Below are 227,031 nucleotides of genomic sequence, written 5' to 3'. Positions count from 1 at the left end.
TCCATCGTCGTCAGCGCGAGCACCATCAGCAGGTGGCTCTGCAGCATGTCGCGCAGGGCGCCGGTGCCGTCGTAGAAGGCGGCGCGCCCCTCGATCCCGAGCGTCTCGTCGTAGACGATCTCGACCTTCCCGATCTGCTCGGCGCTCCAGCTCGCCTCGAGCAGCCGGTTGCCGAAGCGCAGTCCGAGCATGCCCATCACAGTGGCGTTGCCGAGGAAGTGGTCGATGCGCCAGAGCCGGTCCTCGGAGATCACGGGCGCGAAGGCGGCGTTCAGCGCGATCGCGTCGTCGAGGTCCTCGCCGAACGGCTTCTCGATCGCGAGGACGAGGTCCTCCGGGAGGTCCAGCTTCGAGAGGGAGTCCGCGACCTTGTGGCCCATCGCCGGCGGCAGCGCGACGTAGAGCACGGGCGTCGTCGGGCAGGCGTCGAGCAGGGCCTTCAGCTGCTCCGGGTCGGAGGCGTCGGTGGCGACGAAGCGGGCGCGCGCGGCGAGGTCGTCGACGGTGTGCGCCGCGATCCCGGCCGCCTCGAGGCTGCGGCGGACGAGCCCCTGCCACTCGTCGTCGGTCTGCGGAGTGCGGGCGGCGCCGATCAGGGTCAGCTCGGAGCCGCGGGCGAGCTCGGCGACGCGGCCGAGACCCGGCAGGAGCAGCCGCTCGGTGAGGTCGCCGCCCGCGCCGAGGATCGCGATGGTGCGGCGGGTGCTCTCGAGAGCGGTGGCCTCGGGGATGCCGATCGGGTCGGTCATGGTGTCTCCTCCTGTGCGGGGTGCGGGGCGTGGGGCGGGTCGGGGTGCTGGGCGTCGGGAGACGTCGTCACGGCTCATGCCTCGGGGATCGTGCGCTCGAAGAGCGCCGGCCGCTCCACGTCGGGGTCGGGGCCGCTGCGGACGCCGGTGTCGAGGGCGTCGATCCGGGCGAGCTCGTCGTCGGAGAGCTCGAAGTCGAAGACGTCGATGTTCGCCGCGATCCGCTCGGGGTTCGTCGACTTGGGGATCGCGGAGCGGCCCTGCTGCAGGTGCCAGCGGAGCATCACCTGCGCCGGGCTCTTGCCGTGCTCGGCTGCGATCGCGCCGATCGTCGAGTCGTCCATCACGCTGCGGCGCTCGTCGCCCCAGCCGGGGTAGAAGGTGATGCCGCCGATCGGCGACCAGGCCTGGGTGAGGATCCCGCGCTCGGCGTGCTCGCGGCGGAGGTCGGGCTGCGCGAAGTACGGGTGCAGCTCGACCTGGTTGACGGCGGGGATGACGTCGACCTCGGCGAGGAGGCGTGCCAGGTGCGCGGGCGTGAAGTTGCTGACGCCGATCGCGCGCACGCCGCCGTCGGCGAGGAGCTTCTCCAGCGCCCGGTAGGCGGCGACGGTGGTGTCGAAGCGCGACGGGACGGGCTGGTGCAGGATCAGCAGGTCGAGCTGCTCGACGCCGAGCTTGCCGGTCGCCTTCTCGAACGCGTGCAGGGTCTCGTCGTAGCCGTAGTCGGTGACCCAGATCTTCGTCTCGACGAAGACCTCCGAACGGTCCAGGCCCGAGCGGCGGATCCCCTCGCCGACCTCGCGCTCGTTGCCGTACGCGGCGGCCGTGTCGATGTGGCGGTAGCCGGCCTCGAGGGCGGACTGCACGGCGGCGGTCGTCTCCTCGGGCGCGCTCTGGAAGACGCCGAGCCCGAGAGCGGGAAGGGTGACGCCGTTGTTGAGGGTGAGCTGCAGGGTCATGCCTCCACGCTAGGACGCGATCGCCGCCCGAGGGAGGGTCCCGCCACCCCCTCGACGGGAGCGCCGATGTGTGCGCTGATGGAGGCGGTGCTCGACGACGTCCCTCCGCTTCCGGAACGGAGCGCGCAGCCCTCATCCGGAAAGGTCGGGTCCGCCGTGTCCCTCAGCGTGCTGTTCCTCGGAGGAACGGGCATCATCAGCTCCGAGGGCGTCCGCCGCGCTCTCGCCGTCGGGCACGAGGTGACCGTGCTGAACCGCGGCCGCACCTCGAGCCGCCCGCTGCCCGAGGGCGTCCGGACGCTGACCGCCGACGTCCGCGATCCGGCCTCCGTGCGCGAGGCTCTCGGCGACGAGCGCTTCGACGCGGTGATCGAGTTCGCCGCGTTCACCCCCGAGCACGTGCAGCAGGACATCGACTTGTTCGCCGGCCGCACCGGCCAGTACGTCTTCATCAGCTCCGCGTCGGCGTACCAGAAGCCGCCGGCGCGCGTGCCGGTGACGGAGTCGACGCCGCTGCGGAACCCGTACTGGAGCTACTCGCAGGACAAGATCGCCTGCGAGGACCTGCTGGTCGGCGAGTACCGGCGCACCGGCTTCCCGGTGACGATCGTCCGCCCCTCGCACACCTACGACCGCACCGCGCTCCCGGTGGACGGCGGCTGGACCGTCATCGACCGGATGCGGCGCGGCCTCGAGGTGGTCGTGCCCGGCGACGGCACCTCGCTCTGGACGATCACCCACAGCCGCGACGTCGCGGTCGGCCTGGTCGGGCTGCTCGGCGCGCCGGCGGCGATCGGCGAGGCGTTCCACATCACCGGAGACGAGACGCCCACCTGGGACCGCATCCACCACGACCTCGCGGCCGCCGCCGGCACCGCGGCGCGGATCGTGCACGTCACCTCCGACGCGATCGCCGCCGCCGACCCGGAGCTGGGCGCGGGCATCGTCGGCGACAAGGCCCACTCGATGGTCTTCGACAACGCCAAGATCCGGAGCCTGGTGCCGGCGTTCGCGCCCGCGACCCGCTTCAGCGACGGCGCGCGCGAGATCGTCGAGTGGTACGACGCGGACCCGGCGCGTCGAACGGTGGACGAGCGGATCAACCGGCTCTTCGACGCGCTGATCGAGACCTACCGGCCGCGGGCGCTCTGAGGGCCGGCGGTCACGCTCTGAGGGCCGCCGGTCAGACGACCGCGATGATCAGGTAGTCGCTGGCCGGAGCGGCCGAGGTGCTCGACAGCTCCACGAGGCAGCTGACGATGTAGCCCGACGCGTGGACGCTGAACTGCGGCGGGACCGGAGACTCGCCGTCGCGGAGGCCGGTCGCGTCCGACCAGGCGAGGACGACGACGCCCGGCGTGCGGGAGCCGAGCGGCTCCACGACGACCCAGGGGCCCTCCTCCAGGACGAAGTCGGACAGCACGACGTCGCTGTCGCCCGTGTCGAACGTCACCCGGGCGACGATGTCGCGCACGGGCTCGCTGCCCTGCGAGGCCGAGACCACCGGGGTGAACTGGCCGGCGTAGAGGTCGCCGCCGCCGTTCGAGAGGCCGCCGGAGACGCCGAGCGCGGCGCCGACCTCTCCGGAGGCGGCGGCGAGCGGGGCGGCGGAGGCGGCGAGGAGGACCGGGGCGCTCCACAGGGCGGCGGTCGTCGCGGTGCGGAGCGAGACGGGGTGGGGCGTGGTCATGGGGTCCTCTCGGCGGGATCGGCGGTGCGGGGGACACCGGGCGTCACGCTAGCGCCCGCCGGTCAGGCCGGTGCCGGATCCGCCCGAGTTGCCCCCCGCACGGGGTCACCGCACGCGGTCGCCACGGGGACCGGCGCGCGGAAAGTTCACCCGGCTATGCATCTCCGTTCACCCACGGGAGCGGGAATCAGGAGTGTGCTGGGTGAGCCCCTTCTCAGGGGCTCTCACCCCAAGGAGTCTCCGACGTGACACGACTGCCCCGCTCCGCGCACCGCGGACGCACCGCACTGGCCCTCACGGCCGTCGCCCTGGTCGGCGCCGCCGCCCTGGCCGCCCCCGGCGCGGCCACCGCCATCGGCGCCGCCGACCTCGCCGCCACCGGTAGCGCCGCCCGCATCTCCCCCGTCGACGCCGACCTCTCCGACTCGCTGCGCGCGGCGGTGAAGGAGCAGGACGCGAAGAACGTCATCCTCCTCATCGGCGACGGCATGGGCGACTCCGAGATCACGGTCGCCCGCAACTACGCGTACGGCGCCGCCGGCCGCTTTCCCGGCATCGACGCCCTGCCGATCACCGGCCAGTACACGACGTACTCGCTCTACCGCGCCGACGACCCCGCCACCGGCGCCGTCAAGGGCGCCCCGGACTACGTGCCCGACTCCGCCGCCACCGGCAGCGCCTGGGCGACCGGCACCAAGACCTACGACAACGCGATCTCGGTCGACATCGACCAGGAGCGCAAGGACACCCTCCTCGAGATCGCGAAGGCGAACGGCCTGAAGACCGGCAACGTCACCACCGCCGAGATCCAGGACGCGACCCCGGCCGTGCAGGCCGCGCACGTCGACGCGCGCAGCTGCTACGGACCCGACAGCGCCAGCTGCGGCAACGACGCGCTCGAGAACGGCGGACTCGGCTCGATCAGCGAGCAGATCCTCGACACCCGCGCCGATCTCACCCTCGGCGGCGGCTCCGCCACGTTCGCGCAGACCGCGAAGGCGGGCGACTGGGCCGGGCAGACCCTGTTCCAGCAGGCCGACGAGCGCGGCTACCAGGTGCTCGGCGACGCGACGACGGCCGCCACCGCGGACCAGCTCGACGCGCTGACCGTCGCCGACCAGGACGCGCCGGTGCTCGGCCTGTTCAACTCCGGCAACCTGCCCGTGCGCTACGCGCCGACCCCCGCGACCGTCGGGGGCGCCGACGCCGCGCCGCAGACCTGCGTCGCGAACCCCTCGCGTCCCGCCGAGCAGCCCACCCTGCGCGCGATGACCGAGAAGGCGATCGACCTGCTCGACACCGGCGATGAGGGCTTCTTCCTCCAGGTCGAGGGCGCGAGCATCGACAAGCAGGACCACGCCGCGAACGCCTGCGGCCAGATCGGCGAGACCGTCGACCTCGACGAGGCCGTCCAGGCCGCGCTCGCGTTCGCCGAGGCAGACGGGAACACCCTCGTCATCGTCACCGCCGACCACGCCCACTCCAGCCAGATCGTCGACTCCACCCCGCCGACCTCGCTCAGCACCGCGCTGAAGACCGTCGACGGCAGCACGATGAAGGTGTCCTACGGCACGGCCGCCGAGGGCGGCTCGCAGCAGCACACCGGCACGCAGCTGCGCATCGCGGCTTACGGACCCGGCGCGGCCAACGTCGCCGGCCTCACCGACCAGACCGACACGTTCTTCACCATCTCGAACGCGCTCGGCCTCGACCGCGACATCCGGAACCTGAGCTTCGGCGCCACCGCCGAGCTCTCGGGCAGCACCTTCGCCCCCGGAGCCCGGATCACCCTGACGGCGGAGGGCTTCCAGGGCGACACGCAGCTCATCGGCTCCGCGCCGCTCTTCACCGAGCGCACGGCGACGCGCGACCTCAACGACGGCGCGCTGACCGCCACCGCGAAGGCCCCCACCACCCCCGGGGACTACAGCGTGACGGTCACCGGCGCGCAGTCGGGGAAGGCGATCACCCTCGCCTTCACCGTGAAGCGCTGATCCTCGGGCACTGATCCTCGGGCGCTGATCGCAGAAGGGCCGTCCCCGCCGGGGCGGCCCTTCCGCCGTCCCCAACCCGCCCTCCCCCGTCTCGGAGGCGCGGAGTGCTGGCCCCTCGACCCGCCACCGGCCTAGGTTGGACGCACCTGCTCCGCCCGCACTGAGTTCCGATGGAGGAACCCCATGGCCACGATCCGCAGTCTCCGACGGGCAGCGCTCGCGCTGGTCGCCGTCGCCTCCCTCGGAGTGGCGGGCGCCGCTCCCGCCGCCGCGCTCGACTGGCCGTTCCCCGACGTCCCGAGCCGCGGTCTCCCCACGGCGCAGGAGCTCCGCGACGCGCTCGGCGGTCCGGTCGTCTCGCCGTCGACCTCGGTCGGCTACGGCGGCGCGGTCTCCTCCGTCGACGCTCTCGCCAGCCGGGTCGGCCTCGAGGTGCTCAAGCGCGGCGGCAACGCGGCGGACGCCGCCGTCGCGACGGCGTCGGCCCTCGGCGTGACCGAGCCGTACAGCGCCGGGATCGGCGGCGGCGGCTACTTCGTCTACTTCGATGCGAAGACGGGCGAGGTGAGCACCATCGACGGCCGCGAGACGGCGCCGGCCGGCATCACTCCGGACGCCTTCCTCGACCCGGCGACGGGTGCCCCGTACCCCTTCACCCCGCAGCTCGTCTCGTCCGGAGTCGCGGTCGGCGTCCCCGGCACCGTCGCGACCTGGGACGCGGCGGTCGACCGCTTCGGCACCCTCCCGCTCCCGGTCGTGCTGGCCCCGTCGATCGTGCTCGCGGCCAAGGGCTTCCCGGTCGACGAGACCTTCCGCAGCCAGACGCTCGACAACCTCGAGCGCTTCCAGCAGTTCCCCGACACCGCGGAGCTGTTCCTCCCCGGCGGCGACGCCCCGGCGGTCGGCAGCACCTTCCGCAACCCGGACCTCGCGAAGACCCTCGCCCGGATCGCCGCCCGCGGGCCGAGCGCGTTCTACGACGGACCGCTCGCGGCCGAGATCGCCGACACGGTGCAGAATCCGCGCCTCGCGGAGGGCTCGACCCTCCCCGCCCCGGCCGGCTCGATGACCGAGGACGACCTCGCCGGCTACTCGGTCGGCGAGCAGGCGCCCACGCACACCTCCTACCGCGGGCTCGACGTCTACGGCATGGCGCCGTCCTCCTCGGGCGGGATCGCGATCGGCGAGGCGCTGAACATCCTCGAGAACCACGACCTCGCCGCCGAGGACACCGGCAGCGCCCTGCACCTCTATCTCGAGGCGTCGGCCCGCGCCTTCGCCGACCGCGGCGCGTACGTCGGCGACCCGGCCTTCGTCGACGTGCCGACCGAGACGCTGCTCAGCCAGGAGTTCGCGGACTCCCGCGACTGCACCATCGACCCGGCGGCCGCCTCCACGCGGCCGGTCGCCCCGGGCGCGCTCGACGGAGTCGGCTGCGCGACCGCCCTCACCGCGGAGCAGCCGGACACCGAGAACGTCTCGACCACGCACCTCTCCGTCGTCGACAAGTGGGGCAACGCGGCGTCCTACACGCTGACGATCGAGCAGACCGGCGGCTCGGCGATGACCGTCCCCGGCCGCGGCTTCCTGCTCAACAACGAGCTGACCGACTTCTCCGCGACCCCCGTCGAGGGCGACCCGAACCGGATCGAGCCCGGCAAGCGCCCGCGCTCCTCGATGTCGCCGACGATCGTGCTCGAGGACGGGGCGGTGAAGTTCGTCGTCGGCTCGCCGGGCGGAGCGACGATCATCACGACCGTCCTGCAGACGCTGGTCAACCGCATCGACCTCGGCATGACCCTGCCGGAGGCGGTGGCCGCGCCCCGGGCGTCGCAGCGCAACACGGCGTCCACCTCCGCCGAACCCGGCTTCATCGAGGCGTACGCCGACGACCTCGCGCCCTTCGGCCAGCAGCTGACGCCCTCCGGCGACACCTTCACCTCAGCCGCGCAGATCGGTGCAGTGGCCGCCATCGAGGTCGACCCCTCCGGCCTGATGACCGCCGCCGCCGAGCCCGTCCGCCGCGGCGGCGGCGTCGGCCTCGTCGTCACCCCGGAGGAGTGACCCGGGCTCCCCGCTGATCGAGCAAGCCCCGCAGAGGGCGCATCGAGACCCACCGTCCCGCAGCGTGGGTCAGGCCGCCGACCCCGCGACTCCCCCTCCGCCTCATCATCGCGGCGATCGCCGTCCTCGGGATGATCGCCGCACCCCTGGTGCTGGCGTACCTCGGCTTCGCCTCGAAGCTCACCTTCTTCGGAGAGTCGCCGACAGAGGAGGAGGACGCCGCAGGAGACGCGCTCCTCCTCTCCGCGGGGGTCGTCGCGCTGTCGAGCGCCCTCGCCGTCTGGGTCCTCACCCTCGTCCGCCTGGCGATCGCTCCGCAGCGCCGTCACGGGTGGGAGATCCTCTGGAGCCTCCTCGCCCTGCCCGTCACCCTCGTCGGCCTCGCTCTCGTCGTCTCGATCCGGTGAGCGCCCGGCCGGAGCGCCGGGCGTCCGGGTACGGTGCCGTGATGGTCGTGTCGCGAGAGCTGGTGGACCGCTGGGTGGCGGGGTGGTGCGAGTCGCGCGGGATGCTCGCGCGGTGCGACGGGGACGGCCGGCTCGTCGAGGTCGCGGCGGAGACCCGCTCCCGCGAGTACGTGATCGCCGAGCCGTCGCTGCCCGAGCTGCACCGCCTCGTCGCCGCCGTCACCGCGCCCGATGTCTGGCTGACGATCGTCGGCGAGCTCGACGAGCGCGGTCGCGACGCGGTGGCCGGCCTCGACGCCGTGACCTGCGACGAGCGGATGATGACCACCCGGCTCCGAAGGTCGGCGAGGCCGGGGCAGGTGCGGATCGCAGTGAGCGGTCGCGTCGCGCACGCCCGCATCGAGGCGGAGGGCGAGGTCGCTGCGCGCGGGCAGGCGGCCCTGAACGGCGGCGACGCCGTCTTCGACCGGATCGAGACGACTCCGCGGTTCCGCCGCCGCGGCCTCGGCGGCCTGGTGATGACCGACCTCAGCGCCTGGGCGGCGGAGAACGGCGCGACCACGGGACTCCTGATGGCGAGCGTCGGCGGGCGCGCGCTCTACACGAGCCTCGGCTGGACGGAGGTGGCACCGATCGTCACCCTGCGCGGGCGGGCCGCCGGTGCGACGGCCGACGTGGGGGCATAGCTCCTCCACAGATCGGACATTCGCGGGTTCTCCCAGGGTTCCGTCCGAGGGGGGCTCGGGTGTCGGTGGTCCCTGCTTCAATACGCGTATGGATGAGCACAGCGACCCGGGAGCGGCAGGGCAGTCGAGCGCGCTCGCCGCTGTCGACGCGCTGACCGACGTCGCCGCGGAGATCGGACGCACCTCCGCGCAGCTGCTCCTCACCCGCGCGCAGACCCTGCACCTCGCCTACCGCGCGGCGGTCACCGTCCCGGACGCGTTCGCCCGCGGGAAGTCGCTCGCGAAGAGCGAGGCGCGCGCCCTGGTCGAGCGGTCGATCCGGGCCGAGTTCGCGGCGAAGCTCCGCCTGTCCGAGCGGGCGACCGAGACGGTCCTCGAGCACGCCCGGCTGCTCGTCGAGGACCTCCCCCGCACCCGCGCCCTGCTGGCCGAGGGCCGGCTGCTCTGGGACTCGAGCGAGATCGTCTGCGCGACCGCCGCCACCCTGCCCGCCACCTCCCGCGCCCGGTTCGACGAGCGCGCGGCCGAGATCGCACCGGACGTGACCCCGACGCAGCTGAGGCGGATCGTCGCTCGCCTGCGCGACGAGCTGCACGAGGAGCCCCTCGCCCAGCGGCACGTCCGCGCCCGGCAGGACCGCGCCGTCTGGATCACGCCCGACATCGACGGGATGGCGACGCTCTGTGCGCTGCTGCCCGCGCCGGACGCGATGGGCATCGCCGAGCGCGTCGACCGCATCGCCCGCAGCCTCCGCGAGGGCGGCGACGAGCGCGCGCTCGCGCAGCTGAAGGCCGACGTGCTGACGGATCTGCTGCGCGACGGCGACATCGCCGGGACCACACCCGCGGGCGACGGACCGCAGCTGTCCGCGTCGTACGTGCCCGGGATCCGCGCCGAGGTGCGCCTCACGCTCGCCGCATCGACCGCCGTCGGGCTCGACGACGCCCCCGCGGACCTCGACGGCTACGGCCTCATCCCCGCCGACCTCGCCCGCGCCCTGGTCGCGACCGGCGCGTCGTTCACCCGAGTGCTCACCGATCCGGACACCCGCGCCGTCGTCTCGGTCGGCCGCACCTACCGTGTCCCACCGCCGCAGATGCGCCTGCACCTCCAGCTCCGCGACCAGACCTGCCGCTTCCCCGGCTGCACCCGCACCGCCTCCCGAGCAGAGGCGGACCACACCATCGAGTGGCGCAACGGCGGCGAGACGTCCCTGGAGAACCTCGTCTGCCTCTGCACGTCCCACCACCACGTCCGCCACGGCGACCGCTGGACCTACGTCCCCCGCCCGGACGGCAGCATCGTCTGGACCACCCCCACCGGCCGCCGCATCACGATCCGCCCACCCGCACTCGCCGGCGCCCCGCCAGGCCCGCGCTTCAGGGACGCACCGCCCCCGTTCTGACGAACGCGGGTCTGCACCCGCGCCGCCCCTGCTGATCGAGTAGCCCTCGCAGAGGGCGTATCGAGACCCACCGTCACCCGGTGGCCGGGTCTCGATACGCGCTGCGCGCTACTCGACCAACAGGGGTCCGTCACGCCTGCTCAGCACGTTGCTGCCGATCCATGCTGATCGAGTAGCCCTCGCAGAGGGCGTATCGAGATCCACCGTCACCCGGCGGGTGGGTCTCGATACGCGCTGCGCGCTACTCGACCAACATGAGTCCGTCATGCCTGCTCAGCACGCCGATGCCGATCCATGCTGATCGAGTAGCCCTCGCAGAGGGCGTATCGAGATCCACCCACTCACGAACGGTGGGTCTCGATGCGCGCTGCACGCGACTCGACCAGCAGGCGGCTAGAGGCCCGCGGGCTTCGACGGGGTGCTGAGCCAGGTGTCGAAGAAGGCGGTCAGGTCCTGGCCCGAGACCGACTCGGCGAGGTCCTGGAGGTCGGCCGTCGTGACGTTGCCGTAGCGGTTCTCGGCGGCCCAGCGCTGGAGCAGTGTGCCGAAGGCCTCGTCGCCGATGGTGGAGCGCAGCTCGACCAGCGTGAGTCCGCCGCGCGCGTAGATCGGGCTGTCGAAGAGACCGAGCGCTCCGGGGTCCGCGACCTTCGTCGCCCAGAACGGGTCGTCGGCGGGGATCGCCGCGACCTCGGCGGCCGACTCCTCGACGGTCGGGCCGCCGTCGTGCTCCGCCCACAGCCACTCGGCGTAGGTCGCGAAGCCCTCGTTCAGCCAGATGTCCGACCAGAGCCGCGGGGTGACGCTGTCGCCGAACCACTGGTGCGAGATCTCGTGCGCGACGGTCGAGGTGTCGGCGCTGCCCGAGTAGAACGACCGTCCCTGCGTCTCGAGCGCGTAGCCGATCTCCTCGTCGTCGACGACGGCTCCCCCGGAGCGGAACGGGTAGGCGCCGAAGACGCCCGTGAAGTAGTCGATGATCTCGCCCTGGCGCGCGAGCGCGGCCTCGGTGCTCGACCGCGCCTCACCGGTGATGTCGCGATCGACCGCGTCGATGCTGACGACGCCGCCCGCCCGGGAGCGGACGAGGTCGTAGTCGCCGATGTTCACCATCGCGAGGTAGCTCGCCATCGGGCTCGTCTCGACCCAGCTGGAGGTGGTCCAGCCGTTGCGGGTCACGGGCGAGCCCACCGGCACCCCGTTCGCGACGGCGGTGCGCCCCTCCGGCACCGTGAGGGTGAAGGAGTAGCGGGCCTTGTCGGCCGGCGAGTCGTTCACCGGGTACCAGGTCGAGGCGCCGTCGGGCTCGCTGGCGACCAGGGCGCCGTCGTCGGTCGACCACCAGCCGTACGGAGCGCCGGTGCCGTCGACCGGGTTGCCGGTCGTGCCGGCGTAGCGGATGTCGACCAGGGCCGGTGCGCCCTTCTTCAGCGAGCGGGACGGCGTGATCGTCAGCTCGTCGCCGACCTGCGTGAAGGCCGCGCCCTTCGTGTTCACCGAGACCTTCGAGACCGTCAGCCCGCGCAGGTCGAAGGAGAACGAGCTCAGCTCCTGCGTCGGCAAGAGGGTCACGACAGCGCGACCGGTGAGCGCCCGCGGCGCCGGGTCGTAGGTGAGGAACAGGCTGTAGCTGAGCGCGTCGAAGCCGGAGCTGCCGAGGCCCGGGAAGTACGGGTCGCCGGAGCTGGTGCCGCCACTCGTCCCCGCTTTCACAGCGGTGTCGGCGAGGGCGGGCGCCGGGAGGGCGAGAGCCCCGGCGACGAGGGCGGAGGCGAGGAGCGCCGGGACGACACGGCGAGCGGAGGCGGGCATGCGGCACACGCTAGACCCTCGTCGGCCCGCCGGGTACTCCCCCTCCGCGCGACGCCGATGCCCTACGAGCGCCGCTCCAGCGCCGCCAGCAGGTACGGCGCCGTCCGGCTGCCGTCCGCCCGCGCGACCTGCTCCGGCGTGCCGGTCGCGACGATCGAGCCGCCCGCGTCGCCCGCTCCCGGGCCGAGGTCGATCACCCAGTCCGCGTCGGCGACGATCCGCATGTCGTGCTCGACGACGATCACCGTGTTGCCCGCGTCGACGAGGTGCTGCAGGTGGCCGAGCAGCCGGTCCGCGTCGGCCGGGTGCAGGCCCGAGGTCGGCTCGTCGAGCAGGTAGAGCGTGTCGCCGCGCTGCGCCCGCCGCAGCTCCGACGCCAGCTTCACCCGCTGCGCCTCGCCGCCGGACAGCTCCGGAGCGGGCTGCCCGAGCGCCACGTAGCCGAGGCCCACGTCGAGCAGCGCGTCGAGGTGCCGGGCGATCTCCGTCTCCTCGGCGAAGACCTCGCGCGCCTCCGTCACGCTCAGCGCGAGGACCTCGGCGATCGAGCGCCCGCCCCAGGTGACCTCGAGCGTCTCGGCGTTGTAGCGCGTCCCGCCGCACTCCGTGCACGGCGCCTGCACGGTCGGCAGGAAGAGCAGCTCGACCTCCATGGTCCCCTCGCCCTTGCAGACCGGGCAGCGGCCGCTGGGCATGTTGAAGGAGAAGCGGCCGGCCCCGTAGCGGCGGCGCTTCGCCTCCGGAGTCGCCGCGAAGAGCGCGCGGACCCGGTCGAACAGGCCGGTGTAGGTCGCGACGTTGGAGCGGGAGGTGCGCCCGATCGGCGTCTGGCCGACCTGCACGACCCGGCGCAGCCGCTCCGCCGGACCGGTCGCGCTGCCGGTGGTGACGGCGGTGTCGGCGTCGAGCAGCGGGTCGTCAGAGGACGACTCGTCCCGCTCCGGGCTCTCCCCCGCGAGATCCGCCTGCAGACTCGCGCGGAGCAGATCCGGCAGCGCCTGATTGACCAGCGTCGACTTGCCCGATCCGGAGACCCCCGTCACCGCGGTCAGCGCGCCGAGCGGGAACGCGACGTCGAGCCCGCGGAGGTTGTTGCGCGCCACGTCGACCAGCCGGACCTGCGCGTCGGGCGTCCGCCGCTCGGGCAGCGGCGGCGTCGGCTCCGCCGTCTCGGGGAAGAGGTAGCGGCGGGTGATCGAGTCGGCGGCCCCCCGCAGCCCGTCGAGCCCGCCCGAGTAGACGACGGTGCCGCCGCCCGAGCCGGCCGCCGGGCCGATGTCGACGATCCAGTCGGCCTCGCGGATCACGTCGAGCGAGTGCTCGACGAAGAAGACCGTGTTGCCGCTGTTCTTCAGCGCGCGCAGGATGCCGAGCAGCGCCTCCGTGTCGGCCGGGTGCAGCCCCGTCGACGGCTCGTCCAGGACGAACACCACGCCGAACAGCCGCGACAGCACCTGGGTGGCGAGGCGCATCCGCTGCAGCTCACCTGAGGACAGGGTCGGGGTCGAGCGGTCCAGCGACAGGTAGCCGAGGCCGAGGTCGACGATCGGCGCCATCCGGCCGAGCAGATCCGAGACCAGGCGCTGGGCGGCGAGCCGGGTCTCCGGGGCGAGCGGGCCACCGCCCACGGGCACCCAGTCCCGCTCGAGCACGCGGGCCAGCAGCGCCGCGAGCTCCTCCAGCGGCAGCGCCGAGAGCTCCGTGATGTCGAAGCCCTCGAAGCTCACCGCCAGCGCCTCGGGCTTCACCCGCTTGCCGTGGCAGTCCGGGCAGGGGACGCTGACGAGGAACGTGGCCGCGCGCTCGCGCATCCGGGCGCTCTTGGACCCCGCGAAGGTGTCCATCACGTAGCGGCGCACCCCGAGGAACGTGCTCATGTACCGCGGCTCGGCCCCCGCCGCCACGGCCGCCCGCACCTCGGCCGGTCCGCGATCCGTCCAGACCGGCACCTGCGGCGACTCCTGCGTGTACAGGATCCACTCGCGCTCCTCGGCCGGCAGCGTCGCCCACGGCACGTCGATGTCGTAGCCCAGCGAGATCAGGCTGTCGCGCAGCTGCTTGCCGTGCCAGGCGGTCGGCCAGGCCGCGAGCGCGCCGTCGCGGATCGAGAGCGAGTCGTCCGGCACCATCAGCTCCTCGGGCACGTCGTAGACGCGGCCGATCCCGTGGCAGGCGGGGCAGGCGCCCTGGACGGTGTTCGCGGAGAAGTCCTCCGCGAGGAGCATCGGCGCGCCCTCGGGGTAGGTCCCGACCCGGGAGAAGACCATCCGCACCACGGAGGAGAGCGTGGTCGCGCTGCCGAGCGTCGAGCGCGCCGAGCCACCGGAGCGCCGCTGCGGCAGCGCGACCGCGGGCGGCAGTCCGTCGATCGCGTCGACGTCCGGCACCCCGACCTGGTCGATCAGCCGCCGCGCGTACGGCGCGACCGACTCGAAGTAGCGGCGCTGCGCCTCCGCGTAGAGCGTGCCGAACGCGAGCGAGCTCTTGCCCGAGCCGGAGACGCCGGTGAAGGCGACCAGCGCGTCGCGCGGGATGTCCACGTCCACGTCGCGGAGGTTGTTCTCGCGGGCGCCGCGGACGCGGACCCGGTCGAGGCGGTCGTCGTCGGGAGTGCGCGCAGTCATCGGACCAGCCTGCCCTGTCCCGATGTGCGCTCAGTCCAGGAGGGGGCGGTAGAAGCGGACGACCGGCGGCGACTCGAGCGCCTCCCGCTTCACGACGTCCAGGCGCTGCAGCAGCGCCGGGATCGTCGGCGTCATCTCCAGCCGGACCTCGAGTTCGCCGTCCCGGCCCGGCAGGGAGAAGGCGACCTGGGCCGCGGAGGCGCTCCAGAGCAGCCGCTCGCGCAGGGGCCGCGCGGTCGGCTCCTCCGCGAGGCCGCCGACCTCCACGAGCACCGCGGCGAGGCGGCGGGCACGCACCTCGGCCGGCACGTCGCTCAGGAGGTTCGGGCTGAACAGCACGCCGCCGGAGAGCTGCTCGGCCCGCGCGGGGTCGCCGGGACCGACGATCGCCGCCTCGACGGCCGCCGCGGCCGACAGCGTCGACGGGTGCACCGCGACGGTGCGGGCCGGCGGCTCCGCGTCCTCGAGCGCCGCGCGCAGCAGGCCCGTGGCCGCGGCCGCGAGCTTGGCGCCGTTCGTCGTCGCGAAGACCACGACGCCCAGGCCCGACTCGAGGTGCCAGCGCATGTTCGAGGACCAGCCGGGCAGCCCGCCGGAGTGGTGCGCGATCGCGCCGAAGCGGACGTCCTGCTCGATCACGAGGCCGAGCCCGTAGGCGGAGCCGTCGAGCGTGCTCTCCCCGGCCCGCGGGCTCAGCGCGGGCACCGGGGTCCAGCCGCGCTGCATCTCGCGGCGTGAGGCGCGGCTGAGGACGGCGTCGTCGGCGTCCCCGTCGTCGATGACGCCGTCGGCGCCCTCGAACGCCGACGACAGCCAGGCGCTCCAGCGCGCGATGTCGCCGACCGTACTGAACATGCTGGCGGCGCAGGCGCCCACGCCGGTGCCGGTGTACGGGCGGGCGGTCCAGGTGGCGCCCTCGTCGAAGCTGCTGAAGCCCTGCGCGAGGTCGGTGCCCTCGGGGTAGGCGTTCACGTCGTAGCGCGTGTGCGCGAGGCCGAGCGGCTCGAGGACCGTCCGGGTCGCGAAGGCGACGAAGTCCTCGCCGGAGACGTTCTCGACGATCACCCCGAGCAGCCAGAAGCCGATGTTCGAGTACTGGTAGACCTCGCCCGGCCGCTCGGTGAAGGTCAGCCCGCGCGCGATCAGCGCGAGGAACTCGGCCCGCGGCATCGCCATCACGTGGTCGGCCCAGCCGTTGTCCTCGGGCAGCCCCGAGCAGTTGCTGAGCAGCATCCGGAGCGTCACCGGCAGCACCCTGCCTGCGGCGTCGACCGGGTCAGCGAACTCCGGCACGTGCGCGCTGACGCGGTCGTCGAGGTCGAGCAGCCCGCGGTCGCGGAGGATCAGCACCGCGGCCGCCTCGAAGCTCTTCGACATCGAGGCGATGCGGTGCACGGTGCCGGCGTCCGGCGCGGCGCCGTCGAGCCGGTGCTCCCCGCGACCGTGCCGGGCGATCAGCCCGTCGCGGTCGAACAGCGCCCAGCTCAGCGACGGCGCGACCGGCGCCCCCTCGTCGAACCAGTGCGCGAACCTGTCGAGGAGCTCCGGAGTCATCCCCTCATCCTTCCGCACGCGATCCCTGCGCACTCGCCTCTGGAGCACGCAGCGGGTCGTCCCTGCGCAGCTCCACGAGGATGCGGCGCAGGTGGATCGCGACCAGCACGCCCGGGCCCATACTCGTCCCGGTCGCTGCGGCGCGCGCGTCGACGGCGCGCGCGAGCTCCTCGACCGCCCTCTCCGCCGGCTCCAGCGAGCGGTCCTCGGGCGAGCCGCCCGTCACCACCGCGTCGCCGACCGCGTGGCAGGCCGCGCTCAGCGGCGCCGCGAGCTCCGCGTCGAACGGCAGGGCACCCGGGCGGTTCCAGATCGTGTCGGCGAGCGCCGCCGTCATGTCGCGGACGTGGAAGAGCGTCCCGTCCAGGGTCGCCAGGCGGAGGTGGTCGGTCCGCGAGCTGTGCCGGTGCAGCAGCGCGCGCGGATTGCCCTTCCGGCTCTCGTCGCCGTCGACCAGCGCGCGCCGCACCGCGGCCGCGGTCGCCGCGAGCTGCTCGCCGTTGGTCGACCAGGCCTCGTGCTCGGGCGGCCAGGTCTCCTCGAGGGCCGCGCCCATGTCGTGCAGGTGGCGCCCGAGCTGGCGCTCGAACTCGTCCACGCGGGCCGTCGCCGCCTCGGAGGTCAGCCCCGGCGCGACGAGGAGGTTGACCAGCAGCCCGACCACGACGCCGACGGCCATCTGCACGAGGTAGCCGAGCGAGTAGTCCTCCGCCTTCGCGCCGCCGATGATCAGCACGAAGAGCGCCGCCATCGGCACGTACTCGCGGCCCGCGCCGAACCAGCCGGTGCCCGAGAGCACCACGCCGATTCCGACGATCAGCGGGATCGTCCACCAGGTCGGGCCGACCGTCACCACGACCAGCACCGCGAGCCCGATGCCGGCCGCGAGCCCCAGCAGCGTCTGCAGCCCGGTCTTCGCCGAGCCCATCAGCGTCGGGTACATGCTGACCAGCGCGCCGAGCGGCGCGTAGTACGGGTACTGCTCGGCGACGCCGGGCACGTGCGGCGCGACGGCCCAGGCGATGCCCACCGCCACCGCCGTCTTCAGCGCGAGCAGCAGCCGCGGACCGGCGACCGCGTCGCGCCAGGCCCGGCCGGCCCGGGTGAGGCGGGGGCGGATCACGCCCGGTCGTCGGGGTTCAGGACGTCGGGGCGCGGGGCGTCGAGCCGCGCCGCGACGTCGGCCGGGAAGCCGCCGGTCGCGATCGGGCTCCAGCGCGTCGGCGTGATGCGCAGCAGCGACTTGTCCTGCAGCCGCATCGCCGCGCGGTACTCGTCCCAGTCCGGGTGCTCCCCCGAGATGCTGCGGTAGTAGTCGACGAGCGCGTCCTCCGCCTCGGGCATGTGCAGCACTTCGGCCTCGCCGTCGACCTGGATCCATGCGTCGTTCCAGTCGTCGGACAGCACGAGGACCGAGGCGGCGGAGCGGCGCTCGGCGTTGCGCGTCTTCGCCCGGCCGGGATAGGTCGAGATCACCAGGCGGCCCTCGGCGTCGACACCGCCGGACACCGGCGACATCTGCGGCCGGCCGTCCGCGCGGGTCGTCGCGACGAGCATCCGGTGCCGCGGTCGCACGAAGTCGAGCATCCCGTCGCGGTCGACGGCGGTGGTGGTGGAGACGGTTCTGGCCATGCGGACCAGGCTAACGAGGACGTCTTCCGGACTAGGTGGTTCTACGTGGTCGTGTCAGCCGGAGCCCAGGAACGGCGTGCCTCCTCCCCCTGAGAGGGGCCGTGGCGGGGCGGGCGCTGGCGCGGAAGGACGGGGCGGCTGTCGCTAATTTCTGCACGGAAAACTCCCCCTCGAAAGGACCCCGTGTCTCCCACCTCCCCCCTCTCCCCCTCCCGTCGCTCCGTCGCCGTCGCCGCGGCCTGGTCGCTGCCCGTGATCGCCGTCGCCGCCGCGGCGCCGCTCGCGAGCGCCTCCACCGTGGAGGTCGTCCCCGGTCAGCCGGACACCTACCCGAACCCGACCTTCTCCGCGACCCGCCAGTCGGTCGGCGACCCGAGTCTCAAGGCGACCAACAACACCGGCTACGCGCGCACCGACTTCACCGCCGTCCCCGACGACGGCGAGTACGCCTCGTACAAGACCGGCTGGACGTACGTCATCACCTCCGCGAAGCCGGTGTCCACGATCACCTACGACACCACCAGCCTCGCCCCGGGCGTGCAGGGCGTCCTGACCGACGGCCTCTACACCTACTCCTGGACCCTGACCCGCGCGGCGGAGACGACCTGGGTGCGCGTCAAGCCCACCGCCGTCCCGCAGGAGATCCGCTTCGTGCTGACCGACACCACGTCCACCCCCCAGGGCGTCGTCGGCAACGCGACGGCCACCTCGAAGGCATGAGTCGCGGCGGGCTCGCCTACTCCGGCGAGCCCGCCTGCTCCGCGGCGCTCACCAGTCTCCGGAGCCGCAGGCACTGCTCGTGGAGCACCACGACCAGCGTGCTGTCTCGCTCCCCGAGCCACTGCTCCAGCGACGCGTCGAAGAGCGCAGCCGCCGTACGGGCGGCGAGCGCCGCGTCCTCCGCCGGGACACTCCGCTCGACCAGCGCGTCTCGCATCGCGTCGGTGAGCACGGCCGACTTCAGCAGCTCGCGCTCGCGCAGCGCCGGCTCGGACAGCACGACCGCCCGCCGCGCCGCGATCTCGCTGCGCCAGCCCTCCAGGTCGCCGGCCGCGACCGTCTCGAGCCCGTGCATCAGCAGGCCCAGCGGAGCGAGGCCCTCGGGAGCGCCCGCGATCAGCCGCGCCACCACCTGCGGGAACTCCCGCTCGCGGAGGAACAGCACGTCGCGCTTGTCGGCGAAATGCCGGAAGAAGGTGCGGGTCGTGAGCCCGGCGCGCTCGGCGATCGACGGCACCGTCGTCGCGGAGTAGCCGTGCTCACTGAACAGCTCCATCGCGGCGCGCTCGAGGCGCAGTGCGGCATCGGGGGCCCAGCGTGACATGACTCCAGGCTAGCTGATGACACGACATGTCATCAGGTGTACGGTGACGACACGTCCTGTCATCGAGCACTGGAGACCCGTTGCCCTCGAACGCCCCCGCCCCCTCGAACCCTTCAGCCCCCACCAACACCGCCGCACGCCTGCCCTCCGCCCGCGCCGACCTCGTCGTCGGTCCCGCCGCGCTGCACGAGCCCGGGCCCGGCGAGCTGCTGGTGCGCAACCGCGCCGTCGCCGTGAATCCGCTCGACGAGCTCAAGCAGTGGACCGGCGACCTGATGTACCGCTGGCTCCCCTACCCCTCGATCCTCGGCGAGGACGTCGCCGGCGAGGTCGCGGCGGTCGGGCCCGGCGTCGACCGTTTCGCCGTCGGCGACCGCGTCGTCGCCTACGCGGTCGGCATGGAGCGCGGCCGCCGGCACGACGCCGAGGGCGGCTTCCAGGAGTACACGGTCGTCCGCGCGGACCTCGCCGCGCCGATCCCGCCGCAGCTGACGGACGAGCAGGCCGTGGTGCTGCCGCTCGCGGTCTCCACCGCCGCGACCGCGCTCTTCCAGAAGGACCACCTGGCGCTGCCCCACCCCTCGGCCGAGCCCTTCGCCACCGGCCGGACCGTCCTCGTCTGGGGCGGCGCCACCAGCGTCGGCAGCAATGCGATCCAGCTCGCCGTCGCCTCCGGCCACCGCGTGGTCGCCACCGCCTCGCCCGGCAACCACGCCCGCCTCCGCGAGCTCGGCGCCGACGTGGTCGTCGACTACCGCGGCCCGAGCGCGGTCGCCGACGTCGTCGCCGCGATCGGCGGCGCGGAGGTGGCGGGGATCCTCGCGGTCGGCACCGGCTCCGCCGAGCCCTGCGTCGCCGTCGCGGCCGCCACCGGAACCCGCCGGGTCGCCCTCGCCAGCCCCTCGGTCTCCTTCGGCTCGCTGCCGCGCAGGGCGGGGCTCTCGATCCCGTTCGTGCGGACGATGTCGCGCCTGGTCGGCGCGAACCTCCGCCTCCAGCTCGCCGCCCGCCGTCGCGGCATCCGCGCCCGCTACGTCTGGGGCGCCACGCTGATGAGCAACGAGGTCGGCCCGATGCTCTGGCGCGATCACCTGCCGAGCGCGCTCGCGGACGGCCGCCACCGCTGCGCGCCCGAGCCCGAGGTCGTCGGTACCGGCCTCGGCGCCGTGCAGGGCGCGCTCGACCGGCTGCACGCGGGCGTGTCCGCGCGGAAGCTCGTCGTGCGGCTCTGACCGCGAGCCGCTCGGGTGCGCCACTATGGACCGTGCCGCTCCCCTCCCCCGCCGGACCGTCCGCTCCCTCCGCGCGCTCCTGGCTCCTCGTCGCGCCGTCGCTCGTCGTCCTCGGCTGGGGCGGGAACCAGTTCCTGCCGCTGATGCAGCTCTACCGCCAGCTCGAGGGCTACACGCAGACGCAGGTCACGATCCTGCTCGCCGCCTACGTCCTCGGCATCGTCCCCGGCTTCGCCCTGGCCGGCGGCTGGTCCGACCGCTTCGGCCGCCGGCCGGTGCTGCTCGCCGGCCTCGTCCTGGGGATCCTCGGCAGCGTCGTGCTCGCCTGCTCCCCCGCCTCGGTGCTCGGCCTCGGCGTCGGCCGCTTCATCAGCGGGCTGAGCGTCGCGGCGGGGATGGTCGTCGGCACGGCCTGGATCAAGGAGCTCTCGATCGCGACCGGAGCGTCCTCGGCCGGCGCCCGCCGCGCCTCCGCGATGCTCACCATCGGCTTCGGCGGCGGCGCGGGAGTCGGCGGCGCGCTCGCGCAGTTCGGCCCCTGGCCGACCGTGCTCCCCTACATCGTCCAGTCCGCCGCCTGCGTCACGGCCGTCCTCGTGCTCCTCCGCGCACCCGAGACCCGGGCCTACGACCCGTCCGCCGGCCGCCTGACCGGCGAGCTGAGCATCCCACGCCCCGCCCGCGCCCGCTTCGCCGCCGTCGTCCTGCCGCTCGCCCCCTGGGTCTTCGCCGCACCCGCCCTGTCCTTCGCGGTCGGACCGAGCCTGGTCGCCGACCGCCTGCCCGGCGTCACCGTCGGCTTCGCGACCCTCGTCACCGTGATCACGCTCGGCTGCGGCTGGGTCACCCAGCTCTTCTCCGGCCCGCTGCTGATCCTGCTGCGCGGCCGCGGCGCCCTCGTCGGCGGCGCGCTCACCGCCCTCGGCGCTCTGCTGCTGATCCCCGCCGCCGTCGGACAGCAGCTCTGGCCGGTCCTCGTCGCCGCACCGGTCTTCGGCTGCGGCTACGGCCTCGCGATGGTCTCCGGACTGACCGCCTCGCAGGCCCTCGTCGAGACGCGCGACCTGGCGAGCGTCACCGCCGTCTACTACTCCGTCACCTACGCCGGCTTCCTCGTGCCGGCGATCCTCGCGGCGCTGGCCGTCGCCCTGCCGATGCCGCTGCTGCTCGCGGCGACCGCGCTCGCGATCCTCGCCTGCGTCGCGCTCGCGGCCCGTGGACTGCGCCGCCGGTCCGCGGCTACGCTCGGCTGAACCGCCGCCCGCCCGAAGGAGACCCCGTGTCGAAGGTCCGCGTCCACAACTTCTCCGTCTCGCTCGACGGCTACGCCGCCGGGGAGGGCCAGTCGCTCGAGACCCCGTTCGGCCACGCCGGCTCGCGGCTGGTCGACTGGGCGATGGGCACCCGCACCTTCCGCAGGATGGGCCTGCCCGGTCCGGGCGAGGGCTCGCAGGGCGTCGACGAGGCGTTCGCGAGCGCCTGGGCGGACGGCATCGGCGCCGAGATCATGGGCCGCAACAAGTTCGGGCCGCAGCGCGGTCCCTGGGAGGACGAGGAGTGGACCGGCTGGTGGGGCGATAACCCGGTCTTCCACACGCCGGTCGTGGTCCTCACGCACCACCCGCGCCCGACCGTCACGATGGCCGGCGGCACCAGCTTCCACTTCGTCGACGCCGACCCGGCGACCGCTCTCGAGCGGGCCCGGGAGCTGGCCGGCGGCGGCGACGTGCGCATCGGCGGCGGTGCCGCGACAGTGCGGCAGTTCCTCGCCGCCGATCTCGTCGACCGCATGCACGTCGTGCTCGTCCCGATCGTCCTCGGCCGCGGCGAGCGGCTGTGGGACGGGCTCGAGGGCCTGGAGCAGCGCTTCCGCATCGAGGCGACACCCTCGCCGTCCGGGGTCGTGCACCTCGTCTTCGAGCGCCGGGAGCGCTAGAACCGCGCCGCGACCTCGTAGAGCACGTCCTCGTCGCCGGCGTACAGGCCCTCCGTCCGCGGCCAGTGCGCGATCACGTCGGTGAAGCCCAGCTCCTCGGCGCGGCCCGCCGAGTCGGCGAAGCGGTCGACGTTCTCGAGCGAGTAGTCCGGCCCGGAATCGAGCGAGAGGTGCCGCTCGATCGAGCGCGGGTCGCGCCCGGCGGCCTCGAGCGCGTCGTCGAGGCGCTTCGAGAGATCGGCGACCGCGGCCCACCACTCCTCGGTGCTGCGCCCCTCCGGACCCGTCGTCACCCAGCCCTGCGCCCGCTCGGCCACGAGCGCGAGGCCCTTCGGCCCGTTCGCCGCGAGCACGAACGGCACGCGCGGCGACTGCACCGGCTCTCCCACCATCCGGGCGCCCCGCGCCGTGAACCAGGCGCCGTCGAGGTCGATCCCGCCCGAGCCCGGCTCCTCGTGCCGCAGCAGCACGTCGAGCGCTGTGACGAACTCGACGTAGCGCTCGTGCCGCTCCCGCGGCGAGTGCAGCTCCTGGCCCAGCACCGTCGCGTCGAAGCCCGTCCCGCCCGAGCCGACCCCGAGGACGAAGCGGCCGCCCGAGATCTCGTCGACCGTCGCGATCTCCTTCGCGAACGGCACCGGGTGCCGGAAGTTCGGCGAGGCGACGAAGGTGCCCAGCCGCAGCGTCTCGGTCACCACCGCCGCGGCCGTCAGCGTCGGGATCGTCGCGTGCCAGACCTGGTCGGCGAGCGAGCGCCAGGAGAGGTGGTCGTAGGTCCAGGCGTGGTCGAAGCCGAGCCCCTCCGCGGACTGCCACTTGCGCCGGGCGGTGGACCAGGGCTCCTGCGGGAGGATGACGATGCCGTGTCGCATCGTCCGAGTGTAGGGAGGAAGGACCCTGCACGGACGGCCTGTCAGGACGGCCCGGTACGATGGTCGGCGGTGTGCCGGGAAGTCTGGTCGGCGGACGCGGCCCTCTGCCGCGTTCTCACGCGATCCGACGACCTCCCGAAGGAAGCCCCTCCGTGCCCCACACTCCTGCCTCCGAGCCCGTCCACCAGGCGCCCCACGCGATCTGGCGGGGCCTGCGCCAGACGCTGCGCTCCGACGCCGTCGGCGGCGCCCTGCTGCTCGGCGCGACCGTCCTCGCGCTCGTGCTCGCCAACTCGCCCGCGGCCGGCTTCTACGAGACCGTCCGCGACTACGAGTTCGGCCCCGAGGCGCTCCACCTGAACCTCAGCGTCGGCGCCTGGGCGGCCGACGGACTCCTGGCGATCTTCTTCTTCGTCGTGGGGCTCGAGCTCAAGGAGGAGTTCGTCGTCGGCAAGCTCCGCGACCCGCGCACCGCCGCCCTCCCGGTCGCCGCCGCGTTCGGCGGCGTCGCCGTCCCCGCCCTGATCTACGTCGCGATCAACGCGACCGCCGGCCCCGACGCCCTGCAGGGCTGGGCGATCCCGGTCGCCACCGACATCGCCTTCGCCGTCGCCGTGATCGCGGTCGTCGGCAAGAGCCTCCCGGTCGCCCTGCGCACCTTCCTGCTCACCCTCGCCGTCGTCGACGATCTGCTCGCCATCACGATCATCGCCGTCTTCTACACCTCGGCCATCGCCTTCCTGCCGCTGCTGCTCGCACTCGTCCCGCTCGGGATCTTCGCCGTCCTCGTCCAGCGGGGCGTCCGCACCTGGTGGATCCTCATCCCGCTCGGAGTCGCCACCTGGGCGCTCGTGCACGCCTCCGGCATCCACGCGACCGTCGCCGGCGTGCTGCTCGGCTTCGCGGTCCCGGTCGTCGCGACCGCCCGCGCCCGCGTCCGCACCGGAACCGGGAGCGACGGCGAGCCCGAGTACGACGGACTCGCCGCGCACTTCGCCGACCGCTGGAGCGGCGTCTCGGCCGGCGTCGCCGTCCCGGTCTTCGCCTTCTTCTCGGCCGGAGTGACGATCGGCGGACTCACCGGCCTCGTCGAGTCGTTCCAGGACTCCATCGCGCTCGGCATCGTCGTCGGTCTGGTGGTCGGCAAGCCGCTCGGCATCCTCGCGACCACCTTCCTGATCACCCGTCTGCCCGGCCTCCGCCTCGATCCCGCGCTGCGCTGGCCGGACCTGGTCGGCATGTCGATGCTCGCCGGCATCGGCTTCACCGTCTCGCTGCTCGTCGGCGAGCTGTCCTTCGGCGTCGGAAGCGAGGCCGACGAGCACGTGAAGGTCGGCGTGCTGGCGGGCTCGGTGATCGCGGCGGTGATGGGCGCGGTGGTGCTGTCGATCCGCAGCCGCGCCTACGCGCGGACCGGAGTCGTCTCGGACTGACCCTGGGCCAGCCGCATCGTGCCGCCCGCCCGGGCGGCGAACGCGCGCGCCGTCGCCGCGATCGTGCGCTGCATGACCCGGACCGCCGCCGTCGGCGCAAGGTCCGCCGGGCGCGCGAGGCTGATCGTGCGGCTGAGCGTCGGCTCCTCGAGCCGGATCGATCGCAGGCCCGGGCGACCCTGCAGCACCATCGCCGGCACGATCGCGACGCCGAGACCGCGCTCGGCGAAGCGCAGCACCGCGTCCATCTCGGCGCCCTCGAGCACCACGTCGGGCACCAGGCCCGCGGCCGCGAAGGCGGCATCGGTCGTCCGGCGCAGGTCGTAGCTGGAGTTGAAGACGATCTGCGGGAGCCCCGCCACGGCCGCCAGTCCGAGGGCGTCGCCGTCGGCGAGCGCGGGCTCGGCCGCCGAGGAGACCACCACCAGCTCCTCGACGAGCAGCGGCGTCACCGTGAAGGCGCCGACGGCCGCCGCCGTCGACGTCGTCACCAGCGCGAGGTCGAGCTCGCCGCGTGCGAGCCGGTCGAGCAGGCTGCGCGAGCCGTCCTCCGCCAGGTGCAGCTCGATCGCCGGGTGCGCCGCGTGGAAGGCGTGCAGCACCTCCGCCACGAGGCTGATGCAGAGCGTCGGCGTCGCGCCGAAGCGGACCCGCCCGCGCTCGAGTCCGGCGAGCTCGGCCAGCTCCCGGCGCACCGATTCGGCGTCGGCGAGCATGCGCCGCGCGAGCGGCAGCAGCAGCTCACCGGCCGGGGTGAGCGTGCTGCCGGAGCGCGCCCGCTGGAACAGCTCGGAGCCGAGGTCCTGCTCGATCGAGGAGATCTGCCGGCTCAGCGAGGGCTGCGCGAGGTGCAGCTCCTCGGCAGCGCGGGTGAAGCTGCCCAGGCGCGCGACCTCGACGAATCCGGCCAGCTGCTCGAAGTTCATGTCCATAGCGTAGGTGCATGACCGGCCCCAGCATTATGCATTGGAGTAATCGAAGAGCCCTGCCTAGCGTGGAGCCATGACCACTTCAGCGACCACCACGACCCCGGAGCGCCGGATCTCCACCTCCGTCCTCGTCATCGGCACCGGCGGCTCGGGCCTTCGCGCCGCGATCGAGCTGGCCGAGGCCGGCGTCGACGTCCTCGCGCTGGGCAAGCGCTCGAAGTCGGACGCGCACACCTCGCTCGCCGCCGGCGGCATCAACGCCGCCCTCGCCACGATGGACCCCGACGACAGCTGGCAGCAGCACGCGGCCGACACCATCACCGAGTCCTACCAGCTCGCCAACCCGCACACGGTCGAGATCGTCACCTCCAACGCCGCCCGCGGCATCCAGGACCTCGAGCGCTACGGCATGCCGTTCGCCCGCGAGGACGACGGCCGCATCTCGCAGCGCTTCTTCGGCGCGCACACCTACCGCCGCACCGCCTTCGCCGGCGACTACACCGGCCTCGAGATCCAGCGCACGCTGATCAACCGGGCAGCGCAGCTCGACATCCCGATCCTGGACACCGTCTACGTCACGCGCATCCTCGTCAACGAGGACGGCGCCGTCTTCGGCGCCTACGGCTTCGACCTCGTCGACGGCACCCGCTACCTCATCCACGCCGACGCGGTCATCCTCGCCGCCGGCGGCCACAACCGCATCTGGCGCCGCACCTCCTCGCGCCGCGACGAGAACACCGGCGACTCGTTCCGCCTGGCCGTCGAGGCCGGCGGGCGCCTCCGCGACCCGGAGCTCGTGCAGTTCCACCCGTCGGGCATCATCGAGCCCGAGAACGCGGCCGGCACGCTGATCTCCGAGGCGGCCCGCGGCGAGGGCGGCATCCTCCGCAACGGCCTCGGCGAGCGCTTCATGGGGAAGTACGACCCGGCGCGGATGGAGCTCTCGACTCGCGACCGCGTCGCGCTCGCCTGCTACACCGAGATCAAGGAGGGCCGCGGCACGCCGAACGGCGGCGTCTGGCTCGACGTCTCGCACCTGCCGCGCGAGACGATCATGACCCGCCTCCCCCGCGTCTACCAGACGATGCTCGAGCTGCAGATGCTCGACATCACGAAGGACCCGATCGAGATCGCGCCCACCGCGCACTACTCGATGGGCGGCGTCTGGGTCCGCTCGGACGACCACAGCACGGACGTCCCCGGCCTCTACGCCATCGGCGAGGCGTCCAGCGGACTGCACGGCGCGAACCGGCTCGGCGGCAACTCGCTGATCGAGCTGCTCGTCTTCGGCCGCATCGTCGGGCAGGCGGCGGCAGAGTACTCCGCGTCGCTGACCGCGCAGACCCGCTCCGCCGCGTCGGTGCAGGTCGCCCGCGACGAGATCGCCGACCTGCTCGCCGCCGACGGCGAGGAGAACGTGCGGGCCCTGCAGCGCGCGATCCGCAACACCATGACCGAGCACGCCGGCGTCGTCCGCGACGAGGCGGGCCTGCTCGCCGGTCTCGCCGAGCTGGACGCGATCGAGGCGCGCATCGCCGACATCGGCATCCACCCGGACATCGCGGGGTTCCAGGACCTGGCGCACGCCTTCGACCTGAAGTCCGCCGCGATGGCCGCGCGGGCCACCCTCGAGGCCGCGCTGGAGCGCCGCGAGAGCCGCGGCTGCCACAACCGCAGCGACTACCCGGAGATCGACCCGGCGCTCCAGGTGAACCTGGTCTGGTCGCCGTCCACCGGAATCACCCGCGAGGAGATCCCCGCGGTCCCGGAGGAGATCCAGGCGCTGATCCGCGAGGTCGCCACCGCGGGCAAGCTGCTCGAGTAGCGGCACCGCTCGCGCTCAGCGCGCACGACGACGCCGGCCCGGGAGCGTTCCCGGGCCGGCGTCGTGTCGTTCCGCATCCGATCAGGCGCGGCTGCGGGCGCGTCCGCCGAAGCGGGTGTAGAGGAACAGCACGATGACGGCGCCGATGATGGAGCCGATGATCCCGGCCGGCTGGAGGAAGCCCTCCATCGGGTCGTGCTGGAAGATCAGGAAGCCGAGGAAGCCGCCGACGAAGGATCCGACGATCCCCAGCACGATGGTCATCAGGATGCTGATGTTCTGCCGCCCGGGCACGATGAGGCGGGCGAGAGCGCCGGCGATGAGGCCGACGACGATGAGGCTGATGATGAGTCCGAGCACGGGCGTCACCTTCCTGTCGAGCACGGCGGACCGTGCGGTGGGGCTCTGCGGTCGCTGAGCCGATGGCCCACCCAAGCAGGGGCGGAGGGGTGGCCGGTACACCCCTGGGGGTGTAGTCACGGTGCCCGCTCCCGCGGTACGGTCCGTGCATGCCCACGCCCCTGACCGTCGCCCTCGTCGACGACTACGACGTGGTGCTCAAGGGCCTCGCGCACATGTTCGACCACTACCGCGACCGCGTCGTCGTCGCCGAGATCGACGCGAACGCCGCGCTCTCCGACCGCATCGACATCGTCCTCTACGACTCGTTCGCCCAGCCGGAGTCGGACCTGCAGGAGCTCGCCGACCTCGTCCGCAACCCGCGCGCCGAGCACGTCGTCGTCTACACCTGGAACTTCCACCCCGACCTCGTCGCCGACGCCCTCGACCAGGGCGTGCGCGGCTACCTCTCCAAGACCCTGCCCGCCCGCGAGCTCGTCGCCGCCCTCGAGGCCGTCCGCTCCGGCGAGCTCGTCGTCAGCGAGCCGCCCCGCCGCGCCGGCACCGCCCCCGGCCTCGACTGGCCCGGCCGCCACGAGGGCATCACCGACCGCGAGTCCGAGATCCTCGCCCTGATCACCCAGGGCAAGAGCAACGCCGACGTCGCCGCCCTCACCTACCTCAGCCCCAACACGGTGAAGTCCTACATCCGCAGCGTCTACGGCAAGATCGGCGCCTCCAGCCGCACCCAGGCCGTCCTCTGGGGCGTCGAGCACGGCTTCACCCCCGACCACCACCGCATCGACCACTGGCTCGGCGGCCCGTGACCCAGCGGCCCGACCAGGGCGAGGCGCTGCTGCGGGCGCTCTGCACGACGTCCGAGCTGGACGAGGACGGCGAGGTCGTCGCCGTCGGCGACCGGATCCGGCGGCTCGCCGTCCCGCACCGCGGCGGCTACTTCGGCGGCGACCTCGACGAGACGCCGTGGATGCTCGACCGCTACGGCGACGCGATCGGAGCCGCCGACACGGTGTGGATCGAGGGCGTCGTCGAGTCCGTCGCGGCGATCCGGACCCGCATGACCCGGCGCGACGACGGCGTCTGGACGGTCCGGCCCGGCTCCGCGGTGCTCGAGCCGCTGCGCTCCACCGCGGACACGCGCAGGCCGGTCCCCGAGATCGACTGGGGGCCGCACTCGGAGCCCGACGCCGAGGGGCACGCCTACGCGATGGGCTTCGCGCGGCGGAGCGAGGGCGACGAGGAGCTGTCCGGCTGGCTGATCACGGTGCGGCGCGCCTAGGGTGAGCACACCGCAGCACGAGGGGGACGCGATGCCACGGAACCACCCGCACAGAAGAGCCACCGCCGCCGCGATCGCGCTGCTCGCCCTGCCGCTGCTCGCGGGCTGCGCGGGACCGACGCCCTACTCCGACTTCGACCGGACACGGGACGAGCGCGACGTGCTGCCGGATCTCGGCGACGTGAGCGAGCAGATCGAACCGGATTCCGTGCGCTTCGTCGGCAGTGCCGAGGGCGTGGACGTCTATCTCGGCTCGTCGATCCGCGGCGACGACCACTGCGTGATCATCGACGGCGACGACGGGCCCGTGAGCGGCTGCGGCGGAGGCGGCGACCCGGAGGTGTCGCAGCGCACCTCGGTCGTCGTGCAGGTGCATCCCGACGGCGTCGTGCCGGAGGACTCCCCCGGTCTCGACTGGACGGCCCTCGGCCAGAACGTGTCGGTGCGGTCCTACAACTGACCGCTGTCCCGCCGGCGGTAGGTCGCCAGCGCCACTCCGCCGGGCAGCGCGCGCAGGTCGACGGCCTCGAGCGCCACCGGCTGCGGGAGCCCGCCGAAGAGCGGGACCCCCGCGCCCAGCAGCAGCGGCGAGATCTTCACCTGGATCTCGTCGATCTCCCCGATCAGCTGCGCGGCGAGGTCGCCGCCGCCGCAGAGCCAGATGTCGCGCCCGGGCTCCCGCTTGAGCGCCGCGACCTGCGCCCGCACGTCGCCGGCCATCGTCTCCACCCGGTCGGAGGTGGGCAGGCGTCCGTGGGTCACCACGATCTGGCGCAGGTGCGGGTACGCACCGTCGACGAGCCCGGCGTCCACCGCGGGGGCGTGGGTCCGGCGGCCGAGCAGCACGGTGTCGAACCGGCGCGGCGACGCCGTGACGCCGAGCGCCGCGCGCAGGTGCGCCGGGCAGGTCTCCGGGTAGCGCTCGAAGAGGTCGGCCAGGGTCTCCGGCGCGGTCGGGAACGCGGAGACGTCCCCCTCAGGATCCGCGATGCAGCCGTCGAGCGAGGCGGCGATGTAGTAGACGAGGTCGCGCATGCCACCGCACGGTACCCCTCCTCGGCGGGGGTCTTCTAGCCTGGAGGGAGAGGAGGTCCCCATGTCCGAAGCCAGGGATCGCGCCGCTCGCTACGCCGCGGAGCGCGCGACCGGCGGCCGCCCGGAGACCGGCGACGAGCGCACCGGCTCGCTGCCCGAGAACGCCGAGGACCGCGCCGCGTTCATCGAGACGTCGATCCAGCAGGCGATCCGCCGGGGCGAGTTCGACGGCCTGCCGGGCGCGGGCAAGCCGCTCGAGGGCCTCGGCGAGCACCACGACCCGGACTGGTGGATCCGCCGCAAGATCGAGCGCGAGAACCTCACCGGCATCGGTCCCGCCGCCTTCCTGCTCCGCGCCGAGGACCGGCGGCTGGACGAGCAGCTCGACCGCCTGATCCGCGAGTCCGAGGTGCGCGCGGTGCTCGCCGACTTCAACAAGCGCGTCGTCGAGGCGCGCCGCCAGCTGCTCGGCGGCCCGCCGGTGGTCACGCCGCTCCGCGACATCGACGCGGAGGTCTCCGCCTGGACCGAGCGCCGGAACGCGCGGTTCGCAGCGCCCGAGCCGCAGGAGCCCGCGCGGCCCCGCCGCCGGTGGTGGTGGCGCCGGCGCTGACCGCTCCGCGCACGAGCGCGCCGATCCGCATCACTATGCTGGGAAACTCCGCGAGGGAGGGTCGGATGAAGGTTCCGCGCACCGCGACGACCCGCGTCGTCACCGAGATCAACCGGACGGCGATCGTCGACGCCCTCCGCCTGCACGGCCCCTCCTCCCGCAGCGCCATCGCCCGGCACACCGGCCTCAGCCCCGCCACGGTCGAGCGGCTCTGCTCGGCCCTGCTCGGCGAGGGCGTCATCGTGCTCGACGGCCGCGAGCGCTCCTCCGGCGGCCGGCCGTCCTCGCTCTACCGCTACGCCGGCGACGCCCGCGTGGTCGCCGCGATCGAGGTCTCCGAGACGCAGGCGCACGGCCGCCTCGTCGACTTCGACGGCAAGACCGTGCGCGACGAGGTCCTCGCCTTCGACCTCTCCGGCGACGGCTCCGACGCCGACCGCCGCCTCGCCGGCACCATCGAGATGGTCGACCTGCTGATGGCCGCGTCGAAGCGGATCCGCAAGCCCTGCGCCGGCGTCGGCGTCACCATCCCGGGCATCGTGCACGGTCCGGAGGGCCGGGTCACCAACACGATCGAGCTCGGCTGGAGCGACGTCATGCTCGGCAGCATCCTCCAGGCCCGCGTCGGCGTGCCGGTGCTGGTCGAGAACGATGCGAACGCCATCGGCTTCGGCGAGTGGTCCCGCGGCGCCGGCCGCGGCGCGCAGAGCCTGGCCACCTACGTCCTCGGCGTCGGAGTCGGCGCCGGCATCGTGCACGACGGAGTGCTGCTGCGCGGGTCGCGCTCGGCCGCGGGCGAGATCGGCTACCTGGTCACCGAGCGCTCGCACCTGGAGCGGCCGTACACGACCCAGGGCGACCTGGAGTCGCGGATCGCCGGGATCTCCCGGAGCTACGCGCGGGAGCACGCGGCCGATGCGGCGAACCCGCTCGGCGCCCTGCTCGACGCGGCCGCGGCCGGCGAGGAGTCCGCTCGGGCGCCCGCCGCCGAGGTCTTCGACTACATCGGCCTGTCCTGCATCGCGCTCTGCACCGTGCTGGACCCCGAGCTGATCGTCCTGGCCGGCCACCTCTCACGCCAGCCCGAGTACGCGATCCAGGAGGTGACCCGTCGCCTCGTCGGCCGGATCACCATCCCGCCGCGCATCGCCACCGCCGAGCTGGGCACCGACGCGGCGCTCGTCGGCGTCGCGCAGCTGATCATCGCCCGCTCGCGGACGGCGACCTACCTCAGCTGAGGGGCCGCTCGAACGCCGAGGCCGCCTCGCGGTCGAGCAGCACCGTGACGTCCGGATGGCCCTGCAGCGCCGAGGCCGGGCAGTCGACGTCGACCGGGCCGAGCAGCGCGCGGGCGACGGCGTCCGCCTTGGCCGCGCCCGAGGCGAGCAGCACCAGCGAGCGCGCGGCGAGGATGGTCGCGATCCCCTGCGTGATCGCCGACTCCGGTACCAGCTCGAGACGACCGTCGAAGAAGCGCGCGTTCGCCTCGCGGGTGCTCCGCTCGAGCCGGACGACGTGCGTGCCGACGTCGTGCGGGGTGCCGGGCTCGTTGAAGCCGATGTGGCCGTTGCCGCCGATGCCGAGGATCTGCAGCTCGACGCCGCCGGCCGCGCGGATCGCGGCGTCGTAGTCCCGGCCCGCCTGCTCGCCGTCCGCGCGGGTGCCGTCGGGCACGTGCACGGCGCCCATCCGCAAGGGGACGCGCACCTCTCGGTCGAGGACCGCGCGGTAGCTCTCGGGGTGCCCGGGATCGATGCCGACGTACTCGTCGAGCGCGAAGGCGCTGACCCCGGACACGTCGATCCGGCCCGCCGCGACCCGGCCGGCGAGCTCGCGATACAGCAGCGAGGGCGTCGAGCCGGTCGCGACGCCGAGCACCGCGCGCGGGTCGGCGAGGACGCGCTCGGCGACGAGGTCGGCCGCGGCGCGCGAGGCCGCGACGAAGGAGTCGAAGACGCGGACGGTGGTGCCGGGCGCGAACGCGGTGCTCCCGCGCGTTCCGGTGAGGCTCACGAGGCCACCTCCGAGAGGGTGCGCTCGGCGGCGGCGAGGGCCCTGGCGTGCGCCATCGCGCCCACCACCGGTGGCCGCCGCACCACGACGAAGGCCAGCTGCGGCGCTTCCTCGGCCAGCCGCTCGCGGATCCGCCGCTCGTAGGCGGGCTGGTTCACGATCACGCCGCCGCCCGCGACGACGAGCGAGCCGATCGCGCCGCGGCGGACCAGCGAGGCGACGCCCGCGGCGAGCGCCCGCGCGGCGTCCTCGACGATCCGACCGGCGAGAGCCGAGCCGGCGGCCGCCTGCTCGAAGACCAGCGGGGCGAACGCGCCCCAGGCCGCGCCGCCGGCGATGCGCGTCGCCTCGGCAGCGAGCGTCGCGGCGTCGCTCGCGCCGAACGCGGTGAGGACGGCGCCGATCAGCGGGTCCGACGCCCCACCGCCGGGGGCGATGCCGCGGTCGCAGGCCACGAGGGTCTCGCGCAGCGCCGTCGACACGAGGTCGTGCGCGCTGCCGCGGTCGCCGAGCGGCCAGCCGTGGCCGTCGACGGTGATCCGGACGCCGTCCGCGGTCGTCCCGCAGATCACGGCGCCGGTGCCGACGATCATCTGGATGCTCGGCTCCTCCTGCTCCGCGAAGCCGAGCAGCTCGGCGTCGTTGACGACCGTCACGGGCCGGCCGAGGCGGAGCGACAGCGTCGCCGTCGCCTCGCGCATCTGCCCCGGGGTGTCGCAGCCGTGCACGCCGAGGACCACCACGGCGTCCTCGGCGAGCGGGCGCAGGCGCAGCAGCACGTCGGCGAGCCGGGGCAGGTTCTTGGGGTCGGCGAAGAGCTCGCCCGTGCGCCAGGCGCTCGAGGGGAGGACCAGGTCCTCCTCCGCCCCGACCGTGTCGAGGAGGCGGACGTGGGTCTTGGTGCCGCCCACGTCGACACCGACGAGATGGGCTGCGGCCTGCGGAGGATTTTGCGTCACAGTGGCATGAAAGCATCTCCGGCCCCGCGGGACAAGGCGGCTGGCGCGGGATGCAGCCCCTCGCACACCTCCGCGTTACGGCGCTGTTTCCGCGAGTTACGGCCCGATCACGACTTCCGGCCCCCGGAAGATTCTTGTTGACCTATATGGGTCGTATTGATAAGAAAGCACTACCGCCTCGACGACGAAGCGCCCGCGCCTCGTCGACTGACAGACACATGAAAGGTGTTCCGTTGAAGAAGACAGCACGCGCCACCCTGGCGCTCCTCGGCACGGGAGTGCTGATCGCTTCTCTCGCCGGGTGCGCGAACGGCTCCTCCGGAGCCGGCGCCTCCGACCCGCTCCAGTTCGTCCTCTCCGGCGACGGGACCCAGGGCGGCGGCTACCAGAAGATGGCCGATCTCTACCAGGAGCAGACCGGTGTCGAGGTCGAGATCGTCGACGTCCCGGGCGACGACCTGACGACCCGCCTGCGCAACAGCGCCCAGGCGAACGACCTGCCGGCCCTCGCCGCCGCCGCGAACGTCGACCCGCTGTGGAAGGACCAGATCCTCGACCTCTCGCAGATCGCGACCGACCAGGACATCCTGCCGCTGCTCGCCGTGCCGGACCCCGAGGACGGCAAGGTCAAGGCGCTGCCCACCAGCCTCACCTCGGTCGGCATGTTCATCAACAAGTCGCTCTTCGACGAGGCGGGCGTCTCGTACCCCACCGACGCGACGCAGAGCTGGACCTGGGACGAGTTCGTCGCCAAGTCCGAGGAGGTCCAGGCGGCCACCGGCGCGCAGTACGGCATGGTGATGGACAACTCCGCGCACCGCCTCCGCTCCTTCCTCTACGAGTTCGGCAGCGAGGGCATCGTCGACGACGGCGGCACCTTCACCGCCAACGCCGAGACGAAGACGGCGCTGGAGTACTTCAAGAAGCTCAACGACGACGGCTTCATGCCCAAGTCGGTCTGGACCGCGGGCGAGGACGCCAGCGCGACCTTCAAGAGCGGCCAGGTCGTCTCCTACTACTCCGGCGTCTGGCAGATCGCGGACTTCCAGTCCAACATCACCGAGTTCGAGTGGGCCTCGGTGCCGACCCCGCAGCAGCCCGTCAAGGCGACCAACTACGGCGCCGCCTCGTGGATCGTCGCCTTCGACGGCACCGGCCAGGAGGAGGAGGCCCAGAAGTTCATCGACTGGCTCTACCAGCCCGAGCAGTACTCCGCGTACTGCGAGATCGCCGGCTGCCTGCCCGCCGTCACCGGCCTCGAGATGAACTACCCGGCCAACCAGGACGCGTTCGCGCTCTACAACGCCGAGATCGCGGCCTCGCCCGCCGTCTCCTCGCTGCAGACCGTCGACCAGCTGATCGGCGGCTACGAGGGCAAGTTCCTCCAGTCGGAGCCGCTCAAGGACGAGACGATCAAGTACCTCAACGACCAGCAGAGCGTCGACGAGACCATCGACAACATCCTGTCGACGACCCAGGCCGCTCTCGGCGAGTAGGTCCCCCCGGGCGGTGCGGGGTCCTCTCCCCGCACCGCCCTCCCCCTCGCAGGATCACCCGATCAGGAGAGCATCATGACCGTCCAGCCGCTCGTCACTCCGTCCTCACCACCGGAGGCGGTCCTCACGGTCCCCGGCGCAGGTCGCGGATCGAAGGGCTCGCGCAAGCGCCCCGTGCGCCGCCCCCGCTACGTCGTCAGCACCGTGCTGCTGACGGTCGGCGTCGCGATCCTCTTCGCCCTCTTCTTCGTCTGGCCCGGCGCCCTCGGCGTGATGTACTCCTTCACCTCGTACCGGGGCTTCGGCGACATCGAGTTCGTCGGCCTCGACAACTACACGGCGCTCGCGCAGGACCCGGTGTTCTACGCCGCGGTCGGTCGCACGCTCGTCTACGCGCTGTTCTCGGTGCCGTTCGCCTGCGGTCTCTCGCTGCTGATGGCCGTCGCGCTGAACAACGCGCGGGCCAAGGGCAAGATCGGCGCCCGCATCATCTTCTTCCTGCCCTGGCTGGTCTCCCCCATCGTCGCGGGCGTCATCTGGCGCTGGATGTTCGGCGAGAGCTTCGGCTTCGTCAACTTCGCGATCACCTCGCTCGGCGGCGGCGCCGTGCCGTGGTCCTCGAACGCCGACCTCTCGCTCTTCGTCGTGATCCTCGCCTCCGCCTGGGGCGGAGCGGCCTTCAACATGCTGCTGTTCATCGCGGCGCTGAACAACGTGCCGGTCTCGCAGTACGAGGCGGCCGAGCTCGACGGCGCGAATCCCTGGCAGCGCTTCGTCTCGATCACCCTCCCCGGCATCGCGCCGACCACGCTGCTCGTGGTCCTGCTCTCGACGCTCGGGCACATGAAGGAGTTCGCGATGATCCAGGCCCTCAACAACGGCGGCCCGGGCACCGAGAACCAGCTCATCGTCCAGTACATCTTCCAGACCGGATTCGCGCAGTCGAACGTCGGCTACGCCAGCGCCGCCTCGATGGTGCTGCTGGTGATCCTGCTGATCATTGCCGCCATCCAGCTCGCCATCAGCAAGAGGAGCCAGGCATGGTGACCACGACCCCCGCCCCCGCCCGCACCACCCGCCCGAAGCGCACGCCGGCCGCGCCCGCGCCGATGACCCGGAAGAAGACCGGCGAGTTCCGCCGCTCGATCGGCCCGACCGCGATGCTCTGGGCGATCGCGATCCTCACGCTCTTCCCGCTGCTCTGGTTCCTGCTCAGCTCGTTCAAGGGCGGCGGCGACCTCTTCACCTACCCGCTCTCGCTGCTGCCGCGCGAGTGGACCCTCGACGGCTACCAGCGCGCGCTGGAGCGGGTCGACTTCGTCCGCTACTTCTCGAACACGTTCGTGGTCGCGACGCTGACCACGCTGCTCACCGTCTTCTTCAGCGCGACGACCGGATACGCCCTGGCGAAGTACAAGTCGCCGTGGCTGAGCGTGCTGGCGCTCTGCATCCTCGCCACGACGATGCTGCCCGGCGAGGTCATCCTCAACCCGGTCTTCACCGTGGTCCGCGACCTCGGCATGTACAACACGCTGATGGGCATCATCATGCCGTCGATCCTCACGCCCACCGGCGTCTTCATGTTCCGGCAGTTCTTCATCACGGTGCCGGACGAGCTGCTCGACGCCGCCCGGATCGACGGGGCGCGCGAGCTCTCGATCTTCTTCCGGATCATGCTGCCGCTGTCGAAGCCGATCATCCTGACGCTGTCGATCATCTCGTTCCAGTGGCGCTGGAACGACTACATCTTCCCGCTGATCATCCTCAGCGACCCGAAGAACTTCACCCTGCAGATCGCGCTGCGCCAGCTGATCGGCGCGCAGAACATCGACTGGGCGATCCTGCTCTCGGCCTCGGTGCTCTCGATGCTGCCGCTGGTGGCGATCTACCTGGTGTTCCAGAAGTACATCACCGGGTCCGACATCAATGCGGGGCTGCGCGACTAGAGATGCACCACGACGAGATGCGCCCCGAAGACCTGAAGGCCGCCGCCCGCGTCGACCGCTTCCTCGCCGAGCGCCTCCCCCTGGCGGTGCAGGCCGAGCGGATCCCGCTCGCCGTCGCCGCGTGGACGGCGGTCGGCGAGCCGGTCGGCGTCGAGACCGCGACCGACCCGCGGAACACGTACGAGACGATCGAGCCGGGAGCGCCGTGGGGCGCCGCCTGGGACACCACCTGGTTCCGGGTGACCGGGACGGTGCCGGCGAGGTGGGGCCACCCGGGCCGGGGCGACGCGGGCGATCGCTTCCGGATCGAGCTCTCACTCGACCTCGGCTTCGACCGGGCCAAGCCCGGCTTCCAGTGCGAAGGCCTCGCCCGCGCCGCCGACGGCCGGGTGCTCAAGGGCCTCGAGCCGCGCAACCATCACGTGCCGCTCGACGCGGCGCCCGGCGAGGAGTTCCTCGTCTGGGTGGAGGGCGCCTCGAACCCGGACCTCACCGGCGGGAACGACTTCGCCGGCCCGGGCGGCTTCTCGCCCACCCTGTTCGGCGACCGCGCCACTGCGCCCGTCGAGCCGCTCTACCGGCTCGGCCGCTTCTGCGTCGTGCTGGTCGACACCGTCGCCGAGCGCCTCGGCCTCGAGCTCGGCGTCCTCCGCGGGCTGCACGACGAGCTGCCGGTCACCGAACCGCGGAGGCACGAGATCCTCGCCGGGCTGACCCGGGCCCTGAACGCCCTGAACCCCGACGACCTCGCCGGCACCGTCGCCGACGCGCGCGCGGTGATCGCGCCGCTGCTCGCCGCACCGGCCGCGCACTCCGCGCACCGGATCTCGGCGACCGGCCACGCGCACATCGACTCCGCCTGGCTCTGGCCCACCCGCGAGACCGTCCGCAAGTGCGCGCGCACCTTCTCCAACGTGCTCGATCTGATGGACCGCGACCCGGACGCCGTCTTCACCTGCTCCTCCGCCCAGCAGTTCGCCTGGATGAAGGAGCACCACCCCGGGATCTTCGCCCGCATCGTCGAGCGGGTCCGCGAGGGCCGCTTCGTCCCGGTCGGCAACATGTGGGTCGAGTCCGACGTCACCATGCCCTCCGGCGAGTCGCTGGTGCGCCAGCTGCAGCAGGGCGCGCGGTTCTTCCAGGACGAGTTCGGCGCGATCAGCGAGGTCGGCTGGCTGCCGGACTCCTTCGGCTACCCGGCCGCGCTGCCGCAGCTGCTGCGGAAGGCGGGGCTGCGCTGGTTCTTCACGCAGAAGATGTGCTGGAACGAGACCAACGCGATGCCGCACCACTCCTTCGTCTGGGAGGGGCTCGACGGCTCGCGGATCTTCACCCACTTCCCGCCCTCGAACACCTACAGCGGCGACCTGCGGCCGACCGAGCTGGCGCGCATCGTCCGCAACTTCCAGGAGCACGGGCGGGCGACGCGCTCGCTGATGCCGTTCGGCTACGGCGACGGCGGCGGCGGACCCACACGCGAGATGATGGCGCTCGCCCGGCTGCAGTCCGACCTCGAGGGCTCGCCGCGGATCGAGTTCTCCTCCGCGCACGACTTCTTCGAGGCCGCGGAGGCCGAGTACGCCGACCCGCCGGTCTGGTCCGGCGAGATGTACCTCGAGTTCCACCGCGGCATCCTCACCTCGCAGGCCCGCACCAAGCAGGGCAACCGCCGCAACGAGCGGCTGCTGGCCGAGGCCGAGCACTGGGCGAGCGTGGCGTTCCTGCGGCACGGCGTGCCGTTCCCGTTCGACGAGCTCGACGCGCTCTGGCGGCGGGTGCTGCTGCTGCAGTTCCACGACATCCTCCCCGGCACCGCGATCGCCTGGGTGCACCGTGAGGCCGAGCGCACGCACGCCGAGGTGAGCACGGCGCTGGAGCGGATGATCGCCGAGCGGCTCGCGGTGCTCGTCGGGCCGGGCGAGCGGCGGATCGCGCTGAACGCGGCGCCGGTCGTCGTCGGCGGTGTGCCGGCGCGGGGCGGGGCCGCGGTGGAGGCTGTGGTGGCGGCCGCCGAGGGGCTCTCCGTGCGCGCCGACGGCGAGGGCTTCGTCCTCGAGTCGCCGCGCCTCGTCGTCGCCGTCACCGCGCAGGGGCTCCTCTCGAGCGTCCTCGACCGCGACTCCGGGCGCGAGCTGCTGCCCAGGGGTCGCGTCGGGAACCTGCTGCAGCTGCACCGCGACGAGCCCAACCAGTGGGACGCCTGGGACCTCGACGCCGCCTACCGCGACACCGTCATCGACCTCGTCGACGGCACGGTCGAGCTCGGCGAGGACGGCGCCGGCATCGTCGTCCGCCGGAGCTTCGGGCGCGGCGGCAGCACGGCGACCCAGACCATCGCCCTCGATCCGCGCGAGCCCGCGGTCCGGATCCGCACGGTCGTCGACTGGCACGAGCGGCGGAAGCTGCTCAAGCTCGCCTTCCCGCTCGACGTGCACGCCGAGCACTCCTCGGCCGAGACGCAGTTCGGCCACGTCCGCCGCCCGGTGCACACCAACACCAGCTGGGAGGCGGCGAAGTACGAGATCTGCGCGCACCGCTGGCTGCACGTCGGCGAGCCGGGCTTCGGCGTCGCCGTGGCCTCCGACGCGGTCTACGGCTACGACGTGCAGCGCACGATCGACGACGGCCGCGTGAGCACCGTGGTCCGCCAGTCGCTGCTGCGCGCGCCGACCTTCCCCGATCCGGAGGCGGACCAGGGCGAGCACGAGTTCCTCAGCACGCTCACGGTCGCCCCCGGCATCGCCGACGCCGTCCGGGCCGGCTTCGCCGCGAGCACCGCGCCGCGCGTCGTCCTCGGCGGCTCGATCCCGGAGGCACTCGTCGCCGTCGAGGACCCGGCCGTGGTCGTCGACACGGTCACGCTCGCCGCCGACCGCAGCGGCGACGTGATCGTCCGGCTGCACGAGGCGCTCGGCGGACGCGTCTGCACGGCGCTGGTCGTCACGCATCCGCTCAGCGGCGTCCGCGAGGTCGACCTGCTCGACCGCGACGCCGAGGGGACGGCGCTGCTGGGCGTCGACTCCGGCCAGATCGCGCTCGAGCTGCGGCCGTTCGAGGTCGTGAGTCTGCGCCTCTCCCCCGCTTCCGTTCCTGCCCCCGAGGAGACCCCGTGATCACCGTCGACGACGCCCCCTACGCCGCCCGGCTGATCGCGGACGCCCGCGTGCGCGGCGACGAGTTCGTCGCGCGCGCCCGGCGGCCGCTGACCGGGCTCGGCCCGCGACCGACCATGCGCGCCATCACCTCCCTGGTCGCCCTGGCGATCGCCGAGGGCGACGAGGGTCCGGAGTCGCGGGACGCCGCCGAGACGTACCTGCGGCACCTCGCCGCCCAGCAGCTCGACAGCGGCCTGTTCTCGAGCAGCGGCAATCTCGCCTCCCCGCCCGACACGGCGTTCACGATCAACGACCTCTGCGGCTGCGTCGAGCTGCTCGACCGCCACCGGCCCGCCGGTTTCGACGCGGTCCGGGAGGGTCTCGCCGCGATCGCCGTCGCCGCCTCGCCCGCGATGCTGGCCGGCGGCGTGCACACGCCGAACCACCGCTGGGAGCTGGCGAGCGCCCTCGCCGCCCTCGCGGTGCACGTGCACGGCGGGCGCTCGGCGGACGGCGCGTCCGGGGCCCTCGCCGCCGCGCTGCTCGACCGCGCCGACGCCTGGCTGGCCGAGGGCATCGACATCGACGCCGACGGGCAGTACAGCGAGCGCAGCGCCGTCTACGCCACCGAGGTCACGAACCCGAGCCTGCTGACGCTGGCGCACGACCTCGACCGGCCGTCCCTGCTCGAGCCGGTGCGGCGGAACCTCCGCGCGATCGCCGGCCTGGTCGAGGACGACGGCGAGATCGAGTGCGTGCACTCCCGCCGGCAGGACCAGACCATCCCCTATGACGTCGAGAACCTGCTCTCGCCCTACCGCCTGCTCGCGCTGGAGGACGGCGACGGCGACGCCGCCCGGATCGTCGGGCAGATCCTCGGTCGCACGCTGCGCGAGCCGGAGCGGCACCTCGCCGAGCTGCTGCGCCGCCCGGAGATCGGCGGCCTCCTGCCCGAGCCGGCCGCGACGCCCGGCTCGGTCACGCGCAGCTATCCGGTCAGCCGGCTGCTCCGCCGCCGCGAGGGCGCGCTCTCCGTGTCCGTCTCGGCCGGCAGCGACTTCGCGAGCACCGGCCGGATCGGCTCGGGCCTCGCCAACTCCGCGACCCTGCTCCGGGCGCGCGCGCACGGGCTCGTCCTCCGCTCGCTGCGCGTCTCCCCCGCGTTCTTCTCGCTCGGCTGCGCCCGACCGCAGACCCTCGAGCCGACCGAGCGCGGCGCGGTGCTCGTCGAGCGGCGGGTCTCGGGCTACTACGACACGCTCGGCGCCGACGTGCCCGCGGCCACCGCCGTCCCGGACAGCGAGGGCCGCTTCTTCTCGGTGATGGACTTCGCCCGGCGCGAGCGCTTCGACGTCGAGCTGCGGACGGAGGTGGCGGTCGAGGTCGACGAGACGGGCATCGACGTCACGGTCTCCTTCACCGGCCTCGAGACGCGCTACGCGCTGGAGCTCGTCGTCGACGGCGACGCACTCGTGTCGGGCGCCGCGGCGCTCGAGGACGGCTGGTGGCTCGACGGAGCCGTCGCGACCGTCGCCACCGACGCCGCCGTGCTCTCGATCGACACCGATCCCGGCGACGGCGTTCCGCCGGTCTTCGACGACGGCGAGATGTTCACGTACGTCGGCGGCGCCGATCGCGTCGCCGGCACCCGGATCCTGCTCGGCGGCTCCACGGCCGAGCCGCGCCGCCTGCGGCTCGCGATCGCGCCCCGATGAGCACCCCGGTGGACACCGACGACGGGCCCGGAGGCTTCCACGGCAGCACCGAGGCCAGGACCTGGGAGACCGGGGTGATGGTCGGCACCGGGACGACCGGCGCGGCGCTGTACGAGGGCCCCGACGGCGGGGGAGACGACAGCGAGGGAGACAGCGGCGAGGGAGACGTCGGCGGCGGCGCGGTCGTCTCGCTCTCACACGAGCGGCTCCGCCTGCCGGTCGATCCGCTGGTCGGGCCGCCGCTGCTCGCTCCCCTGCTGCCGGCGATCCGCGCGCTGCTCGACCGGGCGCCCGTGAGCGACGCGGACGCGGAGCGGATCGAGGAGTGGCAGACCCGCGCCTGGGCCGAGGAGGGGCACGACGGCTCGCTCCTCGACGCCGACCCGCTGGTGCCCGCGGGAGTCCTCCGGCTCGAGCTGGCCACCGGGTCGTCCGGCGGCATCCGCGAGCGCTCGATCGACTACCCGACGGGCACCGCTGCCCTGACCCTTCCGACGGGACTCACGGTCAGCGTCCGCGCCGACCGCGGCGCCGACCGGCTCCTCGTCGCGGTGCGCGCGGACTCGCCCTTCTCCGGCCTGCTCCGGCTCGCCCCGGCCGACGAGCCGACCGAGCCCGATCTCGGCCCCGACGCCCCGCGCGACCACCGCGAGCACGCCCTCGTCCGCGCCGTCGACGGCGGCGAGACCCTCGCCCTCGAGACCGTGCCCCGCCACCCGCGCCCCACCGGTTTCCGCTCCGCCCTCGTCGTCGCGCGCCTGCTGCGGGGCCAGGAGTCCGCCGTGAGGGAGCGCGACGCGACCTGGCCCGCCTGGCGCGTCTCCGGCGCCCGCGAGCTGGAGCTGGAGCTGCGCGTCTCGGTGACCTCGACCGCGCCCGCACCCGTCACTCCGCCGGTCCTCGCCCGCTACCCCGCCGCGACCACCCCGCACGAGCGGCTCGTCGGCGCCTGCTCCGTCTCCCTCGGCGCCGCGACCCCGCGCAGCATCGAGGAGGTGCGCGCCGACCCCGCGGCGAGCGACGAGCTCGTCGAGCGCGCCTTCGCCGCCGGCCGGCACGCGATCATCGCGGCGACGGGCGAGCTGCCCGCCAGCCTGCAGGGCGTCTGGGCCGGCTCCTGGGCGCCGGCCTGGTCCTCGGATTACACGCTCAACGGGAACGTGCAGAACGGCGGCGTCGCCTCGCTCGGCACGACCGGCACGCCCGAGCTGCTGCGGTCGTTCTTCACCGCCGTCGCGGAGTTCGAGGACGACTACCGGCTGAACGCCGAGCGGATCCTCGGCGCGCCCGGCTTCCTGCTGCCCACCCGCATCTCCGGGCACGGCCGCGCCAACCACTTCACCGCCGAGTACCCGCTGCAGTACTGGCTCGGCGGCGGCGGCTGGATCCTCCGCCTCGCCTGGGACCACTGGTCGAGCACCGGCGACGAGGAGTTCCTGCGCGGCTGGGCCCGGCCCTTCGCCCGGGAGGTCGTCACCTGCTACCGGCACGCCCTGGTGATCGACGCGGACGGGACCGCGCACGTCTCCCCCGGCTACTCCCCCGAGAATCACCCCGGTGACCAGGAGACGCCGATCACCCGCGACGCCACCTCGGAGGTCGCGATGATCCGGGACGCGCTGCTGATCGCCGCGCGCATCGAGCGGCTGCTCGGCACGGACGAGGACGCCGCCGAGTGGGAGGCACTCGCCTCCCGGCTCCCCGGCTACCGCATCAGCCCCGACGGGCAGCTCGCCGAGTGGCAGGACCCGGCGCTCACCGACCGGCCGGAGCACCGGCACGCCTCGCACCTGCACCCCTGGTGGTACGAGGGCGACCCGGCGGCCGCCGACCCCGCCCTCGGCGCCGCGGCCCTGGAGGCGGTCCGCGCCCGGCTGCGCTGGCGCGCCGAGGAGCCGACCGCCCCGCCCGGCCGGATGGAGATGGCGTTCGGGCTCGTGCAGGCCGGCGTCGCCGCCGCCACGCTCGGCGACGCCGAGGCGGCGCTGCAGTGCGTCGACTGGCTCGCCCGCCTGCACTGGCGCCCGAACATGATGCCCACCCACGACGCCGACGCGATCTTCAACGTCGACGCCGCGGGCGGCCTGCCCGCCCTGGTCGCGCAGATGCTCACCCGCTCGGACGGCACGACACTGCACCTGCTGCCCGCCCTGCCCGACCGCTGGGCGGAGGGACGGATCACCGGCCTGCACCTGCGCGGCGCCCTGCGGGTCGAGTCGCTCTCCTGGAGCCCGGAGTCCGTCGAGTGCCTGCTCCGCAGTCCCCTCGACGCGGCGGCGGCGCGACTGGGCGAGCGCGTGCTCGTGCGGCTGCCGATCGCCGTCGAGCTCGAGGAGGGCACGCCCGGAGCGCTCCAGATCGACCCGCGCACGCTGTCGGTGGACCTGCGGGACGGTGCGCCCCTGCACCTCGCCCTGCGGAGGCTCTAGGCCGTCACCACCGGCTCACCCGCGGCCCACACCGCCCGCACCTGCAGGGCGTCGTCCAGCAGGACCACGTCGGCCGCCCGGCCGACCGCGAGCGCGCCGAGCGCGCCCTCGGCGCCCAGCACGCGCGCCGGCGTCGCGGTGACCGCGCCGACCGCGGCCTCGACCTCCAGGCCGACCGCCTCGACCGCGCGCCGGAGTGCCGCGTCGAGCGTCAGCGTGGAGCCGGCGAGTGTCTCCGTGCCCTCCAGCCGGGCGACGCCGTCCCGCACGTCGACGCGCAGCCGGCCGATCCGGTGCGCGCCGTCGCCCGCTCCCGCCGCCGCCATCGCGTCGGTGACCAGCGCGATCCGTCCGGGCGCCGACGCGAACGCGATCCGCGCCACGTCCGCGTCCACGTGCTCGCCGTCCAGGATCAGCTCGAGCACCACCCGCTCGTCGGCCAGCGCCACCGGGATCGGCCCCGGCGCGCGGTGTCCGATGCCCGGCATCGCGTTGAAGGCGTGGGTGACCAGCCGGGCGCCGCGCTCGATCGCCGCCCGCGTCGTCGCCGCGTCCGCCTCGGTGTGGCCGACCGCGACGACGACCCCCGCCGCGGTCAGGCGCTCGATCGCCGCGAGGGCTCCCGGCAGCTCGGGAGCGATCGTGATCTGCCGGAGGCTCCCGCACGCTGCGTCGAGCAGCCGCTCGACCGCCTCGGGCGTCGGCGCGATCAGGGCGGCCGGATCGTGCGCCCCGCAGCGCGACGGCGCGAGGAACGGCCCCTCCAGGTGCGCCCCGAGGACGAGCGGATCCTCCGCCGCCAGCGAGGCGACCGTGTCGAGCGACGCCTCCAGCTGCGCGAGCGGCGCCGAGACCAGGCTCACCAGCGAGCGCGTCGTCCCGTGGGCGCGGTGCAGCGCGAGTCCCGCCCGCATCCCGTCCGCGCCCTCGTCGAAGCTGCGGCCCGCCCCGCCGTGCACGTGCAGATCGACGAACCCGGGCGTCGCCGTCAGCCCGGCCGCGTCGTAGACCCGCGCACCCTCCGCCGCACGCTCCCAGCCGCCCCCGGCCCCGACCTCGACGATCACCCCGTCGTCCGCGACCAGCCAGAAGTCCTCGACCGTCCCGCCCGCGTCGACCTTCCGCGCGCCGTGCAGCACCCGCCTCCCGGTCCGCTCCATGTCCGCTCCTCCTCGTCCCGGGGCCACCGCCCCCTCGGCTCATGCTGGCCGACCACCCGCGCAACTCATGCTGGCCGACCACCGGCGCAGCGGCCCTTCATGCTGGTCGAGTAGCCGCGCAGCGGCGTATCGAGACCCGCCCCGCCAGCACTCAGCCGCCCCGCCCCCAGCTCGCCTCGATCTCCTCCGCACCCAGCACCCGGTCCGCCAGCAGCACCTGCCAGCTCCAGCTCGCCTCCGCCCCCGCGTCCAGCGTCCACGTCGCGCCGAAGAACGGCGCCGCGCACAGCATCGGCGTCCCGCTCGTCCGCACGAACCACGTCGACGGATCGACGGGACTCCCCTCGTCCGCCCGCAGCGCCACCGTCGCGCTCCCGTCCGCCACCGCGAGCCAGCGCGACACCAGCCCCATCGGCTCCGCGACAGCCCCGTCGGGCCCGCTCACGTCACTCCCCTCGAACGACGGATCCAGCCGCAGGAACAGCCCGCCGTACCCCGCGTCCGGCCGCCCGGCCGTGGTCGGCGAGCCGAAGACGAGCCGCTCCCCGAGCGCGCGCCAGCGGCTCTCGATCCGCAGCACCGTCACTTCCCCGAGCCGCCGCACGCTCAGCCGCCGCCGCTCGTCGAGGAACCGCCGCCCGCGCTCATCGAACCACCCCAGCGCGAGATCGCTCGGATCCGCGCCCTCCGGCCGCTGCGAGCCGTTGTTGTCCACCTGCCGGTAGCCCGTCCCGGTCAGCCAGGTCGGCCCGCCCCACAGGTTCGTGTCGAGCTCGTCCTCGCCGATCGTGATGTTCGACACGGCGAGCGACAGCCCGAGATGCCAGTCGTGGTCCGCGGGCCGCAGATCGGTGACGACGCGCCCGGCGGGCGTCCGCAGCGGATGCAGATACGGCCGCGGCGAGTCCTTCGGCGGCGTGTCCGGATCGACGAGGACGAGGCGTCCGACCCCGTCCGGCAGTTCGACGGAGGTCGGCGAGTCCTGATCCATGCGGCCGACGGTACACGCTTTCCCGGGCTACAGTGCGACGATGCCCCGCACCGGAACCCCGCCCCGATCGCCGCGCCGATGACCGCCGTCCGCTTCGTCTCGATCGGCGACTCCTTCTCGGAGGGCGTCGGCGACGAGCTCCCCGACGGCACCGCCCGCGGCTGGGCCGACCTCACCGCGCAGGGCTGGGCGGATGCGCTCGGCGAGCCGATCGAGTACGCCAATCTCGCCATCCGCGGCCGCCTCATCGACCCGATCGTCGACGAGCAGCTCGAGCCCGCGCTCGCCCTGCGGCCGACCCACCTCTCCTTCAACGGGGGCGGCAACGACATGCTCAGACCGCGCGCCGACATCGAGCGCATCGCGGACCGCTACCTCGAGGTGCTCGCCCGCTGCGACGCCGAGGGCGTCGTTCTGATCGCCCTCTCCGCCCCGGACCCGTCCGCGCGGCTGCCGCTAGGCCGCCTGATCAAGCGTCGCGGCGACGCCCTCACCTCGGCCGTCCTGCGCCGCACGCGGCAGCGCCCGGACATCGTCGTCGCCGACAACTGGACCGACCCGGCCTTCGCCGACCCGTCGCTCTGGTCCGAGGATCGCCTGCACCTCGGCCCGCGCGGTCACCACCGCGTCAGCGCCCGCGTGCTCGGCTCCCTCGGCCTGCCCGTTCCGCCGGCCACCGAGGAGGCGCCCGAGCGGACCGCCGCAGCGAGCGGAGGCTCCGCGCAGTACTACCGCACCCACGTCGCGCCGTGGCTGCGCCGCCGGCTCACCGGCACGTCCTCCGGCGACGGCCGCACGGCCAAGCACCCGGAGCTCGTGCGCATCGCCCCGAGCGCCTAGGCGGGACCGCCGGAGGTCGGCGCCGGCTCAGCGCCAGCCGTACCGCGCCGAGACGACCCGCGCGACCGCGTCGAACCGCGCCCGCTCCAGCGCCGCGCCCTCGCGCCGCATCCCCGCGGGGTGCACGCGGAAGACCCGCTCCGGGTCCGCGAAGCTCGGCCGCCCCTCCGGATCCCAGGGCCCCGCACCGACCGCGAGGTAGCCGTCGTGCTCCTTCGAGCTCAACCGGATCGCCAGCGCCGTGCCGGCCTTCTCGACCGCGAGGACGAGGACGGGGCGGTCCTTGCCGCGGCCGTCGTCCTCCTCGTAGGGCACCCAGGTCCAGACGACCTCGCCCGGATCGGGATCGCCGTCCGGCGTCGGCGCGTAGCCGAGGTGCACGCCGCGCAGCCGGGTCGGGTCGACCTCGGAGGTCCTGCCGATCCCGTTCGCGCCCGGGGTGGGCGCCGTGGTGCTCAGGTACGGCCGCTGCGCGGGGGCGCCGGCGTCGGCGCGCGGAGCGCTCGCGCGGCCGAGCAGTCGGAGGAGCAGGGACACGACCGAGCGTGAGGAGGGCACCTGAAAACCCTAGCCCGGAAATGAGAAGAGCCGGCTCCGAAGAGCCGGCTCCCCCGGGGTGGCGCGTCGAGCGCGGAACCCGTCAGCGAGGACTAGTCCGCGAGGACGTAGCCCGCCTCGCCGTGGATGGCGGTGTCGATGCCGGCGATCTCGTCCTCGTTCTTCACGCGGAAGCCGATCGTCTTCTGGATGACCCAGCCGATCGCGTAGGTGAGGACGAAGGAGTAGATCAGGACGGTGAAGGCCGCGAGGGCCTGCTTGCCGAGCTGGCTGGCGTCGCCGGTGAGGAAGAGGCCGACATCGGTGCCGAAGAAGCCGATGTAGAGCGTTCCGATCAGACCGCCGACGAGGTGCACGCCGACCACGTCGAGCGAGTCGTCGTAGCCGAGCTTGTACTTGAGGTCGATCGCCAGGGCGCAGACGGCACCGGTGATCAGGCCGAGCACGATCGCCCAGAAGGGCGAGAGCACGGCGCAGGCCGGGGTGATCGCGACGAGACCCGCGACGGCACCGGAGGCGGCGCCGATCGAGGTGGGCTTGCCGTCCTTGATCTTCTCGATGATCAGCCAGCCGATGATGGCGGCGGCCGGTGCGGCGATGGTGTTGAGGAAGGCGATCGCGGCGATGCCGTCGGCGGCGAGCTCGGAGCCGGCGTTGAAGCCGAACCAGCCGAACCAGAGGAGGCCGGCGCCGAGGAGCACGAACGGCGGGTTGTGCGGCTGGTGCGCTCCCTTGGTGAAGTTCACGCGCTTGCCGAGGACCAGGGCGAGGGCGAGGGCCGCCGCACCGGCGTTGATGTGCACCGCGGTGCCGCCGGCGAAGTCGATCGCACCGACGTTGTAGGCGATCCAGCCGCCGTCCGAGGTGGCGCCGGTCTCGGGGTCGAGGGCGAAGTTGAAGACCCAGGAGGCGACCGGGAAGTAGACGATGGTCGCCCAGACGCCCGCGAAGACCATCCACGCGCCGAACTTGGCGCGGTCGGCGATCGCGCCGGAGATGAGCGCGACGGTGATGATCGCGAAGGTGGCCTGGAAGGCCGCGAAGGCGAGCGTCGGGTACGCGGACTCGATGTCACCGCGGGCCTCGGCGTAGGCACCGGCGAGGCCGAGCTGACTGAGGTCGATGCCGAGGACGCCGTCGATGCCGACGAAGTCGCCCACACCGGCGTTGGAGAAGGTGATCGCGTAGCCGTAGAGCACCCACAGCACGCCGATCAGGCCCATCGCGCCGAAGCTCAGCATCATCATGCTGATGACGCTCTTCGCTCGGACCAGACCGCCGTAGAAGAAGGCGAGCCCGGGGGTCATGAGCAGGACCAGCGCCGCCGCCAGGAGCAGGAACGCGGTATTGCCTTGATCCATTGTTGAACCTCTCGTGAGTAAGCAGAGTCGTGCAGGAGTCGTGAGTGAGGGCAGTGCAGAGCCCGATGCGGGCCGGCAGTCGCTGCACGACCCCGAAGACACGGCGTCTCGGAGGACGCGGGGTGTCGGGTCACCTCGGGTAGCCGACAGTCTGGCCGCGCGACGTTACGACCCGTGCGGCACGAGGTTTCGCGGATGTTACGAGCACGGCTCCCGTGTGAACAGTGCGTTACAGCGCGCCGCGGATCCCCCGCGCACGAGCCGGGGAGATGCCGCGGAGGACCGACGCCGCGCGTCGTCGCGTCGTCAGGCGCCGGTCCGTCAGGCGAACGGCCGCATCGAGGTCAGCGCGATCAGGCGCGACATCGAGCGGAGGTACTTCTTGCGGTAGCCGCCGCTGAGCATGTCGCCGCCGAAGACCTCGTCCAGCGCGACGCCGGAGGCGAGCACCGGGATCTGCGCGTCGTAGACGCGGTCGATGAAGGCGACGAGGCGCAGGGCGTCCGTCTGGTCGGTGAGGGTGGCGACGTCGCGCAGCACGATGGCGTCGACCCCGTCGATCACCTTGATGTAGCGCGAGGGGTGCACGGAGCCGAGGTGGTCGACGGCGGCCCGGAAGGAGTCGTCGGTGACGACGGCGCCGGAGGGGGCCGTGGTGACGAGCTCGTCGATCTCGCTGTCCGAGCGGGTGACCGCGTGGCCCTCGATGTCGCGGCGGCGGTAGTCGGTGCCGTCGATCCGCATCGTCTGGAAGTGCTCCGCCATCGCGTGGATCTCGCGGAGGAAGTCCGCTGCGGCGAAGCGCCCCTCGCCCAGTGCGTTCGGCGGGGTGTTCGAGGTCGCCGCGATGCGCGTGCCGGAGGCGACCAGCTCGCCCAGCAGCCGGGTCATCAGCATCGTGTCGCCCGGGTCGTCCAGCTCGAACTCGTCGATGCAGAGCAGCGCCGAGCCCTTGAGCAGGGACACGGTCGCCGCGTAGCCGAGGGCGCCGACCAGGGCGGTGTACTCGATGAAGGTGCCGAAGTAGGTGCGGCCCGGCACCGCGTGCCAGATCGCCGCGAGCAGGTGGGTCTTGCCGACGCCGAAGCCGCCGTCGAGGTAGACGCCGGGCTTCACCGCGGGCGCCTTCCTCCGGCCGAAGCCGAGGAACCCGCCGCCGCCGCCCTTCGAGCCGCCGCCGGCCGCGAACGCCCGCAGCGCCTCGACGGCCTCCGCCTGCGAGGGGTACTCCGGGTCCGGCCGGTAGCTCTCGAAGGTCGCGCCCTCGAACTGCCGCGGCGGCACCAGGGTCGAGGCGATCTCGTGGCCGCTGATCTGCGGCGAGCGCGCGGTCAGGCTGCTCGTCGAACGGACGTCGTCGGGGGTCACGCGGTCTCGCATCCAGGGTCGCAGTACTGTGTCGAGCCGCACGGCGGCGGACGCCGGCGGCACTGTGTCGAACTCTTACGGGGCCGTCCGTGCACCCGCGCACGAGGGCGCGTACTGTCGCTGAGGGCGGTCTCCAGCGTAGCCCGCCCGCACCGCCGCCCATCCGAGAACCACGTCTGCGCCCCGCGCACCATCCTGGAGGTCCCCCTTGCCCGTTGAACTCGATCCGTCGCCGAAGTTCGCCGCCTACGCGCACCCCGAACGGCTCGTCAGCGGCGAGTGGCTCGAGCAGCGCCTCGGCACCCCCGGCCTCGTGGTCGTGGAGTCCGACGAGGACGTCCTGCTCTACGAGACCGGCCACATCCCCGGCTCGGTCAAGATCGACTGGCACACCGACCTCAACGACCCGGTGCAGCGCGACTACATCGACGGCGCGGCCTTCGCCGCGCTCGTCGGCGCCAAGGGCATCGCCCGCGACAGCACCGTCGTCATCTACGGCGACAAGAACAACTGGTGGGCCGCCTACGCCCTCTGGGTCTTCACCCTCTTCGGCCACGAGGACGTCCGCCTGCTCGACGGCGGCCGCGACAAGTGGATCGCCGACGGCCGGCCGACCACCACCGACGCCTCGAGCCCGGCCACGGCCGAGTACCCGGCGGTCGAGCGCCACGACGGCGACATCCGCGCCTTCAAGGAGGACGTGCTCGCCCACTTCGGCAACCCGCTGATCGACGTCCGCTCCCCCGAGGAGTTCTCCGGCGCCCGCACCACCGCGCCGGCCTACCCGGAGGAGGGCGCCCTGCGCGCCGGCCACATCCCCAGCGCGCAGAACGTGCCGTGGGGCAAGGCCGCGGCGGAGGACGGCACCTTCCGCTCCCTCGACGAGCTGAACGGCATCTACCGCGACGGCGCAGGCCTGGCCGACGGCGACACCGTCATCGCCTACTGCCGGATCGGCGAGCGCTCCTCGCACACCTGGTTCGTGCTCACCCACCTCCTCGGCTTCGAGGGCGTCAAGAACTACGACGGCTCCTGGACCGAGTGGGGCAGCGCCGTCCGCGTGCCGATCGTCCAGGGCGCCGAGCCCGGCGAGGCCCCCGCGCCCCGCTGATCGACCGGCTCCGACCGTGACCCGAGGGCCCCGTGCACACCTGTGCCGGGGCCCTCGGCGTCCTGCCCCGTCGTCCCCGCGTAGGGAAGAATGGAAGCGATGACCACCGACACCCCCGCCACCGACCTGCTCGGCCCCGCGCTCCGCGAGATCCGCGAGGAGTTCCTCGCCCTCGAGAAGCCGGAGCGCCTCCAGCTCCTCCTCGAGTTCTCGAACGACCTCCCCGAGCTGCCCGAGCGCTACCGCGATCACCCCGACCTGTTCGAGCGGGTCGAGGAGTGCCAGTCGCCGGTCTTCATCGTCGTCGAGTTCGACGGCGACGTGATCCACCTGCACGCGACCGCGCCGCGCGAGGCGCCGACCACCCGCGGCTTCGCCTCGATCCTCGCCCAGGGCCTGGACGGTCTGACGCCCGAGCAGGTGCTCGCCGTTCCCGACGACTTCCCGCAGACCATCGGCCTGTCCGAGGCCGTCTCGCCGCTGCGGCTGCGCGGGATGAGCGCGCTGCTCGGCCGCACCAAGCGCCAGATCCGCGCCCACCTCGCGGCCTGAGCCCCGCGCGAGAGCCCGGCACCGTGATCCTGCAGCCGCTCGTCCCCGCCGGCGAGCCGATCCGCCTCGGTGACGACGGCGCCCGAGCGGCGATCGAGGCGGCCTACCTCCCCGGCGCCGGTGTCCGCGTGCGGCTCAACATGATCGCGAGCGTCAACGGCTCGAGCATCGGCTCCGACGGCACGAGCGAGACGCTGACCAACCGCGTCGACCGCACGATCCTCGGCGTCATCCGCGCGCAGGCCGATGTCGTGCTCGTCGGCGCCGCGAGTGTGCGCGCGGAGGGCTACCGCGTGCCCCAGCGCGCGCCGCTCGCCATCGTCTCCTCCTCCGGCGACCTGGCCGGCCACCGCCTCGAGGTGCAGGAGGGCGCCCGCGTGCTCCTGCTGCTGCCGGAGGGGCGAGCGACGCCGGCCGATCTCCCCCGCGGCGTCGAGGTCGTCCCGGTGGCGGCGACCGGCGGGCGGATGAGCGTCGACGCGATCCTCGCGGCCCTGCGCACTCTGGGCCTCGAGCGGGTCGTCTGCGAGGGCGGCGCCTCGCTCTCGGGCCAGTTCCTCGCCTCCGGCCGCGTCGACGAGCTCTGCCTGACGACCGCACCCCGCGTCGTGCTGCCGGGCCTCCCCGTCGCGTCGACCGGCCGGCGGATCGACGACTCCTACGCCCTGACCTCGCTCGCCGCGGACGACGCCGGCTTCACCTACGCGCGCTGGACGCGGACCGGCTGAGCGCCCGCTCCGCCAGCCAGCGCTCGACCGACGCCTCCCAGAGCGCCGGGTCGTCGTTCCACAGCCGGGTGTGCCCCGCCCCGTGGAAGAGGACCAGCTCGACCAGATCGGGCCGCGCCGCCGCCAGGGCTTCGGACGGTCCGCTCGGCACGAAGTCGTCGTCGACGCTGTGCAGCAGCAGGACCGGCACGGTCAGCTCGGCGGCCCGCTCGACCAGGTCCATCGCCGCCAGCGGGACGTGACTGCTCTGCCCGGTCAGCGCGGCCGACCACGGCCGCTGCATCGCCGTGAGCGCGAGCGCCGCGATCGGCGCCGGGATCCGGTTCAGCCGCGCCTGCTTCCGCAGGGTCACCCGCCAGTCGATCACCGGCGAGTCGAGCACCAGCCCCGCGATCAGCCCGCGGCGGCTCGAGCGCAGCGCGGTCTGCAGGACGATCGCGCCGCCCATCGACCAGCCGACGAGCATGACCCGGCGCGCGCCGCGCCGCTCGGCGAACCGGATCGCGGCGTCCACGTCGCGCCACTCCGTCTCCCCCAGCGCGTAGCGCCGGTCCGGGCTCTCCGGAGCGTCGCCGTCGTTGCGGTACGAGACGACCAGCGAGGTGACCCCCGCCCGGTGGAACGCGGCGATCCCGCGCAGAGTCTCCTCGCGGGTCGTCGCGCGGCCGTGCACGTGGATCGCCCAGACGCCGCCGTCCTCCTCGGCCGGGAAGAGCCAGGCCGGAGCGGCGCCGAACTGCGTCGGCACCTCCTCCGCGGTGAAGGGCAGCCCGGTCTCGCGCGGCGAGAGCAGCAGCCAGCCGTTCAGCCGGCCGCGGGCGCCGGGTCGCAGCGTCCCGCGATCGACGGCGCCGAGCTCCCGCACGACCCGGCCGCGCCCGGTCGCGAGCAGCCGCCCGATCCGCGCGTGCCCGCGCCCGTGGTCGAACCAGAGGCTGAAGCCGCCGCGGACCGCGGTGTCGACCGACGCCGACAGCTCGATCTCGTGCACGTCCGGCCGCACGGCGAGGACCCGGACGTCCTGCGCACGCCGGGAGGGCGGAGTGACCACCCCGCGGAGGAAGGCCGTCCCGAGCGCGGCGCCGCCGAGGGCCGTCAGCGCGGCGAGGGTGGGGGCCGCGAGGACCGCGGCGAGGACGACACCGGTGTGCGCGCTCTCCGCGGCGTGCCTGCGGGCTTCGAGCATGCGGGAACTCTAGTCTGCGACCGTGCCCGAATTCCCAGCGCCGTCCCAGCTCCCGGAGGAGTTCCGCGCCGCGGTCGACTCCCTGCGCCGGGCGACGACCCGCTCCGAGCTCACCGTCTCCGAGATCGCCTCGCCGGCCGGACTCGCTCCCTACGCCGTCGCCCTCTCCGGCGACGTCTCGCCGCGCGCCCACGGCCGCGACTCCGAGCTGGGCACCGGGCGGTTCATCCTGCTCTACGACCCCGAGGAGCCGGAGCAGTGGGGCGGCCCGTTCCGGGTCGTCTGCTTCGCCCAGGCCCCGCTCGAGATCGAGATCGGCACCGATCCCTTCCTTGCCGAGGTCGCCTGGTCCTGGCTGATGGACGCCCTCGAGGTCCGCGGCGCCTTCTACACCGCCGCCTCCGGCACCGCGACCAAGGTCCTCTCCACCGGATTCGGCGAGCTCGCCGCCCAGGGAGACGGCGCGCAGATCGAGATCCGGGCCTCCTGGAGCCCCGAGGATGCGCAGCTCGCTCCCCACGTGGAAGGCTGGGGGGAGCTGTTGTGCATGCTCGCGGGCCTCCCGCCCGTATCGGGCGACGGTGTGACCTCGCTCGCCTTCCGACGGAACAACCGTGACTGATTACCGTGTCCTCTCCACCCCCGACGAGTTCCTCGCCGCGGTCGACGCCCTCGCCGCCGGCGAGGGTCCCGTCGCCGTCGACGCCGAGCGCGCCTCCGGCTTCACCTACTCGCAGCGCGCGTACCTGATCCAGGTCTACCGCCGCGGCGCCGGAGCGTTCCTCTTCGACCCGCCCGCGATCGGCCGGATGGACGCCCTCCAGGCCGTGATCGGCGAGGAGGAGTGGATCCTGCACGCCGCCAGTCAGGACCTCGCCTGTCTGCGCGAGGTCGGCCTCGACCCGGTGCGCATCTTCGACACCGAGCTCGCCGCCCGCCTGCTCGGCCTGCCCAAGGTCGGTCTCGGCGCCGTCGTCGAGGACCTGCTCGGCATCCACCTCGCCAAGGAGCACTCGGCCGCCGACTGGTCGACCCGCCCGCTCCCGCAGAGCTGGCTCGTCTACGCCGCGAAGGACGTCGAGCTGCTGCCCGACCTGCGCGACCGGATGGCCGAGATGCTGGTCGAGGCCCGGAAGACCCGGATCGCCCGCGAGGAGTTCGAGGCGACCCTGGCGCGGCAGCCCAAGCCGGTCCCGGCCGAGCCCTGGCGCCGCCTCTCGGGGATGCACGCCCTGCGCGGTCCGCGCGCCCTCGCCATCGCCCGCGAGCTCTGGCTGGCCCGCGACGCCTTCGCCCGCGAGCGGGACATCGCGCCCGGCCGGCTGATCCCCGACTCCTCGATCATCGCCGTCTCGCGCAACGTCCCCACGAGCCTCGGCCAGCTCTCCGGCCGCCGCGACTTCACCGGCCGCGCCAGCCGCGGCGAGGTCGAGCGCTGGTGGGCCGCGATCGAGCGCGGTCAGAGCACCGAGGACCTGCCCGGCCCCGTCCGTCCCGCCGCCGACACCCTGCCGCCGCCGCGCGCCTGGGGCGACCGCAACCCGGCGGCCGACGCGCGGCTGAAGGCGGCGCGCGCCGTCGTCGGCGAGATCGCCGAGCTGCTCTCGCTCCCGGTCGAGAACCTGCTCACCCCCGAGCTGGTCCGCCGCCTCGCCTGGAACCCGCCGGAGCCGCTCGACCGGGACTCCGTCGCCGCCGAGCTGGAGCGCGCCGGCGCCCGCTCCTGGCAGATCGACGCGACCGCCGGCTCGCTCGCCACCGCGTTTGTGGAAGCCGGGCAAGCACCCGTCGAGGGCACGGAACCCGCTTCGTAGGAAGAAGCAAAGGATTCCGGCGCCCGTCGCCGCCTTCCTACGATCGGAAGGACGTCCGGTTTCCGAGAGGGCGTCCCGTTTTCAGGAGGCACTGTGGCCGAGAGATCCGAAGTCGTGTTCGTCGACGGAGTCCGTACTCCGTTCGGGCGAGCCGGTGAGAAGGGCATGTACTGGCAGACCCGGGCCGACGACCTCGTCGTCAAGGCCATGATCGGGCTGCTGGAGCGCAACACCGCCCTGCCGAAGGAGCGCGTGGACGAGGTCGCCATCGCCGCGACCACCCAGCAGGGCGACCAGGGCCTGACCCTCGGCCGCACCGCCGCGCTCCTGGCGGGCCTGCCGCGCTCGGTCCCCGGCTACGCGATCGACCGGATGTGCGCGGGAGCGATGACCTCGGTCACCACGACCGCCGGCGGCATCGCCTTCGGCGCCTACGACGTCGTGATCGCCGGCGGCGTCGAGCACATGGGCCGCCACCCGATGGGCTTCAACGCCGACCCCAACCCGCGCTTCCTCTCCGAGCGCCTGGTCGGCGAGGAGGCCCTCAACATGGGCAAGACCGCGGAGAAGATCCACGACCGCTTCCCGCAGCTCACCAAGAGCCGCTCCGACCACTACGCCCTGCGCAGCCAGCAGAAGCTGGCCGAGGCCTACCGCAACGGCGACATCCAGCCCGATCTCGTCCCGGTCGCCACCCGCAGCGCCGCCGGCTGGGGCCTCGCCACCGCCGATGAGGCGCCCCGCCCCGAGACCACGCTCGAGGGCCTGGCGACCCTGCGGACCCCGTTCCGCCCGCACGGCCGCGTGACCGCCGGCAACTCCTCCGGTCTGAACGACGGCGCCGCCGTCTCGCTGCTCGCCAGCGCCGACGCCGCGAAGGAGCTGGGCCTCCCCGAGAAGATGCGGCTCGTCAGCTTCGCCTTCGCCGGCGTCGAGCCCGAGATCATGGGCATCGGCCCGGTCCCCTCGACCGAGAAGGCGCTGAAGAAGGCCGGGCTCGGCATCGAGGACATCGGCCTCTTCGAGCTCAACGAGGCGTTCGCCGTGCAGGTGCTCTCCTTCCTCGACCACTTCGGCATCGACGACGACGACCCGCGGGTCAACGAGTACGGCGGCGCGATCGCGATCGGCCACCCGCTCGCCTCCTCCGGCGTCCGCCTGATGATCCAGCTCGCCCGCCAGTTCGAGGCGCACCCCGAGGTCCGCTACGGCCTGACCGCGATGTGCGTCGGTCTCGGCCAGGGCGGCTCGGTCATCTGGGAGAACCCGCACTTCGACGGCAAGCGCGCACGACGGAAGGGACGCTGACCCATGCTCGAAGGATTCGAGGACCTGGTCGAACTCGCCGAGGGCGAGGTCGTCACCCACTCCTACGTCCGCGACGTTCCGCTCCCCAGCGGCCGCGTCCTGGCGCTGATCACGCTCGACAACGACCGCGACCACACCCGGCCGAGCACCTTCGGCCCCGCCGGGCTGTTCGAGCTGGCCGACGTGCTGCTCGCCCAGCAGGCGCGCGCGAAGGCCGGCGAGATCCAGGCGGTCGGCGTGACGGGCAAGCCGTTCATCCTCGCCGCCGGCGCCGACCTCAGCAAGGTCGGCAGCATCCCGAGCCACGAGATCGGCCGCCAGCTCGCTCGCCTGGGGCACAAGACCCTGGGCCTGCTGTCCGAGCTCGGCGTCCCCTCGTTCGTCTTCATCAACGGGCTCGCGCTCGGCGGCGGCACCGAGATCGCGCTGAACGCCGACTACCGCACCGTCGACGCCTCGATCCCCGCGCTCGGGCTGCCCGAGGTCTTCCTCGGCATCATCCCCGGCTGGGGCGGCGCCTGGCTGCTGCCGAACCTGATCGGCATCGAGAACGCCCTCAAGGTGATCGTCGAGAACCCGCTGAAGAACAACCGGACCCTCAAGGGCCAGGACGTCTTCGACCTCGGCATCGCCGACGCGATCTTCCCCTCCGCGAGCTTCCTCGAGAACTCGCTGGTCTGGGCAGACGGCGTCCTCGGCGGGACCGTCGAGGTGAAGCGGCCGAACGTCCCCGGGAAGATCGAGCGCCTGGTCAAGTGGGACGCCGCGATCGCGATCGCCCGCAAGCAGCTCGAGTCCAAGATCGGCACCGTCGCCGCGTCGCCCTACCGCGCGCTCGACCTGCTGAAGGCCGCCAAGAGCAGCACCCGCGAGGAGGGCTTCGCCGCCGAGGACGAGGCGCTGGCCGACCTCGTCTCCGGGGATCAGTTCCGTGCGAGCATCTACGCCTTCGACCTGGTGCAGAAGCGGGCGAAGCGCCCCGCCGGCGCCCCGGACAAGAGCCTCGCCAAGCCGGTCACCAAGGTCGGCGTCATCGGCGCGGGCCTCATGGCCACGCAGTTCGCGCTGCTCTTCGTCCGCCGCCTCCAGGTCCCGGTCGTCATCACCGACCTCGACCAGGAGCGGGTGGACCGCGGCGTCGCGAGCATCGTCGGCGAGATCGACACCCTGCTCGCCAAGGGCCGCCTCTCGCCGGACGACGCGAACCGCCTCCGCGGTCTCGTCACCGGCACCACCGACCGCGCCGACTTCGCCGACGCCGACTGGGTCATCGAGGCCGTCTTCGAGGAGCTCTCCGTCAAGCAGGAGGTCTTCGCCAATATCGAGGGCTACGTCTCCTCCACCGCTGTCCTCGCGACCAACACCTCCTCGCTCTCGGTCGAGCGGATCGGCGAGCGGCTGCAGCACCCGGAGCGCCTGGTCGGCTTCCACTTCTTCAACCCGGTCGCGGTGATGCCGCTGATCGAGGTCGTGAACACGCCGCAGACCGACGACGAGACGCTGTCGACGGCGATGGTCACGGCCGCGAAGCTGAAGAAGAACGCGGTCATCACCCGCGACACCCCCGGCTTCGTGGTGAACCGCGTGCTGGCCAAGGTCCTCGGCGAGGCGATGCACGCCGTCGACACCGGCACCCCGTTCGAGGTCGTCGAGGCCTCGCTCGAGCCGTTCGGCCTGCCGATGACGCCGTTCGAGCTGCTCGAGCTCGTCGGCCTCAAGGTCGGCGCGCACGTGCTCGACACCCACCACGCCGCCTTCCCCGACCGCTTCTACGACAGCGCCAACCTGCACCGCCTGGCGGAGCTCGGCCACGTCTTCGAGCGCGACGCCAAGGGCCGGGTGAAGGGCGTGGACAAGCGCGCCGTCGCCATCGTCAAGGGCGGCTCCGACCCGATGACCGCCGAGGAGCTGCGGCTGCGCGTCGAGACCGGCCTCGCCGACGAGGTGAAGCGGATGCTGGACGACGACGTGGTGCACGCCGCGGAGGACATCGACCTCTGCCTCATCCTCGGCGCCGGCTATCCGTTCCAGATGGGCGGCCTGACGCCCTACCTCGACCGCGTCGGCGCGAGCGAGCGGGCCTTCGGCGGCACGTTCCACCAGCCGGCCATCCGCGGGGTCCAGTAGCCGCAGGGACGGCGAGAACGCAGGAGGGCGCCCACCGGTTCGGTGGGCGCCCTCTCCCGTGCGTGGTGCGCGGTCAGTCCTTGCGCGCGTCGTCGTGCGCCGCGACCTCGTCGGGCAGCGGGCGCGCGACCGGGATCTTGCTGCCGAGCACCTGGGCGACGACGTCCCGGGCGATGTGCTGCGGAGTCAGTCCGACGTCCTCGAGGATCTCCTCGCGCTTGGCGTGGTCGAGGAACTGGTCCGGCAGCCCCAGCTCGGTGACGGCCGTGTCGACGCCGGCCTCGCGGAGGTCCTGGCGGATCCGGGTGCCGATGCCGCCGACGCGGACACCGTCCTCGATCGAGATCACGAGGCGGTGCTCGGCCGCCAGGTCGATGACGCTGCGCGGGACCGGCACGACCCAGCGCGGGTCGACGACGGTGGCACCGATGCCCTGCGCGGCGAGCCGCTGCGCGACGTCGAGGCCCATCGCGGCCATCGGGCCGACGGTGACGATCAGCACGTCCTGGCGCTCCGAGCGCAGCAGCACGTCCACGCCGTCGTCGAGGCGCTCGAGCGCGTCGATCTCGTCGCCGACGTTGCCCTTGGAGAAGCGCACGACCGTGGGGGCGTCCTTCACACCGACGGCCTCGCGCAGCTCCTCGCGCAGCCGGACGGAGTCGCGGGGCGCGGCGAGGCGGATGTTCGGGACGACCTGGAGGATCGCGAGGTCCCACATGCCGTGGTGGCTCGGGCCGTCGGGGCCGGTGACCCCGGCGCGGTCGAGCACGAAGGTGACGCCGGCGCGGTGCAGCGCCACGTCCATCAGCACCTGGTCGAAGGCGCGGTTCACGAAAGTCGCGTAGAGCGCGACGACCGGGTGCAGACCGCCGAAGGCGAGGCCGGCGGCCGAGGTCACGGCGTGCTGCTCGGCGATGCCGACGTCGAACACGCGGTCCGGGTACTTCTCGGCCAGGCGGTCGAGGCCGACCGGGCGGAGCATCGCGGCGGTGATGCCGACGATCGTCGGGTCCTCGTCCGCGAGGGTGACGATCTCCTCCGCGAAGACCGAGGTCCAGGAGCGGGCGCCGCTCGCGCTGAGCGGCTCGCCGGTCTCGGGATCGATCTGGCCGACCGCGTGGAACTGGTCGGCGAGGTCCTGGACGGCGGGCTCGAAGCCCTTGCCCTTCTGCGTGATCGCGTGCACGATCACCGGCGTGCCGTAGTCCTTGGCCTGCTGGAGCGCCTCCTCCATCGCGGTGAGGTCGTGTCCGTCGATCGGGCCGAGGTACTTGATGTCGAGGTTGGAGTACAGCGCCTCGTTGTTGATGAAGCGGCTGAGGAAGCCGTGCAGGCCGCCGCGCACACCGCGGTAGACCGCCGCCGCGGGGCCGCCCAGGCGCTCGGAGACGGCGCGGGAGCCGCGGTGCAGCGTCCGGTAGGTGCGCCGGGTGCGGACGCCGTTGAGGAAGCGTGCCATGCCGCCGATGGTCGGGGCGTAGGAGCGGCCGTTGTCGTTGACGACGATGACGAGCCCGCGGGAGTTGTCGTCGCTGATGTTGTTCAGCGCCTCCCAGGTCATCCCGCCGGTGAGCGCGCCGTCGCCGACGACGGCGACCACGTGGCGGTCCGTCTGGCCGGTCATCGTGAAGGCGCGGGAGATGCCGTCCGCCCAGGAGAGCGAGCTGGATGCGTGCGAGCTCTCGACGATGTCGTGCGGCGACTCGGAGCGCTGCGGGTAGCCGGCGAGACCGCCGCGCTGGCGGAGGCCGGAGAAGTCCTGGCGGCCGGTCAGCAGCTTGTGCACGTAGGACTGGTGCCCCGTGTCGAAGATGATCGCGTCGTGCGGCGAGTCGAAGACCCGGTGGATCGCGATGGTCGTCTCGACGACGCCGAGGTTCGGGCCGAGGTGGCCGCCGGTCTTGGACACCTCGCGCACGAGGAAGTCGCGGATCTCCAGCGCCAGCGTCTCGAGCTCGGTCCGGGTCAGGCGGTCGAGGTCGCGCGGTCCGGAGATGGTCTCGAGAACAGCCATTCGCGCCGCCTTTCCGGGGGATGTCTGAGGGGTGTGGACGTCTCCCGAGTCTACGCACGGGGTCCGGTGGAACAGGTGCGCGCCTCCCCGGCTTGCAGGGAGGCGCGCAGATCTGCTCGGAATCAGACCAGGGAGCGCAGCACGTACTGCAGGATCCCGCCGTTGCGGTAGTAGTCCGCCTCACCGGGCGTGTCGATGCGGACGACCGCGTCGAACTCGATCGGCTGCTTGCCCTCGGGCGAGTCGGACGTCGGCGAGGCGACGACGTGGACCGTCTTCGGGGTCACGCCCTCGTTCAGCGCCTCGATGCCCGAGATGCTGATCGACTCCGTGCCGTCGAGCCCGAGCGAGGCCCAGGTCTCGCCCTGCGGGAACTGCAGCGGGACGACGCCCATGCCGATCAGGTTCGAGCGGTGGATCCGCTCGAAGCTCTCGACGATGACCGCCTTGACGCCCAGGAGGCTGGTGCCCTTCGCCGCCCAGTCGCGCGACGAGCCGGAGCCGTACTCCTTGCCGCCGAGGATCACCAGCGGGGTGCCCTGCGCCTGGTAGTTCTGCGACGCGTCGTAGATGAACGACTGCGGGCCGCCCTCCTGCGTGAAGTCGCGGGTGTAGCCGCCCTCCACGTTGTCCAGGAGCTGGTTGCGCAGGCGGATGTTCGCGAACGTGCCGCGGATCATCACCTCGTGGTTGCCGCGGCGCGAGCCGTAGGAGTTGTAGTCCTTGCGGTCCACGCTGTGCTCGGCGAGGTACTGACCGGCCGGGCTGTCGGCCTTGATCGAGCCGGCGGGGCTGATGTGGTCGGTGGTGACCGAGTCGCCCAGCTTGGCGAGCACGCGGGCGTCGGCGATGTCGGTGACCGGGGTCGTCTCCATCGTCATGCCGTCGAAGTACGGGGGCTTCCGCACGTAGGTGGAGTCCTCGTCCCACTCGAAGATCGAGCCCTCGGGGGTCTGCAGCGAGCGCCAGCGCTCGTCGCCGTCGAACACGCCGGCGTACTGCGTGTCGAACATCGACTTGTCGATCGAGGAGTCGATCGTCGCCTGGACCTCGGCCGCGTCGGGCCAGATGTCCTTGAGGAAGACGTCGTTGCCGTCGGTGTCGGTGCCGAGGGCGTCGACCTCGAAGTCGAAGTTCATCGAGCCGGCGAGCGCGTAGGCGATGACCAGCGGCGGGCTCGCCAGATAGTTCATCTTGACGTCCGGGTTGATCCGGCCCTCGAAGTTGCGGTTGCCCGAGAGGACGGCCGTGACGGCGAGGTCGTTCTCCTGCACCGCGGTCGAGATCTCCTCGAGCAGCGGGCCGGAGTTGCCGATGCAGGTGGTGCAGCCGTAGCCGACGGTGAAGAAGCCGAGGGCCTCGAGCGACTCGGTGAGCCCGGCCTTCTCGTAGTAGTCGGTGACGACCTTCGAGCCCGGCGCCAGCGTGGTCTTGACCCACGGCTTGGCCTTGAGGCCCTTCTGCGCGGCGTTGCGGGCCAGCAGGCCGGCCGCGAGCATCACCGAGGGGTTCGACGTGTTGGTGCACGAGGTGATCGCCGCGATCGCGACGGCGCCGTGGTCGATGGTGAAGCTCTCGTGGCCCTCGCCCAGCTCGACGGTGGTCGGCTTGGACGCGGTGGTCGGCGCGTGCGAGCGGTGGGTGTGCGAGTGCGAGCTGTACTCGTCCTGCGGCTGGAGCTCGCCCGGGTCCGACGCGGGGAACGACTCGGCGAGGGTGAGGTCGACGATGTCGTGGGTGACGTCGGTGTAGTTGTTGAGGTCCGACTCGAACTGCGTCTTCGCCGAGGTGAGCTCGATGCGGTCCTGCGGGCGCTTCGGCCCGGCGATCGAGGGGACGACCGTGCTGAGGTCCAGCTCGAGGTACTCGCTGAAGACCGGCTCGACCGCGGGGTCGTGCCAGAGCTTCTGCAGCTTGGAGTACTGCTCGACCAGGGCGATCTGCTCGTCGCTGCGGCCGGTGAGGCGCAGGTAGTCGAGGGTCACGTCGTCGATGGGGAACATCGCGGCGGTGGAGCCGAACTCGGGGCTCATGTTGCCGATGGTCGCGCGGTTGGCGAGCGGCACCTGGGCGACGCCGGCGCCGTAGAACTCGACGAACTTGCCGACGACGCCGTGCTTGCGCAGCATCTCGGTGATCGTCAGGACGACGTCGGTGGCGGTCACGCCGGCCGGGATGGCACCGGCGAGCTTGAAGCCGACGACCTTGGGGATGAGCATCGACACGGGCTGGCCGAGCATGGCCGCCTCGGCCTCGATGCCGCCGACGCCCCAGCCGAGCACGCCGAGGCCGTTCACCATCGTGGTGTGCGAGTCGGTGCCGACGCAGGTGTCGGGGTAGGCGCGGAGGACGCCGCCGACCTCGCGGGTCATCGTGACGCGGGCCAGGTACTCGATGTTGACCTGGTGGACGATGCCGGTTCCGGGCGGGACGACCTTGAAGTCGTCGAACGCGGTCTGGCCCCAGCGGAGGAACTGGTAGCGCTCGCCGTTCCGCTCGTACTCGAGCTCGACGTTGCGCTCGAGGGCGTCGGGGGTGCCGAAGAGGTCCGCGATGACCGAGTGGTCGATGACCATCTCGGCGGGCGCGAGCGGGTTGATCCGGTTCGCATCTCCACCGAGGGCCGCGACGGCCTCGCGCATGGTGGCGAGGTCGACGATGCAGGGCACACCGGTGAAGTCCTGCATCACGACGCGCGCGGGCGTGAACTGGATCTCGGTGTCGGGCTCCGACTCCGGGACCCACTCGCCCAGGGCGCGGATGTGGTCGGCCGTGATGTTGGCGCCGTCCTCCGTGCGGAGCAGGTTCTCGAGTAGCACCTTGAGGCTGAACGGGAGCTTCTCGTGACCGGGGACCCGGTCGATGCGGAACACCTCGTAGTCGGTCGAGCCGACCTTCAGGTTGTCTTTCGATCCAAAGCTGTCTACCGCGGACACGTCGCCCTCTCCTTCGCTGACGTGGGCTCCGCCGACGGGCGCACCCACATATCCGTCTCCATCTTGGCGACCGCGCACAGCGCCCCGCCACCAAGGAGGACCTAACTATTTATCTTGACGTCGAGACAACTCTACGCGCGTTCGGCGGGCGGAGCCGCCTCGTCCCGCTCCGCCGCGCCGCGGTACTCCGCGCGCACGGCCAGGACGGTGAGCACCAGCAGCGGTGCGTAGAGGGGCAGGCCGAGCACGAGCTTCCAGGTGCCCAGGGCCGTGGCGTCGCCGGCGAGGAAGAGCGGGTACTGCACCGCGAGCCGGACGAAGAACAGCGCCGCCCACGCGAGCGTGAGCAGCGAGAAGAGCCGCCGCTTCCGGCGGTCGTCCCGCCAGGCCGTGCCGTCGCCCATCAGGTAGCCGGCCGCGACGCCGATCAGCGGCCAGCGCGCGAGCACCGACACCAGGAAGACGAGCCCGTAGACGAGGTTGGTGATCAGGCCGGGCACGAAGTTGTCGACGGCGCGGCCGGTGATCAGCGCGAGCGCGGCCGAGATCACGACGCCGAGCAGACCGCCGACCGCCTGGATGACCGGGGTGCGCCCGAGGATCCGGGCGACGGTGAACAGCACGGCCATCCCGACCGAGGCGACCAGCGAGAGCACGAGCTCGCCCGTGATCGTGAAGAGGAGGACGAAGGCGACTCCGGGCACGACGGCCTCGAGGATGCCGCGGACGCCGCCCATCGAGCCGAGCAGCGCACGGCCGTCGAACGGCTCGCCGTCGGCGACGACGCCGAGTCCGGAACGGCGGGCGGCCTTCGCGATCGCCTCGCCGACCTCAGGACGCTCCGGCTGCCCCTCGCGCTCGGACGGGCCGGTGTGCTCCGACCGCCCGTCGCGCTCGGGCTGCGGGTCGCCCTCGGCGCCCATCCCGCTCAGCTCGCGCTCTGCTGGGTCTGGCCGCTGTCCGGCATCTTGAGCGGGATCAGGTCGCGCGGGGGCATCGGGCCGGAGCCGCGCACCACGACGACGCTGCGGAAGAGGTCCTCGACGGCGGCCGCGGCCTGCTCGTCGGTGGCCCCCGCGCCGGCGATCACGCCGCGGAGGAACCAGCGCGGACCGTCGACGCCCACGAAGCGGGCGACGCGCACGCCGCCGCCGGCCAGCGGGAGCTGCGCGACGATCTCCGGGCCGAAGACGCCCTCGCGCTCCTCGGTGCTGCCGCCCTGGCGGCCGATCTGCTCCGCGATCTGCCCGCGGATCTCGTGCCAGAGGCCCGAGGAGCGCGGCGCCGCGAACGGCTGCACCTGGAGGGTGGACCCGGCGTAGTCGAGGCCGACGGCGATGACGCGCTTGGTCGCCTCCTCGACCTCGAGGCGGATGTGCATGCCCTCGCGGGGCAGCACCTTCACCCCGCCGAGGTCGATGTAGGGCCGGACCGGGTTGGCCTCGCGCTCGTCGAGCGGGCCGGCCTCGGCGCGGTCGGCGGGCGCGGACTTCTCGAAGTCCTGCGCGGCGGTCTCGACGGCCGCGTCCTCGGTGCCGGCGGGCTGGATGTCGCTCATGCGTTCTCCTCGTTGGTGCGGGCGTCTGCTGGTGCTGCGGTGGCGTAGCCGGTCGAGCCGAAGCCGCCGGTGCCGCGGACGGAGTCCGGCAGCTCCTCGACGGCGGTGAAGCGGGCCCGGACGACGGGCAGGATGACGAGCTGCGCGATCCGGTCGCCCGCGGCGATCCGGTACGGCTCGCGCGCGTCGGTGTTCAGGAGCGCCACGCGGATCTCGCCGCGGTAGCCGGCGTCGATGGTGCCGGGCGCGTTCACGATCGTGAGGCCGTGCTTGAAGGCCAGCCCGCTGCGCGGCACGACGAAGCCGACGTGACCGTCGGGCAGGGCGATCGAGACTCCGGTGCCGACGCTCGCCCGCTCGCCGGGAGCGAGCACGAGCTCCTCCGTGGAGCGCAGATCGGCTCCGGCGTCACCGGGGTGGGCGTAGAACGGGACCTCGTCCGCGCGGATCGGGACGTCGACGGTTTCGTTCACGTGACGAGGGTAGACCAATCGTCTGATGCAATAGGGACATGCCGTCCTACCGAGAGAGGCTGTGGCCCGCGCCCTGGCTCTTCGTCTCCACCGCCCTCGTGATCCCCGCCAGCATCCTGGTCTTCGCGCCGATCAACCTGTCCGTCGGCTTCCTCGTCGCGCTGGTGCTCTACGGCGGCACCGTCGGCACGCTGCTGGCCACGTCGCCGACCATCGAGGTCGTCGACGGCGAGCTGCGGGCCGGCCGCGCGCACATCCCGCTCGAGCTGGTGGGCGACGCGGTCGCCTTCACCGGCGAGCGGGCGTTCGCTCAGCGCGGACCGCGATTGGACGCCAGGGCGTTCCTCGTCATCCGCGGCTGGGTGCGCGACGTCGTCCGGGTCCCGATCGAGGACCCCGCCGACCCGACGCCGTACTGGCTGCTGTCGAGCAGGCGCCCCAACGACGTCGTCGCCGCGATCCGGGAGGGATCACGGCGACGGGGCGCTGGTCTTTCGGAGCCGGGAGAGGCCTAGGCGGCGCACTCCAGGCAGATCGGGCCGAGCTTCTCCTCGTGGTCGATCTGCGAGCGGTGCTTCACCAGGAAGCAGCTGACGCACGTGAACTCGTCCGCCTGCGGCGGAAGGACCACGACGTCCAGATCGAGGTCGGACAGATCGGCACCGGGCAGTTCGAATCCGCCCGGGTTGTCGGCGTCATCGACGTCGACGACACCGGACATCTTGTCGGGGACTCGCTCCTTCAGGGCCTCGATCGACTCGGAGTCGTCATCGGTCTTGCGGGGGGCGTCGTAGTCCGTAGCCATTCCCATCCACTTCTTAAATTCAGTCGTTCAACAAATCGGCGGGGACAGTGTGCATCAAGAAGTATCGATGCGCAAACCGCTTCGAACGCGTCTTGACAGCCGCTGCCGCGCCCTCCTCCGCACCAACTTTCGACCCGCCCGCGGTATTCCCGGGGAACGGCCCGTCGGCGTGCGATCCTGAGCCGGTTCGCGGCAGGCACGGGCTCGTCCGCGGCCAGAAGGAGGTCCAGCACGATGATGGAACTGAAGGTGATCGGCGTCGAGAGCGGATCGCTCGTCCTCGTCTCGGACGGCGGTGAGCGGTTCTCCGTCCGCATCGACGAGACGCTGCAGAGCCAGCTGCGCCCGCGCGTGCACTCGCTGCCCCCGCGGGAGAAGCGCGTGTCGCCCCGCGAGATCCAGTCGCACATCCGCTCGGGCCTCTCCGCCGAGGAGGTCGCCGAGCTCACCGGTGCCGACCTCGACTACGTCGCGCGCTTCGAGGGCCCGGTCACGGCCGAGCGCGAGCACATCGTCGCCTCCGCCCTGGCCGTCCGCGTCTACACCAGCGCCGACCCCGACCCGCTCGAGGAGGGCACGCCCTTCGGCGACGTCATCCGCGAGCGCCTGGGCGCCCTCGGCGCCGACGGCGAGCAGTGGTCGAGCTGGAAGGAGGAGGAGGGCTGGGTCGTCAAGCTGCTCTTCCGCTCCGACGAGATCGACCACGACGCCCGCTGGCGCTTCGACCCCAAGAAGGCGCTCCTCTCCCCCCTCACCGCCGAGGCGACCACGCTTTCGCAGCAGGGCGAGATCCGGCCGACGCTCATCCCGCGCCTGCGCGCCGTCATCCCCGCCGCGGTCGACGAGCTGGCGACCCGCTTCGACACCGACGCCTTCGCGAAGCCCGCGGAGCCGTCACGCCCCGAGCGCCCGGGCTCCGAGCGAGCGGGCTCCGAGCGCCAGGGGCCCTCGCGCCTCCCGCACTCCCGTCCCGCCGCCTCCCGGTCCTCGGACACCGAGCCGCAGCCGGCCCTCTCGGACACGCCGCGTCCGGTCTCGACGCTCCCCCGCCCGGTGACCAGCACGACCGAGCAGCGCGAGCGCAACCTCAACGACACGGCTGATCTCCTCGACGCGCTCCGGCGCCGGCGCGGCGAGCGCGACCACGCCTCCTCGGCACGGGTGCGCGAGGAGCCGCAGCCGGAGGCGCCCGCGGTCGTCGCCCCGAAGGCTCCCGAGCCCGAGCGCCCAGCGGCACCCGCTGCCGATCACCCCGCCGCGAGCGGACGCACCTCGATGCGCCGCGGCCGGGCCGCCATCCCCAGCTGGGACGAGATCGTCTTCGGAGCCCGCAGCGACGACTGACCGGTCGACGACTTCTCGAGCGAGCGCGCTCCCGGGACTCAGATCCCGGAGAGCGCGCCGAAGCCGAGCAGCGGCACCTGGGTCTCCTCGGGGGTGAGCGAGCCGTGCTGGCCGATCATCGACCGGCCGGAGGCGTCCTCCGCCGAGTAGTAGGCGATCGCCTTCCGGGCGGCGACGAAGACGTCGCCCATCCGCTCGGCCGCCGGCGCACCGATCTCGCCGAACCAGCCGCTCGCCGCGACCTCGTCGCGCGTCGCGATCCAGGCCCGGGAGCCCTCCGCCTCGCTCCAGCGCGCCGCGACCGCCGCGGCATCGACCCCGGCCTCGAGGTGCAGCTGCAGGCAGCGCGGCTCGCCCGCCAGGTGGCGGACGCCCTCGAGGAGCGCGGGATCCCGCACGAGGACGTGCGAGGACGCGGGCACGTCGAGCACGCCGTGGTCGGCGGTGACGAGCACGCCCTCGCGCCCGGAGAGTCCGCGGACGAACGCCGCGACCTCGCCGTCGAGCTGCTCCAGGGCCGTCGTCCACTCCGGCGATTCCCAGCCGCGCGCGTGCGCGGTCATGTCGAGCTCGGGGACGTAGAGGTAGACCAGCTGCCGGCCGCCGCGGTCGAGCAGGTCGCGCGCCGCGGCGAAGCGCTCGGCGACTCCCCCGGCGACCCGGTACTCCGCGCCGCGCAGGATCGCCCGGGTGAGCCCCGAGTGCGCGTAGCGGGCGGCGCCGATGACGCTGGCCGCGACGCCCGACTCGACGGCCCGCTCGAAGACGGTGGGGTGCGGCTGCCACTGCTCGGGGAGCATCCGGTCGTCCCAGCCGGACAGCTGGTTCACCAGGCGGTCGTGCGCGCGGTCGAGCACGCGGTAGCCGACCATCCCGTGCTCCCCCGGGCGCCGGCCCGTGGTGAGGCTGGCGAGGGCCGCCGCGGTCGTCGTCGGGAAGCCGGAGGCGAGGGTCGTGGCCTTGGTGAGCGCGGGCGCGAGCGTGCGGGCGTGCCCGGCGCGCTGCCGCAGGTTGGCCGCCCCGAGCCCGTCGACGAGGACGACGACGATCCGCTCGACGCGCGGCGAGCCGAAGGTCCCCGGGCGGCCGAGGAGGGCGTCGAGAGCGCCGGGGAGGACGTCGGCGAGGCTCCGCCGCCCGGCGGGGACGGCCGGTAGCATGGGGGTCATCGCGCCCAGTTTCGCACGCTGCGCCCCTCCGCGGAGCGTGCCCCGCCGTGCCCGCGCCCGCTACCGAAGTGAGACATGAACGCTGCACCCCCTCCCTCCGGATCCTCCCTGACCGAGCGCATCGAGGACGTCGACGTCTCGGCCGAGATGGAGGGGTCGTTCCTCGAGTACGCCTACTCGGTGATCTACTCCCGCGCCCTGCCGGACGCCCGCGACGGCCTGAAGCCCGTGCAGCGCCGCATCCTCTACATGATGAGCGAGATGGGCCTGCGCCCCGATCGCGGCCACGTGAAGTCGGCCCGCGTCGTCGGCGAGGTGATGGGCAAGCTTCACCCGCACGGCGACGCCTCCATCTACGACTCGCTCGTGCGCCTCGCGCAGCCGTTCACGCTCCGGGTCCCGCTCGTCGACGGCCACGGCAACTTCGGCTCGCTCGACGACGGCCCCGCCGCCGCCCGCTACACCGAGGCCCGCCTCGCCGCCGCGGCGACGGCGATGACCGAGCACCTCGACGAGGACGTCGTCGACTTCGTCCCCAACTACGACAACTCGCACGACCAGCCCGAGGTGCTCCCCGCCGCGTTCCCGAACCTCCTGGTCAACGGTGCGAGCGGCATCGCGGTCGGCATGGCCACCAACATGGCGCCGCACAACCTGATCGAGGTCATCGGAGCGGCGCGGCACCTGATCGCGCACCCCGACGCCTCGCTGGACGACCTGATGTCGTTCGTCCCCGGCCCCGACTTCCCCAGCGGCGGCACGATCGTCGGGCTCGCCGGCGTCCGCGACGCCTACGCGACCGGCCGCGGCAGCTTCAAGACCCGCGCGCGCGTCTCGGTCGAGAGCATCACCGCCCGCAAGTCCGGCCTCGTCGTCACCGAGCTGCCCTACCTCGTCGGCGCCGAGAAGGTGATCGACAAGATCAAGGACGGCGTCCAGAACAAGAAGCTCAGCGGCATCGCCGACGTCACCGATCTCACCGACCGCGACAACGGCCTGCGCCTCGTGATCGGGATCAAGACCGGCTTCAGCCCGGAGGCGGTGCTCGAGCAGCTCTACCGCTACACCCCGCTCGAGGACGCCTTCTCGATCAACAACGTCGCCCTTGTCGACGGCCAGCCCCGCACGCTCGGCCTCAAGGAGCTGCTGCAGGTCTACGTCGGCCACCGGCTGACCGTGGTGACCCGGCGCTCCCGCTACCGGCTGCGCAAGCGCCAGGAGCGGCTGCACCTGGTCGAGGGACTGCTGATCGCGATCCTCGACATCGACGAGGTCATCCAGCTGATCCGCGCGAGCGACGACACCGCCGCGGCTCGGGCCCGCCTGATCGAGGTCTTCGACCTCAGCACGATCCAGGCCGACTACATCCTCGAGCTGCAGCTGCGCCGCCTGACGAGGTTCTCCCGGATCGAGCTCGAGACCGAGCGCGACACCCTGCTCGCCGAGATCGCCGAGCTCGAGGCGCTGCTGGCCAGCCGCCGCCGCCTCGAGGCGCTCGTGTCCGACGAGCTCGACGACGTCGCGCAGCGTCTCGGCACGCCGCGCCGGACGCTGCTCACCGAGGCGCGTCCCTCCGTCGCCACGACCGGCCGCAAGACCGCCGCCGTGCTCGAGATCGCCGACCTGCCCTGCCGCGTGCTGCTGAGCACCACCGGGCGGATGGTGCGCATCGACCGCGACCCGGAGGCCGCGCCGCACCCCGAGCGCGCGACCCGCCGCAGCAAGCACGACGCGGTGCTCAGCACGATCGACACCACCACGCGCGCCGAGATCGGCGCGGTGACCACCGCCGGCCGCCTGCTGCGCTTCTCCCCCGTCGACGTCCCGTCCGTCCCCTCCTCCTCGGTGCAGCTCGGCGCGGGCGTGCGGATGAGCGACTACCTCAGCCACCTCGCGAAGGACGAGCGCGTCCTCGCCCTGGTCGCCCTCGACGACCCGCGCCCGATCGCGCTGGGCACCCTGCAGGGCACGGTCAAGCGCGTCGCCCCGGGCGACCTGCCCAACCGCCCGGACATCGAGCTGATCGCCCTGCGGCCGAAGGACGCGGTCGTCGGCGCCGCGCCGTCGGCCGACGAGGACGAGCTCGTCTTCGTCACCGGCGAGGCCCAGCTGCTGCGCTTCTCCGCCTCGGCAGTGCGTCCGCAGGGCCGGACCGCGGCGGGCATGGCCGGCGTCAAGATCAGCGAGACCGACGAGGTCGTCTCCTTCGCGGTCGTCCCCGAGTCCGAGCGCGACGAGACGGTCGTCGCGACCGTCGCCGTCGACAGCTGGGCCCTCACCGGCACCGACACCGGCAGCGCCAAGGTGTCGGCGTTCTCGGAGTTCCCGCCCAAGGGCCGCGCGACCGGCGGCGTCCGCGCCCAGCGCTTCCTCAAGGGCGAGACCGCCCTCGGCGTCGCCTGGGTCGGCCCCGGCCCGGCGCACGCGCTCGAGGCCGACGGCAGCGTCGCCGCGCTGCCCGACTCCGGGATGAAGCGCGACGGCTCCGGCGTCGCCCTCGCGGCCCCGGTCGCCAGTATCGGCGCGGCCCCCGAGCAGTTCTAGACCGTCGTCCCGCGCCGCCCCGGCGCGGGACGGGCCTCAGACGTCGATGCGGTCGCGCGAGAGCGTCTCGGAGCCGCGGACGATGAACTCCTTGCGCGGCGCCACCTCGTTGCCCATCAGCAGCTCGAAGACCCGGCCCGCGTTCTCGGCGTCCGAGACCTTCACGCGCCGCAGCGTCCGCCGCGACCGGTCCATCGTCGTCAGCGCGAGCTGGTCGGCGTCCATCTCGCCGAGTCCCTTGTAGCGCTGGATCGGGTCCTGGTAGCGCCGGTTCGCCTTCGACAGCCCGGCCAGGACTCCCTGGAGCTCCTTCTCGGAGTAGGTGTAGATCGTCTCGTTCGGCTTCTTCCCGGAGTTCATCACCACGACGCGGTGCAGCGGCGGCACCGCGGCGAAGACCCGGCCGGCCTCGACCAGCGGCCGCATGTAGCGGAAGAACAGCGTGAGCAGCAGCGTGCGGATGTGCGCGCCGTCGACGTCGGCGTCGCTCATCAGGATGATCTTCCCGTAGCGCGCGGCCGGCAGCTCGAACGAGCGGCCGGACCCCGCCCCGATCACCTGGATCATCGAGGCGCACTCGGTGTTCGAGAGCATGTCGGCGATGCTCGCCTTCTGCACGTTGAGGATCTTGCCGCGGATCGGCAGCAGCGCCTGGTACTCGCTGTTGCGGGCGAGCTTCGCGGTGCCCAGCGCCGAGTCGCCCTCGACGATGAACAGCTCGCTGTTCTCGACGTCGTTGCTGCGGCAGTCGACGAGCTTGGCCGGCAGCGAGGAGGACTCGAGCGCGTTCTTGCGGCGCTGGGTCTCCTTGTGCGCCCGCGCCGAGATCCGCGACTTCATCTCGGCGACGAGCTTCTCGAGCAGCTGCGACATCTGCGCCTTGTCCTCGCGCTTCGTCGAGGCGAAGACGGCGCCGAGCGTCGAGGTGATCGTCTGCGCGACGATCGCGCGCACGGCCGGCGTGCCGAGGATCTCCTTCGTCTGCCCCTCGAACTGCGGCTCGGGGAGGCGCACGGTCAGCACCGCGGTGAGACCCGCGAGCGCATCGTCCTTCTCCAGCTTGTCCGAGCCGGCCTTCAGCTTCCGGGCGTTCGCCTCGACCTGCGCGCGGAGCAGCTTCAGCAGCCCCTGCTCGAAGCCGGTCTGGTGCGTCCCGCCCTTGGGCGTCGAGATGATGTTGACGAAGCTGCGCAGCACCGTCTCGTAGCCGGTGCCCCAGCGCAGCGCGATGTCGACCTCGCAGGAGCGTTCGACCTCGGTCGGCACCATCGCGCCGCCGGGGGTGAGCACCGGCACGGTCTCGGTGAAGGTGCCGCTGCCGGTGAGCCGCAGCACGTCGGTGACGGCCGCGTCCGGAGCGAGGAACTCGACGAACTCCGAGATGCCGCCGTCGTAGCGGAACATCTCGGCGCGGCGCTCCTCCTCGCGGTCGTCGACGATGTCGATCGTGAGTCCCGGCACCAGGAAGGCGGTCTGCCGGGCGCGGGTGACGAGGTCGTCGGTCTGGAAGGCGGCGCCCTTCGTGAAGATCTGCCGGTCGGCCCAGTAGCGGACCCGCGTCCCGGTGACGCCCTTCTTCACCTTGCCGACGATCTCCAGCTCCGAGCCGTTCTCGAACGGCGAGAACGGGGCGTCCGGGGTCGGCTCGCCCGAGTCCGCGAAGCGGCCGGGCTCGCCGCGGTGGAAGGACATCCGGTAGGTGCGGCCGTCGCGGTCGACCTCGACGTCCAGCCGCTCCGACAGCGCGTTCACGACCGAGGCGCCCACGCCGTGCAGGCCGCCGGAGGCGGCGTACGAGCCGGAGCCGAACTTGCCGCCCGCGTGCAGCTTGGTGAAGACCACCTCGACGCCGGTCAGCCCCGTCTTGGGCTCGATGTCGACCGGGATCCCGCGGGCGCGGTCGCGGACCTCGACGCTGTCGTCCCTGTGCAGCACCACGCTGATCTCGGTGCCGTGCCCGGCGAGGGCCTCGTCGACCGAGTTGTCGATGACCTCCCAGAGGCAGTGCATCAGACCGCGGGAGTCCGTCGAGCCGATGTACATGCCGGGGCGCTTGCGCACCGCCTCGAGGCCCTCGAGGACGGAGAGGTGCCGTGCGGAGTAGTCGGTGGAGGCCATCCGTTCAGTCTAGGTTCGAGGGCCGACACCCCGGCCGCGGCGCGGCGGAGCGCGATCACGGTGCTCAGGGCCTGGGAAGTGCGCCGGGGGACCTACGCGCAGAGCGAAATGCCACGGGATCGACTCTGCCGGGAAACATCCGCGTGCTTTGATGGTTGGACCAAGGGAAGGACGGAGCCGAGAGGCCGAGTCCACCGAAGTCGAAGACCCGAGCGCAGGAGGCCACGTCATGTCGACCACAGCAACCCAGAACGGCGTGGACGAGCTCGCTGGATCGCAGCAGCTCTCCGCGGCAGACCGCTGCGACAGCTGCGGAGCCCAGGCCTACATCCGTGTCGTGGTGAACAGCGGAGAACTGCTGTTCTGCGCGCACCACGGCAAGAAGTACCAGGAGAAGCTCTCCAGCATCGCCCAGAGCTGGCACGACGAGTCGGCGCGCCTCTTCGAGGAGCAGCGCCCCTAGTCGGTACGCCCACCTCGCCGGTGGGGAGCGGGACTCCCTACCGGCCGACTCCGAGCCGCTTCGCGATCACTTCGCGGGCGGCTCGAGCTGTCTCGTCCGCCGCGCGGATCCGATCGTCCCGGGCCGAGTAGAGCAGCCCGCGCCGCTCGGCCACCCGGTGCAGGACCGCGTCGGCGAGGACGGGGTTCTTCGCCAGCACGGGACCGTGCAGGTGCGTGCCGAGCAACGTGCCCGCGGCGTAGCCCTCCACTCCCCCGCCGTCGCCGGTGCCGTGCAGCACCCGGCCGAGGACGTGAGCGGGGTCGATGCCGTCGAAGCGCCGGGCGTGGTTCTCGAAGCCGACGAGGATCCCCGCGCTCGACTCGACGACGAGGTCGTCCGTCGACCGCTCGGCGGTCACCGCACGACCCGGCAGGACCCCGATGCCCGCGATGACGGCCTGAGGGGTCGCGAACGACTCCGCGAGGAGCTCCCAGCCCGCGCCGACGGCGACGACCTCGGTCTCGTCGCGCACCCAGCCGTGGACCGTGTCGCCGACGGCGCGAAGGAGGTCGAGCACGGCGGGCAGGTCCTCGTCCGCTCCCGTGCCGGCCACGAGCACGTCGGGCCGCTCGGAGAAGTCGGCCTCCTCGCGCAGCGGCAGGACGCGGGCGTCCAGACCGGCCCAGCCGGCGCGTGCCGCGAGGACACGGGCGTTCGCCGCATCGCCGTTGCTGTCCAGGACGTCGGGGGCGAGCACGCCGATCAGCAGGGTGGTCACGCGGTCTCCTCGCGGTTGGAGGCGAGCTGGAGGTGGGCGCGGGTGCGCCGCATCGAGTCGGCGGAGAAGACGATCGTCTTCCGCCCGTGGCTCGGAGCGGGCAGCGCGAGGAAGGCGTCGAGCGCACGACCGAGGTCGTCGTCGACCGCGTCGATCGCGACCCCGTCGTAGCGCAGCTGCAGCGCGGCCTCGTGCGCCTTCGAGCCGGAGACGACCCGGACCCGCCCGAGGCGGGCGGTGTCGACCGGCCAGAAGTAGGACGGGTCGCGGACGTCGGAGCCGATGGCGAGCATGATCTGCTCGGTGCCCTCGGGGATCTCCGCGATGTTCAGGCGGTAGCTCGCCGGGTTCTGCACCAGGACGAACTCGACCTCCTGGCCGCGCACCGTCACGATCTCGCCGCGCCCGAAGACGGGGTCGATCGAGGAGAGCGCCTCCGCGGTGGTCGCGGCGCGGAAGCGGGTGCCGAGGATCGCGCGCGCCGCGGAGACCGCCGAGGCGGCGTCGACCGCGTAGTGCACACCGCGGGCGGGGAGGCGGACATCGAGCACGTCGGCGTCGCTCCGGATCGTCGCGGCGGCACCGGCCGTGGACTCGACGACGGTCGTCGCTCGACCCTCCTGGCCCTCGGCATCGGCCGCGTAGCCGAGCCCGCCGACCGCCGCGCCGCGGACGGCGGACGAGGTGCCGTACCAGCGGAGGCGATCGCTCGGCAGGCTCGTCGCGATGTCGGCGACGTGGCGGTCGTCCGCGTTGAGGACGACGGGGCCCGTGGCCCGGCTGGCGATGGTCGCCAGCATGCGGGCGACCATGGCCGGGTCGAAGAAGCGGTCGATCTGATCGACGACCACGTTGGTGAGCAGCACGACGCGCGGACTCATCCGCGGCGCGAGCCGGGCGCCGTGGCCCTCGTCCATCTCGAGGACGGCGATGTCGGCGTCGATCCGCCCGCGGAGGTCGGTGCGCTCGAGCAGCGCCGAGGTCAGCCCCTGCGCGATGTTCGCGGTCGAGGGGTTGGTGAAGACGCGCAGCCCGTGGGCACGCAGGACCGCGACGAGCATCTTCGTCGTCGTGGACTTCCCGGCCGAGCCGGTGACGACGACGAGGCCGTCGGTGAAGCCGTCGAGCACGGCCGGGAGGAAGCCCGGCGCGAGGCGGTTCACGACGAGTCCGGGCACGGCGGAGCCTCCGCCGGGCTTGCGGACGCGCGCTGCGAACCGGGCGGCCCTCCCGAGGAGGACCGCCGGCGCGTAGCGGATCACCGGCTTACTCGAGGTAGTCGCGGAGCGACTGCGAGCGGGACGGGTGGCGGAGCTTGGCCATCGTCTTGGACTCGATCTGGCGGATGCGCTCGCGCGTCACGCCGAAGGTGTCGCCGATCTGGTCGAGCGTCTTGGGCATGCCGTCGCCCAGGCCGAAGCGCATGCGGATCACGCCGGCCTCGCGCTCGGAGAGGGAGTCGAGCAGCGACTCGAGCTGCTTCTGCAGCATCGTGAAGCCCACCGCGTCGGCCGGCACGACCGCCTCGGTGTCCTCGATGAGGTCGCCGAACTCGCTGTCGCCGTCCTCACCGAGGGGGGTGTGCAGCGAGATCGGCTCGCGGCCGTACTTCTGCACCTCGATGACCTTCTCGGGGGTCATGTCGAGCTCGCGGGAGAGCTCCTCGGGCGTGGGCTCGCGGCCCAGGTCCTGCAGCATCTGGCGCTGGACGCGGGCGAGCTTGTTGATGACCTCGACCATGTGCACCGGGATGCGGATGGTGCGGGCCTGGTCGGCCATCGCGCGGGTGATCGCCTGGCGGATCCACCACGTCGCGTAGGTCGAGAACTTGAAGCCCTTGGTGTAGTCGAACTTCTCGACCGCGCGGATCAGACCGAGGTTGCCCTCCTGGATCAGGTCCAGGAACTGCATGCCGCGGCCGGTGTAGCGCTTGGCGAGGCTGACCACGAGGCGGAGGTTCGCGCCGAGCAGGTGGCTCTTGGCGCGCTGCCCGTCCTTCGCGACCCAGCGCAGCTCGCGGACGAGCTCGGGGCTGAGGTCGCTCGAGTTCGCGAGCTTGTCCTCGGCGAAGAGGCCCGCCTCGATGCGCATCGCGAGCTCGACCTCCTCGGCCGCGTTCAGGAGCGCGACCTTGCCGATCTGCTTCAGGTAGTCCTTGACCGGGTCGGCCGTGGCGCCGGTGATCGCCGTCGAGTAGACGGGGACCTCGTCGTCGTCGCCGCCGAAGGAGAGGACGAGCGCGCCGCTGGGCAGCGGCTCGGCCGGAGCGGCGGCCGCGACGACCGGCGTCTCGGTGTCGTCCTTGGCCTCGGTCTCGGTCTCCTCGACCACGACCGCGGGCTCCTCCTCGGCGTCGGCGTCGCCGTCGACGTCCTCGGGCTCGGTGGGCTCCTCCTCCGTCGCGGCGGGAGCCGCGGCCTTGGTGGTCGCGCGGGCGCGGGCGGTCTTCGCCGCCGGCTTGCGCGCGGCGGGCTTCTTGGTCGTCGTCACGTCGTCGTCGACGGCGTCGAGCGTTGCGGTCTTGGTAGCTCTGGTGGCCATGGCGGCACCTCTCCATCCGTTGCGTCCCGGCTGCGGGCGAGGCCGGGAGGCGTCGTCCGTCGGTGGGCATTACGAGGACCCATGTCAAGTCGAGGGGATCGCACACCCGACGTGGGCGCCGTGCTCCTCGACCCGAACGGGTCCTATTGACAATTATTGCACGCCTGAGTAGTGCGGCCGTGCGCTCAGGGCTTCGGCACTCCGGGAGGAGTCCGACGCGAGACCATGCGGGGCCTCGCGGGAGGACGGGGAAGGGCGGGTCCGACGGTCAGCGTCCTGCGCGGCCACGACGGAGACGGTCGTTCAATGCAACCCACAGAGGGGCCACCGTTATTCCCTCGTCCTCGGCGAGCCGGCGCCGGGTCCTGCGGCGCGCCGTGATCAGCCCGATCACGCCCGCGCCGACGACGACGTACTGGATGCACCAGGCGAGCCGGAAGTGGTCCATCGAGTAGAGCCGGGCGGAGTCCGCGCCCGGCCCTGCCAGCGAGTCGAGCAGCAGCCCCATCAGGAACATCATCGTGAAGCTCGCGAGGAAGCCGCCGACGTTCACCACGCCGTTCGCGGCGCCGAGGCTCCGGGACGGGTTGAAGGTGCGCGCGAAGTCGAAGCCGATCATCGAGCCAGGCCCGCCGGCGCCGATGACGATCAGCAGCAGGACGATCAGCCAGTACGGCGGCACGCCGGGCCAGAGCAGGACGACGGTCCACGCCACCGCCATCGCCGAGACGATGCCGAGCACGAGGTTGCTCCGCCGCATCGGGTGCCGGGCGGTGAGGACGCCGAGGATCGGGCCGACGACGATGCCGGCGACCACGACGATCGTCAGCGTCGGAGCGGCGACGCCCGGCTCGAGGCCGATGGCGTACACGAGGAACGGGTAGCCCCAGAGCAGTGTGAACACGGTGCCGGAGGACTGCGTCACGAAGTGCGACCAGAAGCCGAGCTGCGTGCCCGGCCGGCGCAGGCTCACGCCCAGTTGCGTGATCGTCGCGCGGAGCGTCGGCGGCACCAGGACGATCGGCTCGGTCCGCGGGGGGACGTCGGTGATCAGCAGGAGCACGCCGAGGAACGCGACGGCGCCGATCCCGGCGACGGAGAGGAAGGCCGGCGTCCAGCCCGCCGCGTGCAGGATCGCGGCGAACGGCAGGGCGGAGAGGATCTGCCCGACCTGGCCGATGTTGCCGATCCACTGCGAGAGCTGCGGGACGATCGGTCCGCTGAACCAGGTCACGGTCAGCCGGATCACCGAGGTGAAGATCGCCGCGTCGCCCGCGCCCACCAGGATCCGGCCGACGATCGCGACGCCGAGGGACGGCGCGAAGGCCAGGACGATCTGGCCGACCATCATCAGAGCGGTGCCGCTGAGGATCAGCGTCTTCGGGCCGAAGCGGTCGATCAGGATGCCGACCGGGATCTGCATGCCGGCGTAGACGATCAGCTGGACGACGGCGAGCGAGGAGAGCATCGCGGCCGAGATGCCGAACCGCTCCGCCGCGTCGACGCCCGCTACTCCGAGCGTCGTGCGGTCGAGGACGGCCACCAGGTACGCGAAGGCACCGGCACCGAAGACGAACCAGGCTCGACGAGATCGCACTCGGCAGAGACTACCAAGCGCCGCCCGCCTGCTACGGAGCGGTGGGCTCCTCGCCCGGGCGCTTGATCGCGAGGAACTTCTCCAGCTCGGCCGCGAGCGCGTCGGCGGTCGGGACGAAGCCGTCCTCGTCGGTGAGCGGCGAGCGCAGGCTCGTCCCCTCCATGTAGGTGTCGTGGCGCGACTCGAGCGCCGCGACCAGCTTCTGCAGCTCCTCGTTCGAGCCGACCTGCTCGTCGACCTTCGAGAGGAACTCGCGGCCGCTCTCGCGGAGGCTGTCGGTCGGGAAGATCAGCCCGGTCGACGCCGAGATGCTCTCGAGCGCGGCGACCGCCGCCTGGGGGTAGGCGGTGTCGGAGAGGTAGTGCGGGATCAGCAGGGCGAAGCCGACGGCCGGGAGCGCCCGGTCGTAGAGGCGGAGCTCGAGCAGGTGCAGGACGTTCGCGGGCACCTGGGTGACCGGCTTCCAGACCGACATGGCCTCGATCAGGTCCTCGCGGTTGCCGCTGACGGTCACGCCGACCGGTCGGGTGTGCGGGACGGGCATCGGGATCGCGTGCACCCAGGTGGTGCTCGCGACCTCGAGCCGGTCGATGAGCTCGAGCACGGCCCGGATGAAGCGCTCCCACTGGTAGTCGGGCTCGAAGCCGGTGAGCAGGAGGAACGGCTGGTGCAGCTCGTCGTGCGCGAGCGAGAGGCGGAGGCTCGCCGGGGTGTAGTCGGTGAGGTGGTCCTGATCGAAGGTGATGATCGGCCGGCGTGCGCGGTAGTCGAGCAGCTGGTCGGGATCGAACTCGACGACGGTCCGGTGCTCGAGAGTGCCGTGCAGGTGCTCGGCGAGCTGGCCGACCGCACCTCCGGCATCGGCGAATCCGGTGAGGCCGGCCACGAGGTGGAGGCCCCGCGGGACGTCGGAGAGGTCGCCCTCGATCGCGAAGAGGTCTGCAGGATCCGGCATGCGATCCAGCCTAGACGGCCCACCCGGGCGGCTCCCCGGCGGCGCTGAGCCCTGAGCGAACAGCCGCGACGGGGCGGCCGAGCGCCGTCCCGGCCGCGCCTAGCATTGCGCTCATGCCCCTCTCCTCTCTCGAGTACACGACCGTCCCCGCCTCCGATCTCGACACCGGCGCTCTCGTCCTCGGCGTCGCGCCCGGACCGGACGGCCCCCGTCTCGTCGGCGTCGACGGCTTCGACGACCTGGTCGCCGCGCTCCCCGCGCTCGGGGTCACCGGCTCCGCGGAGTCGCTGACGCGGGTCCCCTCCTCCGTCCGCGCCGGCGTGGTCGTCCTCGTCGGCCTGGGCTCCGCGGAGCCGAGCGCCACCGTGCTGCGCACCGCCGCCGGACTCGCGGTCCGCAGCCTCGCCGGCACCGCCTCGGTCGCCCTCGCCCTGCCCACCGAAGACGAGGACGCGCTCGCGGCCGTCGCCGAGGGATCCGCGCTCGGCTCCTACAGCTACACCGCCTTCCGGCACAGCACCCTCGACGCCGCGAAGGCTCCCGTCGAGCGCGTGCTCCTCGTGACCTCCGACGAGTCCGCCGACGCCGCCGTCCTCGAGCGCGCCCTGGTCGTCGGTCGCGCCGTGTCCGCCGTGAAGGACCTGGTCAACGCCCCGCCGTCGCACCTCTACCCGCAGACCCTGGCCGAGGCCGTGCAGGAGGGCGTCGAAGGGCTCCCCCTCGAGGTCACGGTCTGGGACGAGTCGGCGCTCGAGCGCGACGGCTTCGGCGGCATCCTCGGCGTCGGCAGCGGCTCGTCCCGCCCGCCGCGCCTCGTCAAGATCGCCTACACGCCCGACGGCGCCTCCTCGCCCGGGGGGACGGACGAGCGGACCGCGCCGAAGCACCTCGCGCTGGTCGGCAAGGGCATCACCTTCGACAGCGGCGGACTCTCCCTCAAGCCGCCGGCCTCGATGATCGGCATGAAGGACGACATGACCGGCGCGGCGACGGTCTACGCGGTCGTGCGCGCGGTCGCCGAGCTCCGCCTGCCGGTGCGGGTCACCGCCTGGCTCTGCATCGCCGAGAACATGCCCTCCGGCACGGCCATCCGCCCGAACGACGTGCTCACGATCCGCGGCGGGAAGACCGTCGAGGTCCTCAACACGGACGCCGAGGGCCGCCTCGTGCTCGCCGACGGCCTCGTCGCCGCGAGCGAGGAGCAGCCCGACGCGATCGTCGACGTCGCGACGCTGACCGGCGCCGCCGTCGTCGCGCTCGGCAACCGCTACACGGGCGTGTTCGGCGACGACGAGCTGGTCGCCTCCGTGCTGGAGTCGGCGCGCAGCACGGGCGAGCTCTTCTGGCACATGCCGCTCCCCGCGGAGCTGCGCCCGCTGCTCAACTCCGAGATCGCCGACATCGCCAACATCAAGCCGGGCAACACCGCCGGCGGCATGCTGATCGCCGCGCACTTCCTCCAGGAGTTCGTCGGCAGCCGTGGCGAGGGCCCGGACGCGGCGCGCATCCCGTGGGTGCACCTCGACATCGCCGGCCCGGCGAACAACGGCGGCGGCGGGTACGGCTTCACCGGCACCGGCCCCACCGGGGTCTCGGTCCGCGCCCTGCTCGCCCTGGCCGAGGGCCTGGCGAGCGCGTAGTAGGGTCGACGGGGCGGGATCTCCCGCCTCGTCCCCCCTCCGACCGGCCCGCGCACAGGCGTGGAGATCCGCGGAGGCGAGGGGAACCGCACGTCGCAAGGGAGTCACTGGGTGTCGGAAGAGCGCTACGACCTGGTCGTGCTCGGAGGTGGCAGCGGCGGGTACGCGGCGGCTCTGCGCGCGACCCAGCTCGGCATGAGCGTGGCGATCGTCGAGCGCGACAAGCTCGGCGGCACCTGCCTGCACCGCGGCTGCGTCCCGACCAAGGCCCTCCTGCACGCCGCCGAGCTCGCCGACGGCGCCCGGGACGCGCAGAAGTACGGCGTCCTCGCCGGCTTCCAGGGCATCGACGTCCCCGGCGTCACGCGCTACCGCGAGGGCGTCGTCGCCGGCAAGTACAAGGGCCTGCAGAGCCTCGTCTCCTCCCGCGGCATCACCGTCGTCTCCGGCGAGGGCCGGCTGACCGGACCGAAGACGGTCACGGTCGGCGAGCACGTGCTGCACGGCGGCTCGATCGTCGTCGCGACCGGCTCCGCCTCGCGCACCCTCCCGGGCATCGAGATCGGCGGCCGCGTGATCACCAGCGACCAGGCCCTCGAGCTGGATCACGTGCCGGAGCGGGTCGTCGTGCTCGGCGGCGGTGTCATCGGCGTCGAGTTCGCCAGCGTCTGGCGCTCCTTCGGTGCCGAGGTGTCGATCGTCGAGGCGCTCCCCCACCTCGTGCCGAACGAGGACGAGAGCGTCAGCAAGCAGTTCGAGCGCGCCTTCCGCAAGCGCGGCATCTCCTTCACCCTGGGCTCGCGCGTCACCGGCGTCGTCCAGACCGACGACGGCGTCTCGGTCTCGCTCGAGAGCGGGGCGAGCGTCGAGGGCGACCTGCTCCTCGTCGCGGTCGGCCGCGGCCCGGTCACCGCGGGGCTCGGCCTCGAGGAGATCGGCGTCACGCTCGACCGCGGCTACGTGATCACCGACGAGCGCCTGCAGACCTCGGTTCCCGGCGTCTACGCCGTCGGCGACATCGTGCCCGGCCTGCAGCTCGCGCACCGCAGCTTCCAGCAGGGGATCTTCGTCGCCGAGGAGCTCGCCGGCCTGAAGCCGCAGACGGTGGCCGACCTCAACATCCCGAAGGTCACCTACAGCGACCCCGAGGTGGCGTCCGTCGGTCTGACCGAGGCGCGGGCCGTCGCCGAGTACGGCGCCGACCGCGTCGCGAGCTACGACTACGGTCTCGGCGGCAACGCGAAGAGCACGATCATCGGCACCGCGGGCTCCGTCAAGGTCGTCCGCGTCGTCGACGGGCCCGTCGTCGGCGTGCACATGATCGGCGCCCGCGTCGGCGAGCTGATCGGCGAGGCGCAGCTCGTCGTGAACTGGGAGGCGCACCCCGAGGACGTCGCCCCCTTCGTGCACGCGCACCCGACCCAGAACGAGGCGCTCGGCGAGGCGCACCTCGCGCTGGCGGGGAAGCCGCTGCACGCCCTCTAGGACCATCGCGGGACGGCGACCGGCCGTTCCCGCCTCACTAAACTGAAACCACGTACACAAGCGTCTTAAGGAGACAGGCTCATGAGCGAATCCGTCAGCCTCCCGGCACTCGGAGAGAGTGTCACGGAAGGAACGGTCACCCGCTGGCTGAAGAACGTCGGCGACCGCGTCGAGGTCGACGAGCCGCTGCTCGAGGTCTCGACCGACAAGGTCGACACCGAGATCCCTTCGCCCGTCGCCGGTGTCATCGAGGAGATCCTCGTCCAGGAGGACGAGACCGTCGAGGTCGGCGCCGAGCTGGTGCGCATCGGCGACGGCTCCGGAGCCGCGTCCGCGCCCGAGGCCCCCGCCGAGGAGCCGGCCGCCGAGGAGTCGCCCGAGGCCGAGGCCGCCGAGACCGAGCCGACCGACGAGGTCACCCCGTCCGTCGACGCGGAGACCGAGGAGGAGGCTCCGGCCCCCGCCGAGCCCGAGCCGGCCCCCGCCGCTGAGAAGCCCGCCGCTCCGGAGGCGTCCGCCGCCGCTCCGTCGGTCCCGGCTCCCGCCGCCGCCCCGGCCCCCGCTGCCGCCGCGCCCGCGCCGGCCGCGACCCCCGAGCCCACCGACTCGAACCCCGGCTACGTCACCCCGCTGGTGCGCAAGCTCGCCGGCGAGAACGGCATCGACCTCTCCACCCTCACCGGCACCGGTGTCGGCGGGCGCATCCGCAAGCAGGACGTGCTCGACGCCGTCGAGGCCGCCAAGTCGGCTCCCGCGCCGGTCTCGGCTCCGGCCGCCGCCGCCGCGAAGGCCGCTCGCACGCCGCTCGAGACCTCGCCTCTGCGCGGCACGACGCAGCCGATGACCCGCCTGCGCAAGGTGCTCGCGCAGCGCGCCGTCGAGTCGATGCAGTCGACCGCCCAGCTCACCTCGGTCGTCGAGGTCGACGTCACCGCCGTCGCCCGCTTCCGCGACTCGGTCAAGAAGACCTTCAACGAGAAGACCGGCGCCAAGCTGTCCTTCCTGCCGTTCTTCGCCCTCGCGGCCGCCGAGGCCCTCAAGGCCTACCCGGTGATCAACTCGACTCTCGACGGCGACTCGATCGTCTACCCGGACCACGAGAACATCAGCATCGCGGTCGACACCGAGCGCGGACTGCTCACCCCGGTCCTGAAGAACGCGTCGGAGCTCACCCTCGCCCAGATCGCCAGCACCATCGGCGACCTCGCGGAGCGCACCCGCAACAACAAGCTCAAGCCCGACGAGCTGGCCGGTGGCACCTTCACCCTGACGAACACCGGCTCGCGCGGCGCGCTGTTCGACACGCCCGTCGTGTTCCTGCCGCAGACCGCGATCCTCGGCACCGGCATCGTCACGAAGAAGCCGGCCGTCGTGCAGGTCGACGGCAGCGACGCGATCGCGATCCGCTCGACCGTGTTCCTCGCCCTCTCCTACGACCACCGCACGGTCGACGGCGCCGACGCGGCCCGCTTCCTGGTGGCCATCAAGGAGCGCCTCGAGGAGGGCTCGTTCGAGAACGACCTCGGCATCTGACGCCGCCACGCTGACGCGCCGCACTAGCGGCCGCCGTCGGTGAAGACGTCGCGGAGAAGCCATGCGGCCTCCGTCCTGATCATCAGGACGGAGGCCGTCGTCGTTCCCGGATCCGGACCGACGGCGACCACGGCGGAGGCGCCGTTCACGTCCACGCGCACCGCGGTGACGGCGGAGGCCGGCGTGCGGAGCGCGGCGAGCGCGGAGCCCCCGTCGACGCGGATCGGCGAGTCGGGGGTGGTCAGCACCTCTGCGCAGGCGCTGTCCGAGCCGGAGCAGTGCCGGGCCGCCGCGAGCAGGGCCGTCGCCGCCTCCTCCGCCGCGAGCTCCGCGCCCGGCGGCCGGACCGTCGGTGGCGCGGCGCTCGGCGGCGCCGGTGCCGATGGCCGTGTCGGCGTCGCCACGGCGGTCGCCGGCGGTGTCACTGTCGCTGGCGGTGTCGCTGCCGCTGTCGCTGTCGCTGTCGCGGTCGCGGCCGCCGGTGCCGCCCTCGTCGGCGCGACAGGACTCGGCGCCGGTGTCCGCGTCGATGCGGCCGTCTCCGCTCCCGTGCTCCGATCGGGACCGAGACCCGTCATCACCAGCGCGCCGACGAGGACGACGGCCGCGGTCACGAGGGGGCCGCGGCGGCGGACCGCCGACGTGCGCACCCGATCGCGCCAGCCGTCCAGCGGATGAGTGCGGCGGTGTCGTCCAGGCGGGCTCTCGACGACCCCGCTCGGCCTCTCCCGGCCCGCCGCCGTCTCGTGCCGCTGCGCCGCGCGGAGGGGCAACGGCGCCGCGGAGCGGTAGAGGAGCGCCTCGAGCGCCGCGAGGTCGTCGCCGTCCCGCGGGCTCCCCCGCCAGGCAGGGCAGCTCCTGCGGCAGCGGCCGAGGAGTCCGATGACCGCGGCCACGACGTCGGCCTCGGCCGATCCCGTCGACGCCTCGGTGAGCAGCAGCACCGGACGCCCCTCCTCCGTCAGCCCGATCGCCTCCGCACCGGGGAGCGGGTGGACTCCCGCCGCCGTCGCGTCCCGCAGGGCGCCGACGACCGGCGCGAGGAGAGTGACGACGACCCCCGGCGGCAGCACCGCACCGGACTCGAGCACCTGCTCGAGTGTCGAGACGACGGCCGGGGTGGTGAGGAGGACGGCTCCGCCGGCGTGCACCCCGACGTCGACGAGGCGCTGCCGATGCTCGTGCGGACCGAGCCGCTCGATCCCCGACCCCAGCGCGCCCTCCGCCCGCTCCTGCGAGAGCAGGAGAGCGTTCAGGAGCCGGCCGTCGCCGTCGCGGACGACCGGCCCGAGCACCCCGGAGCCCACCACGGCGTTACCGGCAATCCCCTCGAGCGGCCGTCCGCCGCTCCGTTCGCTCTCACCGCTCGCTGCCATGCTCCGAGGGTGCCGCTCGAGCCGGCCCGCCGGGGCGGCGGAGGTCCGATCGGTGGACGGATCGGCCGTCCTGTCGCTGGGGAGGAGGGGAGGTCCGGCGGATCCGCTCGGATCGGTCTCCCCCACCGGGTCCGCTCGGTATCCTGGAGGAATGGCACGCAGCACGGAACCGTCGACGAAGGCGGTCAAGGAACCAGGACGTCTCAAGCAGATGTGGCAGGTGTTCCAGATGACCCGCCGCTACGACAGCAGCGCGGTCTGGATCATCCTGCTGGCGCTGCTGGTCCCGATCCTGATCGGGATCCTCCTCGGCGTCCTCCTCGGCGACGGCAACGGCTTCGTCATCGCGCTCTGGATCGTCGTCGGCGTGATGGCCGGACTCGTCGCCGGCCTCGCGGTCCTCTCCCGCCGCGCCGAGCGCGCCGCCTACGGGCAGATCGCCGGGCAGCCGGGCGCCGTCGGCGCCGTCCTGCGCAGCGGTCTCCGCGGAACCTGGACCGGCGGCGAGATGCCGGTTGCCGTCAACGGCAAGACGCAGGACGCGGTCTACCGCGCTGTCGGCCGCGGCGGTGTCGTGCTGATCGCGGAGGGCCCGACCGGCCGCACCAAGCGCATGCTCGAGGACGAGCGCCGCAAGGTGACCCGCATCCTCCCCAACGTCCCCGTCACCTTCGTGAACGTCGGCCCCGACGAGGGCGCCGTCCCGCTGCACAAGGTCCCCCGGGCCCTCGCGAAGACGAAGAAGGTGCTGACCAAGGCGGAGGTGCTCGCCGTCAAGAACCGCCTCGCCTCGCTGAACACCTCGCTGCCGATCCCCAAGGGCGTCGACCCCTTCAAGGTGCGGCCGCAGCGCTCCCGCTGACGCACGGGACGAGCACGCGAACGGGCCGGTCGGGATCACTCCCGCCGGCCCGTTCGTCGTTCCCGGACGACTGCCCGATCAGTAGCGAACGAGCACCGTGCCGGCGACCTTGTCGTGGAAGCCGCGCTGGTCCGAGTCCCAGACGAGGGCGGGGACGAGCACGGCGAGGAGCACCGACCGCACCAGCGGACGCCAGACGCCGACCCAGCCGCCGCCGAGGCGGACGACGCGCAGACCCAGCAGCCGGTGGCCGATGCTCCCGCCGATGGTCGGGATGAAGACCGCCTGCAGCACCACGAAGAGGACGATGCTCGCCCAGCGGTCGTAGCCGAAGAAGACGAAGGACAGCAGAGCGACGATCGCGAAGTCGACGGCGAGGGCGGCGAAGCGGCGTCCGGGCCGGGCGATCGACATCCGGCCGGTCTCGGGGAGCCCGAGCCGCTCCCCCGGCCGCGTGCTCGGGGCGACATCGGCGAAGGTCCTGCGCTCGGGTGCTGGCATCCTCCGATGCTACCCGCGCCGCCCGCGCGCCCGCCGGGAGCGGAGGCCGGCGGCGACCCGCTCGGCGGGACCCCGTGTAACACGCCCGAAACACGAGGGACACGGCGAGGTAACCGCCGGTGACTACTGTGGAACGGCTGCGTCTGCAGCCACCCGTTACGCCATTGGAGACCTTTGCATGTTTAAAGATTCTTCCGAGGTGCTCAAGTTCATCAAGGACACGGACGTCAAGTTCCTCGACATCCGGTTCACCGATCTCCCCGGTGTCCAGCAGCACTTCAACATCCCCGCCTCGACGGTCGACGAGGAGTTCTTCTCCGTCGGCCAGCTCTTCGACGGGTCCTCGATCCGCGGATTCGCGAACATCCACGAATCGGACATGCAGCTGATCCCTGACGTGACCACCGCCTACGTGGACCCGTTCCGCGTCGAGCGCACGCTGATCATCGTCTTCGACATCTACAACCCGCGCAACGGCGAGATCTACTCGAAGGACCCGCGCCAGGTCGCCAAGAAGGCCGAGAAGTACCTCGCGTCGACCGGCATCGCCGACACCGCGTTCTTCGCCCCCGAGGCCGAGTTCTACATCTTCGACGACGTGCGCTACGAGGTCACCCAGAACTCCGCGTTCCACTCCGTCGACTCCGTCGAGGGCGCCTGGAACTCGGGCCGCGTCGAAGAGGGCGGCAACCTCGGCAACAAGACCCCCTACAAGGGCGGCTACTTCCCGGTCAGCCCGGTCGACAAGCAGGCCGACCTCCGCGACGACATCTGCCTCAAGCTCATCGACGCCGGCCTCATCCTCGAGCGCTCGCACCACGAGGTGGGCACCGGCGGCCAGGCGGAGATCAACTACCGCTTCGACACGATGGTCCACTCCGCGGACGACATCCTGAAGTTCAAGTACATCGTCAAGAACACGGCCGAGCAGTGGGGCAAGACCGCCACGTTCATGCCGAAGCCCCTCTTCGGCGACAACGGCTCGGGCATGCACACCCACCAGTCGCTCTGGAACGACGGCAAGCCCCTGTTCTACGACGAGAACGGCTACGGCGGACTCTCCGACGTCGCGCGCTGGTACATCGGCGGCCTGCTCAAGCACGCCCCCGCCGTCCTCGCGTTCACGAACCCGACGGTCAACTCGTACCACCGCCTGATCCCGGGCTTCGAGGCGCCGGTCAACCTGGTCTACTCGGCCGGCAACCGCTCCGCGTCGATCCGCATCCCGATCACGGGCACGAACCCGAAGGCCAAGCGCATCGAGTTCCGTGCGCCGGACGCCTCGGGCAACCCGTACCTCGCGTTCGCCGCGCAGCTGATGGCGGGCCTCGACGGCATCAAGAACCGCATCGAGCCGCACGAGCCGGTCGACAAGGACCTGTACGAGCTGCCCCCGGAGGAGGCCAAGCTCATCCCGCAGGTCCCCGCCTCGCTCGAGGAGGCCCTGGCCGCCCTCGAGGCCGACCACGACTTCCTGCTCCAGGGCGGCGTGTTCACCCAGGAGCTCATCGAGACCTGGATCGACTACAAGCGCGAGAAGGAGATCAAGCCCCTCGCGCAGCGCCCGCACCCCTTCGAGTTCGAGCTGTACTACGGCGTCTGATCCGACGCACCGCAGGGCTCGCGCACTGCACGAAGGGCCGTTCCTCCCCGGAGGAGCGGCCCTTCCGCGTTCCCGGACGGACCCGCGGGCGTCAGCGGTAGGTCGGAGCGTCGACCTCGACGGGGCCGTAGAAGCGGCGCTCGAAGACGGCGCGGGCCCGGCGGGTGACGCCGAGGTAGTCGTCCTCGAGCTGCGTCGCCGAGTCGGCGGGATACTCCAGGAGCCGTGCGACGCCGTCCAGCTGGCGACGGTCGGCGGGCAGCACGTCGGCCGTGCGGTCGGTGAACAGGGTCATCGCCGAGCGCACCCGCGACGCGAGGAGCCAGGCCGCGCGCAGGCGCTCGGCGTCGGGCGGCGAGATCAGCTCCGCCTCCTCCGCCACGCTCAGCGCGGTCAATGTCGAGGTCGTCCGCAGCGCGGGGATCGTCCGCGCGTGCTGCAGCTGCAGCAGCTGCACCAGCCACTCGACGTCGCTCAGCGAGCCGCGGCCGAGCTTGAGGTGGCGCTTCGGGTCGGCGCCCTGCGGCAGCCGCTCGCTCTCGACGCGGGCCTTGATCCGCTTCACCTCGCGGATGTCGCGGTCCGAGATCGCGGACGGGTAGCGGACGCCGTCGGCCAGCTCCTCGAAGGCGGCGATCAGCGCCGCATCGCCGGCCACCCCTCGAGCGCGCAGAAGCGCCTGCGCCTCCCACGTCAGCGACCAGCGGGCGTAGTAGGCGCGGTAGGAGTCGAGGGAGCGCACCAGCGGGCCGTTCTTGCCCTCGGGGCGCAGATCGGCGTCGAGGTCGAGCGGGAGGCGCGAGTCCTCGGTGAGGCGCACGAGCTCGGCGACCAGGAACTGCGCGTAGAGCTGCGCCTCGTGCGGGTCCGCCTCGCCCGGTCGCTGCACGTACATCACGTCCGCGTCGGAGCCGAAGCCCAGCTCCGCTCCCCCGTAGCGCCCCATGCCGATCACGGCGAACGACGCGGCGGATCCGCGGCGACCGCTGCTCGAGCGGCGGACGGCAGCGAGTACGCCGCCCAGGAGCGCGGAGATGATGTCGGAGAGGCTGGTCGCGATCTCCTCGATGGTGCTGAGGCCGAGGACGCCGCCCATCGCGGTGCGGAGCACCTCCCGGCGGCGCATCCCCCGCAGCGCCGTGGCGACGGCCTCGGGAGTGTCGTGGCGAGCGAGGACCGCGCGCACCTCCTCCGCCAGCCCCTCGGCACTGCGCGGACGCAGCGCGTCGTCGTCCTCGAGCCACGCCGCCGACTCCGGGATGCGGTCGAGCAGCTCGCCGACGAAGCGCGAGCCCGACAGGACCGTCGTCAGGCGCTTCGCGGCCCCGGAGGAGTCGCGCAGCATCCGGAGGAACCAGGGCGTGCCGCCGAGGGTGTCGCTGAGGCGCCGGAAGGCGAGGAGCCCGTAGTCGGGGTCCGCCCCGTCGGCGAACCACTGCAGCATGACGGGGACGAGGTGGCGCTGGATGCTCGCGCGCCGCGAGACGCCCGAGGTCATCGCGGCGATGTGGCCGAGGGCGCCGCGGGCGTCCGCGAAGCCGATCGCCGCCAGCCGCGCCTCCGCCTGGCCGGTCGACAGCTCGATCCCGCCGTCGGGCAGCGCCGCCACCGCGGAGAGCAGCGGGCGGTAGAACAGCCGCTCGTGCAGCCCTCGGACGCGATGCTTGATCGAGTTCCAGACGGTGAGGAGCTCCTCGGCGCTGCGGGCGAGACCGCTGGCCCGCGCCAGGGTCCGCAGCTCGTGCTCGTCCCGCGGCATCAGGTGGGTGCGCCGGAGCCTGCGCAGCTGGAGCCGGTGCTCGAGCAGGCGCAGCGCCCGGTAGTCCTGCGCGAACTCCTCCGCCGCCGCGCGGCCGATGTAGCCGCGGTCGGCGAGAGCGCCCAGGGCCAGCAGCGTGCCGGGCATGTGGATCTCGTCGTCGGTCTGGCCGTGCACGAGCTGGAGCAGCTGGACCGTGAACTCGATGTCGCGCAGCCCGCCCGGCCCGAGCTTGATCTGGTAATGCACGTCGTTCTGCGGGATGTTCTCGGTGACCCGCTCGCGCATCCGCTGCACCGACTCGACGAAGTTCTCCCGCGAGGCGCTCGACCAGACCTTCGGCGCGACGGCGTCGACGTAGGCGCGGCCGAGCTCGAGGTCTCCCGCGAGCGGGCGGGCCTTCAGCAGGGCCTGGAACTCCCAGCTCTTCGCCCAGCGGTCGTAGTAGGTGATGTGCGACTCCAGGGTCCGCACGAGCGCCCCCTGCTTCCCCTCCGGCCGCAGGTTGGGGTCGACCTCCCAGAGCTCCGGCTCGAGCGCGAGCGCGGAGGTGCCGCGCATCAGCAGGACCGCGAGCCGGGTCGCGATGTCGATCGCGCGGGCGTTCGAGAGGCCGTGCTCGGGGTCGCCCTCGGCCACGAAGATGACGTCGACGTCACTGACGTAGTTGAGCTCGGAGGCGCCGGCCTTGCCCATCCCGATGACCGCGAAACGGGTCGCCACGACCTCCTCGCGGGAGAAGCGACCGGGACCGGACCCCGCGATCAGGTCGGCTCGCGCCACCGCGAGCGACGCCTCCAGGGCCGCCCCCGCCAGGTCGGCGAGGGTCCGGGCGACGCGATCGATCGCCGCGACGGGATCCGCCTGGCCGAGATCGTGCACGACGACGCGGGTGAGCAGTCGGCGGTAGCGGACCCGCAGGGCCGTCCAGCCGTCCTCCTCGTGCAGCGCCGCGACGCCGTCGACGGCGCCGACCGAGTCGAGCAGCTCCTGCTTGAGCTCGCCGCGACCCGGAAGAACACGGACCGGCTCGAGGAAGCCGGCCAGCTCGTCCGGCCGGCGCTGCAGGAAGTCCGCGAGACCGGAGGACGCCCCCAGGACGAGCAGCAGGCGCGTGATCACCGCGTCGTCGGCGAGGACGGCGTCCATCCGGTCGCGGTGGCTGCGCAGCAGATCGAGCAGCGCGCCGAGCGCCGCATCGGGATCGGCCACCGACGCGAACGCCGGGACGACCGACTCGAGCGACCGGCCCGCGAGCTCCTCCGCCTCCGCGAGCCGTGCCCCGGTCTCGCCGAGGGCGGCGAAACCGAGGCGGGCGACCTCGCTCAGCGTGCGTTCGCGGGGCATGGCGGGAGGGGTCAGAGCATCTCGAGGTTGCTGCGCAGCTCGTACGGGGTGACCTGGGCGCGGTACTCGGCCCAGTCCTTCCGCTTGTTGAGCAGCACGAAGTTGAACACCTGCTCGCCGAGGGTCTCGGCGACGAGCTCCGACTCCTCCATCAGCGAGATCGCGCGGTCGAGGCTCGCCGGCAGCGGGCTGTAGCCCAGGGCGCGGCGCTCGGCGTCCGACAGCGTCCAGACGTTGTCCTCGGCCTCGGCGGGGAGCTCGTAGCCCTCCTCGATGCCCTTGAGTCCTGCGGCCAGCAGCAGCGAATAGGCGAGGTAGGGGTTCGCGGCCGAGTCGAGCGCGCGGTACTCGATGCGCGAGGACTGGCCCTTGTTGGGCTTGTACAGCGGCACGCGGACGAGCGCGGAGCGGTTGTTGTGGCCCCACGACACGTAGCTGGGCGCCTCGTCGCCGCCCCAGAGGCGCTTGTAGGAGTTGACGAACTGGTTCGTCACCGCGGTGATCTCGGGGGCGTGCTTGAGCAGCCCGGCGATGAACTGGCGGCCGAGCTTGGACAGCTGGTACTGCGCGCCCTGCTCGTAGAACACGTTCATGTCGCCCTCGAAGAGCGAGAGGTGCGTATGCATGCCCGAGCCGGGGTGGCCGGAGAGCGGCTTGGGCATGAAGGTCGCGTAGACGCCCTGCTCGATCGCCACCTCCTTGATGACCGTGCGGAAGGTCATGATGTTGTCGGCCGTGGTCAGCGCGTCCGCATAGCGGAGGTCGATCTCGTTCTGGCCGGGGCCCGCCTCGTGGTGGCTGAACTCGACCGAGATGCCGAGGTCCTCGAGCATGCGGACCGAGCGGCGGCGGAAGTCGTGCGCCGTGCCGCCGGGGACGTTGTCGAAGTAGCCGGCGGAGTCGACGGGCTCGGGGCCCTCGGCGCCGAAGGTCGACGACTTCAGCAGGTAGAACTCGATCTCGGGGTGCGTGTAGAACGTGAAGCCGCGCTCGGCCGCCTTCGCGAGCGTGCGCTTGAGCACGTTCCGCGGGTCGGCGACGGCGGGCTGGCCGTCCGGCGTGGTGATGTCGCAGAACATCCGCGCCGTCGGATCGATCTCGCCGCGCCACGGCAGGATCTGGAAGGTCGACGGGTCCGGGTGCGCGAGGACGTCGGCCTCGAACGAGCGGGTGAGTCCCTCGATGGCCGAGCCGTCGAAGCCGAGACCCTCGGCGAACGCCCCCTCGACCTCCGCCGGAGCGATCGCGACCGACTTGAGCGTGCCGACGACGTCCGTGAACCAGAGGCGAACGAATTTGATCCCTCGCTCTTCAATGGTGCGAAGAACGAAGTCCCGTTGCTTGTCCATCAAGGCCCTTCCTGTTTCGCTCCCAGGCTAGTGGCTCCGCCCCTCCCCTGCTGGGCGCCCGGCCGTTCCCCGCGGAGCCCCGACGGGGCGCGGATAGACTCGACCGCATGTCAGCGCAGCCCGTGAAACGCGTGAGAACCCGCCACTTCCAGACCGCGAAGGACTCGGGGGTGCGGATCACCGGGCTCACCAGCTACGACGTGCTCACGGCCCGCATCTTCGACCAGGCGGGCATCGACTTCCTGCTCGTGGGCGACTCGGCCGGCAACACCGTGCTCGGCTACGACACGACCCTGCCGGTCACCGTGGACGAGCTGATCCCGCTGGCCCGCGCCGTCGCGGGCGCCGTCGAGCGCGCGTTCGTCGTCGCCGACCTGCCCTTCGGCTCCTACGAGTCGGGCGCGGACGACGCGCTGCACACCGCCTTCCGCTTCATGAAGGAGACGCACGCCCACGCCGTGAAGCTCGAGGGCGGCGTCCGCTCCGCGGAGCAGATCCGGCGGATCGTCGAGGCCGGCATCCCGGTGATGGCGCACATCGGCTTCACCCCGCAGAGCGAGCACGGCCTCGGCGGACACATGATCCAGGGCCGCGGCGAGGGGATCGAGCAGCTGCTCGCCGACGCTCGCGCGGTGCAGGAGGCGGGAGCGTTCGCCGTCGTCCTCGAGATGGTGCCGAGCGAGGCCGCCCGCCGGGTCACCGAGGAGCTCAGCATCCCGACGATCGGCGTCGGTGCCGGCCCGCACGTGGACGGTCAGCTGCTCGTGTGGACCGACTTCGCCGGGCTGACCACCGGCCGAGTGCCGCGCTTCGTCAAGCAGTACGCCGACCTGCGCGGTGTCCTCACCGGCGCGGTGACCGCGTTCCGCGAGGACGTCGAGGCCGGTGCGTACCCCGGAGCCGAGCACAGCTACGAGTAGCGGGGCGGGACCCGGATCAGCGCGGGATCAGCGGTCCTCCGCGTCCTCCTCGTCCCAGCGGCGGGTGTTCTCGCGCATCTTCGCGAGAGCGTGGGACGCCTCCTCGCGGGACGAGTAGGGGCCCGCGCGATCGACGGACGGGGACTGGAAGCCCTGCTCCACCGCGCCGGACTTGAGGTTGTACCACCAGGAGTTCGCATCACCGTCAGACATGCCGCGATCCTACGCCGGGGCCGGTCGCCGGTCGCTCCCCCTCGCGCCTCGCTAGCATGGCCGGTATGACTGCTGCTGCGACCGCGATCGGAATCGACATCGGAGGGACCGGCATCAAGGGGGCGTACGTCGACCTCGGCGAGGGTGCCCTCCTCAGCGACCGGATGAAGGTCGCCACCCCCGAGGGCGGACGCCCGAAGGACATCGTCGCCACGGTGCAGCAGATCCTGGGCATGCTCCCGGACGCACCGGCCGACACCCCGGTGGGGATCTGCTTCCCGGCCGCCGTGGTGCACGGGCGCACCATGTCCGCCGCGAACGTCTCGGACGAGTGGATCGGCCTCGAGGCCGAGAAGATGTTCGAGGACGCCATCGGCCGCGACATCTTCTTCGTGAACGACGCCGACGCCGCCGGGTACGCCGAGTCGCGCTTCGGCGCGGCGAAGGACAAGAAGGGCCTGGTCCTGATGACCACGCTCGGCACCGGCATCGGCACCGCGCAGATCTACGACGGCGTCCTCATCCCCAACGCCGAGCTCGGCCACCTCGAGATCCACGGCGGCGACTACGAGAAGAAGGCGTCCTTCGCCGCGAAGGAGCGGGACGACCTGGACTACAAGCACTGGGCCAAGCGCCTGCAGCGCTACTACTCCCACCTCGAGGCGCTCCTCTGGCCGGACCTGATCATCGTCGGCGGCGGCATCTCCAAGCACCACGAGGAGTTCCTGCCCCTGCTCGACCTGCGCACCCCGATCGTCCCGGCCGCCCTGCGCAACAACGCGGGCATCCTCGGCGCCGCGGCCCTGGCGGGCGGCGGCGTGCGCCGCTGAGCCCATTCCGCGGCGGTCCCCGCCCGCCGCGGCGCGGTCGGCCTCGACATGTGGCCGCGTTCCGCAGAGCGTCTCGCCTCCGGCTACGACGAAACGCTGGCACGCGTTTCGCCGGTGAGCCTCGCTGCGCGAGAGCGGTCTGCAGCGCCCGCGTCCCTGTCGCCCGCCCCCTCCATGCTGGTCGAGTAGCCGCGCAGCGGCGTATCGAGACCCACGTCACCGAACGGCGTCCCCGAGCCCGCGTCCAGCAGGGGCGGCTCTCGATACGCCCTCTGCGAGCGCTACTCGATCAGCATGCGCGCGAGGACGGCGCTCTTCAGGAGCATGCGGAAGCAGGGCCGAGGCGAGCCGGAGAAACGCGTGCCAGCGTTTCTCCGGAGCCGAATGCGAGACGCTCCGCGAAACGCGACCACGCACCCAGACCGACCGCGGCGCGGCGGGCAGGGACCGCCGCGCAAAGGGGCGCAGCCGGCCACGAGACGCGAAAGGCCCCGCTGTGCGGGGCCTTTCGTGGCGAAGGGGTCGGCTATTACGCCGGGTTCTGTTCACGCCGCGCCTCTCGGCGGGCGCTGGACGGCCATCTCTCTCGGGGGCACGTCGCCGTGACCCTCCAGCGGTCTACCCGAGGACCCGACGAGCAGCCGCATCGTCCTCTGTCTGACCTTGCTCCGGGCGAGGTTTACCGAGCGGACCGGATCACTCCGGCCCCTGGTGGTCTCTTACACCACCGTTTCACCCTTACCGCGGGCCGGGGCCCACGGCGGTCTGTTCTCTGTGGCACTGTCTCGCGGGTCGCCCCGGGTGGGTGTTACCCACCGCCCTGCTCTGCGGAGCCCGGACGTTCCTCGGCGCCGGGGCTCTCACCCCGGCGACGCGACCGTCTTGCCGGCCCGTTCGCGGATCCAGTGTACGGGCCGGGTCAGGCGAGCGTCGACTCGTCGCCGCGGACCAGGATGCAGCCGCTGTCGGGGCAGAGCACGACCTGGTCGGGCGCGGTGGTGCGGATCCAGGCGAGGTCGGACTCGGTGAGAGCGACACCGCTCCCCTCCGACACCTTGCCGCGCAGGAGCGCAGCGCCGACGCCGTAGCGGGCGCGCTGCTTCTCGTAGAGCTCCACCAGGTCCGCCGGGATCTTCTCGACGAGCGAGGCGCGGTCGCGGGCGAGCGCCTCCTGCTTGCCGGCGAGCTTCTCGGCCTGGGCGTCGCGCTCCTCGGCGAGCGTCGCGATGCCGGCGACGACCTCGTCGCGCTCGGCCTGGGCGGCGGCGACCTCGGCCTCGATGCCCTCGATCCGCTCCATCAGCGTCAGCTCGATGTCCTCGAGGTCGCCGCGGCGCTTGACCAGCGAGGTGATCTCTCCCTCGAGTGCGGCGATGTCCTTCGCGGACGACGCGGTCTGCAGGCGGTCGCGGTCGCGGGCGAGGCGCTTGTCGACGACCTCGACGTCGGACTCGATGCGGCCGAGCTCGGTGCGGGCGTCCTCCAGCCGGCCGTTGCGCTCCGCGAGGGTGCGGCGGGTCTCGTTGTCGCGGGTCTGCATCGCCTTGATCGCCGCGATCTGCGGCAGGGTGGCGACGGCGTGACGGAGCTGGTTGCCCCTCGTGTCGAGACTCTGCAGAGTCAGGAGCTCTCGCTGGTCGGCGGGGCTGGCAATCACGTCGCGGTCCTCGTTCCCGGCACGGAGGGTGGGCGTGCCGGCTCCATTCTCGCGCGCTCGCGGAGCGTCAGTGGACGATGGCGAAATCCCAGGGGTCGGTGCGGGTCTCGCTGACGTCGACGACGACCCCCGGCAGCGCGGTGCGCAGGGCCTCGGCGGCGACGTCGAGCCAGAGCCACTCGCTCGCCCAATGCGAGACGTCGAGGAGCGCCGGTCCGGTGCCGTGGCGGGCCTTCTCGCGCGCCTCCGACGCCGGGTGGTGCCGGAGGTCGGCCGTGATGTAGACGTCGCTCGTGCGGACCGCAGGGCTGTCGAGGAGGGAGTCGCCGGCTCCGCCGCAGAGCGAGACCCGACGGATGGGCGCCTCGTAGTCGCCGGCGGCACGGACTCCCCCGGCGGTCGCGGGCAGCAGCTCGGCGACGGCGCGGGCCAGGCGGCCGAGCGTGACCTCCTTGGCGAGGTCGCCGACGCGGCCGAGGCCGACCGACGGGTCCTCGCCGGGGACCAGCGGCGTCGTGCCGGTGAGCCCGAGTCGCGTCGCGATCACGTCGGAGACGCCGTCCGCCACGATGTCCGCGTTGGTGTGCGCGGAGACGAGCGCGCAGCCGTGCCGGATGAGCTCGGCGAGCAGGCGGCCCTTGTAGCCGTCCTCCGCGATCGAGGTGACCCCGCGGAGCAGGAGCGGGTGGTGGGCCAAGAGGAGCTGGTAGCCGCCGCCCACGGCCTCGGAGACGGTGTCGGCGACGACGTCGACCGTGAGGAGGATCCGCTCGACCTGCGCGGCCGGATCACCGGTGACGAGACCGGGAGCGTCCCAGTCCTCCGCGGCCCCCTCGGGCCAGAGACGGTCGATGACGGCGTGGACGTCGCGCAGCGTGGGCATGCGTCCAGGGTAGGGCCGCCGCTCCCCCGCCGGAGTGCGCCTCAGTGCCCGTCCCAGTGCGCGTGGTCGGTCTCGACGGCGCGGATGGCGGCGTCGGACGAGCCGACCTCGTCGTCCAGGTCCGCGGCGAGGAAGTCCTCCGACTCGGGGAGACGCACGGTGAGGCCGGCGTACTGCTCGACCGCCAGCTCGCCGCTCAGCCCGGACGCCGCGAGGACGTGGCCGCCGGCGGTGCCGCTCGCGTCGACGAAGTGGGTGTGCAGCCCGGCGACGCTGATGCCCTGGAACGGCTTCGGGCCGTAGAAGCCGACGATCGTGCCCTCGACGTCGCTCAGGTGCACCTCGCGCTGGTCGCGCATCGCATCGGCGAGGCGGAGGTACGGCTTCACCTGGGCGATCGGCTGCCGCAGCGTCAGGTGCTCGACGCGGCCTCGGAGACGGACGCCGACGAACACGTTCGGGCTCGGCACGGTGCGCCGCACCGCCGTCAGCAGGGCGTCGAGCGACGGCACCGCCTCGACCGTCTCCGTGCTGTCCGGAGTGAACCGCGCCAGCTCGGCGAAGGCGATCGTGTCCTCCGGCTCGAGGACGACGACCGAGCCGTCGCCGCGGAAGAGCCGGTGGACGCCGTCGAGCACGACCAGCTCGCCCTCCATGTGGTCGCCGCAGCCCAGCCCGAAGTCGCCGGCCTCGTCGGCCTCGGCCCGCGTGACGACGCCGTCGAACAGACCGGCCAGCAGCGCGTCGACGATCGAGAACTGGGTGATGAGGCCGCGCGGCGCGGTCGGAGTCGGCATCCCGCCATTCTGGCGGAGCACTCAGCTCTCCAGCGCCAGCCGATACCGCTCCCGCGCCATGCGGTCAGCCGTCTCCGCCGCACGCCCGAGCCGCGCGTGCCGGTCCGGATCGAACGCGAGGAAGTGGAAGGCCGCGGGCACCGGTGTCAGCCCGCGCAGCCGCTTGAAGCGGTGCGCGCTCTTGCCGAGCCACACGTGCTCCACCCCGGCCCCGATCGCGAACTCGGCGGGATCGAGGTAGCCGAGCGTCGCGTAGAGACGGTCCGGGACTCCCCGGGACGGACGCGCCCAGCGCAGGACGTGCATCGTCGTGTCGTCGAGGATCGCCATCGCGAACCCGACCGGCCGCTCCTCGCCGTCGACCGCGACCCTCAGCCGCGCGCCCGGGAGTGCTGAGAAGGAACCGAAAGCGTCGTCGGTGAACTCGGCTCCGTGGTGCCCGTGGTCGGCCATGAACTCCCGGTGCAGCCGCGGGGCGAACGCCTCGTCGCCCGGCTGCCAGTCCCGGATCGTGCAGCGCGTCCGGGCGAAGTGGTTCCGGTCACTTGCGAACTGCTTGCGGGCCGTGCGGGGCAGGGCGGCGAGGAGGCCGTCGAGGTCGGCGTGCCCGCCGGTGTCGAGGCGCCAGTCGGCGTCGGAGAACACCGCTCGGAATCCGAGGTCGGCCAGCAGGCTTCCTCTGTCCCCGTCGTCGAGGTCCACCCAGGGCACGACGACCCCGTCGAGCCCCCACGTCCGGCACTCCCGGCCGACCCGCTCGAGGAGGGGGGCGAGAGCCGTCGGGCAGCCGTAGAGGGTGTGCCGGAGGCGCACCGGCGTACCCACGATCAGCCAGCGCTCCCCGGTCGCCGCGCGTGGGACACCGAGCAGGCGCGGGAGATCGAAGCTCAGCGGGATCCGCTCGCCCGAGTACTCGAACCCGACCACGGCGACGCTCTCGTCCTCGGACCACCAGGAGCGGAGGTGCACGTCGCCGGCGAGCGAGTCGCGGAGGAACGCGAGCGTCGGGGACCGGCGCATCGGGTCGTCGGCCAGGGCGTCGAGGAGATCGGCGGGCACGCGGACGACGCTCGACGCACCGTGGCGCCTGATCGAGTGGTGAGACATCCCAGGGATGGTAGGCACCGACTCGGAGGTCTCGTGCACTGGCGCAGGATGATCGGTCGCCCGGTACTGCGCCCCGGGAAACGACAGAAGCCCCGCGCTTCCGGAGAAGTGCGGGGCTCTCTGCCTTGCGGTGGATCCGAGGGGATTCGAACCCCTGACCCCCTGCATGCCATGCAGGTGCGCTACCAGCTGCGCCACGGACCCTTGGTGCGCTTCTCGGACTCGAGGTGCAGACCCTGCGGGCCGCTCCTCCGCCCGGCGGAAGCAACTCGAATAAACTACAACACGAAGCGCGTGGAGTGAAATCGAGCGGCGACGCCGGGCGTGTTCCTCAGTTCGAGGTGGCCGCGGAGTCGGCGGGAACGGCGTTCGCCACCGTGATCGGGACGACCGGGCAGTCCTTCCAGAGGCGCTCCAGGGAGTAGTACATCCGGTCCTCCTCGTGGAAGACGTGGACGACGAGGTCGCCGAAGTCGAGCAGGATCCAGCGGCCCTCGGCGCGGCCCTCGCGGCGCAGGAGCTTGGCGCCGGACTCGTTGAGGCGGTCCTCCACCTCGTTGGCGATGGCGACGACGTTGCGCTCGGAGCGCCCCGTCACCAGGAAGAAGATGTCGACGAGCGGCAGCGGACCCGAGACGTCCAGCGCGACGAGGTCCTCCCCGCCCTTGGAGTCGGCGGCGGTGGCCGCGAGGTCGAGCAGGGCGCGGGCGGAAGCGGTCGCAGTCATGAAGCCTTCAGTGTCGGTGGTGGATCAGAAGATGTTGAGGACGAAGCCGCCGATGAACAGCGCGATCGAGGCGACCAGCAGCACGGCGGCGGTGATGGCCAGCACGACGGGGACGCTGACGGCGCGGCGCTTCTGCGGGGCGATCATCGCGGTGCCCGCGGCGTGGGTGGAGACGGCGCTCGACGCCCGGACGGGCTCCGAGTCCGAGGCGGGCTGCTCGCGGTCGATGCGGTCGACGTAGCGGTCGACATCGGGCGAGTCGTAGAGGTTGGGGTGCTGACCGGTGGAGCCGAGGCTCCGCGGCAGGTCGAAGGAGCCCGTGACGAGCACCTCGCCCGTGTCGGTGCGGACGGGCGACGCGTCACCCGCGGTCGGCAGGATCAGGGCGTTCGTCGTGGTGACGGCGCCCGTCGCGGCGACTCCGCTCGCGATGAGGGAGTCGAAGGAGGCGTCGACCTCCTCCTTGGACTTGCTGTCGAGCTCGTCGGTGATAGCGAGGTGCTCGATCGGCGGGTGGAAGCTGCCGGTGATCTCGGTCGCCTTCTCGTCCGCGATGTCGAGCGTGCCGACGGTGGCGAAGAGGGCGGTGTTGAGCTTGGGCTGCTCGGGCTCGTCGACCGGCTGCTCGGGCTCGTCGGCCGACTGCTCGGGCTCCTCGACGACGACGACGGCGTCGGCCGGCTCCGGAGCGGACTCCTCCGCGGCGGCCGCGGGCTCCGCGTCGGCGGGCGCGGCCTCGGGGGTCGCGGCGACCTGCTCGGCCTGCTGCTGGGCGAGCAGCGCGCGGAGCTCCCGGCGGGTGAGCGTGCTGCGGTCGACGCCCTCGGGCAGCACGACCTCGATCGCGGAGGTGCTCAGCTCGGGCTCGGCGGCGGGGGTGGGCGCGACGACGGGGACGCGCAGGGCCTGGGTCGCGGTGAGGACGGGCATCTCGCCAGCGGCGGTGACGGACGCGGTCGCGGCGCGGCGGGAGGTCGTCGGTGCGGCGGCGGGCGCGGCGCCGGCCGCGGCTCGCTCGCGCTCGCGGATCTCGCGCCGGGTGAGCGGCGCGCCCTCGTGCTGAACTGTCATGGCGTGCTCCGATACAGGTGGTGCTTCGAGATGTACTGGACGACACCGTCGGGAACCAGATACCAGACCGGATCACCCCGGTTCACGCGGCTCCGACAGTCCGTCGAGGAAATCGCTAGCGCCGGAATTTCCAACAAGGATACGTCCTGAGCCGGCAATCCCGAAACGGACAGCGCGTGACCCGGCCGGCTGACGGCGACGAAGTGCGCCAGCTCCCAGAGCTCGTCGTAGTCCTTCCAGCTCAGGATCTGCTCGACGGCGTCGGCTCCCGTGATGAAGAACAGCTCGGCGTCGGGGTGCGCGAGGTGGATGTCGCGGAGCGTGTCGATCGTGTACGTCGTGCCGATGCGGTCGATGTCGACGCGGCTGACGGTGAAGCGCGGGTTGGACGCGGTCGCGATGACCGTCATCAGATAGCGGTGCTCCGGCGGCGTGACCGTCTTCTTGTGCCACGGCCGGCCGGTCGGCACGAAGACGACCTCGTCGAGGTCGAAGGACTGCGCCACCTCGGAGGCGGCGACGAGGTGCCCGTGGTGGATCGGGTCGAAGGTGCCACCCATCACACCGATGCGCGGACGCCGCGGGTCTCCGCTCGCGGCGGACGTCACGATCGCAGGGCCGCCGGACTAGTGGCCGTGGCCGTGGGAGTCGTGCGAGCCGGCACCGGTCTTGTGCGAGTGGCGGTTGGCGACGTCGCGGTAGCTCCACGTGACGAAGCCGAGCGCGGTGAAGGCGACGACGGCGATCAGCCCGTAGACGATGGTCGGCATCGGCAGCTCGGTGTGCGCTGCTTCAGCGAGGACGGTCGTCACGAGGGACATGCGGTGCTCCTTGGAATCGGGATCGCCCACTCAGGGCGTCGACGAGTCTACCCGGACACCGCCGCGAGCCGGGTGCGGTGCTAGGAGCGGACCTGACCGGACCCGCGCAGCAGCCACTTCGTGCTCGTCAGCTCGGGAAGTCCCATCGGTCCCCGGGCGTGCAGCTTCTGCGTCGAGATGCCGACCTCGGCGCCGAAGCCGAACTCGCCGCCGTCGGTGAAGCGGGTGGACGCGTTCACCATCACCACCGCGGAGTCGACCTCGGCGAGGAAGCGCTCGGCGTTGCGCAGGTCGTTCGTGACGATCGACTCGGTGTGGTGGGTGGAGTAGCGGGCGATGTGGTCCATCGCCGCGTCGAGGTCGTCGACGACGGCGACCGCGATGTCGAGCGAGTAGTACTCGGCCGTCCAGTCCTCCTCGGTGGCGGGCACCGCATCGGCGACGATCGCGCGGACCCGCTCGTCGCCGTGCACGGTCACGCCGGCGGCGGCGAGGCGGCCGAGGACCGGCGGCAGGAGCCGCTCGGCGGCGTCGCGGTGCACGAGCAGCGTCTCGAGCGCGTTGCAGGTGCTCGGGCGCTGGGTCTTGGCGTTGTGCACGATGTCGACGGCCCACTGCTCGTCGGCGCTGGCGTCGAGGAAGACGTGCACCACTCCGGCGCCCGTCTCGATCACCGGCACGGTCGACTCGGTCACGACCGACTCGATGAGGCCGGCGCTGCCGCGGGGCACGAGCACGTCGACGTAGCCGCGGGCGCGCATCAGAGCCTTGGCGCCCTCGCGGCCGAAGTCGTCGACCGTCTGGATCAGCTCAGCGGGCAGGCCGACGGAGGCGACCGCCTCCTGCAGCAGCTCGACGAGGACGCGGTTGGTGTTCTCGGCCGCGCTGCCGCCGCGGAGGATCACGGCGTTGCCGCTCTTGAGCGCGAGGGCGGCGATGTCGATCGTGACGTTGGGGCGTGCCTCGTAGATGGCGCCGACGACGCCGAAGGGGACGCGCACCTGGGTGAGCGAGGCGCCGTTGGGCAGGTTCGAGCCGCGGACCGTCTGGCCGACCGGGTCGACGAGACCGGCGACCGCGACCACGGCGTCCGCGAGGGAGCCGAGGCGCGCCTCGTCGAGGCGGAGGCGGTCCTGCAGGCCGGCGGTCATGCCGCTCTCCCGGCCGTTCGCGAGGTCGAGCTCGTTGGCCGGGACGATCCGCTCGACGGATCCGCGGACGGCGTCGGCGATCGCGAGGAGGGCGCGGTTCTTCAGGTCGGTCGTCGCGCTGCGCAGCGACCGGGAGGCCGTGCGGGACGCGGCGAACCGCTCGGTCAGGACGGAGCTGTCGAGGGTCGTCTGCGGCATCCGGCCAGTGTATTCGCCGACCGCCCCTCGCTGGGGGCAGTGCCGAGGAGTCAGACCTCCTCGGCGTCGCCCACCAGGTCGTCCTCGTCCGAGACGCGCCAGACGCCGCCCTGGCGCTCGCGGTCGAGCTCGGCACGGGCGGCCGCCTTGGCGTCCATGCGCTCGAGGTAGTTGTCGCGGCGCTCGGCGCGGGTCTTGCGGTTGTTCTCCTCGAGGCGGAGGTCGGTGCCGCGCGGTGCGGTGATCAGCTCCGCCGTCGAGGTCAGCGTGGGCTCCCAGTCGAAGACGACGCCGTCGCCCGGGCCGATGACCACGGTCGAGCCGGCGACGGCCCCGGCCGAGAAGAGGCCGTTCTCGACGCCGAGCTTCGCGAGGCGGTCGGCGAGGAAGCCGACGGCCTCGTCGTTGGTGAAGTCGGTCTGCGCGACCCAGCGCTGCGGCTTGGTGCCGAGCACGCGGTAGACGTTGCCGTAGGAGCCGCCCTCGACGCGGATCTCGTAGTCCTTCTCGTCGACGGCGCGCGGGCGGATGGTGATCCGCTCGACCTTGGGCTCGGCCGCGAGGGCGAGACGGTGCTGCTCGACGATCTCGCCGAGGGCGAAGGTCAGCTGGCGCAGTCCCGAGTGGGAGACGGTCGAGATCTCGAAGACGCGGTAGCCGCGGGCCTCGAGGTCGGCGCGGACGAAGTCGGCGAGCTCCTGGGCCTCCGGCACGTCGACCTTGTTCAGGGCGATCAGCTGCGGGCGCTCGAGGAGCGGCACCTGGCCGTCGCCGACCGGGTACGCGGCCAGCTCGCCGAGGATGATGTCGAGGTCGGTGAGCGGGTCGCGGCCCGGCTCGAGCGTGGCGCAGTCGAGCACGTGCACGAGAGCGGTGCAGCGCTCGACGTGGCGGAGGAACTCCAGGCCCAGGCCCTTGCCCTCGCTCGCGCCCTCGATCAGTCCCGGGACGTCGGCGACGGTGTAGCGCGACTCCCCCGCCTGGACGACGCCGAGGTTGGGCGCGAGGGTGGTGAACGGGTAGTCCGCGATCTTCGGCTTCGCCGCCGAGATGGCCGCGACGAGGCTGGACTTGCCGGCCGAGGGGAAGCCCACGAGCGCGACGTCGGCGACGGTCTTCAGCTCGAGGACGACGTCGCCCTCCCAGCCGGGAGTGCCGAGCAGCGCGAAGCCGGGGGCCTTGCGCTTGGTGGTGGCGAGCGAGGCGTTGCCGAGGCCGCCCTGGCCGCCGGGGGCGATGACGAAGCGCAAGCCCGGCTCGTCCATGTCGAGCAGCTCCTCGCCCGTGGGCGACTTGACGACGGTCCCGACCGGGACCATCAGCTCGAGGAGGTCGCCGTTGCCACCGGCGCGGTGGTCGCCCATCCCGGGGCCGCCGTTGGCCGAGGAGCGGTGCGGGTGCCGGTGGAAGGCGAGCAGCGTGGTGGTCTGCGCGTCGGCGACGAGGACGATGTCGCCGCCGTGACCGCCGTTGCCGCCGTCGGGGCCGGCCAGCGGCTTGAACTTCTCGCGGCGGACGGAGACGCAGCCGTTGCCGCCGTGCCCGGCGCGCAGGTGCAGCGTGACGTTGTCGACGAAGGTGACCATGGTGTGTTCCGTCCGATGGGGAGGTGGCGGCGTCGGAGTGTCCGACGCCGGGTGCCGAGGTGCGCGGCGCTCACGAGCACGTGGCTCGCGGTGAGGGTGCCGCAGCAACGCGCAAGGGGCGAGCCGAAGCCCGCCCCTTGCGTCCTGTGCCTGCTCGGCCGAGGAGAGCTGCCTAAGCGGCGGCCACCACGATGTTGACGACCTTGCGGCCGCCCTTGTGGCCGAACTCGACCGCACCGGCCGAGAGGGCGAACAGGGTGTCGTCGCCGCCACGACCGACGTTGACGCCGGGGTGGAAGTGGGTGCCGCGCTGGCGGACGATGATCTCGCCCGCGCTGACGACCTGACCGCCGAAGCGCTTCACGCCGAGACGCTGCGCGTTCGAGTCGCGACCGTTGCGGGTGGAGCTTGCGCCCTTCTTGTGTGCCATTTCTCATCTCCTCGAGACCGGGGGGCCGCAGCCCCGTGCTGATGCTCTGCGGAGCGATGGCTCCCGCCGCAGATCAGCGAAGTGTGGGTGTTACTTGATGCCCGTGACCTTGACGCGCGTGAGGTCCTGACGGTGCCCCTGGCGCTTCTTGTACCCGGTCTTGTTCTTGAACTTCTGGATGATGATCTTCGGACCGCGGAGCTCCTCGAGCACCTCGGCCGTGACCGACACCTTCTCGAGCGCCGCGGCGTCCGAGGTGATGGAGTCCCCGTCGACGAGGAGCACGGCAGCCAGCTGCACGGTGCCGTTCTCGTCGGCCTTGATGCGGTCCATCGTCACGATGGTGCCGACCTCGACCTTCTCCTGCCGGCCACCGGCGCGCACAACTGCGTAAACCACTTCTCGTACCTGTTTTCTCATCTGGACGGCGCGTGAGCGCTGTCCGGGGCTTGTAAGGACGGGGTCGGACCCCGGTCTTCCCGGTCGTACCCGTCTCTCGTACGAGACGAGGGGACCGGCACCGCGGCTCGCACCCCGTGAGGGGCCGAGCGGCAACGGAAATCTGCGTGAGCACATGGATCGCGCCACACCAACGGTCAAGAGTACGGGATCCGTGCTCCCCGGTCAAACGCGCACCGCCCCGGAGGGGGTGCCGCTCGACCGACGACCCCGTCACGATAGTGCAGGCCGTGCCGCGGATCGGGCAGGCGCGCCGCCTACGATCGACGGATGGCGATCCTCCTCGACGCGGCGCGCTGGCCCGCCCACGACACGCTCTGGGCCCACCTCGTCAGCGACTCCTCCCTGGAGGAGCTGCACGCCTTCGCGCGCCTCGTCGGGCTGCCGGAGCGCGGCTTCGACCTCGATCACTACGACGTGCCCGCCGCGCGTCGCGAGGAGCTGCTCGCGGCGGGCGCCGTGCCCGTGGGCAGCCGGGAGCTGGTCGAGCGGCTCCGCGACAGCGGCCTGCGCGTGAAGGGCCGGGACCGGGACGCGGAGAGGGCCCGGCGCCGGCTCTCGCCGGGCACCGGGCCCCACTGATCGTCGCCGGTTGCGCTACTGCGCGCGGCGCGGCGTCTGCTCGGGCACGACCGCGATCCCGGTGAGCGCCGCCGTGGTGACGCGACGGCTCTTGGCGCGGCCCTGGCCGGGCTGCTTGGGTGCGGGCAGCGCGTCCAGGACGGAGTCGAGCAGGTGCTCGGCGACCGCGCTCGGCACCCGGCGCTCGGTCACGACCGGCGCGGGCGGGATCGGGATGTCGAGGATCGGGACCACCGGAGCCTGAGCCGCAGGAGCCTCGGCCGCGACGGGCTGAGCCGCGGGCTCCTGCGCTGCGGGCTCCTGGGCCGTCTCGCGGGCGGCGGGAGCGGACTCCTGCTGCTCGCCGGACTCCGGCGTCTCCTGGCGCGGCTCGCGGTCGCGGCCCCGGCGACGGCGCTCGCCCCGGGCGGGACGCTCGCGGCGGCCGGACGACTCGCCCTGACGCTCCGCGGACTGCTCGCCCGACTGCTCGGCGGACGGATCGGTCGGCTGCTCGGCCTGCTGCGTCTCCGCGGTGGTCGTGGCCTCGTCGACGAGGGCGACGGCCTCCTCCGCGGCGTGCCGGACGGCGGCCGGGTGGATCGTGCTCGCGGCGATCTGCGCGAGCGCGTTCTTGGCGTCGTCGGTGATCGCGTGCGTGCTGACCGGCTTCGAGCCGCTCCCGTTCTGGCCGCCGGCGCCGTTCTGCGTCGACCGGCCGTTCGAGGGCTGCTCGTTCGCAGGCTTGCCGCCGCGGCGGCGCTCCTGCTGCGGAGCGGCGGTCGAGCGGTGCTTGACCACCGGGTCGTGCTGGACGATGACGCCGCGGCCCGCGCAGACCTCGCAGTTCTCGCTGAAGGTCTCGAGGAGGCCGAGGCCGAGCTTCTTGCGGGTCATCTGCACGAGGCCGAGCGAGGTGACCTCGGCGACCTGGTGCTTGGTCCGGTCGCGGCTCAGGCACTCGACCAGGCGCCGGAGCACGAGGTCGCGGTTGGACTCGAGCACCATGTCGATGAAGTCGACGACGATGATGCCGCCGATGTCGCGCAGCCGGAGCTGGCGGACGATCTCCTCGGCGGCCTCGAGGTTGTTCTTGGTGACCGTCTCCTCGAGGTTGCCGCCGGAGCCGACGAACTTGCCGGTGTTCACGTCGACGACCGTCATGGCCTCGGTGCGGTCGATCACGAGCGAGCCGCCGCTGGGCAGCCAGACCTTGCGCTCGAGGGCCTTCTCGATCTGCTCGGTGATGCGGAACTCGTCGAACGCGTCCTGCTCGCCGGAGTAGACCTGGACCCGCTCGAGCAGGTCGGGGGCGACCTGGCTGAGGTAGAGCTCGATGGTCTCGCGGGCGTCGTCGCCGGCGATCACCATCTTCTCGAAGTCCTCGTTGAAGACGTCGCGGACGATCTTGATCAGCAGGTCGGGCTCGCTGTGCAGCAGCGCCGGCGCCTGGCCGGTCGCGGCCTTGGTGCTGAGCGCGGTCCACTGCGCGGTGAGGCGCTCGACGTCGACCGTCAGCTGCTCCTCCGTGGCGCCCTCGGCGGCGGTGCGGACGATGACGCCCACGTTCTCGGGGAGGACCTCCTTGAGGATCTTCTTGAGGCGCGCGCGCTCCGTGTCCGGGAGCTTGCGCGAGATGCCGTTCATCGAGCCGTTGGGCACGTAGACGAGGTAGCGGCCGGGGAGCGAGATCTGGCTGGTGAGGCGGGCACCCTTGTGGCCGACCGGGTCCTTGGTGACCTGGACGAGCACGCGGTCGCCGGGCTTGAGCGCGAGCTCGATGCGGCGGGGGCCGCCGGCGTTGTTCGCGGCGTCCCAGTCGACCTCGCCGGAGTAGAGCACGGCGTTGCGGCCGCGCCCGATGTCGACGAAGGCCGCCTCCATGCTGGGCAGGACGTTCTGCACGCGACCGAGGTAGACGTTGCCGATCAGCGACGCCTCCTGCGAGCGGGCGACGTAGTGCTCGGCGAGGACGCCGTCCTCGAGCACGCCGATGCGGATGCTGTCCTCCTTGGAGCGGACGACCATGACGCGGTCGACGGCCTCGCGGCGGGCGAGGAACTCGGACTCGGTGACGACCGTGCGGCGGCGGCCGGCGTCGCGGCCGTCGCGGCGGCGCTGCTTCTTGGCCTCCAGGCGGGTCGAGCCCTTGATGCGCTGCGGCTCGGTGATGAGCTCCGGCTCGCGGGGCTCGCGCTGCTCGCGCGGCTGACGGACCCGGACGACGGTGTTCTCGGGGTCGTCGGAGCCGCCGCGGTCGCTCTCGCCGCTGCGGCGACGCGAGCGGCGGCGGACGGAGCCCTGCTCCTCCTCCGGCTCGTCGCGCTCCTCGCGGACGCCGAGCGGGGCGCCTCGGGGCGGCAGCGGGGTCAGCTGGACGTAGTCGGGCAGGATCGGCGCCTGGAAGAGCAGCGACGTGCTCGGCAGCGGCGGGCGGCGGGGAGCGGACTCCTCCGTCGCGGACTGCTCGGCGGCGGCCGGCGACTCCGGGCCGGCGGTGAAGAAGGCGGCACCGGTCGAGGCCGGCCCTTCCGTCTCGCCGGGCTCGGCGCTCGCGTCCGGCGCGGTGGTCTGCTCGGTGTCCTGGGCTGCCGTGTCCGGGGCGGCGGTGTGCGACCCGTTCTGCTCGGCGTCGTTCGTGTCGATGATCGTTTCCCCTGTCGCTGATGCGCTCGATCCGGCCCGTCGGTTCGTCCGACGGCCACCGAAGAGGCGACTGATCTTCCTGGCCCCGCTGCGGGGCTCGTCGCGGTCCGGTTCGGATCCGCCCGTGCTGTTGTCTTCCACCATTCCTGGTGCACTCCTCGGCCGGGTCGTGCGCCGCGCCGTCGACCCGGATGCTGTTCTCGAGCGACGGGCCTCGGCCCGCCGCGAATCCTTCCGCTCCCCCGGTCCCGTCGCTCACGTGGCGCAGGACTCCGGTTGCAGCTTCTCCTCGGAACTGACTATCCGACACGTGGAGATGCGTCGCGCTCATTCGCGGAACGCTGTCGATCTCCTGTGGCCCGGTGCTCGCCCGGTAAACCTTCTTCGCGTCGGTGCGGGATCTTCCGGGCCGACGGCTCCGATTATCGCACGCATTCCCAGAGCCGCCGATTCGCCGCGTGCCATAATCCCCCGGTGTCCAGCGATCCCGAGGTGCCGAGCGCCCCCACCCAGCAGCGTCCGGTCCTCTTCGCGGTGCTCCTGATCGTTCTCGGCGTGGTCGGCTGGATCGCCGCGTTCACGCTGACGCTCGACAAGTTCACGTCGCTCAGCGGATCGTCGGAGGCCCTCGGCTGCGACTTCAGCCTGCTCGTGCAGTGCAGCGCCAACCTCAAGTCGGCGCAGGGCGCGATCTTCGGCTTTCCGAATCCGCTGATCGGCGTCGCCGCATGGATCGCCCCGATCGTCGTCGGTGCCGGGCTGCTCGCGGGAGCGCGCTTCGACCGCTGGTTCTGGGCGCTGTTCAATCTCGGCTTCGTCTTCGCGCTCGCCTTCGTCGGCTGGCTGATCGCGACGAGCATCTTCGCCCTCGGGACGCTCTGCCCCTGGTGCATGCTCACCTGGGCCGTCGTCATCCCCGGCTTCTGGCTGGTGACCCTCCGCAACCTCCGCGAGGGCGTCTTCCCGGTTCCCGCCGCGGTCCGCCGCTTCGCCGGCGCCGCGTACGGCTGGGTGCCGTTCATCACGATCGTCTGCTACCTGGTGATCGCCGTGATCGCCCAGGTGCGCCTGGACGTGCTGTCCTACCTCTGACGCTGACGGGCTGACGGCCGGCGCCGCCCCCGGGAGGTGGAGGATCTCGATACGCCCGCTCCGCGGGCTACTCGATCAGCATGCTTGCCGGCCATCGCGCTGATTTCTGCATGCGCGGGGCGCCCGAAGCCGGACGCGGCACGCCACATGCTGGCCGGCGTCCGCGAGATGCGGCGCGCCACATGCTGGTCGAGTAGCCGCGCAGCGGCGTATCGAGACCCACCATCGTCAGGACGGGAGCCTGCAGACCCATCTGCTGATCCCGGTGGATCTCGCTACGCCCGCTCCGAGGGCTACTCGATCAGCATGGACCGCCTCGGAGGCGCATCCGGGAAAGCGCGTGTCAGCGCTTTCCCGTCGCCGAACGCGCGACGCTCTGCGGAACGCGCCCGCCTACGAGAGCCGACCGCGGCGTCGCGGATTACCGCGGCGCAAGACGGCACCGCGGCGGTTCGCTACGCGAACCAGAGCGCGAGCTCGCGCTCCGCGGATTCAGCGGAGTCGGAGCCGTGCACCAGGTTCTGCTGGACCTTGAGGCCCCAGTCGCGGCCGAGGTCGCCGCGGATGGTGCCGGGAGCGGCGGTGGTGGGGTCGGTCGTGCCGGCGAGGGAGCGGAAGCCCTCGATGACGCGGTCGCCGGCGATGCGGAGGGCGACGATGGGGCCGCTCTCCATGAACTCGACGAGGGGCTCGTAGAACGGCTTGCCCTCGTGCTCGGCGTAGTGGGCGGCGAGCAGCTCGCGGTCGGCCTCGACGAGCTTGATGTCGACGAGCGAGTAGCCCTTCGCCTCGATGCGGCGGAGGATCTCGCCGGTGAGGTTGCGGGCGACGCCGTCGGGCTTGACGAGGACGAGGGTCTCCTGGATGGCCATGGTTCAGCGGTCTCCTTAGGTGGGGGTGGGGTCGGTGGGCCCGTCCGCCGCGCGGCGGTCCTGGGTGTCGAGCTTGGTGCCGGTGACCATGCAGTACGTCCACAGCGCGACGAACGCCGCGCCGATGACGAACATGATCGGCACCAGGACACCGGTGGCCACGATAACGAACTGGAGGACCCAGCCGATCCGGAAGCCGACCGGCCGGTTGAGCAGGCCGAGCGTCGCGACGAGGGCGAGGCAGACGACCGCTCCCCCGACCAGGACGATCACCGGGTCGGCGGCCTTCAGCCCGAAGGCGACGAGCGTGGCGAGGAAGACGATGACGGCCTCGAAGCCGAGGACGATCGAGCCGAGGCTCTCGCGGACCGTCCGATTCCGGCGCGGGCGGCCGGCCCTCACGCGCCGAGCCAGTTCTCGTCGCGCGCGACCGTCATCGTCCGTCCGACGAGGGTGATCGATCCGGTCACGAGCAGGGCGCCCTTGTCCGTGCGGGCGGCGAGGAGGCGGCCGGCGGTGAGCGCGCCGTCCGGATCCTCGGCGACGCGGACCGACTCCGCGGGGAACACGGTGCGGGCCAGCTCGGCGAGCTCCTCGGCCGGGACTCCGCGCTCGCTCGGGGCGGTCGTGACGATGAGCTCGTCGACGACCGGCCGGAGCGCGCGCAGGATGCCCTCCGCGTCCTTCTCGGCGAGGACGCCGAGGACCGCGGTGACGCGGTCGAAGTCGAAGTAGCGCTCGATCGCGGCGGCGAGGGAGGCCGCGCCGTGCGGGTTGTGCGCCGCATCGACGACCGTGCGCGGCGACTGGCCGACGATCTGGAGGCGGCCGGGCGAGGTCGCCGCGGCGAAGCCCTCGTCGAGGACGTTCCCGGTCAGCTCCTGCGTGCCGCCGCCGAGGAACGTCTCGACCGCGGCGATCGCGACCGCCGCGTTCTCGGCCTGGTGGTCGCCGAAGAACGGCAGCAGAAGCTGCTCGTAGCCGGTGACGAGACCGCGGACGGAGACGAGCTGGCCGCCTACGGCGACCGTGGTCGACTCGACGTCGAAGTCGGCGCCCTCGAACACGATCGTCGACTCGGTCAGCTCGGCCGCCTGTCGCAGCACCGCCTCCGCCTCCGGGGTCTGCTTCGCCGACACCACGGCGGCCGCGGGCTTCACGATGCCGGACTTGGTGCGGGCGATCTCCTCGATCGTCGCTCCGAGCTGCCGGGTGTGGTCGAGCGCGATCGGCGTGAAGACCGCGACCTGCGCGTCCGCGACGTTCGTAGAGTCCCACTCGCCGCCCATGCCGACCTCGATGACCGCGACGTCGACCGGAGCGTCCGCGAAGGCCGCGTAGGCCAGCACGGTGAGAGCCTCGAAGAACGAGAGCGTGCTCTCGCCCCGGCCGACGAGCTCGGCGTCGGTCATGGTGAGGTAGGGCTCGACGTCGATCCAGTTCGTGGCGAGGCCGAGGTCGGAGATCGGCTCGCCGTCGATGACGATGCGCTCGTTGAAGCGCTCGAGGTGCGGGCTGGTGAAGAGGCCGACCCGCAGCCCGTGGGCGCGGAGCAGGCTCTCGATCATCCGGCTGGTCGAGGTCTTGCCGTTGGTGCCGGCGACCTGGATGACGGGGTAGGCCTGCTGCGGGTCGCCCATGTAGTCGACAGCCCGCCGCGTCGGTGCGAGCCGCGGACGGGGGCTCGCCTCGCCGAGCCGCTTCAGCAGTTTCGCGTAGACGGCGTCGGCCGCCTCACGCGCGAGCCGGGCGTCCTCCTCGGAGTAGCGGTCCTTGTCAGACATCGGAGGCCTCCACCTTCTCGACGCGGATGATGGCGGTGCCGGCGGGCCCGAAGGCGATCGCACCCTCGCCGCCCTCCAGCGCAGTGGTGAGCGCGGCGAACCCGAAGCCGGTCGCGAGGGTCTCCTCGGCGATCCAGAGGGCGTGCGGCTCGAGGGCCGCCATGCTCATCTCGTCGAGGACGATCTCGAGCTCGATGCGGTCGCTGACCTCGAAGCCGGCGGCCTTGCGGGCGTCCTGCACGGCGCGGATCAGGTCGCGGGCCAGGCCCTCGGCCTCCAGCTCCGGCGTGGTCGCGGTGTCGAGCAGCACGAAGCCGCCGCGGGGCAGCAGCGCGATCGCGCGGTCGTCGGCTCCCGAGCCGCCCACCTCGAGGGTCAGGTCGTACTCGCCCTCGACCAGCTCGACGCCGCCGGCGGTGACGACGCCGTCGGTCTCGCTCCAGTCGCCGGCCTTCGCGGCCTTGATGACGGTCTGCACGCCCTTGCCGAGGCGCGGACCGGCGGCCCGCGCGTTGACGGAGAGGCGCGAGGTGACGCCGTAGTCGGCCGCGCTGGACTCGACGAGCGGGACCAGCGACACCTCCTTGACGTTCAGCTCGTCGCGCAGGATCGCCTCGAACGGCGCGAGCTCGGCGGCGTCGTCGACGACCACGGTGAGCCGCGCGAGCGGCAGGCGGACCCGCAGGCCGGCCTGCTTGCGCAGGGACAGCGCCGTCGACGAGATGCCGCGGACGGCGTCCATCGCGTGCACGAGCGTCTGGTCGACCGGGAACTCGGCGGCGTCGGGCCAGTCGGCCAGGTGCACGCTCCGCCCGCCGGTCAGGCCCTGCCAGATCTCCTCGGTCATCAGCGGGAGCAGCGGCGCGGCGACCCGGCAGACCGTCTCGAGCACGGTGAAGAGCGTGTCGAACGCCTCCGTGCCGCGGCCCTCGGCGTCGACGCCCTGCCAGAAGCGGTCGCGCGAGCGGCGGACGTACCAGTTGGTCAGCACGTCGGCGAAGTCGCGCAGTGCGGCCGCCGCGAGGGTCGAGTCGAGCGCCTCGAGGTGGCCGGTGACGGTCTCGATGAGATCGTGCGTCTTGGCCAGCAGGTAGCGGTCGAGAACGTCCCCGGAGTCGGTGCGGCGGGTCGCGCTGTAGCCCTCGCCCGCGGCGTCGACGGACGCGTTGGCGTAGAGCGAGAAGAAGTACCAGGTGTTCCAGAGCGGCAGCAGCACCTGGCGCACGCCCTCGCGGATCCCCTCCTCGGTGACGACGAGGTTGCCGCCGCGCAGCACCGGGCTCGACATCAGGAACCAGCGCATCGCGTCGGAGCCGTCGCGGTCGAAGACCTCGGCGACGTCCGGGTAGTTGCGCAGCGACTTGGACATCTTCTGCCCGTCGTTGCCGAGGACGATGCCGTGGCTGACGACGTTGCGGAAGGCCGGCCGGTCGAAGAGCGCGGTCGAGAGCACGTGCAGCGTGTAGAACCAGCCGCGGGTCTGCCCGATGTACTCGACGATGAAGTCGGCGGGGTTGTGCGAGTCGAACCAGTCGGAGTTCTCGAACGGGTAGTGCACCTGCGCGAACGGCATCGAGCCGGAGTCGAACCAGACGTCGAGCACGTCGCTGATGCGGCGCATCGTCGAGCGGCCGGTCGGGTCGTCGGGGTTCGGGCGGGTGAGCTCGTCGATGTACGGACGGTGCAGGTCCTCCGGGCGCACGCCGAAGTCGCGCTCGAGCTCGTCGAGCGAGCCGTAGACGTCGATGCGCGGGTAGTCGGGGTCGTCGCTCTTCCACACCGGGATCGGCGAGCCGAAGTAGCGGTTGCGGCTGATCGACCAGTCGCGCGCGCCGGAGAGCCACTTGCCGAACTGGCCGTCCTTGACGTTCTCGGGGACCCAGGTGATCTCCTGGTTGAGCTCCTCCATCCGGTCGCGGATCGCGGTGACGCGGACGAACCAGCTGGAGACGGCCTTGTAGATAAGAGGGTTGCGGCAGCGCCAGCAGTGCGGGTAGCTGTGCTCGTAGCTGGCCTGGCGGAGCAGGCGGTGCTGCGCCTTGAGGAGCTGCGTCAGCGGCTTGTTGGCCTCGAAGACCTGCAGGCCGGCGACCTCGCTGATCTGCGGCAGGAAGCGACCGCCGTCGTCGACGGAGATGATGACGGGGATCCCCGCCGCCTCGCAGACCCTTTGGTCGTCCTCGCCGTAGGCGGGCGCCTGGTGCACGATGCCGGTGCCCTCGCTGGTGGTCACGTAGTCCGCGACGAGGATGCGCCAGGCGTTCTGCGTGCCCCACTGCTCGGTGTCGGCGTAGTGGTCCCAGAGGCGGTCGTAGCTGATGCCCTCGAGCTCGCTGCCGCGGTGCGTGCGCGAGACCGCGGCCAGCGCCGACTCCGCGTCCTCGTAGCCGAGGTCCTTGGCGTAGGCGCCGACCTGGTCGATGGCGAGGAGGTACTCGGCCGAGAGCTCGCGCTCCTCCGGCTCGCCCTTGCCGTCGGCGGCGCCGTTCGGGCCGGCCGCCAGCACGGCGTACTCGATGTCGGGGCCGACGGCGAGCGCGGCGTTGGTGGGCAGGGTCCACGGGGTCGTCGTCCAGGCGAGGGCGCGGACGGCGGTGAGGTTCAGCGCCTCGGCCGTCTCGCCGACGAGGGGGAAGGTGACCGTGACCGTCTGGTCCTGGCGCATCTTGTAGACGTCGTCGTCCATCCGCAGCTCGTGGTTCGAGAGCGGCGTCTGGTCGCGCCAGCAGTAGGGCAGCACGCGGTGGCCCTCGTAGGCGAGGCCCTTGTCGTAGAGCCGCTTGAAGGCCCAGATCACGGACTCCATGAAGGTGGGGTCGAGGGTCTTGTAGTCGTTGTCGAAATCGACCCAGCGCGCCTGGCGGGTGACGTAGTCCTGCCACTCCCCCGTGTAGCGCAGCACCGACTCCTTGGCGGCGGCGTTGAACGCGGCGACGCCCATCTCCTCGATCTGCGACTTGTCGGTGATGCCGAGCTGCCGCTCCGCCTCGAGCTCGGCGGGGAGGCCGTGGGTGTCCCAGCCGAAGCGGCGGTGCACCTGCTTGCCGCGCATCGTCTGGAAGCGGGGGAAGACGTCCTTGGCGTAGCCGGTCAGCAGGTGCCCGTAGTGCGGCAGGCCGTTGGCGAAGGGCGGGCCGTCGTAGAACACCCACTCCTGGGCGCCCTCGCGGGAGCGGATCGACTCCTGGAAGGTGTCGTCGGCCTTCCAGTAGGCGAGGACCTTCTCCTCGATCTGCGGGAACCGCGGCGACGCGGGGACGCCGCGGCCGAAGGCGGAGCCGGTGCTCGCGGGGACGCCGGTGCTCGGATCGTCTCCGGCGCTCTCGGCGTCGCGGGGGGTGGGCGGGGTCAGGGGGTAGGTCACGTGCGGTCTCCTGGCAGTGCTGCTGGTCTGCACGAGGACGGCCCGCCCGGATCTCAGACCCCGGGCCGGGTCGCGGTACCACCTCGCTTGAACCGCCCAGGACCGGCCCTCACGGGCTGTCCCTGGTCGCTCCCACTCGATCGGCTGTCACGGGCCGTACCCGTCCGGGTCTACTGGGCCGCGGCCGGGGCCGGGCTGTTCTTCCGGAGACTCACCGGTGATGGCCGGGTCGAAGTCGTCCAGCCGTTATCCTAGCGCGTCGGCGGTCGCCGGACAGGGGCGGAGGCGGTCATGGCGCGGACAGCGGGAGCGGGTCGCGGACGGCCGCGGGCGTCGTCGCGATCCATGCTCGAGGACGCGGCTCTCGATCTCTTCGTGGAGCAGAGCTACGCGGGCACGACGGTCGAGCAGATCGCCCAGCGCGCCGGCGTCTCACGCAACACCTTCTTCAACTACTTCGCCTCGAAGAGCGACGTCTTCTGGGTGCTCGTCGACGACCGGCTGGCCGAGCTGCCGGCGGCGCTCGAGGCCGCGTCGCCGGACGTGTCGACGATGGACGCTCTGCGCGGCGCGCTGCTCGCGGTCGGCGCGGGCTTCGGTCCGTCGAGCGTGCCGTGGGCGCTGACGCAGACCGAGCTGATCGGCAGCGTGCACGAGCTGCAGGCGTCGGCGCTCTCGCGGCTCGCTCGGCAGGCGGCGATCGTCGCGGAGTTCGTGCGAGCGCGGGCCGGACGTCCGCTGCCCGCGCACGTGGCGCACGCCGTCGCCTACGCGAGCGTCGGGGCGGCGGTCGCCGCGGTGCAGGCGTGGGCGGCGGCGGGGCCGACCCGCGGCGAACTGGTGCCCTACCTCGACGAGGCGCTGACGCCGGTCTGCCGCGGTTTCGCGCCCGTCGTCGGCTGACCGCGCCCGCCCGTCGCGGCTTCCCGGCCCCGCGGTAGGATCGTCGCGGCCGGTGAGCGACACGCTCCGAGAGCCCCCACCCAGGCATCATCACCACCGACGCGGTGCCGCCCATATCGAACCGGAGAACCATGACCGTCGCCGACCGCCTCCCCGCCAAGCCCGCCCTCGAGGGTCTCGAGAGCAAGTGGGGCCTCGTCTGGCAGACGGACGGCACCTACCGGTTCGATCGCACCGGGCTCTCCCGCGCGGACGTCTACTCGATCGACACCCCGCCGCCGACCGCCTCCGGCTCGCTGCACATCGGGCACGTCTTCTCCTACACGCACACCGACGTCGTCGCGCGCTTCCAGCGCATGTGCGGCAAGAGCGTCTTCTACCCGATGGGCTGGGACGACAACGGCCTGCCCACCGAGCGCCGCGTGCAGAACTACTACGGGGTGCGCTGCGACCCGACGCTGCCCTACACGCCCGACTTCGTGCCGCCGTTCGAGGGCGGCGACAACAAGAGCAGCAAGGCGGCCGACCAGAAGCCGATCTCCCGCCGCAACTTCATCGAGCTGTGCGAGCGCCTCACCGTCGAGGACGAGAAGCAGTTCGAGGACCTCTGGCGCACCCTCGGCCTCTCGGTCGACTGGACGCAGAGCTACCGCACCATCGGCGAGGAGTCGCAGGCCGCGTCGCAGCGCGCCTTCCTCCGCAACCTGGCGCGCGGCGAGGCCTACCAGGCGCAGGCGCCGACCCTCTGGGACATCACCTTCCGGACCGCGGTCGCGCAGGCCGAGCTGGAGGACAAGGACCAGCCCGGCGCGTACCACCGCATCGGCTTCCACCGCGACGGCGCGGAGGACGTCTTCATCGAGACGACCCGCCCCGAGCTGCTGCCCGCCTGCGTCGCGCTCGTGGCGCACCCGGACGACGAGCGCTACCAGGCGCTCTTCGGCACGACCGTGCGCACCCCGCTCTTCGACGTCGAGGTGCCCGTGCTCGCGCACCACCTCGCGCAGAAGGACAAGGGCTCGGGCATCGCGATGATCTGCACCTTCGGCGACCTGACCGACGTCGTCTGGTGGCGCGAGCTCGACCTGCCCAACCGCGCGGTCATCGGCTTCGACGGCCGCCTGATCTCCGAGGCGCCCGCCGCCATCGAGAGCGAGGCCGGCCGGGCCGCGTACGCGCAGCTCGCCGGCAAGACCGTGTTCTCCGCTAAGCAGACCGTGGTCGCGCTGCTCACCGAGTCGGGCGAGATGGTCGGCGAGCCCCGCCCGATCGTGCACCCGGTGAAGTTCTTCGAGAAGGGCGACAAGCCGCTCGAGATCGTCTCGACCCGCCAGTGGTACATCGTCAACGGCGCCCGCGACGCGGCGCTCAAGGAGCGCCTGCTGGAGCTCGGCCGCGACGTGCGGTTCGTGCCGGAGTTCATGCGCGTCCGCTACGAGAACTGGGTGAACGGCCTCGCCGGCGACTGGCTGATCTCGCGCCAGCGCTTCTTCGGCGTGCCCATCCCGGTCTGGTACCCGCTCGACGGCGACGGCAACCCGGTGTTCGACGCGCCGATCGTCCCCGAGGAGTCGGCGCTGCCCGTCGACCCGTCCTCGGACGCCGCGCCCGGCTACTCGGAGGACCAGCGCGGCGTGGCCGGCGGCTTCCAGGGCGAGCTCGACGTGATGGACACCTGGGCGACCTCCTCGCTCACCCCGCAGCTCGCCGGCGGCTGGGAGCGCGACGACGAGCTCTGGCAGCTCGTCGCGCCCTACGACCTGCGCCCCCAGGGACAGGACATCATCCGCACCTGGCTCTTCTCGACCCTGCTGCGCTCGCAGCTCGAGGACGGCCGCGCGCCGTGGAGCACCGCGACGGTCTCCGGCTTCATCGTCGACCCCGACCGGAAGAAGATGTCGAAGTCGAAGGGCAACGTCGTCACGCCGGCCGGCATGCTCGAGCAGCACGGCTCGGACGCGGTGCGCTACTGGGCGGCCTCCTCGCGCCTGGGCACGGACGCGGCGTTCGACCCGCAGAACCCGACGCAGATCAAGATCGGCCGCCGCCTGGCGATCAAGGTGCTGAACGCGGCGAAGTTCATCCACGGCTTCCCGCTGCCGGAGGGCGCGACGGTCAGCGACCCGCTCGACCTGAGCATGCTCGCCGCGCTCGACGGTGTGGTGGCGGACGCCACGACCGCGCTGGAGAACTACGACCACGCCCGGGCGCTCGAGACCACCGAGGCGTTCTTCTGGACGTTCTGCGACGACTACCTGGAGCTGGTGAAGGAGCGCGCCTACGGCGAGGACGGGGCCTCCGCGGCCGCCGCCCTGCACCGCGCGCTCGACGTGCTGCAGCGGCTGTTCGCGCCGTTCATCCCGTTCGCGGTCGAGGAGACCTGGTCCTGGTCGCACGACGGCTCGGTGCACGTGCAGCCCTGGCCGGGGCAGGCCGCTCTCGGCGGCGACCCGGCCGTTCTCAGCGCGGCCAGCACCGTGCTGACCGCGATCCGCCGGGCGAAGACCGACGCGAAGGCCTCGCAGAAGACGCCGGCCCGCTCCGCCGTCGTCACCGCACCGGCCGAGCTGGTGGCGTCGCTGCGGCTCGCCGCGGGCGACCTCGCGGCCGTCGGCCGGATCGCGGCGCTCGACTTCGCCGAGGGCGACGCGCTGGCCGTCCAGATCGAGCTCGAGACCGAGCCGACCGCCTGATCACCCGGGGAGCGGGCGATGGTCCGCTCCGCTTCCCTTCTCTCGAGAGGAACACCCCATGCAGCTCGGAACGCGCTGGCCGGTCGGCGGAGACACGCCGTCCACCCTGCCCGAGATCGTCGTCACCGCCGTCCGCGACGTGGAGGGCGAGCTCGCCTCCGCCGGCACCGACAGCTCCGCCTGGCGCTGGACCCTGACCTGGCTCGAGGGCAAGCCCGTGCTCGAGCTCGACGACGGCACCACCATCACCTACCGCCCGGACGAGGACGCCGCCTACATCACCCAGCCGCAGGGCCGCGTCGAGGGCGAGGACGACGACTGGGGCTGAGCCGCTGACGGCGTCGATTTCGATACGCGCGCTGCGCGCGCTACTCGATCAGCATTTGTGGCCCGCTGCGCGGGCTGCTCGATCAGCATGAGTGGGCCGCTGCGCGGGCTGCTCGATCAGCATGACGTTCCATGCTGGTCGAGTAGCCGCGCAGCGGCGTATCGAGACCCACCGTCTCCAGCAGGGCGGGACCGCGGACGCAGCGCGCAGCGGCGGCGCCCCTAGGCTCGCTGGATGAGCACCTCCGCCGCCGTCGCCGTCCTGATCGAGCCGAGCGGGCTGCCGCACGGGCTGCCCGACTTCGCGGCGGTCGAGCCGGAGGCGTACCGCCCGGCCTTCGACGAGGCGCTGCGCCGCCACCGGGCCGAGATCGAGGCCATCGCCTCCTCCCCCGACGAGCCGACGGTCGAGAACACGCTGGTGGCGCTCGAGCGCTCCGGGCGGGAGCTGCGCCGGGTCAGTGCGGTCTTCTTCACGGTGGGCGCGTCCGATCGCACGCCGCTCACCGACGCTGTGGAGGAGGAGCTCGCTCCCCTGCTCTCCGCGCACGACGACGCGATCATCCTCGACCCGCGCCTCTACGCGCGCGTCCGGTCCCTCGCCGACCGGGCAGCGATGCTCGACCTGGACGACGAGACCGCCTACCTGCTCGAGCGCGTCCTCCTGCGCTTCGAGCGCGCGGGCGCCCTCCTCGACGACTCCGGCAAGACCCGGCTCAGCGCGCTGAACGAGCGGCTGTCGAGCCTGACCACCCGGTTCGACAAGAACCTGCTCGCCGACACCAACGAGCGGGCCGTCCTGCTGGAGCGCGCCGAGCAGCTCGACGGACTCGACGCCTCCGAGATCTCCGCCGCCGCCCGTGCCGCCGCGGACCGCGGTGCCGACGGCTACCTCGTGACGCTCCCCCTCTACTCCGGGCACCCGTGGCTCGCCCGCCTGCGCGATCGTTCCGTCCGCGAGCGGATCCTGCGCGCCTCCCTCGGCCGCGCCGGGGAGGGCGGACCGCACGACAACCGGGAGGTCCTGCTCGACATCGTCGCGCTGCGGGCCGAGCACGCCGCGCTGCTGGGCCACTCCTCGCACGCGGCGTTCGTGATCTCGGGCCAGACGGCCGGAACTCCCGAGCGCGTCCGCGCCCTTCTCGAGGAGCTCGCGATCCCCGCCGTCCGCAACGCCCGCGCCGAGCTCGCGCAGATGCAGCAGCAGGCCGACACCGAGCAGGACGCCGCAGGACAGCCGCGCTTCATGCTCGAGGCCTGGGACCGCGCCTTCTACGAGGAGCGCGTCCGTACCGCCCGCTACGCCGTCGACTCCAGCGCGCTCCGGCCGTACTTCGAGCTCGAGCGCGTCCTGCGCGAGGGCGTCTTCGCCGCCGCCACCGGGCTCTACGGCGTCCGATTCGCGGAGCGGCCCGACCTGGTGGGGCACAGCGCGCACGTCCGCATCGTCGAGGTCGCGGAGGAGGACGGCACCCCGCTCGGCCTCTTCCTCTTCGATCCGTTCACGCGCGACTCGAAGCGCGGCGGCGCCTGGATGAACTCGCTCCGCACTCGCACGACGCTGCTCGGCGACTCCGCCGTCGTCGTGAACACGCTGAACATCTCGGCGCCAGGGGACGGGGAGCCCGCGCTGCTCAGCCTCGACGAGGTCGAGACCCTCTTCCACGAGTTCGGGCACGCGCTGCACGGCCTCTTCGCGACCACGCGCTACCCGCGCTTCGGCGGGACGAGCGTCTTCCGCGACTTCGTCGAGTTCCCGAGCCAGGTCAACGAGATGTGGATCCGGCACCCGGAACTGCTGCCCGTCTACGCCCGGCACGTCGAGACCGGCGAGGCGCTGCCGCCCGCCGTCGTCGAGCAGCTCGAGGCGGCGGCGCTGTGGGGCGAGGGCTTCGCGACGACGGAGTACCTCGCCGCCGCTCTGCTCGACCTCGCCTGGCACGAGACGCCGGACTCAGCCGACCGTGCCGACGTCGTTCAGTTCGAGACGCGCGCCCTGGAGGCCGCCGGGCTGCTGGACTCCGCGATCCCGCCGCGCTACCGCAGCACCTACTTCAAGCACGTCTTCTCGGGCGGCTACTCCGCGGGCTACTACTCCTACATCTGGAGCGAGATCCTCGATGCCGACACCGTCGAGTGGTTCGAGGAGAACGGCGGACTCGACCGCGCGGCGGGCGAGCGGTTCCGGCGGCGGATCCTCGAGATCGGCGGCTCGCGCGACCCGCTCGTCGCCTACCGGGAGTTCCGCGGGCGCGACGCGCGCACGGAGCCCCTGCTGCGGCGCCGCGGACTCGCCTGATCCGAGGGCGCGTCCCAGGGGTCAGGAGTGGCGGGCCACCCGACGCGGGTGCAGCCAGGCGAGCACGACCAGCCCCACCACGAGGCCCCAGAACGCGGAGCCGATCCCCGCGACCGCGATGCCGGACGCGGTGACGAGCAGGGTCGCCGCGGCGGGCAGACGCAGTCGCGCGTCCTCGACCCCGGCCTGCACCGACGAGACGAACACGCCGAGCAGCGCCAGCCCGGCGACCGCCTCGATCAGCAGCGGACTGGCGGAGGAGACGAGTGCCGCGGCCGCTCCCGCGACCGCGCCGAGCACCAGATAGGACGCTCCCGCCGAGACCGAGGCGATCCACCGCCGCTCCGGCTGCGGCGAGGCCTCCGGACCCGCGGTCAGTGCAGCACTCAGCGCCGCGTAGTTGACCGGCACTCCCCCGAACACCGCCGAGACGCCGGAGGCGAGGCCGCTCGAGACGATCGCCGAACGGGAGTGCGCCTCGAAGCCGAAGCTCGACAGCACCGCGATGCCGGGGATGTTCTGCCCCGCCATCGTGACGACGTAGAGCGGCAGCCCGATGCCGACCATCGCGCCGATTTCGAAGACCGGCACGACGAACTCGGGGACCGGCAGCAGCGGCGCCCCGGCGAGGGCGGCGCCGTCCGTGACGAGCAGCAGCACGATCGCGAGCGCGATCGCCGCCGGCACCGCCCAGCGCGGCAGCAGGCGGAGCAGGATCAGCCAGAGCGCGATCACCGGCAGCGCGAGCAGCGGGATCTCGACCGCCGCCCGCACGGGCGCCAGCACGAGCGGGAACAGGATGCCGGCGAGCATCGCGTTGGCGAGCGGCCGCGGGATGCGCGCCACGAGCCTGCCGAGTGCCGGCCAGAGACCCGTCACCACGATCAGCGCTGAGGCGACGAGGAACGCGCCGACCGCGCGGTCGAAGCCCCCGGGCAGGGTCGCGGTGGCGGCGAGCAGCGCGGCGCCCGGGGTGCTCCAGGCGAAGGTCATCGGCACCCGGTAGCGCACGCTCAGCGCGATGCAGAGCACACCCTGCAGCACGCAAACCGCGAGCAGACCCGACGCGGCCTGAGCATCGGTGGCGCCGACGGCGACGACGCCCGCGAGGACGATCGCGAAGGAGCTGGAGAAGCCGGTGAGCGCGGCGACGATCCCGGCGAGGAGCGGCTGGACGATGACGGTGCCTCCGGTCGCTGACCCGGCCGGGCGCGAAGCCGGCGGACGCATCGGCGACGCGCTCCGCCAGAGTAGGGAACCGCGTCCCACCCGGGCGCGCGAACGCCGGGCCAATCAGCGCGAACTGGTCACGCGACGGCCCGGCGGAGGCGGCTCAGGCGCTCTTCTCCTGGCGGCGGGGAGCGTGCGGCACGATGGTCGGCGCGGCGTTGTCGAGGACGGCGGCGCGGGTGACGACCACGCGGGCGACCTCGTCGGAGGACGGCACCTCGAACATGATCGGACCGAGCACCTCCTCGAGGATGGCGCGGAGCCCGCGAGCACCGGTCTGGCGCAGCACGGCGAGATCGGCGATGGCCTCGAGGGCGCCGCGGTCGAACTCGAGCTCGACCCCGTCGATCTCGAACATCCGCTGGTACTGCTTGACCAGCGCGTTGCGCGGCTCGGTGAGGATCTGCATCAGCGCGACCTGGTCGAGCTGCGTGACGGTGGTGACGACCGGGAGGCGGCCGATGAACTCGGGGATGAGCCCGAACTTGTGCAGGTCCTCCGGGAGCACCTCGCTGAAGATGTTGATCTCGTCCTGCTTGTTGTGCAGCGGGGCGCCGAAGCCGATGCCGCGCTTGCCGGCGCGCGAGGAGATGATGTCCTCCAGCCCGGCGAAGGCGCCGGCCACGATGAACAGCACGTTCGTCGTGTCGATCTGGATGAACTCCTGGTGCGGGTGCTTCCGGCCGCCCTGCGGGGGCACGGAGGCGACGGTGCCCTCGAGGATCTTCAGCAGCGCCTGCTGCACGCCCTCGCCCGAGACGTCGCGGGTGATCGACGGATTCTCGGCCTTGCGGGCGATCTTGTCGACCTCGTCGATGTAGATGATGCCGGTCTCGGCGCGCTTGACGTCGTAGTCCGCGGCCTGGATCAGCTTGAGCAGGATGTTCTCGACGTCCTCGCCGACGTAGCCCGCCTCGGTCAGCGCCGTCGCGTCGGCCACCGCGAAGGGCACGTTCAACCGCTTGGCCAGCGTCTGCGCGAGGTAGGTCTTGCCGCAGCCGGTCGGGCCGATCAGGAGGATGTTGCTCTTGGCGATCTCGATCTCGTCGTGGATCGCGTCCGCGGCGGTGATGGTGTTGCGCACCCGCACGCGCTTGTAGTGGTTGTAGACCGCGACGGCGAGGGCTCGCTTGGCCTGCTCCTGGCCGATCACGTACTCCTCGAGGAAGCCGTAGATCTCCTTCGGCTTCGGGAGGTCGAACTCGTGGCTCGTCTCCTCGCTCGACTCGGAGAGGCGCTCCTCGATGATCTCGTTGCACAGCTCGACGCACTCGTCGCAGATGTAGACGCCGGGACCGGCGATGAGCTGCTGGACCTGCTTCTGGCTCTTGCCGCAGAACGAGCACTTCAGCAGGTCGGCGCTTTCGCCAATACGTGCCACGGGGATGCCCCACTTCCTTGTCGTGCGTCGGTGCTCTCGGGCGGCGGTGCCGTCGAGCGTCTCGCAGAGGGCGGTCATGCGGAACCGCCGAACTCAGGACCGAGCCTAGCCGCTGAGCCGAGGGGGCTCGGCAGGCGGGCCGGATCGGCGGACCATTGCCCCGTCCGTGTCGGTTTGCTACGGTCCGGCGGCGCGGATCCGCCCGCCGGCACGCGGAAGGGCCGGGCGGCGGATCGCTCCGCCTCCCGGCCCTTCGACGATCGGTCGGTCTCCCGAGGTCAGACCGTGAGGGCGGGAACGCCCTTGCGGCTGGTCAGGATCTGGTCGATCAGTCCGTACTCGAGCGCGTCGTCGGCGCCGAGGATCTTGTCGCGGTCGATGTCCTTCTTGACCTGCTCCGGGGAGCGGTTGGAGTGGAAGGACAGCGTCTTCTCGAGCCACTCGCGCATGCGCATGATCTCCGCGGCCTGGATCTCGATGTCCGAGGCCTGGCCACCGCCCTGCTGCACGGCCGGCTGGTGGATCAGGATGCGCGCGTTCGGCAGCGCCAGGCGCTTGCCGGGCGTGCCCGCCGCGGTGAGCACCGCTGCGGCCGACGCGGCCTGACCGAGGACGACGGTCTGGATGTGCGGGCGGATGTACTGCATCGTGTCGTAGATCGCCGTCATCGCGGTGAAGGAGCCACCGGGCGAGTTGATGTACATCACGATGTCGCGGTCCGGGTCCTGGCTCTCGAGCACGAGGAGCTGGGCCATGATGTCGTCCGCGGACGCGTCGTCGACCTGCACGCCGAGGAAGATGATGCGGTCCTCGAAGAGCTTCGCGTAGGGGTCCTGGCGCTTGTAGCCGTAGGCCGTGCGCTCCTCGAACGTGGGGAGGATGTAGCGGGAGGAGGGCGCGGCTCCGGAGCCGAAGGCCGTCCCGCCGAAGGTGGGTGTGTTCATTGTCTCTTCCTGATCTCTCGGCGCGTCGGGGTGCTCAGCTGTCGGTGGCGGTTCCGCCGCCGCCGGCGACGTCGGTCGCCGAGGAGCGGATGTGGTCGACGAAGCCGTAGGCCAGGGCCTCCTCGGCGCTGAACCAGCGGTCGCGGTCGCCGTCCTCGTTGACCTGCTCGACGGTCTTGCCGGTCGCCTTCGCGGTGATCTCGGCGAGGCGCTTCTTCATGTCGAGGATCAGCTGCGCCTGGGTCTGGATGTCGGACGCGGTGCCGCCGAACCCGCCGTGCGGCTGGTGCAGCAGGACGCGGGCGTTCGGCGTGATGTAGCGCTTGCCCTGGGTCCCCGCGGTGAGCAGGAGCTGACCCATGGACGCCGCCATGCCGATGCCGACCGTCACGATGTCGTTCGGCACGAACTGCATCGTGTCGTAGATCGCCATTCCCGCGGTGATCGAGCCGCCGGGCGAGTTGATGTACAGGAAGATGTCCTTCTCGGCGTCCTCGGCCGCGAGGAGCAGGAGCTTCGCTGCGATCTCGTTCGCATTCTCGTCGCGCACCTCAGAACCGAGCCAGATGATCCGGTCCTTGAGAAGGCGGTCGAAAACACTGTTGGGCATCGCCATATCGGCCATGTGTCGCTCCGTTTCAGTTGTCGCTTCGGAGGCGAATCTATCGGACGGCACCCGGGCGACCCGGCCGTGTTCGCCGGGGGCGGAGCCGGAGCGCCCGGTGTTCGCCCGGGGCGGACTGCGGGCGGGGCGGCGGGCGGGCAGTGGGCGTGACGCATGCGAGCGGCGGGCCGGACCGCGGCGGGACGCGGGCCGGGACGACGAGAGCCGCCCCCGGTGATCCGGGAGCGGCTCCTGTCGTTCTCGCGTCGAGGACTACTCGGCGGCCGGGGTCTCCTCGGCGGCCGGAGCCTTCTTCTTCGCGGGGGCGCGCTTCTTCTTGGGGGCCGGAGCGGCCTCCTCCTCGGCGGGCGCCTCGGCGGCGGCGGGGGCCTCCTCGACGACGGCCTCCTCGACGGCCTCGGCAGCGGGCGCGTCGACCTCGTCGGTCGCGGCGTCGGTGTCGTCGGCGGTCTCGTCCGCGTCGTCGCCGGGCACGGCGGTGAACGCGGTCAGGTCGACGGCGTTGCCCTCGGTGTCGGTGACCTTCGCCTTGCCCAGGACGATGGCGAGCGCCTTGTTGCGGGCGACCTCGCCGACCATCTGGCCGATCTGGTTGTTCTCGGAGAGGATCTTGATGAACTCGTTCGGCTCCATGCCGTACTGCGCCGCGCCCTGGATCAGGTACTGCGTGAGCTCGTCCTGGCTGACCTGGACCTTCTCCTGCTCGACGACGTGGTCGAGGAGGATCTGGGTCTTGAAGGTCTTCTCGCTCGCCTCGGTGACCTCGGCGCGGTGCTCGGCGTCCTCGAGGCGGTTCTCGCCCTCGAGGTGGCGGTGCACCTCGTCCTCGACGAGCGCGGCGGGGACGGGGACCTCGACGAGGCCGAGGAGGGCCTCGACGAGCTTCTCGCGCGCCTGGCCGCCCTGACCGAAGGTCTTCTGCTGGGCGGCCTGCTCCTTGAGCGAGTCGCGCAGCTCGGCGATGGTGTCGAACTCGCTGGCGATCTGCGCGAAGTCGTCGTCGGCGTCGGGGAGCTCGCGCTCCTTGACGGCGGTGAGCGTCACGGCGATCTCGGCCTGCTGGCCGGCGTGGTCGCCACCGAGCAGCGGAGCGGTGAACGTGGTGCTCTCCCCCGCGGTGAGCGAGTCGAGCGCCTCGTCGATGCCCTCGATCAGCTCGCCCGAGCCGAGCTCGTAGGAGATGGCGTTGGCCGTGTCGACCTCGACGCCGTCGATGGTCGCGATGAGGTCGATCTGCGCGAAGTCGCCGGTCGTCGCGGGGCGGTCGACGGTGACGAGCGTGCCGAAGCGGCTGCGGAGCTTGTCGAGCTCGGCGTCGACGTCGGCGTCGGTCACCTCGGCCGCGTCGACCGTGAGCTCGAGGCCGTCGTAGGCCGGGACGGTGATCTCGGGGCGGACGTCGACCTCGATGGCGAGCTCGAGGTCGCCGGTGAAGTCCTTGTCGCTCGGCCAGGCGACGATGTCGGCCTGCGGGCGACCCAGGGGGCGCACCTCGGTCTCGCGGACGGCCTCGCGGTAGAAGCCGTCGAGCCCCTCGTTGACGGCGTGCTCGAGGACGGCGGCCTTGCCGACCCGCTGGTCGACGATCGCCGGCGGGACCTTGCCCTTGCGGAAGCCGGGGACGTTGATCTGCTCGGCGATGTGGCCGTAGGCGTGGGTGATGCTGGGGCCGAGCTCGTCCGGGGTGACCGAAATCGCGAGCTTGACGCGGGTCGGGCTCAGCTTTTCTACCGTGGTCTTCACGTGAGGGGATCTCCTGTGCTGGTTGGTGTCGGCGCCGTGTGACCGGTCGTCACGGGTCGATGTCGTCACGATGAGTACTCGTGGTCGGGGCGACAGGATTCGAACCTGCGACCTCCCGCTCCCAAAGCGGGCGCTCTAGCCAAGCTGAGCTACGCCCCGGTTGCGCGGGCCGGTGCACCGTGCCGATGAGGACTCTCGTCGAGCCCTTCCTGCACGGTCACTGGCGCGACACGCCGAAATGGCCTTCGCAAGTGTACTGCACCGCACTCCTGCGGCCGGAACAGGCGCGCGGGGGCGGCTTCGCGGGTCGGCGTCGCCGCCGCTTCGCCTCGTGTACTACAGTGTCCTGGTGCCCGGTCGAGACGACGGGCCCCGCCCGAGAGGGCGGCCCGCGGCGGGTTCTCCGGACTGCCGATTTCGGGGCTGTAGCTTAGTGGTAAAGCCTCTGTCTTCCAAACAGATGATGCGAGTTCGATTCTCGTCAGCCCCTCCGATTCTTTCTTCCTTCTTGCCGGTCGAGTAGCCGCGCAGCGGCGTATCGAAACCCACCGTCCTCAGCAGGGATGGATCTCGACACGCCCTCTGCGAGGGCTGCTCGATCAGCTGGGCTTCCGCGCGCTTCCGCATGCTGGTCGAGCAGCCGCACAGCGGCGTATCGAGACCCACCGTCCTCAGCAGAGGTGGATCTCGATACGCCCTCTGCGAGGGCTACTCGATCAGCAGGGGGCGGGGATCCCTCAGCGGACGGTGACGGCGACCGGGGCGCTCGATGCGGTGTTGCCCGCGGCGTCCGACGCCTTCGACACGACCTGGTGCTCGCCCTTGGGGAAGCCCTTGGTGGAGACGGTCAGCTTCCAGGTGCCGTCGGCCGCCTTCTTCGCCGTCCCGATCCGCGTGCTGCCGGTCCAGAAGACCAAGGACGTGGCGTCGGCGTCCGCGACCGCGACGAGGGTGACCGTTCCGACGACGGTGCTGCCCGCGGTCGGGCTGGTGATGCGCGAGGACGGTGCAGCCGTGTCTCGGGCCGGCGTCGGGGTCGGAGACGCAGTCGGAGTCGCGGTCGGAGTCGCGGTCGGAGTCGGCGACGCAGTAGGAGTCGGAGACGCAGTAGGAGTCGGAGACGCAGTAGGAGTCGGGGACGCAGTAGGAGTCGGGGACGCAGTAGGAGTCGGAGTCGCGGTTGCAGTCGGACTCGGGGTGGCGATCGGAGTCGCGGTCGCACTCGGCGTCGCGATCGGAGTCGAGGTCGCGGTCGGCGTCGCGGTCGGCGTCGCGGTCGGCGTCGCGGTCGGCGTAGCAGTCGCGGACGGAGACGGAGTCGGAGTGGTGGTCGGGGAGGCGGTCGGGGTCTCGGCGGGATCGGTCGGCTCGGGGACGGCTGTCGGTGCCGGGGAGGCGCTGGGCGTCGGAACGCTCGACGGCGCAGCGGTCGGCGGCGCGGACGGCACGGGCGTCGACATCGGCTCGGGCGCCGCCCAGTCGGGCACGGCCTCGGGTCCCCAGAGGAGGTCGGCGATCAGGGCCTGGCCGCGGGCGTTGGGGTGGAAGTAGTCGACGGTGGACACGATGTCGGGCGAGACGGTGGCGGCCGTGAAGGCGCCGTCGTCCCAGACGCAGCGGGAGCCGACGGCGGAGCAGGCCGCGGCGAGGGCGTCGTTGAACTGCCCGGTGCGCTGCGCAGCTGCGGTGACCGCCGCGGCGTAGGCGTCACCGGTCTGGACGACGTTGTCCGCCGTCGCCCCGCGGGTCGTGCGGCAGAGCCGGTTCGCCGGCCAGCCCGCCTCGGCAGGTCCCCCGCGCAGGCCCGCCCACTCGGAGGCGATGTCCGGCATCGACCCGACGAGGACGGTCGCCTCGGGCCAGGTCGAGCCGATCTGGCGCAGCAGGCTCGACGCCGACGCACTGAAGGACGCGGCCGGAGTCATCGCGTACCCGTCGGCGGCGCCGGTGAGGTCGGGGTGGCAGAGGTCGTTGCCGCCCACGAGGAGGGTCACGACGTCGGGGTCCGCGCCGGCCGAGGCGGCAGCGGTCACGGTCGACGCGACGGCGTTGATCCGGCTCCCCGACTTGGCGTAGTTCGCCGTGGTGACGACGCTGCCCGGGTTCACCTCCTGGAGGCGGGTGGCGATCGAGCGGACCGCACTCGCGGTCCCGGTCGACCAGGAGTTGACCGGGCAGTCGGCGCGGGTGCCGCAGCTCGAGGCGCCGCGGGTGATCGAGTCGCCGAAGGAGACGACCGACAGGGTGGGGGCCGGCTCGGCGGCCGCGGCGGGCACCGCGGCCGCGCCGGCGAGGAGGAGCACGATCAGGAGGAGGACGGACAGGGGGGAACGGCGGGCCGGGCGCGGGGGCATGACTCTGCTCTCGTGGGGCGACGTGGTGCCGCGGTCGGGGAGCGAGGCGGGGGCCACGGGCTCCGTCGACCGGGCGACCGGGGGGACGGGGAGGGGAACCGCCGGATCCGCCCGGAGAAGTGCCGCTCAGGGAGCCCGACCACTCCGGCGGTGCCGGCTGCTCAGAGCCTGGCCGACGGTGCAGCACCGCGATACCGCCTCACGACCGGCCAGCTCCCCCCATAGGTGAGGCGCGGCACGGGTCGAATCCTTCGGTGCGTCCTGCACCGCTCCGACGAGGACCACCGTGGTCCTCCGGGCGCCTGGCGGCGGCCCCTGCTGGTCAGCGGACGGTGACGGTGACCGCGGCGCTCGTCGATGTGTTGCCCGCGCGATCAACCGGCTTGGCGGTGACCGGATGCGACCCCTTCGTGAATCCGGCCGTCGAGACCGTGAGCGTCCAGCTGCCGTCCGCGGCCTGCTTGGCGGCGCCGATGCGGGTCCTGCCGGTCCAGAAGACGAGGGACGCGGTGTCCGGGTCGGACACGGCGACCAGAGTGACGGTTCCCACGACGGTGCTGCCCGCGGCCGGGCTGGTGATGCGCGCGACGGGGGCGGTCGTGTCGCGGACCGGAGTCGGCGTCGGAGAGGGGGAGGGTGTGCGAGTCGGCGTCGGCGTCGGCGTGCGAGTCGGCGTGGGGGTCGCGGTCGGCGTCCGGGTCGGCGTCGGCGTGCTGCTCGGTGGCGGAGTCGCCGTGGGTGCGGTCGTCGCCGGAGGAGTCGTTGTCGCCGCCGGCGACGGAGCCGGAGTGGACGAGGGAGTCGGAGTCGGCACCGGCGTCGGCGTCGGCGTCGGCGTCGGCGTCGCGGAGGGAGTCGGCGCGGGCGTGGCAGGCGACGACGCGGAGGGAGTCGGCTGCGGAGTCGGCGCGGAGGTGGTGCCGGGGTCCGCGGGCGCTGCGGCCGTGGGAGTGGTCTCCGGAACCGGCGTGCCCGTCGGAGCAGGGCCGCCGCCCGGCTCGGGAGTCGGGGTCGCCGTCGGCTCGGACGTCGGCGTCGCCGTCGGCTCGGGAGTCGGGATCACGGTCGGCTCAGGAGTCGACGTTGCGGTCGGCTCCTGAGTCGTCGTCGGGAGCGGCGTGGGCGCCGGAGCGGCGAAGCGCGCGGCCCACGCCGGGACCCGCTCGGGACCCCAGAGCACGTCCGCGATCAGAGCTTGACCGCGCACGTTCGGGTGGAACCAGTCCAGGGTCGACACGATGTCGGGGGTGAGCGGCGTCGCGGTGAAGGCGCTGCCGTCCCAGACGCACCGCGGTCCGACCGCCGCGCACGCCGACGCCAGCGCGTCGTCGTACTGCACGGTGCGCTGCGCCGCCGCCGCGACCGAGGCGGTCTGGGCCGCGCCGGTGAGAACGCCTCCGGTGTCCGTGACTCCGCGGGTCGTCCGGCACAGCTTGCTCGCCACCCACACGGGCTCGGCCGGTCCCCCGCGCAGTCCCGCCCACTCCGACGCGACGTCCGGAACCGAGCCGAGCAGGATCGTCGCGGTCGGCCAGGTGCGGCCGATCTGCTGCAGCAGGCTCGAGGCGGAGGTCGAGAACGCCGCGGCCGTCGTCATGGTGTAGCCGTCGGCCGCCGGGTAGAGGTCGCCGTGGCAGAGGTCGTTGCCGCCGATCATGAGGGTCACCACGTCGGGGGACGCGCCCTCCGCCGCCGCCGTCGTGACCATCGCCGCGACGCCCCGGATCCTGCTGCCGGACTTCGAGTAGTTGGCCGTGCGGACCGTGCTGCTCGGAGCGGTCTCCTGGAGACGGGTGGCGATCGAGCGGACGGCGGTCGCCGAGCCGGTCGACCAGGAGTTGATCGGGCAGTCGGCCTTCGTCGTGCAGCTCGCTCTCCCCTGGCTGAGGGAGTCGCCGAGCGCGAGGACGGTGATCGTCGCGGGCTCGGCCGCGGCGACCGGGACGGCGGCGGTCGCGAGGAGCAGCAGGGCGGCCGCGACGGCGACGACGCCGCGGAGGGGGCGGCGGTTCGGTCGCACGCGCATGACGGTGCCTTCATGGAGCGTCGGTGCGCAGGCACGGGGCCGGGCTGCGCCGGACGTGGTCCGCTGCGGAGCGGAGCGGGACGAGGGACTCGACCCGGGACGAGCATGGCGCGGCGGGGCTCGACGGGCAAGGCCTCCGCGCCCACCGGATCACGAGCGGCTCCGCTCGCGGATGCACCTCCGGCTCGCGAAAGCGCGATGCTTCGGCGAGCCGGAGGTGGTGTCACGAGCCGGAGCGGCTCGGAGGCCGGATCAGCGGACCGTCACCGTGACAGGGGCGCTCGTCCCCGTGTTGCCCGAGCGATCGGTCGCGGTGGCGACGAGATCGTGCTCGCCCTTCGGGAAGCCCCTGGTCGAGACGGCCAGCGTCCAGCCGCCGTTCGCCGCGTGCTTCGCCGAACCGAGGCGGCGACCCTCGCTCGAGAAGACGAGCGAGGCGGTGTCGTCGTCGGAGACGGCGGCCAGAGCGACGTTCCCCGAGACCGAGGCGCCGGCGAGCGGGCCGGTGATGCGCACCGTCGGCGCGGTCGTGTCCTTCGTACCGGCGAGGCCTCGGCTCGGGGTCGTGCTCGGCGTGTTGACGGGCGCCGGGGCGCGGGTCGCTGCGGGTGCCGGGGTCGTGGGCCGCGCAGGAGTCACGGGCTTCGTCGCTCGGCGCGCCGGGGCCGGAGCAGCCTTCGGCGCGGGGGTGGTCTTCGACGACGGGACGGGAGTCGTCGTCGGAGCGGGAGTCGTCGTCGGAGCGGGAGTCGTCGTCGGAGCGGGAGTCGTCACCGGGGCGTCGGTGACCGCCGGCGCCGGCAGGGAATCCGGAGCGCCCTGGGTGAGCCGCGCGGCCCAGGCGGGGACGGCCTCGGGACCCCAGAGCACCCTCGCGATCAGGGCCTGGCCCTGGACGTTCGGGTGGAAGGAGTCGACGCTCGAGACGATCTCGGGGCTGATCTCCGTGCGACTGAGGGCGCCTCCGTCCCAGACGCAGTGCGGGCCCTCGGCCGCGCACGCCGAGGCGAGGGCGTCGTCGTACTGCCGCGTGCGCTCGGCCGCGGCCGCCACGGTGGAGGTGAAGGCGTCACCGGTCTGGACGACGTTGTCGGCGAGGGCCCCGCGCGTCGTCCGGCACAGCTTGGCCGACGGCCAGGTCCTCGCGCCCGCGCCGGTCTGCACCGCGGCCCACTCGGACGCCACGTCCGGGACCGACCCGACGAGGACTGTCGCCTCTGGCCAGGCGGACCTGATCCGCTGCAGCGCACTCGTCGCGGACGCGGCGAACGCGTCGGCGGGCGTCATCGCGTAGCCGTCGGCGGCGGCCCGGAGATCGGGGTGGCAGAGGTCGTTGCCGCCGATGAGCAGCGTCACGACGTCGGGCCGGGCCCCGGCGGTCGCCGCGGCGGACACCGCCGAGGCGACTCCCGCGATCCGGCTGCCCGACTTGGCGTAGTTCGTCGACGTGACGGTACGCCCCGGGTTCAGCTCCTGGAGGCGGGTGGCGACCGAGTGCACCGCGGGTGCGGAGCCGGTGGCCCAGGAGTTGACGGGGCAGTCGCCCCGGCCTCCGCAGGTGGTGGCGGCGCGGGTGATCGAGTCGCCGAACGAGGCGACCGAGAGCGCGGGGGCCTCGGCGGCGGTGGCGGACGGGGCGGCTGCTCCTCCGGCGAGGAGCAGTGCCGCGAGAGCGACGGTGGACAGGCGGGAACGGAGGGACATGGCTCTTCTCAAGGACGGTGACGAAGGAGGGCGGAGCACGGTCGTTCGACCGTCGGCTCCAGCGGTCGACCGACCGCGGAGAGGTCAGCGGACGACGCCGGGTGAACCTCGTGGTGAAAGGTATTTCCGCTCCTCCGCCGGCCGCCAACTTGTGGCACGGATCGACTCGACTGGCATTCATTGAGCAGTTGTCGGTCTTTGATCACCTGGCGCACATCGACGACGGGTGCACATCCTCGACCACTCGGCGCACTCCGATCCGGTGCGCCTCCCCTGAGCTAGCGGACGCCGACGGGGGTCTGCTGGAGGTCCGCCGGAGACGGGCTCCCCTCGGACGGCTGCGCTCCGGCCGGACGGCCGAGCGTCACGCGCTCGGTCACGTTCTCGCGCATGCCGACCCGGGTCCTCGAGTCGTCAGGGGCGCCACTGGTCGAATCGGCGATGCCGATCTCGTCGAGCGTCGGGAGGTCCGCCGGAGCCGGAGCCGGAGCGCCCGCGGAGTGCGGGACCGCCCACGCGGGAACCGCCTCCGGGCCCCACAGGACGCTCGCGACCAGCGCCTGACCGGCGACGTTCGGGTGGAAGTAGTCGACCGTCGAGAGGACGTCCTTCGTGATGGGCGTCCTGGTGAGAGCACCGCCGTCCCAGACGCACTGGGGGCCCGCTGCGGAGCAGGCCGCGGCCAGAGCCTCGTTGTACCGATCCGTGCGCTCCTCGGCTGCGGCGACCGCCGCCTCGAAGGCGGCCCCCCTCTGGACGTGGTTGTCGGCCTTGGCCCCGCGCGTGGTCCGGCAGATGCTGAACAGTCCCCAGATCAGCTTGCCCGGTGTGCCCTGGACGACCTCCCACTCGGACCCGATGTCCGGCACCGATCCGAGCAGCACGGTCGCCCGGGGCCAGGCCGAGCTGATCTGCCGGAGCAGACTCGACGCCGACGCGGAGAAGTCCGCGGCGGGCGTCATCGCGTAGCCGTCCGGCCCGGCCGGGACGTCGGGGCTGCAGAGGTCGTTGCCGCCGATGAGGAGCGTGACCACATCCGGAGCGGCCCCGGCCGCCTGCGCCGCTGTGACCGCCGCGGAGACCTCGGCGATGCGGCTGCCGGACTTCGCGCGGTTGTCGGTCGTGACCGTGCGCTGCGGAGACACCTCCTGGAGGCGGGTCGCGATGGAGCGGACCTCGGGCGCGGATCCGGTCGACCAGGAGTTGACCGGGCAGTCGTCCTCCGTGCCGCAGGTCGCGGCGCCTCGGGTGATGGAAATCGCCGAAGGCGACGACGGACAGCTCGGACGGTGTCGCGGCGGCGGCGGGCGCGATCACCCCTCCCGCGAGCACGGCCGCGGCGAGGCCGAGGACGATCAGGGGGGAACGGCGGGGTCGGTGCGGGGACACGATTCTCCTCGGGAAGAGTGGGACGGAGTCAGAGGTGTCCGATCGATCGGCGAGCCGTCGATCCGAGGGCGGCGACCGCGCACCGGAGTGCCGCGGCGGAACCTGTTCCCGAACGGTAGTGACGCTCACCCCAGAGGCGGGAACTTCTGGCGCCGATCAGTCCCCTGGCGCTCCCTGACCGCCTCAGTCGGTCCCGGCGCCGGCCGCTCCCCGGTGCAGATCGGACAGGGCGAGGTAGGACGCGGCGTTGCGGCGGATCCCGTCCCGCTCCTGCTCGGACAGCTCGCGGCGCACCTTTGCCGGAACGCCCGCGACGAGGGAGCCCGGCGGCACGACGGTGCCCTCGAGCACCACGGCGCCGGCGGCGACGAGCGACCCGGAGCCGATCACCGCCCCGTTCAGGACGGTCGCGTTCATCCCGACGAGCACGTCGGACTCGAGGGTGCAGCCGTGCAGCACGGCGTTGTGCCCGACCGAGACACCCGAGCCGAGGCTCGCGTCGAACCCCTCGTCCACGTGCACGATCACCCCGTCCTGCAGGTTGCTGCCGCGGCCGATCCGGATGTGCGCCTTCTCCGCGCGGAGGACGGCGCCGTACCAGACGCTCGACTCCTCCTCCAGCTCCACCGCTCCGACGAGGGTCGCTCCCGGGGCCACCCAGGCCGAGTCCGCGACGACCGGTGATCCGCCCGGAAGAGCGATCAATCGGGCGTCCGGGTGTGCTCCTGGTGCCATGCGATCGGTCCTCCTCCTCGGCGGACTCCGCGGTCGCCGGATCCCAGTGTCGCAGGGGCGTCGGGCACCGCCCGGGCGGCGATCCTGGCCGGTCGTCGGACCCTGATCACGATCTGTCCCCGTCCGGGGCACGCGCGGAGGAGGCGGCACGACCTAGGCTGACCCCGGTCCGGGGGGATTTCCGTGACCGACGGAACAAGGGGACGGCAATGCGACGACGTACCGCACGGGCGACGATCATGGGAGCGCTCGCAGCCCTCCTCCTGGTGCCGATGGTGGCCACCGCGCCCGGCAGCTCGGCGAGCGCCGCCGCCGACACGGTGAAGCCGGTGGTGAGCATCACCGCTCCCGTGAGCGGATCGACGGTCGCGGGGACGATCTCCCTCGCGGCGACCGCGACGGACGCGGTCGGGACCACCCAGCTCTCGTTCTGGGAGGGCACCCGCCGTCTGGGCTACGCCACCGTGCAGGCGGGCGTCTGGACGCTGCCGCTCGACACGCGGACGCTGGCCGAGGGCTCGCACGTCTTCGTGGCCAAGGGCAAGGACGCGGCAGGGAACATCGGCAACAGTGCCGCCACGCGCGTCACCGTGCAGAACACCGGCTCGACCCCCGTTCCGACGACGAGTCCCTCCCCCACGCAGACCCCGGTCCCGTCGGCGACGCCCACCGCGACGACCACCCCCTCGCCGACCGCGAGCCCGACGACCGCGCCGAGCCCCAGCGCCACGCCGACCGCCACGGGCTCGCCGAAGCCGGACACGACGAAGCCGACCGCGCGCATCACCTCGCCCGCCACGGGGAGCACCGTCCCGCGGACCGTGACGCTCGTCGCCACCGCGTCGGACGACATCGGAGTCACCGCTCTCTCCTTCTGGTCCGGCTCCACCCGGGTCGGGAACGCCGTGCAGCAGGCCTCCGGGGACTGGTCGCTCACCACCTCGAGCCTCGCCGTGACCTCGCACGTGATCATCGCCAAGGCCCGCGACGCCGCCGGCAACATCGGCAGCAGCGGCTCGATCGCGCTGACCGTCTCGGCCACGGCACCGACGACGCCGCCGACCGCGACTCCGACGCCCACCGCGACCCCGACGCCCACCGCGACCCCGACGAGGACCCCGACGCCCACGGCGACCCCGACCGCCACCGCGACACCGACGGCGACCCCCACGGCCACCCCGACCGCGACGCCGACCCCCACGGCGACGCCCACCACTCCCCCCACCGTGCCCGGCGTCCCGGCGCCGCTCGCGCAGTGGGACTTCACCCAGTCCGCCGCGCCGTACTACTCCACCGCGAACGACCTGCCCCTGCTCCAGGCGGGCAAGACCAAGGCCACGACCACCTCGACGCCGTGGGGCTCCGGGATCTCGATGACCGGGACGAGCTTCCTCCGGGTGCCGCTGGAGTCGGCGGGCCGCCTGACGATCGGCGCCACGGGCAACGCGGTCACCGTCGCGAGCTGGGTCTACATGACCGACGACAGCACCGGCTACGTCGCGGGCGCCTGGAACGAGCACGGCGAGCGCGCGGGCCGCTCCTACGGCCTCTTCTACGACCTCGGCCTCTACGGCGGAGACGAGCGATCGGCCTTCCACGTCTCGCGCACCGGCGGGCCGACTCCCGGCTACCCGTACTCCCGCGACTACTCGGCCTCGGGCAATAAGTTCACCCGGTACACCTGGCAGCTGCACGTCGGCACCTACGACGGGACCTACGCGGTCTCCTACCTGGACGGCACCTCCGTCGCCTACCCGCGCTTCGTCGACAACAAGGGCGCGACCTACGCGAAGAACCCCTACCTCTTCACCGAGGGCCTGAACCCGAACGCCGGCGACTTCACGGTCGGCGCGGTCGAGCTCACCTCCGGCCCCGGCAACTACGCGAAGGGCACCTTCGCGAAGATCCGGGTCTGGGACACGGCCCTCACCGCCGACCAGGTCAAGGCGCTCTACGACACGGAGCGCACGGCGCTGAAGTAGGCGCGGGGGCTGTCTCTTCCGGGTCGGAGGCCCATGCTGATCGAGCAGCCCGCCCAGCGGGCGTATCGAGATCCACCGGCGTCAGAACCTGAGGCTGCAGATCCGGCTTGCTGAGGACGAGGGGTCTCGATACGCCCCTTCGGGGCTACTCGACCAGCATGGAAAAGCCGCCGCATCTTCCCTCAGCAGCGAGACGCGACGCGACTGCTGGGCCGGCTCAGCGGGCGGCGCGCAGCCAGGCGAGGACCGCGAGCACGCGGCGGTGGTCCGAGCCGGAGTCCTCGAGTCCGAGCTTCTGGAAGATCGAGGTGACGTTCTTCTCGACCGCGCCGACGCCGATGAAGAACGCGGCGGCGATGCCGGCGTTCGTGCGCCCCTCGGCCATCGCCTCGAGCACCTCGCGCTCGCGCGGGGTCAGGAGCGCCAGCGGGTCGCGGTTGCGCTGGAGCAGCGACGCGACGACCTGCGGATCGAGCACCGTCCCACCCGCGGCGACGCGCTCGACGGCGTCGCGCAGCTCCTCCACCGAGGCGACGCGGTCCTTGAGCAGGTAGCCCATGCCGCCCTCGCCCGAGCCGAGCAGCTCGTGCGCGTAGGTCACCTCGACGTACTGGCTGAGCAGGAGCACGGCGATCCGCGGGTGCAGGCGCCGGAGGTCGAGTGCCGCGCGGACGCCCTCGTCGCGGAAGGTGGGCGGCATGCGGACGTCAAGCACGGCCACGTCCACCGAGGACGGCTCCGCGGCGACGGCCGCGAGCAGCCCCTCGGCGTCGCCGTGGGCTCCGACGACGGAGAAGCCGGCGTCCTCGAACAGTCGGACCAGGCCCTCGCGCAGGAGGACGGAGTCCTCGGCGAGGGCGACGCGGATCGGTGAGGCGGGCGGCACGCCCTCAGGATAGGGCGGGCGGCGGTGCAGGCAGGAACGGCACGTGCACACCCACTGTGGTCGGGCCGCCCGGGGGCGAATCGACGGTGAACAGCCCGCGCAGCCCGCTGACGCGCCCGGCGACCCCCTCGAGCCCGTGACCCGGCAGGGGCGAGGCGCCGCCGCCGCCGTCGTCGACGACCCAGACGTCCAGCCAGCGCTCCGGTCCGCCCGTCCCCCGCACGTCGAGATGCACGCGGATCGAGCGGGCCGACGCGTGCTTCGACGCGTTCGCGAGCAGCTCCGCGACGACGAAGTAGACGCTGCGCTCGACCTCGGGCGGCACCTCCGCCACCGGATGCTCGACCAGCACCTCGACGGGCACCGGGCTCAGGACCGCCAGCGAGTGCACCGCAGCGGTGAAGCCCCGGTCCTGCAGGATCGGCGGCGCGACTCCCCGGGAGAGCGCGCGCAGCTCGTCGAGCGCCGAGCGGACGTGCTCACGCGCCTCGTCGATCAGCGCCGCCGCGGAGTCGGGATCGGAGCGCACCCGGTTGAGAGCGGATCCGAGGTCCATCTGCACCCGGATCAGCCGCTGCTGCGGACCGTCGTGGATGTCGCGCTCGAGCCGGCGCAGCGCCCGGTCCTCGGCGGCGACCGCCGCGCCGCGGGAGACGCTGAGCTCCGCGACCTCGCGCTGCAGCGCCTCCGAGCCCCAGGGGCCGAGCAGCAGCCGATCGACGAGGAAGCGCGCGAGGGTGAGCCCGCGGGTGACGAACGGCAGCGTCGCGAGGAACAGGACGACGAGCGCGGCGTCGGCCAGCACCAGGAAGGCCGTGGGCGGCCCGGGAACGCCGAGGACGGCGCTCGACTGCCCGGAGACGAGCCGGACGATCGCCGAGGAGTCGCCGGCGAGCAGCGCCGTCAGCGAGCCGAGGCCGGCCCAGCTCCAGAGCCCGAGGACCGCGGCGAAGACGAGCGCGAGCAGCGGCGCCACGACGAGCGTGTGCAGCAGCGCGAGCCAGTAGTGCCCGTCGACGACCGGGCCGTAGAGGGCGAAGGTGGCGGGCGCGACCGAGGCGGGCGGGCGGCGCCACTGCGGCTCGTCGATCCGAGGGCGGCCGGCGAGCCGGTCGAGCGCTCGGGTCGCCCGACCGAAGCCCCGGGCGGTGTGCAGCGCCAGCGGGAGGAAGACCGCGCCGATCAGCACGCCGATCAGGCCGAGGCCCAGGGCGAGGGCGACTCCGGTGGCGAACGCACCCGCCAGTGCCAGCGGCACGGCGACCACGAGCGACAGGGCCTCGCGGGGCAGCTCGCGCCAGAGCCGGAGGTAGGCGGCGGAGGCCTCACCGAGGGCGGTCGGCGCTGCAGGCACGCGAGCCTCCTCCCCCGGTCCTCGCGGGCGCGCGGACATCCTCTCGAGGGTACCGGCGACCCTTCGCGGCAGCGCGGGGGCTGCCCCCCTGTTCCGCCTCGGAAGCGCACCGCCCGTGCCGGGCCGGCACAGGCCAGGCTCCCCTTCTCCCGCCTTAGCCGAGCCTGCACTTCCTTGCGAACACTGGGCTGCGGCGTAGTGTTGACGATCAGTCACCCCCTCTCGAAAGGAACAGACGATGTCCACTGCATCCGTCACGTCGCTCACCTCGTCGAACCCGGATGTCGCATCCGGAGTCGCCCAGTTCCTCAGCCCGGTCGTCATCGAGATGACCGCCCTGGCCGTCAACAGCAAGCAGGCGCACTGGCACGTGCGCGGCGCCAACTTCATCGGCGTGCACGAGCTGCTCGACGTCGTCGTCGGCCACGCGATCGAATGGGCCGACCTGGCCGCCGAGCGCGTCGTCGCCCTCGGCCTCCCCGTCGACGCCCGCATCCAGACCGTCGCGTCGGCCACGCAGACCGCCCCGCTCACCCCGGGCTTCCAGCGCTCCGAGAACGCCATCGTCGAGGTCATCGGCCTGATGGACGTCGCGATCACCACGGTCAACACCGCGATCGCCGAGCTCGCCGACATCGACGCGAGCAGCCAGGACGTCGCGATCGAGATCGGCCGTGGCCTCGAGAAGGACCGCTGGTTCCTCTTCGCGCACGTCAGCGAGAGCTGAGCACGCGCCTCCCACGCCGCGACGGCCCGTCGGATCCTCGGATCCGGCGGGCCGTCCGTCGTTCCGGACCCGGTCAGGCCTCGTGCGTCACGCGTCCGGCGAGCAGCGTCGCGGCGACGGGCATCGAGCGCAGCTGCTCGCCGTCGGAGGCGAGCGGGTCGCGCTCGACGACGACCAGGTCGGCGGCGTCTCCCCCCTGCGGAGCGAGCCGCCGGGTCCGCGTGGACGCGACGAGCGCCTCCGCGATCGTGACCCGCTGCTCCGGGTGCCACGGCTCGTCGCCGTCCCGGGCGCGGGAGACGGCGGCGGCGATCGCCACCCAGGGGTCGAGCGGTGCGACCGGCGCGTCCGAGCCGAGCACGACCGTCGCTCCGGAGTCGATCAGCGAGCGCAGCGCGAAGGCCCGGCCGGTGCGTCCGGCCCAGTAGCGGTCGGCGACCTCCCGGTCGTCCAGCGCATGCGCCGGCTGTACTCCCGCGACGACGCCGAGCCGGGCGAAGCGGGGCAGGTCGGCGTCGGAGAGCAGCTGCGCGTGCTCGATCCGCCCGCCGCCGACCTTGGCCAGCGCGTCGAGCGCGACCGTCGCGGCCGCGTCGCCGATCGCGTGCACCGTCGGCCGGATGCCCGCCGCGGCCGCCCGGGCGAGCAGCTCGTCGAGCTCGACGGGGTCCACGGTGAGGACGCCGCTGCCCTCGTGCCCGGCGTACGGATGCACGCAGTACGCGGTCCGGGTGTTCAGCGAGCCGTCGACGAGCACCTTGAGCGGTCCCATCCGCAGCAGGCCCTCACCGCCCTCGACCTCGTCCCCGGTGCGCAGCCCCTCCGCGATCGCCCGGTCGAGGTGGTCGCGGTAGACGCCGATGTCGACGCGCAGCGAGCGGGTGCCGCGGGCGATCCGCCGCGTCCAGTCCCCCGCGTTCCAGCGCATCTCGAGGTCGACGACGCCGACGACTCCGCGAGCGGCCGCGCGGCGCGCCGCCTCGTCGGCCAGCTCGTCGAGCTCGTCGTCGCTCAGCGCGCCGAGTGCCGTGACGAGGCGGAAGCAGGGCTCCTCACGGAGGAGGTCGTCCTGCGCGGGGAAGCCGTAGCGGCGCAGCGCCGCGGAGTTGACCCAGGCGCAGTGCAGGTCGCCGCTGACGAGCACCACCGGTCGCTCCGGCGCCACGGCGTCGAGCAGCGCCGTCGTCGGCAGATCGGGCCAGAGCCCGTCGCGGAAGCCGAAGCCGACGAGGGTCGCCGGCGAGTCCGGTGCCAGGGCGAGCCGCGCACGGACCGCCTCGACCGTCTCCGCCGCCGACCGCGTCGTCGAGACGTCCAGGCGGGGAGCGGTCATCGACCACTGCGAGAAGTGCACGTGCTCGTCCCAGAGCCCGGGCAGCAGCCAGCGGCCGTCGAGGTCGCGCACCTCGGCGTCGCCCGCCCGGCCGGCGTCGAGCGTGCCGTCCGGAGCGATGGCCTCGATGCGGCCGTCGCGGAGCAGCACGGACACCGGCTCGTCGCGGCCGAGGAGCCGCGCGGTGCGCAGGAGCAGGCTCGGGGTCACGGGGTCCTCTCGGTCGTCGCTCATCACGAGCGGTTCAGGCGGTCACGACTGGCACACCGGGCACCAGTAGAGCTTGCGCGCACCGATCTCCTCGAGCAGGACGTTCGTGCCGCAGACCCGGCAGGGCAGTCCCTCGCGCTTGTAGACGTAGTTGCGCTCGGCCCGGCTGCGCACGGCGGCGGAGCGCTGCGTCTTCGTCAGTCCCCGGCGCGTGATCATCATCCCGGTCCGGATGCCGTCCTCGAGCAGGAGCGCCCAGTCGGCCCAGAGCTCGCGCGCGAGCTCGAGCGGCACCAGCTTGCCGGGCGTGTGCGGGTCGAGGCCGGCGCGGTAGAGCAGCTCGGCGCGGTAGATGTTGCCGATGCCGCTGACGACCGACTGGTCCATCAGCACGAGCCCCACCGGCGTGGCCGTCTTGCGCAGCCGGTTCACGAAGCGGTCGCGCGCCTCGTCGGAGTCGTCCGCCGCGGGGTCGGGACCGAGCCGAGCGAGCAGCGCCTCCACCTGCGAGTCGTCCATCACCTCGCAGGCCGTCGGGCCGCGCAGGTCGGCGACCGTCTCCTCCGTCTGGATGCGCACGCGCACGGCGCCGATCGGCGGCGGCGGGAACTCCTCGAGGTCGCTGTCGGTCTCGTGCTCGGTCTCGGAGAGCCGGACGGCCCGGCGGCGGCGCGGGGCGCCGATGCTGCTGCCGGCCTTGCCGTCATCGAACAGCGGCGAGACGTGACCGAGGAAGTCCCAGGCACCGTAGAGGCCGAGGTGCACGTGCAGCGTCGCATCGCCCTCGAAGCGCAGCAGCAGGTGCTTGCCGACCGCGGTCGACTCGAGCACGGTGCGGCCGTCCAGCAGCGCGGCACCCTCGGTGAAGCGGCCCTGCGGGCTGCTCGTCGCGACGGCGTGGCCGACGATGTCGCGCTCGAACTGCAGCGCGATGCGGTGGACGGAGTGGCCCTCGGGCACCTAGCGGCCGCTCGAGGCGGAGTCGACCGTGCGGCCGGCGATGTCGCCCGTGGTCTCGTACTCCGCGAGCTGCGCGATGCGGCGCACGTGGCGCTCCTCGAAGGAGAACGGCTCGGCGACGAAGGCGTCGATGAAGTCCGTCGCCTCCTCGACCGAGTGCTGGCGCGCTCCGATCGAGATCACGTTGGCGTCGTTGTGCTGACGGGCGAGCACCGCGGTGCTGAGGCTCCAGACCAGCGCGGCGCGGACGCCCGCGACCTTGTTGGCCGCGATCTGCTCGCCGTTGCCGGAGCCGCCGAAGACGATGCCGAGCGCCTCGACGCCGGCCTCCTGGTCGCGCACGACCGCGGCGGCCGCGTTGATGCAGAACGAGGGGTAGTCGTCGAGCGGGTCGTACGAGGTGGGGCCGTGGTCGACCACGTCGTGGCCGGCGGCACCGAGGTGCTCGATCAGGTGCCGGCTGAAGTCCAGCCCGGCATGGTCCGTTGCGATGTGGATGCGCACGCGCTCGTCCTCCGGAAAGCCGTCGTGGCCCGTGGATCCGGGCCGGGAGTCAGGGTACCGCTCGCGCGGCGGCCCGGTCCTCAGGAGAGGACCGGGTCGCCCGCGCGGACCGCGGCTCAGTCGAAGATCGGGTCGCGGGTGCGCGAGCGCTTGAGCTCGAAGAAGCCGTCGTACGAGGCCACGGCGACGAGGCCGTCCCAGAGCGAGAGCGCCTGCTCGCCGCGCGGGATGGGCGAGATGACCGGCCCGAAGAAGGCGATGTCGCCGATCGCGATGACCGGCGTGCCGACGTCCTGGCCGACCCGGCCGATGCCGTCGAAGTGCGAGGCGCGCATCGGCTCGTCGTACTCGTCCGTGTCGGCGAAGGCGGCGAGGTTCGCGTCGAGGCCGACCTCGGCGAGCGACTCGGCGATGATCGCGTCGACGTCCGTGCGGCCGCCGGGGTGGATCCGCGTGCCGAGCGCGTCGTAGAGCGGCTTGACCTTGTCCTGACCCTCGCGCTCGCCCACGGCGGCGACGAGGCGCGTGTAGCGCAGGGCGCGCGGGAAGAACGCGCGGTAGTCGTCGCTCACGTCCTGGTCCTCGTTGAGCACGGCGAGGCTCATGATGTGCCAGGTGACGTCGAGGTCGCGCCCCTCCGTCACCTCGTCCACGAAGCGGGAGGTCATCCAGGCCCACGGGCAGGAGGGATCGAACCAGAAGTCAACGGCGGTCATGAGGCAACGCTACGCCTCTCGGCGCCTCTCGGGTGCGCGGGTGCGGAGCGGCCCTAGGGTGGATCGGTGGCGCCCGCACCCCGGCGCCGAAGCGGCAGCGCCGAGACGAACGGATGGAGCACCCTGTGCCTGGAGACAATCTCACCCGGAGCGAAGCGCAGGAGCGCGCCTCGCTGATCCAGGTCGACGCCTACGACGTCGCCCTCGACCTCACGCGGGGGGCCGAGACCTTCCGCAGCACCACGACCGTGCGCTTCACGGCGACGGAGGGGGCGTCCTCCTTCATCGACGCGATCACGAAGACCGTGCACTCGGTCACGCTGAACGGCGTCGAGCTCGACCCGGCCGACGTCGCCGACGGCGTGCGGATCCGCCTCGACTCGCTGGCGGCCGAGAACGTGCTGCGCGTCGACGCCGACTCGCTCTACACGAACACGGGCGAGGGCCTGCACCGCTTCGTCGACCCGGTCGACGGCGAGGTCTACCTGTACTCGCAGTTCGAGGTCCCCGACTCGCGCCGCGTCTTCGCGGTGTTCGAGCAGCCCGACCTCAAGGCCGCCTTCTCCTTCACGGTGACCGCGCCCGCCTCCTGGCAGGTCGTCTCCAACCAGCCGACCCCCGAGCCGGTCCCGGCCGGCGACGGCGTCGCGACCTGGAGCTTCGAGCCCACCCCGCGGATCTCCTCGTACATCACCGCGCTCATCGCCGGCCCCTACGTCGTCGAGACCGACTCGCTGGTCTCCTCCGACGGCCGCACCGTGCCGCTCGGCGTCTTCGCCCGTGCCTCGCTCGCGCCGTTCCTCGACGCGGACTACGTCTTCGAGAAGACCAAGCAGGGCTTCGCCTTCTACGAGGAGAAGTTCGGGGTGCCGTACCCGTTCGCGAAGTACGACCAGCTCTTCGTCCCCGAGTTCAGCGCCGGCGCGATGGAGAACGCGGGAGCGGTCACCTTCACCGAGACCTACGTCTTCCGTTCCAAGGTGACCGACGCGGTCAAGGAGCGCCGGGTGGTCACGATCCTGCACGAGCTCGCGCACATGTGGTTCGGCGACCTGGTGACCATGAAGTGGTGGAACGACCTCTGGCTGAACGAGTCGTTCGCCGAGTACGCGTCCACCCTCGCGACCGCCGAGGCGACCGAGTGGACCGAGGCCTGGACCACCTTCGCCGCGATGGAGAAGAGCTGGGCCTACCGCCAGGACCAGCTGCCCTCGACGCACCCGATCGTCGCGACGATCAACGATCTCGAGGACGTCCAGGTCAACTTCGACGGCATCACCTACGCCAAGGGCGCCTCCGTGCTCAAGCAGCTGGTGGCCTGGGTCGGCGAGAAGGAGTTCCTCGCCGGCGTGCACGAGTACTTCGTGAAGCACGCGTTCTCGAACACCGAGCTGCGCGACCTGCTGGTCGAGCTCGAGGCGACCAGCGGCCGCGACCTGTCCGAGTGGTCGGCGCAGTGGCTCGAGACGGCCGGCGTGAACACGCTCCGCCCCGAGATCGTGGTCGACGAGGAGGGCGCCATCGCCTCGTTCGCGATCCTGCAGAGCGCGGTCGCCGACTACCCGACGATCCGCCCGCACCGCCTCGCGATCGGCCTCTACGACTTCGAGGGCGACCGCCTCGTGCGCATCGACCGCCTCGAGCTCGACGTCGACGGCGAGCGCACCGAGGTGCCCGAGCTGATCGGCCGCACCCGCCCCGCGCTGGTGCTGCTCAACGACGACGACCTCGCCTACGCGAAGATCCGGCTGGACGACGCCTCGCTCGCCGTCGCGATCGAGCACCTCGCGAGCATCAGCAGCCCGCTCGCGCGCTCGCTGGTCTGGGGCTCGGTCTGGGACGCGACCCGCGACGCCGAGTCGGCGCCGCGCGACTTCGTCCGCCTCGTGCTCGGCAACATCGCGACCGAGACGGAGTCGACGACGCTGCGCACGGTCCTCGGCCAGTTGGTCAGCACCGCCTCGCAGTACGTCGCGCCGGAGCACCGCGACAAGGTCCTCGCGGAGGTGGGCGACCGGCTGTGGGCGCTCGCGCAGGGCGCCGAGGCCGGCAGCGACGCGCAGTTCCAGTTCGTGAAGGTGCTCGCCGCCGTCGCCACGACGCCCGCCCATCTGGACGCCGTGCAAGCGCTGCGCGACGGGACCACGACGCTGCCGGGGCTCGAGATCGACACCGATCTCTCCTGGGAGCTCCTCATCGCTCTCGTGGCCGGCGGGCGGGCGGACGCCTCGGACATCGACGCGGCCCTCGCTGCCGACAACACCGCGACGGGAGCGCAGTCCGCGGCGAACGCCCGCGCAGCGATCCCGACGGCAGAGGCGAAGCGCGCGGCCTGGGACTCGGTGACGCTCGACGACTCGGCGCCGAACACCATCGTGCGTGCGACGGGGCTCGGCTTCCAGCACACCAGCGACCCCGCCGTCCTCGAGGCGATGGTGCCGGTGTACTTCGACGCCCTCCGCTCACTGTGGGACGCGAAGAGCTACAAGATCGCCGAGTACCTCGTCGTCGGCTTCTACCCGGCGGCGACGCCGACGCCCGCGATCGTCGACGCCACCCGCGCGTGGCTCGACGCGAACCCCGACGTGCCGGCGCTGCGCCGCCTCGTCATCGAGAACCTGGCCGGCGTCGAGCGCGCCCTGCGCGCGCAGGAGCGCGACGCAGCGCTCTGAGCGCGACAGCCCTGCTGATCGAGTAGCGCGCGCAGCGCGCGTATCGAGATCCCCCGTCACCAGGAGGAGCGGGTCTCGATACGCCGCTCCGCGGCTGCTCGACCAGCATGCGGAGGGGGATGGGGGCTAGCGCTCCGGGACAGCGCGCCGGGCCGGGCCGGCGTACGCCGACAGCGGGCGGATGAGCGCGTTCGAGGCGCGCTGCTCCAGGACGTGCGCGGTCCAGCCGACGACGCGGGCCGCGACGAAGAGCGGCGTGAAGAGCTCCGTGTCGAAGCCCATCAGGCGGTAGGCCGGACCGGACGGGTAGTCGAGGTTCGGCAGGATGCCCGTGCGCTCGCTCATCTCGGCGGCCAGCGCGTCGTAGAGCTCGAGCATGTCGTCCGCCCCGGCCTGCTCGGCCACCCGCCGGAGCGCCGCTTCCATCGTCGGCACGCGCGAGTCGCCCGACTTGTAGACGCGGTGGCCGAAGCCCATCACCTTGCGCTTCGCCCCGAGCGCCTCCGCCAGCCAGGCCCGCGCGCGGGGACCCGCCTCCGGCCCCAGGCCGATCTCGTCGAAGACGTGCAGGACGGCCTCGTTCGCGCCGCCGTGCAGCGGCCCCTTCAGCGCGCCGACCGCCGCCGTCACGGCCGAGTGGACGTCCGAGAGCGTCGAGGTGACGACGCGAGCCGTGAACGTCGAGGCGTTGAACGAGTGCTCGGCGTACAGCACCAGGGACACTCGAAAGGCGTCGACGACCACCGGGTCGGGCAGCTCGCCGAAGGTCATCCAGAGGAAGTTCTCCGAGTAGTCGAGATCGTCGCGCGCGGCGATCGGCTCCTGCCCGTGCCGGCGGCGCTGGATCGCGGCGACGACGGCGGGCAATACCGCCCAGAGCCGCATCGAGCGCTCCAGGACCGCCTCCGGCGACTCGTCCTCGGGGTCCGTCTCGAGCGCGCCGAGGACGCTCACCGCCGTGCGCACCACGTCCATCGGATGCGCCGTCACCGGCAGCAGGTCGACCACCGCGCGCACCTCCGGCGCCGGCTCCCGGTGCGCGCGCTCGAAGGCGCGGAGCTCCTCGGTCTCGGCGGGAGTCGGCAGCTCGCCCTTCCACAGCAGCCAGGACACCTCCTCGAAGGAGCAGGACGCCGCCAGCTCCTGCACCGGATAGCCGCGGTACAGCAGCGAATTCGACTCCGGGTCGACCTTCGAGATCGCCGTGGTGTCGACGACGACCCCCACGAGTCCCTTGCGGATGTCCTGCTCGGTGGTGCTCATCGCTCGCTCCTTCGCGATCGGATCGGCGACCGGAGCCGCCGGGGTGGGTCGTGGCTCAGGCGCCGTGGTGGCCGGCGAGGCTGAAGTCGAAGACGCCCTCGTCGAAGCGGCTGTAGGACGAGTAGTCGAGCAGCTCGTAGAGCTCGGCCCGCGTCTGCATCCCGGCGACCTCGGACTGCAGCGAGCCCTCGGCCTTCAGCGCGTCGAGCGCGCGCATCGCCGCGCCCATCGCGATGCGGAGCAGCGACACCGGGTAGATCACGATGTTCACCCCGACGTCGGCGAGCTGCTGCGTCGTGAAGAGCTCGCTCTTGCCGAACTCGGTCATGTTCGCCAGGACCGGGACGTCGATCGCGGCGCGGACGGCCTCGAACTCGCTGAGGTCGCGCATCGCCTCGGGGAAGATCGCGTCGGCCCCGGCGTCGACGAGGCGCTTCGCCCGGTCGATCGCGGCCTGCAGCCCGTCGAGGGCGCGGATGTCGGTGCGGGCCATGATCACGAGACCCGGATCGCGGCGGGCGTCGACCGCGGCGGCGATGCGCCGCACGGAGGTGCTCTCGTCGACGACGGCCTTCCCGTCGAGGTGTCCGCAGCGCTTGGGATTGACCTGGTCCTCGATGTGCAGGGCCGTCACTCCGGCGTCCTCGAGCATCTGCACGGTGCGCGCGACATTGAGGGGCTCGCCGAAGCCGGTGTCGGCGTCGATCAGGACGGGCAGGTCGGTCATCCGCGCGATCTGCTGGCCGCGGCCCGCGACCTCGCTCAGCGTGGTCAGGCCGATGTCCGGCAGGCCGAGCTCGGCCGACAGCACCGCACCCGACACGTAGACGCCGTCGAAGCCCTTCTCCTCGATCAGCCGCGCCGACAGCGGGGTGAACGCCCCCGGCAGCTGCAGCAGCTCGCCGGTCGCGAGCCGCTCGCGGAAGAGGCGGCGCTTCTCGGCGGGAGTCCGGGTGGAGTGGAGCATCGGGCGTCCTTCCCCTGGGGCGGAGTTCGGGTGCGGAGTGCGGGGGCCGGGCCGGCCCTCGTCGAATCTATCCCCCGGACGCCGCCCGGCGGCGTTCCGGCGTCACCGGAGCCGGCCAGCGCGCGTCCCTTAACCTGGACGGGATGCTGCTACTCGAGACCTCCACCCCAGACCCCGTCGCCGCGACCATCTCCTTCTTCGACTCCGAGCTCTTCTGGAAGAGCGTCGCCGTCCTCGCGATCGTGCTCGGCGCCCTGCTGGCCCGCGTCATCGCGCACTTCGTCGTCGGGCGCGTCGTCGATCAGATCGTCTCGGGGGTGAAGAAGCGCCAGCGCGTCGAGGACACCCAGGCCATCGCCGCCTCGCCCCTCGCCGCGGTCCGGGTCGTGCAGCGCACGAGGACCCTCGGCTCGATCCTCAACAACATCAGCTCGATCCTCATCGTGGTCATCGCCGTCGTGATGATCGTGAACACCATCGACAACACCCTGATCGGCTCCTTCGCGCTGCTCACGGCCGCGCTCGGCGCCGGCCTCGGTTTCGGTGCGCAGAACATCGTCAAGGACGTCCTCAACGGCCTGTTCATGGTCGCGGAGGACCAGCTCGGCGTCGGCGACGTCGTCGACACCGGCCAGGCCACGGGAGTGGTCGAGAACGTCGGCGTGCGGATCACCCAGATCCGCGACGTCAACGGCACGCTCTGGTTCGTCCGCAACGGTGAGATCGTCCGCGTCGGCAACATGTCGCAGGGCTGGTCGCGAGTGATCATCGACCTGGCCGTGCCCTACGAGACGGACCTCGAATCCGTGCAGAGCACGATCCTCAGCACCGCGAACGAGCTCGCCTCGAGCAGCCGCTGGCGGGCGCGGATCATCGACAAGCCCGAGCTCTGGGGCCTCGAGTCGATCGCCGACGACGCGCTGGTCATCCGCGTGGTGCTGAAGACCCGCACCACCGCGAAAGACGACGTCGCGCGCGAGCTCCGCATCCGCCTCAAGCGCGCCCTGGACAGCCTCGACGTCAAGCTGCCCTCGCTCAGCGCGGTGGTGCTCAGCGGCTTCGAGGGAGCGACGAGCGTCGGGGGCGTGAAGGGACCGCGCACGACGCCGACCGCCACGGTCACGACCGAGCACGGGAAGCCGGTGCGCCTGCCGCGTGCTCTGCGCAAGCCGAAGGCGCCGCCTGCGCCCGAGCAGGCGCCGCCCGCTCAGCGACCGCAGGACGGCGGCTCCGTGCCGCCCCGGACGGGACCGCGCTCGTGAGCGGGCTGCAGATCGGCGGCACTCCCCCGATGCGCTCCTTCTGGGAGCACCTCGGCGGGCGACCGACCTTCGAGCGTCTCGTCCGCCGCTTCTACGAGGGCGTCCGCGAGGACGAGGTCCTCTGGCCGATGTACCCCGAGCACGACCTCGAGGGCGCGATCCAGCGGCTCACCGGCTTCCTCGAGCAGTACTGGGGCGGCCCCGGCACCTACAGCGAGGAGCGCGGGCACCCGCGCCTGCGGATGCGGCACCAGCCGTTCAAAGTGAACCCCGAGGCCCGCGACCGCTGGCTCGCGCACATGCGGGTCGCGGTCGACGAGCTGGAGCTGGCTCCGGCCGACGACGCGATGCTCTGGGACTACCTCGAGCGCGCTGCGCACGCGATGGTCAACACCTTCGAGGAGTAGCGCTCGGCGCTTCCCGCCGGCGTCGGTTCAGGCGGGGGTGCGGACGAGCACGTGCCCGCGCCGCGAGGTGAGCCGCCGCCACTGACCGCTCTCGAGCAGCGCGACGGGATCGTCGGCGCCGAGGAAGCCGAGCGCGAACAGCGCGAAGGCGGCGCCGGCGGGCACATCCTCGAGGCCGTCGAGCGGACGCCCCCAGACGGTCGAGCGCACGCGGCCGACGATCTGCTCGCCGGTCTCGGAGCCGACCGCCGCGGCGATCTCGTCGATGCCGTCGCGGGCGACCTTCTCGAGGAACGCCGGGTCCACGGGCTCGCGCCGCTGCCAGCCGCCGCGCGGCGGCGAGATGCCGGCCCAGGCGCCCGCCGTGGCGTCGTCGCCGTCAGGCAGCACGACCGGCTTGCCGTCCGCTCCCCCGGGCTCCCACTGCAGGCGGGCGAGCCGGTCGGAGAGCGCGCGGATCGGCACCACCCGGTCGAAGGCGGTCGGCTCGTCGAGCGCGAAGACGCGCAGGCCGAGCACCGTCGAGGACCGGTCGAGCAGGCCGCGCGGCTGGAGGATCGCGGTGTACGCGGCCAGGATGCGATCCTGCGCGAGCAGGCGCACGGCGCCGTCCTCGACACGCGCGGACCGGCCGAGGAACACGCGCAGATCGGAGAGGCTGGGCGGATCCGCCAGGGAGAAGGACGACATCATCGCGTCGATAAACTTACCCGAGGCCGCTCTCCTGATCGGCAGACACCCCGGAGGTCCCGTGTCCGATCCGCTCTCCTCGTTCCTCACCGCCCTCGATCTCGTCGACACGGGCGCGCGCACCAGCGAGGACATCTCCACCGGTCCCTCGCAGTGGATGCCGGAGGGCCGCGTCTTCGGCGGCCAGGTGCTGGCGCAGTCGCTGATCGCGGCCGGACGCACCGTCGAGGAGCGCAGCGTGCACTCGATGCACGGCTACTTCCTCCGCCCGGGCGACGTCTCGCAGCCGATCACCTTCTCGGTCGACCGGATCCACGACGGCCGCTCGTTCGCCACCCGGCGGACCCAGGCCTATCAGAACGGGGCGCCGATCCTCTCGATGATCGCGTCGTTCCAGACCGAGGACGAGGGCCTGGACCACCAGAGGCCGATGCCGGAGGGCGTGCCCGATCCGGAGTCGCTGCCGAGCACTGCCGAGGTTCTGAAGGGAGTCGACCACCCGGTCGGCAGCTTCTGGGCGACGCAGCGGCCGTTCGACGTCCGCCACGTCGAGCAGCCGGTGTACCTCCGCGCCGATCCGAGCCGCACGGCGCACCAGTGCGTCTGGATGCGCGCGCTCGGCCCGCTGCCGGACGACGCGCTGCTGCACCGCGCCGCACTCGCCTACGCGAGCGACTACACGATCCTCGAGTCGACGCTGCGCCGGCACGGGGCGGCCTGGATCACCCCCGGGCTCCGCATCGCGAGCCTCGACCACGCGATGTGGTGGCACCGCCCCGCGCGCGTCGACGAGTGGCTGCTCTACGTGCAGGAGTCGCCGAGCGCCTCCGGAGGCCGCGGTCTCTCGCTCGGCCGCATCTACTCGCGGGACGGCCGCCTGGTGGCGAGCGTCGCCCAGGAGGGCATGGTCCGCGTCCCGCTCGGCTGAGCGGTCCGGCTCGCGCCGGGAGCGCCCGCCGGACGGGACGGCGTCAGCTCCGCTTGGAGAAGGCGACGGGCTCCTCGACGTACGGCGCCCAGACCTCACGGAGCTCCTCCGGGATGCGCTCCGGGCGACCCGTGGCAGCGGTCACCATGACGAGCGTCGTCGCGGCCTTCGTGTAGAGCACGCGCGGCTCGACGCCGGTCGGCGAGTACAGCTCGTAGCAGACCTCGAGGCTCGCGCCGCCGATCCGCCCGATCCACAGCTCGATGTCGAGCGGGGCGCGCATGTACGGGATCGGTGCGAGGTACTCGATCTCCTGCCGCGCGATCAGGCTGATGGTGCGCGCACCCGGCCGGGCGTCGAGCACCGCCGTCGCCATGCCGCCCGGCTCCGGGGAGTCGGGGCGCCAGAACGCCTGGATGCGCGCCTCCTCGAGCAGGCGCAGCATCTCGGCGTTGTTGACGTGCGCGTAGGCGTCGAAGTCCGACCAGCGCAGCGGGATGGCGACGTGCAGGCGCATCAGTCGCGGGTGAGCTTGCGGTACGCGGAGCGGTGCGGCTTCGCCGCGTCCGGGCCGAGGCGCTCGATCTTGTTCTGCTCGTACGACTCGAAGTTGCCCTCGAACCAGTACCAGTTGGCCGGGTCCTCCTCGGTGCCCTCGTAGGAGAGGATGTGCGTCGCGATCCGGTCGAGGAACCAGCGATCGTGGGTGATCACCACGGCGCAGCCGGGGAACTCGAGCAGTGCGTTCTCGAGGCTGCCGAGCGTCTCGATGTCCAGGTCGTTGGTGGGCTCGTCGAGCAGGAGCAGGTTGCCGCCCTGCTTCAGCGTCAGCGCCAGGTTGAGGCGGTTGCGCTCACCACCGGAGAGGATGCCCGCGCGCTTCTGCTGGTCCGGGCCCTTGAAGCCGAACTGCGAGACGTAGGCCCGCGAGGGGATCTCGGTCTTGCCGACCTGGATGTAGTCGTGCCCGTCGGAGACGACCTCCCAGAGGTTCTTGTTCGGGTCGATGCCGCCGCGGGTCTGGTCGACGTAGGAGATGTCGACGGTGTCGCCGATCTTGAGGTCGCCCGAGTCGAGCGGCTCGAAGCCGACGATCGTCTTGAAGAGCGTGGTCTTGCCGACGCCGTTCGGGCCGATGACGCCGACGATGCCGTTGCGCGGCAGGGTGAAGCTGAGGTCGTCGATCAGGACGCGGTCGCCGAAGGACTTGTGCAGCTTCTTCGCGTCGATGACCTGCGAGCCCAGGCGCGGGCCGACCGGGATGACGATCTCCTCGAAGTCGAGGACGCGCGTCTTCTCGGCCTCCGCCGCCATCTCCTCGTAGCGCGCGAGGCGCGACTTCGACTTGGTCTGGCGGCCCTTCGCGTTGCTGCGGACCCACTCGAGCTCGGTGGTCAGGCGCTTGGCGAGCTTGGCGTCCTTCTTGCCCTGCACCTCGAGGCGGGCGCTCTTCTTCTCGAGGTAGGTCGAGTAGTTGCCCTCGTAGGGGTAGAGGTGACCGCGGTCGACCTCGGCGATCCACTCCGCGACGTTGTCGAGGAAGTACCGGTCGTGGGTCACGGCGAGGACGGCGCCGGGGTACTTGGAGAGGAACTGCTCGAGCCAGAGCACGCTCTCGGCGTCCAGGTGGTTGGTGGGCTCGTCCAGCAGCAGCAGGTCGGGCTTCTGCAGCAGGAGCTTGGTCAGCGCCACTCGGCGCTTCTCACCACCGGAGAGGCTGGTGACGGGCGAGTCCCCCGGCGGGGTGCGCAGCGCGTCCATCGCCTGCTCGAGCTGCGAGTCGAGGTCCCAGGCGTCGGCGGCGTCGATGGCCTCCTGCAGGGTGCCCATCTCGGCGAGGAGCGTGTCGAAGTCGGCGTCCGGGTCGGCCATCGCCAACGAGATCTCGTTGAAGCGGTCGATCTTGCCCTTGATCTCGCCGACGCCCTCCTGGACGTTCTCGAGCACCGTCTTGGTCTCGTCGAGCTCCGGCTCCTGCATCAGGATGCCGACGGTGTAGCCCGGGCTCAGCCGCGCCTCGCCGTTGCTCGGGGTGTCGAGCCCCGCCATGATCTTCAGGATCGTCGACTTGCCGGCGCCGTTCGGGCCGACCACGCCGATCTTCGCCCCGGGCAGGAACGACATCGTGACGTCGTCCAGGATCAGCTTGTCGCCGACCGCCTTGCGGGCGCGCACCATCGAGTAAATGTATTCAGCCACTTCAGTCCCTCAACCGCTCGTACGTTCTCGGAGCCCCGCTCTCCGCCGCGGGCGTCCCGTTCGTCGGGTGCCCCTCGGCCGGAATGTCGCCGGTGATCGACCACCGCACGCGGGAGCGCGGGCGGGAAGGTCGGAGGCCGGGCCGGTACTGAGGATACCGGCTGGACGCGCGGAGCGTTCGGCTCGCTGCTCCGGCTCCGGCCGGCGGCTCAGCCGTCGAGCGGGACGGTGTTGCCGATGAGGCAGGCGCCGGTCGCGATCGGCGCGGCGACGACCGCGCGGACGCCGTCCACCTTCGGCCCGTACTGCCCGATGAGGCAGGCGTCGCTCGCCTTCACCGAGACCTGCACGGAGTCGGCCTCGAGGCCGACCGAGGTCTCGTCGGCGGTGAGCTGCATCGACTCCTTCGACGTCGGCTAGACGTGGGCAGCTCAACGTACCTTTCCGTCGATGAAGTTGCACCACAGTGCCGCCGCCGCGTCAGTCATTCGATTGAACGTGACCCTTGCTCCGCCGCAGTAGATCGCACCGTCCAATCACCTTATCGAATCTCCGCCGTCAACGATCATCTTTTTCGGCTTCGAGCTTCTCGATGCGCTCCAGGAGGTGGCCTACCATCTCAGACAGATAGGTCAATGTCCGTTCACGCTGATATTCGAGATCGCGCTCGCTCCCGACCGTCACTCGCATCTGCGGGGCACGAAGCGCCGGGATTCGGTTAAGGTCAACGTAGTAGTCATCGGACGTCTTACGTTCAAAATCAGCCATACACGGACAGTACACGTGACGAACATCTGCTGGCCATACCAACCCGTCTCGAACTGCGGCCGTACCTCCTACGACACTGGGCAAGGCGCCAGAAATGTGAAGCCAGCGCGGTCGCAAATCTTGTGACTTAGGTCGACATGCGAACACGACCAGAGCCTATCACAATGACCCTGCAAAATAGATCAAACAATATTGTCAGCGGAAGCGTCTGTTATCCGCTCGCTGTTGAAATACTAAATTGAGCACTCGGTTTATGAAGCCGTGGTGAATTTTCACGGCGAGTTGCACACGATCTTTCGCTCGACGTAGCAAGCTAAAATACGACGTTGTGAACCGTTGTACACGGTCATCGTCGACATCAACTGACGCGTCGTGCCGTTCTCACGCCGTCGCCGTCACTCATCTCGAATCTACAGTCGCTTCACTCCTTGCCCTATCGATCATAATCCAATATATTTGCGCGTTCCTGTTCGAGAGAATACGGGTCTGTCTCGCTTGCTGGAACCCGTCTTTTAGCGCTGATCGGCCATCTTCCGGCTGACACAGCCAACCCCGTGGCCCTTCGCCTAAAACTCTAAGAGACCTTCGGAGTATGCCGCAGGGCTTCCTTCCTCATCGTCCTCTCGACCGCGTTATACCGGGCGGGGCTCAAGATGCTCCTCAAGACGCATTTCTTTTACGTGCTTTCCCCGCTCGTTATCATCCGGCAATTGACGATCCTGTCGGAACTCAGAACCTCTTCAGTACTTCCAGCGAAGATGCAACGCGAAAGCTTAGCCTCCTTGTACCCTACATATAGCGACGCAACAGGCAATAGATGACACTCCCCGACCGCTGGCCGAGAGACCACTAAAGCCAACAGGTCCGCGAAACGGTGGCGCACACGTGTAGGCTGCGTTTAGGACGTTACAGGAGGTAGGCGTGGCGGGAAAATATCAGATATTTGTGAGCTCTACTTATGGTGACCTGAAAGATGAGCGAGACCGGGTTATTCAGGGCGTTCTCGAACTAGGACACATCCCGGTCGGTATGGAAATGTTTAGCGCTGCCGACGAAGAGCAGTGGCACATTATTGCGCGGCATATCGAAGAGAGCGACTACTATGTAGCTATCATTGCTCACCGATACGGCTCAATCGTGGAGGGCATCAGTTACACCCGAAAAGAATACGAGTTCGCCTTGTCGAAAGGAGTTCCCGTCATCGGCTTCGTTATTGATCCCGGAGCGCCTTGGCCGGCCGATCGAATCGACACTGACCCGATGGCTGTGGCGCGCCTCAAAGAATTCAAGGAGCTTATCGAGGCTAAACCAGTCGGGTACTGGCGGTCGGCGGACGACCTGTACGGGCAGGCATCCGTAGCGCTCGTTAAGACGATGGCTGCACGGCCACGAGTTGGGTGGATTCGAGCAACGTCCGCCGTAGGTCCCGAGGTCACTGCAGAAATATCGCGGCTAAGCGCCGAGAATGCGACCCTGCGTTCACAAATTGCTGAGCTCGAAGCCTCGTCCGACCGTGGACGCGAGGAGGAACTTGACGCCCTTTGGCGGCGTCTGCAGCTCTCCAAATGGGAGTATTCTGTGCGGGTGCCGGACGAGAAGGACTGGATGGACGGTGAGCCGATTTCCATGCGTCACATGTTCTCGGTCCTGGCTCCAAATCTCGTCGTTGAAGCGACCGTGAGCACGATTAGAATCATGTTGCTTACAAACACGAATGCTAAAGAAAGGCCCGAAATAACTCCGTTGGCAATTCCAAATAACCACATTAGCGCTCTGGTTGCCGACTTTATGACCCTTGACTTGATGGAGCCATCCACACGCCGCCATCCCGTTTCGGATAAGAATGAGTATTGGACTTTGACCGACCTCGGCCGTGAGCTCATGAAGCGCCGCAAGCGAATTGAGTTTGAGCGCGACTGGAGCGCTCAAGAACGAGATGCTACTACAACAGTAGAGAAGGTCGGTGAATAAAGACTGCGCGCGTTGACCACAATCATGTCGTTTCGAGCAGCGGCGGCTTCCTAGATAACAGGTTTTAGGCTTCGAAGTTGTTGCGGAATACGAATGGGCCGAACGTCATCTGACACTTACCGGTATCCAATCGGTTTTCGCTGACATCTGCCACATCGGAGGCGGTGACGCGCCTCTAACTTCCACTGAATTACTTACGGAATCAGTGCGGCGCTAATCCGTCCGATAAGTGCGACAGCGCGCCGTTGGTGCGCTCACGGCCCCTTTCGCACTCGTCATCGGCAGTCAAATTTCACCGGTGACGCTTGGCGAAAAGGAGTGCCCGCTGGCTCGTTGCAGTAGGCAGGCCGGGATGTTTCATGGCCGGCGGCTCAGCCGTCGAGGGGGACGGTGCTGCCGATGAGGCAGGCGCCGGTCGCGATCGGCGCGGCGACGACCGCGCGGACGCCGTCCACCTTCGGCCCGTACTGCCCGATGAGGCAGGCGTCGCTCGCCTTCACCGAGACCTGCACGGAGTCGGCCTCGAGGCCGACCGAGGTCTCGTCGGCGGTGAGCTGCATGGACTCCTTCGCGAAGCCGGCGGCCACGAGGGCGTCGACGACGCTCCGGCCGGGCGTCTCCGGGTCGGAGCCGGCGGCGGCGGTGACGATCTCCCGGAAGAAGGGGAGGTTCTCCTCCGCGGTGCCGCCGGGCACGAGAGCGACCGGGGCGGCGGGCTCCTCGGTGGACGGGGCGGCCGACGCCGACGGGCTCTCGGCGGCCGGCGGCGCGGTGGGCGCCGTGCAGCCGGCGATGCCGATCAGCAGCGCGAGGACCGCTCCCGCTCGCAGGCCGGCGCGGACGACGGTCCGTGTGCTCACTCGAATCCCTCCCGCGGCGGCCGGACGCGCGCCGAACGCCGCGTCAGAACGGGGCGTCGGCCGAGTCTAACGAGGCCTCGGACGGCTCCGACGCGGAGGCGCGCGCTGCGCCCCAGTCGCCGCCGGAGGACGCGGAGGTCGCGCCCTCGACGGCGGCCGGCGCCTCCGGACTCCAGCCGCTCGCGCCGCTCGCGGCCGCCTCGGGCGCGGACACCTCGGGGGCTGCCGCCTTCGCCCGCCCGACCGTCCGGGTGCAGCGGGTCGTGCCCCAGGCCAGGTCGTGGCCGAGGCCCTCGGCGATCACGCTCACGTCCGTCCCCGTCTTGCCGCCGGACTCCCAGGAGCGGACGGAGAGGCGCCCGGTGACGAGGACGCGGTCGCCGCGCGCGAGCGAGGCCAGGGCGTTGCCGGCCAGCCCGTTGAAGGCGTTCACGGTGTACCAGTTGGTCGAGCCGTCCACCCAGCGCTGGGTGGAGCGGTCGTAGCGCCGCTGGGCGGACGCCAGGCGGAAGGTCGTCATCGCGGTGCCGCTCGCCGTGTCGACGCTGCGCGGCTCGGTCCCGATGACTCCGATGACGGTCAGGGTGTCGGTCATGCTGCTGTCCTCTCCTCGGTCGCCGCCCACGGGCGGCGCTCCTCTGCTCCCGACGCGACTGCGACGGGGACGCCGCCCGGGCGGAGGGGGCCGGAACCACCCGGGCGACGCAGGGACAGTGTCGCGACGAAGGGCCCGCCTCCGTGGTGGAGGCGGGCCCTTCGGTGGAGACCGGGCGACATCGTCGCCTGGGGAGGAGAGCTAGGAGGCGAGGATGTACTTGGAGTACGACTTGCGGATCTTGTTCACCTTCGGCAGCGCCACCGCGAGGCAGTAGCCCTGGCCGGGGTTCTTGGCGAAGAAGTCCTGGTGGTAGTCCTCGGCCTCGTGATAGACGCCCAAAGGCGCGATCTCGGTGACGATCGGGCCGTCCCACCACTCGGAGGCGCGGTCGCGGGCGGTCTCGAACAGCTCCTTCTCCTCATCGGAGGAGTAGTACATGGCCGAGCGGTACTGCGTCCCGACGTCGTTGCCCTGGCGGTTGAGCTGCCGCGGGTCGTGCAGCGTGAAGAACACGTCGAGGATCACCTGCTCCGGGATGACCTCGGGGTCGAAGGTGACGGCGACGGCCTCCGCGTGCCCGGTGCGGCCCGTGCAGACGGACTCGTAGTCGGGGTTCGGGGTCGATCCGCCGGTGTAGCCGGAGACGACGTCGGTCACGCCGTCGAGGACGCGGTAGACGGCGTCCAGACACCAGAAGCATCCTCCGGCGAGTACGAATGTGCGCATTGCGTGTGACTCACTTCCTGTCGCATCGACGCGGCCGGGGTGCCGGGCACGTCTCTCGATCCAACACCTCCGGTGCTGTGCGCATTCCGCACGGCTCGGGCGCTGGAATAGAGTCGGCGCGTGAGCTACGACGCCGCCCCCGCCCGCTACGACGCCATGGACTACCGACGCGCAGGACGGAGCGGGCTGAAGCTGCCCGCCCTCTCGCTCGGCCTCTGGCACAACTTCGGATCCGACCGCCCCCTCGACACCCAGCGCGCGATCCTGCGCCGCGCGTTCGACCTGGGGATCACCCACTTCGACCTCGCGAACAACTACGGCCCGCCGTACGGCGCCGCCGAGACCGCGTTCGGCCGCCTCTTCGCCGAGGACTTCCGCCCGTACCGCGACGAGATGATCATCTCCTCCAAGGCCGGCTACGACATGTGGCCCGGCCCCTACGGCGACGGCGGCTCGCGCAAGTACCTGCTCTCCTCGCTCGATCAGAGCCTGACCCGGCTCGGACTCGACTACGTCGACGTGTTCTACTCGCACCGCCCCGACGCCGAGACGCCGATCGAGGAGACGATGGGCGCGCTGGTCTCGGCCGTCGAGCAGGGCAAGGCGCTCTACGTCGGCATCTCGAACTACAGCCCGGAGCAGACCCGCGCCGCCGAGGCCGCCCTGGCCGGAAGCGGCGTGCACCTGCTGCTGCACCAGCCGCGCTACTCCCTCTTCGACCGCCACATCGAGGACGGCCTCTTCCCGGTCCTCGACGAGATCGGCACGGGCTGCATCGTCTTCTCGCCGCTCGCCCAGGGCCTGCTGACCGACCGCTACCTCGACGGCACGGTGCCCGCGGGCTCCCGCGCGGCGACCTCGCGCTTCCTCTCCTCCGACCGGATCGACGGGAAGTACCTCGAGCGGGCCCGCGGTCTGAACGCGATCGCCGAGGGCCGCGGCCAGACCCTCGCGCAGCTCGCCCTGAGCTGGGTCCTGCGCGTGCCGACGGTCACCAGCGCCATCATCGGCGCCTCGAGCGTCGCCCAGCTGGAGCAGAACGTCGCGGCCCTCGAAGCCGGACCGCTGACCGAGTCGGAGACCGCCGCGATCGAGGAGTTCGCGGTGCACGGGACGTCGCTGAACTGACGGCCCTGACCTGACCGCCGCGGGCCGGCGGCGATGTCGGTGGTCGCTCGTAGTCTGCGAGAGCACTCGGCCGGTGGGTGCTCCCGCATTCGACGACCAGCAGGAGGAAGCAGTGTCCCTCACCACCCTTCACGCCACCCGCGTCCCGCCCACCCTCACCCGCGTGAACGCCCGCCTCTGGCGCGTGAGCACCGGAACCGGCTCGATCGTCGGCCACGTCGAGCTCGTCGAGGGCCCGCAGGGCGAGAAGTACCGTGCCCGGCTGCTGCGCGCGGGCATGCCGGCCGGCGCCGAGATCGGCGAGTTCTGGAGCGTCGAGGACGCCGTCGAGGTCTTCCGGGTGGCCTGAGCCCCGGCTCGGCGCGCCGATCCCCCGGGGGTCGGCGCGCCTGACCGGCGTGCCGCCGGGCCCCGGGCTAACGTTCGGCTCATGCAGTGGTGGAACGAATTCGTGACCTGGGTCCAGACGGCCGAAGGGCGCCAGTCGGTGTTCGTCGGCGCACTCGTCCTCCTCGCCGTGATCGTCGGGGTGATCGTGGCCGCCCTCGTCCTCCGCTCGGCGATCGCGCGCCTCATCCGGCAGCAGGAGCACGAGCGCAAGAACGCGGTCATCGCGACGCTGATCGATGCCGCGGTCGACGCCTCCGCCTGGAACGTGCTCAGCCAGTCCGAGCGCATCCTCAGCGACCGCGCCGCCGCGCAGGCCGAGACGCACCTCCGCCTGCTCCCCGTCAAGGGCTCGGGAGTCGCCGCCAACTGGGCCGCGCACGAGCTCGCCGACCTCAAGCACACCTCGTCGACCGGCGGGTACCAGACGCAGGCGAGCGTCGGCGAGTTCCGCGACCGCCTCGTGCTCTGGCGCGACAAGCCGAACCGCGCCCGGAAGGCGTTCCTCGCCGACCTCGAGCGCTGGCGCTTCTCGGAGACCTCGCGTCCCGAGACGCCGAAGACCGGTGCCTCGACGGAGGGCTCGAACGAGCGCTCCCCCGAGCCCGTCCGCACGACCCCTGCGACCCCTGCGGCCGCTGCGGCGACCCCGGTGGTCGTCGGTGCCGGCTCGAGCACCGAGCCTACCGCCGCCTTCGAGCGGCCGTCGACGCCGACCATCGTCCTGCCGCCCGCCTCCGACGGCCCGCACAACGACGAAACGCGCCGACTTCTCGCCGACGTCGACCGCCTCGACGTCCCGTCGCGCGAGCGGCCCGTCGAGGAGCTGCCGCCCGTCGAGCAGCGCGCCACGAGCACGGAGGCGGACTCCGCGGAGGAGCCGGACGAGTCCTCGGCCGAGCGCGACCAGAGCGCCGCTACCACCCGGACGGCCGAGTAGCCGTCCCAGGGAAGAAGAGAAGGCCCCGATCGCGAATGCGATCGGGGCCTTCTCCGTGGTGCAGTTCGTACGCCTCAGACGTGCGCATCTCGAGCACGAGCGACTCGACCGACCAGCACAGCGAGGGGCGCCGCGATGATCGTCCACGCGACGGCGATTCCGCCGAGAATGGCGAGGAGCAACATGGTCGTACCTCCGTTTCTTACGTCGTTGTAATTCCGGTGCACGACCAGCCTAGGGGCGGGTGGAGGGGCGGAACGGCTGATGCGGCGAAACACGCCGGTGTTGCTCAGATATCTGCACTGTGCTAGCAGCGCACGGACCGCGAGCACGCGTCCGGGGGACCTGCCGACCCGCGTCCGGGTGGCACGAGCGGAAGGGGCTCGACGGAGGGGATCCGACGGGCGGGCGGAGCGATCGCCGCGGTCGTCGTGACGCGGAAGTGCCCCCGGCAGGACTCGAACCTGCGACCGTCAGATTAGAAGGCTGCTGCTCTATCCGCTGAGCTACGGGGGCGTCTCGCCAGGCTACTACGGCGCCTCCACGGGGCGGTCTCGCCACGGCGCCGGCAGCAGGGCCGGGTCAGGCGCCCTGCACGAGACCCAGCACGCCGACGACCAGGGAGACGACGGCGAGCAGCAGCGAGATCCCGATCAGGATCGTGTGGACGCGGAGGAAGGTCGTGGCGCGGCCGGAGGCGTCGCGGGCCCGCGGGTCCTTGCGCACCCGGCGGAGGAACGGCGGCCAGACGACGGCGTTCCAGACGGCGTTGGCGATCAGCAGCACGCAGACGAGGATCATCACGGAGAACGAGTCTAGGAGGCGCTCCCCCGCCGCCGCGGTCGTGTCGGTGGCCGCGGATAGACTTCGGCGCATGAGTAGCGCCCCCGACCGTCTTGTCTGGATCGACTGCGAGATGACGGGACTCGACCTCGCCGTCGACGAGCTCGTCGAGATCGCCGTGATCGTCACCGACTTCGATCTCGAACCCCTCGACGAGGGGCTGTCGATCGTCATCCGCCCCGACGCGTCGGCGCTGGAGAACATGGGCGACTTCGTCCGGAACATGCACGAGACGTCGGGCCTCCTGAAGGAGATCCCGGACGGCGTGAGCGTCGCCGAGGCCGAGTACGAGGTCCTCGAGTACGTGCTCAAGCACGTCCCCGCCGAGCAGCAGGCTCCGCTCGCCGGCAACTCGATCGGGACCGACCGGGCGTTCCTGGTCAAGTTCATGCCGCGTCTCGACGCGCACCTGCACTACCGCAACGTCGACGTCTCGACCGTGAAGGAGCTGGCCCGCCGCTGGTTCCCGCGCATCTACTTCAACGCCCCGGCCAAGCACGGCGGCCACCGCGCCCTCGCGGACATCCTCGAGAGCATCCGCGAGCTCCGCTTCTACCGCCGGGCCGTCTTCGTCCCCGAGCCGGGCCCCACATCCGCCGAGGTGCAGGCCGTCTCGGCCGCCGTCGTGGACGAGTTCGCCTCGCGGATGTAGTACTCTCGTACAGTTGCTTCGCGGGTTCGCCCCGCGGAACACCGTCCTGGTGGGTATAGCTCAGTTGGCAGAGCGCCTGGTTGTGGTCTAGGAGGTCGCGGGTTCGAGCCCCGTTACTCACCCCAGTTGTAGAGAAACCAGCTCGGAAGGCCCGGAGTCGATGGCTCCGGGCCTTCCGTCTTTCCGCCGCCGGAGATCCGCTCCCCCACCCGATCGACGACGAGAGGCCAGGCGATGCTCACCCTCGACGAGGCCGAGTTCGAGACGCTGGTCGTCGCCGAGCTCGACGCCCTCCCGGACGACATGGTCGACGGGCTCGAGAACGTCGTCTTCGTGGTCGAGGACCGTCCCGAGGACGGCTCGCTCGACCTGCTCGGCCTCTACGACGGCGTCGCCCTGACCGAGCGCGAGCGCTACGGCTTCGGCGAGATGCCCGACCGGATCATCCTCTACCGCGAGCCGCACCTCGCCGCCTGCGAGACCCTCGACGAGCTGCGCGACGAGATCCACGTCACCCTCGTGCACGAGATCGCGCACTTCTACGGCATCGACGACGACCGCCTGCACGAGCTCGGCTGGGCCTGACCCGTCAACCTGGAGCGATGGCCTCCGGGTCGCTCGAGTCGAGCACCAGGTCGGCGCCCTCGCGGGGACGCTCGCGTGCGCAGTAGCGCCGGAACTGCTCGTCCCAGGAGTCCCAATGCGGCTCGAAGAGCGCGCCGTCGCGGGCGAGGGCGCGCTGCTTCCGCTGCGCCTCGTCCGCCTCGATCCAGACGGTGAGGTCGGCGAAGCGCCGGCTCCGCTCCCCCGCGGCGCCGCAGCCCTCGAGCAGGAGGAGCGGTGCCTCGGCGGTGCGCGGGCCGGCGGTCGTGGCGGCCGCCCAGTTCCAGGCCTGCCAGCGCGCGCCGAGCCCGAGCGCGTGCGGCCCGACGATCCGGTCCGCCGCGATCGCGACCGAGCGGTCCAGCCCCGACCAGCCGGGGTAGACGTCGTCCATCCGCACGAGCGCGGCCGCGGGAGCGCGGGCGGACCGCCGCAGCTCCGCCAGCAGCGCCAGCGCGAACGTCGACTTCCCCGAGCCGCTCGGGCCGTCGAGCAGCACCGTGCGCGCCCGGCGGGCGACGAGGCCGGCGGCGAGTGTCCGCGCGGTCGCCCCGGTGAGGTGCCGCGGGTCAGCCATTCAGCACGAAGCTCCAGGCGCCGGTCAGCACGGCCGCGGTCACCGCGACCGCCGCGATCGCCGCGCCGCCCAGCATCAGCAACCCGTCGAACGCGCCCAGACGCGACTCCCGCGCCCAGGTCCGCGGCGTGTCCGAGCCGAAGCCCTTCGCCTCCATCGCCGTGGCCAGGCGGCTGCCGCGCCGGATCGCCAGCACCAGCAGCGAGAAGCTGCGGGCACCGAGACTCCTCAGCGCCGCGATCGGTCCGCGTCCATCGGCCATGCCCCGCGCGCGGCGGGCCATCGCGAGGGTGCGCCAGTCGTCGGTGAGCAGGCCGACGAGGCGCATCCCGGCGAGGCCGCCGAGGACGAAGCGCGCCGGCAGCCGGAGGATCTGCGCGAGCCCGTCCGCCAGATCCGTCGGATCGGTCGTCGCGATCAGCACGACGCTCGGCAGGCCGATGGCGAGCACGCGCAGGGCGATCGCGCCGCCGAGGGCGACGGAGCCCTCCGTGACGGAGACGAAGAGGAACTGCCCCAGCACGGCGCCGCTGTCGCGCCCGTAGAGCACCGTCGTAACACCCGCGAGCGGCGCCGCGATCCAGACCGGAGCAGTACGGCGCACCAGGTCGCCGGGACGCAGCCCGACGAAGGGCAGCACGAGCAGCTCGAGCGCGAGCGCGGTCGCCGCGGACACGACGTCGACCGTCAGGATCAGGACGACGGCGATGACGAGGCTCGCGACGAGCTTCGCGACGGGGTTGGCACGGGCGATGCGGCCGCGGGCCGGGATCGCGTCCAGGAGCGTCATCCGGTCACCGCCGTCGGCTCGCCGAGGCGGACCGCCGCGTCGGCGAGGGCGGACACCAGGTGCTCGTCGTGGGTGACGGCGAGCACCGCGCGGCCGTCCGCGCGCAGCTCGGCCAGGAGATCGACGACCACGTCCCAGGTCCGCCGGTCCTGGCCGAAGGTCGGCTCGTCGAGCACGACGACGGCGGGACGCCGGACCAGCGCCGAGGCGACGGTGAGCCGCCGCTTCTCACCGCCGGAGAGGGTGAAGGGGTTCGCCTCGGCGAGGTGCGCGAGGCCGAGGCGCCCGAGCAGTTCGTCGGCGCGGCGCCGCTCCGCCTCGTCGCGTGCGCCGAGGTGCAGCTCCTGGCGGACCCGCGCCGTGAGGAACTGGTGCTCCGGCTCCTGGAACACCATCGCGACCCGATCGGCGAGCTGCCGCGAGCTCCAGCGGTGCGGGTGCGGCGACGCTCCGTCGCGCACCTCGGGAGAGGCGACGATCTCGCCCCCGGCCGGCGGGAGGAGACCGGCGAGCGTCAGGGCGAGCGTGGACTTGCCCGCGCCGTTCGGGCCCAGCACGGCGGTCACCCGGCCGGCGTCGATCGTCAGGTCGAGGCCCGTCGAGATCAGGGGCGGCGTGCGCCGGCCGAACACGGGACGGGTGAGATCGAGCGCGGCGGCGGTGAGGGCGGTCGATGCGGGTGCCGGTGACTCGACGCGCCGCTCCGGGTGCTCGCCGGGGAGCCAGACACCCGCTGCCACGAGGACACCGCGGGCGCGCTCGATCACGGGACGCGGCTCGCCGTCCGCGACGACCGTGCCGTCGGCGCCGAGCACGACGATCCGGTCGACGAGGTCGATCCAGACGTCGACGCGGTGCTCGACGACGATCAGGGTGGCGCCGGTGCGCGCCGTGGTCCGCTCGACCGCGGAGCGCACCTCCTCGACGCCGAGCGGATCGAGGTTCGCGGTCGGCTCGTCGAGCAGCAGGAGGCGGGGCTGCATCGCGAGGACGCCGGCGAGGGCGAGCCGCTGCTTCTGCCCGCCCGAGAGCGCCGAGGTCGACCGGTCGAGGGCGACGTCGAGACCGACGTCGTCGAGCGCGCGCCGCACCCGCGCCGGGATCTCCGCGCGCGGCACCCCGAGGTTCTCGCAGGCGAAGCCGACGTCGTCGCCGACGCGGGCCAGCACGGCCTGGGTGTCCGGGTCCTGGAGGACGAGTCCGGCCACTCCGCGGCGCTCCGCAGGCGAGGCGCCGTCGATGCTCAGCTCGCCCTCGCCGGCGCCGTCCTCCTCGCCGCCGAGCACCCCGGCCAGCGCGTGCAGGAGGGTGCTCTTGCCCGCGCCGGACGGGCCGAGGAGCAGGACGCGCTCGCCCGGCCGCACCTCGAGGTCGAGCCCGGTCACGGCCGCGGTCGACCGGCCCGCGTGGCGCCAGCTCCAGCCGCGGGCCCGGATCGACGCGCCGCTCATCGAGCGCCCGTGCCCGCCCCCTCGACCACGCGGCCCTCCCGGCCGGAGACGAAGCGGTCCAGCGCCCCGGAGGCGGCGAGTCCGCGCACCGCGAACCAGGGCAGGAGCCCGGCGAGGACGGCGCCGGAGACGAGCGACGAGACGACGTAGACCGTGCGGAACAGGTCGTCGACCGCGGGGTAGTAGACCAGCAGGTCGTTGACGGCGAGGGCGAGACCGGCGCCGGCACCTGCCAGCATCGCGACGAGCGGGCGTCCGCTGCGGTAGAGGAAGAGGGCGAGCACGATCTCGGCGCCGAGGCCCTGAACGAGGCCGGAGAGCAGGACGGCGAAGCCCCACTGCGTGCCGATCAGCGCCGAGACGACCGCCGCGAGCAGCTCGGTGTAGAGCGCCGCGCCGGGCTTGCGGATGATGAGGCCGCCGAGCACGCCGGCGAAGAGCCAGCCGCCGCCGAGGAGCCCGCCGAGGCCGGGGAGGAACTCGAAGGCGACGCCGAGGACGTTGGTCGCGATGCCCCACGCCCAGAAGACGATGCCGGCCGCGACGGCCACGACGCTGGCCACGACGATGTCGACGACACGCCAGCGGAGGTCCCGGGGACGGCCGGCGGAGGAGGGGGTGGACTTCTGCGCTGCTGAGTTCTGCGCGGAGGTGTTCTGCGCTGCTGAGTTCTGCGCTGCGTTGTTCTGCACTGACGTGCCCTTTCGTGGAAGCGAAACGGGGCACGGGTCGAAGAAGAGGAGATCGAAACGTTCCTTCGCTGGCATGACCCAGATCAGGTTCGACGGTCGAAGGCTGCTGCCTTCCTCTCAGCCCGGTGCACCGGACTCCCGTGTTCGTCAGCAATCATAGACAGCATGTCGTGGTCGGTGGTGCTCGTCCTCGCCGCGGTCCTCGTGGTGCTCCTGCAGGTGCTGCTCTGGCGGCGCCGCTTCCGGATCCGCCGTGAGCTGCTCAGCTACGGCACGCGGGTGTCCGGTCGGGTGGTCGCGCACGACTCGTCCCGCGGAGACGCCGCGGCGGCTCGAGATCTCGGTCGACTGCTCGTCGCCTACCGCCTCGTCGACGGCGAGGAGCGGCACCTGGTGAAGACCCCGCAGCGGCGGGGCGACGCCTGGATGGCGGGCGAGCCCGTCGCCGTCATCTACGACCCGCGGCGGCCGAACGACGCCGAGCGGCTGATCGTCGGCTTCGGCCGGACGAAGAAGACCTGGTTCACGGCGCGGCCCCAGCGCTGAGACCGCGCCCGGGCCGCTACTTCTTGAGGGCGCGGATGATCCGCGCGAGCGCCTTGCCGGAGACCCAGACCAGCGGGACGCCGACGGCGAGGACCGAGACGATGTTCGGCTGAAAGCGCAGTCCCAGGTCGTCCTTGATGTAGGCGCCGATCGGGACCACGGCACCGCCGCCGCCGCCTCCGCCGCCCTCCTGGCCGTCCTCGGAGCCGCTGCCGCCGCCGAAGCCGAACCAGCGCAGCGAGACGGGGACGAGCGAGACGCCGTCGACCTCGATCGGGTCTCCGTAGCTCGTCGCGGCACCCGCGGAGGTCACTTTGTCGGCCAGGGAGACAGCGATGTTGGGCATGGCCCGACGCTACTCCGCGGGCCGAACGGGCGACAAGCGGCGCACCGGCGCGCACAGGACTCCCCCACCTCCTCCCCGAGGTCTGCTGCGATGATCGTCGGATGCCGTCCCGCCCGCGCCGCCGCCGACCAGGTCGCGCCGCGACCGTCGCGGTCGCGAGCCTGCTGCTGGCGGCGTTCCTCGCCTTCCACCGCGTGCTGGGGGACGCGGCCGGCTGGCTGTCGGTGGTCGAGACCGCGATCCCGTGGTCCGGACTCGCGGTGCTCCTCCTCGTGGCCGCCGCGGTCGCTCTGCGCTCGCGCGGCGCCGGGGCGGCGGTGACCGTGCTCGTCATGGTCTACGGCGTGCTCGTGCTCCCGGTGGCGCTGCCCGCACCGGCGGTCCGCTCCGGATCCTTCACCGTGATCAGCCAGAACCTCGGCACCGGCGACGACGCCGGAGCGCTGGCAGCGGAGCTGGCGACGAGGGAGCCGGACGTGCTCGCCTTCCAGGAGCTCGCGGGCGAGGACCGCGAGGCGGTCGACGCGGAGCTCTCGGACGCGTACCCGCACTCCTACGTGGTCGGCACGGTCGGGCTGTGGAGCCGCACGGAGCTCTCGAACGGCGAGCCGCTCGATCTCGGGCTGGACTGGAACCGCGCCCTCGCGGTCGACGTCGACACCCCGCTCGGGGCGACGCGGCTCTTCGTGGTGCACCTCGCCTCTTTCCGCCTCGGCGATCACGCCGAGCGCGACACGATGCTGGGCGGCCTCGCCTCGGCGCTCGCGGACGACGCGTCGGACCGCACGCTCGTGGTCGGCGACTTCAACACCGCGACCGACGACCACCTGCTCGCGCCGGTCCTCGACCAGGCGGCGCTGGTCCGCACCTCCGGCATCGGCTTCCCGGCGACCTGGCCGGCTCTGCTGCCGCTGGTCTCGCTCGATCACGCTCTGGCGGACGGGGTGCCCGCCGCGACCCTCGAGGTCCTGCCGCCGAACGGCTCGGACCACCGGCCGATCAGTCTGACGATCGGTTCCGCGTAGCGAGGGTGTCGCTGATGTCGATGCCCTTGGCCGACTCCGGAGCGGAGCGCGAGAGCAGCGACGCCGGCCGGACGGCACCGGTGCCGAAGCGCGCCGAGACGCCGTCGACCGCCAGCTCGGCGTCGCGCCAGTCGTCGGAGTCGCTCCAGAGCGAGAAGGCGACGTCGTCGCCCTCGACGAGCTGCTCGCCGCGCACGCCGATCAGGCGCACCGGTCGCCGCATCGGGTTGGCCGCCTCGAGGAGCGCCGACGACGCGTCGTAGAGCACGCGCGCCACGTCCGTCGCCTCGGGCAGCGTGCGCGAGCGGGTCAGCGTGCTGAAGTCGCCGAAGCGGACCTTGACGGCGACGGTGCGGCAGCGCACCCCGGAGCGGCGCATCCGCACGGCGACCTTGTCGCAGAGGCGCAGCAGCTCGCGGCGGACCAGCTCGGGGTCGGCTACGTCGTCCGCGAAGGTGATCTCATGGCCGGCGCTCTTCTCGATCTGCCGGGTGTCGACCGGGCGGGGATCGACGCCGTTGGACAGCGCGTGCAGGCGGCGGCCGGTGGCCTCGCCGAGCGCCGAGACGAGGGAGGCGAGCGGCGTGGTCGCCACGTCGGCGACGGTCCGCAGGCCCCGGCGCACCAGCGCCTCCTCCGTGCTGGCCCCGACGCCCCAGAGCGCGCTCACCGGCAGCGGATCGAGGAAGGCCTGCACCCCGTCGGACGGCACGACGAGCAGGCCGTCGGGCTTGGAGCGGCCGGAGGCGAGCTTGGCGACGAACTTGGTGCTGGCGATGCCGACGGAGCAGGTGAGACCGAGCTCGTCGTGCACCCTCCGGCGGATCTCGGTGCCGATGGCCCAGGGCGAGCCGGAGATGCGCCGCGCGCCGGCGACGTCGAGGAACGCCTCGTCGATGCTGAGCCGCTCGACGAGCGGGGTGAAGGAGTCGAAGATCGCCATCACCCGGCGCGAGGCCTCGCGGTAGCGGTCCATGTGCGGCTCGAGGATGATCGCGTGCGGGCAGCGGCGCAGGGCGACGGCCATCGGCATGGCCGAGTTGATGCCGTACTTGCGCGCCTCGTAGGTGGCGGCGGTGACCACCGAGCGCGAGCCGATGTGCCCGACGACGACCGGCTTGCCGCGCAGCTCCGGGTGCTCGAGCAGCTCGACGGAGGCGAAGAACGCATCCATGTCGACGTGCAGGATGCTCGCGCGCGGGTCGTCGAAGGGCTCGGTGGTGACCTGCCGCCCGCTGCCGTCCTGCTTGCTCACGTTCCGCCCTGCTCGAGTGGCGCACCGCTCCCCTGACGGCGGTGCTTCCGAGGATCATGGTCGCACGCACCACCGACACCGGGCCGCCCTCGCGCGGACCCGCCCCGGTGGGAATGGCGGCGCCGCTCAGGCGGTTGACCCGAGCACCCACGATCACTCCATCGGAGAAGACATGACGCACGAGCACGAGCCCGCCTCCCCCGACTCCGACCTGAGCCTCTGGCTCGACCTGCAGGCCCGCGCGCACGCCGCGTTCGAGGTCCGCCTCGACGCTGTCGTCGACTGGACGGCGCCGACCCCCGACACCGAGTGGGACACCCGCGCGCTCGTTCTGCACGTCGTCCGCGAGCAGCAGCGCGCGCACACGCTGCTCTCCGGCGGCGACGAGTCGCCGATCCGGCTCGAGCCCGTCGCCGCCGATCTGCGGAGCGAGTGGACCCGGGTCACGACCCTGCTGCGCGCGGTGTCCCGCGAGGTCGACCCCGCCGCGGAGCTCCGCCTCGGCCGCGACACCGTCACCGCCCTGGAGCTGCTGCAGGAGCAGGTCGCCGACATCACCGTGCACACCTGGGATCTCGCGCGGGCCACCGGCAGCGAGGAGGCGATGGAGGAGGGCCTCGTCGCCGCCGTGTGGGAGCTCTTCGCCCCGCAGGAGGAGACGCTGCGCGCGAGCGGGCTGTTCGCGGCGCCCGTGCCGATCGACGCCACCGCGCCGCTGCAGAGCCGGCTGCTGGCGGTCACCGGACGCGACGACCGCCTCGCCGCCTGAGCCGCGGCACCTGAGCGGCGCCGCACGAGCCGCACCACCTGAGAACGACCCCAGGCTGCCGACGGCAGGATGGGGAGGTCCGCGCCCACCGCGCGGACGGCACCAGGGGCCCAGCGCCCCGACGAGGAAGGGACACCCATGACACGCGTCGCCGTCATCGGAGCACACGGCAAGGTCGGCCAGCAGATCCTCCATCTGCTCTACGACGCCGGACACGAAGCGGTCGGAGTCGTCCGCAACCCCGACCACTCGGAGGACATCGTCCGCCTCGGCGGCGAGCCGCTCGTCCACGACCTCGAGCACTCGACCGCCGAGGACTTCGCCGGACGACTCGAGGGCGTGGACGCCCTGGTCTTCACCGCCGGCGCCGGACCCGACTCGGGTCCCGAGCGCAAGCGCACCGTCGACCTCGGCGCCTCCGTCCTCAGCCAGGAGGCGGCCGCGATCGCCGGCATCCGCCGCTTCGTGCAGATCAGCGCGATCGGCGTGGACGCCCCGCTCGACGACGACACCGAGGAGGGCTGGCGCGCCTACGTCGAGGCCAAGCGCGACGCCGACACGGCGCTCCGCGGCACCGACCTCGACTGGACGATCCTCCGCCCGGGCGGTCTGACCAACGACGAGGGCACCGGCCGGATCGAGCTCGGCGAGAGCGTCGAGCGGGGCAGCATCCCGCGCGAGGACGTCGCCGCCACCGTGATCGCGGTGCTCGCCGATCCCTCCTCGATCGGGAAGACCTGGGAGATCGTCTCGGGCGACGTCGCCATCGAGGACGCGGTCGCGAAGGGCGCCTGAGCGCTCACCGGACCGTCGGGCGCCGGGAGCCCTGCACCTAGAGTGGGGCGGGTGAGCACTCACCCGCCCCGCCCCTGGATCCGCAGCTACGCCGAGGGAGTGCCGGAGGAGCTGGAGCTCCCGACCGGCTCGCTCGTCGACATCGTCACCGAGTCCGCGCGGCGCTATCCGCACCAGGTCGCGCTCGAGTTCTTCGGCCGCTCCACCAGCTACGCCCAGCTCGCGGACGACGTCGAGAAGGCCGCGGAGGGCCTGCGCCGACTCGGCGTCCGGTCCGGCGACTCGGTCGCTCTGATCCTGCCGAACTGCCCGCAGCACGTGGTCGCCTTCTACGCGGTCCTGCGTCTCGGCGCGGTCGTCGTCGAGCACAACCCGCTCTACACGCCGCGCGAGCTTCGGCACCAGTTCGAGGACCACGGCGCGCGGGTCGCGATCGCCTGGGACCGCGTGGTGCCGCTCGTCCAGGACCTTCCCGAGGACCTCGGCGTCGAGACGGTCGTCTCCGTCGATCTGACCCGGGCGATGCCCGCGCCGATGCGCGCGGCGCTCCGGCTGCCGATCCGCAAGGCCCGCGAGTCGCGCGCCGCCCTGACCGGGAAGGTCCGCGGCGCGATCGAGTGGGACTCGCTGCTGCGCCGCCGGCTCGACCCGGCGCACCCGCGGCCGACGGCGGAGGACCTCGCGGTCATCCAGTACACCAGCGGCACGACCGGCACCCCGAAGGGCGCGGAGCTGACGCACCTGAACCTCACGGCCAACGCCGCGCAGTCCCGCGCGTGGGTGCCGACGGTGCGCCGCGGCGACTGCGTCGTCTACGCGGTCCTGCCGATGTTCCACGCCTACGGGCTGACCCTCTGCCTCACCTTCGCGATGAGCATGGGCGCACGTCTCGTGCTGTTCCCCAAGTTCGATCCGGACCTGGTCCTCAAGGTGGTCCGAAAGCACCCGGCGACGTTCCTGCCCGCGGTCCCGCCGATCGCCGAGCGGCTCGCGCTGCGCGCGAAGGAGAAGGGCGTCTCGCTGCAGGGCATCGAGATCGCGATCTCGGGCGCCATGCCGCTCGACCCGGACCTGGTCGAGTCGTTCGAGGCGCTGACCGGCGGCACGCTCGTCGAGGGCTACGGGCTGTCGGAGACCTCGCCCGTGCTGATGGCGAACCCGGTCAGCACCGCGCGCCGGGCCGGGACAGTCGGGCTGCCGCTGCCGGGGACGGACGTGCGGATCGTCGATCCGGAGGACCCGGAGACCGAGGTCGAGGCCGGCGGGCAGGGCGAGCTGGTCGTGCGCGGGCCGCAGGTGTTCCGCGGCTACCACCGCAAGCCCGACGAGACCGCGGCCGTGTTCACCGCCGAGGGCTGGTTCCGCACCGGCGACATCGCGACGATCGACGAGGACGGCTTCGTCACCATCGTCGACCGGATCAAGGAGCTGATCATCACCGGCGGCTTCAACGTGTCACCGTCGGAGGTCGAGGAGGTGCTCCGCCGGCTGCCCGCCGTCCGCGATGTGGCCGTCGTCGGCCTGCCGGACGCCCGCAGCGGCGAGCAGGTCGCCGCCGCGGTCGTCCTCGAGCCGGGTGCCCACCTCGATCAGGAGGAGGCGCGCCGCACCGTGCGCGAGGCGCTCACGCCCTACAAGGTGCCCAAGCGGATCGTCGTCGTCGACGAACTGCCGCGGAGCATGATCGGGAAGGTGCTGCGCCGCGAGGTGAAGGCGCTGCTGCTCGACGAGTCCTGAGGCCGGGCGGTTCCACGCCTGCCTCAGGACTCGCGGGGGTCAGAAGTCGAAGCCTCCGCCGAAGTCGCCGCCGCCGAAGTCGCCGCCACCGCCGATGTCGCCTCCGCCGTAGTCGCCTCCGCCGTAGTCGCCCCCGCCGTAGTCGCCTCCTGCGTCGCCGGCACCGGCGTCGCCGCCGTCCGCTCCCGCGTCTCCGCCGTCTCCGCCGTCGGCACCCTCGGCCTGGACCGACTCGCCGACACCGTCGGGGATGAACGCGTCGGCGATGGCGGAGCCGATCACGAAGCCGGCGATGGTGCCGAGCATCGACGAGGCGAGCACGCCGCCGAAGCCCATGCCGCCGGCGCCGCCGCCGGAGAAGCGCCGCTCCATGAAGCCGGGCTGGCGCAGCTCACTGCGGGTCGCGGACTGCGCGAGCGACGGCGCGTCGTCGGCGCGCGGGGCGTCGCCCGCGGGCGCACCCTCGCTGAGCTCGCGGAAGACCTGCTGGCGCTGCTCGGGCGTCAACTGCTCGAACGCCTCGCGGTGGACCTGCTCGATCGCCTCGGGCGGCGCGGTGCGCAGGAGGTAGCGGTAGCGCTCGATCGCGATCTCGTCCTTGCTGCGCGCGGACTGCGCGGGCGGGGTGCCGTAGGCCGGGGCGTCGGCACGGCGCTCCGCGGCCGCAGGGGCCGGGTAGCCGGCGGCGGGGCGGCGCTCCTCGGGTCGCTCTTCGCGGCCCAGCAGTCGGTCCAGGAATCCCATGATCTCCTCCTCGGCGCGGCAGGATGCGCACGCACAGCGCAACGCTATGCCTCCCTCCGCGGTGATCGCTGAGGGTTCACTCAGAGCGAGCCCAGCGTCGGTCATCAGCCGTCGACGGAGACAGGAGAGGTGGCGCGAAGCGCCACTCCGTCTCCCTGCTGATCGAGTAGCGCGCGCAGCGGGCGTATCGAGATCGACCAGCGTCAGAGGACGAGTCCGCAGACCCGCCCTGCTGATGACGGCGGGTCTCGATACGCCCCTCCGGGGCTACTCGACCAGCATGAATGCGAGTTCGACGTCAGCAACCATGCTGATCGAGTAGCCCGCGCAGCGGGCGTATCGAGATCCACCCTCGTCAGCAGGCGAGGTCTGCAGACCCCACCCCCGGGGGACGCTGGGTCTCGATACGCCCCTCCGGGGCTACTCGACCAGCATGAGGGCGCGGCTCGCGGCACGCGAGACCTCGACGGGGAGCGCAGCTCGCGGCACGCGAGTCCTCTTCGGCGAGCGGCGCGCGACGCGCGAGTCCTCGGCGGGGGGTCAGGCGGACTCGCGGAGGACGAGCTGGTGGCGGACCGTGCGGTGCACCGACGGGCCGCCCTTCGGGAGGTCGCCGGCGATCATGGCGACGGCGAGGTCGAGGGCGTGCCGGGCGAGCTCGTCGAGGTCGACGGCGAGGGTCGTCAGCGTGGGCGCGAGCAGGCGTCCGATCGAGAGGCCGTCGATGCCGACCACCCGGACATCGCCCGGCACGTCCACGCCCGCGCGGCGGCAGGCGGAGAGCACGCCCAGCGCGCAGAGGTCGTTGAAGGCGACGATCGCGTCCGCGACCCGCGGCCGGGCGACGATCCGCTCGGTCGCCTCCGCCGCGGCCTGCGCGGTCGGGCCGTCGGCGCGGACGACCGAGGGCTCGAGGCCGTGCGCGGTGAACGCGCGCAGCAGCAGCTCCGCACGCCTGCTCGGCCGCGCGTCTCCCGAGACGTCGACGATCACGGGATGCCGCACCCCCGCTCCGGCCAGGTGCTCGGCGAGCGCCTCTACCGCGTCGGAGTGGTCGAGCACGACCGCGGCCCGCAGCGGATCACCGGTGGGATCGAGCTCCACCACGGGCACGGAGCCGAGCCGCTCGATCCACTCGGCAGCCCGGTCTCCGAAGGTGCCGATCACCGCGTCGGTCTGCGCGCCGAGCGCCTGGATCATCCGGTCGGAGTCGGCGGCGAGGCCGACGTCCGCGAGCGACACGTTCCAGCCCCGCGCCGCGGCGACCCGGACGACGGCGGAGGCGAGCTCCGGCGACCACGGGTTCCGCAGGTCGTCGACGACGAGCCCGAGCTGGTGCTCACCACCGGTGACCAGGCCGCGGCCGAAGCGCGACGGCCGGTACGACAGCTGCTCCGCCGCCTCGAGGACCCGCTGCTTCGTCTCCTCGCTGATGCCCGGCATGCCGTTCATCGCCCGGGTGACGGTCTGGCGGGAGACCCCGGCGGCCGCGGCGACGTCGTGGATCGTCGCGCGGCCGCCGGCCTCGGCACCGCTCAGGCGCGGAGGTCGAGCCACGCCGTCTGCTCCGGAGTCAGCTCGATCGACAGTCCGCGCATCGACGAGCGCAGCTCGGTGATCGTGCGCGGTCCGAAGAGCGGGAAGGTCGGGAACGGCTGCGCGAGCACGTAGGCCAGGGCGATCGCCGTCGCTCCGACGCCGTGCTCCGCCGCCAGCTGCTCGGCCCGGCGGAGCCGCTCGAAGTTGTCGGGCCCGTAGTAGCAGCGCACCAGCTCGGCGTCGCTGGTGTCGTCCGGGCGGGCTCGGCCGGTGAAGAAGCCGCGGGCCTGCGAGGACCACGGCAGCAGCGGGATCTGCCGCTCGACCAGCCACTCCTTCGAGGCCCGGTCGGTGACGTGCACGCAGCCGTCCCACGGCACGTCGTAGGCCTCGGCCAGGCCGAAGTGGTTGCTCAGCGCCTGGAAGCCGGCCCGGCCGTTGGCCCGGGCGTACTCCTGCGCCTCGTCGAAGCGCGCGGGGGTCCAGTTCGAGACGCCGTAGGCGCGGATCCGCCCGGCGCGCTGGTGCTCGTCCATCACGTCGACGAACTCGCCCACCGGCACCTCGAGGTTGTCGCGGTGCATCAGGTAGATGTCGGCGTAGTCGGTGCCCTGGCGCTCGAGGCTCTCGAGCAGCTGGCGGGTGAGCGACTCCGGGTCGCAGTACGGGGTGTGCGCGCCCTTGGTGATCACGACGACGTCCTCGCGGATGCCGCGGTTCCGGATCCACTGGCCGAGGCGGCCCTCGAGCACGCCGCCGCCGTAGATGTAGCCGGTGTCGAAGGCGGTTCCGCCCTGCTCGACGAAGGCGTCGAAGATCGCCGAGGCGTGCGCGAGGTCGGGCTGGTTGTCGACGCCCATCACGAGCCGCGACATCCGCTTGCCGACGCCGGGGATCTCGCCGGAGAGCATCGGCGCGTCCGCGGCGACGCGCAGCGGCCGGCCGGAGACGGTGGGGATGTCCGCGGTCTCGGCCTCGAACGGGAAGCGCAGGCCGACCGCGGAGCGCCAGCGGTCGAGCGTGCGCGCGGTCGCGAGCGTCTCGTCGAGGGTCATCTGCGGCACCTCGACGGCGCCGGCGGCCAGGGCGTCGGTCGTCGCGTCCGCCTCGAGCGCGTAGGGACTCTCCCCCTCGAAGGCGACGATGCGGGGCTCCTCGCCCACGACGCTGATCTCGATGCCCGTCTCCGCGGCGCCGAACCACGGGTCGGCCACGTGCAGACGGCCGCGAGTGCCGTGGACGGTCAGGGCGTTCACGTCGTCCAGCGCCACTCCGGTGCGGAGGGTCGCGGTGATGCCGCCGCGGTAGGTCGCGCGGGCGACGCTCCACTCGTCGACGCCGGTCGGGCCGAGCGTGCCCTGCGCGTCGAACTCGACGGGCTCGGCGACGGCGACGCCGGTCGCGGCCTGGACCACGGCCGCCGCGGCGGTGACGGTGTAGCCGCCGACGTCGAGGATGCCGCCGCCGGCCGTTGCGACGTCGTAGAGGCGGCCCTCGCGGGCGCCGGTGCGGAAGGAGAAGGAGGCGTCGATGTGCACGACGTCGCCGATCGCGCCGTCGCGGACGAGGTCGAGCAGCGCGGCGGTCTGCGGGTGGAAGCGGTACATGTACGCCTCGACCAGCGGCAGCCCGGCGCTGCGGGCGGCGTCGACGAGGGCCATCGCGGTGCCGTGGTTGACGGCGAGCGGCTTCTCGCAGAGCACGGCCTTGCCGGCCTCGAGCGCCTGGAGGACGAGCGCCGCGTGGCCGGTGTGCACCGTGGAGATGTAGACGGCACTGACCTGCGGATCGGCGAGGACCGCGGCGTAGTCGCCCGCGGTCGCGTCCGGGAAGCCGTGCTCGACCGCTTCGGCGGCGAAGGCGGCGGCGCGCCCCTGATCGGAGCTGCCCGCCGCGACGAGTCGGGCGCCGCGGCTGCTCGCCGGGAGCTGGGAGAGGAACCGGCGCGCGATGCTGCCGGGGCCGAGCACCGCCCAGCCCGGTGCGGTGGTGGTGGTCGGGGTGGAGTCGGTCATGCGTGGCCCTTTCGCGGCGTCGTCGACGTGAACGTTCACGCACCACGCTAGAGCGGCACGAGGGGCCGGGTCAAGCGTGGCGCGGAACGTCGCCGTGAACGTTCACCACGCGAAGAGAGACGCTCCCCCGCCACCGCTCCCGAGGGAGGCGGACGGGCGGAGGAGCGCCGGGGTCACTTCTGCTTCGGGACGACCACCCACATCACGAGGTACGCGATGATCTGCGGCCCGGGGAGCAGGCAGGAGAGCACGAAGAGCAGCCGGACCAGGAAGGGGCTCCAGCCGAAGCGGTTAGCGAGGCCGGCGCAGACGCCGGCGATGATCTTGCCCCGACGGGGGCGCACGAGAGTAGCCATGACTCCACTCTGGCGCAGGGCCGCTGAGTGGAGCATCAGGGGAACCCCCCGAACCGGCCTAGGGTGCGCCGTCCGGCCGCTCGGAGGCGATCCGCCGCGAGAAGCCCGCGGCGACCGTCGCATCCTCCTCCGGCCAGACCAGACGGAAGCGCTCGAAGACGACGGTGCCGATTCCGCCCGGCGACTCGCGCTCGAAGTAGCGGCGGTGCCCGGCGAGCCAGGACTCCCGCGAGCGGTCGTTCTCGCCCTCGTCCCAGGCGAAGGCGTCGTCCACGCTGTCGAGCGGACCGAGACGGATCTCGACGGTCCGCAGCACGACGCGGGCGACACCGGCGCCGTCGCAGACGATCCAGTGGTCGCCGACGCGGGGCACGGGCTCGTCGCCGACGAGCGAGGCCGTCGCGGTCTTGACGCCGCGCCGCACCAGGGCGAGCAGCTCGTCAGCGAGCTCGACCGAGTCGCCGAACGACTCGACGAGGGGCAGTTCTTCGGGCGCGATCGGCTCGTGCGCCCGGTAGGCGGCCCAGAGCGCTTCCGCCGCCGCGAGATCCGGCTCGGGCAGCGGGGTGCGCGCCGGAGTGTCGGGGAGCAGCGGGAGCAGGTTGGCCCCGGCGAGGGCGGCCGGCTCCTCGGGGTGGTTGTCGGGGGTCTCGACGCGCTCGAACGGCCAGCGCAGCAGCAGCCAGCGCCGCGCGTAGGCGTCGAGCTCCTCCTCGAGGCGGGACCCGACGAGGCTCGGCACGACCCACCAGGACGCCTCGGCCTCGTCGTCGCCGACGGGCCGGACGCTCAGGGCACCGAGGACCTCGGTCCAGTCCGCGCCGACGAGGAGGTAGACGAAGAGGCGCCGCTCGCGCGCGGCGGTCTCGAGCAGCCGGAGCGCGCGCAGGTCGTCACCCGGCGACGCGGAGGGCAGGCCGCTCGGGTCGCCCTCGGGCAGCAGCGCGGCGAGCCAGCCGCGGCGCTGCCCGATCACCGGGTGCAGCAGATCCGCGTCACTCGTCACGAGCGGGCGGAGGAACGCCCCGCCCGGCAGATCGAGCCGAGCGGGGACGGACGCGTCGCCGGGCAGAGTGCTCACGCCGCCGTCCGTCCCCCGCGCATCGACTCAGCCGGCCGCGCGCTCGAGGACGAGCTCGCGGACGCGGGCGGCGTCGGCCTGGCCCTTCATCGCCTTCATCACCGCGCCGATGACCGCGCCGGCGGCCTGGACCTTGCCGTCGCGGATCTTCGCGAGCACGTCGGGCTGCGAGGCCAGGGCGGCGTCGATCGCCTCGATCAGGGCGCCGTCGTCCGAGACGACCGCGAGCCCGCGGGCGTCGACGACCTCCTGCGGGGTGCCCTCGCCGGCGATGACGCCCTGGAGCACCTCGCGGGCGAGCCGGTCGGTGAGGGTGCCCGCGTCGATCAGCCCGGCGAGCTCGGCGACCTGCTCGGGCGACACCAGCTCGGCCGGATCCTGCCCCGCCGCGTTGGCGAGCCGGGCGACCTCACCGGTCCACCACTTGCGGGCGGCCTGCGGCGAGGCGCCGGCGGCGACGGTCTCGCTGATCTCGACCAGGAGACCGCTGTTCGCGACGTCCTGGAACTCGAGGTCGGTGAAGCCCCAGTCGGCCTTCAGCCGGCGGCGGCGGGCGGCGGGCTTCTCGGGCAGCGCGGCGCGCAGCTCCTCGATCAGCTCGGGGCTCGGCACCACGGGCAGCAGGTCGGGCTCCGGGAAGTAGCGGTAGTCGTCGGCGTCGCTCTTCGGGCGCCCGGCCGAGGTGCGGCCGGTGTCCTCGTGCCAGTGCCGCGTCTCCTGCGTGATCGTGCCACCGGCGGCGAGGATCGCGCCCTGGCGCTGGATCTCGTAGCGCACCGCGCGCTCGACCGAGCGGAGCGAGTTGACGTTCTTCGTCTCGGTGCGGGTGCCGAGCTTCTCCTGGCCGATCGGCTTGAGCGAGACGTTCGCGTCGCAGCGGAGGTTGCCGCGCTCCATCTTCGCGTCGGAGATGCCGAGCGCGAGGACGATGTCCCGGATGGTGGCGACGTAGGCCTTGGCGTACTCCGGAGCGCTCTTGCCCGCGCCGTGGATCGGCTTCGTGACGATCTCGACCAGCGGGACACCGGCGCGGTTGTAGTCGACCAGCGAGTACTCCGCGCCCTGGATGCGGCCGGTGGAGCCGCCGACGTGGGTCAGCTTGCCCGCGTCCTCCTCCATGTGCGCGCGCTCGATCGGGATGTGCACGACGCTGCCGTCGGCGAGCTCGACCTCGACCGAGCCCTCGAACGCGATCGGCTCGTCGAACTGCGAGATCTGGTAGTTCTTCGCCATGTCCGGGTAGAAGTAGTTCTTCCGAGCGAAGCGGCTGGACGGCGCGATCGAGCAGCCGAGCGCGAGGCCGAGGCTGATCGAGTAGCGGACGGCCTGCTCGTTGACGACCGGCAGCGAGCCGGGCAGGCCCAGGCACACGGGCGTCGTGTTGGTGTTCGGCTCGGAGCCGGCGATGTTCGGGGCGTCCGAGAACATCTTCGTCTTCGTGTTGAGCTCGATGTGCACCTCGAAGCCGAGGACCGGCTCGAAGCGCTCGAAGACCTCGTCGTAGTCCATCAGCTCGGGGGCGGACGCGTGCGCGGAGGCCATCAGACGGCACCTTCCTGGGGGGCGGAGAGCTGGGCGGCGGCGAGATCGGGCGCCTGCGAGAGCAGCGGGTGGCCCCACTGCTCCTCCAGGAGCGCCTCGAGCGCGCCGCCGACGGTGTAGAGCCGGACGTCCTGTCGGGCGGGGGCCAGGAACTGGACGCCGACCGGGAGGCCGTCCTCGTCGGCGAGACCGGCGGGGACCGAGATGCCGGGGATCCCGGCCAGGTTCGCCGGGATGGTCGCGATGTCGCCGCGGTACATCGCCAGCGGGTCGTCGAGCTTCTCGCCGAGCCGGTAGGCGGTGGTCGGCGCGGTCGGCGAGGCGATGACGTCGACCGAGGCGAAGGCGGCGTCGAAGTCGCGCTGGACGAGGGTCCGCACCTTCTGCGCGCTGCCGTAGTAGGCGTCGTAGTAGCCGGCCGAGAGCGCGTAGGTGCCGAGGATGATCCGCCGCTTCACCTCGGGGCCGAAGCCCTGCTCGCGGGTCGCGGCCATGACCTGCTCGACGGTGCCGCCGCCCTGCGGGGTGACCCGCAGGCCGAAGCGGACGGAGTCGAACTTCGCGAGGTTGCTCGACGCCTCCGCGGGGAGGATCAGGTAGTACGCCGCGACGGCGTGCTCGATGCTCGGCGCGCTGACCTCGACGATCTCGGCGCCGGCCTTCTCCAGGACCGCGAGGGCCTCGTGGAAGCGGGCCAGGACACCGGGCTGGAAGCCCTCTCCCCCGTCGAGCTCCTTGAGCACGCCGATCCGCAGGCCCTTCACGTCGGCGCGGCGGACCGCATCGGCGAAGGAGGGCCACTCGTCGCGGAGCGAGGTCGAGTCGCGCGGGTCGTGCCCGGCGATCACGTCGTGCAGCAGCGCCGAGTCCAGGACCGTGCGCGAGACCGGGCCGATCTGGTCGAGGCTCGAGGCCAGCGCGACGGCGCCGTAGCGGGACACCCCGCCGTAGGTCGGCTTGACGCCGACGGTGCCGGTGACGTGCGCGGGCTGGCGGATCGAGCCGCCGGTGTCGGAGCCGAGTGCCAGCGGCGCCTCGTAGCTCGCGACGGCCGCGGCCGAGCCGCCGCCGGAGCCGCCGGGGATGCGGTCGAGGTCCCAGGGGTTGTGGGTGGGGCCGTAAGCGGAGCGCTCGGTGGTCGAGCCCATCGCGAACTCGTCCATGTTGGTCTTGCCGATCGGCACGAGGCCGGCCGCGCGGACCTTCTGCATCACGGTCGCGTCGTACGGCGGGCGCCAGCCCTCGAGGATGCGCGAGCCCGCGGTGGTCGGCATGTCGTTCGTGACGATGACGTCCTTGACCGCGAGCGGGACGCCGGCGAGCGGGTGCAGCGACTCGCCCTGGGCGCGGCGGCGGTCGATCGCGTCGGCCGTCGCGGTCGCGGCGTCGCCCGCGACGTGCAGGAAGGCGTGCACCGCGCCGTCGACGGCGGCGATGCGGTCGAGGTGCGCCTGCGTCGCCTCGCGCGAGGAGACGGAGCCGTCGGCGAGGCGCGAGGCGAGGGCGGAGGCGCTGAGGCGGACGAGCTCGTCGCCGTGGGCGCTCACTGCTCCTCCCCCAGGATCGCGGAGACCTGGAAGCGGCTGCCGTCGTGCTCGGGAGCACCGGAGAGCGCCTGCTCGAGGGTCAGCGTCTCGCCCACGACGTCGGGGCGGAAGACGTTCTCGAGCGGGATGGGGTGGCTGGTGGCCGGGACGTCGGGGGTGGCGACGGCCTGGATCGCCGTCACCGAGTCGACGATCTGACCGAGCTCCCGGGTGAGGTTCTCGATCTCTTCGGTGGTGAGGTCGATCCTGGCCAGCGAGGCCAGATGGGCGACCGTGTCGGCCGTGATCTCGGACATGCGTCTCCGTCGGGTGGTTCGTGGGAATCGGCGTCCAGTCTAGCCAGGGGCACCGACGCTCCCTCCGCTCAGGCCCCGGGCGACGGGGTGGGCGATGGGGTGGGCGACGCGGTGACCGTGCCGGTGCCGAAGAGGCTCGTGCCGTGCTTCAGCAGCGCCTCGTAGGCGCCCTGGTACGTGGTCGGCAGGTCGTCGCCCGGCTCGCCGTAGCGGGCGAGCAGCAGGCCCATCAGCCCGAGGGCCGGTGGGCTGAGCGGCTTGTCCCTGTTCGCGTTGGCCGGGTGCGGCGGTGTCGCCTCCGGGTTCGGCGGCAGGTACTGCGGCACGGTGGTCGGCCAGTCGTCGATCTGCCGCGGGGTGTCGAGCGTGACGACGCCGAAGAGGTCGGGCGCGTCCGCGTCGCGCGCGGTGAGCGGCTCGAGCCCGTGCAGGCGGCTGAGGGTGCGGATCAGGGCGCCGTGGTGCATCTCGTCGTGCAGGACCGTGCCCGCCCGGGTGTAGGCGGAGATCGCGATGGCGGGCACGCGGCAGCCGAGGCGGTCGAAGCCGAAGCCCATCTCGCCCTCGCGGCCGTCGCCGGGCGGGGTCGCGGCAGGCGGTGGCACGTGGTCGTAGAGCCCGCCGTGCTCGTCGAAGGTGGCCAGCAGCAGGGTGTTGATCGCGTTCGAGCCCGTCGTCGACGCGCTCTCGCGGATCGCCGAGTAGATCTCGTGCAGCAGCAGCTCCCCCGCGCGCACGTCGGACAGCGCGCTGTCGTAGAGCGGCTGCCCGTCGACCTCGTCCTCGTGCAGGACGCCGGTCGGCGGGTGCATGTCGTTGTGGTCGAAGACGAGCCGCGGCTCCACGAAGGCGTAGTCGGGCAGCTCGCCGCTCGCGACGTCCGCGTAGAACTGCTCCATCGGGGCGAAGTTGGTCTTCCAGTACTTCTCGAGCACCGGCGCGTGCAGGAACCCGGTGTAGGAGACGACCTGGAGCGCGTCGAAGTAGACCCGCCAGCTCTTCCCGGCCTCCTCGAGGCGGTTGAAGACCGTCGGCGCATCTCCGAGGTCGTCGGCGAGCCACTTCTCGTAGCCGCCGCCGTGCTTGTTGGTGACGAAGCCGTGCGAGGTCGAGGCGTGGAAGAAGGAGCGGTTGCAGAAGGTCTGCGAGGGGACGGCGCAGAACCAGTGGTCGAAGACGGCGAACTCGCGGGCCAGGGTCGAGAAGACGGGGAGCATGTCGGGCGAGAATCCGCCCATGATCGTGCTGTACTCCTCGCGGGTGGGCTCCTCGCCCTTCTTCAGGTGGCGGAGGTTCTGCACGTAGTCCTCGAGGAACCCGCTCATCGTCGGGGCGGAGGCGTCGGCGGGCGCGTTGAAGGGGGCCGTCATGGCGCCGACGGACGCCCCGGCGTTGGACGGCGGGTCGATCGTGCCGAAGAGCTGGGTGTTGACGTGCGGGTACTCCTCGCCCGGGTCGGGATCGGGCTGGCGCATGACGGTGTCGGTCGCGCCCTGGTAGACGTGCGCGGTGACGGCGTCGCCCGCGGCGGTCGTGTTGGAGTGCTCGCCGCTCTGCAGGCCCTCGAAGGTCTCGCCCGCGGGCGGGCCGTCGGCCGCGTAGAGCTGCCCGAGGATGTTGTCGAAGGAGCGGTTCTCGAACATCACGACGACGACGTGGTCGAAGCCGGGCTCGCTGCGCTCGGGCAGGGGCGACTCGGCCTCGCGGTCGCGGCCGGAGGCGACGGCCGCGCCGATCGCTCCGCCGGTGAGGCCCGCGGCGGCGGCGGTGCCGGCCACGGCGCCGCCGGCCAGGAAGCGGCGGCGGGAGCGGGAGCGGGGGGCGTCGTCTCGCGGGGTGCGGTCGCCGCCGCCGTCGGTGCCGCTCATGCGCTCCGCCCTTCCCGCGTGCCGCGGATCCGTGCCTCCGGGGAGTGTAGCGACGCGCCCGGGGCGGCGGCTCGGAGCATCATGAGGGCCTGTTCGACGTCGCCGGGCTCGGCGGTGACGCCCGCCGCGGCGAGGGCTGCGGCCAGGGCCGGCCCGATCGAGTGCTCCCGGCCCTCCGGCGCGAAGGCGGGTGCCGTGCGCGGGTAGCGCGACAGCGGCCGGGCGGGTCCGGACAGCGCCTCGGCGACGGCGAGCACGCCGGCGTCGCCCAGCGCCCGGCGGTCGGCGGCGAAGCGGGCGCGGTGCAGGAGGGCGGGGGTCGCCGGGCCGAGCCGGGCCGTCAGACGATCACCGGGCCGCGCGCTCGAGGCGATGAGGAGGGCCGGGACGTCGCCGGGGCGATCGGACCGCCCGCGCGCGGTGACGACCAGCAGCACCCGGCGCCCGGCCGACTCCGCCGCCCTGGCCGCGTCGACGGTCTCGTGCAGGAGCCGCTCGGCCGTGCGCGCGTCCGCAGATCTCGACCGGCCCGGATCGTCGGCGGCGGCGAAGTCGGCCGGATCGACGAGCGAGCGGGGCTCGACCAGGACGACCGGCGGCAGGGCGCCCATCGCGGCCGCCTTCGCGAGTCCGGAGAGCGGGAGGAGTGCTCCCCCGGCAGCTGCCACCGCGGGATCGCGGTGCATCGGGTCGGGGTCGGCGAGGAGGGTGGTCGAGACGCCCTGGCGGTCGTCGACGACCAGGGACCAAGGGGTGCCGGCGTGCCAGGCCGAGTCGAGCAGCAGTCGGAGCGGGTCACGGCCGTCCGCGCGCCAGTGGTCGGCGCGCGCGAACGAGTGCGCGAGCAGCGTGTGCACGGGGAGCATCGCGGGGGCGAACCGGTCTCCGGCGGTTCCGGGGCCGGGGGCGGTCAGCACCTCGTCGGTTCCGCCGGCGAAGTCGCTGCCCGGCTCGCCGTCGAGGGCGCCGAAGACCTGGCGGCGCGGCCGTCCGGCGAAGGAGACGACGACGAGGTGATCGATCCGGGCCAGCGCCGCGGCGGCGGCGCGCTCGCGCGGCGTCAGCGGTACGGCATTGGCGGCGGCGTCCAGCGCGGTCGAGGCGGCCTCGGCGAGGGAGCGACGGAGGAAGGCCCGCCGCTCCTCGCCGGGCCGGTCAGGCATCCGCGTCGGGGGTCTCCTCAGCGGCGGCCGCATCGGCGGTCGCCGCATCGGCGGTCTCGCCGGCCGGCGCCTCGGCGGCGACCGGGTCGGTGCCGTCGGCGGCGACCGGGTCGGTGCCGTCGGCGGCGGGAGCGTCGGCGACGGGCGCGCCGCCGACCGCTTCTTCCGAGGCCGCTTCCTCGGGCAGCGCGATCGCCTCGGGCCCCTCGGTCACGAGCAGGTGGAACTCCGCGGCGGTGATGATCCGCACGCCGAGCGCCTCGGCCTTGCCGAGCTTGCTGCCGGCGCCGGGGCCGGCGGCGACGTAGTGCGTCTTCTTGGAGACGCTCGAGCCGGCCTTGCCGCCGGCGGCGAGGATCGCCTCCTGTGCCCCCTCGCGGCTGTAGCCCTCGAGCGAGCCGGTCGCGACGACGGTGAGCCCGGCGAGCACGCCGCCCGCGGCGTCGGCCGCACCGGGGCCCGGGTGGCCGGGCGTGGCGAACTGCACGCCGGCCTTCGCCCAACGGTCGACGATCTCGGCGTGCCAGTCGACCTCGAACCAGGCGAGCACCGCGTCGCCGATGATGCCGCCGACGCCGTCGACCGCGGCGAGCTCCTCGCGGCTGGCCGCGCGGATCGCGTCGAGCGAGCCGAAGTGGCCGGCCAGGGCGCGCGCGGCGACCGGGCCGACGTGCCGGATGCTGAGCGAGACCAGGAAGCGCCAGAGCGGCGAGGTCTTCGCCTTCTCGATGTTGGCGATCAGCGCGAGACCGGTCGTCGACGGCACGTACTCGGCGTCGCCGCCGAACACCTCCGCCGCCGGGTCATAGGCGCCGTCGCGCTTCTGCCGCTTGCGCTTGAACGGGCCGACGACCTTCGCCTCGCCCCGGTCGTCGAGCTTCTGCAGGCCGGTCTCGCTGTCGCGGACGACGACCTCGATCGGGAAGACGTCCTCGATCCGCAGCTCGAAGAGGCCCGCCTCGGTGTCGAGCGGCGGCTCCGCGGGCACGAACGGCTGGGTCAGCGCCGCGGCGGTCACCTCGCCGAGCACCTCGATGTCGAGCGCGCCGCGGCTGCCGATGTGCTCGACGCGGCCGCGCACCTGCGCGGGGCAGGAGCGGGCGTTCGGGCAGCGCAGATCGACGTCGCCCTCCTTGGCGGGAGCGAGGGTCGTGCCGCACTCGGGGCACTGCGTCGGCATCACGAACTCGCGCTCGCTGCCGTCGCGCAGCTCGATCACCGGGCCGAGCACCTCGGGGATGACGTCGCCCGCCTTGCGCAGGACGACGGTGTCGCCGATCAGCACCCCCTTGGCCTTCACCACGTCGGCGTTGTGCAGCGTGGCCTGGCGCACCTCGGAGCCGGCGACCTTGACCTTCTCCATCTGCGCGAACGGGGTGGCCCGGCCGGTGCGACCGACGCTGACGACGATGTCGAGGAGCTTGGTGTGCACCTCCTCGGGCGGGTACTTGTAGGCGATGGCCCAGCGCGGGGCGCGGCTGGTGGCGCCGAGCTCGTCGTGCAGCTCCAGCTCGTCGACCTTGACGACGACGCCGTCGATCTCGTGCTCGACCGAGTGTCGCTCGCGGCCGTACTGCTCGACGAAGGCGAGGACCTCGTCGACCGACTCCGAGACCCGGTTGTGGGCGCTGACCGGCAGCCCCCAGGAGGCGAGCAGGCCGTAGACCTCGGACTGGCTCTGCACCGGCGGGTCGGGCCAGGCGCCGATGCCGTGCACGTAGAGCGCGAGCGAGCCGACCCGCGCCTCGCCGGCGCGGAGGTCGAGGCCGGACTTCTTGTCGAGCTGCTGGCGGAGCCCGCCGCTCGCGGCGTTCCGCGGGTTGGCGAAGGTGGGGAAGCGGCGCAGGGCGCTGTCGCGGACCCGCTCCTCGTCGAAGGGCTTGCGGGTGGCGCTCGGCCGGGCCGACCAGCGCTCGCGCGCCTCCTCGACGGCCTTGTCCCGCAGGGTCTCCTGCAGGGCGTTCAGTGCCGCGAACTCGCGCACGGGGATGAAGACCTCGCCGCGGACCTCGACCAGCGCGGGGTGCCCCTCGCCCGCCAGCTGCTGCGGGATGCCGGCCACGCGCAGAGCGTTGACCGTGACGTCCTCGCCGGTCCGCCCGTCGCCGCGGGTGGCGGCGGTGACGAGGCGGCCGTTCTCGTAGTGCAGCGAGATGGCGAGGCCGTCGATCTTGAGCTCGGTCAGCCAGGCGACCGGGCGGGCGGCGGAGGCGACGGTCTTGTCGCACCACTCCCGCAGCTCCTCTGCCGAGAACACGTTGTCGAGCGAGAGCATCCGCTCGGCGTGGTCGATCGGGTCGAGACCGGCGGCGACCACTCCCCCCACCGTCTGCGTCGGCGAGTCCTCGGTGGCCAGCTCGGGGTGCGCCGTCTCGAGCTCGGCGAGCTCGCGGACCAGCGCGTCGTACTCGGCGTCGGCGAGCGGCGAGGCGTCGGCCGCGTAGTAGTCCTCGCTCGCGGAGCGGATCCGGGCGCGCAGCTCGTCGACGCGCTGGGCCGGATCGAGGTCCGCCGCCGGCGTCGCGCCCGCCTCGGACTTCGCGGCCATCAGAGCACCGCCCCGCTCGCGGAGGCACCGACGAGGTCGGCCGCGACCGTGCGGTCGATCGTGCACTGGCCGAGCACGCGGGTGCCGAGGTAGACGACGGCCGTCTGGCCGGGGGCGACGCCGTCGAGCGGCGAGTCGGGAGTGATCACGAGCTCCACCTTCCCATCCACCTCCGACACGACCGCGGTCGCCGGGACCGGGTCGGCGTGCGCGCGGATCTGCACGTCGCAGCGGAACGGCGTCGACGCGTCCTCCGGCGCCGCGCCGGCCCAGGTGAAGCGCGAGCCGGCGATCTCACCGATGCGCAGCGCCTCCCGCGGACCGACGACGACCTCGTTGGTCTTCGTCCGCACCTCGAGCACGAAGCGCGGGCGGCCGTCCGGCGCGGGCACGCCGAGGTGCAGGCCCCGGCGCTGGCCGACGGTGTAGCCGTGCGCTCCCTCGTGCGCCCCCACCACCGCGCCGTCGCGTTCGACGATCGCGCCGGTCTCGGGGGCGACGCGCTCCGAGAGCCAGCCGCGGGTGTCGCCGTCGGGGATGAAGCAGATGTCGTAGCTGTCCGGCTTGTTCGCGACGCTCAGGCCGCGGCGGGCCGCCTCCGCCCGGACGACCGCCTTCGAGGGCGTCGAGCCGAGCGGGAACATCGAGTGCTCGAGCTGCGCGGTGGTGAGCACGCCGAGGACGTAGGACTGGTCCTTCGCCTCGTCGCTCGCGCGGTGCAGCTCGGGGCTGCCGTCGGCGGCGGTCTCGAGGGAGGCGTAGTGGCCGGTGCAGACGGCGTCGAAGCCGAGGTCGAGCGCCTTCTCGAGCAGGGCCGCGAACTTGATCCGCTCGTTGCAGCGCATGCACGGGTTGGGGGTGCGGCCGGCGGCGTACTCGGCCACGAAGTCGTCGACCACGTCGAGCTTGAACCGCTCGGAGAAGTCCCACACGTAGTAGGGGATGCCGAGGACGTTCGCGGCGCGCTGGGCGTCCATCGAGTCCTCGATCGTGCAGCAGCCGCGGCTGCCGGTGCGCAGCGTGCCGGGCATCCTGCTCAGCGCGAGGTGCACGCCGACCACCTCGTGCCCCGCCTCCACCGCGCGGGCCGCGGCCACCGCCGAGTCCACTCCACCGCTCATCGCCGCAAGAACCTTCACCGTCCGAGTCTACGAGCGGGCGGCGGGCGTGCGGTGTGCGCGATTCGCGGCGGTCCGTCCCCGGTCGCGTCCGATCTGCAGGCGATCGCGCGCGTTCGGCGCAGACCTGCACGGAGGATCGGGCGACTCGCGCCGGACACCTGCAGAACGGACGAGCGCCTGCACAACGGGTGGGCACCGCGCGGAGGCGGCGTCAGGCGGGGAGCACGGCGCGGCGGGACAGGCCGGCGCGGGCCGCCCGCGCGTACGCGCCCGGCAGCGCCGCGAGCAGCGCGTCGACGTCGGCGTCCGTCGTGGTCCAGCCGAGCGTCATCCGGAGCACGCCGCGCGCCTCGTCCTCGGTGCGGCCGAGCGCCAGCACCACGTGCGAGGGCTCGGGGATCCCGGCCGTGCAGGCCGAGCCGGTGGACACCGAGACGCCCGCCATGTCCAGGAGGAAGAGGAGCGAGTCGCCCTGCGCGCCGGGGAAGGCGAGGTGCGCGTTGCTCGCGACCCGCCGGCCGGAGTCGACAGCCGGCCCGGTCAGCGTCGCGCCGGGGACGGCGGCGAGGATCCCGGCGACGAGCCGATCGCGCAGGGCCGCCAGCCGAAGCGCCTCCCCGGGCAGCTCCGCGACCGCCTCCGTCACGGCCGCCGCGAACGCCGCCGCCCCGGGGACGTCCTGGGTGCCCGAGCGGACGCCGCGCTGCTGGCCACCGCCGTGCAGGACCGGCACGACCCGGGCGTCGCGCGCCAGGACGAGGGCGCCGGTCGCGATCGGCCCGCCGACCTTGTGCCCCGAGACGCTGACCGCGACGAGACCCGCGCCGTCGCGGGAGCCGGAGGCGCGCCGCACCGCCGCGACCTCGAGCGGCAGGTGGCCGAGCGCCGCGACTGCGTCCAGGTGCAGCGGCACGCCGGCCCGCGCGCAGACCGCGGCCAGCTCGGCGACCGGCGCGATCGTGCCGATCTCGTTGTTCACCCAGAGCGCGGAGACCAGTGCGACGGAGCCCGGATCCGCGGCGAGCGCCGCCTCGAGCGTCTCGGGCCGCAGCGTCCCCTCCGAGTCGAGCGCGAGCCACTCGATCCGGGCTCCCTCGTGGGTCGCGAGCCACTCCACCGTGTCGATCGTGGCGTGGTGCTCGCCGCCGGGCACGAGGATGCGCGTGCGCGCCGGGGATTCCGCGACGCGCTGCCAGTAGAGGCCCTTGAGCGCCAGGTTGATCGCCTCGGTGCCGCCCGCGGTGAGGATCACCTCGATCGGCTCGCAGCCGAGGGCTACGGCGATGGCCGAGCGGGCGTCCTCGAGCCGGCGGCGCGCCTCCTGGCCTGAGCCGTGCACCGACGAGGGGTTGCCGGGCTGAGTGGACGCCTCGGCGAAGGCGGCGAGCGCCGACGCCCGGAGCGGGGTGGTCGCCGCGTGGTCGAGATAGATCATGGCGCCCTCCGTCCCGCGTCCGGGGTGCGGAGCAGGTCTCCGGCCCCTCACTACTGTAGGTCGCATGCAGACACGCGACTCCCTGGCCCGCCTCGGAGTCGTCGTGGACGCGGAGGGCGGTGAGCTGCGGGTCTGGTCGGAGCACGCGACCGCCATCGATCTGCTGCTCTACGACGAGAAGGACCCCAGCTGGGTCACCCGCACCGTCCCGCTGGTGCGCGGCGACGACGCCGTCTGGTCCGCCCGGGCGGCGCAGCTCACCGTCGGCCGGCGCTACGCGATCAAGGTGGACGGGCCCTCGGGCGTCCCCGGCCGCTTCGATCCGCGGGTCCCCCTGCTCGAGCCGTACTCCCGCGGGCTGCACCGGGTCGCCGAGAACGAGTGGCGCTCCGTCGTCGTGGACGACTCCTTCGACTGGGGCTCCTCCGAGAAGCCGCGCACGCCGCTGGATCGCACCGTGATCTACGAGGCGCACGTGAAGGGCCTGACCAAGCTCAACCCGGCGCTGCCCGTCGAGCTGCGCGGCAGCTACGCCGGTCTCGCGCACGAGTCGACCGTCTCGTCGCTCCTCGACCTCCGGGTCACCGCCGTCGAGCTCCTCCCCGTGCACGCGTTCGTCTCGGAGCAGCGGCTGCTGCGCCAGGGACTCACCAACTACTGGGGCTACAACACCCTCAACTTCTTCAGCCCGCACGCCGCCTACGCCTCCCCCGCCGCCCAGCGCGGCGGCCCGACCGCGGTGCTGCGCGAGTTCAAGGGCATGGTCAAGCTGCTGCACGAGGCCGGGCTCGAGGTGATCCTCGACGTCGTCTACAACCACACCGCGGAGGAGGGGCCGCAGGGTCCGCGCTCGAGCCTGCGCGGGATCGACGACCAGGCGTACTACCGCCAGACCGGCGAGGGCCACTACATCGACGTGACCGGCTGCGGCAACACGATCGACTTCGGCCGGCCGGTCGCGCAGCGCCTGGTGCTCGACTCGCTCCGCTACTGGTCCGACGAGGTCGGGGTCGACGGCTTCCGACTCGATCTGGCCGCGACCCTCGGGCGGGACGAGATCGCGCACTTCCAGCGCGACCACCCGCTGCTGCGCGCGGCCGTCGAGGACCCGTCGCTCGCCGACGTGAAGATGATCGCCGAGCCCTGGGACGTCGGCATGGGCGGCTGGCAGACCGGCAACTTCCCGGACGGCTGGTCGGAGTGGAACGACCGCTACCGCGACCGCGCCCGCAACTTCTGGCTCTCGGACATCGACTACGCCCGGCGCGCGGGAACGGCGCCGGTCGGCATCGGCGGCTTCGCGACCCGGCTCTCCGGCTCGTCGAACACGTTCTCGCTCGAGCGCGGGCCGCTCGCCTCCGTCAACTTCGTCACGGCGCACGACGGCTTCACGCTCGCCGACCTGGTCTCCTACAACGTCAAGCACAACATCGGCAACGGCGAGTCGAACCGGGACGGCGCCGACACCAACCGCTCCTTCAACCACGGCTTCGAGGGCCCGACCGCCGACGACGGCGTCAACCAGGGCCGGCGGAAGGCGATGCGGAATCTGCTCGGGACGCTGCTGCTCTCGGCCGGCGTCCCGATGATCACCGCCGGCGACGAGTTCGGCCGCAGCCAGCGAGGCAACAACAACGCCTACTGCCAGGACTCCGACCTCACCTGGCTGCGCTGGGACGGGCGCAGCGATTGGCAGCTCGAGCTGCGGGAGCACGCACGGACGCTGATCCGCCTGCGCCGCGAGCACCCGGCGCTGCGGCCCTCGCGCTACGGGCGCGGCGGTGCGGTGACACCGGGAGCCACGAGCATGCAGTGGTTCGACGCGCACGGGCGGACGATGTCGGAGCACGACTGGACCTCCGCGGAGAACCGCACGCTGCAGTACCTGGCCGCGTCCACTCCCGAGACGGAGGAGTTCGACCGCGTCCTGCTGATCGTGCACGGCGTCGAGGCGGACACCTCGGTGGTCCTCGCCGAGAGCGAGGGGGTCACCGGGTACACGCGACTGTGGAGCAGCGAGGAGTCGGTGCCGCTCGAGCACGGCGAGTCGTTCGAGCCGGGGCAGGTCGTCCGCGTCGCCGGCACGTCGATGCAGCTCTTCGCCGCGCACGGCCCGCGTCCGGCCGCCGCGCGCTGATGAAGGGCGGACCGGGGACTCCGGCGACGCTCGCGCTGACCGCGGCGGGGATCGCCTTCGTGCCGCGGGAGTACCGGCACGATCCCGGGGCGGCGAGCTACGGCGGCGAGGCCGCTGAGGCGCTCGGGGTGGAGCCGGAGCGGGTGTTCAAGACCCTGCTGGTCGACGTCGACGGCGAGCTCGTCGTCGGCATCGTGCCGGTGACCGGGCAGCTGGGGCTCAAGGAGCTCGCGGCGGCGGTCGGCGGCAAGCGGGCGACGATGGCCGACCCCGCGCTCGCGCAGCGGCGCACCGGTTACGTGCTCGGCGGCATCTCGCCGATCGGGCAGAAGACGCGGCACCGCACGGTGCTCGACGAGACGGCGGAGCTGTACGACACCGTGCTCGTCTCCGGCGGGCGGCGCGGCTTCGACATCGAGCTCGCGCCGGCGGACCTCGTCGCCGCGACGGGCGCGACCCTGGCGGACATCGCGCGCTGAGCGGGGCGGGTCTCGATACGCCGCTGCGCGGCTACTCGACCAGCATGCATCTAGAGGACGCTTCGCGGCAGCTCCACCGGCATGCACTGAGGCCACGTCAATGCTGATCGAGCAGCCCTCGCAGAGGGCTTCCCTGCTGATCGAGCAGCCCGCGGAGCGGGCGTATCGAGATCCACCACCGTCAGAACCTGAGTCTGCAGACCAGCCCTCCTGGTGACGTCGGGTCTCGATACGCCCCTGCGGGGCTACTCGACCACATGTCGCGGCGCAGCCGCGTCCTTTCGCTGACCACTTCTACGCGAAGCGGCTTCCCCGCTCGAGACGCCGCTGCGCGGCTACTCGACCGGCATGGGCGCGCGTCAGCCGGCCGCCGCGACCAGGCCGAGCTCGGCCGAGCGGGCGAGCAGCGGGTGCCGCGGCACGACGCGGACGGTGTAGCCGAAGGAGCCGCTGCGGTCGAGGACGATCTCGCCGGCGTAGGGCACGCGGCCGACCGCGTCGGCGGGCACGACCGCGCCCGACTCCTCCGCCACCTCGAGCTCGTGCAGGCGCACGTCGACGAGCGAGCCGTCCGCCGCGGTGGTGCCGGAGACGACCTGCACCACGACGTCCTCGGGCGAGAGCTCGCCCAGGCGGACCCCCGCGCGCAGCGCGAGCCGGTCGCCGCGCTGGGGCACCGCGTCGATGCCGCCCGACTCGACCGACGCGACCGCCACGCCCGGCCAGCCCGCGCGGACCCGCTGCTTCCAGGCGGAGAGCTCCTTGGCCGGCTCGAAGTGGTCGGCCGCGATCTCGCGCCCGGCCCCGGCGGCGGGCTGGTAGAGCGCCTCGACGTACTGGCGCACCATCCGCTCGGCCGACAGCTCCGGCGAGAGCGTCGCCAGCGTGTGGCGGATCGAGCGCACCCAGCGGCGCGGCACTCCGTCGTGGTCGCGCTCGTAGTAGCGCGGCACGACCTCGCTCTCGAGCAGCTCGTAGAGCGCATCGGCCTCGAGCGTGTCGCGCGACTCCGGGTCGAGGTCGCGGTCGGAGGACGGGATCGCCCAGCCGTTCTCGCCGTCGAAGTACTCGTTCCACCAGCCGTCGAGGATCGACAGGTTCAGCGAGCCGTTCAGCGCGGCCTTCATCCCGGAGGTGCCGCACGCCTCGAGCGGGCGCAGCGGGTTGTTCAGCCAGACGTCGGTGCCCGGGTAGAGCAGCTGCGCCATCGCGATGTCGTAGTCGGGCAGGAAGACGATCCGCCGGCGCACGTCCGGCTCCTGCGCGAAGCGGACCAGCTTCTGGATCAGCCGCTTGCCCTCCTCGTCGGCGGGGTGCGACTTGCCGGCGATCACGATCTGGATCGGGTGCTCCGGGTGGGTCAGCAGCGCGCGCAGCCGCTCCGGGTCGTGCAGCATCAGCGTCAGCCGCTTGTAGGTGGGCACTCGCCGGGCGAAGCCGATGGTGAGCACGTCCGGGTCGAGCAGCTCGTCCAGCCAGGCCGGAGTGAGGCCGCCGGGGTTCTGCTCGCGCCAGGAGCGGGCGGCGCGCGCCCGGGCGTCGCGCACCAGCTGCTCGCGCATCGAGCGCCGCGCCTGCCAGAGCTCGCCGTCGCTCAGGGCGCCGGAGGCCCAGTCGGCGCGGGTGGTGTCGTCGGTGCCGAGCCGGTCGCGGGCGAGACCCCGGAGGATCGGATCGGTCCAGGTCGCCGCGTGCACGCCGTTGGTGACCGAGCCGATCGGCACCTCCGCCGTGTCGAAGCCCGGCCAGAGACCGGAGAACATCGAGCGGCTCACCTCGCCGTGCAGCTTCGAGACGCCGTTGGAGCGCTGCGCCAGGCGGAGCCCCATGAACGCCATGTTGAAGACGTCGCTCGCGCCGCCCGTGGTCGACTCGGAGCCCAGCGCCAGCACGTCCTCGATCTGCACGCCCGGCAGCAGCTCGGTGGTGAAGTACTGCTCGATCATCCCGCGGTCGAAGCGGTCGATGCCCGCCGGCACCGGCGTGTGCGTGGTGAAGACCGTGCTCGCGCGCACGACCTGCAGCGCCTGGTCGAAGTCGAGACCCGAGCCGATCAGGCCGGAGATGCGCTCGAGCCCCTGGAAGCCCGCATGCCCCTCGTTGGTGTGGAACACCTCCGGGAGCGGCGTGCCCGAGACCTCGGCCCACAGCTCGAGGGCGCGCACGCCGCCGATGCCCAGCAGCAGCTCCTGCAGCAGGCGGTGCTCGCCGCCGCCGCCGTAGAGCCGGTCGGTGACCGTCCGCAGGGCGTCCTCGTTCTCGCGGACGTCCGTGTCGAGCAGCAGCAGCGTCACCCGGCCCACCTCGGCCCGCCAGACCCGGGCGTAGAGCGCGCGCCCGTCCGGCAGGGCCAGCACGATCCGCGCCGCCGAGCCGTCGGCCAGCCGCACGATCCGCAGCGGCAGGCCGTCGGGGTCGAGCGAGGGGTAGGACTCGAGCTGCCAGCCGTCGGCGGAGAGGCCCTGGGAGAAGTAGCCCGAGCGGTAGAAGAGGCCGACGCCCGTCAGCGGGACGCCGAGGTCCGAGGAGGCCTTGAGGTGGTCGCCCGCGAGGATGCCCAGGCCGCCGGAGTACTGCGGGAGCGCGGCGGCGATGCCGAACTCGGGCGAGAAGTAGGCGATCGAGCGCGGCGCCGACTCCGGCAGCGACTGGTACCAGCGCGGCTCGGTGCGGTAGCGCTCGAGATCGTCGCGCAGGCGCCAGGCGTCGTCGACGAAGCCCTGGTCGCGGGCCAGCTCGGCGAGGCGCTCGGGCGCGATCGCGCCGAGGAGCGCGGTCGGGTCGCCGCCGCTGCGCTGCCACAGCTCCGCGTCCGCCCGCTCGAACAGGCGCCGGGTCGGCTCGTGCCAGGCCCAGCGCAGATTGCCCGCCAGCTCGCCGAGCGCGGACAGCTCGGGCGGCAGGACCGATCGGACGGTGAAGCGGCGGATGGCCTTCACGGCACTCCTCGACTCTCTGCCGGTACGGCGACCGGCTGATCCCGGCGACTGAGGACCCCGGCGAGCACCCCCTGCGGACGGCCGGGGCGGTCGCGCTCGCACACTGTAGCGGAGTGCCCGCGGGCGCCGTCGGCCGTGGCGCGGGCCCTTTTGCACAGCGGCGCGCGCGTTCGCAACCGGCGTGCCAAAGGCATCGCCGGTCGCTACTGTCGTGACGTGGCTCAGACACCTTTCGGCAAGGCTTCGCACGGCAAGGACGCACGACGAGCGGCTCGGGGAGGTGCGGCCCGCGAGGAGACTCCGGCCGCGCAGACACCCCCGTCGCCGGAGGCGGCGGCCCAGGATGCGCAGGATCGCACGGCGCCGGCTCCGGCCGCGCAGGCGCAGGCGCCCGTGGCACCGGGGACGGCCGACGCGGCGCCGGCTCCCGAGGCTGCGGCGGAGACCGCGGAGCAGTCGCCTCCGACCGGCTCCGGCTACCGGGTGCGCGCCGAGCGCATCCCGATCATCGACCCGCAGCCGCGGCTCGAGGACGACCGCTGGCCGGCGAAGGCCTTCGTCGGCGAGGTCGTCCCGTTCGCGGCGACGGCGTTCCGCGAGGGGCACGACCTGATCGGCGTCGACCTGCTGCTCACCTCCCCAGCCGGCACCGAGTCGGAGCACCGGATGGCGCTGATCGCCACCGGCACCGACCGCTACGGACGCCTCGTCCTCCTCGACGACGAGGGCGACTGGACGTACCGCATCCGCGCCTTCGCCGACGACTGGGCGACCTGGCTGCACACCGCCGAGGTCAAGATCCCGGCCGGCCTGGACATCGCCGTCACCTTCGCGATCGGCGAGGGCCTCCTCCGCACCGCGGCCGGCGACGACTCCCGCTCGGACGCCGAGCGCTCCCTGCTCTCCGACGCCGCCGCCGCCGTGGCGGACGAGTCGCTCTCCCCCGAGGCGCGCCTCGCCGCCGCCGAGGACCCCGCCGTGCACGGCGCCTTCACCGCGCGTCCCGTGATGAGCCTCGCGAGCGTCTCGGAGCCGCGTACGGTGCACGTCGAGCGCACCCGCGCCGGCGTCGGCGCCTGGTACGAGTTCTTCCCCCGCTCCGAGGGCGCCGTCCGGAACGAGGACGGCAGCGTCACCTCCGGCTCCTTCCGCACCGCGATCGACCGCCTCCCCGCCGTCGCGGCGATGGGCTTCGACGTGCTCTACCTGCCGCCGATCCACCCGATCGGCCGCAACTTCCGCAAGGGCCCGAACAACACGCTGAACGCCGGCCCGAACGACCCCGGCTCGCCGTGGGCGATCGGCGCGCCCGAGGGCGGGCACGACGCGATCCACCCCGACCTCGGCACCGTGGAGGACTTCACCGCCTTCCACGACGCCGTCACCGCCACCGGCCTCGAGCTCGCGCTCGACTTCGCGTTGCAGGCCTCGCCCGACCACCCCTGGGTGACGAGCCACCCGGAGTGGTTCACGACGCTCCCCGACGGCTCGATCGCCTACGCCGAGAACCCGCCGAAGAAGTACCAGGACATCTACCCGATCAACTTCGACAACGACCCCCAGGGCATCCGCCAGGAGGCGCTCCGCGTCCTGCGCCACTGGATCTCGCTCGGCGTGAAGATCTTCCGCGTCGACAACCCGCACACCAAGCCGCTCGACTTCTGGGAGTGGATCATCCACGAGGTCAACGCCGAGAACCCCGAGGTCGTCTTCCTCGCGGAGGCGTTCACCCGTCCGGCGATCATGCGCGCGCTCGGCAAGGTCGGCTTCCAGCAGTCCTACTCGTACTTCACCTGGCGCAACACCAAGGAGGAGCTCGAGGAGTTCTTCACGAGCATCTCGCACGAGACGGCCGACTACATGCGGCCGAACCTGTTCGTCAACACGCCGGACATCCTCACCGAGTACCTCCAGTACGGCGGCCGGGCGGCCTACAAGGTCCGCGCCGCTCTGGCCGCGACGGCCTCGCCGCTCTGGGGCGTCTACGCCGGCTATGAGCTGATCGAGAACGTCGCGCGCCCCGGCGCCGAGGAGAACATCGACAACGAGAAGTTCGAGTACAAGACCCGCGACTGGGCCGCGGCCGACGCCGCCGGCGCGACGATCGCGCCGTACATCACCCGGCTCAACGAGATCCGCCGGGCGCACCCCGCCCTGGCGCAGCGGCGGAACCTGCAGGTGCACGGCAGCGACGACGATGCGATCCTCGTCTACTCCAAGCACCTGGACCGCGCGTTCACCGGCACCGGCAGCGACGACACCCTCCTGGTCGTCGTCAACACCGACCCGCACTCGGCGCGCGAGACCACGGTGCACATCGACCTGCCGTCCCTCGGACTGGACTGGAGCTCGACCTACGAGGTCGAGGACCTGATCACCGGCGCCGTGTGGACCTGGGGCAGCGACAACTACGTGCGGCTCGACTCCTTCGTCGAGCCCGTGCACATCCTGAGCGTGAAGGCGGACGGACGATGACGGTTCCCGAGGACAACGGCACGAGCCCGGCCGAGAGCACGGACGAGAGCAGGCGCGGGACGGGGCCGGCGCAGAACGCCGTCCCCGCCGAGCCCGGCAGCCCCGCCGACGCGGCGGGTGTCGACCCGCGCACGGAGACGGTCGTGACGACCGGCACGAGCTCGGCGACGACCACGGGCGCGCACGTCGCGGAGCCCGCGGCCGAGGAGTCGTCCGCAGCGCCCGAGCGGCTCACCCCGCCCGAGCCCGTCGCGCCGCCCGAGCGGCTCCTGCCGCCCGAGCCGACCGCCGCGTCCGCGACCCCCGAGCCGCTGACGCCGCCGGAGGCCGAGGTCGACGCGCTCCCCGAGTTCCCCGAGTGGGTCCTCCAGCAGCTGGCGACCGGCAGCAACGCACTCCCCCACGACGTCCTCGGGCAGCACCCGCTCCCCGGCGGCGGCGCTGTCGTCCGCGTCCGCCGGCCGCTCGCCGACGCCGTGACGGCCGTCCTGGCCGGCGGCGTCCGCGTCGAGCTCGAGCACCTGCACGACGGCCTCTGGCAGGGCGTCCACGACGAGGACCTGCAGGCGTACACCGTCGAGGCGCACTACGGCGACGGCTCCTCCTGGACCGCCGAGGACCCCTACCGGTTCTCGAAGACCGTCGGAGACTTCGACCTCTACCTGATCGGCGAGGGCCGGCACGAGCGGCTCTGGGAGGCGCTCGGCGCGCGGCACCGCGAGCACGAGGGCGTCTGGGGCACCTCCTTCGCCGTCTGGGCGCCGCACGCCCAGGCCGTCCGCGTCGTCGGCGACTTCAACGACTGGAGCGGCGAGGGCCACGCGCTGCGGAACCTCGGCGTCAACGGCGTCTGGGAGATCTTCGTCCCCGGCATCGAGCCCGGCGCCTCCTACAAGTTCGATCTGCTCTCGCGGGACGGCCGCTGGGTCCGCAAGGCCGACCCGATGGCCCGCGCCACGGAGGTGCCGCCGGCGACCGCCTCGCGCGTCCCCGTCTCGCACCACCAGTGGAGTGACTCCGGCTGGATGGAGCAGCGCGCGAGCGTCGACCCGCACACCCAGCCGATCAGCGTCTACGAGATGCACCTCGGCTCCTGGAAGCCCGGTCTCGGCTACCGCGACCTCGCGGATCCGCTGATCGAGTACGTCACCACGCTGGGCTTCACCCACGTCGAGTTCATGCCGCTCGCCGAGCACCCCTTCGGCGGCTCCTGGGGCTACCAGGTCACTGGCTACTACGCCGCGTCGAGCCGCTTCGGCACCGCCGACGACCTCAAGTACCTGATCGACCGGCTGCACCAGGCCGGCATCGGCGTGCTCGTCGACTGGGTGCCCGGGCACTTCCCGAAGGACGACTTCGCGCTCGCCCGCTTCGACGGCGAGCCCCTCTACGAGCACCCGGACTGGCGCCGCGGCGAGCAGATGGACTGGGGCACCTACGTCTTCGACTTCGGGCACACCCAGGTCCGCAACTTCCTCGTGGCCAACGCGCTGTTCTGGCTCGAGGAGTTCCACGTCGACGGCCTGCGGGTCGACGCCGTGGCGTCGATGCTCTACCTCGACTACTCCCGCAAGGAGGGCGAGTGGCTGCCCAACGAGCACGGCGGCCGCGAGAACCTCGAGGCGATCAGCTTCCTGCAGGAGGTGAACGCCACCGCGTACAAGCTCTACCCCGGCATCATGATGATCGCCGAGGAGTCCACCAGCTGGCCCGGCGTCACCCAGCCCACCGTCTCCGGCGGGCTCGGCTTCGGGCTCAAGTGGAACATGGGCTGGATGAACGACTCGCTGCGCTACATGGCGAACGACCCGCTGTGGCGCCAGTACCACCTGGGCGAGATCACCTTCTCCTTCGTCTACGCGTTCAGCGAGCAGTTCGTGCTGCCGATCAGCCACGACGAGGTCGTGCACGGCAAGGGCTCGCTGATCCAGAAGATGCCCGGCGACCACTGGCAGCAGCTGGCGAACGTGCGCGCCTACCTGGCGTTCATGTGGGCGCACCCGGGCAAGCAGCTGCTCTTCATGGGCCAGGAGTTCGGGCAGTACTCGGAGTGGTCCGAGGAGCGCGGGCTGGACTGGTGGATCCTCGACCAGCCGAGCCACCGCGGGCTGTGGAGCCTCGTCGGCGAGCTGAACCGCCTCTACCGCGAGGTCCCGTCGCTGAACGAGCTCGACAACGACCAGGCCGGCTTCGAGTGGATCGACGGCGGTGCGGCGGCGCCGAACGTGATCTCCTTCCTCCGCAAGGACAAAGCCGGCCGCGCGGTCGCGGTCATCGTCAACTTCTCCGGCTCGCCGGTGCACGGCTACCGCGTCGGCCTCCCCGAGGCCGGCCGCTGGGAGGAGCTGCTCAACACGGACGCCGAGATCTACGGCGGCTCCGGAGTCGGCAACTTCGGCGCGGTCGAGGCCCGCGACGAACCCTGGGCGGGTCGCCCCGCCTCGGCCGAGTTGATCCTGCCCCCGCTCGGAGCGCTCTTCCTGCGCCACCTGGGCTGACCGGCACCACCCCACCCGGAGGCGGGCGGAGCGGACGCACACGCGTCCCTCCGCCCGCCTTCCTCGTCGTGCCGGTCGGGCGGCCCGCTCAGCGGACCGAACCATGCTGGTCGAGCAGCCCGCGGAGCGGGCGCATCGAGATCCACCGGCGTCAGAAGAGCAGTTCCCGTCCTTCGTCAACGGACCCGACACCGGCGTGATCGGCGCGGCGCTCTCCGGCGCCCTGGTGGAGCTGGAGTTCGGCAACGTCTCGTCGGCGGACGCCTTCTCCTCCGGACTCGACAGCGCACGCCAGGCCGTCGGCGGCTGACGCTCCGTCGATGAACGACGACGCCCCCGAGCCCTGCGGCCCGGGGGCGTCGTCGTTGAGCGGTGCGGTTCGGAGGCCTCCGGTCAGACCTCGTCCCGGCGCACCACCGCGGTGCGCCAGGTGTCGATGAGCACCACCGACCCGAGCATCACGAGCGCGAGCGCCACCGACGCGAGGGTGTCGGTGAGCCAGTGGTAGCCGAGGTAGAGCCGGGCGACGACCTGACCGGCGATCATCCCGAGCGAGAGCGCGAAGCCGCCGATCGCCCACACCGGCGAGGAGCGGCGCGAGGCGAGAAGGAAGGTCGTGATCAGGAAGAAGTCGCAGACGCCGGTCACGTGGCCGGACGGGAAGGAGAACGTCCCGTCGGCCCCGAGCAGCATGTACTCCACGGGCGGCCGCATGCGCTGCACCAGGTGCGCGGCGAGCTGGACGCTGAGCATCCCCGTGATCATCCCGCCGGCGAGCAGGAGCGGCCGCCAGAGGTGCCGGGCGAGCGCGATCCACAGCACGAGCACGCCGAGGATGATGATCGGCAGGAAGACCGGGCCGAAGACCGTGGCCAGCGTGTCCATCACCACCGTCCCCTCCGCGAAGCGCTTCGCGCGGAACCACTCCGAGACCGCGGGGTCGAGGGCCGCGAGGCCGGTGCCGGTCGCGACCTGCACGATCAGCGCGGCGAAGAGCACGAGCCCGACCGCGACCGAACCGCCTCCCGCGCGCATCAGGCGGCGGCGGGCGGGCGCCGACATCTCGCGCTGCTCCACGAGGAAGCGCTGGTGGAATCGGGCGCTCGGGGAGAGGGCGGCGGTGCTCATCCGCTCACCCTAGGGGTCGGTGGGCGCCGTGCCGCGCGCTCCCCGCCCCGCCGCCCGGTCGATCGACGGCGCGCACCGCAGCCGACGGGTCCGTGCCGTCGGCGGCGAGCCAGAGCACGCCGCGCGAGACGCCGACACCGGGCGCCGACTCGCCGATCCGGTAGCCGATCCGGAACGGGAAGTCCGGGCCGCGGTTCCACGGCAGGTCCCCCGGGTCGCGATGGTGCTCGACAACCTCCACGATCGTCCAGGTGAGCCCGGGGACCGCGGTGACCGGCGTGTCCACGAGGAGGCGGTCGCCGGGGCGGACGGGCGCCGGCACTCCCCGCGCGGGATCACGGCGACGCGTCACGAGATCGCGGCGAGCAGGACCAGCGGGTCGCCCTCCATCCAGAGGCAGTCCATCTCGAAGCGGACCACCGAGTACCGCTCCCCCGTCCAGCGCAGCTCGAAGGTCCAGGTGTTGCCCATCAAGGCGTGGCGGGTAGTCGCCGGATCGGCACCCTCGCCCGGGGCGAAGTGCTGCGCGAGCGCGTACGCCTCGACCGTCGCACCGCCCGCCGTCTCCTCGACGAGCACGTTGCCGACGAGGTGCATCGTGTCGAGCGGCCCGACCGCGGCCATCATCGTGTCCAGGACCGTCGGCTTCCCCGTCAGGACGGGGAACTCGAGGCCGATCCTCTCGGTGGCCCGGGTCATGTCCACGACGACGTCGTCGCCGAGGACCGCGTCGAGGATGCTCCTGTCCGCGCGGTCCAGTGCTCGGCCCCAGGCGAGGGGCAGCTTCTCGAGCGAGGCGAGGGTGCTGAACGCGGTGAGCGTGCTGCGTGCGGTGTCCATGGTGTGTCCTTCTGTGCTGGGCGCCCGCTGCCGGAGCTGCGGGCGCGTCGGAGGGGCCCGGATCGGAGGATCCGGGCGCGCTGAGGACCGCCGCGACGGCGGCGGTGCGGTGGGAGGGTCAGAGGTGCAGGCGGCTGCGACCCGCGCAGACGGCCCGGCGGCCGCCGACGGGGTAGCTCACTGCCGGTAGAGGGACTCGATCGCGATCTCGCGGCTCGCGCCGTCGCCGGTCGTCACCGTCAGGGTCCCGGACGGACCGGCGCCGAGGTCGTCCGCGACCGGCCACCAGGCCGTCCAGAAGCCGTCCTCGAGGGTCGCGACGATCGGAGCGACACCGTCCTCGTGCAGGACGACGGACGCCACGTCCGCGCCGGCGAAGCCGAACGCGTAGGCCACCGCGGCGTCGCCGCTGCCGTGGCTGCCCGAGCTGGCGACCTGGACGGCGTCCCCCGACAGCGTTTCCGCGGGGGTCGCCTCGGCCATCTCCCAGAACCCTCCGCCGGACCCCGCGCTGAGGCAGTAGTAGACGGCCTCCCCCTGCCGGAAGAGCATCGATGCGGCCTCGCCGCGCGCATCGAGGTGCGAGAGCTCGATCGGGCCGGCCTCGGCGTTCACCCCGTCGAGACTCGACTCGCACCACCGGGTCGCCCCGCTGCCGAGCGGCGAGTCGGGGAGGATCCTCTCGGGGACGCCGGTCCAGGAGGCGAGCACGCCGCCGTTCAGCCCAGTGGACCCCGCACCCGGGATCAGCCCGGGGGCGACGACGATCACGGCGGCGGCAGCGGCCGCGGCGAGGAGCAGGGTCGCCGCGCCCGCCACCGCCCAGTCCTTCCGGCGGAAGTACCGCGGAGCGGGCGCCTCCTCGTCGGCGAGGATCCCGACGAGGAGAGCCTCCCGGCGGGAGACCTCGGCAGTGCTGAGGGCGGTTCGGGGCTCGGCGTCGGCCGAGCGGAGCAGGTCGAGGAGCTGGTCGGTCATCAGAGGGTCCGTTCTGCCGTGCCGGAGAGGAGGGAGGGTTCGGTGGCGGCGAGCAGCGCCGCGAGACGCCGCTTCGCGCGGGTGAGCCGCATCGCGTAGGCGGCGCGGCTGCAGCCGAGGACCTGGGCGGCGTCGGCCTGCGGGAGGTCCTCCCAGACGTGCAGGGCGAGCGCCTCCTGCTCGCCGAGGGGCAGGCGCTTCCAGGCGCTCTCGAGGTCGAGGCGGTCGTTGATCGACGGATCGGCGCGCTCCTCGGTCGCGAGGGTCCCGATCCTCACCGCGAGCGCCTGCTGCCGGTTCTCGCCGCGCGCCGCATTGAGGATCGCGTTCCGGGCGGTGCCGAACAGCCACGGGCGGGCGTTCTCCGGCAGCTCGTGCCGTCGGCGCCAGGCGGCGAGGAACGTCTCGCCCACGATGTCGTCCACGGTCGCGGCGGGTGCGCGGCGGCGGACGAAGCGGAGGACGTCGTCGTACTGGGCTCGGTACAGCTCGGAGAAGTCGTCGCGGGAGCGGATGCTCATGGTTCCCCTTTCGCGGAGTCACAGGTACATGTCCGGCTGCGGCGATCGTGCAACATCCGATGGTCGCCGATTCCGCGGGAGCATGGGGGGCATGACGGCGGATCGGCCCCGGGCGCGCTCCGCCGCTGGCAACCCCCTGGCCGGCGGTCGCGAGCGCGGGAGATCGTCGAGCCATGACGGCATCGAGCGTCGCGATGTCCTCGCACGCGATCCTCGCCAAGCAGCTGTACGCGCGCCCGCCCGCGTTCCTCGACTCCGCCGACGTGCGCGCGGGAGCCGAGCTGATGTCCACGGCGGGCGGCTGGCTGGAGGTGGCGGTCCTCGTCCTCTTCTGCGCCCAGTGGTACCGCGCCGCAGGGCGCCGCCTGAGGGTCGAGGGCGGCGCAGCACCCGCTCATCCCTCCGGCCGCCCCGCCTGATTGTCAAGAGCCGACACCGGCCGCCCCGATGGGCGACGATCGAGGGATGGCGATCAGCGGAGCACCCCTCGAGGGCCGGCACGTCCGATTCATCCGCTACACCCGCACCCGCGACGGCTGGACCAGCGAGACGGTCCACGGGCGCCTCGAGGGGCACACTCCGGCGATGTGGCAGCTGCGCGTCGTCGACGAGCTGCGCGAGCTGCCCCGGGAGGAGTGGGCGCTCTACCGCCCCTGAGGGCGGGCGCGGCGCCGCTGTCAAGATCCTCGATCGCGGCGGCGCCCTCGGACTAGCGTCGGCGACGCCGGACTCGTGCCAGTCGAGGAGGTCGTCCGATGTCCCGCTCCCCCGCCGCGTCGAGCAGACGCACCCGCGAACCCGACCGCGCACTCGTCCGCGCACTCAGCGGCGTGCCCGCCGGAACGCTGGCGGTCGGACTCGTCCTCTCCCTCGCCGAATGCGCCGGCCTCGCGCCGGACGCCGCGGCGGCCGGTGCCACCGCCGCGGCGTTCGAGGAGGCGCTGGCCGCCGGCGACGGCGCCGCCGCGTGCGCGGTGCTGACCCCCCGGGCGGCCGAGGCGGTCGTCGAGACCGGGGCGGGATCCGCGACGTGCCCCGACGCGATCCTCGCGCTCGGCCTCGACCCCGCCGCTGCCGGCTCCCCGCGCGCCGAGGCCTTCGGCCAGGCCGCCGTGGTCGAGCTGCGCGGAGACACCGTCTTCCTCGCGGCGAGCGGCGACGGCTGGCGCGTGCGCGCCGCGGGGTGCACGGCGACCGGCGAGGACCTCCCCTTCGACTGCGCGATCGACGGCTCGTGATGCGCGGCGTGTTCACTGGCTGCCTGACCGTGATCGGAGCCGGGCTCGTCTTCTTCCTCGCGACGGGGCTGCTGCACCGATGAGCGCCGTGACCGGGGCACTCGGTTCCGGGCGGCGCACCGGCGCCGACCGCGGCTTCCTGCGCGAGAACTCGCTGACCCTCGTCTTCGGCGCACTCTTCGTGCTGTCGCTGGCCGGTCAGTCGATCGCCGGCTTCCTCGTCTACCTCGATGACCTGCGGATCGCCGGTCTCGAGCCGGTGACCTACGCGCGCTACCTGACCTCGTCGACCTTCTCCGCCGACGTCGCCGAGAACTGGCAGTCGGAGTACCTGCAGTTCTTCCTCTACATCGCCGCGACGGTCTGGTTCGTGCAGCGCGGCTCCTCGGAGTCGAAGGACCCCGGCGAGGCCGGCCGCGCCACCGAGCGGGAGCAGCGGATGGGGCGGTGGGCCGAGGAGTCCTCCCCCGGTCTCGCGAAGCTCCCGGGCGGCCTCCGGCGCCGGCTCTACGCGCACTCCCTGCTGATCGTGATGGGGGCGGTCTTCGCCGGCTCCTGGCTCGCGCAGTCCGTCGCCGGGCACGTCGCCTACGACGAGCAGCAGCTGCTGGACCTGTCGGCACCGGTCTCCTGGGGCGAGTACCTCGCCTCCGCCGACTTCTGGAGCCGCACGCTGCAGAACTGGCAGTCCGAGTTCCTCGCCGTGGGCAGCATGGCGGTGCTCTCGGTCTACCTGCGCGAGCGCGGCTCGCCGGAGTCGAAGGCGGTGGGCGCTCCGCACGCGGAGACCGGCGGCGACGAGTGACGCGGCGGTCGACGCCGTCGCCGCCCCGAGCCCTGCGTCAGCGGCCGAGGGTGCGGCTCGGATACTCGCCGAAGCGGGAGGCGTAGGCGGCGGAGAACCGGCCGAGGTGTCCGAAGCCCCAGCTGCGCGCCGTGCCGGCCACGCTCGCGCGCGCCGGGTCGCCCAGCCGCAGATCCGTGTGCACCCGGTCGAGGCGCACGTCGCGGACGTACTGCAGCGGTGTCGTGCCGAGCAGGCGCTGGAACGCGACCTGCAGCCCGCGGACGCTGAGGTGCGCGGCGGCGGCGATCTCGATCGGCCCGATCGGCAGATGAGCGTTCTCGTGCACGAACTCGACGGCGGAGCGCATCCCGGCGTTGCTCGGGGCGAGCAGGACCTCCGGGAGCGCCGCGCCCTCGGGCGGGTACAGCTCCAGGAACGCAGCCGCCGCCCGGCGGGTCAGCCGGTCCCAGAGCAGCGGCGTCACCCGGCCGGTGCGGACGGCCGTGGAGATCTCGCCGATCACCGCGTGCCACTGCGCCACGGCCTCCACGCCGTGGCGGTGCAGGTGGTCGAAGCGGAGCGCGCCCGTGCGGCGGTAGCCGTGCTCGCGAGCGCTGCGGTCGACGTGCTCACGGTTCAGGTGCACCAGCTTCTGGTCGTAGTCCGAGTAGGAGAAGACGAACGGGCGGTAGGCGGGATTGAGCAGCGGCACACCGCGCGTCATCGGCATCGCTTCGCGGTGGACGTCGACCGTCGCCGTCCCCTCGACCAGCCACTGCACGACGTAGTCGCCGCCGGCCGGGTCCTCACCGCTGGTCGCGCCGCGCATCTGCGAGGTCCGCAGGGTCATCACCGGATCGCCGAGCGCCGCGTAGCGGAACGAGAACGGCTGCTCGGTGGCCTCCACCGACCACCCCGTCCCCGAGTAGAAGCCGCCGAGGACCTCGGAGGCGCGCTCCAGATCGGTGCCGACCGCCTCGATGCGGATGCTCCCGCGATCCTCGAGGGCGGATCCGGGCCCGCGGTCAGGCACCGCGCCGTGCTCTCGGGGACTCCGGAGAGCCGTGGCCGTCGAACACGGTCGTGAGCTGCTCCAGAGTGGAGAGGACGGACGCGACGACGGCGTCGTCGAGCGTCGCGACGAGGGCCGACGCCTCCCGGTCGGCAGCGCCGAACGCCTCGTCGACGGCCTCGCGCCCGCGGGGAGTGAGTGCGAGCCGGCGTCGACGGCCGTCCGACTCGTCGTCGACGCGGTGGAGGTGGCCGGTCGCGGCCAGCCGCTTGGCGACCATCGAGGCCGCGGCGCGCGTGACGTCCAGCCAGTCGGCCAGCTCTCCGAGGGTCGCCGAGGAGCGGCCCGCCCGAGCCACGTACAGCAGTGCCGCGACGTCGGTGGCGCCGAGGCCCAGCTGCACCCGTCCCCGGGCGGTCAGGCGGCGCTGGGCGTCCTGCGCCCGCACGACCGCGTCCACGAGGCGTGCCGCACGGTCTCCGCTCGGCTCGAACTCCAGATGCTCCACCACCGCGGCCCCTTCCGCTCGTCCTGGTCCGGGCGTCCGCGCCCGTGGCGGTCTCCGCCTGCCGCCACCCCGCCGGCGCGAGGAGTGCGCTGAGCGGACACTCTGTCCCGAAGGGGACACCGTCAAAAAAGTTACCGTGTCTGCGACGACCCCGCACTCCTCCCCGCCCCGGACCCCGGCAGACAGGACGACCACCATGGGCCTCCTTCTCGACCGACGCTCAGCGGAGCACCCCGACCCGCCGTATTGCGCGCTCGCGGACCCGCGGTTCGTCCCTCAGCGGCACGCCTCCTCCGGATCTGTCACTGTTCCGGTGACACTGGAGAGGATGCCGCCACCGCCCCGCACCCCCCTGAGCCGCCCTCGTGCGCGCGACGCCGACTCCCGCTCGGGAGGTGCGTCCGATGCCTGAGGACCCGGAGGGGGGAGTGTTCGTCGCCTGGGTGGCGTCGCTGCCCGATGTCACGGACGAGGAGGCGAGCGTCCTCCAAGCCGTCGGCTTCCTGAGCGCGAGCCTGCGGATCTCCGCCGACCTCGCCTTCGTCGCTCTGCGCACCGAGGCGGCGTCGAGCGGTCTCGACCTGCCGCTCGTGGCCCGCGAGGTGCTCGGCCACCAGCGCAGCATCACCGCCCCCCGCTCCGAGAACTGCCCCTGCGGCTGAGCGCGACGCCCCCGCCCGACCGCTGCCGACGCCGCCCAGAGCGCGGCCCCCCGCATGCTGATCGAGTAGCCCGCGAAGCGGGCGTATCGAGATCCACCACCGTCAGCAGGACGAGTCTGCAGAGCCGCCCTGCTGATGACGGCGGGTTTCGCTACGCCCCTGCGGGGCTACTCGACCACCATGTGGCGCGAGTACTGAGGACGAGGTGCGGAGCACGAGCGCCGAAGAGAGCGACTACCGAGCCGCCCGTCCCCCGAACCAGCCGAGTCCATGAAGGCGATGAGCGAGAAACGCGTGCCAGCGTTTCTCGCGAGCCGGACGGGACACGCTCTGCGGAGCACGACCGCACGACCTGCCGACTGCGGCGGGAGGAGCGCTCGCGCTCGTCCCGCGAATAGGCGCCGCACGCGTGCCAGCGTTTCTCGCGAGCCGTGGGCGACCCGCTCTGCGAATCGCAACCACAGACCCAGCCGACCGCGGCGGGAGGAGCGCTCGCGCTCCTCCCGCAATTCAATACAGCAGCCCCGTGAGCCTCGCTCGCGCCTTGTTCACGCGCGGGTCGGTCGTGCCGACGATCTCGAACAGCTCGAGCAGGCGGGCGCGGACGCTCGCCTTGCCGTCGACGTCGAGGCGCGGGTACATCGAGAGGAGGCGGTCGAAGGCGTCCTCCACGTGGCCGCCGGAGACGTCGAGGTCGGCGACGGCGAGCTGCGCGTCGAGGTTCGCGGGCTCGGCGGCCGCGGTCGAGCGGATGTCGTCGAGGGTGCGGCCCTGGAGCCGCTGCAGCAGCTTCACCTGCGCGAGTCCGGCGACGGCGAGGTCGTCGCGGGGGTTCTGCGCGATGGCGGTCTCGTACTCGGTGATCGCGGCGGAGTAGTCGCCGCGGTCGATCGCGTCGTACGCCTCCTGGTGGTGCGGGGGCAGCGGCGCGGCCTCGGGCTCGGCGCCCGGCTCGGCACCGGCGGCGGCCGGGTCGACGGGAACGGTGCCCGTGACGCCCTGCTGCGCGGCGAGCTGGAGGACCTGCTCGAGCAGGTCGCGGAGCTGCTCCTCGGTGATGAGGCCGTTGAACATCGGCACCGGGCGGCCGGCGATCACCGCGGCGATCGTCGGGACCGACTGCACCTGGAAGGCCTGCGCGAGCTGGGGGCTCGACTCGACGTCGACGCCGACCAGCACGAGGGCACCGGCGTAGGAGATCACGACCTTCTCGAGCAGCGCGGTCATGCTCAGGCTCTGGTCGGACCACGACCCGCGCAGGTCGATGATCACGGGGACCCGCGAGGACAGCTGGACGACCTGGTCGAACTCGGCGTCACCGGCCGAGAGCAGCAGCGGGTTCGCGACGGGGGCGCCCTGGGGGGCCTCACCGCCGCCCGCGGGTGCGGAGGGCGCGGCCGGCGGGGTGCGCCGGTTCACGAGGGTGGACAGGTCGACGGCACCGCGCAGGTTGCCGGGCAGCGGGGGCAGGGGTGTGCTCACGGCAGCTGCACCACCGAGACGAGTCCTTGGCTCCATCCGAGCATGACGATCTTCTCCTCCGATCCGACGGGCGGTACGTAGAACAGCAACTGATAACCGTAGGTGGTCGCGATGCCCGTGGTCGACTTGTCGATGCCGAGCAGGGTCTGCGAGGCGCCGGACGTCGACACGGTCGAGCCCTCGGCGGTCGGGCGGACCGTCGCGGTCTCGGCGATGCTCGCGGCGACGAGCGCGCCGGAGTCGTTGGTGGCGAGGGCGATGGTGTCCGACGTCCCCGCCGCGTTGGTGAACTCGATCGAGGCGGTGTCCGGCAGCGCCTCCCGATCGGCGTTCTTCTTGTCGACGCCGACCTGGCCGCGGAGGGTGTCGCCGTCGCCGGAGAAGGTCTCGGCGTACTGGCTGGAGTCGCCGTTCGCGAGGATGTCCGCGTAGGCCGCTCCGACGTTCTCCGGAGCGAGCTTCATCAGCTTCGAGTCGGGGGCGACGATCGAGGTGCCGACCGTGACCGGTGCGACGTCGGGGATCCGCGCGTTGGCCTCGAGCGAGATCGCGTAGTCCACCTTGTAGTCGACGCGGGGGCTCGCCTGGCTCATCATCAGGGCGATCGGCGCCTGCGTGGCGTCGGCGGTGTTCTGCACGACCGCTGTGACCAGCCGCGGCCAGCTGTCGGTGTCCTGCGGGAGGACGAGGCTCACCGGCGACGCCGGGATCGCCTGCGGCGCGTCGATCGTGCCGCCCTTCGTCAGGACCTCATAGTTCGTGGTGCGCTCGGTGAGTGCCTCGCCCTGGAAGCGCTCCGCGAGGATGCTCGCGTCGCGAGCGGCGTCGGCGGCGGCCGCGACCTCGGAGACCGAGGCGACGATCGCCTCCGCCTGCTGGGTGGTGACGACCGGGGTGGGGTCCTCCGCGACGGGCTCCGCGCCCGGGGTCGCGGTGGCGGACGCCGTCGGCGTCCCGGAGGCGCTCGCGGCGAGGTCGGGCCAGTAGTCGGAACTGCAGCCGGCGAGCAGCACGGTCGCGCCCAGCGCGATCGGGAGCACCAGCAGTCGGCGGCGCCGCGAGGGCTGTCCCGCCGCGATCGAGGACTGGATGCCGGCACGGGCGCGCGGCAGGCGGGCGCCGCGCGGCACCTTGCCCTGCGGGCCCTTGCGGCGCGGTCCGTGCTGGCGGCGCAGGTGCAGGAACGCCCAGATGTAGAGGACGAGGCCGATCAGCAGGAACACGGCTCCCCCCAGCAGCAGCGGACCGGCCAGCGGCGTCGCGGTGTCGACCGGCCAGCTCACCCGGATGTCGCTCGCGGCCGGGGCGGTGCCGTCGGTGGCGACGATCAGCGAGACGTCCTCCGGCAGATCGAGCGCGACGGTGATGCTGCCGGTGCCCTCGAACTGCTCGAGCCAGAGGTCGGAATCGCGGGGATCGACGACGGCGGCGTTCGCGTCCGCCACGTCGGAGGCCAGCGTCAGCGCCGTCCCGGTCTCCTGCTCGGCGGACAGGCTGTCCGCGCCGTCCTCGCTGCTCGCGTAGTCGATGCGGTCGTAGTCGGAGCCGCCGACCCAGCCCAGCACATCGGTCGTCGGCGCGTACGCCATCACGAGGTCGCCCTCGCCCTCGACCGTGATCGTCTGCCGGCCGGGATTGGCGCCGAGCGTGCTGCCGTCGATGACGGCGTAGGGGGCGCCGGACTCGAGCGCGGTCTGCGCGGTGAGCGACTCCGGTGGAGCCCACACCGTCCGCTGGCCGATGCCGAGCGCGATGAGCGCCGCGGCGATGACGGTGGCGATGATGGCGAAGACGAACCGCACGAAAGAACTCCTCCTGCGTTGCCGGATCGGGGGGTGGCGGCCCGGGACGGCTCCGGTGACGGCCGGACCGGGGCGCGACGGCAACAGACAAAGACAGTCCAGGTTAGCGGATGGGCTGAGCCGAACCCAGGTATCGGCCGAGAGCACCGATCGAGGGGCGCGCGGTGCGGGTGTCGGCCCGGGCCGCGAGGCACCCGCTGACTAAACTCCCTGGAGTGCCGCGACCCCACCGCGGCCGTGTTCCGGAGGAGACGACGTGGCAAGCGACGAGGCCGAATTCACCCAGGTGTTCCGGGGCTACGACCGGGACGAGGTCGACAAGGCCATCCAGGGTCTGCGCCGCGAGCTCATCCACGCCAACACCCAGGCCGCTGAGAGCGGTCGCGAGGCCAAGCGCCTCTCCTCCCGGATCGACGGGCTCGAGAAGGAGCTGCAGCAGGTCGGTGCGCCCACCTACGCAGGACTCGGCGCGAAGCTCGAGCACACCCTCCGGGTGGCCGAGGAGCAGTCGGAGCGCATCATCGCGCAGGCGGAGAACGACGCCTCGGCGCTGCGCCGCTCGACCCGCGACGACCGCGACGGTCTGCTGAAGGACGCGCGCGACGAGGCCGAGCGCCTCGTGACGGAGGCGCGCCGCCGCGCCGACCGCACCCGCGAGGAGTCCGAGGCGCAGGCCGCCGCGACGCTCGGCAAGGCCGCCGACGACCGCGACGTGATGACCCAGGACGCCGTCCGCGAGGCCGCCGCCATCCGCGGCACCGTCGCCACCGAGGCCGCCGAGACCCGCGCGACCGCCAAGCGCGAGGCCGCGGCGATCCGTTCCGAGGCCGGCCGCGAGGCCGCCGAGATGCGCGCCGTCGCCGCCCGCGAGGTCGAGGTGGCCCGCGCCGAGGCCGCCCGCCTGGCGCAGAGCAACGAGCTGCTGCGGGCGGAGGTCGCCTCCGAGGTCGACCGCCTGCGCGCCGCCGTCACCGCCGAGATCGCCGAGGCCCGCGCCGCGATCGAAGCCGAGGTCCTGGCCGCCCGCGCCGACCTCGAGGCCGAGGTCCTGTCCGGCCGCGCCGACCTCGCCGCGGAGCTGGCCACCGGCCGCGCGGAGGGCGCCCGCGAGCTCGCCGATCTGCGCACGCAGCTCGCCCGCGACCGGGCCGACGCCGTCGCCCTCCTGGACGCCGAGCTCGCCGCGCTGCGCTCCGCCGCGTCCGACGAGGCCGCCGCGCTCTCGCGCGAGGTCGAGCAGGCCCGGATCGACCTCGTCGTCGAGCTCGCCGCTCGCCGCGAGGAGGCGGACCGCGACTACCTGCTCCGCCACCAGGAGGCGGTCGCCCAGACGCAGCGCTACCTGGACGAGTCGAACCTGCAGCTCGCCGACGCCATCCGCCGCGCGAACGACAAGCGCCTGGAGGCCGACGCACTCCGCAGCGACGCCCTCGACGACGTCACGCGCCTGCGCCGCGAGGCGCAGGACGAGTCGGACGCCCTGCTCGACTCCGCCCGCGACCGCGCCCGCGAGATGATCGCCGACGCCGAGCGCCGCACCCGCGAGCTGCAGAACACGGCCGAGTCCCGCCTCGACGAGATCCGCACCGAGCGCGACGCGATCGCCGGCTACGTCACGGGCCTCCGCGGCCTGATCGGGCACATCGACGGCCTGTCGGACGACGACGGCGGGTCGAAGGACGACGGCGGCTCGACGAAGCGCTGACCGGCGCGGGCGGGCTCAGCCGAGCTCGCCCGCCCACTCCGTCGGCAGCGGCGACGACGCCGGCGCCACCACCCGCACGATCTCGTCGAGCACGCGGCGCGTCTGCGCCTCGCCGACCCAGAGGTGCTTGCCGCCCTCGACGGCGACCAGATCGAGCTGCGGGACCGAGGCGAACCGCTCGGCGGCCGCCGCCGGCCGCAGGTAGTCGTCGAGCTCGGGGATCAGCGCGACCAGCGGCCGCCCGTCCTCGCCCCAGGCCGCGACCTCCTCGGCCGTCGCCCGGTGCAGCGGCGGCGACAGCAGGATCGCGCCCTCGACGGGGTGCTCCCTCCCCCACTTCAGCGCCAGCTCGGTGCCGAAGGACCAGCCGACCAGCCAGGGGTGCGGCAGCCCGCGCTCGGCCACGAGCGCCATCGCCGCGGCGACGTCGGCCCGCTCGGCGGTGCCGCCGTCGAAGGCGCCCTCGCTCGTCCCGCGCGGCGAGCTCGTGCCGCGGGTGTTGAAGCGGAGCACGGCCACCCCGGCCAGGGCGGGCAGCCGCGCGGCGGCCTTCCGCAGGATGTGCGAGTCCATGAAGCCGCCGTGCGTCGGCAGCGGGTGCAGGGTGACCAGCGTGGCCACCGGCTCACCCTCGAGCGGCAGCGCCAGCTCGCCGACCAGCGTCAGCCCGTCGGTGGTGTGCAGCTCCACGTCCTCGCGGCGGGCGGGGAGGACGACGCCTCCGCGGATCTCGTGCGTCATCGTGCTCCTTCGATCCGCCAGCAGTGGGTGTGCCAGTGGCGACGGCCGGCGAGGTCCGCGGCGTCGCCGAGTGCTCCGTCGCCGCGCCAGACGACGACGTGCGCGAGGCCGATGTCGATCGTCTGGCCGCAGCCCGGGCAGAGGTAGTTCTTGACCGCGCGCGACGACGAGACGGGCTGGACATTCCACTCCCGGCCGCGGCGCGTCTCCGTGCGCCGCCAGCCGGCGAGCATCTGCGAGAGGTCGCGCTGCTCGTCGTCGTCCTCGCGCCCGCGTCCGCGGGGTCGATTGCTGCGCGGCATTGCTCCAGTCTAGGAGCCGCCGCGCGAGCACTCGCTCGCAGCCGTCCCGCCCGGGCGGGTCAGTGCGAGGAGTCGTCCATCTCGAGCCGCGTCTCCTCGGCGTCGAGCATCAGCTGCGCCCGCCGCAGGATCCGCGAGGAGTAGACCCCGCGACCGCGCGCCTCCAGCAGTGCCTCGCGCTCGGCGCTCAGCACCGCCCGACGCAGGTGCAGATACTGCCCCTGGGGGCCCAGCGGGCCGTCGGCCTCGCGCTCCACCTGCTCCCACGCGACCTGCGAGCGGGTCAGCGTGTCCCGGCGGACCCGCTCCAGCACCCGCTCGCCGACACTGCCGGCCGGCAGGTCCTCGACCGCCTCCGGCAGCGCCTGGATGCCGGTCGAGGCGACCTCGTCGAGCAGCGTGGCCAGCTCGCGGCGGTCGGCGTCGCCGTCGCTCCCCTGGATGCCCGTCACCCGGATGAGCGCCGGGAGCGTCGCGCCCTGCAGCAGCAGGGTGACCACGGCCACCGTGAAGGCGATCAGGATGAGCTGCGAGCGGTAGGGCGTCTCCGCCGGCAGCGACTGCGCCGCCGCGAGCGTGACCACGCCGCGCATCCCGGACCAGGAGAGGATGACCCCGCCGCGCCAGCCGAACGCCTCGCTCGTCGTCGCCGCGAGGTCGGTCTCCCGCCGCTGGTACAGCCGCTCCGCGCGCTGCTGCCGGCGGACGAACCGCTCGTCGCTGCTGGCGCTGTTGCGCAGGCGCATCACCCCGACCGCGAGCCGCCGGTTGATCCGCTCCGCCCGCCGGCCCGAGCCGCGGAGCCAGAGCAGCAGCGGCCAGACGAAGAGGGTGCGCAGCACGATCAGGATCACGACCGTCGCGAGCCCGAGGAGGACCGCCGTGTCGACGCCGACGCCGCCCGGCTCGATGTCGCCGACGATCGCCTTGATCTCGGCGCCCATCAGGAGGAACACGCCGTTCTCGAGCAGGAACTGCGCCGTCCGCCAGTTCACCCGCTCGCTGATCCGCGACTGCGGGCTGAGGAACCGCGCGCTGTTGTGCCCGGTGTAGATGCCGGTGACGACGACCGCGAGGACACCCGAGGCGCCGAGCTCCTCCGCCGGGATGTAGGCGAGGAAGGGCACCGCGAACGAGACCGCGGTGTCCAGCACCGGGTCGCGCAGCTTCGAGCGCACGAAGACGGTCAGCACGCCCATCGCCAGCCCGAGGACGACGGCCATCACGACCGAGTAGACGAAGAGCACGCCGACCTCGCCGACGTCGATGGCGTCGCTCGAGACGGAGGCGCCCACCACGGCGGTCGCGGCCGTGGCGGCGCGCAGCAGCACGAGCGCCGACGCGTCGTTGACGAGACTCTCGCCCTCGAGCACGGTCACGAGCCGTGGCGGCAAACCGAGCTTCTTGCCGATCGAGGTGGCCGCGACCGCATCGGTCGGACTGACCACCGCGCCGAGCGCGATGGCGGCCGGGAGGCTGAGGTCCGGCAGCAGCATGTAGAGGAAGAAGCCGACGACGAGAGCCGTGACGACGACGAGCAGCACCGACAGCCCGAAGATCGAGCGCAGATTCCGCCGGAAGTCCGCCAGTGGCACCTGGATCGCCGCGGAGTACAGCAGCGGTGGCAGCACCCCGGCGAGGATCAGCTCCGGCTCGACCTCGATCTCGGGGACGCCGGGGAGGTAGGACGCGCCGATGCCGATGACGACCAGCAGCAGCGGTGCCGCGACTCCGAGCCGGCTCGAGAAGCGCGCGACGGTGACGACGGTGATGATCCCGACGACTCCGAGCAGCGCGTAATCCACGCGCTCAGGCTATCGGGCGGGTCGCCCGCCCCGAGCACGGGCGGCAGCCGGGATCAGTACCAGCCGACGCTCTCCGAGTGCGCCCAGGCACCGCACGGCGAGCCGTAGCGCCCGGAGATGTAGCCGAGGCCCCAGGTGATCTGGGTGTTGGCGTTGGTCTGCCAGTCGCCGCCGACCGTCGCCATCTTGCTGCCGGGGAGCGCCTGCGGGATGCCGTAGGCACCGCTCGACTTGTTCTCGGCGTAGACGTTCCAGCCGGACTCGCGGTTCCACAGCAGCACGAGGCAGTCGTACTCGCTGTCGGCCCAGCCGCGCTGCACGATCTGGTCGTAGGCGAGGGCCTTCGCCGAGCCGGGGTCCGGGGCGGCCGAGCGGGCGACGGGCGCCGCGGCGGCCGACTCCTCCTCCTCGTCGTCCTCGAGGACGGCCTGCTTCGACTTCGTCGGAGTGGGGGTCGGCGTCGGAGTCGGCGTGGGGGTCGGCTTGGCCTGCGCGTCGAAGGTGTCGCGCTGGACGGTCCGCTCGACGGCGGCCTCGGCGACGACGAGGCGCTGGGCCGGATCGCCGTTGAAGCGCTCCGGGGCCTGGTAGAACGGCGACGCGACGGCGCCGCTGGACGGGTCGACCGCACTGACGGCGACGAAGCCGATGGAGGCGGCGAAGGCGAGGAACGCCAGCGGGACACGGGTCCGGGACCGGCGGGCCGCCGGGCGCTTCGAGGTCTCGACCGAGGATCGGGAGACGGGTGGCTGCGCGACGGACGTTCTCTGATGCATACCCACGATCACGAAAGCATAACGGAGGACCTCTCGATCCGCCAGTGCGGGGCCGACCGCTCAGCGCACCGCCAGCATCACGTCGACCACGGCGTCGAGCACGAGGTCCACCTGCGGCTCGGAGTAGCCGCCGCGCTGCGGTGCGAACGACACCGTCCGCACGTCGTCCACGGTCAGCACGGAGCCGTCCCGGAAGTAACCGGAGACACGGTCGGAGAAGGCGTCGACCTGGCGGATGTTGTAGCCGGTGGTGAGCACGCCGGCGCGGGTGAAGCGCTCGCGTGCGGGCCGCGCCAGGCGGTTCACGATCTCCTGCGCGGTCTCCCGCGCGTTCCGGAGCCAGGCCTCCTCGCCCTGCGCCGCGATCGCGTACTGGCGCTCGCGCACCGCGAAGGCGTCCTCGAGGCGCTCCAGCGCGGCGTCGACGTGCGGCGCCGAGTAGCCGCCCTTCTTCAGCGAGAAGGCGGTGTGCCGCAGATCCACTGCGCGCAGGTCGGCCGGACCGCCCGAGAGCTGGGCGTAGGCGTCCCTGGCCGAGGCGAGGAAGGAGTCGACCTCGTCCGTGTCGTAGCCGGGCCGGGACTCGCGGGCGCGGGGGAAGGGAGCGTTCATCCCGTCATTCTGCCAAGACGGCGGCCCGGTCCGGGAATCGGCGCGTCGACCGCGCCGCGACGGGACGGAGTCCGCGCGCGCAGCCGATGCGCGGTCCCGTGCTCGAGGTCAGTGCGCGAAGACGAAGTAGAGCACGTAGGCTGCGGCGGCCGAGGGGAGGATCGAGTCGAGGCGGTCGAGGAAGCCGCCGTGGCCCGGCAGCCACGAGCTCATGTCCTTGATGCCGATGTCGCGCTTGATCAGCGACTCCGCGAGATCGCCCAGCGTCGCCGTCAGCAGGACGACCGCGCCGAACACGGCGCCGACCCACCAGGGCTGACCGAGCAGCAGGAGCGCGAGGAGCACGCCGACGACGACGCCCGCGACCGCCGCTCCCGCGAACCCCTCCCAGGTCTTCTTCGGACTGATCCGCGGCGCCATCGGGTGCTTGCCCCAGGTGAGACCGCTGACGTAGGCGCCGGTGTCGACCACGATCACCAGGATCAGGAAGGACAGCGCCCAGAGCTGGCCGCCCTCCTCCGCGACGAGGCGGATGGCGAAGGCGCCGAGGAACGTGACGTAGATCTGCACGAACGCGCCGAGCCCGACGTCGAGCAGGAGCTCGCGACCGGTCGACCTCGTCCGGCGGAGGAGCTGCTCCCCCAGCCGCCAGAGGGCGACCAGCGCCGAGCCGCCCAGCACGGCGAACCAGGCGGCCTGCATCCCGCCGTAGTACGCCGCGGGGACGGCGACGACGGCGACGACGCCGGTGGGGATGCGCGGGATGTCGCGCCCGGCGTGACGCAGCGCGTTCGACAGCTCGAGTGCCGCCAGCAGCACGAGGGCGCCGGCCAGCACCATGAAGAGCTCTTTGACGACCAGCAGGCTGACCACCATCGCGCCGCCGCCGATGAGACCGATGACGGTCGCGGAGACGAGGTTCCGGCCCGAGCGCGCGGTCAGGCGCTCGTTCGTCGCCTCGAGCTGGGCACGGGTCGCCTCGAGCTGTCGCTCGACGTCGGCCCGGCCCTGCTGGGCCCGCGCGCGCAGGGCGTCGCGCGTGACCATGCGCGAACCCCGGGCGCCCGGAACGTGCGGCGCCGGAGCGTCGTCGCTGCTCTCGGGATCCTCGGGGTTCACGGGCACGGCACTACACCTCGAGCAGTTCGGATTCCTTGCGCTTGAGCGCCTCGTCGATGGCGTCCACGTGCTGCTTGGTCACGGCCTCGAGCTCCTTCTCGCCGCGCGAGAGCTCGTCGTCGCCGATGTCGCCCTTGAGCGCGTCGAGGTCGCTCTTCGCGCTGCGGCGGATGTTGCGGACGGCGATCTTCGCGTCCTCCGCCTTGGTCCGCACGATCTTCACGAACTCCTTGCGGCGCTCGGCGGTGAGCTCGGGGAGGTTGATCCGGATGACCGAGCCGTCGTTCGTCGGGTTGGCGCCGAGGTTCGGCATGTCCCGGATGGCCTGCTCGATGTCGCGCAGGGCGCCCTTGTCGTAGGGGGTGACCAGCAGCGTGCGCGCCTCGATGTTCTGCAGCGATGCGAGCTGCGAGAGCGGGGTGGGCGTGCCGTAGTAGCTCACCAGCACCTTCTGGAACAGGCCGGGGTTGGCCCGACCGGTGCGCACCGTGGAGAAGTCCTCCTTGGCGACTCCGACGGCCTTGTCCATCTTGACGGTCGCGTCGGCGAGTACATCCGAGATCACAGGGGGCTCCTTAAGAGAGGGAAGTGGTCAGTCTAGTTCGGGGCGGGGGCGCCCTAGTTGGAGACGAGGGTGCCGAGCCGGGTGCCCCGGATGGCCCGCGCGACGTTGCCGGCCGGCTCCATCCCGAAGACCTGCATCGGCATGCCGTTGTCCATGCAGAGGCTGAAGGCGGTCGAGTCGACGACCTTGAGACCACGCTGCAGCGCCTCCTGGTAGGTGAGGGTATCGAGCTTCTTCGCGTCCGGGTTGGTCCGCGGGTCGGCGTCGTAGACCCCGTCGACGCCGTTCTTCGCGACGAGCACGACGTCGGCGTGCGTCTCGAGCGCGCGCTGCGCGGCGACGGTGTCGGTGGAGAAGTAGGGCAGGCCGGCGCCCGCGCCGAAGATCACGACGCGGCCCTTCTCCATGTGCCGGATCGCCCGGCGGGGGATGTAGGGCTCGGCGACCTGCGTCATCGCGATCGCGGACTGCACGCGCGTCTCCGCGCCGGCCTGCTCGAGGAAGTCCTGCAGGGCGAGAGCGTTCATCACCGTGCCGAGCATGCCCATGTAGTCCGCGCGGCCGCGGTCCATGCCGCGCTGCGAGAGCTCGGCCCCGCGGAAGAAGTTGCCGCCGCCGACGACCACCGAGATCTCGACCTCGGTCGCGGCGTCGGCGATCTCGCGCGCCAGGGCGCTGATCACGTCCGGGTTCACCCCGAGAGTGCCGGCTCCGAACGCCTCCCCCGACAGCTTCAGCAGCACCCTGCGGCGCTTGCCCGTCGTCTTCGCATCCGTCTCCGTCATGGACGTTTCCTCCCGTAGACCCGTACAAACCTATCCCGCGCGGGGGACGCCCCGCGACCACGCCCGGGCACCTCCCCCGGGCAGAGCGAAGGGAGTCCGGGTCGACTGAACGACCCGGACTCCCCTCGCTGTGCGTGCTACGCGCCGACCTTGAAGCGGGCGAAGCCCGACACGGTCAGACCGGCGTCCGCCACGACCTTGCTGATGGACAGCTTGTTGTCCTTGGCGTAGTCCTGGTCGAGCAGCGCGACCTGCTTGAAGTACGCGTTGACGCGCCCCTCGATGATCTTCGGCAGGGCGGCCTCGGGCTTGCCCTCGCCGCGCGAGATCTCCTCGACGATGCGGCGCTCGTTGTCGACCTCCGACTGCGGCACGTCCTCGCGCGACAGGTAGGAGGGGTTGGCGAACGAGATGTGCTGCGCGATCGAGCGGGCGGTCTCCGCGTCGTCTCCCGAGTAGCCCAGGACCACGCCGACCTGCGGGGGCAGGTCCTTGTTGGTCTTGTGCAGGTAGACGGCGAAGTGCTCGCCGGAGACGGTGGCGACGCGGCGGAGCTCGACCTTCTCGCCGAGGATCGCAGCCTCGTCGTTGATGAGGTCGGCGACGGTCTTGTCGCCGGCGGGGGCCGCGAGGGCCTCCTCGACGGTGGTGGCGCCGGCGGCGACGACCGCGTCCAGCACGCCCTCGGACAGGGCGATGAACTTGGTGCCCTTGGCGACGAAGTCGGTCTCGCAGGCGAGCTCGATCAGGGTGGCGACGCCGTCCTTCTCGGCGGCGGCGACGAGGCCCTCGCTCGTGGAGCGGTCGGCGCGCTTCGCATTGCCCTTGGCACCCTTGAGGCGGAGGATCTCGACCGCCTTGTCCAGGTCGCCGTCGGCCTCGACGAGCGCGTTCTTGGTGTCGACCATGCCGGTTCCGAGCTGCTCGCGCAGCGTCTTGACGTCAGCGAGGCTGAAATTAGCCATAGTTCTGCGAACTCCTCTGTTGTGTCCGGTCGGCGCGGTGCTTCGAGCACCCGCGCCCACCAGGACGTCGTGGTCTGCCGGTCCCGCGGCGACGGGCCTCGGTGTCGAGGACTCCATCACGCCGGGGTGTCGGCGGTTCTGCTTCGTGGTGAACGTGCACCGAATGAGCGGGGGTCGGCCGGGCGCTCTCGCGACCCGTCCGACCCCCGGCTCAGTGCGGGTGTCAGACGGACGCGGGGGTCTCGTCGGTCGCGGACTCGGTGGTCGAGTCGGCCTCGGCGGGCGCCTCGGCCTCGGCGACGGCCTCGTCGGCGGTCGCGAGCTCGGCGTCGGCGACCTTCTCGGTCTCGGCGCCGGCCTGCTCGGCGGGCTCCTGGACGTCGGACGCCGGGGCGTCGGTCGCGGCGGCGTCGATCGAGGCGGCGGAGTCGTCGCTCGTGGTGAGCAGCTCCTTCTCCCACTCGGCCAGCGGCTCGACGGCGGAGACGTTGCCCTCGGCCTCGGGCTTCTGGTGACGCTGGATGAGGCCCTCGGCGGCGGCGTCGGCCACGATGCGGGTGAGCAGGCTCACCGAGCGGATCGCGTCGTCGTTGCCCGGGATCGGGTACTGGACCTCGTCCGGGTCGCAGTTCGTGTCGAGGATGCCGATGACCGGGATGCCCAGCTTCTTGGCCTCGTCGATCGCGAGGTGCTCCTTCTTGGTGTCGACGACCCACAGGGCCGACGGCGTCTTCGAGAGGTTGCGGATGCCGCCGAGCGACTTGTGCAGCTTGTCGAGCTCCCGCTTCTTGATGAGGAGCTCCTTCTTCGTGAAGCCGCTCTTCGACGTGTCGTCGAAGTCGAGCTCCTCGAGCTCCTTCATGCGCGCGAGGCGCTTGGAGACCGTCTGGAAGTTGGTGAGGAGGCCACCGAGCCAGCGCTGGTTGACGTAGGGCTGGCCGACGCGGGTCGCCTGCTCGGAGATCGCGTTCTGCGCCTGCTTCTTCGTGCCGACGAAGAGGATGGTGCCGCCGTGGGCGACCGTCTCCTTGACGAAGTCGTAGGTCTTGTCGATGTAGGCCAGCGACTGCTGGAGGTCGATGATGTAGCTGCCCGAGCGCTCGGTCAGGATGAAGCGCTTCATCTTCGGGTTCCAGCGACGGGTCTGGTGCCCGAAGTGGACGCCGCTGTCGAGCAGCTGGCGCATGGTGACGACTGCCATGAGTCGTTCTCCTTCTCTGGGGCTCGGGCGCACGACGGCGCCGAACTCCCGTTCGGTTGTCCGCGACGGCCGGTCGGCACGTCGCCCTGGCGCCCGGCGCGCTCCCGCCCTCCTCGCACTGGGCGAAGGGGACCGTGGGGAGCGTTGGCCGAATGGGCGCGCGTAGTCACCCCGACGAGCGAGGTGCTCCGAGAAGACTAGCACCAGGACGGCCGCCTCCCCCGCGCGGCGCGGCCCGCGCGTCCGCCGCCCTGCTGCCGACCACCTCCGGCACGTGGAGACACCTCCGGCACGCGGAAACCGCCCGATCCCACGAGCCAGAGCCGAGATCACGAGCCCGGGGTCCCGCTGCCCACCTCCGGCACGCAGAACCACCTCCGGCACGCGGAGAATCTCCGATTCGACGAGCCCGAGCCGAAATCACGAGCCCGAAGTCCGCCGCGCAGCTCAGCCACGCGGCTCCGGCACGCGGAAACGCCTCCGGCTCGCAGAACAGCTGGGATTCCACGAGCCGGAGGCGTGATCGCGCGCCGAAGCTCGGAGCGAGGCGAGGCCCGGCGCTACTTGCGCGCGGACTTCATCACGGTGCGGATGTGCAGGGTGTCCATCTCCTCCAGCGAGCGGCCCTTGGTCTCGGGCACGAACAGGAAGACGAAGAAGAACGAGATCAGCGCGAACGCCGCGTAGAGGCCGTAGGCGAGGGTCAGCGAGACGTCCTGCGACAGGATCGGGAACGTCACCGTGATCGCGAAGTTGGCGATCCACTGCGCCGAGGCCGCGAGGCCCAGGGCGGCGGCGCGGATCCGGTTCGGGAAGATCTCGCCGAGCAGCACCCAGACCAGCGGGCCCCAGGTCGCTCCGAAGAAGACCACGAACGCGTTGGCCGAGACCAACGCGATCGGGCCCCAGGCGCCGGGCAGCGAGACGTCCTCGCCGCTGATCGTCGACTGGCTGAACGCGAGCGCCATCAGTCCGAGCGAGATCGCCATGCCGGCGGAGCCGACGAGCAGCAGCGGCTTCCGGCCGACCTTGTCGACCAGGAAGATCGCGACGAAGGTGACCACGACGTTCACCACCGAGGTGAAGACCGAGATGGCGAACGAGTTCGACTCGTCGAAGCCGACCGCGCTCCAGAGCGAGGTCGAGTAGTAGAAGATCACGTTGATGCCGACGAACTGCTGGAACACCGAGAGCAGGATGCCGACCCAGACGACCGGCAGCAGGCCGAGTGCCGGTCCGCGCAGGCTGGAGCGCTGGGCGTTCTCGGCGTCCTCGTCGATCTTCTTCTGGATGTCGGCGAGCGCCTCGTCGACCTCGTCGCGCGGGGTGACCGTCGCGAGGACCTTGCGCGCGTCCTGCGAGCGACCCCGCGTGGCCAGGTAACGCGGCGACTCCGGCAGCGTCAGGGCGAGCAGGCCGTAGATCACGGCGGGGACGGCGCAGGCGATGAACATCCAGCGCCAGGCCGCGACGCCGAACCAGTAGGGCTCGGACGCCCCGCCGGCGCCCTCGGCGATGACGGTGTCCGAGAGCAGCGCGGCGAAGATGCCGAGCGTGATCGCGAGCTGCTGCAGCGACGCGAGCGCCCCGCGGATCGCCTTGGGTGCGATCTCGGAGATGTAGGTGGGGGCGATCACCGAGGCGATGCCGATGCCCAGGCCGCCGACGACGCGCCAGAGGACGAGGTCCCAGACGGCGAAGGCCGCGCCCGCGCCGATCGAGGAGATGAAGAAGAGGCCTGCGCCGAGCAGCATGACCTTGATGCGG

At 72.5% G+C, this 227,031-nt stretch carries 199 protein-coding genes, 5 tRNA genes, 1 other RNA gene and 1 riboswitch (2 of these 206 cut by a window edge); of the genes, 78 read left to right on the top strand and 127 right to left on the bottom strand.

The genetic code is table 11. The features are described 5' to 3' along the window. Positions 1-749, bottom strand: the 5' portion of a protein-coding gene (locus tag EDF36_RS06570; RefSeq protein WP_123732339.1) for a glucose-6-phosphate dehydrogenase. The gene continues 652 nt to the left of window position 1, outside the view; only the first 749 of its 1,401 coding nucleotides appear in the window; the start codon lies at positions 747-749; its stop codon lies beyond the left edge, outside the window. 74 nt (positions 750-823) lie between these two features. After that, the gene (locus EDF36_RS06565) at positions 824-1,711 is read right to left on the bottom strand and encodes an aldo/keto reductase (protein ID WP_123703668.1); all 888 of its coding nucleotides are present in this window, start codon (positions 1,709-1,711) and stop codon (positions 824-826) included. Between the two features lie 156 nt (positions 1,712-1,867). Between EDF36_RS06565 and EDF36_RS06560 the strand changes: the two genes are divergently transcribed. Further along, entirely contained in the window at positions 1,868-2,863 is a 996-nt protein-coding gene (locus EDF36_RS06560; RefSeq protein ID WP_260300544.1) for an NAD-dependent epimerase/dehydratase family protein, read from the top strand. Positions 2,864-2,894: 31 nt separating this feature from the next. On the opposite strand, the gene EDF36_RS06555 is transcribed toward EDF36_RS06560, so the two are convergent. Continuing rightward, a complete protein-coding gene (locus EDF36_RS06555) occupies positions 2,895-3,401 on the bottom strand; it encodes a hypothetical protein (RefSeq protein ID WP_123732337.1) in 507 nt (168 codons plus the stop codon). A 245-nt stretch (positions 3,402-3,646) separates the two neighbouring features. On the opposite strand from EDF36_RS06555, the gene phoA reads away from it, so the two are divergent. The 5 genes from phoA to EDF36_RS06530 all read left to right on the top strand — a co-directional run bounded on the left by phoA (position 3,647) and on the right by EDF36_RS06530 (position 9,957). Further along, the gene (phoA, locus tag EDF36_RS06550; RefSeq protein WP_185020385.1) at positions 3,647-5,395 is read left to right on the top strand and encodes an alkaline phosphatase; all 1,749 of its coding nucleotides are present in this window, start codon (positions 3,647-3,649) and stop codon (positions 5,393-5,395) included. A gap of 183 nt (positions 5,396-5,578) precedes the next feature. Beyond that, positions 5,579-7,459 carry a gamma-glutamyltransferase gene (ggt, locus tag EDF36_RS06545; RefSeq protein ID WP_123732336.1) on the top strand — a complete coding sequence of 627 codons (1,881 nt, stop codon included), beginning with the start codon at positions 5,579-5,581 and terminating at the stop codon, positions 7,457-7,459. Positions 7,460-7,590: 131 nt separating this feature from the next. Next, positions 7,591-7,866 (top strand): hypothetical protein, encoded by a 276-nt coding sequence (locus EDF36_RS06540; protein ID WP_123732335.1) that lies wholly within the window; start codon positions 7,591-7,593, stop codon positions 7,864-7,866. Between the two features lie 41 nt (positions 7,867-7,907). Then, a complete protein-coding gene (locus tag EDF36_RS06535; RefSeq protein WP_123732334.1) occupies positions 7,908-8,552 on the top strand; it encodes a GNAT family N-acetyltransferase in 645 nt (214 codons plus the stop codon). A gap of 88 nt (positions 8,553-8,640) precedes the next feature. Further along, complete coding sequence (locus tag EDF36_RS06530; RefSeq protein ID WP_123732333.1) at positions 8,641-9,957, top strand: HNH endonuclease signature motif containing protein; 1,317 nt, start codon at positions 8,641-8,643, stop codon at positions 9,955-9,957. A gap of 393 nt (positions 9,958-10,350) precedes the next feature. Here the strand turns inward: EDF36_RS06530 and EDF36_RS06525 are convergent, their stop codons facing one another. The 5 genes from EDF36_RS06525 to EDF36_RS06505 all read right to left on the bottom strand — a co-directional run bounded on the left by EDF36_RS06525 (position 10,351) and on the right by EDF36_RS06505 (position 17,579). After that, the gene (locus tag EDF36_RS06525) at positions 10,351-11,769 is read right to left on the bottom strand and encodes a M1 family metallopeptidase (RefSeq protein ID WP_123732332.1); all 1,419 of its coding nucleotides are present in this window, start codon (positions 11,767-11,769) and stop codon (positions 10,351-10,353) included. A gap of 62 nt (positions 11,770-11,831) precedes the next feature. Further along, positions 11,832-14,393 carry an excinuclease ABC subunit UvrA gene (locus EDF36_RS06520; protein WP_123732331.1) on the bottom strand — a complete coding sequence of 854 codons (2,562 nt, stop codon included), beginning with the start codon at positions 14,391-14,393 and terminating at the stop codon, positions 11,832-11,834. Between the two features lie 30 nt (positions 14,394-14,423). Continuing rightward, a complete protein-coding gene (locus EDF36_RS06515) occupies positions 14,424-15,947 on the bottom strand; it encodes a serine hydrolase (RefSeq protein ID WP_123732330.1) in 1,524 nt (507 codons plus the stop codon). 4 nt (positions 15,948-15,951) lie between these two features. After that, the gene (locus EDF36_RS06510) at positions 15,952-17,070 is read right to left on the bottom strand and encodes an aromatic acid exporter family protein (protein ID WP_260300542.1); all 1,119 of its coding nucleotides are present in this window, start codon (positions 17,068-17,070) and stop codon (positions 15,952-15,954) included. Beyond that, a complete protein-coding gene (locus EDF36_RS06505) occupies positions 17,067-17,579 on the bottom strand; it encodes a PPOX class F420-dependent oxidoreductase (RefSeq protein WP_123732329.1) in 513 nt (170 codons plus the stop codon). Before EDF36_RS06505 ends, EDF36_RS06510 begins: the two co-directional genes overlap by 4 nt. 183 nt (positions 17,580-17,762) lie before the next feature. Between EDF36_RS06505 and EDF36_RS06500 the strand changes: the two genes are divergently transcribed. Further along, positions 17,763-18,299 carry a hypothetical protein gene (locus EDF36_RS06500; protein ID WP_123703647.1) on the top strand — a complete coding sequence of 179 codons (537 nt, stop codon included), beginning with the start codon at positions 17,763-17,765 and terminating at the stop codon, positions 18,297-18,299. Between the two features lie 16 nt (positions 18,300-18,315). On the opposite strand, the gene EDF36_RS06495 is transcribed toward EDF36_RS06500, so the two are convergent. Then, the gene (locus tag EDF36_RS06495) at positions 18,316-18,903 is read right to left on the bottom strand and encodes a TetR/AcrR family transcriptional regulator (RefSeq protein ID WP_123732328.1); all 588 of its coding nucleotides are present in this window, start codon (positions 18,901-18,903) and stop codon (positions 18,316-18,318) included. A gap of 80 nt (positions 18,904-18,983) precedes the next feature. On the opposite strand from EDF36_RS06495, the gene EDF36_RS06490 reads away from it, so the two are divergent. Genes EDF36_RS06490 through EDF36_RS06480 form a run of 3 tightly spaced genes read left to right on the top strand, consistent with a single transcriptional unit; the run spans position 18,984 to position 22,071 of the window. Next, on the top strand, positions 18,984-20,135 hold the full coding sequence (locus EDF36_RS06490; protein ID WP_123732327.1) for a zinc-binding alcohol dehydrogenase family protein: 1,152 nt from the start codon (positions 18,984-18,986) through the stop codon (positions 20,133-20,135). A 32-nt stretch (positions 20,136-20,167) separates the two neighbouring features. Next, complete coding sequence (locus tag EDF36_RS06485) at positions 20,168-21,388, top strand: MFS transporter (RefSeq protein WP_123732326.1); 1,221 nt, start codon at positions 20,168-20,170, stop codon at positions 21,386-21,388. Positions 21,389-21,414: 26 nt separating this feature from the next. Next, a complete protein-coding gene (locus EDF36_RS06480) occupies positions 21,415-22,071 on the top strand; it encodes a dihydrofolate reductase family protein (protein WP_123732325.1) in 657 nt (218 codons plus the stop codon). On the opposite strand, the gene EDF36_RS06475 is transcribed toward EDF36_RS06480, so the two are convergent. After that, entirely contained in the window at positions 22,068-22,943 is an 876-nt protein-coding gene (locus tag EDF36_RS06475) for an LLM class flavin-dependent oxidoreductase (protein ID WP_123703637.1), read from the bottom strand. The genes EDF36_RS06480 and EDF36_RS06475 overlap by 4 nt on opposite strands. A gap of 152 nt (positions 22,944-23,095) precedes the next feature. Here EDF36_RS06475 and nhaA point away from each other — a divergent pair, with 152 nt between their 5' ends. Beyond that, positions 23,096-24,376, top strand: coding sequence for a Na+/H+ antiporter NhaA (gene nhaA / locus EDF36_RS06470; protein ID WP_397459891.1), 1,281 nt, complete (start codon positions 23,096-23,098; stop codon positions 24,374-24,376). Here the strand turns inward: nhaA and EDF36_RS06465 are convergent. Beyond that, positions 24,346-25,302 carry a LysR family transcriptional regulator gene (locus tag EDF36_RS06465; protein ID WP_123732323.1) on the bottom strand — a complete coding sequence of 319 codons (957 nt, stop codon included), beginning with the start codon at positions 25,300-25,302 and terminating at the stop codon, positions 24,346-24,348. The two genes, nhaA and EDF36_RS06465, sit on opposite strands and share 31 nt — an antisense overlap. A 76-nt stretch (positions 25,303-25,378) precedes the next feature. Between EDF36_RS06465 and EDF36_RS06460 the strand changes: the two genes are divergently transcribed. Continuing rightward, on the top strand, positions 25,379-27,130 hold the full coding sequence (locus EDF36_RS06460) for an L-aspartate oxidase (protein WP_123732322.1): 1,752 nt from the start codon (positions 25,379-25,381) through the stop codon (positions 27,128-27,130). Positions 27,131-27,211: 81 nt separating this feature from the next. Here the strand turns inward: EDF36_RS06460 and EDF36_RS06455 are convergent, their stop codons facing one another. Further along, positions 27,212-27,490: a GlsB/YeaQ/YmgE family stress response membrane protein gene (locus EDF36_RS06455; protein ID WP_123732321.1), complete on the bottom strand. Its 279-nt coding sequence runs from the start codon at positions 27,488-27,490 to the stop codon at positions 27,212-27,214. A 149-nt stretch (positions 27,491-27,639) separates the two neighbouring features. Here EDF36_RS06455 and EDF36_RS06450 point away from each other — a divergent pair, with 149 nt between their 5' ends. From EDF36_RS06450 to EDF36_RS06440, 3 genes are read left to right on the top strand one after another with little or no spacing between them, the layout of a single operon-like run. Further along, a complete protein-coding gene (locus EDF36_RS06450; RefSeq protein WP_123732320.1) occupies positions 27,640-28,296 on the top strand; it encodes a response regulator transcription factor in 657 nt (218 codons plus the stop codon). Continuing rightward, complete coding sequence (locus EDF36_RS06445) at positions 28,293-28,769, top strand: hypothetical protein (RefSeq protein ID WP_123732319.1); 477 nt, start codon at positions 28,293-28,295, stop codon at positions 28,767-28,769. The genes EDF36_RS06450 and EDF36_RS06445 overlap by 4 nt, the downstream gene beginning before the upstream one ends. A gap of 31 nt (positions 28,770-28,800) precedes the next feature. Beyond that, entirely contained in the window at positions 28,801-29,229 is a 429-nt protein-coding gene (locus tag EDF36_RS06440; protein WP_123732318.1) for a hypothetical protein, read from the top strand. Here the strand turns inward: EDF36_RS06440 and EDF36_RS06435 are convergent. Continuing rightward, a complete protein-coding gene (locus EDF36_RS06435; RefSeq protein WP_123732317.1) occupies positions 29,220-29,804 on the bottom strand; it encodes a dihydrofolate reductase family protein in 585 nt (194 codons plus the stop codon). The genes EDF36_RS06440 and EDF36_RS06435 overlap by 10 nt on opposite strands. A gap of 61 nt (positions 29,805-29,865) precedes the next feature. Here EDF36_RS06435 and EDF36_RS06430 point away from each other — a divergent pair, with 61 nt between their 5' ends. Then, entirely contained in the window at positions 29,866-30,417 is a 552-nt protein-coding gene (locus EDF36_RS06430) for a DUF1992 domain-containing protein (protein WP_123732316.1), read from the top strand. A 65-nt stretch (positions 30,418-30,482) separates the two neighbouring features. After that, a complete protein-coding gene (locus EDF36_RS06425) occupies positions 30,483-31,655 on the top strand; it encodes an ROK family transcriptional regulator (protein ID WP_166674067.1) in 1,173 nt (390 codons plus the stop codon). Here EDF36_RS06425 and EDF36_RS06420 read toward each other — a convergent pair. Continuing rightward, positions 31,648-32,430 (bottom strand): glucosamine-6-phosphate deaminase, encoded by a 783-nt coding sequence (locus EDF36_RS06420; RefSeq protein WP_123732314.1) that lies wholly within the window; start codon positions 32,428-32,430, stop codon positions 31,648-31,650. The two genes, EDF36_RS06425 and EDF36_RS06420, sit on opposite strands and share 8 nt — an antisense overlap. Further along, a complete protein-coding gene (locus EDF36_RS06415) occupies positions 32,427-33,389 on the bottom strand; it encodes a BadF/BadG/BcrA/BcrD ATPase family protein (RefSeq protein ID WP_185020384.1) in 963 nt (320 codons plus the stop codon). The genes EDF36_RS06420 and EDF36_RS06415 overlap by 4 nt, the downstream gene beginning before the upstream one ends. A 233-nt stretch (positions 33,390-33,622) precedes the next feature. Here EDF36_RS06415 and EDF36_RS06410 point away from each other — a divergent pair, with 233 nt between their 5' ends. From EDF36_RS06410 to EDF36_RS06385, 6 genes are all read left to right on the top strand, one after another. Beyond that, positions 33,623-34,885 (top strand): ABC transporter substrate-binding protein, encoded by a 1,263-nt coding sequence (locus tag EDF36_RS06410; protein ID WP_243839919.1) that lies wholly within the window; start codon positions 33,623-33,625, stop codon positions 34,883-34,885. Between the two features lie 75 nt (positions 34,886-34,960). Further along, positions 34,961-35,932 (top strand): carbohydrate ABC transporter permease, encoded by a 972-nt coding sequence (locus tag EDF36_RS06405; protein WP_123732313.1) that lies wholly within the window; start codon positions 34,961-34,963, stop codon positions 35,930-35,932. Continuing rightward, positions 35,926-36,831: a carbohydrate ABC transporter permease gene (locus EDF36_RS06400; RefSeq protein ID WP_243839918.1), complete on the top strand. Its 906-nt coding sequence runs from the start codon at positions 35,926-35,928 to the stop codon at positions 36,829-36,831. Before EDF36_RS06405 ends, EDF36_RS06400 begins: the two co-directional genes overlap by 7 nt. Before the next feature lie 17 nt (positions 36,832-36,848). Next, positions 36,849-39,944: a glycoside hydrolase family 38 C-terminal domain-containing protein gene (locus EDF36_RS06395; protein WP_123732443.1), complete on the top strand. Its 3,096-nt coding sequence runs from the start codon at positions 36,849-36,851 to the stop codon at positions 39,942-39,944. After that, positions 39,941-41,641: a hypothetical protein gene (locus tag EDF36_RS06390; protein WP_123732312.1), complete on the top strand. Its 1,701-nt coding sequence runs from the start codon at positions 39,941-39,943 to the stop codon at positions 41,639-41,641. The genes EDF36_RS06395 and EDF36_RS06390 overlap by 4 nt, the downstream gene beginning before the upstream one ends. An 8-nt stretch (positions 41,642-41,649) precedes the next feature. Continuing rightward, complete coding sequence (locus EDF36_RS06385; RefSeq protein WP_148059983.1) at positions 41,650-44,070, top strand: glycosyl hydrolase family 95 catalytic domain-containing protein; 2,421 nt, start codon at positions 41,650-41,652, stop codon at positions 44,068-44,070. Here the strand turns inward: EDF36_RS06385 and EDF36_RS06380 are convergent. Next, positions 44,067-45,230, bottom strand: coding sequence for an N-acetylglucosamine-6-phosphate deacetylase (locus EDF36_RS06380; protein ID WP_123732310.1), 1,164 nt, complete (start codon positions 45,228-45,230; stop codon positions 44,067-44,069). The two genes, EDF36_RS06385 and EDF36_RS06380, sit on opposite strands and share 4 nt — an antisense overlap. A gap of 151 nt (positions 45,231-45,381) precedes the next feature. Next, a complete protein-coding gene (locus tag EDF36_RS06375; RefSeq protein ID WP_123732309.1) occupies positions 45,382-46,221 on the bottom strand; it encodes a DUF6807 family protein in 840 nt (279 codons plus the stop codon). A 78-nt stretch (positions 46,222-46,299) separates the two neighbouring features. Here EDF36_RS06375 and EDF36_RS06370 point away from each other — a divergent pair, with 78 nt between their 5' ends. Next, positions 46,300-47,061 carry an SGNH/GDSL hydrolase family protein gene (locus EDF36_RS06370; RefSeq protein ID WP_123703603.1) on the top strand — a complete coding sequence of 254 codons (762 nt, stop codon included), beginning with the start codon at positions 46,300-46,302 and terminating at the stop codon, positions 47,059-47,061. Positions 47,062-47,088: 27 nt separating this feature from the next. On the opposite strand, the gene EDF36_RS06365 is transcribed toward EDF36_RS06370, so the two are convergent. The 3 genes from EDF36_RS06365 to zapE all read right to left on the bottom strand — a co-directional run bounded on the left by EDF36_RS06365 (position 47,089) and on the right by zapE (position 50,348). After that, positions 47,089-47,619, bottom strand: a complete 531-nt coding sequence (locus EDF36_RS06365; protein ID WP_166649619.1) for a type II toxin-antitoxin system PemK/MazF family toxin — start codon at positions 47,617-47,619, stop codon at positions 47,089-47,091. 92 nt (positions 47,620-47,711) lie between these two features. After that, positions 47,712-48,980, bottom strand: a complete 1,269-nt coding sequence (locus EDF36_RS06360; RefSeq protein ID WP_123445871.1) for an ammonium transporter — start codon at positions 48,978-48,980, stop codon at positions 47,712-47,714. Between the two features lie 321 nt (positions 48,981-49,301). Beyond that, positions 49,302-50,348 (bottom strand): cell division protein ZapE, encoded by a 1,047-nt coding sequence (gene zapE / locus EDF36_RS06355; RefSeq protein ID WP_260300541.1) that lies wholly within the window; start codon positions 50,346-50,348, stop codon positions 49,302-49,304. 208 nt (positions 50,349-50,556) lie between these two features. Here zapE and EDF36_RS06350 point away from each other — a divergent pair, with 208 nt between their 5' ends. The 3 genes from EDF36_RS06350 to EDF36_RS06340 all read left to right on the top strand — a co-directional run bounded on the left by EDF36_RS06350 (position 50,557) and on the right by EDF36_RS06340 (position 52,739). Then, positions 50,557-51,459, top strand: a complete 903-nt coding sequence (locus EDF36_RS06350; RefSeq protein ID WP_123703598.1) for a sulfurtransferase — start codon at positions 50,557-50,559, stop codon at positions 51,457-51,459. A 99-nt stretch (positions 51,460-51,558) separates the two neighbouring features. Beyond that, positions 51,559-52,011 carry a SufE family protein gene (locus EDF36_RS06345; protein ID WP_123732307.1) on the top strand — a complete coding sequence of 151 codons (453 nt, stop codon included), beginning with the start codon at positions 51,559-51,561 and terminating at the stop codon, positions 52,009-52,011. 23 nt (positions 52,012-52,034) lie between these two features. Further along, positions 52,035-52,739 carry a dihydrofolate reductase family protein gene (locus EDF36_RS06340; protein ID WP_123732306.1) on the top strand — a complete coding sequence of 235 codons (705 nt, stop codon included), beginning with the start codon at positions 52,035-52,037 and terminating at the stop codon, positions 52,737-52,739. Here the strand turns inward: EDF36_RS06340 and EDF36_RS06335 are convergent. Further along, on the bottom strand, positions 52,708-53,925 hold the full coding sequence (locus EDF36_RS06335; RefSeq protein ID WP_123732305.1) for a S9 family peptidase: 1,218 nt from the start codon (positions 53,923-53,925) through the stop codon (positions 52,708-52,710). The two genes, EDF36_RS06340 and EDF36_RS06335, sit on opposite strands and share 32 nt — an antisense overlap. 22 nt (positions 53,926-53,947) lie before the next feature. Here EDF36_RS06335 and EDF36_RS06330 point away from each other — a divergent pair, with 22 nt between their 5' ends. The 4 genes from EDF36_RS06330 to EDF36_RS06315 all read left to right on the top strand — a co-directional run bounded on the left by EDF36_RS06330 (position 53,948) and on the right by EDF36_RS06315 (position 59,174). Further along, on the top strand, positions 53,948-54,547 hold the full coding sequence (locus EDF36_RS06330; protein WP_123445865.1) for a DUF3000 domain-containing protein: 600 nt from the start codon (positions 53,948-53,950) through the stop codon (positions 54,545-54,547). After that, positions 54,540-55,739: a ribonuclease D gene (locus tag EDF36_RS06325; RefSeq protein WP_123732304.1), complete on the top strand. Its 1,200-nt coding sequence runs from the start codon at positions 54,540-54,542 to the stop codon at positions 55,737-55,739. The genes EDF36_RS06330 and EDF36_RS06325 overlap by 8 nt, the downstream gene beginning before the upstream one ends. Before the next feature lie 93 nt (positions 55,740-55,832). After that, positions 55,833-57,047: a thiolase family protein gene (locus EDF36_RS06320; protein ID WP_123732303.1), complete on the top strand. Its 1,215-nt coding sequence runs from the start codon at positions 55,833-55,835 to the stop codon at positions 57,045-57,047. 3 nt (positions 57,048-57,050) lie between these two features. Beyond that, positions 57,051-59,174 carry a 3-hydroxyacyl-CoA dehydrogenase NAD-binding domain-containing protein gene (locus EDF36_RS06315; protein WP_123732302.1) on the top strand — a complete coding sequence of 708 codons (2,124 nt, stop codon included), beginning with the start codon at positions 57,051-57,053 and terminating at the stop codon, positions 59,172-59,174. A gap of 73 nt (positions 59,175-59,247) precedes the next feature. On the opposite strand, the gene dxs is transcribed toward EDF36_RS06315, so the two are convergent. From dxs to dut, 5 genes are all read right to left on the bottom strand, one after another. Next, entirely contained in the window at positions 59,248-61,188 is a 1,941-nt protein-coding gene (gene dxs / locus EDF36_RS06310) for a 1-deoxy-D-xylulose-5-phosphate synthase (RefSeq protein ID WP_123732301.1), read from the bottom strand. A 122-nt stretch (positions 61,189-61,310) separates the two neighbouring features. Next, on the bottom strand, positions 61,311-64,124 hold the full coding sequence (acnA, locus tag EDF36_RS06305) for an aconitate hydratase AcnA (RefSeq protein ID WP_123732300.1): 2,814 nt from the start codon (positions 64,122-64,124) through the stop codon (positions 61,311-61,313). 131 nt (positions 64,125-64,255) lie between these two features. Further along, the gene (locus EDF36_RS06300) at positions 64,256-65,047 is read right to left on the bottom strand and encodes a DUF3159 domain-containing protein (RefSeq protein WP_123732299.1); all 792 of its coding nucleotides are present in this window, start codon (positions 65,045-65,047) and stop codon (positions 64,256-64,258) included. A 5-nt stretch (positions 65,048-65,052) separates the two neighbouring features. Next, positions 65,053-65,682: a DUF3710 domain-containing protein gene (locus EDF36_RS06295; protein ID WP_123445858.1), complete on the bottom strand. Its 630-nt coding sequence runs from the start codon at positions 65,680-65,682 to the stop codon at positions 65,053-65,055. Beyond that, on the bottom strand, positions 65,679-66,155 hold the full coding sequence (dut, locus tag EDF36_RS06290) for a dUTP diphosphatase (protein ID WP_123445857.1): 477 nt from the start codon (positions 66,153-66,155) through the stop codon (positions 65,679-65,681). Before dut ends, EDF36_RS06295 begins: the two co-directional genes overlap by 4 nt. 38 nt (positions 66,156-66,193) lie before the next feature. Here dut and EDF36_RS06285 point away from each other — a divergent pair, with 38 nt between their 5' ends. Next, positions 66,194-66,670: a DUF3093 domain-containing protein gene (locus tag EDF36_RS06285; RefSeq protein ID WP_123445856.1), complete on the top strand. Its 477-nt coding sequence runs from the start codon at positions 66,194-66,196 to the stop codon at positions 66,668-66,670. On the opposite strand, the gene EDF36_RS06280 is transcribed toward EDF36_RS06285, so the two are convergent. Then, positions 66,667-66,960 carry a DUF4193 domain-containing protein gene (locus tag EDF36_RS06280; RefSeq protein WP_055792269.1) on the bottom strand — a complete coding sequence of 98 codons (294 nt, stop codon included), beginning with the start codon at positions 66,958-66,960 and terminating at the stop codon, positions 66,667-66,669. The genes EDF36_RS06285 and EDF36_RS06280 overlap by 4 nt on opposite strands. A 234-nt stretch (positions 66,961-67,194) precedes the next feature. On the opposite strand from EDF36_RS06280, the gene sepH reads away from it, so the two are divergent. Further along, positions 67,195-68,304, top strand: a complete 1,110-nt coding sequence (gene sepH / locus EDF36_RS06275) for a septation protein SepH (protein ID WP_123732298.1) — start codon at positions 67,195-67,197, stop codon at positions 68,302-68,304. A 38-nt stretch (positions 68,305-68,342) separates the two neighbouring features. Here the strand turns inward: sepH and EDF36_RS06270 are convergent, their stop codons facing one another. Further along, positions 68,343-69,473, bottom strand: a complete 1,131-nt coding sequence (locus EDF36_RS06270; protein ID WP_185020383.1) for an alkaline phosphatase family protein — start codon at positions 69,471-69,473, stop codon at positions 68,343-68,345. A gap of 75 nt (positions 69,474-69,548) precedes the next feature. On the opposite strand from EDF36_RS06270, the gene EDF36_RS06265 reads away from it, so the two are divergent. Next, complete coding sequence (locus EDF36_RS06265; protein ID WP_123732297.1) at positions 69,549-72,017, top strand: DNA topoisomerase (ATP-hydrolyzing) subunit A; 2,469 nt, start codon at positions 69,549-69,551, stop codon at positions 72,015-72,017. Between the two features lie 36 nt (positions 72,018-72,053). Here EDF36_RS06265 and EDF36_RS06260 read toward each other — a convergent pair whose 3' ends face one another. Continuing rightward, positions 72,054-74,135 (bottom strand): type IIA DNA topoisomerase subunit B, encoded by a 2,082-nt coding sequence (locus EDF36_RS06260; RefSeq protein ID WP_123732296.1) that lies wholly within the window; start codon positions 74,133-74,135, stop codon positions 72,054-72,056. Positions 74,136-74,364: 229 nt separating this feature from the next. Here EDF36_RS06260 and EDF36_RS06255 point away from each other — a divergent pair, with 229 nt between their 5' ends. Then, on the top strand, positions 74,365-74,598 hold the full coding sequence (locus EDF36_RS06255; protein ID WP_123445851.1) for a hypothetical protein: 234 nt from the start codon (positions 74,365-74,367) through the stop codon (positions 74,596-74,598). A gap of 37 nt (positions 74,599-74,635) precedes the next feature. On the opposite strand, the gene EDF36_RS06250 is transcribed toward EDF36_RS06255, so the two are convergent. The 5 genes from EDF36_RS06250 to EDF36_RS06230 form a co-directional block, all read right to left on the bottom strand. Continuing rightward, entirely contained in the window at positions 74,636-75,358 is a 723-nt protein-coding gene (locus EDF36_RS06250) for a hypothetical protein (RefSeq protein ID WP_123732295.1), read from the bottom strand. Then, positions 75,355-76,536 (bottom strand): Mur ligase family protein, encoded by a 1,182-nt coding sequence (locus tag EDF36_RS06245; RefSeq protein WP_185020382.1) that lies wholly within the window; start codon positions 76,534-76,536, stop codon positions 75,355-75,357. Before EDF36_RS06245 ends, EDF36_RS06250 begins: the two co-directional genes overlap by 4 nt. Before the next feature lie 88 nt (positions 76,537-76,624). Further along, the gene (locus tag EDF36_RS06240) at positions 76,625-77,899 is read right to left on the bottom strand and encodes an RNA polymerase sigma factor (protein WP_123732293.1); all 1,275 of its coding nucleotides are present in this window, start codon (positions 77,897-77,899) and stop codon (positions 76,625-76,627) included. Positions 77,900-78,167: 268 nt separating this feature from the next. Continuing rightward, complete coding sequence (locus tag EDF36_RS06235; protein ID WP_123732292.1) at positions 78,168-79,496, bottom strand: nitrate/nitrite transporter; 1,329 nt, start codon at positions 79,494-79,496, stop codon at positions 78,168-78,170. A 31-nt stretch (positions 79,497-79,527) separates the two neighbouring features. Beyond that, entirely contained in the window at positions 79,528-80,451 is a 924-nt protein-coding gene (locus EDF36_RS06230) for a proteasome assembly chaperone family protein (RefSeq protein ID WP_123732291.1), read from the bottom strand. Between the two features lie 113 nt (positions 80,452-80,564). On the opposite strand from EDF36_RS06230, the gene EDF36_RS06225 reads away from it, so the two are divergent. The 3 genes from EDF36_RS06225 to sucB all read left to right on the top strand — a co-directional run bounded on the left by EDF36_RS06225 (position 80,565) and on the right by sucB (position 85,109). After that, positions 80,565-82,091 (top strand): leucyl aminopeptidase, encoded by a 1,527-nt coding sequence (locus tag EDF36_RS06225; RefSeq protein ID WP_123732290.1) that lies wholly within the window; start codon positions 80,565-80,567, stop codon positions 82,089-82,091. A 111-nt stretch (positions 82,092-82,202) separates the two neighbouring features. Continuing rightward, on the top strand, positions 82,203-83,576 hold the full coding sequence (lpdA, locus tag EDF36_RS06220) for a dihydrolipoyl dehydrogenase (RefSeq protein ID WP_123732289.1): 1,374 nt from the start codon (positions 82,203-82,205) through the stop codon (positions 83,574-83,576). An 81-nt stretch (positions 83,577-83,657) separates the two neighbouring features. Then, positions 83,658-85,109: a 2-oxoglutarate dehydrogenase, E2 component, dihydrolipoamide succinyltransferase gene (gene sucB / locus EDF36_RS06215; RefSeq protein ID WP_123732288.1), complete on the top strand. Its 1,452-nt coding sequence runs from the start codon at positions 83,658-83,660 to the stop codon at positions 85,107-85,109. A gap of 23 nt (positions 85,110-85,132) precedes the next feature. On the opposite strand, the gene EDF36_RS06210 is transcribed toward sucB, so the two are convergent. Continuing rightward, a complete protein-coding gene (locus tag EDF36_RS06210; RefSeq protein ID WP_148059982.1) occupies positions 85,133-86,419 on the bottom strand; it encodes a hypothetical protein in 1,287 nt (428 codons plus the stop codon). Between the two features lie 217 nt (positions 86,420-86,636). Here EDF36_RS06210 and EDF36_RS06205 point away from each other — a divergent pair, with 217 nt between their 5' ends. Next, complete coding sequence (locus EDF36_RS06205; RefSeq protein WP_123445841.1) at positions 86,637-87,347, top strand: DUF4191 domain-containing protein; 711 nt, start codon at positions 86,637-86,639, stop codon at positions 87,345-87,347. A 78-nt stretch (positions 87,348-87,425) separates the two neighbouring features. Here EDF36_RS06205 and EDF36_RS06200 read toward each other — a convergent pair whose 3' ends face one another. Further along, on the bottom strand, positions 87,426-87,848 hold the full coding sequence (locus EDF36_RS06200) for an RDD family protein (RefSeq protein WP_123703545.1): 423 nt from the start codon (positions 87,846-87,848) through the stop codon (positions 87,426-87,428). 178 nt (positions 87,849-88,026) lie between these two features. On the opposite strand from EDF36_RS06200, the gene glnA reads away from it, so the two are divergent. Then, on the top strand, positions 88,027-89,451 hold the full coding sequence (gene glnA, locus EDF36_RS06195; RefSeq protein ID WP_123445839.1) for a type I glutamate--ammonia ligase: 1,425 nt from the start codon (positions 88,027-88,029) through the stop codon (positions 89,449-89,451). A gap of 91 nt (positions 89,452-89,542) precedes the next feature. On the opposite strand, the gene EDF36_RS06190 is transcribed toward glnA, so the two are convergent. Further along, the gene (locus EDF36_RS06190; protein ID WP_123732286.1) at positions 89,543-92,557 is read right to left on the bottom strand and encodes a bifunctional [glutamine synthetase] adenylyltransferase/[glutamine synthetase]-adenylyl-L-tyrosine phosphorylase; all 3,015 of its coding nucleotides are present in this window, start codon (positions 92,555-92,557) and stop codon (positions 89,543-89,545) included. An 11-nt stretch (positions 92,558-92,568) separates the two neighbouring features. Next, positions 92,569-93,906 carry a glutamine synthetase family protein gene (locus EDF36_RS06185; protein ID WP_123445837.1) on the bottom strand — a complete coding sequence of 446 codons (1,338 nt, stop codon included), beginning with the start codon at positions 93,904-93,906 and terminating at the stop codon, positions 92,569-92,571. Between the two features lie 107 nt (positions 93,907-94,013). On the opposite strand from EDF36_RS06185, the gene panB reads away from it, so the two are divergent. After that, positions 94,014-94,826, top strand: coding sequence for a 3-methyl-2-oxobutanoate hydroxymethyltransferase (gene panB, locus EDF36_RS06180; RefSeq protein WP_123703541.1), 813 nt, complete (start codon positions 94,014-94,016; stop codon positions 94,824-94,826). Between the two features lie 27 nt (positions 94,827-94,853). Here the strand turns inward: panB and EDF36_RS06175 are convergent, their stop codons facing one another. After that, on the bottom strand, positions 94,854-95,039 hold the full coding sequence (locus EDF36_RS06175) for an SPOR domain-containing protein (protein ID WP_123732285.1): 186 nt from the start codon (positions 95,037-95,039) through the stop codon (positions 94,854-94,856). 65 nt (positions 95,040-95,104) lie between these two features. Between EDF36_RS06175 and ppgK the strand changes: the two genes are divergently transcribed. Then, on the top strand, positions 95,105-95,869 hold the full coding sequence (gene ppgK / locus EDF36_RS06170; protein WP_123703533.1) for a polyphosphate--glucose phosphotransferase: 765 nt from the start codon (positions 95,105-95,107) through the stop codon (positions 95,867-95,869). A 514-nt stretch (positions 95,870-96,383) separates the two neighbouring features. Here ppgK and rnpB read toward each other — a convergent pair. From rnpB to rplU, 14 genes are all read right to left on the bottom strand, one after another. Next, an RNA gene (rnpB, locus tag EDF36_RS06165) (RNase P RNA component class A) lies at positions 96,384-96,762 on the bottom strand. Between the two features lie 26 nt (positions 96,763-96,788). Next, positions 96,789-97,526 carry a zinc ribbon domain-containing protein gene (locus tag EDF36_RS06160; RefSeq protein ID WP_123445833.1) on the bottom strand — a complete coding sequence of 246 codons (738 nt, stop codon included), beginning with the start codon at positions 97,524-97,526 and terminating at the stop codon, positions 96,789-96,791. 67 nt (positions 97,527-97,593) lie between these two features. Beyond that, complete coding sequence (locus tag EDF36_RS06155; RefSeq protein WP_123732284.1) at positions 97,594-98,409, bottom strand: Nif3-like dinuclear metal center hexameric protein; 816 nt, start codon at positions 98,407-98,409, stop codon at positions 97,594-97,596. 41 nt (positions 98,410-98,450) lie between these two features. Then, a complete protein-coding gene (locus EDF36_RS06150; RefSeq protein ID WP_148059981.1) occupies positions 98,451-99,206 on the bottom strand; it encodes an acetolactate decarboxylase in 756 nt (251 codons plus the stop codon). A gap of 21 nt (positions 99,207-99,227) precedes the next feature. Then, positions 99,228-100,313, bottom strand: coding sequence for a peptidogalycan biosysnthesis protein (locus EDF36_RS06145; protein WP_123732282.1), 1,086 nt, complete (start codon positions 100,311-100,313; stop codon positions 99,228-99,230). A 131-nt stretch (positions 100,314-100,444) separates the two neighbouring features. After that, positions 100,445-100,517, bottom strand: a tRNA-Ala gene (locus EDF36_RS06140). 127 nt (positions 100,518-100,644) lie between these two features. After that, positions 100,645-101,040, bottom strand: coding sequence for a ribosome silencing factor (rsfS, locus tag EDF36_RS06135; protein WP_123732281.1), 396 nt, complete (start codon positions 101,038-101,040; stop codon positions 100,645-100,647). Between the two features lie 24 nt (positions 101,041-101,064). Beyond that, on the bottom strand, positions 101,065-102,111 hold the full coding sequence (locus EDF36_RS06130; protein WP_123732280.1) for a hypothetical protein: 1,047 nt from the start codon (positions 102,109-102,111) through the stop codon (positions 101,065-101,067). Next, a complete protein-coding gene (nadD, locus tag EDF36_RS06125) occupies positions 102,108-102,719 on the bottom strand; it encodes a nicotinate-nucleotide adenylyltransferase (RefSeq protein ID WP_123732279.1) in 612 nt (203 codons plus the stop codon). Before nadD ends, EDF36_RS06130 begins: the two co-directional genes overlap by 4 nt. A gap of 18 nt (positions 102,720-102,737) precedes the next feature. Then, complete coding sequence (locus tag EDF36_RS06120; protein ID WP_123445826.1) at positions 102,738-102,932, bottom strand: hypothetical protein; 195 nt, start codon at positions 102,930-102,932, stop codon at positions 102,738-102,740. An 80-nt stretch (positions 102,933-103,012) separates the two neighbouring features. Next, positions 103,013-104,281, bottom strand: a complete 1,269-nt coding sequence (locus EDF36_RS06115; RefSeq protein ID WP_123732278.1) for a glutamate-5-semialdehyde dehydrogenase — start codon at positions 104,279-104,281, stop codon at positions 103,013-103,015. Between the two features lie 50 nt (positions 104,282-104,331). Further along, complete coding sequence (obgE, locus tag EDF36_RS06110; RefSeq protein WP_123703517.1) at positions 104,332-105,867, bottom strand: GTPase ObgE; 1,536 nt, start codon at positions 105,865-105,867, stop codon at positions 104,332-104,334. A gap of 172 nt (positions 105,868-106,039) precedes the next feature. Further along, positions 106,040-106,297 (bottom strand): 50S ribosomal protein L27, encoded by a 258-nt coding sequence (rpmA, locus tag EDF36_RS06105; protein WP_123732277.1) that lies wholly within the window; start codon positions 106,295-106,297, stop codon positions 106,040-106,042. A gap of 90 nt (positions 106,298-106,387) precedes the next feature. Further along, positions 106,388-106,696, bottom strand: a complete 309-nt coding sequence (rplU, locus tag EDF36_RS06100; RefSeq protein ID WP_123445822.1) for a 50S ribosomal protein L21 — start codon at positions 106,694-106,696, stop codon at positions 106,388-106,390. 330 nt (positions 106,697-107,026) lie between these two features. Between rplU and EDF36_RS06095 the strand changes: the two genes are divergently transcribed. Next, positions 107,027-107,338, top strand: coding sequence for a DUF4031 domain-containing protein (locus tag EDF36_RS06095; protein ID WP_123732276.1), 312 nt, complete (start codon positions 107,027-107,029; stop codon positions 107,336-107,338). A 15-nt stretch (positions 107,339-107,353) separates the two neighbouring features. On the opposite strand, the gene EDF36_RS06090 is transcribed toward EDF36_RS06095, so the two are convergent. Continuing rightward, the gene (locus EDF36_RS06090; RefSeq protein ID WP_123732275.1) at positions 107,354-110,107 is read right to left on the bottom strand and encodes an Rne/Rng family ribonuclease; all 2,754 of its coding nucleotides are present in this window, start codon (positions 110,105-110,107) and stop codon (positions 107,354-107,356) included. A 330-nt stretch (positions 110,108-110,437) separates the two neighbouring features. On the opposite strand from EDF36_RS06090, the gene EDF36_RS06085 reads away from it, so the two are divergent. Continuing rightward, positions 110,438-111,055, top strand: coding sequence for a vitamin K epoxide reductase family protein (locus EDF36_RS06085; protein ID WP_260300540.1), 618 nt, complete (start codon positions 110,438-110,440; stop codon positions 111,053-111,055). A 455-nt stretch (positions 111,056-111,510) separates the two neighbouring features. On the opposite strand, the gene ndk is transcribed toward EDF36_RS06085, so the two are convergent. The 4 genes from ndk to ileS are packed head-to-tail and all read right to left on the bottom strand — an operon-like array spanning position 111,511 to position 117,063. Continuing rightward, the gene (ndk, locus tag EDF36_RS06080; RefSeq protein ID WP_123732274.1) at positions 111,511-111,927 is read right to left on the bottom strand and encodes a nucleoside-diphosphate kinase; all 417 of its coding nucleotides are present in this window, start codon (positions 111,925-111,927) and stop codon (positions 111,511-111,513) included. Positions 111,928-111,942: 15 nt separating this feature from the next. After that, positions 111,943-112,329 (bottom strand): DUF4233 domain-containing protein, encoded by a 387-nt coding sequence (locus EDF36_RS06075; RefSeq protein WP_243839916.1) that lies wholly within the window; start codon positions 112,327-112,329, stop codon positions 111,943-111,945. Further along, a complete protein-coding gene (locus EDF36_RS06070; RefSeq protein WP_123732273.1) occupies positions 112,326-113,711 on the bottom strand; it encodes a folylpolyglutamate synthase/dihydrofolate synthase family protein in 1,386 nt (461 codons plus the stop codon). The genes EDF36_RS06075 and EDF36_RS06070 overlap by 4 nt, the downstream gene beginning before the upstream one ends. Next, entirely contained in the window at positions 113,704-117,063 is a 3,360-nt protein-coding gene (gene ileS / locus EDF36_RS06065; RefSeq protein WP_123732439.1) for an isoleucine--tRNA ligase, read from the bottom strand. Before ileS ends, EDF36_RS06070 begins: the two co-directional genes overlap by 8 nt. 357 nt (positions 117,064-117,420) lie before the next feature. Between ileS and EDF36_RS06060 the strand changes: the two genes are divergently transcribed. The 4 genes from EDF36_RS06060 to EDF36_RS06045 all read left to right on the top strand — a co-directional run bounded on the left by EDF36_RS06060 (position 117,421) and on the right by EDF36_RS06045 (position 123,297). Continuing rightward, a complete protein-coding gene (locus EDF36_RS06060; RefSeq protein WP_243615613.1) occupies positions 117,421-117,978 on the top strand; it encodes a TetR/AcrR family transcriptional regulator in 558 nt (185 codons plus the stop codon). A gap of 131 nt (positions 117,979-118,109) precedes the next feature. Continuing rightward, entirely contained in the window at positions 118,110-120,671 is a 2,562-nt protein-coding gene (valS, locus tag EDF36_RS06055) for a valine--tRNA ligase (protein WP_123732271.1), read from the top strand. Positions 120,672-120,729: 58 nt separating this feature from the next. Then, positions 120,730-120,999: a hypothetical protein gene (locus tag EDF36_RS06050; RefSeq protein ID WP_123703503.1), complete on the top strand. Its 270-nt coding sequence runs from the start codon at positions 120,730-120,732 to the stop codon at positions 120,997-120,999. Between the two features lie 234 nt (positions 121,000-121,233). Further along, a complete protein-coding gene (locus tag EDF36_RS06045; protein WP_123732270.1) occupies positions 121,234-123,297 on the top strand; it encodes a M3 family metallopeptidase in 2,064 nt (687 codons plus the stop codon). A gap of 21 nt (positions 123,298-123,318) precedes the next feature. On the opposite strand, the gene EDF36_RS06040 is transcribed toward EDF36_RS06045, so the two are convergent. From EDF36_RS06040 to EDF36_RS06015, 6 genes are all read right to left on the bottom strand, one after another. Beyond that, a complete protein-coding gene (locus EDF36_RS06040; RefSeq protein WP_123732269.1) occupies positions 123,319-124,527 on the bottom strand; it encodes a benzoate/H(+) symporter BenE family transporter in 1,209 nt (402 codons plus the stop codon). 103 nt (positions 124,528-124,630) lie between these two features. Continuing rightward, entirely contained in the window at positions 124,631-125,908 is a 1,278-nt protein-coding gene (gene clpX / locus EDF36_RS06035) for an ATP-dependent Clp protease ATP-binding subunit ClpX (protein WP_123445812.1), read from the bottom strand. 278 nt (positions 125,909-126,186) lie between these two features. After that, positions 126,187-126,852 (bottom strand): ATP-dependent Clp protease proteolytic subunit, encoded by a 666-nt coding sequence (locus EDF36_RS06030; protein WP_123445811.1) that lies wholly within the window; start codon positions 126,850-126,852, stop codon positions 126,187-126,189. Between the two features lie 34 nt (positions 126,853-126,886). After that, complete coding sequence (locus EDF36_RS06025; protein WP_260300538.1) at positions 126,887-127,528, bottom strand: ATP-dependent Clp protease proteolytic subunit; 642 nt, start codon at positions 127,526-127,528, stop codon at positions 126,887-126,889. A gap of 201 nt (positions 127,529-127,729) precedes the next feature. Next, on the bottom strand, positions 127,730-129,220 hold the full coding sequence (gene tig / locus EDF36_RS06020; RefSeq protein WP_123732268.1) for a trigger factor: 1,491 nt from the start codon (positions 129,218-129,220) through the stop codon (positions 127,730-127,732). A gap of 81 nt (positions 129,221-129,301) precedes the next feature. Further along, positions 129,302-129,379 (bottom strand) — tRNA-Pro (locus EDF36_RS06015). Positions 129,380-129,639: 260 nt separating this feature from the next. On the opposite strand from EDF36_RS06015, the gene EDF36_RS06010 reads away from it, so the two are divergent. After that, positions 129,640-129,710, top strand: a tRNA-Gly gene (locus EDF36_RS06010). Between the two features lie 247 nt (positions 129,711-129,957). Here the strand turns inward: EDF36_RS06010 and EDF36_RS06005 are convergent. The 5 genes from EDF36_RS06005 to EDF36_RS05985 all read right to left on the bottom strand — a co-directional run bounded on the left by EDF36_RS06005 (position 129,958) and on the right by EDF36_RS05985 (position 137,428). Then, on the bottom strand, positions 129,958-131,574 hold the full coding sequence (locus tag EDF36_RS06005) for a GDSL-type esterase/lipase family protein (RefSeq protein ID WP_148059980.1): 1,617 nt from the start codon (positions 131,572-131,574) through the stop codon (positions 129,958-129,960). Between the two features lie 322 nt (positions 131,575-131,896). Continuing rightward, positions 131,897-133,600 (bottom strand): SGNH/GDSL hydrolase family protein, encoded by a 1,704-nt coding sequence (locus EDF36_RS06000; protein WP_123732266.1) that lies wholly within the window; start codon positions 133,598-133,600, stop codon positions 131,897-131,899. A 252-nt stretch (positions 133,601-133,852) separates the two neighbouring features. Next, positions 133,853-135,304: a GDSL-type esterase/lipase family protein gene (locus tag EDF36_RS05995; RefSeq protein WP_123732265.1), complete on the bottom strand. Its 1,452-nt coding sequence runs from the start codon at positions 135,302-135,304 to the stop codon at positions 133,853-133,855. A 278-nt stretch (positions 135,305-135,582) separates the two neighbouring features. Further along, positions 135,583-136,557: a GDSL-type esterase/lipase family protein gene (locus tag EDF36_RS05990; protein ID WP_260300563.1), complete on the bottom strand. Its 975-nt coding sequence runs from the start codon at positions 136,555-136,557 to the stop codon at positions 135,583-135,585. Positions 136,558-136,876: 319 nt separating this feature from the next. Then, on the bottom strand, positions 136,877-137,428 hold the full coding sequence (locus EDF36_RS05985; RefSeq protein ID WP_123732263.1) for a gamma carbonic anhydrase family protein: 552 nt from the start codon (positions 137,426-137,428) through the stop codon (positions 136,877-136,879). Positions 137,429-137,637: 209 nt separating this feature from the next. On the opposite strand from EDF36_RS05985, the gene EDF36_RS21160 reads away from it, so the two are divergent. Further along, positions 137,638-139,410 carry an Ig-like domain-containing protein gene (locus EDF36_RS21160; RefSeq protein ID WP_185020381.1) on the top strand — a complete coding sequence of 591 codons (1,773 nt, stop codon included), beginning with the start codon at positions 137,638-137,640 and terminating at the stop codon, positions 139,408-139,410. Between the two features lie 217 nt (positions 139,411-139,627). Here EDF36_RS21160 and EDF36_RS05965 read toward each other — a convergent pair whose 3' ends face one another. Further along, positions 139,628-140,296 (bottom strand): response regulator transcription factor, encoded by a 669-nt coding sequence (locus tag EDF36_RS05965; protein ID WP_123732260.1) that lies wholly within the window; start codon positions 140,294-140,296, stop codon positions 139,628-139,630. Between the two features lie 4 nt (positions 140,297-140,300). Then, entirely contained in the window at positions 140,301-141,650 is a 1,350-nt protein-coding gene (locus EDF36_RS05960) for a sensor domain-containing protein (RefSeq protein WP_185020380.1), read from the bottom strand. Positions 141,651-141,888: 238 nt separating this feature from the next. Here EDF36_RS05960 and EDF36_RS05955 point away from each other — a divergent pair, with 238 nt between their 5' ends. Continuing rightward, positions 141,889-142,377, top strand: coding sequence for a Dps family protein (locus tag EDF36_RS05955; protein WP_123703478.1), 489 nt, complete (start codon positions 141,889-141,891; stop codon positions 142,375-142,377). Positions 142,378-142,450: 73 nt separating this feature from the next. On the opposite strand, the gene EDF36_RS05950 is transcribed toward EDF36_RS05955, so the two are convergent. From EDF36_RS05950 to EDF36_RS05935, 4 genes are all read right to left on the bottom strand, one after another. Then, a complete protein-coding gene (locus EDF36_RS05950; protein ID WP_123732258.1) occupies positions 142,451-143,944 on the bottom strand; it encodes an amidohydrolase in 1,494 nt (497 codons plus the stop codon). Between the two features lie 18 nt (positions 143,945-143,962). Then, positions 143,963-144,880, bottom strand: a complete 918-nt coding sequence (locus tag EDF36_RS05945) for an Fpg/Nei family DNA glycosylase (RefSeq protein ID WP_123703475.1) — start codon at positions 144,878-144,880, stop codon at positions 143,963-143,965. Then, entirely contained in the window at positions 144,881-145,384 is a 504-nt protein-coding gene (locus tag EDF36_RS05940; RefSeq protein WP_123703473.1) for a ribose-5-phosphate isomerase, read from the bottom strand. 116 nt (positions 145,385-145,500) lie between these two features. Further along, positions 145,501-146,100 carry a DsbA family protein gene (locus EDF36_RS05935; RefSeq protein WP_123703471.1) on the bottom strand — a complete coding sequence of 200 codons (600 nt, stop codon included), beginning with the start codon at positions 146,098-146,100 and terminating at the stop codon, positions 145,501-145,503. Positions 146,101-146,225: 125 nt separating this feature from the next. On the opposite strand from EDF36_RS05935, the gene pepN reads away from it, so the two are divergent. After that, entirely contained in the window at positions 146,226-148,772 is a 2,547-nt protein-coding gene (pepN, locus tag EDF36_RS05930; RefSeq protein WP_123732257.1) for an aminopeptidase N, read from the top strand. 126 nt (positions 148,773-148,898) lie between these two features. Here the strand turns inward: pepN and EDF36_RS05925 are convergent, their stop codons facing one another. Both EDF36_RS05925 and prpB read right to left on the bottom strand, forming a co-directional pair. Beyond that, positions 148,899-150,035, bottom strand: a complete 1,137-nt coding sequence (locus EDF36_RS05925) for a bifunctional 2-methylcitrate synthase/citrate synthase (protein ID WP_123732256.1) — start codon at positions 150,033-150,035, stop codon at positions 148,899-148,901. Between the two features lie 55 nt (positions 150,036-150,090). Next, positions 150,091-151,002 carry a methylisocitrate lyase gene (gene prpB / locus EDF36_RS05920; RefSeq protein WP_123445786.1) on the bottom strand — a complete coding sequence of 304 codons (912 nt, stop codon included), beginning with the start codon at positions 151,000-151,002 and terminating at the stop codon, positions 150,091-150,093. Between the two features lie 143 nt (positions 151,003-151,145). Between prpB and EDF36_RS05915 the strand changes: the two genes are divergently transcribed. Continuing rightward, the gene (locus EDF36_RS05915; protein WP_123732255.1) at positions 151,146-152,264 is read left to right on the top strand and encodes a mechanosensitive ion channel family protein; all 1,119 of its coding nucleotides are present in this window, start codon (positions 151,146-151,148) and stop codon (positions 152,262-152,264) included. 29 nt (positions 152,265-152,293) lie between these two features. Next, a complete protein-coding gene (locus EDF36_RS05910; RefSeq protein ID WP_123732438.1) occupies positions 152,294-152,671 on the top strand; it encodes a globin in 378 nt (125 codons plus the stop codon). Positions 152,672-152,698: 27 nt separating this feature from the next. Here EDF36_RS05910 and EDF36_RS05905 read toward each other — a convergent pair whose 3' ends face one another. Further along, positions 152,699-153,361: a hypothetical protein gene (locus EDF36_RS05905; protein WP_308197316.1), complete on the bottom strand. Its 663-nt coding sequence runs from the start codon at positions 153,359-153,361 to the stop codon at positions 152,699-152,701. Between the two features lie 61 nt (positions 153,362-153,422). On the opposite strand from EDF36_RS05905, the gene EDF36_RS05900 reads away from it, so the two are divergent. Further along, entirely contained in the window at positions 153,423-154,289 is an 867-nt protein-coding gene (locus tag EDF36_RS05900; RefSeq protein WP_185020379.1) for an acyl-CoA thioesterase II, read from the top strand. Between the two features lie 43 nt (positions 154,290-154,332). Here the strand turns inward: EDF36_RS05900 and EDF36_RS05895 are convergent, their stop codons facing one another. The 4 genes from EDF36_RS05895 to EDF36_RS20875 form a co-directional block, all read right to left on the bottom strand. Beyond that, the gene (locus tag EDF36_RS05895; RefSeq protein ID WP_123732253.1) at positions 154,333-154,806 is read right to left on the bottom strand and encodes a thioesterase family protein; all 474 of its coding nucleotides are present in this window, start codon (positions 154,804-154,806) and stop codon (positions 154,333-154,335) included. After that, positions 154,806-156,488 (bottom strand): energy-dependent translational throttle protein EttA, encoded by a 1,683-nt coding sequence (ettA, locus tag EDF36_RS05890; RefSeq protein ID WP_123445782.1) that lies wholly within the window; start codon positions 156,486-156,488, stop codon positions 154,806-154,808. The genes EDF36_RS05895 and ettA overlap by 1 nt, the downstream gene beginning before the upstream one ends. 209 nt (positions 156,489-156,697) lie before the next feature. Then, entirely contained in the window at positions 156,698-156,886 is a 189-nt protein-coding gene (locus EDF36_RS05885) for a DUF6993 domain-containing protein (protein WP_123732252.1), read from the bottom strand. Positions 156,887-157,046: 160 nt separating this feature from the next. Beyond that, entirely contained in the window at positions 157,047-157,256 is a 210-nt protein-coding gene (locus tag EDF36_RS20875; RefSeq protein ID WP_148059978.1) for a hypothetical protein, read from the bottom strand. A 921-nt stretch (positions 157,257-158,177) separates the two neighbouring features. Between EDF36_RS20875 and EDF36_RS05880 the strand changes: the two genes are divergently transcribed. After that, positions 158,178-159,227 carry a DUF4062 domain-containing protein gene (locus tag EDF36_RS05880; protein ID WP_123732251.1) on the top strand — a complete coding sequence of 350 codons (1,050 nt, stop codon included), beginning with the start codon at positions 158,178-158,180 and terminating at the stop codon, positions 159,225-159,227. 371 nt (positions 159,228-159,598) lie between these two features. Here the strand turns inward: EDF36_RS05880 and EDF36_RS05875 are convergent, their stop codons facing one another. The 3 genes from EDF36_RS05875 to msrA all read right to left on the bottom strand — a co-directional run bounded on the left by EDF36_RS05875 (position 159,599) and on the right by msrA (position 161,411). Beyond that, complete coding sequence (locus EDF36_RS05875; RefSeq protein WP_123732250.1) at positions 159,599-160,087, bottom strand: DUF6993 domain-containing protein; 489 nt, start codon at positions 160,085-160,087, stop codon at positions 159,599-159,601. 43 nt (positions 160,088-160,130) lie between these two features. Beyond that, complete coding sequence (locus EDF36_RS05870) at positions 160,131-160,682, bottom strand: single-stranded DNA-binding protein (protein ID WP_148059977.1); 552 nt, start codon at positions 160,680-160,682, stop codon at positions 160,131-160,133. Between the two features lie 201 nt (positions 160,683-160,883). Next, positions 160,884-161,411 (bottom strand): peptide-methionine (S)-S-oxide reductase MsrA, encoded by a 528-nt coding sequence (msrA, locus tag EDF36_RS05865; protein WP_123732248.1) that lies wholly within the window; start codon positions 161,409-161,411, stop codon positions 160,884-160,886. Positions 161,412-161,531: 120 nt separating this feature from the next. On the opposite strand from msrA, the gene EDF36_RS05860 reads away from it, so the two are divergent. The 3 genes from EDF36_RS05860 to EDF36_RS05850 all read left to right on the top strand — a co-directional run bounded on the left by EDF36_RS05860 (position 161,532) and on the right by EDF36_RS05850 (position 163,866). Continuing rightward, on the top strand, positions 161,532-162,539 hold the full coding sequence (locus EDF36_RS05860; RefSeq protein WP_123732247.1) for an aldo/keto reductase: 1,008 nt from the start codon (positions 161,532-161,534) through the stop codon (positions 162,537-162,539). A gap of 112 nt (positions 162,540-162,651) precedes the next feature. Next, positions 162,652-162,888, top strand: coding sequence for a hypothetical protein (locus EDF36_RS05855; RefSeq protein WP_123732246.1), 237 nt, complete (start codon positions 162,652-162,654; stop codon positions 162,886-162,888). A gap of 81 nt (positions 162,889-162,969) precedes the next feature. Then, the gene (locus tag EDF36_RS05850; RefSeq protein WP_123732245.1) at positions 162,970-163,866 is read left to right on the top strand and encodes a hypothetical protein; all 897 of its coding nucleotides are present in this window, start codon (positions 162,970-162,972) and stop codon (positions 163,864-163,866) included. Between the two features lie 443 nt (positions 163,867-164,309). Here the strand turns inward: EDF36_RS05850 and EDF36_RS05845 are convergent. Next, a tRNA-Arg gene (locus tag EDF36_RS05845) sits at positions 164,310-164,382 on the bottom strand. A gap of 66 nt (positions 164,383-164,448) precedes the next feature. After that, positions 164,449-164,667 carry an SCO4848 family membrane protein gene (locus tag EDF36_RS05840; protein ID WP_123445775.1) on the bottom strand — a complete coding sequence of 73 codons (219 nt, stop codon included), beginning with the start codon at positions 164,665-164,667 and terminating at the stop codon, positions 164,449-164,451. A gap of 73 nt (positions 164,668-164,740) precedes the next feature. On the opposite strand from EDF36_RS05840, the gene orn reads away from it, so the two are divergent. The 3 genes from orn (at position 164,741) to EDF36_RS05825 (ending at position 165,946) form a co-directional block, all read left to right on the top strand. After that, positions 164,741-165,361, top strand: coding sequence for an oligoribonuclease (gene orn, locus EDF36_RS05835; RefSeq protein ID WP_123445774.1), 621 nt, complete (start codon positions 164,741-164,743; stop codon positions 165,359-165,361). 49 nt (positions 165,362-165,410) lie between these two features. Then, positions 165,411-165,486, top strand: a tRNA-His gene (locus EDF36_RS05830). A 109-nt stretch (positions 165,487-165,595) separates the two neighbouring features. After that, positions 165,596-165,946: a metallopeptidase family protein gene (locus tag EDF36_RS05825; RefSeq protein WP_123445773.1), complete on the top strand. Its 351-nt coding sequence runs from the start codon at positions 165,596-165,598 to the stop codon at positions 165,944-165,946. Between the two features lie 4 nt (positions 165,947-165,950). On the opposite strand, the gene EDF36_RS05820 is transcribed toward EDF36_RS05825, so the two are convergent. Genes EDF36_RS05820 through EDF36_RS05805 form a run of 4 tightly spaced genes read right to left on the bottom strand, consistent with a single transcriptional unit; the run spans position 165,951 to position 169,474 of the window. Further along, the gene (locus tag EDF36_RS05820; RefSeq protein ID WP_123732244.1) at positions 165,951-166,541 is read right to left on the bottom strand and encodes an ATP-binding protein; all 591 of its coding nucleotides are present in this window, start codon (positions 166,539-166,541) and stop codon (positions 165,951-165,953) included. After that, positions 166,534-167,331, bottom strand: coding sequence for an energy-coupling factor transporter transmembrane protein EcfT (locus EDF36_RS05815; protein ID WP_123732243.1), 798 nt, complete (start codon positions 167,329-167,331; stop codon positions 166,534-166,536). Before EDF36_RS05815 ends, EDF36_RS05820 begins: the two co-directional genes overlap by 8 nt. Then, on the bottom strand, positions 167,328-168,782 hold the full coding sequence (locus EDF36_RS05810) for an ABC transporter ATP-binding protein (protein ID WP_185020378.1): 1,455 nt from the start codon (positions 168,780-168,782) through the stop codon (positions 167,328-167,330). The genes EDF36_RS05815 and EDF36_RS05810 overlap by 4 nt, the downstream gene beginning before the upstream one ends. Further along, positions 168,779-169,474 (bottom strand): ECF transporter S component, encoded by a 696-nt coding sequence (locus tag EDF36_RS05805; RefSeq protein ID WP_123732242.1) that lies wholly within the window; start codon positions 169,472-169,474, stop codon positions 168,779-168,781. The genes EDF36_RS05810 and EDF36_RS05805 overlap by 4 nt, the downstream gene beginning before the upstream one ends. A gap of 43 nt (positions 169,475-169,517) precedes the next feature. After that, positions 169,518-169,625, bottom strand: a riboswitch (TPP riboswitch). Positions 169,626-169,639: 14 nt separating this feature from the next. Between EDF36_RS05805 and EDF36_RS05800 the strand changes: the two genes are divergently transcribed. Continuing rightward, the gene (locus tag EDF36_RS05800; RefSeq protein WP_123732241.1) at positions 169,640-170,020 is read left to right on the top strand and encodes a DUF3592 domain-containing protein; all 381 of its coding nucleotides are present in this window, start codon (positions 169,640-169,642) and stop codon (positions 170,018-170,020) included. 16 nt (positions 170,021-170,036) lie between these two features. On the opposite strand, the gene EDF36_RS05795 is transcribed toward EDF36_RS05800, so the two are convergent. Continuing rightward, positions 170,037-170,366, bottom strand: coding sequence for a hypothetical protein (locus tag EDF36_RS05795; protein WP_123445768.1), 330 nt, complete (start codon positions 170,364-170,366; stop codon positions 170,037-170,039). A gap of 101 nt (positions 170,367-170,467) precedes the next feature. Between EDF36_RS05795 and EDF36_RS05790 the strand changes: the two genes are divergently transcribed. After that, positions 170,468-171,391 carry an endonuclease/exonuclease/phosphatase family protein gene (locus tag EDF36_RS05790; RefSeq protein WP_123732240.1) on the top strand — a complete coding sequence of 308 codons (924 nt, stop codon included), beginning with the start codon at positions 170,468-170,470 and terminating at the stop codon, positions 171,389-171,391. Here EDF36_RS05790 and dinB read toward each other — a convergent pair. Next, positions 171,366-172,646, bottom strand: coding sequence for a DNA polymerase IV (gene dinB, locus EDF36_RS05785; protein WP_123732239.1), 1,281 nt, complete (start codon positions 172,644-172,646; stop codon positions 171,366-171,368). The two genes, EDF36_RS05790 and dinB, sit on opposite strands and share 26 nt — an antisense overlap. Before the next feature lie 172 nt (positions 172,647-172,818). Here dinB and EDF36_RS05780 point away from each other — a divergent pair, with 172 nt between their 5' ends. The 3 genes from EDF36_RS05780 (at position 172,819) to EDF36_RS05770 (ending at position 175,947) form a co-directional block, all read left to right on the top strand. Further along, positions 172,819-173,415 carry a TIGR03086 family metal-binding protein gene (locus tag EDF36_RS05780; RefSeq protein WP_123703434.1) on the top strand — a complete coding sequence of 199 codons (597 nt, stop codon included), beginning with the start codon at positions 172,819-172,821 and terminating at the stop codon, positions 173,413-173,415. 138 nt (positions 173,416-173,553) lie between these two features. Next, a complete protein-coding gene (locus EDF36_RS05775) occupies positions 173,554-174,210 on the top strand; it encodes an SDR family oxidoreductase (RefSeq protein WP_123732238.1) in 657 nt (218 codons plus the stop codon). A 51-nt stretch (positions 174,211-174,261) separates the two neighbouring features. After that, on the top strand, positions 174,262-175,947 hold the full coding sequence (locus EDF36_RS05770) for a long-chain-fatty-acid--CoA ligase (RefSeq protein WP_123732237.1): 1,686 nt from the start codon (positions 174,262-174,264) through the stop codon (positions 175,945-175,947). 39 nt (positions 175,948-175,986) lie between these two features. Here EDF36_RS05770 and EDF36_RS05765 read toward each other — a convergent pair whose 3' ends face one another. The 13 genes from EDF36_RS05765 to EDF36_RS05705 all read right to left on the bottom strand — a co-directional run bounded on the left by EDF36_RS05765 (position 175,987) and on the right by EDF36_RS05705 (position 193,202). After that, entirely contained in the window at positions 175,987-176,691 is a 705-nt protein-coding gene (locus EDF36_RS05765; RefSeq protein WP_123732236.1) for a hypothetical protein, read from the bottom strand. A gap of 540 nt (positions 176,692-177,231) precedes the next feature. Beyond that, a complete protein-coding gene (locus EDF36_RS05760) occupies positions 177,232-178,248 on the bottom strand; it encodes a LacI family DNA-binding transcriptional regulator (RefSeq protein ID WP_123732235.1) in 1,017 nt (338 codons plus the stop codon). After that, positions 178,227-180,245 (bottom strand): aldo/keto reductase, encoded by a 2,019-nt coding sequence (locus EDF36_RS05755; protein ID WP_123732234.1) that lies wholly within the window; start codon positions 180,243-180,245, stop codon positions 178,227-178,229. Before EDF36_RS05755 ends, EDF36_RS05760 begins: the two co-directional genes overlap by 22 nt. Positions 180,246-180,418: 173 nt before the next feature. After that, positions 180,419-180,601, bottom strand: a complete 183-nt coding sequence (locus tag EDF36_RS05750) for a PspC domain-containing protein (protein ID WP_123445760.1) — start codon at positions 180,599-180,601, stop codon at positions 180,419-180,421. A gap of 58 nt (positions 180,602-180,659) precedes the next feature. Further along, positions 180,660-181,682, bottom strand: a complete 1,023-nt coding sequence (locus EDF36_RS21735) for an ASCH domain-containing protein (protein ID WP_260300537.1) — start codon at positions 181,680-181,682, stop codon at positions 180,660-180,662. 27 nt (positions 181,683-181,709) lie between these two features. Next, complete coding sequence (gatB, locus tag EDF36_RS05740) at positions 181,710-183,224, bottom strand: Asp-tRNA(Asn)/Glu-tRNA(Gln) amidotransferase subunit GatB (protein WP_123732233.1); 1,515 nt, start codon at positions 183,222-183,224, stop codon at positions 181,710-181,712. Further along, positions 183,224-184,771 carry an Asp-tRNA(Asn)/Glu-tRNA(Gln) amidotransferase subunit GatA gene (gatA, locus tag EDF36_RS05735; RefSeq protein ID WP_123703420.1) on the bottom strand — a complete coding sequence of 516 codons (1,548 nt, stop codon included), beginning with the start codon at positions 184,769-184,771 and terminating at the stop codon, positions 183,224-183,226. Before gatA ends, gatB begins: the two co-directional genes overlap by 1 nt. Then, complete coding sequence (gatC, locus tag EDF36_RS05730; RefSeq protein ID WP_123445757.1) at positions 184,768-185,067, bottom strand: Asp-tRNA(Asn)/Glu-tRNA(Gln) amidotransferase subunit GatC; 300 nt, start codon at positions 185,065-185,067, stop codon at positions 184,768-184,770. Before gatC ends, gatA begins: the two co-directional genes overlap by 4 nt. A 68-nt stretch (positions 185,068-185,135) precedes the next feature. Beyond that, entirely contained in the window at positions 185,136-186,935 is a 1,800-nt protein-coding gene (locus tag EDF36_RS05725) for an alkaline phosphatase family protein (protein WP_123732232.1), read from the bottom strand. After that, positions 186,932-188,098 (bottom strand): hypothetical protein, encoded by a 1,167-nt coding sequence (locus EDF36_RS05720; RefSeq protein ID WP_123732231.1) that lies wholly within the window; start codon positions 188,096-188,098, stop codon positions 186,932-186,934. The genes EDF36_RS05725 and EDF36_RS05720 overlap by 4 nt, the downstream gene beginning before the upstream one ends. Continuing rightward, positions 188,091-190,646 (bottom strand): NAD-dependent DNA ligase LigA, encoded by a 2,556-nt coding sequence (gene ligA / locus EDF36_RS05715; RefSeq protein WP_123732230.1) that lies wholly within the window; start codon positions 190,644-190,646, stop codon positions 188,091-188,093. Before ligA ends, EDF36_RS05720 begins: the two co-directional genes overlap by 8 nt. Continuing rightward, complete coding sequence (mnmA, locus tag EDF36_RS05710; RefSeq protein WP_185020376.1) at positions 190,646-191,785, bottom strand: tRNA 2-thiouridine(34) synthase MnmA; 1,140 nt, start codon at positions 191,783-191,785, stop codon at positions 190,646-190,648. Before mnmA ends, ligA begins: the two co-directional genes overlap by 1 nt. A gap of 193 nt (positions 191,786-191,978) precedes the next feature. Beyond that, positions 191,979-193,202, bottom strand: coding sequence for a cysteine desulfurase family protein (locus EDF36_RS05705; protein ID WP_123732228.1), 1,224 nt, complete (start codon positions 193,200-193,202; stop codon positions 191,979-191,981). 64 nt (positions 193,203-193,266) lie between these two features. Here EDF36_RS05705 and glgX point away from each other — a divergent pair, with 64 nt between their 5' ends. Together glgX and ybaK are read left to right on the top strand one after the other, a co-directional pair. Further along, a complete protein-coding gene (gene glgX, locus EDF36_RS05700; RefSeq protein ID WP_123732227.1) occupies positions 193,267-195,339 on the top strand; it encodes a glycogen debranching protein GlgX in 2,073 nt (690 codons plus the stop codon). After that, on the top strand, positions 195,339-195,818 hold the full coding sequence (gene ybaK / locus EDF36_RS05695) for a Cys-tRNA(Pro) deacylase (RefSeq protein ID WP_123732226.1): 480 nt from the start codon (positions 195,339-195,341) through the stop codon (positions 195,816-195,818). Before glgX ends, ybaK begins: the two co-directional genes overlap by 1 nt. Before the next feature lie 359 nt (positions 195,819-196,177). Here ybaK and glgP read toward each other — a convergent pair whose 3' ends face one another. Beyond that, positions 196,178-198,757: an alpha-glucan family phosphorylase gene (gene glgP, locus EDF36_RS05690; protein ID WP_123732225.1), complete on the bottom strand. Its 2,580-nt coding sequence runs from the start codon at positions 198,755-198,757 to the stop codon at positions 196,178-196,180. Positions 198,758-199,150: 393 nt separating this feature from the next. On the opposite strand from glgP, the gene EDF36_RS05685 reads away from it, so the two are divergent. The 3 genes from EDF36_RS05685 (at position 199,151) to EDF36_RS05675 (ending at position 204,040) form a co-directional block, all read left to right on the top strand. Continuing rightward, positions 199,151-201,232: an alpha-1,4-glucan--maltose-1-phosphate maltosyltransferase gene (locus EDF36_RS05685; RefSeq protein ID WP_123732224.1), complete on the top strand. Its 2,082-nt coding sequence runs from the start codon at positions 199,151-199,153 to the stop codon at positions 201,230-201,232. Beyond that, complete coding sequence (gene glgB / locus EDF36_RS05680; RefSeq protein WP_123732223.1) at positions 201,229-203,730, top strand: 1,4-alpha-glucan branching protein GlgB; 2,502 nt, start codon at positions 201,229-201,231, stop codon at positions 203,728-203,730. Before EDF36_RS05685 ends, glgB begins: the two co-directional genes overlap by 4 nt. Positions 203,731-203,833: 103 nt before the next feature. Next, entirely contained in the window at positions 203,834-204,040 is a 207-nt protein-coding gene (locus tag EDF36_RS05675) for a hypothetical protein (RefSeq protein ID WP_123732222.1), read from the top strand. Positions 204,041-204,123: 83 nt separating this feature from the next. Here the strand turns inward: EDF36_RS05675 and EDF36_RS05670 are convergent, their stop codons facing one another. From EDF36_RS05670 to EDF36_RS05650, 5 genes are all read right to left on the bottom strand, one after another. Beyond that, positions 204,124-204,858, bottom strand: a complete 735-nt coding sequence (locus EDF36_RS05670) for a phosphatase PAP2 family protein (RefSeq protein WP_123732221.1) — start codon at positions 204,856-204,858, stop codon at positions 204,124-204,126. A 4-nt stretch (positions 204,859-204,862) separates the two neighbouring features. Further along, positions 204,863-205,180, bottom strand: coding sequence for a hypothetical protein (locus tag EDF36_RS05665; RefSeq protein ID WP_123732220.1), 318 nt, complete (start codon positions 205,178-205,180; stop codon positions 204,863-204,865). A 26-nt stretch (positions 205,181-205,206) separates the two neighbouring features. Continuing rightward, positions 205,207-205,698, bottom strand: coding sequence for a nuclear transport factor 2 family protein (locus EDF36_RS05660; RefSeq protein WP_123732219.1), 492 nt, complete (start codon positions 205,696-205,698; stop codon positions 205,207-205,209). Between the two features lie 177 nt (positions 205,699-205,875). Beyond that, positions 205,876-206,676: a hypothetical protein gene (locus EDF36_RS05655; RefSeq protein ID WP_123732218.1), complete on the bottom strand. Its 801-nt coding sequence runs from the start codon at positions 206,674-206,676 to the stop codon at positions 205,876-205,878. Beyond that, a complete protein-coding gene (locus tag EDF36_RS05650; RefSeq protein ID WP_123732217.1) occupies positions 206,676-207,197 on the bottom strand; it encodes an RNA polymerase sigma factor in 522 nt (173 codons plus the stop codon). The genes EDF36_RS05655 and EDF36_RS05650 overlap by 1 nt, the downstream gene beginning before the upstream one ends. A 173-nt stretch (positions 207,198-207,370) precedes the next feature. Between EDF36_RS05650 and EDF36_RS05645 the strand changes: the two genes are divergently transcribed. The 4 genes from EDF36_RS05645 (at position 207,371) to EDF36_RS05630 (ending at position 209,240) form a co-directional block, all read left to right on the top strand. After that, positions 207,371-207,616 (top strand): hypothetical protein, encoded by a 246-nt coding sequence (locus tag EDF36_RS05645; RefSeq protein WP_148059975.1) that lies wholly within the window; start codon positions 207,371-207,373, stop codon positions 207,614-207,616. A 46-nt stretch (positions 207,617-207,662) separates the two neighbouring features. Continuing rightward, complete coding sequence (locus EDF36_RS05640; protein WP_123732215.1) at positions 207,663-207,854, top strand: hypothetical protein; 192 nt, start codon at positions 207,663-207,665, stop codon at positions 207,852-207,854. 98 nt (positions 207,855-207,952) lie between these two features. Next, a complete protein-coding gene (locus EDF36_RS05635) occupies positions 207,953-208,435 on the top strand; it encodes a hypothetical protein (RefSeq protein WP_123732214.1) in 483 nt (160 codons plus the stop codon). A gap of 88 nt (positions 208,436-208,523) precedes the next feature. Beyond that, positions 208,524-209,240, top strand: coding sequence for a DUF6766 family protein (locus tag EDF36_RS05630; RefSeq protein WP_260300535.1), 717 nt, complete (start codon positions 208,524-208,526; stop codon positions 209,238-209,240). Positions 209,241-209,277: 37 nt separating this feature from the next. Here the strand turns inward: EDF36_RS05630 and EDF36_RS05625 are convergent, their stop codons facing one another. Beyond that, a complete protein-coding gene (locus tag EDF36_RS05625) occupies positions 209,278-210,255 on the bottom strand; it encodes an AraC family transcriptional regulator (protein ID WP_123732212.1) in 978 nt (325 codons plus the stop codon). Next, complete coding sequence (locus EDF36_RS05620) at positions 210,248-210,745, bottom strand: MarR family winged helix-turn-helix transcriptional regulator (RefSeq protein WP_159423004.1); 498 nt, start codon at positions 210,743-210,745, stop codon at positions 210,248-210,250. Before EDF36_RS05620 ends, EDF36_RS05625 begins: the two co-directional genes overlap by 8 nt. A gap of 401 nt (positions 210,746-211,146) precedes the next feature. Between EDF36_RS05620 and EDF36_RS05615 the strand changes: the two genes are divergently transcribed. After that, positions 211,147-211,404, top strand: a complete 258-nt coding sequence (locus EDF36_RS05615) for an ANTAR domain-containing protein (protein WP_148059974.1) — start codon at positions 211,147-211,149, stop codon at positions 211,402-211,404. Positions 211,405-211,914: 510 nt separating this feature from the next. Here the strand turns inward: EDF36_RS05615 and EDF36_RS05610 are convergent. After that, entirely contained in the window at positions 211,915-212,922 is a 1,008-nt protein-coding gene (locus EDF36_RS05610; RefSeq protein ID WP_123732210.1) for a tetratricopeptide repeat protein, read from the bottom strand. Then, positions 212,883-214,688: a hypothetical protein gene (locus EDF36_RS05605; RefSeq protein ID WP_123732209.1), complete on the bottom strand. Its 1,806-nt coding sequence runs from the start codon at positions 214,686-214,688 to the stop codon at positions 212,883-212,885. Before EDF36_RS05605 ends, EDF36_RS05610 begins: the two co-directional genes overlap by 40 nt. Positions 214,689-214,944: 256 nt before the next feature. On the opposite strand from EDF36_RS05605, the gene EDF36_RS05600 reads away from it, so the two are divergent. Next, a complete protein-coding gene (locus EDF36_RS05600; protein ID WP_123732208.1) occupies positions 214,945-216,393 on the top strand; it encodes a DivIVA domain-containing protein in 1,449 nt (482 codons plus the stop codon). Positions 216,394-216,408: 15 nt separating this feature from the next. On the opposite strand, the gene EDF36_RS05595 is transcribed toward EDF36_RS05600, so the two are convergent. From EDF36_RS05595 to EDF36_RS05545, 11 genes are all read right to left on the bottom strand, one after another. After that, complete coding sequence (locus EDF36_RS05595; protein ID WP_123732207.1) at positions 216,409-217,134, bottom strand: alpha/beta hydrolase; 726 nt, start codon at positions 217,132-217,134, stop codon at positions 216,409-216,411. After that, positions 217,131-217,436, bottom strand: a complete 306-nt coding sequence (locus EDF36_RS05590) for a hypothetical protein (RefSeq protein WP_123445737.1) — start codon at positions 217,434-217,436, stop codon at positions 217,131-217,133. Before EDF36_RS05590 ends, EDF36_RS05595 begins: the two co-directional genes overlap by 4 nt. A gap of 59 nt (positions 217,437-217,495) precedes the next feature. Next, the gene (locus tag EDF36_RS05585) at positions 217,496-219,241 is read right to left on the bottom strand and encodes a sodium:proton antiporter (protein WP_123732206.1); all 1,746 of its coding nucleotides are present in this window, start codon (positions 219,239-219,241) and stop codon (positions 217,496-217,498) included. 53 nt (positions 219,242-219,294) lie between these two features. Next, positions 219,295-220,017, bottom strand: coding sequence for a lytic transglycosylase domain-containing protein (locus tag EDF36_RS05580; RefSeq protein WP_123732205.1), 723 nt, complete (start codon positions 220,015-220,017; stop codon positions 219,295-219,297). Positions 220,018-220,077: 60 nt separating this feature from the next. Beyond that, positions 220,078-220,629, bottom strand: a complete 552-nt coding sequence (locus tag EDF36_RS05575; protein ID WP_123703370.1) for a DivIVA domain-containing protein — start codon at positions 220,627-220,629, stop codon at positions 220,078-220,080. 108 nt (positions 220,630-220,737) lie between these two features. Continuing rightward, the gene (locus tag EDF36_RS05570; protein ID WP_123704777.1) at positions 220,738-221,676 is read right to left on the bottom strand and encodes a phosphatidate cytidylyltransferase; all 939 of its coding nucleotides are present in this window, start codon (positions 221,674-221,676) and stop codon (positions 220,738-220,740) included. Between the two features lie 82 nt (positions 221,677-221,758). Further along, the gene (gene frr, locus EDF36_RS05565; RefSeq protein WP_123732204.1) at positions 221,759-222,313 is read right to left on the bottom strand and encodes a ribosome recycling factor; all 555 of its coding nucleotides are present in this window, start codon (positions 222,311-222,313) and stop codon (positions 221,759-221,761) included. A gap of 53 nt (positions 222,314-222,366) precedes the next feature. After that, positions 222,367-223,098 (bottom strand): UMP kinase, encoded by a 732-nt coding sequence (gene pyrH / locus EDF36_RS05560; RefSeq protein ID WP_123445732.1) that lies wholly within the window; start codon positions 223,096-223,098, stop codon positions 222,367-222,369. Between the two features lie 137 nt (positions 223,099-223,235). Further along, entirely contained in the window at positions 223,236-224,063 is an 828-nt protein-coding gene (tsf, locus tag EDF36_RS05555; protein ID WP_123732203.1) for a translation elongation factor Ts, read from the bottom strand. A gap of 223 nt (positions 224,064-224,286) precedes the next feature. Further along, complete coding sequence (gene rpsB / locus EDF36_RS05550) at positions 224,287-225,264, bottom strand: 30S ribosomal protein S2 (protein ID WP_123732202.1); 978 nt, start codon at positions 225,262-225,264, stop codon at positions 224,287-224,289. A gap of 560 nt (positions 225,265-225,824) precedes the next feature. Continuing rightward, positions 225,825-227,031, bottom strand: partial view of a sugar porter family MFS transporter gene (locus EDF36_RS05545; protein WP_123445729.1) — the 3' portion only. The gene runs 257 nt beyond the window's last position; 1,207 of the gene's 1,464 nt are visible here — the last part of the coding sequence; its start codon lies off the right edge, out of view; it ends in the stop codon at positions 225,825-225,827.

Source organism: Rathayibacter sp. PhB152, assembly GCF_003751395.1.
Lineage (GTDB): Bacteria > Actinomycetota > Actinomycetes > Actinomycetales > Microbacteriaceae > Rathayibacter > Rathayibacter festucae.
This window is presented reverse-complemented; position numbering and strand designations above follow the sequence as displayed.

What these genes read in the sequence shown, in the direction of transcription:
- rsfS (WP_123732281.1), bottom strand. Translation starts at nt 101,040, where the DNA reads ATGACTGCGACCGCTTCCGCCCGCGCCCTGCTCGACCTCGCGGCCACC.
- EDF36_RS06145 (WP_123732282.1), bottom strand. Translation starts at nt 100,313, where the DNA reads ATGTCTCACCACTCGATCAGGCGCCACGGTGCGTCGAGCGTCGTCCGC.
- tsf (WP_123732203.1), bottom strand. Translation starts at nt 224,063, where the DNA reads ATGGCTAATTTCAGCCTCGCTGACGTCAAGACGCTGCGCGAGCAGCTC.
- EDF36_RS06520 (WP_123732331.1), bottom strand. Translation starts at nt 14,393, where the DNA reads ATGACTGCGCGCACTCCCGACGACGACCGCCTCGACCGGGTCCGCGTC.
- EDF36_RS05660 (WP_123732219.1), bottom strand. Translation starts at nt 205,698, where the DNA reads ATGGACACCGCACGCAGCACGCTCACCGCGTTCAGCACCCTCGCCTCG.
- EDF36_RS05815 (WP_123732243.1), bottom strand. Translation starts at nt 167,331, where the DNA reads ATGACGCTCCTGGACGCGATCCCGGCCCGCGGCCGCATCGCCCGTGCC.
- EDF36_RS06060 (WP_243615613.1), top strand. Translation starts at nt 117,421, where the DNA reads ATGCTCGAGGACGCGGCTCTCGATCTCTTCGTGGAGCAGAGCTACGCG.
- EDF36_RS05795 (WP_123445768.1), bottom strand. Translation starts at nt 170,366, where the DNA reads ATGCCCAACATCGCTGTCTCCCTGGCCGACAAAGTGACCTCCGCGGGT.
- EDF36_RS06230 (WP_123732291.1), bottom strand. Translation starts at nt 80,451, where the DNA reads ATGCCGGATCCTGCAGACCTCTTCGCGATCGAGGGCGACCTCTCCGAC.
- EDF36_RS06190 (WP_123732286.1), bottom strand. Translation starts at nt 92,557, where the DNA reads ATGCCCCGCGAACGCACGCTGAGCGAGGTCGCCCGCCTCGGTTTCGCC.
- EDF36_RS06175 (WP_123732285.1), bottom strand. Translation starts at nt 95,039, where the DNA reads ATGTCTGACGGTGATGCGAACTCCTGGTGGTACAACCTCAAGTCCGGC.
- EDF36_RS06115 (WP_123732278.1), bottom strand. Translation starts at nt 104,281, where the DNA reads ATGCCGCAGACGACCCTCGACAGCTCCGTCCTGACCGAGCGGTTCGCC.
- rpmA (WP_123732277.1), bottom strand. Translation starts at nt 106,297, where the DNA reads ATGGCACACAAGAAGGGCGCAAGCTCCACCCGCAACGGTCGCGACTCG.
- glgX (WP_123732227.1), top strand. Translation starts at nt 193,267, where the DNA reads ATGCAGACACGCGACTCCCTGGCCCGCCTCGGAGTCGTCGTGGACGCG.
- EDF36_RS06465 (WP_123732323.1), bottom strand. Translation starts at nt 25,302, where the DNA reads ATGAACTTCGAGCAGCTGGCCGGATTCGTCGAGGTCGCGCGCCTGGGC.
- EDF36_RS06400 (WP_243839918.1), top strand. Translation starts at nt 35,926, where the DNA reads ATGGTGACCACGACCCCCGCCCCCGCCCGCACCACCCGCCCGAAGCGC.
- EDF36_RS05615 (WP_148059974.1), top strand. Translation starts at nt 211,147, where the DNA reads ATGCCTGAGGACCCGGAGGGGGGAGTGTTCGTCGCCTGGGTGGCGTCG.
- EDF36_RS05935 (WP_123703471.1), bottom strand. Translation starts at nt 146,100, where the DNA reads ATGACCGCCGTTGACTTCTGGTTCGATCCCTCCTGCCCGTGGGCCTGG.
- EDF36_RS05885 (WP_123732252.1), bottom strand. Translation starts at nt 156,886, where the DNA reads ATGCAGCTCACCGCCGACGAGACCTCGGTCGGCCTCGAGGCCGACTCC.
- EDF36_RS05985 (WP_123732263.1), bottom strand. Translation starts at nt 137,428, where the DNA reads ATGGCACCAGGAGCACACCCGGACGCCCGATTGATCGCTCTTCCGGGC.
- EDF36_RS06095 (WP_123732276.1), top strand. Translation starts at nt 107,027, where the DNA reads ATGGCGATCCTCCTCGACGCGGCGCGCTGGCCCGCCCACGACACGCTC.
- EDF36_RS06050 (WP_123703503.1), top strand. Translation starts at nt 120,730, where the DNA reads ATGCAGCTCGGAACGCGCTGGCCGGTCGGCGGAGACACGCCGTCCACC.
- EDF36_RS06030 (WP_123445811.1), bottom strand. Translation starts at nt 126,852, where the DNA reads ATGAACACACCCACCTTCGGCGGGACGGCCTTCGGCTCCGGAGCCGCG.
- EDF36_RS05595 (WP_123732207.1), bottom strand. Translation starts at nt 217,134, where the DNA reads ATGACGCACGAGATCCGCGGAGGCGTCGTCCTCCCCGCCCGCCGCGAG.
- EDF36_RS06505 (WP_123732329.1), bottom strand. Translation starts at nt 17,579, where the DNA reads ATGGCCAGAACCGTCTCCACCACCACCGCCGTCGACCGCGACGGGATG.
- EDF36_RS06515 (WP_123732330.1), bottom strand. Translation starts at nt 15,947, where the DNA reads ATGACTCCGGAGCTCCTCGACAGGTTCGCGCACTGGTTCGACGAGGGG.
- EDF36_RS05870 (WP_148059977.1), bottom strand. Translation starts at nt 160,682, where the DNA reads ATGACCGACACCCTGACCGTCATCGGAGTCATCGGGACCGAGCCGCGC.
- EDF36_RS05790 (WP_123732240.1), top strand. Translation starts at nt 170,468, where the DNA reads ATGCCGTCCCGCCCGCGCCGCCGCCGACCAGGTCGCGCCGCGACCGTC.
- EDF36_RS06565 (WP_123703668.1), bottom strand. Translation starts at nt 1,711, where the DNA reads ATGACCCTGCAGCTCACCCTCAACAACGGCGTCACCCTTCCCGCTCTC.
- EDF36_RS06450 (WP_123732320.1), top strand. Translation starts at nt 27,640, where the DNA reads ATGCCCACGCCCCTGACCGTCGCCCTCGTCGACGACTACGACGTGGTG.
- gatC (WP_123445757.1), bottom strand. Translation starts at nt 185,067, where the DNA reads ATGTCCGAGATCACGGCCGACACGGTCGCCCATCTGGCCTCGCTGGCC.
- EDF36_RS06460 (WP_123732322.1), top strand. Translation starts at nt 25,379, where the DNA reads ATGACCACTTCAGCGACCACCACGACCCCGGAGCGCCGGATCTCCACC.
- EDF36_RS06045 (WP_123732270.1), top strand. Translation starts at nt 121,234, where the DNA reads ATGAGCACCTCCGCCGCCGTCGCCGTCCTGATCGAGCCGAGCGGGCTG.
- EDF36_RS05825 (WP_123445773.1), top strand. Translation starts at nt 165,596, where the DNA reads ATGCTCACCCTCGACGAGGCCGAGTTCGAGACGCTGGTCGTCGCCGAG.
- dxs (WP_123732301.1), bottom strand. Translation starts at nt 61,188, where the DNA reads ATGGCTGTTCTCGAGACCATCTCCGGACCGCGCGACCTCGACCGCCTG.
- EDF36_RS06265 (WP_123732297.1), top strand. Translation starts at nt 69,549, where the DNA reads ATGAACGCTGCACCCCCTCCCTCCGGATCCTCCCTGACCGAGCGCATC.
- orn (WP_123445774.1), top strand. Translation starts at nt 164,741, where the DNA reads ATGAGTAGCGCCCCCGACCGTCTTGTCTGGATCGACTGCGAGATGACG.
- EDF36_RS06440 (WP_123732318.1), top strand. Translation starts at nt 28,801, where the DNA reads ATGCCACGGAACCACCCGCACAGAAGAGCCACCGCCGCCGCGATCGCG.
- EDF36_RS06240 (WP_123732293.1), bottom strand. Translation starts at nt 77,899, where the DNA reads ATGGCCACCAGAGCTACCAAGACCGCAACGCTCGACGCCGTCGACGAC.
- EDF36_RS05675 (WP_123732222.1), top strand. Translation starts at nt 203,834, where the DNA reads ATGCTGGTCGAGCAGCCCGCGGAGCGGGCGCATCGAGATCCACCGGCG.
- EDF36_RS05905 (WP_308197316.1), bottom strand. Translation starts at nt 153,361, where the DNA reads ATGTCGTCCTTCTCCCTGGCGGATCCGCCCAGCCTCTCCGATCTGCGC.
- EDF36_RS05750 (WP_123445760.1), bottom strand. Translation starts at nt 180,601, where the DNA reads ATGGCTACTCTCGTGCGCCCCCGTCGGGGCAAGATCATCGCCGGCGTC.
- EDF36_RS05670 (WP_123732221.1), bottom strand. Translation starts at nt 204,858, where the DNA reads ATGAGCACCGCCGCCCTCTCCCCGAGCGCCCGATTCCACCAGCGCTTC.
- EDF36_RS05645 (WP_148059975.1), top strand. Translation starts at nt 207,371, where the DNA reads ATGACGGCATCGAGCGTCGCGATGTCCTCGCACGCGATCCTCGCCAAG.
- glgB (WP_123732223.1), top strand. Translation starts at nt 201,229, where the DNA reads ATGACGGTTCCCGAGGACAACGGCACGAGCCCGGCCGAGAGCACGGAC.
- EDF36_RS05655 (WP_123732218.1), bottom strand. Translation starts at nt 206,676, where the DNA reads ATGACCGACCAGCTCCTCGACCTGCTCCGCTCGGCCGACGCCGAGCCC.
- EDF36_RS05725 (WP_123732232.1), bottom strand. Translation starts at nt 186,935, where the DNA reads ATGAGCGGCACCGACGGCGGCGGCGACCGCACCCCGCGAGACGACGCC.
- EDF36_RS06530 (WP_123732333.1), top strand. Translation starts at nt 8,641, where the DNA reads ATGGATGAGCACAGCGACCCGGGAGCGGCAGGGCAGTCGAGCGCGCTC.
- EDF36_RS06405 (WP_123732313.1), top strand. Translation starts at nt 34,961, where the DNA reads ATGACCGTCCAGCCGCTCGTCACTCCGTCCTCACCACCGGAGGCGGTC.
- sucB (WP_123732288.1), top strand. Translation starts at nt 83,658, where the DNA reads ATGAGCGAATCCGTCAGCCTCCCGGCACTCGGAGAGAGTGTCACGGAA.
- EDF36_RS06120 (WP_123445826.1), bottom strand. Translation starts at nt 102,932, where the DNA reads ATGTCCCTCGTGACGACCGTCCTCGCTGAAGCAGCGCACACCGAGCTG.
- EDF36_RS06200 (WP_123703545.1), bottom strand. Translation starts at nt 87,848, where the DNA reads ATGCCAGCACCCGAGCGCAGGACCTTCGCCGATGTCGCCCCGAGCACG.
- EDF36_RS06360 (WP_123445871.1), bottom strand. Translation starts at nt 48,980, where the DNA reads ATGGATCAAGGCAATACCGCGTTCCTGCTCCTGGCGGCGGCGCTGGTC.
- EDF36_RS05915 (WP_123732255.1), top strand. Translation starts at nt 151,146, where the DNA reads ATGCTGCTACTCGAGACCTCCACCCCAGACCCCGTCGCCGCGACCATC.
- EDF36_RS06380 (WP_123732310.1), bottom strand. Translation starts at nt 45,230, where the DNA reads ATGGAGCGGACCGGGAGGCGGGTGCTGCACGGCGCGCGGAAGGTCGAC.
- rpsB (WP_123732202.1), bottom strand. Translation starts at nt 225,264, where the DNA reads ATGGCAGTCGTCACCATGCGCCAGCTGCTCGACAGCGGCGTCCACTTC.
- EDF36_RS05910 (WP_123732438.1), top strand. Translation starts at nt 152,294, where the DNA reads ATGCGCTCCTTCTGGGAGCACCTCGGCGGGCGACCGACCTTCGAGCGT.
- EDF36_RS06430 (WP_123732316.1), top strand. Translation starts at nt 29,866, where the DNA reads ATGTCCGAAGCCAGGGATCGCGCCGCTCGCTACGCCGCGGAGCGCGCG.
- EDF36_RS05650 (WP_123732217.1), bottom strand. Translation starts at nt 207,197, where the DNA reads ATGAGCATCCGCTCCCGCGACGACTTCTCCGAGCTGTACCGAGCCCAG.
- valS (WP_123732271.1), top strand. Translation starts at nt 118,110, where the DNA reads ATGACCGTCGCCGACCGCCTCCCCGCCAAGCCCGCCCTCGAGGGTCTC.
- EDF36_RS06495 (WP_123732328.1), bottom strand. Translation starts at nt 18,903, where the DNA reads ATGTCACGCTGGGCCCCCGATGCCGCACTGCGCCTCGAGCGCGCCGCG.
- EDF36_RS06375 (WP_123732309.1), bottom strand. Translation starts at nt 46,221, where the DNA reads ATGGATCAGGACTCGCCGACCTCCGTCGAACTGCCGGACGGGGTCGGA.
- EDF36_RS05775 (WP_123732238.1), top strand. Translation starts at nt 173,554, where the DNA reads ATGACACGCGTCGCCGTCATCGGAGCACACGGCAAGGTCGGCCAGCAG.
- EDF36_RS06370 (WP_123703603.1), top strand. Translation starts at nt 46,300, where the DNA reads ATGACCGCCGTCCGCTTCGTCTCGATCGGCGACTCCTTCTCGGAGGGC.
- ppgK (WP_123703533.1), top strand. Translation starts at nt 95,105, where the DNA reads ATGACTGCTGCTGCGACCGCGATCGGAATCGACATCGGAGGGACCGGC.
- EDF36_RS06150 (WP_148059981.1), bottom strand. Translation starts at nt 99,206, where the DNA reads ATGCCGACTCCGACCGCGCCGCGCGGCCTCATCACCCAGTTCTCGATC.
- EDF36_RS05590 (WP_123445737.1), bottom strand. Translation starts at nt 217,436, where the DNA reads ATGCCGCGCAGCAATCGACCCCGCGGACGCGGGCGCGAGGACGACGAC.
- EDF36_RS06000 (WP_123732266.1), bottom strand. Translation starts at nt 133,600, where the DNA reads ATGCGCGTGCGACCGAACCGCCGCCCCCTCCGCGGCGTCGTCGCCGTC.
- EDF36_RS06005 (WP_148059980.1), bottom strand. Translation starts at nt 131,574, where the DNA reads ATGCCCCCGCGCCCGGCCCGCCGTTCCCCCCTGTCCGTCCTCCTCCTG.
- EDF36_RS05840 (WP_123445775.1), bottom strand. Translation starts at nt 164,667, where the DNA reads ATGATCCTCGTCTGCGTGCTGCTGATCGCCAACGCCGTCTGGAACGCC.
- panB (WP_123703541.1), top strand. Translation starts at nt 94,014, where the DNA reads ATGTCAGCGCAGCCCGTGAAACGCGTGAGAACCCGCCACTTCCAGACC.
- EDF36_RS05995 (WP_123732265.1), bottom strand. Translation starts at nt 135,304, where the DNA reads ATGTCCCTCCGTTCCCGCCTGTCCACCGTCGCTCTCGCGGCACTGCTC.
- EDF36_RS06255 (WP_123445851.1), top strand. Translation starts at nt 74,365, where the DNA reads ATGTCGACCACAGCAACCCAGAACGGCGTGGACGAGCTCGCTGGATCG.
- EDF36_RS06070 (WP_123732273.1), bottom strand. Translation starts at nt 113,711, where the DNA reads ATGTCTGACAAGGACCGCTACTCCGAGGAGGACGCCCGGCTCGCGCGT.
- gatB (WP_123732233.1), bottom strand. Translation starts at nt 183,224, where the DNA reads ATGGCCTCCGCGCACGCGTCCGCCCCCGAGCTGATGGACTACGACGAG.
- EDF36_RS06205 (WP_123445841.1), top strand. Translation starts at nt 86,637, where the DNA reads ATGGCACGCAGCACGGAACCGTCGACGAAGGCGGTCAAGGAACCAGGA.
- EDF36_RS06540 (WP_123732335.1), top strand. Translation starts at nt 7,591, where the DNA reads ATGATCGCCGCACCCCTGGTGCTGGCGTACCTCGGCTTCGCCTCGAAG.
- EDF36_RS06260 (WP_123732296.1), bottom strand. Translation starts at nt 74,135, where the DNA reads ATGGCCTCCACCGACTACTCCGCACGGCACCTCTCCGTCCTCGAGGGC.
- EDF36_RS05895 (WP_123732253.1), bottom strand. Translation starts at nt 154,806, where the DNA reads ATGCGCCTGCACGTCGCCATCCCGCTGCGCTGGTCGGACTTCGACGCC.
- EDF36_RS06185 (WP_123445837.1), bottom strand. Translation starts at nt 93,906, where the DNA reads ATGGACAAGCAACGGGACTTCGTTCTTCGCACCATTGAAGAGCGAGGG.
- ybaK (WP_123732226.1), top strand. Translation starts at nt 195,339, where the DNA reads ATGAAGGGCGGACCGGGGACTCCGGCGACGCTCGCGCTGACCGCGGCG.
- msrA (WP_123732248.1), bottom strand. Translation starts at nt 161,411, where the DNA reads ATGCGCACATTCGTACTCGCCGGAGGATGCTTCTGGTGTCTGGACGCC.
- EDF36_RS06280 (WP_055792269.1), bottom strand. Translation starts at nt 66,960, where the DNA reads ATGGCTACGGACTACGACGCCCCCCGCAAGACCGATGACGACTCCGAG.
- EDF36_RS05810 (WP_185020378.1), bottom strand. Translation starts at nt 168,782, where the DNA reads ATGAGCGGCGCGTCGATCCGGGCCCGCGGCTGGAGCTGGCGCCACGCG.
- EDF36_RS20875 (WP_148059978.1), bottom strand. Translation starts at nt 157,256, where the DNA reads ATGGCTGATTTTGAACGTAAGACGTCCGATGACTACTACGTTGACCTT.
- EDF36_RS05720 (WP_123732231.1), bottom strand. Translation starts at nt 188,098, where the DNA reads ATGCCTGACCGGCCCGGCGAGGAGCGGCGGGCCTTCCTCCGTCGCTCC.
- EDF36_RS05610 (WP_123732210.1), bottom strand. Translation starts at nt 212,922, where the DNA reads ATGGAGCCAAGGACTCGTCTCGGTGGTGCAGCTGCCGTGAGCACACCC.
- EDF36_RS06225 (WP_123732290.1), top strand. Translation starts at nt 80,565, where the DNA reads ATGCCCCTCTCCTCTCTCGAGTACACGACCGTCCCCGCCTCCGATCTC.
- prpB (WP_123445786.1), bottom strand. Translation starts at nt 151,002, where the DNA reads ATGCTCCACTCCACCCGGACTCCCGCCGAGAAGCGCCGCCTCTTCCGC.
- EDF36_RS06525 (WP_123732332.1), bottom strand. Translation starts at nt 11,769, where the DNA reads ATGCCCGCCTCCGCTCGCCGTGTCGTCCCGGCGCTCCTCGCCTCCGCC.
- EDF36_RS05955 (WP_123703478.1), top strand. Translation starts at nt 141,889, where the DNA reads ATGTCCACTGCATCCGTCACGTCGCTCACCTCGTCGAACCCGGATGTC.
- ligA (WP_123732230.1), bottom strand. Translation starts at nt 190,646, where the DNA reads ATGGCCGCGAAGTCCGAGGCGGGCGCGACGCCGGCGGCGGACCTCGAT.
- EDF36_RS05780 (WP_123703434.1), top strand. Translation starts at nt 172,819, where the DNA reads ATGACGCACGAGCACGAGCCCGCCTCCCCCGACTCCGACCTGAGCCTC.
- pyrH (WP_123445732.1), bottom strand. Translation starts at nt 223,098, where the DNA reads ATGACGGAGACGGATGCGAAGACGACGGGCAAGCGCCGCAGGGTGCTG.
- EDF36_RS06555 (WP_123732337.1), bottom strand. Translation starts at nt 3,401, where the DNA reads ATGACCACGCCCCACCCCGTCTCGCTCCGCACCGCGACGACCGCCGCC.
- EDF36_RS05850 (WP_123732245.1), top strand. Translation starts at nt 162,970, where the DNA reads ATGCAGTGGTGGAACGAATTCGTGACCTGGGTCCAGACGGCCGAAGGG.
- EDF36_RS06300 (WP_123732299.1), bottom strand. Translation starts at nt 65,047, where the DNA reads ATGGGCGCCGAGGGCGACCCGCAGCCCGAGCGCGACGGGCGGTCGGAG.
- EDF36_RS05950 (WP_123732258.1), bottom strand. Translation starts at nt 143,944, where the DNA reads ATGAGCGACGACCGAGAGGACCCCGTGACCCCGAGCCTGCTCCTGCGC.
- EDF36_RS21160 (WP_185020381.1), top strand. Translation starts at nt 137,638, where the DNA reads ATGCGACGACGTACCGCACGGGCGACGATCATGGGAGCGCTCGCAGCC.
- EDF36_RS06270 (WP_185020383.1), bottom strand. Translation starts at nt 69,473, where the DNA reads ATGACCCCCATGCTACCGGCCGTCCCCGCCGGGCGGCGGAGCCTCGCC.
- EDF36_RS06345 (WP_123732307.1), top strand. Translation starts at nt 51,559, where the DNA reads ATGACCACCGACACCCCCGCCACCGACCTGCTCGGCCCCGCGCTCCGC.
- obgE (WP_123703517.1), bottom strand. Translation starts at nt 105,867, where the DNA reads ATGGTCACCTTCGTCGACAACGTCACGCTGCACCTGCGCGCCGGGCAC.
- sepH (WP_123732298.1), top strand. Translation starts at nt 67,195, where the DNA reads ATGATGGAACTGAAGGTGATCGGCGTCGAGAGCGGATCGCTCGTCCTC.
- EDF36_RS05800 (WP_123732241.1), top strand. Translation starts at nt 169,640, where the DNA reads ATGTCGTGGTCGGTGGTGCTCGTCCTCGCCGCGGTCCTCGTGGTGCTC.
- EDF36_RS06425 (WP_166674067.1), top strand. Translation starts at nt 30,483, where the DNA reads ATGAAGGTTCCGCGCACCGCGACGACCCGCGTCGTCACCGAGATCAAC.
- EDF36_RS05705 (WP_123732228.1), bottom strand. Translation starts at nt 193,202, where the DNA reads ATGATCTATCTCGACCACGCGGCGACCACCCCGCTCCGGGCGTCGGCG.
- EDF36_RS06335 (WP_123732305.1), bottom strand. Translation starts at nt 53,925, where the DNA reads ATGCTCGAAGCCCGCAGGCACGCCGCGGAGAGCGCGCACACCGGTGTC.
- EDF36_RS06040 (WP_123732269.1), bottom strand. Translation starts at nt 124,527, where the DNA reads ATGCGTCCGCCGGCTTCGCGCCCGGCCGGGTCAGCGACCGGAGGCACC.
- EDF36_RS06130 (WP_123732280.1), bottom strand. Translation starts at nt 102,111, where the DNA reads ATGACAGTTCAGCACGAGGGCGCGCCGCTCACCCGGCGCGAGATCCGC.
- EDF36_RS05570 (WP_123704777.1), bottom strand. Translation starts at nt 221,676, where the DNA reads ATGGTCACGCGCGACGCCCTGCGCGCGCGGGCCCAGCAGGGCCGGGCC.
- ggt (WP_123732336.1), top strand. Translation starts at nt 5,579, where the DNA reads ATGGCCACGATCCGCAGTCTCCGACGGGCAGCGCTCGCGCTGGTCGCC.
- glnA (WP_123445839.1), top strand. Translation starts at nt 88,027, where the DNA reads ATGTTTAAAGATTCTTCCGAGGTGCTCAAGTTCATCAAGGACACGGAC.
- EDF36_RS06475 (WP_123703637.1), bottom strand. Translation starts at nt 22,943, where the DNA reads ATGCGACACGGCATCGTCATCCTCCCGCAGGAGCCCTGGTCCACCGCC.
- EDF36_RS05640 (WP_123732215.1), top strand. Translation starts at nt 207,663, where the DNA reads ATGGCGATCAGCGGAGCACCCCTCGAGGGCCGGCACGTCCGATTCATC.
- EDF36_RS06090 (WP_123732275.1), bottom strand. Translation starts at nt 110,107, where the DNA reads ATGGTGGAAGACAACAGCACGGGCGGATCCGAACCGGACCGCGACGAG.
- ndk (WP_123732274.1), bottom strand. Translation starts at nt 111,927, where the DNA reads ATGGCCATCCAGGAGACCCTCGTCCTCGTCAAGCCCGACGGCGTCGCC.
- EDF36_RS06535 (WP_123732334.1), top strand. Translation starts at nt 7,908, where the DNA reads ATGGTCGTGTCGCGAGAGCTGGTGGACCGCTGGGTGGCGGGGTGGTGC.
- EDF36_RS05755 (WP_123732234.1), bottom strand. Translation starts at nt 180,245, where the DNA reads ATGACCGACTCCACCCCGACCACCACCACCGCACCGGGCTGGGCGGTG.
- EDF36_RS05765 (WP_123732236.1), bottom strand. Translation starts at nt 176,691, where the DNA reads ATGGGATTCCTGGACCGACTGCTGGGCCGCGAAGAGCGACCCGAGGAG.
- EDF36_RS06295 (WP_123445858.1), bottom strand. Translation starts at nt 65,682, where the DNA reads ATGAGCGACATCCAGCCCGCCGGCACCGAGGACGCGGCCGTCGAGACC.
- EDF36_RS06155 (WP_123732284.1), bottom strand. Translation starts at nt 98,409, where the DNA reads ATGCCCACGCTGCGCGACGTCCACGCCGTCATCGACCGTCTCTGGCCC.
- EDF36_RS05820 (WP_123732244.1), bottom strand. Translation starts at nt 166,541, where the DNA reads ATGGCTGACCCGCGGCACCTCACCGGGGCGACCGCGCGGACACTCGCC.
- EDF36_RS05580 (WP_123732205.1), bottom strand. Translation starts at nt 220,017, where the DNA reads ATGCATCAGAGAACGTCCGTCGCGCAGCCACCCGTCTCCCGATCCTCG.
- EDF36_RS05925 (WP_123732256.1), bottom strand. Translation starts at nt 150,035, where the DNA reads ATGAGCACCACCGAGCAGGACATCCGCAAGGGACTCGTGGGGGTCGTC.
- EDF36_RS06315 (WP_123732302.1), top strand. Translation starts at nt 57,051, where the DNA reads ATGCTCGAAGGATTCGAGGACCTGGTCGAACTCGCCGAGGGCGAGGTC.
- EDF36_RS05575 (WP_123703370.1), bottom strand. Translation starts at nt 220,629, where the DNA reads ATGAACGCTCCCTTCCCCCGCGCCCGCGAGTCCCGGCCCGGCTACGAC.
- EDF36_RS06285 (WP_123445856.1), top strand. Translation starts at nt 66,194, where the DNA reads ATGCCGTCCTACCGAGAGAGGCTGTGGCCCGCGCCCTGGCTCTTCGTC.
- EDF36_RS06395 (WP_123732443.1), top strand. Translation starts at nt 36,849, where the DNA reads ATGCGCCCCGAAGACCTGAAGGCCGCCGCCCGCGTCGACCGCTTCCTC.
- EDF36_RS05635 (WP_123732214.1), top strand. Translation starts at nt 207,953, where the DNA reads ATGTCCCGCTCCCCCGCCGCGTCGAGCAGACGCACCCGCGAACCCGAC.
- EDF36_RS06435 (WP_123732317.1), bottom strand. Translation starts at nt 29,804, where the DNA reads ATGCGCGACCTCGTCTACTACATCGCCGCCTCGCTCGACGGCTGCATC.